This window comes from Deltaproteobacteria bacterium IMCC39524, assembly GCA_029667085.1.
Classification (GTDB): Bacteria; Desulfobacterota; Desulfuromonadia; order Desulfuromonadales; family BM103; genus M0040.
The window spans coordinates 1-230,686 of record JARUHJ010000001.1; the positions used below are offsets into that span (position 1 = coordinate 1).

205 protein-coding genes, 2 other RNA genes and 7 riboswitches are annotated in these 230,686 nt (G+C 49.7%); of the genes, 153 read left to right on the plus strand and 54 right to left on the minus strand.

What is annotated here, in order from left to right:
* Positions 1-179 (minus strand): IS1595 family transposase (locus P9J64_00005; GenBank protein MDG5466696.1); only part of this gene is annotated, 179 nt, incomplete at its 3' end.
* A gap of 64 nt (positions 180-243) precedes the next feature.
* Between P9J64_00005 and P9J64_00010 the strand changes: the two genes are divergently transcribed.
* The 12 genes from P9J64_00010 (at position 244) to P9J64_00065 (ending at position 14,844) form a co-directional block, all read left to right on the plus strand.
* Positions 244-2,001, plus strand: coding sequence for a methyl-accepting chemotaxis protein (locus P9J64_00010; protein MDG5466697.1), 1,758 nt, complete (start codon positions 244-246; stop codon positions 1,999-2,001).
* 10 nt (positions 2,002-2,011) lie between these two features.
* A complete protein-coding gene (locus P9J64_00015) occupies positions 2,012-2,527 on the plus strand; it encodes a chemotaxis protein CheW (GenBank protein ID MDG5466698.1) in 516 nt (171 codons plus the stop codon).
* Between the two features lie 132 nt (positions 2,528-2,659).
* The gene (locus P9J64_00020; protein MDG5466699.1) at positions 2,660-3,070 is read left to right on the plus strand and encodes a response regulator; all 411 of its coding nucleotides are present in this window, start codon (positions 2,660-2,662) and stop codon (positions 3,068-3,070) included.
* A 586-nt stretch (positions 3,071-3,656) separates the two neighbouring features.
* Positions 3,657-4,613 (plus strand): ABC transporter substrate binding protein, encoded by a 957-nt coding sequence (locus P9J64_00025; protein MDG5466700.1) that lies wholly within the window; start codon positions 3,657-3,659, stop codon positions 4,611-4,613.
* 105 nt (positions 4,614-4,718) lie between these two features.
* Entirely contained in the window at positions 4,719-6,803 is a 2,085-nt protein-coding gene (locus P9J64_00030; protein MDG5466701.1) for a methyl-accepting chemotaxis protein, read from the plus strand.
* A complete protein-coding gene (locus P9J64_00035; GenBank protein MDG5466702.1) occupies positions 6,803-7,330 on the plus strand; it encodes a chemotaxis protein CheW in 528 nt (175 codons plus the stop codon). The genes P9J64_00030 and P9J64_00035 overlap by 1 nt, the downstream gene beginning before the upstream one ends.
* A 633-nt stretch (positions 7,331-7,963) precedes the next feature.
* Complete coding sequence (locus P9J64_00040) at positions 7,964-8,332, plus strand: response regulator (GenBank protein MDG5466703.1); 369 nt, start codon at positions 7,964-7,966, stop codon at positions 8,330-8,332.
* A 231-nt stretch (positions 8,333-8,563) separates the two neighbouring features.
* Positions 8,564-8,956 carry a response regulator gene (locus P9J64_00045; GenBank protein ID MDG5466704.1) on the plus strand — a complete coding sequence of 131 codons (393 nt, stop codon included), beginning with the start codon at positions 8,564-8,566 and terminating at the stop codon, positions 8,954-8,956.
* An 80-nt stretch (positions 8,957-9,036) separates the two neighbouring features.
* A complete protein-coding gene (locus P9J64_00050; GenBank protein ID MDG5466705.1) occupies positions 9,037-12,012 on the plus strand; it encodes a PAS domain S-box protein in 2,976 nt (991 codons plus the stop codon).
* Positions 12,013-12,343: 331 nt separating this feature from the next.
* On the plus strand, positions 12,344-13,420 hold the full coding sequence (locus tag P9J64_00055; GenBank protein ID MDG5466706.1) for a chemotaxis response regulator protein-glutamate methylesterase: 1,077 nt from the start codon (positions 12,344-12,346) through the stop codon (positions 13,418-13,420).
* A 28-nt stretch (positions 13,421-13,448) separates the two neighbouring features.
* Positions 13,449-14,336, plus strand: coding sequence for a HAMP domain-containing sensor histidine kinase (locus tag P9J64_00060; protein ID MDG5466707.1), 888 nt, complete (start codon positions 13,449-13,451; stop codon positions 14,334-14,336).
* Between the two features lie 4 nt (positions 14,337-14,340).
* Positions 14,341-14,844 (plus strand): chemotaxis protein CheD, encoded by a 504-nt coding sequence (locus tag P9J64_00065; GenBank protein MDG5466708.1) that lies wholly within the window; start codon positions 14,341-14,343, stop codon positions 14,842-14,844.
* A gap of 136 nt (positions 14,845-14,980) precedes the next feature.
* Here P9J64_00065 and P9J64_00070 read toward each other — a convergent pair whose 3' ends face one another.
* Positions 14,981-15,190, minus strand: a complete 210-nt coding sequence (locus P9J64_00070) for a hypothetical protein (GenBank protein MDG5466709.1) — start codon at positions 15,188-15,190, stop codon at positions 14,981-14,983.
* Between the two features lie 293 nt (positions 15,191-15,483).
* Here P9J64_00070 and P9J64_00075 point away from each other — a divergent pair, with 293 nt between their 5' ends.
* The 9 genes from P9J64_00075 to P9J64_00115 all read left to right on the plus strand — a co-directional run bounded on the left by P9J64_00075 (position 15,484) and on the right by P9J64_00115 (position 24,964).
* The gene (locus P9J64_00075; GenBank protein ID MDG5466710.1) at positions 15,484-18,015 is read left to right on the plus strand and encodes a bifunctional aconitate hydratase 2/2-methylisocitrate dehydratase; all 2,532 of its coding nucleotides are present in this window, start codon (positions 15,484-15,486) and stop codon (positions 18,013-18,015) included.
* Between the two features lie 314 nt (positions 18,016-18,329).
* The gene (locus tag P9J64_00080) at positions 18,330-19,769 is read left to right on the plus strand and encodes a putative nucleotidyltransferase substrate binding domain-containing protein (GenBank protein ID MDG5466711.1); all 1,440 of its coding nucleotides are present in this window, start codon (positions 18,330-18,332) and stop codon (positions 19,767-19,769) included.
* Between the two features lie 55 nt (positions 19,770-19,824).
* Complete coding sequence (locus P9J64_00085; GenBank protein MDG5466712.1) at positions 19,825-20,481, plus strand: hypothetical protein; 657 nt, start codon at positions 19,825-19,827, stop codon at positions 20,479-20,481.
* Between the two features lie 467 nt (positions 20,482-20,948).
* A riboswitch (cyclic di-GMP riboswitch) is annotated at positions 20,949-21,027 on the plus strand.
* Between the two features lie 140 nt (positions 21,028-21,167).
* A riboswitch (cyclic di-GMP riboswitch) is annotated at positions 21,168-21,246 on the plus strand.
* A 288-nt stretch (positions 21,247-21,534) separates the two neighbouring features.
* The gene (pal, locus tag P9J64_00090) at positions 21,535-22,131 is read left to right on the plus strand and encodes a peptidoglycan-associated lipoprotein Pal (protein MDG5466713.1); all 597 of its coding nucleotides are present in this window, start codon (positions 21,535-21,537) and stop codon (positions 22,129-22,131) included.
* A gap of 130 nt (positions 22,132-22,261) precedes the next feature.
* Complete coding sequence (locus P9J64_00095; protein ID MDG5466714.1) at positions 22,262-22,705, plus strand: hypothetical protein; 444 nt, start codon at positions 22,262-22,264, stop codon at positions 22,703-22,705.
* Between the two features lie 183 nt (positions 22,706-22,888).
* A complete protein-coding gene (locus tag P9J64_00100; GenBank protein MDG5466715.1) occupies positions 22,889-23,149 on the plus strand; it encodes a hypothetical protein in 261 nt (86 codons plus the stop codon).
* Positions 23,150-23,175: 26 nt separating this feature from the next.
* Positions 23,176-23,571: a PilZ domain-containing protein gene (locus P9J64_00105; GenBank protein MDG5466716.1), complete on the plus strand. Its 396-nt coding sequence runs from the start codon at positions 23,176-23,178 to the stop codon at positions 23,569-23,571.
* 279 nt (positions 23,572-23,850) lie between these two features.
* Positions 23,851-23,925: riboswitch (cyclic di-GMP riboswitch) on the plus strand.
* 126 nt (positions 23,926-24,051) lie between these two features.
* A complete protein-coding gene (locus tag P9J64_00110) occupies positions 24,052-24,450 on the plus strand; it encodes a hypothetical protein (protein MDG5466717.1) in 399 nt (132 codons plus the stop codon).
* 145 nt (positions 24,451-24,595) lie between these two features.
* A complete protein-coding gene (locus P9J64_00115) occupies positions 24,596-24,964 on the plus strand; it encodes a PilZ domain-containing protein (GenBank protein ID MDG5466718.1) in 369 nt (122 codons plus the stop codon).
* A 214-nt stretch (positions 24,965-25,178) separates the two neighbouring features.
* Here the strand turns inward: P9J64_00115 and speB are convergent, their stop codons facing one another.
* From speB to P9J64_00160, 9 genes are all read right to left on the minus strand, one after another.
* Positions 25,179-26,102 carry an agmatinase gene (gene speB / locus P9J64_00120; protein ID MDG5466719.1) on the minus strand — a complete coding sequence of 308 codons (924 nt, stop codon included), beginning with the start codon at positions 26,100-26,102 and terminating at the stop codon, positions 25,179-25,181.
* Positions 26,103-26,259: 157 nt separating this feature from the next.
* Positions 26,260-27,561, minus strand: coding sequence for an adenosylmethionine--8-amino-7-oxononanoate transaminase (gene bioA / locus P9J64_00125; GenBank protein MDG5466720.1), 1,302 nt, complete (start codon positions 27,559-27,561; stop codon positions 26,260-26,262).
* 93 nt (positions 27,562-27,654) lie between these two features.
* Positions 27,655-28,305 carry a DedA family protein gene (locus P9J64_00130; GenBank protein MDG5466721.1) on the minus strand — a complete coding sequence of 217 codons (651 nt, stop codon included), beginning with the start codon at positions 28,303-28,305 and terminating at the stop codon, positions 27,655-27,657.
* 22 nt (positions 28,306-28,327) lie between these two features.
* Entirely contained in the window at positions 28,328-28,867 is a 540-nt protein-coding gene (locus P9J64_00135; protein MDG5466722.1) for an HDIG domain-containing protein, read from the minus strand.
* A gap of 209 nt (positions 28,868-29,076) precedes the next feature.
* Complete coding sequence (locus P9J64_00140; GenBank protein MDG5466723.1) at positions 29,077-29,607, minus strand: hypothetical protein; 531 nt, start codon at positions 29,605-29,607, stop codon at positions 29,077-29,079.
* Positions 29,608-29,701: 94 nt separating this feature from the next.
* A complete protein-coding gene (locus P9J64_00145) occupies positions 29,702-30,925 on the minus strand; it encodes an MFS transporter (GenBank protein MDG5466724.1) in 1,224 nt (407 codons plus the stop codon).
* 115 nt (positions 30,926-31,040) lie between these two features.
* Positions 31,041-31,247 carry a ferredoxin gene (locus P9J64_00150; protein MDG5466725.1) on the minus strand — a complete coding sequence of 69 codons (207 nt, stop codon included), beginning with the start codon at positions 31,245-31,247 and terminating at the stop codon, positions 31,041-31,043.
* A gap of 174 nt (positions 31,248-31,421) precedes the next feature.
* Positions 31,422-32,231 carry a mechanosensitive ion channel gene (locus P9J64_00155; protein ID MDG5466726.1) on the minus strand — a complete coding sequence of 270 codons (810 nt, stop codon included), beginning with the start codon at positions 32,229-32,231 and terminating at the stop codon, positions 31,422-31,424.
* Positions 32,232-32,313: 82 nt separating this feature from the next.
* Positions 32,314-33,690 carry a sigma-54 dependent transcriptional regulator gene (locus tag P9J64_00160; GenBank protein MDG5466727.1) on the minus strand — a complete coding sequence of 459 codons (1,377 nt, stop codon included), beginning with the start codon at positions 33,688-33,690 and terminating at the stop codon, positions 32,314-32,316.
* A 450-nt stretch (positions 33,691-34,140) separates the two neighbouring features.
* Between P9J64_00160 and P9J64_00165 the strand changes: the two genes are divergently transcribed.
* From P9J64_00165 to P9J64_00195, 7 genes are all read left to right on the plus strand, one after another.
* A complete protein-coding gene (locus P9J64_00165; GenBank protein ID MDG5466728.1) occupies positions 34,141-37,596 on the plus strand; it encodes a pyruvate carboxylase in 3,456 nt (1,151 codons plus the stop codon).
* 131 nt (positions 37,597-37,727) lie between these two features.
* Complete coding sequence (locus P9J64_00170; protein MDG5466729.1) at positions 37,728-38,201, plus strand: hypothetical protein; 474 nt, start codon at positions 37,728-37,730, stop codon at positions 38,199-38,201.
* 268 nt (positions 38,202-38,469) lie between these two features.
* Complete coding sequence (locus tag P9J64_00175; GenBank protein ID MDG5466730.1) at positions 38,470-39,591, plus strand: branched-chain amino acid ABC transporter substrate-binding protein; 1,122 nt, start codon at positions 38,470-38,472, stop codon at positions 39,589-39,591.
* A gap of 148 nt (positions 39,592-39,739) precedes the next feature.
* Entirely contained in the window at positions 39,740-40,642 is a 903-nt protein-coding gene (locus tag P9J64_00180; protein MDG5466731.1) for a branched-chain amino acid ABC transporter permease LivH, read from the plus strand.
* 24 nt (positions 40,643-40,666) lie between these two features.
* On the plus strand, positions 40,667-41,893 hold the full coding sequence (gene livM / locus P9J64_00185; GenBank protein ID MDG5466732.1) for a high-affinity branched-chain amino acid ABC transporter permease LivM: 1,227 nt from the start codon (positions 40,667-40,669) through the stop codon (positions 41,891-41,893).
* A 1-nt stretch (position 41,894) separates the two neighbouring features.
* A complete protein-coding gene (locus P9J64_00190) occupies positions 41,895-42,686 on the plus strand; it encodes an ABC transporter ATP-binding protein (protein MDG5466733.1) in 792 nt (263 codons plus the stop codon).
* Entirely contained in the window at positions 42,679-43,386 is a 708-nt protein-coding gene (locus tag P9J64_00195; protein MDG5466734.1) for an ABC transporter ATP-binding protein, read from the plus strand. Before P9J64_00190 ends, P9J64_00195 begins: the two co-directional genes overlap by 8 nt.
* A 124-nt stretch (positions 43,387-43,510) precedes the next feature.
* Here P9J64_00195 and P9J64_00200 read toward each other — a convergent pair whose 3' ends face one another.
* Positions 43,511-43,648, minus strand: a complete 138-nt coding sequence (locus P9J64_00200) for a hypothetical protein (GenBank protein ID MDG5466735.1) — start codon at positions 43,646-43,648, stop codon at positions 43,511-43,513.
* A gap of 405 nt (positions 43,649-44,053) precedes the next feature.
* On the opposite strand from P9J64_00200, the gene leuB reads away from it, so the two are divergent.
* From leuB to P9J64_00245, 9 genes are all read left to right on the plus strand, one after another.
* Positions 44,054-45,142 (plus strand): 3-isopropylmalate dehydrogenase, encoded by a 1,089-nt coding sequence (leuB, locus tag P9J64_00205; protein MDG5466736.1) that lies wholly within the window; start codon positions 44,054-44,056, stop codon positions 45,140-45,142.
* Between the two features lie 75 nt (positions 45,143-45,217).
* Positions 45,218-46,318, plus strand: coding sequence for an aspartate-semialdehyde dehydrogenase (gene asd, locus P9J64_00210; protein ID MDG5466737.1), 1,101 nt, complete (start codon positions 45,218-45,220; stop codon positions 46,316-46,318).
* A 119-nt stretch (positions 46,319-46,437) separates the two neighbouring features.
* Positions 46,438-47,223 (plus strand): CbiQ family ECF transporter T component, encoded by a 786-nt coding sequence (locus P9J64_00215; GenBank protein MDG5466738.1) that lies wholly within the window; start codon positions 46,438-46,440, stop codon positions 47,221-47,223.
* 1 nt (position 47,224) lies between these two features.
* Positions 47,225-47,959 carry a tRNA pseudouridine(38-40) synthase TruA gene (gene truA, locus P9J64_00220; protein ID MDG5466739.1) on the plus strand — a complete coding sequence of 245 codons (735 nt, stop codon included), beginning with the start codon at positions 47,225-47,227 and terminating at the stop codon, positions 47,957-47,959.
* A 171-nt stretch (positions 47,960-48,130) separates the two neighbouring features.
* Entirely contained in the window at positions 48,131-49,597 is a 1,467-nt protein-coding gene (guaB, locus tag P9J64_00225; GenBank protein MDG5466740.1) for an IMP dehydrogenase, read from the plus strand.
* Between the two features lie 114 nt (positions 49,598-49,711).
* On the plus strand, positions 49,712-51,271 hold the full coding sequence (gene guaA, locus P9J64_00230; protein MDG5466741.1) for a glutamine-hydrolyzing GMP synthase: 1,560 nt from the start codon (positions 49,712-49,714) through the stop codon (positions 51,269-51,271).
* Positions 51,272-51,500: 229 nt separating this feature from the next.
* Positions 51,501-51,983, plus strand: a complete 483-nt coding sequence (locus P9J64_00235; GenBank protein MDG5466742.1) for an NfeD family protein — start codon at positions 51,501-51,503, stop codon at positions 51,981-51,983.
* Positions 51,984-51,985: 2 nt separating this feature from the next.
* Positions 51,986-52,834: an SPFH/Band 7/PHB domain protein gene (locus P9J64_00240; GenBank protein MDG5466743.1), complete on the plus strand. Its 849-nt coding sequence runs from the start codon at positions 51,986-51,988 to the stop codon at positions 52,832-52,834.
* Positions 52,835-53,006: 172 nt separating this feature from the next.
* Positions 53,007-54,014, plus strand: coding sequence for a WYL domain-containing protein (locus tag P9J64_00245; GenBank protein ID MDG5466744.1), 1,008 nt, complete (start codon positions 53,007-53,009; stop codon positions 54,012-54,014).
* Positions 54,015-54,023: 9 nt separating this feature from the next.
* On the opposite strand, the gene P9J64_00250 is transcribed toward P9J64_00245, so the two are convergent.
* A complete protein-coding gene (locus tag P9J64_00250) occupies positions 54,024-54,830 on the minus strand; it encodes a formate/nitrite transporter family protein (GenBank protein ID MDG5466745.1) in 807 nt (268 codons plus the stop codon).
* 74 nt (positions 54,831-54,904) lie between these two features.
* On the minus strand, positions 54,905-56,110 hold the full coding sequence (locus P9J64_00255) for a pyridoxal phosphate-dependent aminotransferase (GenBank protein MDG5466746.1): 1,206 nt from the start codon (positions 56,108-56,110) through the stop codon (positions 54,905-54,907).
* Positions 56,111-56,277: 167 nt separating this feature from the next.
* On the opposite strand from P9J64_00255, the gene pheA reads away from it, so the two are divergent.
* The 8 genes from pheA (at position 56,278) to P9J64_00295 (ending at position 64,444) form a co-directional block, all read left to right on the plus strand.
* The gene (gene pheA, locus P9J64_00260) at positions 56,278-57,351 is read left to right on the plus strand and encodes a prephenate dehydratase (GenBank protein ID MDG5466747.1); all 1,074 of its coding nucleotides are present in this window, start codon (positions 56,278-56,280) and stop codon (positions 57,349-57,351) included.
* A gap of 33 nt (positions 57,352-57,384) precedes the next feature.
* Complete coding sequence (locus P9J64_00265) at positions 57,385-58,251, plus strand: prephenate dehydrogenase/arogenate dehydrogenase family protein (GenBank protein MDG5466748.1); 867 nt, start codon at positions 57,385-57,387, stop codon at positions 58,249-58,251.
* A 59-nt stretch (positions 58,252-58,310) separates the two neighbouring features.
* Positions 58,311-59,612, plus strand: coding sequence for a 3-phosphoshikimate 1-carboxyvinyltransferase (aroA, locus tag P9J64_00270; GenBank protein ID MDG5466749.1), 1,302 nt, complete (start codon positions 58,311-58,313; stop codon positions 59,610-59,612).
* A gap of 22 nt (positions 59,613-59,634) precedes the next feature.
* Positions 59,635-60,309: a (d)CMP kinase gene (cmk, locus tag P9J64_00275; GenBank protein ID MDG5466750.1), complete on the plus strand. Its 675-nt coding sequence runs from the start codon at positions 59,635-59,637 to the stop codon at positions 60,307-60,309.
* 24 nt (positions 60,310-60,333) lie between these two features.
* Complete coding sequence (ispH, locus tag P9J64_00280) at positions 60,334-61,188, plus strand: 4-hydroxy-3-methylbut-2-enyl diphosphate reductase (protein MDG5466751.1); 855 nt, start codon at positions 60,334-60,336, stop codon at positions 61,186-61,188.
* A 279-nt stretch (positions 61,189-61,467) separates the two neighbouring features.
* A complete protein-coding gene (locus tag P9J64_00285) occupies positions 61,468-63,198 on the plus strand; it encodes a 30S ribosomal protein S1 (protein ID MDG5466752.1) in 1,731 nt (576 codons plus the stop codon).
* Between the two features lie 63 nt (positions 63,199-63,261).
* Complete coding sequence (sppA, locus tag P9J64_00290; GenBank protein MDG5466753.1) at positions 63,262-64,152, plus strand: signal peptide peptidase SppA; 891 nt, start codon at positions 63,262-63,264, stop codon at positions 64,150-64,152.
* A 10-nt stretch (positions 64,153-64,162) separates the two neighbouring features.
* A complete protein-coding gene (locus tag P9J64_00295) occupies positions 64,163-64,444 on the plus strand; it encodes an integration host factor subunit beta (protein MDG5466754.1) in 282 nt (93 codons plus the stop codon).
* Between the two features lie 105 nt (positions 64,445-64,549).
* Here P9J64_00295 and ssrS read toward each other — a convergent pair.
* A non-coding RNA gene (gene ssrS, locus P9J64_00300) (6S RNA) lies at positions 64,550-64,730 on the minus strand.
* Positions 64,731-64,928: 198 nt separating this feature from the next.
* Here ssrS and P9J64_00305 point away from each other — a divergent pair.
* Genes P9J64_00305 through P9J64_00315 form a run of 3 tightly spaced genes read left to right on the plus strand, consistent with a single transcriptional unit; the run spans position 64,929 to position 67,368 of the window.
* The gene (locus P9J64_00305; GenBank protein ID MDG5466755.1) at positions 64,929-65,888 is read left to right on the plus strand and encodes an RluA family pseudouridine synthase; all 960 of its coding nucleotides are present in this window, start codon (positions 64,929-64,931) and stop codon (positions 65,886-65,888) included.
* A gap of 20 nt (positions 65,889-65,908) precedes the next feature.
* Complete coding sequence (lgt, locus tag P9J64_00310; protein ID MDG5466756.1) at positions 65,909-66,691, plus strand: prolipoprotein diacylglyceryl transferase; 783 nt, start codon at positions 65,909-65,911, stop codon at positions 66,689-66,691.
* The gene (locus tag P9J64_00315; GenBank protein ID MDG5466757.1) at positions 66,688-67,368 is read left to right on the plus strand and encodes an HAD-IA family hydrolase; all 681 of its coding nucleotides are present in this window, start codon (positions 66,688-66,690) and stop codon (positions 67,366-67,368) included. The genes lgt and P9J64_00315 overlap by 4 nt, the downstream gene beginning before the upstream one ends.
* A 159-nt stretch (positions 67,369-67,527) precedes the next feature.
* On the opposite strand, the gene P9J64_00320 is transcribed toward P9J64_00315, so the two are convergent.
* From P9J64_00320 to P9J64_00335, 4 genes are all read right to left on the minus strand, one after another.
* Entirely contained in the window at positions 67,528-67,950 is a 423-nt protein-coding gene (locus tag P9J64_00320) for an ATP-binding protein (GenBank protein MDG5466758.1), read from the minus strand.
* A 45-nt stretch (positions 67,951-67,995) separates the two neighbouring features.
* Positions 67,996-68,337 (minus strand): STAS domain-containing protein, encoded by a 342-nt coding sequence (locus P9J64_00325; GenBank protein MDG5466759.1) that lies wholly within the window; start codon positions 68,335-68,337, stop codon positions 67,996-67,998.
* 123 nt (positions 68,338-68,460) lie between these two features.
* Entirely contained in the window at positions 68,461-71,673 is a 3,213-nt protein-coding gene (locus P9J64_00330) for a SpoIIE family protein phosphatase (protein ID MDG5466760.1), read from the minus strand.
* Complete coding sequence (locus P9J64_00335; protein MDG5466761.1) at positions 71,670-71,936, minus strand: hypothetical protein; 267 nt, start codon at positions 71,934-71,936, stop codon at positions 71,670-71,672. The genes P9J64_00330 and P9J64_00335 overlap by 4 nt, the downstream gene beginning before the upstream one ends.
* A gap of 331 nt (positions 71,937-72,267) precedes the next feature.
* Between P9J64_00335 and P9J64_00340 the strand changes: the two genes are divergently transcribed.
* The 4 genes from P9J64_00340 (at position 72,268) to P9J64_00355 (ending at position 77,556) form a co-directional block, all read left to right on the plus strand.
* Positions 72,268-73,992: a tetratricopeptide repeat protein gene (locus tag P9J64_00340; GenBank protein MDG5466762.1), complete on the plus strand. Its 1,725-nt coding sequence runs from the start codon at positions 72,268-72,270 to the stop codon at positions 73,990-73,992.
* The gene (locus tag P9J64_00345; GenBank protein ID MDG5466763.1) at positions 73,958-74,782 is read left to right on the plus strand and encodes a DUF4292 domain-containing protein; all 825 of its coding nucleotides are present in this window, start codon (positions 73,958-73,960) and stop codon (positions 74,780-74,782) included. Before P9J64_00340 ends, P9J64_00345 begins: the two co-directional genes overlap by 35 nt.
* Positions 74,783-74,862: 80 nt before the next feature.
* A complete protein-coding gene (locus P9J64_00350; GenBank protein MDG5466764.1) occupies positions 74,863-76,443 on the plus strand; it encodes a peptide-binding protein in 1,581 nt (526 codons plus the stop codon).
* Positions 76,444-76,581: 138 nt separating this feature from the next.
* Entirely contained in the window at positions 76,582-77,556 is a 975-nt protein-coding gene (locus tag P9J64_00355) for an ABC transporter permease (protein ID MDG5466765.1), read from the plus strand.
* A 188-nt stretch (positions 77,557-77,744) separates the two neighbouring features.
* Here P9J64_00355 and P9J64_00360 read toward each other — a convergent pair whose 3' ends face one another.
* The 3 genes from P9J64_00360 to P9J64_00370 all read right to left on the minus strand — a co-directional run bounded on the left by P9J64_00360 (position 77,745) and on the right by P9J64_00370 (position 80,325).
* On the minus strand, positions 77,745-79,040 hold the full coding sequence (locus P9J64_00360; GenBank protein MDG5466766.1) for an MFS transporter: 1,296 nt from the start codon (positions 79,038-79,040) through the stop codon (positions 77,745-77,747).
* Positions 79,041-79,213: 173 nt separating this feature from the next.
* A complete protein-coding gene (locus tag P9J64_00365) occupies positions 79,214-79,486 on the minus strand; it encodes a hypothetical protein (GenBank protein MDG5466767.1) in 273 nt (90 codons plus the stop codon).
* A complete protein-coding gene (locus tag P9J64_00370; GenBank protein MDG5466768.1) occupies positions 79,483-80,325 on the minus strand; it encodes a hypothetical protein in 843 nt (280 codons plus the stop codon). Before P9J64_00370 ends, P9J64_00365 begins: the two co-directional genes overlap by 4 nt.
* A gap of 317 nt (positions 80,326-80,642) precedes the next feature.
* Between P9J64_00370 and P9J64_00375 the strand changes: the two genes are divergently transcribed.
* The 31 genes from P9J64_00375 to ssrA all read left to right on the plus strand — a co-directional run bounded on the left by P9J64_00375 (position 80,643) and on the right by ssrA (position 113,997).
* Positions 80,643-81,686 carry a sensor domain-containing diguanylate cyclase gene (locus P9J64_00375; GenBank protein ID MDG5466769.1) on the plus strand — a complete coding sequence of 348 codons (1,044 nt, stop codon included), beginning with the start codon at positions 80,643-80,645 and terminating at the stop codon, positions 81,684-81,686.
* A 45-nt stretch (positions 81,687-81,731) separates the two neighbouring features.
* A complete protein-coding gene (locus P9J64_00380; protein MDG5466770.1) occupies positions 81,732-83,096 on the plus strand; it encodes a sigma-54 dependent transcriptional regulator in 1,365 nt (454 codons plus the stop codon).
* A 167-nt stretch (positions 83,097-83,263) separates the two neighbouring features.
* On the plus strand, positions 83,264-84,292 hold the full coding sequence (locus P9J64_00385) for an ethylbenzene dehydrogenase-related protein (protein ID MDG5466771.1): 1,029 nt from the start codon (positions 83,264-83,266) through the stop codon (positions 84,290-84,292).
* A gap of 23 nt (positions 84,293-84,315) precedes the next feature.
* Positions 84,316-85,071 (plus strand): hypothetical protein, encoded by a 756-nt coding sequence (locus tag P9J64_00390; protein MDG5466772.1) that lies wholly within the window; start codon positions 84,316-84,318, stop codon positions 85,069-85,071.
* 2 nt (positions 85,072-85,073) lie between these two features.
* Positions 85,074-85,973: a HEAT repeat domain-containing protein gene (locus P9J64_00395; protein ID MDG5466773.1), complete on the plus strand. Its 900-nt coding sequence runs from the start codon at positions 85,074-85,076 to the stop codon at positions 85,971-85,973.
* 208 nt (positions 85,974-86,181) lie between these two features.
* Positions 86,182-87,696: a 4Fe-4S binding protein gene (locus tag P9J64_00400; GenBank protein MDG5466774.1), complete on the plus strand. Its 1,515-nt coding sequence runs from the start codon at positions 86,182-86,184 to the stop codon at positions 87,694-87,696.
* The gene (locus P9J64_00405) at positions 87,678-88,166 is read left to right on the plus strand and encodes a hypothetical protein (protein MDG5466775.1); all 489 of its coding nucleotides are present in this window, start codon (positions 87,678-87,680) and stop codon (positions 88,164-88,166) included. Before P9J64_00400 ends, P9J64_00405 begins: the two co-directional genes overlap by 19 nt.
* Positions 88,167-88,234: 68 nt before the next feature.
* Entirely contained in the window at positions 88,235-88,972 is a 738-nt protein-coding gene (locus P9J64_00410; GenBank protein MDG5466776.1) for a right-handed parallel beta-helix repeat-containing protein, read from the plus strand.
* A complete protein-coding gene (locus tag P9J64_00415) occupies positions 88,969-90,072 on the plus strand; it encodes a right-handed parallel beta-helix repeat-containing protein (GenBank protein MDG5466777.1) in 1,104 nt (367 codons plus the stop codon). The genes P9J64_00410 and P9J64_00415 overlap by 4 nt, the downstream gene beginning before the upstream one ends.
* A 168-nt stretch (positions 90,073-90,240) precedes the next feature.
* The gene (locus P9J64_00420) at positions 90,241-91,134 is read left to right on the plus strand and encodes a phosphate/phosphite/phosphonate ABC transporter substrate-binding protein (protein MDG5466778.1); all 894 of its coding nucleotides are present in this window, start codon (positions 90,241-90,243) and stop codon (positions 91,132-91,134) included.
* A gap of 1 nt (position 91,135) precedes the next feature.
* Positions 91,136-91,681, plus strand: coding sequence for a hypothetical protein (locus tag P9J64_00425; protein ID MDG5466779.1), 546 nt, complete (start codon positions 91,136-91,138; stop codon positions 91,679-91,681).
* Entirely contained in the window at positions 91,678-92,748 is a 1,071-nt protein-coding gene (gene yedE / locus P9J64_00430) for a YedE family putative selenium transporter (GenBank protein ID MDG5466780.1), read from the plus strand. The genes P9J64_00425 and yedE overlap by 4 nt, the downstream gene beginning before the upstream one ends.
* 110 nt (positions 92,749-92,858) lie before the next feature.
* Positions 92,859-93,173 (plus strand): pyrroloquinoline quinone biosynthesis peptide chaperone PqqD, encoded by a 315-nt coding sequence (gene pqqD, locus P9J64_00435; GenBank protein ID MDG5466781.1) that lies wholly within the window; start codon positions 92,859-92,861, stop codon positions 93,171-93,173.
* Positions 93,166-94,167 carry a GeoRSP system radical SAM/SPASM protein gene (locus P9J64_00440; GenBank protein ID MDG5466782.1) on the plus strand — a complete coding sequence of 334 codons (1,002 nt, stop codon included), beginning with the start codon at positions 93,166-93,168 and terminating at the stop codon, positions 94,165-94,167. The genes pqqD and P9J64_00440 overlap by 8 nt, the downstream gene beginning before the upstream one ends.
* A 264-nt stretch (positions 94,168-94,431) precedes the next feature.
* On the plus strand, positions 94,432-95,379 hold the full coding sequence (locus P9J64_00445) for an SPASM domain-containing protein (protein MDG5466783.1): 948 nt from the start codon (positions 94,432-94,434) through the stop codon (positions 95,377-95,379).
* 17 nt (positions 95,380-95,396) lie between these two features.
* Entirely contained in the window at positions 95,397-96,545 is a 1,149-nt protein-coding gene (locus tag P9J64_00450; protein ID MDG5466784.1) for an aminotransferase class V-fold PLP-dependent enzyme, read from the plus strand.
* Between the two features lie 38 nt (positions 96,546-96,583).
* Entirely contained in the window at positions 96,584-96,871 is a 288-nt protein-coding gene (locus P9J64_00455) for a hypothetical protein (GenBank protein MDG5466785.1), read from the plus strand.
* Positions 96,872-96,965: 94 nt separating this feature from the next.
* Positions 96,966-98,282: a PhoH family protein gene (locus tag P9J64_00460; protein MDG5466786.1), complete on the plus strand. Its 1,317-nt coding sequence runs from the start codon at positions 96,966-96,968 to the stop codon at positions 98,280-98,282.
* Between the two features lie 75 nt (positions 98,283-98,357).
* Positions 98,358-99,383, plus strand: coding sequence for a tRNA (adenosine(37)-N6)-threonylcarbamoyltransferase complex transferase subunit TsaD (tsaD, locus tag P9J64_00465; protein ID MDG5466787.1), 1,026 nt, complete (start codon positions 98,358-98,360; stop codon positions 99,381-99,383).
* 25 nt (positions 99,384-99,408) lie between these two features.
* Positions 99,409-99,942 (plus strand): DUF2062 domain-containing protein, encoded by a 534-nt coding sequence (locus P9J64_00470; GenBank protein MDG5466788.1) that lies wholly within the window; start codon positions 99,409-99,411, stop codon positions 99,940-99,942.
* Positions 99,939-100,751 (plus strand): 16S rRNA (adenine(1518)-N(6)/adenine(1519)-N(6))-dimethyltransferase RsmA, encoded by an 813-nt coding sequence (gene rsmA, locus P9J64_00475; GenBank protein ID MDG5466789.1) that lies wholly within the window; start codon positions 99,939-99,941, stop codon positions 100,749-100,751. Before P9J64_00470 ends, rsmA begins: the two co-directional genes overlap by 4 nt.
* A gap of 169 nt (positions 100,752-100,920) precedes the next feature.
* Positions 100,921-101,799 (plus strand): peptidylprolyl isomerase, encoded by an 879-nt coding sequence (locus tag P9J64_00480; GenBank protein MDG5466790.1) that lies wholly within the window; start codon positions 100,921-100,923, stop codon positions 101,797-101,799.
* A 142-nt stretch (positions 101,800-101,941) separates the two neighbouring features.
* The gene (locus tag P9J64_00485) at positions 101,942-106,696 is read left to right on the plus strand and encodes an NAD-glutamate dehydrogenase (GenBank protein ID MDG5466791.1); all 4,755 of its coding nucleotides are present in this window, start codon (positions 101,942-101,944) and stop codon (positions 106,694-106,696) included.
* A 114-nt stretch (positions 106,697-106,810) separates the two neighbouring features.
* Positions 106,811-107,413: a flavin reductase family protein gene (locus P9J64_00490; GenBank protein ID MDG5466792.1), complete on the plus strand. Its 603-nt coding sequence runs from the start codon at positions 106,811-106,813 to the stop codon at positions 107,411-107,413.
* Positions 107,414-107,667: 254 nt separating this feature from the next.
* Complete coding sequence (panB, locus tag P9J64_00495; GenBank protein ID MDG5466793.1) at positions 107,668-108,480, plus strand: 3-methyl-2-oxobutanoate hydroxymethyltransferase; 813 nt, start codon at positions 107,668-107,670, stop codon at positions 108,478-108,480.
* 108 nt (positions 108,481-108,588) lie between these two features.
* Positions 108,589-109,437 carry a pantoate--beta-alanine ligase gene (gene panC / locus P9J64_00500; protein ID MDG5466794.1) on the plus strand — a complete coding sequence of 283 codons (849 nt, stop codon included), beginning with the start codon at positions 108,589-108,591 and terminating at the stop codon, positions 109,435-109,437.
* Positions 109,438-109,449: 12 nt separating this feature from the next.
* Positions 109,450-111,111 (plus strand): putative pyridoxal-dependent aspartate 1-decarboxylase, encoded by a 1,662-nt coding sequence (gene panP / locus P9J64_00505; GenBank protein ID MDG5466795.1) that lies wholly within the window; start codon positions 109,450-109,452, stop codon positions 111,109-111,111.
* A 7-nt stretch (positions 111,112-111,118) separates the two neighbouring features.
* A complete protein-coding gene (locus P9J64_00510; protein ID MDG5466796.1) occupies positions 111,119-112,387 on the plus strand; it encodes an amidohydrolase family protein in 1,269 nt (422 codons plus the stop codon).
* Positions 112,388-112,528: 141 nt separating this feature from the next.
* Positions 112,529-112,975, plus strand: a complete 447-nt coding sequence (locus tag P9J64_00515) for a SoxR reducing system RseC family protein (protein MDG5466797.1) — start codon at positions 112,529-112,531, stop codon at positions 112,973-112,975.
* Positions 112,976-113,088: 113 nt separating this feature from the next.
* Positions 113,089-113,541, plus strand: coding sequence for an SsrA-binding protein SmpB (gene smpB, locus P9J64_00520; GenBank protein MDG5466798.1), 453 nt, complete (start codon positions 113,089-113,091; stop codon positions 113,539-113,541).
* 104 nt (positions 113,542-113,645) lie between these two features.
* Positions 113,646-113,997, plus strand: a transfer-messenger RNA (tmRNA) gene (gene ssrA / locus P9J64_00525).
* 21 nt (positions 113,998-114,018) lie between these two features.
* On the opposite strand, the gene P9J64_00530 is transcribed toward ssrA, so the two are convergent.
* From P9J64_00530 to P9J64_00555, 6 genes are all read right to left on the minus strand, one after another.
* The gene (locus tag P9J64_00530) at positions 114,019-115,326 is read right to left on the minus strand and encodes a DUF3596 domain-containing protein (GenBank protein MDG5466799.1); all 1,308 of its coding nucleotides are present in this window, start codon (positions 115,324-115,326) and stop codon (positions 114,019-114,021) included.
* A gap of 116 nt (positions 115,327-115,442) precedes the next feature.
* Positions 115,443-115,724, minus strand: a complete 282-nt coding sequence (locus P9J64_00535; GenBank protein MDG5466800.1) for a helix-turn-helix domain-containing protein — start codon at positions 115,722-115,724, stop codon at positions 115,443-115,445.
* A 6-nt stretch (positions 115,725-115,730) separates the two neighbouring features.
* Entirely contained in the window at positions 115,731-116,129 is a 399-nt protein-coding gene (locus P9J64_00540; protein ID MDG5466801.1) for a hypothetical protein, read from the minus strand.
* Entirely contained in the window at positions 116,102-116,791 is a 690-nt protein-coding gene (locus tag P9J64_00545; protein ID MDG5466802.1) for a replication protein, read from the minus strand. Before P9J64_00545 ends, P9J64_00540 begins: the two co-directional genes overlap by 28 nt.
* Positions 116,770-116,973, minus strand: coding sequence for a helix-turn-helix transcriptional regulator (locus P9J64_00550; protein MDG5466803.1), 204 nt, complete (start codon positions 116,971-116,973; stop codon positions 116,770-116,772). The genes P9J64_00545 and P9J64_00550 overlap by 22 nt, the downstream gene beginning before the upstream one ends.
* Positions 116,974-117,089: 116 nt before the next feature.
* The gene (locus tag P9J64_00555; protein MDG5466804.1) at positions 117,090-118,175 is read right to left on the minus strand and encodes a hypothetical protein; all 1,086 of its coding nucleotides are present in this window, start codon (positions 118,173-118,175) and stop codon (positions 117,090-117,092) included.
* A gap of 18 nt (positions 118,176-118,193) precedes the next feature.
* Between P9J64_00555 and P9J64_00560 the strand changes: the two genes are divergently transcribed.
* Positions 118,194-118,718, plus strand: coding sequence for a hypothetical protein (locus P9J64_00560; GenBank protein ID MDG5466805.1), 525 nt, complete (start codon positions 118,194-118,196; stop codon positions 118,716-118,718).
* 71 nt (positions 118,719-118,789) lie between these two features.
* Here P9J64_00560 and P9J64_00565 read toward each other — a convergent pair whose 3' ends face one another.
* Positions 118,790-119,488, minus strand: a complete 699-nt coding sequence (locus tag P9J64_00565) for a recombinase family protein (GenBank protein ID MDG5466806.1) — start codon at positions 119,486-119,488, stop codon at positions 118,790-118,792.
* A gap of 567 nt (positions 119,489-120,055) precedes the next feature.
* Positions 120,056-120,133, plus strand: a riboswitch (cyclic di-GMP riboswitch).
* A gap of 100 nt (positions 120,134-120,233) precedes the next feature.
* On the opposite strand from P9J64_00565, the gene P9J64_00570 reads away from it, so the two are divergent.
* From P9J64_00570 to P9J64_00615, 10 genes are all read left to right on the plus strand, one after another.
* A complete protein-coding gene (locus P9J64_00570) occupies positions 120,234-120,875 on the plus strand; it encodes a hypothetical protein (protein ID MDG5466807.1) in 642 nt (213 codons plus the stop codon).
* A gap of 11 nt (positions 120,876-120,886) precedes the next feature.
* Entirely contained in the window at positions 120,887-131,602 is a 10,716-nt protein-coding gene (locus P9J64_00575; protein MDG5466808.1) for an SBBP repeat-containing protein, read from the plus strand.
* A gap of 11 nt (positions 131,603-131,613) precedes the next feature.
* Complete coding sequence (locus P9J64_00580; protein MDG5466809.1) at positions 131,614-132,510, plus strand: choice-of-anchor D domain-containing protein; 897 nt, start codon at positions 131,614-131,616, stop codon at positions 132,508-132,510.
* 11 nt (positions 132,511-132,521) lie between these two features.
* Positions 132,522-132,920 carry a hypothetical protein gene (locus tag P9J64_00585; GenBank protein MDG5466810.1) on the plus strand — a complete coding sequence of 133 codons (399 nt, stop codon included), beginning with the start codon at positions 132,522-132,524 and terminating at the stop codon, positions 132,918-132,920.
* Between the two features lie 24 nt (positions 132,921-132,944).
* A complete protein-coding gene (locus tag P9J64_00590) occupies positions 132,945-133,217 on the plus strand; it encodes a hypothetical protein (protein ID MDG5466811.1) in 273 nt (90 codons plus the stop codon).
* On the plus strand, positions 133,192-134,370 hold the full coding sequence (locus tag P9J64_00595; protein ID MDG5466812.1) for a hypothetical protein: 1,179 nt from the start codon (positions 133,192-133,194) through the stop codon (positions 134,368-134,370). Before P9J64_00590 ends, P9J64_00595 begins: the two co-directional genes overlap by 26 nt.
* Before the next feature lie 814 nt (positions 134,371-135,184).
* Positions 135,185-135,544, plus strand: a complete 360-nt coding sequence (locus tag P9J64_00600) for a nucleotide pyrophosphohydrolase (protein MDG5466813.1) — start codon at positions 135,185-135,187, stop codon at positions 135,542-135,544.
* A gap of 22 nt (positions 135,545-135,566) precedes the next feature.
* A complete protein-coding gene (locus P9J64_00605) occupies positions 135,567-136,460 on the plus strand; it encodes a DMT family transporter (GenBank protein MDG5466814.1) in 894 nt (297 codons plus the stop codon).
* 118 nt (positions 136,461-136,578) lie between these two features.
* Entirely contained in the window at positions 136,579-137,487 is a 909-nt protein-coding gene (locus tag P9J64_00610) for an ATP-binding cassette domain-containing protein (protein ID MDG5466815.1), read from the plus strand.
* Complete coding sequence (locus P9J64_00615) at positions 137,484-138,275, plus strand: ABC transporter permease (protein MDG5466816.1); 792 nt, start codon at positions 137,484-137,486, stop codon at positions 138,273-138,275. Before P9J64_00610 ends, P9J64_00615 begins: the two co-directional genes overlap by 4 nt.
* Before the next feature lie 161 nt (positions 138,276-138,436).
* Here the strand turns inward: P9J64_00615 and P9J64_00620 are convergent, their stop codons facing one another.
* Positions 138,437-139,108, minus strand: coding sequence for a hemolysin III family protein (locus tag P9J64_00620; GenBank protein ID MDG5466817.1), 672 nt, complete (start codon positions 139,106-139,108; stop codon positions 138,437-138,439).
* Between the two features lie 229 nt (positions 139,109-139,337).
* Between P9J64_00620 and P9J64_00625 the strand changes: the two genes are divergently transcribed.
* The 4 genes from P9J64_00625 (at position 139,338) to P9J64_00640 (ending at position 142,594) form a co-directional block, all read left to right on the plus strand.
* Positions 139,338-140,174 (plus strand): hypothetical protein, encoded by an 837-nt coding sequence (locus P9J64_00625; GenBank protein MDG5466818.1) that lies wholly within the window; start codon positions 139,338-139,340, stop codon positions 140,172-140,174.
* On the plus strand, positions 140,171-141,232 hold the full coding sequence (locus tag P9J64_00630; GenBank protein MDG5466819.1) for a lipid A deacylase LpxR family protein: 1,062 nt from the start codon (positions 140,171-140,173) through the stop codon (positions 141,230-141,232). The genes P9J64_00625 and P9J64_00630 overlap by 4 nt, the downstream gene beginning before the upstream one ends.
* 220 nt (positions 141,233-141,452) lie before the next feature.
* Positions 141,453-142,106 carry an OmpA family protein gene (locus P9J64_00635; protein ID MDG5466820.1) on the plus strand — a complete coding sequence of 218 codons (654 nt, stop codon included), beginning with the start codon at positions 141,453-141,455 and terminating at the stop codon, positions 142,104-142,106.
* A 32-nt stretch (positions 142,107-142,138) separates the two neighbouring features.
* Positions 142,139-142,594 carry a hypothetical protein gene (locus P9J64_00640; GenBank protein MDG5466821.1) on the plus strand — a complete coding sequence of 152 codons (456 nt, stop codon included), beginning with the start codon at positions 142,139-142,141 and terminating at the stop codon, positions 142,592-142,594.
* A gap of 187 nt (positions 142,595-142,781) precedes the next feature.
* On the opposite strand, the gene P9J64_00645 is transcribed toward P9J64_00640, so the two are convergent.
* Complete coding sequence (locus tag P9J64_00645) at positions 142,782-143,108, minus strand: hypothetical protein (protein ID MDG5466822.1); 327 nt, start codon at positions 143,106-143,108, stop codon at positions 142,782-142,784.
* A 376-nt stretch (positions 143,109-143,484) separates the two neighbouring features.
* Here P9J64_00645 and P9J64_00650 point away from each other — a divergent pair, with 376 nt between their 5' ends.
* From P9J64_00650 to P9J64_00850, 41 genes are all read left to right on the plus strand, one after another.
* On the plus strand, positions 143,485-143,928 hold the full coding sequence (locus P9J64_00650; protein ID MDG5466823.1) for a hypothetical protein: 444 nt from the start codon (positions 143,485-143,487) through the stop codon (positions 143,926-143,928).
* 237 nt (positions 143,929-144,165) lie between these two features.
* Positions 144,166-144,345: a hypothetical protein gene (locus tag P9J64_00655; protein ID MDG5466824.1), complete on the plus strand. Its 180-nt coding sequence runs from the start codon at positions 144,166-144,168 to the stop codon at positions 144,343-144,345.
* 424 nt (positions 144,346-144,769) lie between these two features.
* Entirely contained in the window at positions 144,770-145,852 is a 1,083-nt protein-coding gene (rfbB, locus tag P9J64_00660) for a dTDP-glucose 4,6-dehydratase (GenBank protein ID MDG5466825.1), read from the plus strand.
* Positions 145,842-146,735: a glucose-1-phosphate thymidylyltransferase RfbA gene (gene rfbA / locus P9J64_00665; GenBank protein ID MDG5466826.1), complete on the plus strand. Its 894-nt coding sequence runs from the start codon at positions 145,842-145,844 to the stop codon at positions 146,733-146,735. The genes rfbB and rfbA overlap by 11 nt, the downstream gene beginning before the upstream one ends.
* Positions 146,736-146,809: 74 nt before the next feature.
* Positions 146,810-147,178: a four helix bundle protein gene (locus P9J64_00670; GenBank protein MDG5466827.1), complete on the plus strand. Its 369-nt coding sequence runs from the start codon at positions 146,810-146,812 to the stop codon at positions 147,176-147,178.
* A gap of 17 nt (positions 147,179-147,195) precedes the next feature.
* Positions 147,196-147,762 (plus strand): dTDP-4-dehydrorhamnose 3,5-epimerase, encoded by a 567-nt coding sequence (gene rfbC / locus P9J64_00675; GenBank protein MDG5466828.1) that lies wholly within the window; start codon positions 147,196-147,198, stop codon positions 147,760-147,762.
* A 363-nt stretch (positions 147,763-148,125) separates the two neighbouring features.
* Positions 148,126-148,860 carry an adenylyl-sulfate kinase gene (gene cysC, locus P9J64_00680; GenBank protein MDG5466829.1) on the plus strand — a complete coding sequence of 245 codons (735 nt, stop codon included), beginning with the start codon at positions 148,126-148,128 and terminating at the stop codon, positions 148,858-148,860.
* Positions 148,861-148,953: 93 nt separating this feature from the next.
* Positions 148,954-149,859 carry a sulfate adenylyltransferase subunit CysD gene (cysD, locus tag P9J64_00685; GenBank protein MDG5466830.1) on the plus strand — a complete coding sequence of 302 codons (906 nt, stop codon included), beginning with the start codon at positions 148,954-148,956 and terminating at the stop codon, positions 149,857-149,859.
* 128 nt (positions 149,860-149,987) lie between these two features.
* Positions 149,988-151,874 carry a sulfate adenylyltransferase subunit CysN gene (gene cysN / locus P9J64_00690; GenBank protein ID MDG5466831.1) on the plus strand — a complete coding sequence of 629 codons (1,887 nt, stop codon included), beginning with the start codon at positions 149,988-149,990 and terminating at the stop codon, positions 151,872-151,874.
* Between the two features lie 263 nt (positions 151,875-152,137).
* The gene (gene cysQ, locus P9J64_00695; protein ID MDG5466832.1) at positions 152,138-152,893 is read left to right on the plus strand and encodes a 3'(2'),5'-bisphosphate nucleotidase CysQ; all 756 of its coding nucleotides are present in this window, start codon (positions 152,138-152,140) and stop codon (positions 152,891-152,893) included.
* 276 nt (positions 152,894-153,169) lie between these two features.
* A riboswitch (cyclic di-GMP riboswitch) is annotated at positions 153,170-153,244 on the plus strand.
* 323 nt (positions 153,245-153,567) lie between these two features.
* Positions 153,568-154,713, plus strand: a complete 1,146-nt coding sequence (locus P9J64_00700; protein MDG5466833.1) for an acyltransferase — start codon at positions 153,568-153,570, stop codon at positions 154,711-154,713.
* Between the two features lie 68 nt (positions 154,714-154,781).
* Positions 154,782-156,041: a polysaccharide pyruvyl transferase family protein gene (locus P9J64_00705; GenBank protein MDG5466834.1), complete on the plus strand. Its 1,260-nt coding sequence runs from the start codon at positions 154,782-154,784 to the stop codon at positions 156,039-156,041.
* Positions 156,042-156,043: 2 nt separating this feature from the next.
* Positions 156,044-157,507, plus strand: coding sequence for an oligosaccharide flippase family protein (locus P9J64_00710; GenBank protein MDG5466835.1), 1,464 nt, complete (start codon positions 156,044-156,046; stop codon positions 157,505-157,507).
* 8 nt (positions 157,508-157,515) lie between these two features.
* A complete protein-coding gene (locus P9J64_00715; protein MDG5466836.1) occupies positions 157,516-158,172 on the plus strand; it encodes a CatB-related O-acetyltransferase in 657 nt (218 codons plus the stop codon).
* Positions 158,173-158,177: 5 nt separating this feature from the next.
* Positions 158,178-159,458, plus strand: coding sequence for a Coenzyme F420 hydrogenase/dehydrogenase, beta subunit C-terminal domain (locus P9J64_00720; protein MDG5466837.1), 1,281 nt, complete (start codon positions 158,178-158,180; stop codon positions 159,456-159,458).
* A complete protein-coding gene (locus P9J64_00725; GenBank protein MDG5466838.1) occupies positions 159,455-160,753 on the plus strand; it encodes a hypothetical protein in 1,299 nt (432 codons plus the stop codon). Before P9J64_00720 ends, P9J64_00725 begins: the two co-directional genes overlap by 4 nt.
* A 60-nt stretch (positions 160,754-160,813) precedes the next feature.
* Positions 160,814-161,638, plus strand: a complete 825-nt coding sequence (locus P9J64_00730; protein MDG5466839.1) for a sulfotransferase domain-containing protein — start codon at positions 160,814-160,816, stop codon at positions 161,636-161,638.
* Positions 161,639-161,662: 24 nt separating this feature from the next.
* A complete protein-coding gene (locus tag P9J64_00735) occupies positions 161,663-162,595 on the plus strand; it encodes a glycosyltransferase family 2 protein (GenBank protein ID MDG5466840.1) in 933 nt (310 codons plus the stop codon).
* A complete protein-coding gene (locus P9J64_00740) occupies positions 162,574-163,431 on the plus strand; it encodes a glycosyltransferase (protein ID MDG5466841.1) in 858 nt (285 codons plus the stop codon). The genes P9J64_00735 and P9J64_00740 overlap by 22 nt, the downstream gene beginning before the upstream one ends.
* 18 nt (positions 163,432-163,449) lie before the next feature.
* Positions 163,450-163,902 (plus strand): UDP-N-acetylglucosamine--LPS N-acetylglucosamine transferase, encoded by a 453-nt coding sequence (locus P9J64_00745; protein ID MDG5466842.1) that lies wholly within the window; start codon positions 163,450-163,452, stop codon positions 163,900-163,902.
* Positions 163,899-164,381, plus strand: coding sequence for a glycosyltransferase (locus P9J64_00750; GenBank protein ID MDG5466843.1), 483 nt, complete (start codon positions 163,899-163,901; stop codon positions 164,379-164,381). The genes P9J64_00745 and P9J64_00750 overlap by 4 nt, the downstream gene beginning before the upstream one ends.
* A 122-nt stretch (positions 164,382-164,503) precedes the next feature.
* The gene (locus P9J64_00755) at positions 164,504-164,842 is read left to right on the plus strand and encodes a hypothetical protein (protein ID MDG5466844.1); all 339 of its coding nucleotides are present in this window, start codon (positions 164,504-164,506) and stop codon (positions 164,840-164,842) included.
* 258 nt (positions 164,843-165,100) lie between these two features.
* The gene (locus P9J64_00760; protein MDG5466845.1) at positions 165,101-166,690 is read left to right on the plus strand and encodes an MBOAT family O-acyltransferase; all 1,590 of its coding nucleotides are present in this window, start codon (positions 165,101-165,103) and stop codon (positions 166,688-166,690) included.
* A gap of 9 nt (positions 166,691-166,699) precedes the next feature.
* On the plus strand, positions 166,700-167,788 hold the full coding sequence (locus P9J64_00765; GenBank protein MDG5466846.1) for a hypothetical protein: 1,089 nt from the start codon (positions 166,700-166,702) through the stop codon (positions 167,786-167,788).
* Between the two features lies 1 nt (position 167,789).
* Complete coding sequence (locus tag P9J64_00770) at positions 167,790-168,740, plus strand: endonuclease/exonuclease/phosphatase family protein (protein ID MDG5466847.1); 951 nt, start codon at positions 167,790-167,792, stop codon at positions 168,738-168,740.
* 60 nt (positions 168,741-168,800) lie between these two features.
* Positions 168,801-169,913, plus strand: a complete 1,113-nt coding sequence (locus tag P9J64_00775) for a nucleotidyltransferase family protein (GenBank protein MDG5466848.1) — start codon at positions 168,801-168,803, stop codon at positions 169,911-169,913.
* Between the two features lie 89 nt (positions 169,914-170,002).
* Positions 170,003-170,224 (plus strand): hypothetical protein, encoded by a 222-nt coding sequence (locus P9J64_00780; GenBank protein MDG5466849.1) that lies wholly within the window; start codon positions 170,003-170,005, stop codon positions 170,222-170,224.
* 27 nt (positions 170,225-170,251) lie between these two features.
* Positions 170,252-171,433 (plus strand): hypothetical protein, encoded by a 1,182-nt coding sequence (locus P9J64_00785; GenBank protein MDG5466850.1) that lies wholly within the window; start codon positions 170,252-170,254, stop codon positions 171,431-171,433.
* Between the two features lie 184 nt (positions 171,434-171,617).
* Positions 171,618-171,695: riboswitch (cyclic di-GMP riboswitch) on the plus strand.
* Positions 171,696-171,928: 233 nt separating this feature from the next.
* Complete coding sequence (locus tag P9J64_00790) at positions 171,929-173,365, plus strand: sugar transferase (protein ID MDG5466851.1); 1,437 nt, start codon at positions 171,929-171,931, stop codon at positions 173,363-173,365.
* A 58-nt stretch (positions 173,366-173,423) separates the two neighbouring features.
* The gene (locus P9J64_00795) at positions 173,424-173,891 is read left to right on the plus strand and encodes a hypothetical protein (GenBank protein ID MDG5466852.1); all 468 of its coding nucleotides are present in this window, start codon (positions 173,424-173,426) and stop codon (positions 173,889-173,891) included.
* A 117-nt stretch (positions 173,892-174,008) separates the two neighbouring features.
* On the plus strand, positions 174,009-175,346 hold the full coding sequence (locus P9J64_00800) for an outer membrane beta-barrel protein (GenBank protein ID MDG5466853.1): 1,338 nt from the start codon (positions 174,009-174,011) through the stop codon (positions 175,344-175,346).
* 28 nt (positions 175,347-175,374) lie between these two features.
* Positions 175,375-176,169, plus strand: a complete 795-nt coding sequence (locus P9J64_00805; GenBank protein ID MDG5466854.1) for a polysaccharide export protein — start codon at positions 175,375-175,377, stop codon at positions 176,167-176,169.
* A 285-nt stretch (positions 176,170-176,454) separates the two neighbouring features.
* Positions 176,455-178,620, plus strand: a complete 2,166-nt coding sequence (locus P9J64_00810; GenBank protein ID MDG5466855.1) for a polysaccharide biosynthesis tyrosine autokinase — start codon at positions 176,455-176,457, stop codon at positions 178,618-178,620.
* A gap of 160 nt (positions 178,621-178,780) precedes the next feature.
* Positions 178,781-179,479, plus strand: a complete 699-nt coding sequence (locus P9J64_00815; GenBank protein ID MDG5466856.1) for a capsular biosynthesis protein — start codon at positions 178,781-178,783, stop codon at positions 179,477-179,479.
* 41 nt (positions 179,480-179,520) lie between these two features.
* A complete protein-coding gene (locus P9J64_00820; protein ID MDG5466857.1) occupies positions 179,521-181,869 on the plus strand; it encodes an O-antigen ligase family protein in 2,349 nt (782 codons plus the stop codon).
* 164 nt (positions 181,870-182,033) lie between these two features.
* Complete coding sequence (locus P9J64_00825) at positions 182,034-182,129, plus strand: sugar phosphate nucleotidyltransferase (GenBank protein ID MDG5466858.1); 96 nt, start codon at positions 182,034-182,036, stop codon at positions 182,127-182,129.
* Between the two features lie 198 nt (positions 182,130-182,327).
* Positions 182,328-183,455 (plus strand): GDP-mannose 4,6-dehydratase, encoded by a 1,128-nt coding sequence (gene gmd / locus P9J64_00830; GenBank protein MDG5466859.1) that lies wholly within the window; start codon positions 182,328-182,330, stop codon positions 183,453-183,455.
* Between the two features lie 256 nt (positions 183,456-183,711).
* Positions 183,712-184,110, plus strand: coding sequence for a GxxExxY protein (locus P9J64_00835; protein ID MDG5466860.1), 399 nt, complete (start codon positions 183,712-183,714; stop codon positions 184,108-184,110).
* 41 nt (positions 184,111-184,151) lie between these two features.
* Positions 184,152-185,129 (plus strand): GDP-L-fucose synthase, encoded by a 978-nt coding sequence (locus tag P9J64_00840; GenBank protein ID MDG5466861.1) that lies wholly within the window; start codon positions 184,152-184,154, stop codon positions 185,127-185,129.
* Between the two features lie 124 nt (positions 185,130-185,253).
* Positions 185,254-186,681: a mannose-1-phosphate guanylyltransferase/mannose-6-phosphate isomerase gene (locus P9J64_00845; GenBank protein MDG5466862.1), complete on the plus strand. Its 1,428-nt coding sequence runs from the start codon at positions 185,254-185,256 to the stop codon at positions 186,679-186,681.
* Entirely contained in the window at positions 186,638-186,826 is a 189-nt protein-coding gene (locus tag P9J64_00850) for a hypothetical protein (protein MDG5466863.1), read from the plus strand. Before P9J64_00845 ends, P9J64_00850 begins: the two co-directional genes overlap by 44 nt.
* Positions 186,827-186,915: 89 nt before the next feature.
* On the opposite strand, the gene rdgC is transcribed toward P9J64_00850, so the two are convergent.
* Positions 186,916-188,082 (minus strand): recombination-associated protein RdgC, encoded by a 1,167-nt coding sequence (rdgC, locus tag P9J64_00855; GenBank protein MDG5466864.1) that lies wholly within the window; start codon positions 188,080-188,082, stop codon positions 186,916-186,918.
* Between the two features lie 438 nt (positions 188,083-188,520).
* Between rdgC and P9J64_00860 the strand changes: the two genes are divergently transcribed.
* The 3 genes from P9J64_00860 (at position 188,521) to P9J64_00870 (ending at position 191,964) form a co-directional block, all read left to right on the plus strand.
* The gene (locus tag P9J64_00860; GenBank protein MDG5466865.1) at positions 188,521-190,560 is read left to right on the plus strand and encodes a methyl-accepting chemotaxis protein; all 2,040 of its coding nucleotides are present in this window, start codon (positions 188,521-188,523) and stop codon (positions 190,558-190,560) included.
* Positions 190,561-190,570: 10 nt separating this feature from the next.
* A complete protein-coding gene (locus P9J64_00865; protein ID MDG5466866.1) occupies positions 190,571-191,065 on the plus strand; it encodes a chemotaxis protein CheW in 495 nt (164 codons plus the stop codon).
* Between the two features lie 272 nt (positions 191,066-191,337).
* Positions 191,338-191,964, plus strand: coding sequence for a LysE family translocator (locus tag P9J64_00870; protein ID MDG5466867.1), 627 nt, complete (start codon positions 191,338-191,340; stop codon positions 191,962-191,964).
* Between the two features lie 289 nt (positions 191,965-192,253).
* Here the strand turns inward: P9J64_00870 and P9J64_00875 are convergent, their stop codons facing one another.
* Both P9J64_00875 and P9J64_00880 read right to left on the minus strand, forming a co-directional pair.
* Positions 192,254-193,258: a cation diffusion facilitator family transporter gene (locus P9J64_00875; protein ID MDG5466868.1), complete on the minus strand. Its 1,005-nt coding sequence runs from the start codon at positions 193,256-193,258 to the stop codon at positions 192,254-192,256.
* A gap of 42 nt (positions 193,259-193,300) precedes the next feature.
* Positions 193,301-193,810 carry a hypothetical protein gene (locus P9J64_00880; protein ID MDG5466869.1) on the minus strand — a complete coding sequence of 170 codons (510 nt, stop codon included), beginning with the start codon at positions 193,808-193,810 and terminating at the stop codon, positions 193,301-193,303.
* 204 nt (positions 193,811-194,014) lie between these two features.
* On the opposite strand from P9J64_00880, the gene mutS reads away from it, so the two are divergent.
* The 5 genes from mutS to P9J64_00905 all read left to right on the plus strand — a co-directional run bounded on the left by mutS (position 194,015) and on the right by P9J64_00905 (position 203,305).
* Positions 194,015-196,624: a DNA mismatch repair protein MutS gene (gene mutS, locus P9J64_00885; GenBank protein ID MDG5466870.1), complete on the plus strand. Its 2,610-nt coding sequence runs from the start codon at positions 194,015-194,017 to the stop codon at positions 196,622-196,624.
* Positions 196,624-198,399 carry an N-acetylmuramoyl-L-alanine amidase gene (locus P9J64_00890; GenBank protein MDG5466871.1) on the plus strand — a complete coding sequence of 592 codons (1,776 nt, stop codon included), beginning with the start codon at positions 196,624-196,626 and terminating at the stop codon, positions 198,397-198,399. Before mutS ends, P9J64_00890 begins: the two co-directional genes overlap by 1 nt.
* A 1-nt stretch (position 198,400) precedes the next feature.
* Complete coding sequence (gene glnD / locus P9J64_00895) at positions 198,401-201,094, plus strand: [protein-PII] uridylyltransferase (protein ID MDG5466872.1); 2,694 nt, start codon at positions 198,401-198,403, stop codon at positions 201,092-201,094.
* A gap of 20 nt (positions 201,095-201,114) precedes the next feature.
* A complete protein-coding gene (xerD, locus tag P9J64_00900) occupies positions 201,115-202,002 on the plus strand; it encodes a site-specific tyrosine recombinase XerD (GenBank protein ID MDG5466873.1) in 888 nt (295 codons plus the stop codon).
* Positions 202,003-202,087: 85 nt separating this feature from the next.
* Positions 202,088-203,305 (plus strand): cofactor-independent phosphoglycerate mutase, encoded by a 1,218-nt coding sequence (locus P9J64_00905; GenBank protein ID MDG5466874.1) that lies wholly within the window; start codon positions 202,088-202,090, stop codon positions 203,303-203,305.
* Between the two features lie 295 nt (positions 203,306-203,600).
* On the opposite strand, the gene P9J64_00910 is transcribed toward P9J64_00905, so the two are convergent.
* The 6 genes from P9J64_00910 to P9J64_00935 all read right to left on the minus strand — a co-directional run bounded on the left by P9J64_00910 (position 203,601) and on the right by P9J64_00935 (position 207,821).
* Positions 203,601-203,747, minus strand: coding sequence for a hypothetical protein (locus P9J64_00910; protein MDG5466875.1), 147 nt, complete (start codon positions 203,745-203,747; stop codon positions 203,601-203,603).
* Between the two features lie 130 nt (positions 203,748-203,877).
* Positions 203,878-204,078 carry a cold-shock protein gene (locus tag P9J64_00915; protein ID MDG5466876.1) on the minus strand — a complete coding sequence of 67 codons (201 nt, stop codon included), beginning with the start codon at positions 204,076-204,078 and terminating at the stop codon, positions 203,878-203,880.
* A 284-nt stretch (positions 204,079-204,362) separates the two neighbouring features.
* Positions 204,363-204,767: a hypothetical protein gene (locus tag P9J64_00920; GenBank protein ID MDG5466877.1), complete on the minus strand. Its 405-nt coding sequence runs from the start codon at positions 204,765-204,767 to the stop codon at positions 204,363-204,365.
* A gap of 254 nt (positions 204,768-205,021) precedes the next feature.
* Positions 205,022-206,281, minus strand: coding sequence for a DEAD/DEAH box helicase (locus tag P9J64_00925; GenBank protein ID MDG5466878.1), 1,260 nt, complete (start codon positions 206,279-206,281; stop codon positions 205,022-205,024).
* 333 nt (positions 206,282-206,614) lie between these two features.
* Positions 206,615-207,307 (minus strand): aspartate/glutamate racemase family protein, encoded by a 693-nt coding sequence (locus P9J64_00930; protein MDG5466879.1) that lies wholly within the window; start codon positions 207,305-207,307, stop codon positions 206,615-206,617.
* Positions 207,308-207,533: 226 nt separating this feature from the next.
* Positions 207,534-207,821 carry a DUF2917 domain-containing protein gene (locus P9J64_00935; GenBank protein ID MDG5466880.1) on the minus strand — a complete coding sequence of 96 codons (288 nt, stop codon included), beginning with the start codon at positions 207,819-207,821 and terminating at the stop codon, positions 207,534-207,536.
* 200 nt (positions 207,822-208,021) lie between these two features.
* On the opposite strand from P9J64_00935, the gene P9J64_00940 reads away from it, so the two are divergent.
* Positions 208,022-209,485: a PLP-dependent aminotransferase family protein gene (locus tag P9J64_00940; protein MDG5466881.1), complete on the plus strand. Its 1,464-nt coding sequence runs from the start codon at positions 208,022-208,024 to the stop codon at positions 209,483-209,485.
* 3 nt (positions 209,486-209,488) lie between these two features.
* Positions 209,489-210,412 carry an EamA family transporter gene (locus tag P9J64_00945; protein ID MDG5466882.1) on the plus strand — a complete coding sequence of 308 codons (924 nt, stop codon included), beginning with the start codon at positions 209,489-209,491 and terminating at the stop codon, positions 210,410-210,412.
* 85 nt (positions 210,413-210,497) lie between these two features.
* Here the strand turns inward: P9J64_00945 and P9J64_00950 are convergent, their stop codons facing one another.
* The 13 genes from P9J64_00950 to gspC form a co-directional block, all read right to left on the minus strand.
* Positions 210,498-211,487: a DUF3187 family protein gene (locus tag P9J64_00950; GenBank protein ID MDG5466883.1), complete on the minus strand. Its 990-nt coding sequence runs from the start codon at positions 211,485-211,487 to the stop codon at positions 210,498-210,500.
* 1 nt (position 211,488) lies between these two features.
* Entirely contained in the window at positions 211,489-212,382 is an 894-nt protein-coding gene (gene gspN / locus P9J64_00955; protein ID MDG5466884.1) for a type II secretion system protein GspN, read from the minus strand.
* The gene (gene gspM, locus P9J64_00960; GenBank protein MDG5466885.1) at positions 212,379-212,906 is read right to left on the minus strand and encodes a type II secretion system protein GspM; all 528 of its coding nucleotides are present in this window, start codon (positions 212,904-212,906) and stop codon (positions 212,379-212,381) included. The genes gspN and gspM overlap by 4 nt, the downstream gene beginning before the upstream one ends.
* Entirely contained in the window at positions 212,903-214,297 is a 1,395-nt protein-coding gene (gene gspL / locus P9J64_00965) for a type II secretion system protein GspL (protein ID MDG5466886.1), read from the minus strand. Before gspL ends, gspM begins: the two co-directional genes overlap by 4 nt.
* A 4-nt stretch (positions 214,298-214,301) precedes the next feature.
* Positions 214,302-215,267, minus strand: coding sequence for a type II secretion system minor pseudopilin GspK (gspK, locus tag P9J64_00970; GenBank protein MDG5466887.1), 966 nt, complete (start codon positions 215,265-215,267; stop codon positions 214,302-214,304).
* Positions 215,264-215,923 (minus strand): GspJ family type II secretion system protein, encoded by a 660-nt coding sequence (locus P9J64_00975; protein ID MDG5466888.1) that lies wholly within the window; start codon positions 215,921-215,923, stop codon positions 215,264-215,266. Before P9J64_00975 ends, gspK begins: the two co-directional genes overlap by 4 nt.
* Positions 215,889-216,278, minus strand: a complete 390-nt coding sequence (gene gspI / locus P9J64_00980) for a type II secretion system minor pseudopilin GspI (protein ID MDG5466889.1) — start codon at positions 216,276-216,278, stop codon at positions 215,889-215,891. Before gspI ends, P9J64_00975 begins: the two co-directional genes overlap by 35 nt.
* A 27-nt stretch (positions 216,279-216,305) precedes the next feature.
* The gene (locus P9J64_00985; GenBank protein ID MDG5466890.1) at positions 216,306-216,836 is read right to left on the minus strand and encodes a prepilin-type N-terminal cleavage/methylation domain-containing protein; all 531 of its coding nucleotides are present in this window, start codon (positions 216,834-216,836) and stop codon (positions 216,306-216,308) included.
* Positions 216,837-216,881: 45 nt separating this feature from the next.
* Positions 216,882-217,325, minus strand: a complete 444-nt coding sequence (gene gspG / locus P9J64_00990; protein ID MDG5466891.1) for a type II secretion system major pseudopilin GspG — start codon at positions 217,323-217,325, stop codon at positions 216,882-216,884.
* Between the two features lie 137 nt (positions 217,326-217,462).
* On the minus strand, positions 217,463-218,680 hold the full coding sequence (gene gspF, locus P9J64_00995; GenBank protein MDG5466892.1) for a type II secretion system inner membrane protein GspF: 1,218 nt from the start codon (positions 218,678-218,680) through the stop codon (positions 217,463-217,465).
* Between the two features lie 2 nt (positions 218,681-218,682).
* Entirely contained in the window at positions 218,683-220,383 is a 1,701-nt protein-coding gene (gspE, locus tag P9J64_01000) for a type II secretion system ATPase GspE (GenBank protein MDG5466893.1), read from the minus strand.
* A gap of 68 nt (positions 220,384-220,451) precedes the next feature.
* Positions 220,452-222,608 (minus strand): type II secretion system secretin GspD, encoded by a 2,157-nt coding sequence (gene gspD / locus P9J64_01005; protein MDG5466894.1) that lies wholly within the window; start codon positions 222,606-222,608, stop codon positions 220,452-220,454.
* 36 nt (positions 222,609-222,644) lie between these two features.
* On the minus strand, positions 222,645-223,538 hold the full coding sequence (gene gspC / locus P9J64_01010) for a type II secretion system protein GspC (GenBank protein ID MDG5466895.1): 894 nt from the start codon (positions 223,536-223,538) through the stop codon (positions 222,645-222,647).
* 129 nt (positions 223,539-223,667) lie between these two features.
* Here gspC and P9J64_01015 point away from each other — a divergent pair, with 129 nt between their 5' ends.
* A complete protein-coding gene (locus P9J64_01015; protein MDG5466896.1) occupies positions 223,668-223,943 on the plus strand; it encodes a hypothetical protein in 276 nt (91 codons plus the stop codon).
* A 487-nt stretch (positions 223,944-224,430) separates the two neighbouring features.
* Here the strand turns inward: P9J64_01015 and P9J64_01020 are convergent, their stop codons facing one another.
* Complete coding sequence (locus P9J64_01020) at positions 224,431-224,751, minus strand: hypothetical protein (GenBank protein ID MDG5466897.1); 321 nt, start codon at positions 224,749-224,751, stop codon at positions 224,431-224,433.
* Between the two features lie 61 nt (positions 224,752-224,812).
* Positions 224,813-224,901: riboswitch (cyclic di-GMP riboswitch) on the minus strand.
* A gap of 580 nt (positions 224,902-225,481) precedes the next feature.
* Between P9J64_01020 and P9J64_01025 the strand changes: the two genes are divergently transcribed.
* From P9J64_01025 to P9J64_01035, 3 genes are read left to right on the plus strand one after another with little or no spacing between them, the layout of a single operon-like run.
* Positions 225,482-226,720 carry a hypothetical protein gene (locus tag P9J64_01025; protein ID MDG5466898.1) on the plus strand — a complete coding sequence of 413 codons (1,239 nt, stop codon included), beginning with the start codon at positions 225,482-225,484 and terminating at the stop codon, positions 226,718-226,720.
* A gap of 17 nt (positions 226,721-226,737) precedes the next feature.
* Positions 226,738-227,583 carry a cytochrome C gene (locus P9J64_01030; GenBank protein MDG5466899.1) on the plus strand — a complete coding sequence of 282 codons (846 nt, stop codon included), beginning with the start codon at positions 226,738-226,740 and terminating at the stop codon, positions 227,581-227,583.
* Positions 227,584-227,633: 50 nt separating this feature from the next.
* Positions 227,634-229,946, plus strand: coding sequence for a cytochrome c3 family protein (locus P9J64_01035; GenBank protein ID MDG5466900.1), 2,313 nt, complete (start codon positions 227,634-227,636; stop codon positions 229,944-229,946).
* The last annotated feature ends 740 nt before the right edge of the window (positions 229,947-230,686 follow it).

Genomic DNA, 230,686 nt, shown 5'->3' on the forward strand with positions numbered 1-230,686 from the left:
GCGAAGAGAGTTTCGTCTTCTACGGCCTGATGAATCAACTGGCGCAACCGGTGAAAATAGTAGGCTGCAGTGTTCTTGTTAACATCAACCAGGGCAGCGGCTGTTCGGGCCGTTGACCCTGAAATAAAGAGCTCAATTAAGCGTTGTTGTTTGGACTCACTTAAACGACTTTTACGCATACTGCTATCCTAGACGAAATTCAGTTATCTAGGACAGCCCCAAGATTTAAAAGTCGGAACAAGAATGAGCCTGGGATTTGGTTTGATCCTGGTTTTGATGATCACGACCATGGTTGTTACCTTCTGGTCGCTCAGTAAAGTTGAATACAATACAGAATATTTAAGTACAGAGAGCTTGCCTTTTACCTTGCTGGCAGATCGCATGGTTGTTAACGCTCTGCAGGTTCAGCAGTTTGCGACGGATGCATCGGCAACCAAGGACATTGCTGTTCTTGAAGAGGCGAAAAGCCATTACCAGGAATTTCTTGCTGGTGCCGACAAGTTCAAGGATATGTATCGTGAGGAAAATGATGCTACGGCATTACGTGCAGCTGATCAGCTCGTCGCTTCTATGGATGAGATGTTTGAGACTGCACAACGCATGACCAGGGCTTATATTGATGAGGGCCAGGAGGCAGGCAATGCCGTGATGCAAGAGTTTGATGCTGACGCTCAGAAACTCACAGGCATGGTCGCTACTTTGCGTGGTCACCAGGTTGAAGAGATCAATGCTCAGGTCAGCAACATTATGCAGGCGTCCAGTCAGGTCAAAACTCTGCAACTCATTATTGGTTTTGCTGCGCTGGTGATCGGTGTACTGGTGACTGTCTTGATCACCCGGAGTATTGTTAAACCACTGACTGTTGCTGTTGACACTGCGCGTGCCCTTGCTGTCGGTGACCTGACGGTCAAAATTGATCAGGTGAGCAAAGATGAAACCGGACAGTTGCTTGCGGCAATGCGGGACATGGTTGTCTCTAGCCAGGAAGTTGCTGCAATGGCCGGCAAAGTTGCCGATGGTAATCTGCAGGTGCAGATCAAGGCGCGTTCTGACAAGGATGTTCTGATTCACTCGCTGGGCAATATGGTTGAAAAGCTTAAAGACGTCATTAATAACGTCAAGCTTTCTATCGAGAACGTTGCTTCAGGCTCGCAGGCCATGAGTGCTTCGAGTGAAGAAATGTCTCAGGGTGCAAGTGAGCAGGCCGCCGCGGCTGAAGAGGCTTCTTCCAGCGTTGAGCAGATGACTGCCAATATCCGCCAGAATGCTGATAACGCCATGCAGACTGAAAAGATAGCCACCCAGTCTTCCGGTGATGCCCGTGAAGGTGGCGACGCGGTCATTGAAACCGTTGGCGCCATGAAGGAAATTGCCGGCAAGATCATGATTATCGAAGAGATCGCTCGTCAGACCAACCTGCTGGCACTAAATGCTGCCATTGAAGCGGCCCGTGCAGGTGAGCATGGTAAAGGTTTTGCTGTTGTTGCCGCCGAGGTTCGTAAACTTGCGGAGCGCAGCCAGAAAGCTGCCGGTGAGATCAACGAACTGTCAACCAATAGTGTAGAGGTCGCAGAGAAAGCAGGAACCGTCCTTTCCGCCCTGGTGCCGAATATCCAGAAAACAGCTGAGCTGGTCCAGGAGATCAGCGCCTCCAGTCGCGAGCAGGATGCCGGTGCCGACCAGATCGCCAAGAGTATTCAACAGCTTGATACCGTCATTCAACAAAACGCGTCCGCTTCTGAAGAGATGGCGAGCACTGCGGAGGAGCTTTCCAGCCAATCAGAGCAGTTGGCTGAAATGATCGCTTTCTTCTCTGTTGATGATGGTACTCATGGTCAAAGGTTTCAGCGCAGTGAGAACTCTGCTAGCAAGCGTCCTTCACAAGTGAAGATCGCCCATGTCGCCGAACCTCAGTTCAAACAAACCCGTCAACCTGATGGGGACGTTTTTGAGGCGACCGGTAAACGTGACTCTCTCGACAACGAATTTGAAACTTTCTAAGGAGGCTGCAATGGAAGAGAACAACACAGTCAGCAGCCAGCAGTATGTAACCTTCAGCCTCGGTGAAGAGCTCTTTGGTGTCGAAGTTTCTCGCACACGGGAGATCCTGAGCCTGACCCCGGTTACCAGTGTGCCGCAAACACCTGAGTATCTGCTGGGTGTGATCAACCTGCGTGGCCAGGTGGTGCCTGTCGTTGATATGCGCCTGAAACTCGGTTTGCCTGCCGGCGCAGAGACAGAGGACACCTGTATCATAGTGGTTGACGTTCAGGTTGATGGTGAAGTGATCACCGTTGGTGCCCTGGCCGACGCGGTTCGTGAGGTCCTGGATATTCGCTCCGACCAGATTGAGCCACCACCACGGCTTGGTACCCGCCTAAACACAGAGTTTATTAATGGTATGGGCAAGGTCGATGAGCAGTTTATGATTCTGTTGAACATCGACAAGGTTTTCAATAGCGATGAGTTTGCCTGGGTTCAGGATGCAGCAGAGACTGCTGCTGAGGAAGAGCCCGTAGAGGCATGATTTCAGGTTCTGGAAGACAATCAGGGGGGGGCGGGGCAATCAACACTCCTGTGTTCTTTTTGATAGAGCGTTATATTGAGCCTGTCCTCTAACGGGGTTTCTCGTTTTATATCTGACCCAAAAGGTTCATTGATGAAACTGAAAATTGTCATTATAGACGACGAAGAAAGTATTCGGAATACGTTTCGATGGCATCTGCAAGACATGGGGCATGAAGTATTTACCTTCGCCGCACCGGTCGAGTGCGATGTCCAGGCGTACTGCTTATGTCAGCAGAGTACACCTTGTACTGACGCTCTTCTGATCGATTACAATCTGCCTAGTATGAACGGCCTCGATTTTATTGAAAGTCTGATTAAGCACGGCTGCAAAGGTGAGCCCAGGAACATCCTTTTGATGAGTGGTGATACCACCCGGATAGATATGAAGAAAGCGGCCGCTCTCGGTTGCTCCGTTGAGCAGAAGCCACTTTCCTTGGAAACTCTGGAGAGGTGGATCAGTGAAGTGCAGTTGCGTAAACAGGGATGCAAGAGTGCACCCTGAGTATTGACATTCTGGTTTGTGTGATAAACCAGACTTCTCGCAAACAAAATCATCAGGAATGCCCGACGGATAATAATCCAGTCGGGCATTTTTTTATTCTTTATAACGATGATTTGAGAATTTCTTCTCGGTGTGTCAACGCTGAGGCAATGTGTGCCACGACATGTGCCAAAGTTGTTTCTTGAGGGTACCTTTGTCAGGTTTCAGTCCGACGATTGGTCCTGAAATTGTTGGTTGTAATTAATGCTTGCTAGAACGGTGTTGTAACTTTTTGAAATGATAGATTTTTTATGTTTTTCCTCTTTTCAGAGTAGGTCGTCCGTAATTGTTGGCTCATTAATTGAAGTAGATGGTCTGCCAATCAGGGTATGCGTCTTTGGGTTCGAGGCATTGCCCACATAAAGTGCTTTCGGCTGAGATGATTGAAATACCCATCTATCCATTGGATTAAGCCGACCTGAAAGTTATGAGATTTAAAACAAAATCCAGCCTTACGGGATGCAGACCCTCTGAATGTGCGATCAGGGTTGTGATATCCATAATTAACTAAACCCTTATGTACAGGGTTCCAACAAAGGAGTAAGAAATGAAAAGATTTGTCATGTCTGTTGCAGTAATGATTCTTGTGTCGATGGTCGCAGTGTCAGCTTTTGCGGCAACCAAGAAGGTTCTGTTTATCGATTCCTACCATGAAGGTTACGCCTGGAGTGATGGTGTCCTCAATGGCGTTAATACCGGTCTTGAAGGTAAGGATATTGAACTGCAGGTGGTGCGCATGGACACCAAGCGCAACAAAAGTGATGATTTCAAAAAATCTGCAGCGCTGAAAGTCAAATCAGTTATCGAGGGATTCAATCCCGATGTCGTGATTTCTGCTGATGACAATGCTGCCAAATTCCTGATCATGCCTTATTATCAAAATGTCGATCTACCATTCGTTTTCTGTGGTGTCAACTGGGACGCTTCTGTTTACGGAATGCCCTACAGTAACGTGACTGGCATGGTTGAGGTTGCTCCGGTCAAGGAACTGTTAGAACAGTTGAAGCAGTATGCCCCTGGCGAGAAGATCGGCTACATCGCTGCTGATGTCCTGACCACGCACAAAGAAGCAGATAACTACAAGGCGGTTCTCGGCATCGACACGGTCAACTACTACGCCAAAGACATGGCAGACTGGAAGCAGGGTTTCGCGCAGCTGCAGGGGCAGGTGGATACCCTGATTGTCGGCAATACTGCTGGCCTCGATGGCTGGAATGAGGACGAAGCAGCGGCCTTTGTTACGGCTAACACCAAAGTTCCCTCAGGGGCAACCGACGAGCATATGGCCCCTTACGCTATGCTTGGTTTTACCAAAATCCCGGAAGAGCAGGGTTTTTACGCCGCCACTACAGCATTGCAGATTCTTGATGGGGTCTCTCCAAAGAGCATTCCGGTTGTTAAGAACAAGGACGGCAAACTCTATGTTAACATGCAGATCGCAAGGGCTATTGGTGCAGAAATTCCTTTCGAAATCCTGAGTTCTGCCAGCAATGTGATTGAGTAGTTTTTAGACATTGTCTGAATCATAACATGCACCTGCACGTCTGAAAGCGTGCGGGTGTAATACAAAAAAGATGATGACGTGCCGACTCGATAAAGGAGTTTCTGGATGGCGGTTACAGTTAAACGAAAATTGATGCACAAGTTCCTTTTTTCCATCCTTACGGTGATTATCGTGGGCATGGCCGGTCTGACTTTTTTCTCCTATACCATGGCGAAAGATGCCTTGCGGGAAACTGTAGAAAAGCAAGTCACCCAGATTGTTGAGTCAACGGTCAAGTCAATGTCCTTCTGGGTCAAGGACCGCCGCCTGGATGTGAGCAACTGGAGCAAGCAGAAGGTCTACCAGTCTTCGGTGCAAGACTCTTTCCTGGGCAAGGCTGCTCGAAAGGGCGCAACGGCTGAGCTGGTACGATTAAAGGAAGAATATGGGTACTACTCGGATATCCTCCTGCTCGACAAGACTGGTAATGTTATTGCCGCCTCTAGCCCGGCTCTGATTGATGTCGAGACGCTGGATGGCAAGAACTATTTCAAAGAGGCGCTATCCGGAAATCTTTTTGTCTCCCAGGTTTTCCAGAGCAATCAGACAGCTCGTCCAATCTTTGCCATTGCCAGCCCGGTGCTTAAGGGAGAAGCTGTTGAAGGTGTTCTGTGCGGTTTCGTAGACATGGACTATTTCAATAGCTTGTTTGCAGGGAGTGTCAAACTCGGCAAGACGGGCTATGCCTTTATGTTTAACAAAGATGGCGTTGTTGTTGCCCATCCGGATCCGCAACAGATTCTGAAAACCAATATGGCTAGCCTGGAGTTTGGTCCACAGATGCTTGCCAAAAGAAACGGCGCACACCTGTATAGCTATAAGGGCCTGGAAAAGTTTGCTTACCTGGCGCAGGATGATGACCTGGGTTGGACCTTGGCAGTGGGTGTAGGTACCGAAGAGCTCAATGCACCGGCCATTAGGATCAGAAACATTAATTCGTTTCTGGCTCTTGTTATCATGGGTATTGCTGCGCTAGTGGTTTATATCGTTGCGCGCAAAGTTGTCGTTCCGATTACGAATGCTGCACAACTTGCTGAAACAATCCGCCTTGGGGATCTTTCTGAGCGTTTGGATACTGACCTTAATGACGAAGTTGGCCAACTTTCTGATGCCTTGAATGCCATGGCCGACGGTCTGGAACAAAAAGCCCAACTGGCAGGGGCTATCGCCGATGGAGATCTCACGGTTGATGTGCGACTTGCTTCTGAGAATGACCAGCTGGGTAAGGCTTTGCAAACCATGACCGAAGTTTTAAATGATGTTATCCAGCAGGTCATGGTCGCTACGGGTAATGTTGCCTCCGGAAGTCAGGCTCTGGCTTCGGCAAGTCAGGAGATGTCTCAAGGCGCCACAGAACAGTCGGCTTCTGCAGAAGAGGCTTCCAGTTCGATCGAGGAGATGTCAGCCAATATTCGCCAGAACACAGACAACGCGATGCAGACAGAGAAAATTGCCGTCAAGGCGGCACAAGAGGCCGAGCAGGGTGGTGCGGCCGTTGCTGATACGGTTGCTGCAATGAAGGAGATCGCCAACAAAATTGTGATCATCGAGGAGATAGCCCGCCAAACGAACCTGTTGGCTCTGAACGCAGCGATTGAGGCTGCTCGTGCGGGTGAGCACGGTAAAGGTTTTGCCGTTGTTGCTGCTGAGGTTCGTAAGTTGGCAGAACGCAGCCAGACGGCTGCGGGTGAGATCAACAGTTTGTCAGTCTCCAGTGTGGAGGTTGCCGAGAGTGCCGGGTCAATGCTCGACAGTATTGTGCCGAGTATTCAAAAAACTTCGGAGCTTGTTCAGGAAATCGCAGCGGCCAGCCGTGAGCAGGATGCTGGTGCTGACCAGATCAACAGTAGTATTCAGCAGTTGGACAAGGTTATTCAGCAAAATGCTGCTGCGACCGAAGAGATGGCATCTACCTCTGAAGAATTGACCAGTCAGAGTGATCAATTAAAAGACATGATGGCCTTTTTTAAAGTCAAGGATTTTGATGTTCCGAGCCAGCAGCTTGCACGCCGAAGTGGGCCCATAGCTTCATCGGGGAGTGCTCCGTTGTTTGACCGCCCCGCTAAGGAAATACCCCGGCTTGAAAACGCCAATGGTGAGGTCGGTCGTGGCAGTCATGACGATATAGACAACGAATTCGAGACCTATTAATGGAGGCTTCTGTGGAGGACTCAAATACTGTAAGTAGCCAACAATACGTGACTTTCATCCTCGGTGAAGAGTTGTTTGGTGTTGTGGTCTCTCGAACGCGGGAGATTTTGAGCCAGACGCCGGTCACCAAGGTGCCGCAAACACCTGAGTATCTGCTTGGTGTGATCAACCTGCGTGGCCAAGTGGTACCCGTGGTCGATATGCGCTTGAAGTTGGGGTTGACTGCCGGCGCAGACACAGAGGATACCTGCATTATCGTGGTTGACGTTCAGATTGATGGTGAAGTGATCACCGTTGGTGCCTTGGCCGACGCCGTTCGTGAGGTTCTGGATATTCGCTCCGACCAGATTGAGCCAGCACCGCGGCTCGGCACACGCCTTAAAACCGAGTTCATCAATGGTATGGGCAAGGTTGATGAGCAGTTTATGATTCTGTTGAATATTGACAAGATTTTTAATAGCGATGAGTTTGCCTGGGTTCAGGATGCGGCCGAGCATGCTGTTGACGAAGAGCTTGCAGAGGCCTGAACTCAAAACTTGACAAAGTCACCAGGAGGGGCCCGGGGAGAATAAACGCTCCGGGCCCTTATTCTATGGTAGCTGCATCACTGTTGAGAATGCCCATTTCTCTGGAGACCCTTGAATCTTAAGAGGGTTAAATTCCCCCGCTGCTTGCCGCGAAGAGATAAAAATGATCGTACTGATGCCCCGCTGCTTGCGGCGAGGTTGTTCATTCCGTCGGTTTTTAATGGTAGGACAAAACAGCAAGGCCACCTTCACTTGTGGGTGGCCTTGCTGTTTTTATAATCACAGACACTCAAAGCAATGTTTAAAGCTAAGAGGCAGAAAAAGAATCATGCCTTTCGCTCGTCTCTTTGATCTCCTTGACTCTGTGGTGAAATGAATCGGTCGGTCTATTATCTGTTCATGAGCACATGTCAAGCCGGTATACAGCAGTGTGACATGACAACCGGTGTAACTGGCACAGTTCCGCTTGATGTTGATCGCCTGTTAATTGGTTATTTTCTTTAACTGCTTGTTTTTGTTTTGTTAAAAAGAAAAAAATGACTCTGTAATGTTCTGGCATGCTTATTGATACATGTACTTGTCAGAGACTTGATTCTTAGGTGCTTTTGGATGGATTTTTTGAGGAGTAAAGTTATGGGAAAACGTGTCATGGCAGTAGACGATTCGGCCACCGTGCGCAAAGTGTTGCAGGCGACTCTGGTTTCGGCTGGGTACGAGGTCGTTGAGGCCGTTGATGGTGCTGATGCACTGAAAAAGCTTAGCGGTGACTCCGTTGATATGCTTGTAACTGATTTGAATATGCCGAATATGGATGGCATAGGCCTGATTAAGGAAGTCAGACAAAAGCCTGGTAATCGTTTTATGCCGATTATCATGTTGACCAGCGAATCCCAGCCCGAGAAAAAGAGTGCCGGCAAAGCCGCGGGGGCTTCGGGGTGGATCACCAAGCCATTCAATCCGGACCAGTTGCTGGCCGTCGTGCGTATGGTCTGCCCGGCCTGAGCAGCTATAGGAAAAGACTGTCACTGAGCCCCCCCCCACACACACTTGCTGATCGTTTGTACAAGGTCGCGGTTACAGTTTAAAAGCCGGACAGCACTGCTGTCCGGCTTTTCTTTGCTAAACAAACAAAATCTGGGCTTTTCTTCCATGTTAATCACTTGTCTTGCTAGCGGATAAGCTTCTTCTATGATATATATAATGAGAATAATTTTCGGTTTAGTGAGGTGCTTGATGTCCCATGAAAACGTAAAAGTGCTGATTGTTGAAGACGACCCGGATTTTGCGGAGAGCCTGATGATTGCTTTGGGTGTTCGTGACTGTCACGTGGATATCGCACGTACAGGTGAGGAGGCCATCCGTAAATATCGTAGCCTCTGCTACGATATCGCTTTTATGGATATCAAACTTCCCGGTAAAAATGGTGTAGAGAGCCTGGCAGAAATCCGGAGTTTTTGTCCTTCGGCCAAGGTTGTGATGATGACGGGGTTCAGTGAAGCGACTCTTCTGGATACCGCTCTTAAGGCAGGTGCCATCGACATCCTGCGCAAACCCTTTCGCTTGAAAGAGATGTTCGGCTTTATCGACAAACTTCAAAACGATTCTCCAGCGGTGGTTAAACATTAATTGATTATTGACAAGCGTCTGTACTCCCTCAAATCCTGCAGGCGCTTCCCTTGTTCTGGCCGATGGGCTCATCAACAAACATGTCTTTTCTATTCTCACTGAAACGCGCTTTAACTGTTAACTTCCTGGTGGTTGCCGCTGTTCCTGTTCTCCTCTTTGGTCTGTTCACTATTCAACTGATTTCCAGTCATCAGCTTGATGGTGTGCGTGAGCGCAATGCTACGCAAGCCAGAAGCATCGCTGACGAGGTGGATTCCTTCCTTCTGGAAGTCCGATCGGACTTGCGGCACGTTGAGCAGGTCCTTTCTACAAAAGAGATTTTACAGCCAGGCCGCGCTGATGATTTTCTTGCCAACATGGTTCGTAACTCCCGCTTCTTTGAGTCCATTTACCTGCTTGATGATCAGTATAGAGTGGTTAGCCTCGGCGTGTTGCCTAAATTGCTGGCACGAAGTGAAGACTTCATTGGCCTGGATTTTTCCGGCCATCAGCTTTTTCGGTCTGGCGAAGATTTAAAAATGCCAGTCTGGAGTAATACTTTTGTCTCCCTGGTGACAGGTGAACCCTCTGTGACCCTTGGGGTGCCAATGCCTGGAGGCTTTCTGCTCGGGAATATCCGTTTGAGCAGCCTTGGAAAATTACTGCAAAGATACTCTAGTGCCGGTATTGAAGTTTCGATCATTGACCAGGGCGGTACCCTGGTCGCTCATAATGTTACAAAAAAGGCTATGCAGCGGCTTAACTTCGGTGGCCACCCTGCTGTTGTCTCGGCCATGGAGGGTGTTGAGTCGACCCGCGAATTCAAACAAGGGCCATTGCATAACCTTGAGAGCGTCAGCCCGGTTTTGACCTCGGGCTGGGTTGTTTGGGTTGGCCTTGATATGCATTTCATCCTGGCTCCGATCAATGATATTCGCGACTTGCTTATCTTTTTTATGGTCATTGCTGTCTCTCTGGCCAGCATTATTGCTCTCTTCAATGTTCAGCGTCTGATGACACCTTTGATTGCCTTGGGTGACCGTACCAAGCTGATTGCAGATGGACTTTATGATTTCCGCTTTCGTCCCTCGGGGTTTGTTGAGATCGATGAACTCGCCAATCAGATTGCGAGCATGACTCACGCCATCAAAATGCGTGAGGAGTCAATCGTCACCAATGAACAGCGCTTTCGTGATCTGGTCAACTCGATCGATGGCATTGTCTGGGAGATGGAATATCCTTCGTTTCGTTTCTTGTTTGTCAGTAAACAGGCAGAGACTATTCTCGGTTATCCCTTGCAGGACTGGTATGAAGTAGAGTCCTTCTGGGAACAGAAGACACATGCCGAGGATCTGGCCCAGGCGAAATCCTACTGCCAGTTGATGTCAGAAAAGCATGAAGATCATGACTTTGAATATCGCATGATCGCTGCTGACGGCCGGATTGTCTGGATCCGCGATCTGGTCACAGTGGTTGTTGAGGACTGTCGTCCCGTCCGCCTGCTCGGGGTTATGATTGATGTCACAGAGCAGAAGGAACTGCTGGATGATTTGAGCCGCAGTGAACAAAATTACAGGGAGATTTTTAACGCAACCAGCGATGCCATCTTTATCCACGATTCAGAAACAGGCCAGGTCCTGGACGTGAATCAATCGATGCTGAAAATGCATAACACGACCTACGAGGCCGCTCTTGTCGGCGGTATGGAAGCGATCAGCCAGGGCGAGGGTCCCTACAGCATGGAAGCGGCCAAACTCAAATTGCAGTTTGCAAGAGAACATGGCAGCTGTGCTTTTGAATGGCACTCGCGTAAAGCGACAGGCGAGTATTTCTGGACCGATGTCAACCTGCGCAGAGCGATGATCGGTAACCAGAGTCGCATCATTGCGACTGTTCGTGATATTTCTGATCGCAAAGAAGCGGCCGAAAAACTCCGGGAGGCGAATGAAAGCCTGCTCCTGCTCATTAATCGCATGCCGATTGGCTGCATTTTCTGGTCACCTGAATTTACGGTCAACATGTGGAACCCTGCGGCCGAAGCGATCTTTGGTTTTACAGAGGAGGAAATGGTCGGGTGCTCGCCATTGGATACCATTGTTGCAGAAGAGCTGCGCGGCGAAATGCTAGCCCTGTGGCCCAGACTGATGTCGGGCGACACGTCCGCTCACAGTGTCAACGATAACCTGACCAAGGCAGGGAAAACCATTATCTGTGAATGGTACAATACCCCCGTAAATGATCTCTCTGGCGAGATCATCGGTGTTATCTCCATGGTTCAAGATGTTTCAGACCGTAAAGCGGCGGAGAAAGAGCTGGAACGATACCGCCATCAGCTGGAAGACCTTGTCAGGCAACGGACTGAACAGTTGGAGAAAACCCAACAAGAGTTGGTCCAGAAAGAAAGACTCGCGGTTCTGGGGCAGCTGACGGCCACTGTCAGCCACGAAATACGTAATCCCCTTGGTACTGTTGCAAATTCCCTTTATCTCCTCAAGGATGCCTTGCCAGGGGATGATTTTCCTCATCTGGCCAGACCTCTGCAACTGGCAGAGAGGAATGTTGAACGTTGTGACAGTATTATCAGTGATCTTCTTGATTTCTCCCGCCAGCGTACAATTGAAAAAGAAGCCGTTGCGATTGATGAATGGCTTGCAGAACTCCTTGATGAGCTCAGTTTCCCTTCTGACGTTAACTGTCATTGGTTGCTTAATTCTAAGGCTGTTGCTTTGGTTGACAGCGAGCGATTACGCAGGGTTATGGTGAATGTGATTACCAACGCCCTGCAGGCTATGGATGAGGCCTCTGTGGTTGATAAATCCCTGGAGATTATCACCATGGCTGCCGATGGACGCTGTGAAATTAACGTGTGTGACACCGGGGTAGGGATGAGTGAAGAGGTTATGTCACGCATCTTTGAGCCGATGTTCAGCACCAAAAACTTTGGCGTTGGCCTGGGTGTTCCGATTATTATGAATATTATGGAAGGGCATGGCGGTGGCGCGATCTATCAAAGCTCTCTTGATAGGGGTACGACTGTGAAGCTGTGGCTACCGTCCGTTCTGCCTCATTGGAAATGACCCTCTCGTCTGATCCAGGTGGCTCATGTCGTTGCCTTGTTTTGAAACTTTGATTGAAATATCTCACTTCTGCCATCTATTGGCACGTTCGTTGTAAACCAATGCTGGTAATGCCCCTGTTTTTGCTGTTTCTCATGCTCTTGTAAAGTGCCGACGGTTGATAATGAAGATGAACCTTTCGCTGACGACACAATAGTGTGCCAGTAAAAGGGCTTGCTCGTCAGGGATATGTTTGTTTCTGAACGACAGGGAGTTGTGACTCTCGATTCTCTTGTTTCATAGCGTCCTGAAAGAAATTTGCTGCGGGTAAGACCACTTTTTAGGAGTAAGTATGGCTGGACCGATTCGTGTCCTGATTGTGGATGATTCTGCTGTCGTACGACAGGCTCTGACCGAGATTCTGTCCGCTGATCCAGAAATCGAGGTCATGGGTACTGCTGCAGACCCCTTGATCGCCACTGATAAAATCCGCCGTCAGCGTCCCGATGTCATCACCCTTGATGTCGAGATGCCACGTATGGATGGGCTCTCTTTTCTCAAGCAAATCATGGCCCAGGACCCGATTCCGGTCGTCATGTGCTCAAGCTTGACGGAAAAGGGCGCAGAAGTGACGATGAAAGCCCTGCAATACGGTGCTGTTGAGATCATCAATAAACCGAAAATGGGTGCCAAGCAGTTCCTCGAAGATAGCAACGTTATCATCTGTGATGCCGTCAAGGCCGCCGCACGAGCCCGGGTCAGACGTCTCTCCAGCCTGGTGAATGACCCTGAACCGAAGCTGACGGCGGATGTTATGCTCAGCCAACCTAGGCATACAGAAAACTTTCGTACGACAGAAAAGATCATTGCTGTTGGTGCTTCAACCGGTGGCACCGAGGCCCTGCGGGTTTTCTTGCAGGGTATGCCCTATGATGCACCCGGTATTGTGATTGTCCAGCACATGCCGCAGCATTTTACGGCTGCTTTTGCAAAACGCCTGAACGGCATTTGCCGTATTTCTGTCAAAGAAGCCGCCGATGGTGACACCGTGATCCCAGGTCGCGCGCTGATCGCTCCCGGCAACATGCACATGATGCTGAAACGCAGTGGAACCCGTTATCATGTCGTGATCAAGGACGGCCCCCTGGTCTGTCGGCATCGACCTTCGGTTGACGTTTTATTTCGTTCCGTCGGTCGCTATGCGGGACAGAATGCCATTGGTGTCATTATGACCGGGATGGGCGATGATGGTGCCCGTGGTATGAAGGAAATGAAGAATTCCGGGGCCATTAACCTGGCACAAGATGAAGCAAGTTGTGTCGTATTTGGTATGCCGCAGGAAGCGATTAAGCACGGCGGGACAGACAAGGTCCTGCCCTTGGATGATCTGGCCGATGAAGCTTTGCGGCTCTACCGCCTGCAGAAATGATTTAACAACCCAAAACTAGGACCAGAAGATGAAAAAGCCAAGCGACGAAGAGCTGATCGAGGAAATTCGGCAGCGTTTTGAATCGAACCACAATGCTCTCAACGACATGCGCGCGATGACGCGCAAGCTGGAGTCGATGAACGAGAAATTGAAGGACTCCGAGGCCTTGAAGAGTCAGTTTCTTTCAAATATCCGCAACGAAATTAATAACCCCCTCTCCGCGATCATGGGCTTGTCCGGTCAGTTTTTTGACCAAGATTGTGATCCTGCCGTCTGTCGGAAAACGATCTGCATGATTTATGCGGAAGCTTTTAATCTCGATTTCCAGCTGCAGAATGTTTTTATGGCTGCCGAGCTTGAAGCCGGTGAGGCTGAAATTTCTTATGCGATGGTTGAGATAGTCAGCATCCTGACGGGCTGTATTGACAAGCTGGCCTATCGCATCTCGGAAAAAGAAATCGAAATTACACAGTCGGTTCCCGAGGACCTGATCTTCCCGAGCGACGCACAGAAGTTTGAAGCTGTCCTCATCAACCTGCTCGCCAATGCTGTTGAGTTCAATCACAATGGCGGAACGATTAATGTTGATATCAAGGAGACCCGCTCCGGATTGACCGTTACTGTGATCGATAATGGCCCGGGGATTAATCCTGTTGATCAGGAAGTCATCTTTGACCGCTTCAAACAACTTGATGTCGGTACCACCAAGGGGCACAGAGGTCACGGCCTTGGTTTGAGCATTTGCTGGTCGCTTGCCGAGCTGCTCGGTGGGACTCTGGATCTGGACAGCCAACCCGGTAACGGCTGTCGTTTTGTGCTCTCCCTGCCGAGACCCGATGTGGAAGTCGCTGTGCACGCTAAAGACGGTAATTTTTTTCTCTTTGATGAGTCTGATGACGAGGTAGAGACGTTCTAGACTTATGATGAGCCAGACCACAGGTACAGTAGAGACTCTCTCTCCAGCACGCCACTACCTTTATCCGGGCACGCTTTTCGTGCACCGCAAGCCTCATTTGATCACAACGGTGCTCGGCTCCTGTGTTGCCGTCTGCCTGTGGAATCAAACCTCGCAGCTCGGTGGCATTAACCACTACCTTTTGCCACTCTGGAACGGTGAGGGGCTGCCGACTCCCAAGTACGGCAATATCGCGATTGCCAAGTTGTATGAAAAGGTCCGTGCACATTCCAACCCGGGCGATAAACTGATTGCCAAGGTCTTTGGCGGCGCCTCCATGTGGGAAAAAACGGACGGTCTCCTGGCCGTTGGGCAACGGAATATCGATTTTGCCCTGGAAACCCTGGAAGCCCTCGGTATTTCGGTGGTTGCTAAAGATCTCGGTGGTCATCAGGGTCGTAAAGTCATTTTTAACAGTGGTGACGGTTCGGTTCTGATGAGAAGACAGCGGCCAATGGGCAAGTCCTGACCCTGTTGGAGTCATCTGTCATTTCATACAAGTCTCCATCTTCAGCCTCCCCCCTTTGAGTTGACTCTCTTCTGCTCACGATGAAGAGCAGTGTGATACGTAAACCCTTTTCTCAAAATTCCAACGCCGGAACCGGTTATGCGGCAAATACATAATCACGGGTCCGGCGTTTTGCATTTCCCCGGTTTAGTTCTGACCTTTTGGCAGATCGGTGCAATGGTTCACGTCGCTTCTTTTTACCTTGGGCTGTTTTCCTGGCGGTGACCCTGTTGTTGGCATGCTTACGGGGAAACAATTGACTGGTCGCTGCCAATAGAAAAGCAAACAACATAATGATCTCAAACATTTTGACCTCCTTCGTCTGTGATTTTGAGTAAAACACTATGTGTTGTCAGAATATGTCACGCTGCCGGTGTCTCAGTTTTGCGTTTTTTATTGTGACTAAACGAAAGAAAATTGTGGTGAAATTATCTGTTGAATAAGAGGTAAATGAGGGTGGTTTGTGCGTTGACGGAGGGGTGGAAATCGTATACAGTATGCAGGTTTCAGCTCAGCTATACCCTAAAATTTCATAAGAACGAGCACTTTATATTCGGTGGCGATCTTTCGCTGCTAACAACTTGATGAAGGAGAGAGAAGATGATTGAAGCTTACTTGATGCATGAAAAAGAACGTAATGCCCAGGGGATTCCTGCGTTGCCGCTGACCCCTGAGCAAACTACCGGCCTCTGTGACCTGCTGCAGAATCCGCCTGCAGGCAAAGAAGAGTTCCTGATGAATCTTTTCACCGAGCGTGTTTCGCCCGGCGTTGATCCTGCTGCTGAAGTCAAGGCCGGTTTCCTGGCCGAGATCCTGACCGGCGCGAAGAGTTCTCCCCTGATTGACAAAAAGCGTGCTGTTCAGATCCTCGGCACCATGATCGGTGGTTACAATGTTCAACCGCTGATCGGTGCTTTGAGTGATTCTGCTTTGGCTGATGAGGCTGCTGCTGCACTCTCCGGCATGACCTACGTATATGATGCTGCGGATCAGGTCATTGAACTGTCCAAGAGCAACGCTGCGGCGAAAAAGGTTGTTGAAAGCTGGGCTGCTGCTGAATGGTTTACCAATAAGCCGGTCCTGGCCGAAATCATTAAGGTCAAAGTCTTCAAGGTTGAAGGTGAAATCAACACGGATGATTTCTCTCCTGCCGGTGACGCCTGGAGCCGTCCTGACATTCCATTGCACGCCCTTGCCATGGGTAAAACCCGTTTCCCAGGTGGTATCGAAGAGATCGCCAAGTGGCGTGCTGAAGGCCACCAGGTGGCTTTCGTCGGTGATGTTGTTGGTACAGGTTCATCCCGCAAGTCGGCTTGTAACAGCGTGCTCTGGTGCATCGGTGATGATATCCCGGCCGTTCCCAACAAGCGTCGTGGTGGCGTAATCATCGGTGGTGTTATCGCCCCGATCTTCTTCAATACTGCACAAGATTCCGGCACTCTGCCACTACGGATGGACGTTTCCAATCTGAACATGGGTGATGTGATCACCATCAATACCGCAAAAGGTGAAGTCACCAACGAAGCTGGTGATGTTGTCTCCACCTTCGAGATTAAGCCGGATACGGTTGCTGACGAGTTCCGTGCCGGTGGCCGGATTCCACTGATTATCGGCTGTGCCGTAACCAAGCAAGCTCGCGAAGCTCTGGGCATGGGCGAGACGGATATCTTTGCCCAGGCTGCTAACCCAACTCCTAAAGCGGGCCAGGGTTACACCCAGGCTCAGAAGATGGTTGGTCGCGCCTGTGGCGTTGATGGCGTTCTGCCCGGTTCTTCCTGCGCTCCGATCATGACTACTGTTGGCTCCCAGGACACCACGGGCCCAATGACCGCTGATGAGATCAAGGAGCTGGCTTGCCTGCGCTTCAAATCTCCTATGGTCATGCAGTCCTTCTGTCACACGGCTGCTTATCCGAAGCCGGCTGACGTGAAAATGCACGCCAACCTGCCGAAATTCATCTCCGATCGCGCCGGTGTTCCCTTGCGCCCGGGCGATGGTGTTATTCACAGCTGGCTGAACCGTCTGCTGGTTCCCGACACTGTCGGTACCGGAGGTGACTCCCACACCCGTTTTCCGATCGGCATCAGCTTCCCCGCCGGTTCCGGCCTGATCGCCTTTGCCGGTGCTCTCGGCTTTATGCCTCTTGATATGCCTGAGTCGGTTCTGGTGCGCTTCAAGGGGGAGTTTAACGAAGGCATCACCCTGCGTGATGCTGTCAACGCCATCCCTTACTGGGCCATCAAGCAGGGGCACTTGACTGTTCCGAAGAAGAACAAGGTCAACATCTTCAACGGTCGTATCCTGGAGATGGAAGGTCTGCCAAACCTGTCGGTTGAGCAGGCATTCGAGCTCACGGATGCTGCCGCTGAGCGTTCCGCTGCCGCTGGTTGTATCAAGCTCTCCGAGGAGAGTGTCTGTACTTACCTGCGCTCCAACGTTGCTCTGATGAAGAAGATGATCGAAGAAGGTTATCAGGATCCAGAGACACTACAGGGCCGCATTGACGCCGTCAACGAATGGCTCAAGGATCCCAAGCTGCTCGAAGCCGATGCCAACGCTGAGTATGCTGCAGTAATCGAAATCGACCTGTCCGAGATCACCGAGCCGATTCTCGCTTGCCCGAACGATCCTGATGATGTCAAGCTTCTCTCCGACATCCAGGGGACCCCGATTCAGGACATTTTCCTCGGTTCCTGTATGACCAACATCGGTCATTTCCGCGCAGCTGCTGAGATCTGGCGCGGCGAGAAGTTCAACCCGAATGTTCGCACCTGGGTCTGCCCTCCGACCCGTATGGATCAGGATAAGCTGAAAGAAGAGGCTGTCTTCTCGGTATTCAGTGCCATGGGTGCCCGTCTGGAAATCGCTGGCTGCTCCCTCTGCATGGGCAACCAGGCGCGTGTTCCTGATGGCGTCAACATGTTCTCCACCAGTACCCGTAACTTCGATGACCGCATCGGTAACGGTGCCCAGGTTTATCTCGGCTCCGCTGAGCTCGGTGCTGTCACCTCAACGATGGGTAAGTTGCCAACTCCGGCTGAGTACCTCGCTGTTTACAAGGAGAGGGTTGCTCCTAAGAAAGACGAGATTTACCAGTACCTGCAGTTTGATGAGATGGATGGGTACAAGTAATCGGTTTAAAACCGGTTGGTCAAAATACATGAACACAGAAAAGGGTCGTCCCGATACGGGACGACCCTTTTCTGTTGGCAATGAGATATTTTCCCAAATTTAAAGTTTTTTCTCTGCGGCTTTGCCCCTCTGCGTTAATACTTTTTTGTTTTAAAGCCTTTGAAATCAAAGCCCTGCTCAGAGCGACGTCGAACGATACTTTCCTGTTTCTGCTTGCACTCCTGTGATTCCCCAGTTAGATTAATACATGGTGTTCCCCAGTGAATGCCGCAGACTGAGATCCTCTTCCTTAACCTTGATGCAAGGCTTCTCGGATGTCTGAAGACAATATCCTCTTTCAACAAATCAAAAAATATTGTCGTCGTGATGTAGCGACTTGCGAGCCCGGAGATAGCGTCCTGAAGGTCGCCCAGATCATGCGTGATCTGCGCATCTCCAGTGTGATTATCTGTGAGGGCAATGAGCCGACCGGAATTTTAACGGATCGTGATTTGCGTAACAAGGTCGTTGCCCAGGCTATTGACCCCCGCACGATTACAGCACGTGAGATTATGAATGCTCCTCTGCTTACGGTCAGTGAGAATGATTTTATCTTCGAAGCTCTTTATCGTATTTCCAAGAATAATATCCATCGCATTTGTGTTGTTGACCAGGATAACCGCCTCTCCGGAATCATCACTGTCACTGATATCATGCGTCTGCAAACCCACTCTCCACAGAAGTTGGTGCGTGATATCGACCAGGCAGCGACCCTTGAAGAGCTAAAGCTCTACCACAACCAGATTCAGGACCTGGTTATTCATCTGGTTGGAACGGGAGTGCCGCCCCGAGAACTGGTGAGGATGATTGCCCTCCTCAACGATCAACTGCTTCTGCGCCTCATAGAGTTGCTGCGAGCCAGACAATTTAGAGATCTTACCGATAAATTTGCGTTCATTGTTCTGGGCAGCGAAGGGCGGCGGGAGCAGACTCTTACGACTGACCAGGATAATGCCATTGTTTATGCTGACGATCTTTCTGAGCAAGATATTGCTGGGATAGAGGCTTTCTCCGAAGTTTTGATAGATTCACTCATAGAGATCGGCGTCCCTCCTTGTCCCGGCGGCATTATGGCCAAGAATGCATTCTGGAGGCGTAGCTTCAGCGGCTGGTGTGATGCTCTTGATGATTGGCTTTCGGTGCCATTGCCGGACAATATTCTCAACAGCGGCATGTTTTTCGACCTTCGAACTGTTTATGGTGACATAAGTCTTGAAAAAGCCCTGAAGCAGAGGCTTGCCGAGCACTTCAGCAAAGGCTCGATGTTCCTGACCCATTCGGCTGCCAACGTGAATCGCTTCAAACCTCCACTTGGTCTTTTTGGCGGCATCAAGGCTGAACAAGGGGAAGAACATAAAGGGCAGGTAGAGATCAAAAAGGCTGGAATCTTCGCGATTACCGAAGGAGTGAAAGCCCTCGCCATGGAAGCAGGGATCATGAATGGCGGTACCCGTGAGCGCATCCAGTCCCTGGTCGACAAGGGTGTGTTGAAGCGTAAATTCGCCGATGATCTCGACGCGAGCTACAACTTCCTGGTTTATTTGCGCCTGCGCTGCCAGGTGAATGAGATTCGGGCAGGTCGCGAGCCAAGCAACTACATCACCTTGAGTAAGCTCAACCACATGGAGAAAGGGCGTTTAAAGCTCTCGTTTGAAGAAGTCAATGAGTTCCATGAGTTCCTGAGAGTCCACTTTCGTGTTCACCTTCTTCGTTGAACGAATATCTGCACGCTTTCCCCTGCAATTATTGAGGCTACTTGTTCCCTTCTTATTGTTCTCTTCCCTGTTGCTGACCGGGTGTCGCAATCCCGTTGACTCCTCTATCTTTGATTCTCTTGCTAAAACCAATGTTGACATGATCGCCGATAGCAGCTTGCGTGAGTTAAATAGGCTCATGGGGGAGTTGCTGGTTAAGCTCTATAAACGGAATCCCTCGCAGCTGGATCGTGCGCCTGGTATGTCGGTCGGTCAACGGCAGGCCCAGATTTTCGACACCTCCGGACGTTTATCCTTTGCTGAATTGAATTATCAACAAGGGACTGATGCTTTGAACCTGGCTTTCGATCCGTTGTTCCGGGGTGATCGTGTGTTCGCCTTGATGTCGGGGATGGTGGGGATGGTGCGAAGCTCTTACGATTGGCAGGAAGAGCAATTCATGCTCGACTCCCTGGATGAACAGCTGTTGTTTAATTCGGCACGAAATATCGAAGTGATTGCCTGGCGTTTGAGCAATAGCAGAGACGCTGGTGGAAAATTACTGCTTCTCTCCAATAGCCAGCCCGGTGAAGAAGAGAACCTGAGTTATGAGCGCATTTTCGGTAAGATGATCGCCATTCAGGATATGATGGCGTTTACTGTTGTGGGAAAGTGGGAGAGGGGCTTCAACAGCGTGTTGCAGAAGGCGGTTTTCTTCCCGATGGGTTTATAATCGCTTTGCTTTGTTCGCGTTCTGTGTTGATTTACTTGGCTTAAGAAAGTTCGATGCCTCGGAGGTGCAATCCTAATCTCTCGCATTTCACCTCTATACAATAGGCAAGCCTACCACCACCGGAATGGGCTTTTCTTGTATTGCAGGTTTAGTAATGATTTGCATTTCAGACAAACTGAGTATCCCAGAACAATGTAGGAATATAAAAAAGAACCTTTCTCCCTTGACCTCAACCTATGCCTGAGTATCTTGGGCAACCTATTGGTCGGCAGATTCTTTACCTGTTCTGCTTTACATGCCCATGCTAGAGGTGTGGTCAGGTGTGTTTGAGTTACAGAAATCTAAAACACAATAAATTAGGTGCCTTGCACTTTTTTCGGTTGAAGTTTAAAAAAAAACTTTACAAATGATATTTGGTGCATACATACTGCAATTGCTTCAAACATAGTACTTTAGTTTTAAAATAGACTCCGAACGGGCAAAGCCAGAGAGATCTGGTGACGCAAAGCCACGGATCCTGACATTCAGGATAGCCGGGTTGCCGAAGAGATGAATCACGTTTCTTCCGTCTCCGCTGTTCTAAGGAATACAAGAAGCGCTCATCTTCGGTAGAAGATCGGGCGCTTTTTTTATGAAGGTAACTATGAAGCACCTGTCCGTCGCTTATGTCGATGGTCAGTTGAGTTTCTCCGAACGGGCAAAGCCAGAGAGATCTGGTGACGCAAAGCCACGGGTCCTGGCATTCAGGATAGCCGGGTTGCCGAAGAGATGAATCACGTTTCTTCAGTATCCGCTATTCTAAGGAATACAAGAAGCGCTCATCTTCGGCAGAAGATTGGGCGCTTCTTTTTTTTAATGCAAAGACTCACTTACAAAGACTTTAACTTCTTAAAGTTCGCCAAGCTTCACCCCAGGGGCAGCTCTAAAGTTTTTTTCGCCTCCTGTAAAAAACTTGTCCTTCAGGTTTTGCTGTTCCCTGGGGTGTTTTTTAAACAAAAGAGGGTATTTATCAATAGCTGAGGGCCTTAATTTTAACAGTGAGGAGTCGAAACAATGAAAAATTTCATCATGCTACTTTTAACCGTTGTCACCATGCTTTGTGTCGTTTTAATTGCAGGATGCGCTAAAGACCTTGTAGTGGAACCCATAGACGCCGAAGCACAAAATGGGGCAGTACAAAAGAAGCAAGCCTCGCAGAACGTAGATGACGCAGATGTTCTGGAAAATACAACAGTCATAAACGTTGGACTGGAGCGCGTATATTTTCCGTTTGACCAGTTTACCTTGACCACCAAGGCTCGAAGGGTCTTGGATGCCAATGCAATAATATTGAAATCTTCTCCTGCCTTGAAGGTAAGTATCGAGGGCCATTGTGATTCTCGCGGTTCAGATGAATACAATCTAGCCCTTGGCGAACGACGTGCTCATGTTGTCAAAAACTATCTTGTTTCGCTGGGCGTTGCATCGGATCGCTTTGAAACGATCTCCTACGGGGAGGAATTGCCAGCAGACTCAGCGATGACTGAATCTGCCTGGGCAAAGAATCGCCGTACTGAGTTCAAGACCATCAACCAAACTTTCTTCAATAACGATATAGCTCCGATCGAGAAAAGCCAGATAGACCTGGTGACGAAAAGCCATGGGTCCTGATTTACAGGATAGCCGGGTTGCAGAGGAGATGAACCCGTTTCCTTGTTCTCTGTTATTCAGGGAACACAAGAACTGGTCATCTTCTGTAGAAGATTGGGTGATAATTTTAAGTTGGTAATAAGGGGGTTTTATGGTTTTTCGTACATTGTTGGTTGCTGTCAGTTTCATATTGCTGTTTACCGCTATGGCCCATGCAGACATGAATGCCTACATCCATGATCTCAACGTTTCTGTGCAGGGCGATATTGGTGGCTACAAGACAAAACTGGGCGTACGGTTCGGTACGTCGAAGTCCCAGGTCGAAGCGGTTTTTCGGTCTGTTGAAAGCCCGGCCGAGGTGGCCGTTGTTTTGTGGCTCGGAGAGCAGTCACGACAGTCGCTCGATACGGTTCTGAAGGTCTATCGTTCTCAAAAGCCGCAAGGCTGGGGAGCGATGGCCAAAAGTCTCGGGATCAAACCTGGGTCAGCAGCTTTTCACGCCTTAAAGCAAGGTGATATTCAACTTTCTATGCATACCGGCACATCACAAAGGAAAGGGGGAAATAAAAAAACCAAAAAGAGCAAACACGGCTAGTTGCTTATTTAATAAAGCAAGAATTAGAAATTGTAGCCCTTGTTCTCATGCACAATTTACTTGCTATTGCTTTCTTCAAGCTTTTGTTCTTAGTAAACACCAAAAAGTCATAATGTTCCAATGGAGCAATGCTTGTTCCTTATTTATGTCTGATGAAATCAATAAAAATTGAGGAGTAGGACCATGGAGATCAAATTAGCTGAAGCCATCGTTGAGGCTTGTGACCAGAATGGTTTCAAAGTTGAGTTACAGAAAGAATATTCGGTTCCCTGGATGCGTGGACGAAAGACCGTCGGTGTAGAGATAGCCGGGGGAGATTTGACCAAAGTTATAGCTTCAATAGTGAATAACCCCCACTTTTTTATCGAAGGTGAATCACCGAAGTTCGATATCAAAAATGATCTTAGTGTGAGTCCTTTTCGACTTAGTTTGATCCTGCACTAGTCAGTAATTTGGAGGAGCTTTTATTGATGCTGATAACTAAAGATTGTGGGATGCCAATTATAAAACCATTCGGCAGCCGTGTAAAAGTTGCGACAACGGTTCACTATGAACCATGCCATGAAATGGCTCTTTCTGGCCTGAGTGAGGATTTAAGTGTTGGTGGACTTTACCTCCAGACAAATCTTGTGTTAGACCTTAATGAAGTATTTAAAGTGACCTTTCCTCTGCCAGGGCAAGAAAAAGTAGTTTCATGCGAAGCAAGTGTAGCGTGGACCAACTTCGCTGTAAATCAACGGAAACCGGAAATACCATATGGTGTAGGTTTACAGTTTGAAGACCTTTCGCTTGATAATTTATTAGCATTGTCAACCTTTGTGGATCATCACAATAAATTGTCAAAAATGACTATGCCCTCTGTTTAATTTGCCCCCCGTTTAAGTGCATGCCGGGTGCCGTTAGGAACAATGAGTTATGGAACGAGTGGTGGGTGTTTAATGTTGCCGGGCTCAAAATTGAATTGCAACACTTGGATTATCTGCAGGTGTCCCTTCCTGCTTGTCAGGATCAGTAGGAATTGTGCTTTTTCGCCAATCTGGTGCATTCAGTACAATGCGAGCGGATAAAAACCCCCTACTTTATTGCTTAATTCTGTGCTCCTTGACGTAACCCTCAGAATGACCTAGTATAAAATTCTGTTTACTCTCCGATAATAGCAAAGCTAGGGCGACCTAGTGACGCAAAGCCAGGGGTCACACTGTGACAGCCCAGCCACCGAAGAGGGTTTAGGGATAAGCATACCTAAACGTCTATCTTCACTATCGAAGATAGGCTTTTTTTATGGGTGCAGATAAAAACCGCTAGATGGTCATATCAAAAACAATTTAGCTATGGGTTGAAAATATATGCCAGCCAAACATTTTATTGATAAAGAAGCTAAGCTTATTGTGACAACATGGGAAGGTGATGCCGCTGATATAGAGTTCATTGAAGCGATAACAAAATATCAGAAAGACATTCAATTAAATCCAGAATACATAGAGTACAATGAAGTTGCTAATTTTTGTAAAATCACAAGCATAAAGCTTACGCCAAAGGGCTTGAAAACGATTGGGCGAATCGCGTCAAAAACAGATCAGTATAAATTCAACAGCAAGCTTGCTCTTGTTGTCAGTTCAGGCGCTGCCTTTAACCTCGCAAGGATTTATGCGTCGTTTAGAAATATACAGAACGGTACAAACAAAGAAATACGTATTTTTAAAAGTGAGGTAGAAGCAATGGGGTGGGCTCAAAATAAAACATAACCATAAAAAATGTGCCAGCAGGAAAACGGCCTTCTTTCCTGTTCAATTCATAACAAACGCTTATCTTTGCTTCTCTCGCAATTCACTGTTTGTGCAAGCTTAGATTTAATAGAAGACAATCTTCACAAATATGAGGAATGCTACAATGCCTTTGCATAATGGCGAACCACCTGAAAGACGTTCTAGCGTTCGGCTCAAAGCGGAGCTAAGGGTTTACTACGGTGACCACCAAAGTAAATTGCTTACAGGCTACAGCATAGATTTAAGTACAGGAGGGATCTTCCTTAGCACAACATGCCCATTCGATGTTGATGACATTGTAAAGTTGAAATTATCAATACCGGGTGAAGAGGAAAGTACAGTCTCATGCGATGCACGTGTTGCATGGATTAATTACGAGGACAAGCGCCTTAAGCCTGAATTTCCAACAGGTGTCGGTCTGCAATTTGTCGATCTTACACCGGAAAACTTCGGTTCAATAGTAGGTTTTTTAGAGGTCGAAGCAGCTTGGTAACTTTTTTCAGTACTTCAGAAATTTCATAAGTCACGATGTATAAGGCAAAAAAAGCCCCGACCTGCTTTCACGGATTGGGGCTTTCTTGTAAGTATTGCTGCAAGTCCTTCTTAGGGGGACTAGGGATATTTGATACACCAAATGTCAACACAGAAAGCTCTTACAGCACATATGTTTAATACCGAACCTCTCAGAAGTGATTTAACCGGAACGATTATTCGTAATCCATTTGTGACTGGTTACCGACCTCTGGCTTAAGATTGAACTCCTTGGCACAACCCCAGAATGAAATGATTTTCAACAGGAGCTTCGCCGCTGTCATCTCGGAAACCCGGCTGGGTTCCGGCACAATCTCCACCATGTCAACGCCGCGCAGGTCGATCTCTTTTTTGGAAAAAAGGGTCTCAAGGACTTCAATCATCTGGTACCAGAAAAAGCCGCCCGGTTGTGGTGTGCCGACACCGGGGACGGCGGCAGGATTGAAGACATCCATATCGATCGACAGGTAGACCGGCCCTTCAAGTGAGTTAACCCTTTGCAGGAAAGACTCCCATTGTCCTTTTCCGCGCAAATCCCAGTCCAGAAAGAGAGAGATGTTGGGATTCTTCTCGATGACCTTGACCTCACTCTCATAGATCGATCGTATCCCGGCCATGACAATTTTGTGCCCTTGGCCCAGAAGTCGGGTGACCGGGCAGGCGTGACTGTACTTGCTACCTTCGTAGCTGGTGCGCATGTCGGCGTGTGCGTCAAGAAAGAGGACTGTGCCCGGTTCCGGCATGCGGGCCTCAACCAGGGAGGGGGTCAGAGAGTGCTCGCCACCGAGGCCGATAAAGAGGTTGCCTTTAGGCAATAATGCTACGTATTCAGTCAGTTTGACATGAAACTCTGCGTCGGAAAGAGATCGATCATCGGTAAAATCGGGCAGAACATTGAGCTTCATATGCTTGAAAGGCGACCAGCCGGCGTCTTCTTCATAAAACTCAAGTTGTTCTGTAGTGTCCAGTATGGCTTTCGGGGCTTCTGCCGTGCCGGGTTTGAAAGAGACTGTCCTCTCGAGAGGGATTGGCAGAAGGAGGATATCTGCTTCGTCGATTGCTGCATCAGGCATGGCCAGAAATTGCGAGGTGTCAGACATGGTGGATCCTTAGTGTGTGATGTAATACGGAGATTAACGTTTTGGGACAGGCACAGAATACAGAAATTCAGAGGATAAAACGATATAAATTATACGATCAGTAATCAGGGAGCAGGGAGCAGGGAGCCCTGCCTTTCTCCTCTAGCTCTGGTCTTAATCAGAGGTGCAACTCTTCTGCAACAGCTTCAGTCGTAGCTGTCATTAAGCTGTTTAGCTCTTCATCATTGATGATGTAGGGGGGCATGACATAAACGAGTTTGCCGAAGGGCCGAACCCAGACGCCCTTGTCGACAAAGCGCCTGGTGATGGAAGGCATATCCACAGGTTGTTCCAGTTCCAGAACTCCGATCCCGCCTTTGATGCGGACGTCTGCTACACCATCCCAATCCTGACAGGGCTGCAGGTGCTCAAAGAAAGTCTCACTCATTCTGGCAATGCGCTCTTGCCACGGGCTATCAAGCAACAGGTCGATGCTGGCGTTGGCTGTGGCGCAGGCCAGCGGGTTGGCCATGAAGGTCGGGCCATGCATGAACGCTTTTGGAGCCTTGCGTGAAATGGCCTGGCTGATCTCTGAGGTCGTCAAGGTTGCTGCCAGAGACATGTAACCACCGGTTATCGCTTTGCCCAGGCACATGATGTCAGGAACGATTTCTGCCTGCTCACAGGCAAAGAGGGTGCCTGTACGGCCAAAACCGGTGGCGATTTCATCGGCGATCAGCAGGACCTCGTAACTGTCGCAGAGCGATCTTACCTGGCGCAGATACTCTGGAGCGTAAAAACGCATGCCGCCTGCCCCTTGAACAAGCGGTTCAAGGATTACGGCAGCTATTTCGCTATGGTTCTTTTTGATCAGATTACGAAAGTCAGCGATATCTTCATCGCGCCAGTCGGCATCCTTTGTCACCGTTGGAGCCTCGGCAAAGAGATGCTTCGGGAGAGCCTCGGCAAAGAGATGGTGCATGCCTGTTTGCGGATCACAGACCGCCATGGCTCCGCAGGTGTCACCATGGTAGCCGCGCCGGATTGTCAACATCCGCTGTTTGCCTGGCTGTCCCTTTGAGTGCCAGTACTGGATAGCCATCTTGATAGCAACTTCGACGCTGACGGACCCTGAGTCGCAAAAGAACACGCGTGTAAGAGGCTCCGGCGTCAAAGTGATCAGACGTGCGGCAAGTTCTGCGGCCGGGCGATGGGTCAGGCCACCGAACATTACGTGTGACATCTCATCAAGCTGCGCCTTAGCGGCTGCATTGATGACAGGATGATTGTAACCATGAATGACCGACCACCAGGACGACATGCCATCGATCAATTGACGACCATCCTCAAGGGTTAAATGGACACCTTGTGCGTTTTTGACGGAGTAGGGTGGGAGAGCCCCCTCAAGGGGTGCATAGGGATGCCAGACGTGATTTTTTTCGAATTCGAGCCAGTTGCTGTCATCCAGGAGATTGGGCATGATCGTTGGTCCTTAAAGCTTGATCAGGTGAGTTTCCTGCAGCTTAGCGGAAAAATAAGGCCTGAACAAGGAATGTATGAGGTTAGGGAGCTTTCAGGACGAACTGTCCTCTTCATGCTTGGCACTGTGCTGGTACTGCTGGGGTAATAGCTTGCGTCGCAGCCACGTCAGCAACAGGCAGGTGACGAGTGCCAATGCTACCAACAATCCCAGTCGTCCGGTTAATGTCTCGGCGCGCTGCCAGCTGGTTCCACCGAGAAAGCCGAGCCCCGGATAGCTGATCCCCCAGAGGATGCCGCTGATAATTGAGTAGAGTGTGAATGTCGCAGGGCGCATCTGGCTGGCTCCGGCAACAAAAGGGACCAACCCGCGAATCGGGCCGAGGAAGCGGCCGAAGAACACGCTCTTGCCGCCATGCTCATTAAAGAATATCTCGGTCAAACGCAGTAGGTTTTGGCGTTTTTTCAGTAGCCGCCATTTCCAGAGATGAATGCCGAAGCGTGCTCCTAGCCAGTAGCTTAAGAGATCTCCAGCCAGGGCACCGCATGCTGCAGCGGTCATGATCGCCTCAATCGGGGCCTTGCCCTGGAAGGCCAGCCAACCGCTGAAAACCGTCAAGACGCTGCCTGGCATGATCAGCCCGACTCCGACGAGAGCTTCAAAAAAGGCGATTAAAAAGACCGCGGCGATGAATAACCCTCCGCCCGGTATAAGATTGAATATCTCTTGAAGCCAATGTTCCATCGCGCCCGCTCTATTTCAGGGTTCAGGGTTGGAACTTCTGGTGCCACCGGTTAAAAATATCCACCTTCTTCTTGTCAAAATGACTTAAAGAAGAGCGGACTTTTTCAGCCGTACGTTTGCCCGGCGTTGTCTTGGAGTAGAAGAGGTCGGCGTAAGCGATAATCTTCTCTTCCAGGGTCTGTGGGCTCATGTCTCGATGTGGCAACGGAAGCTCTTGTCCCCTAATGTCTTCAACGCTTAAGCCGACTCCGATGTGGCGTTCGCACACTAGCGCATGACGTGGGAGCCCTTCTTCGCGTAGCAAATCAGCGCCAATAATCCCGTGACAGATATAGGGCTTGTCACCGAAGCAAGCCAACTTTGGAGTGTCGGTATAGAGCATGCCAATATCGTGTAGCAACGCTGCCTGCTCGACAAATTCGATATCAACAGTTTCGGTTCGTTCGACATGTGTTGCTACGCTCACAGCCAGTTTGGCAACCTGGATGCTGTGCGCCAGAAGGATATTTCTGGCCTCTTGGTTGACACCGTAATATTTATCAATTAAAGCAAGTGGTTGCAAATTATTACCTGAGGTGAAATATAACTCTTGTTGTGCTGGTTCATGGTTGCAAAATCTAAAGATAATGTTTAATACAAAGCCGCAAAGAACGCTGAGGAAAATCTCTTAAAGCTGTGAAGAATGGTTTGAGCCTGACAACTCCTCTCTGCGGCTTCGCGCCTGTGCGTTTAAGTCTGTCTTGGCTTTGTTTTGATTGTCGCTCCGTTGATTCATTGAAGAACCTGGAACGTATGAATTACTTGATCCATAACACCTGAGTAAAGCTTTGTGTTTTCTTTCCGTATCGTAAGGGAGATCAGGTAGCTGCGGTTGGCATTTGAGAATTGATAACTTTCGAAATGCTTTTCTGCCGAAACTCCGACAATGTGTGTGGCATCGCCAGCCGGCAGCGCGACCTGCTCTTCCAGTGAAATTTCCAGATCTGTAAACTCCTGGTAAAGTCGAGCTATTTGCTGCTCTGGTTCGATCATCTTCCGTTCCTGAGATATGAGTCTCAGAAGTGTGTCGTCAGCCTGTGGAGGCTTCCAGCGGAGCTCGCCGCTATTACTGCCGTAGGTGAGACGACGGTCCTTGGCCCACAAAAGCGGGTATTCGATAGCACACTCGAGTACTGCGTCGACATACATGCCGGTTTTGATCTTTGATCCGCTCTCCTGCATGGCGGCACAGCCCTGGAGCAGAAGACTGCAGGCGAGCAACAGGGCAGGAAACGAGCTAAATGTCAGGTATGGTGGGATCATGGCTCTGCCAGAGTTTGAAGTTTGACTCTTCCTCCAATTATACACAGCGTCAAGAAAGAGTGTAACTACTTGTATTTTTCTCCAACCGCCTGGTTCAACTGCTCCAGACGGTTTTTGTGTGTTTTATAAACGGCCAGATGAGAACGGCAACAAGCAGAACCTGTGTGATAAGAAGAATCGTGAAACAAAAGCTGAGACCAGAACGATCGGCCATCATTCCGACCAAGGGGGCGCTGATCACAAAGCCGAGCCTGAAGGTTAGTGATTTAAGAGAAAGAATGCTGGCGCGTTCATGCCGATCACTCTGCTTTTGTAGAGCGAGGCGCAGAAAAGGCCCTTGAATACCGCGCATGATTGTGAGCAGGAAGTAGAAGGCGAAGCCCCAGATAAGTTGGTTGAAAGCCAGGCCTGTATAGCCAATCGCGATCAGTGATAAAAGGAGAATTGGTGTCCCTCTTGCCCCCAGGTGGTATTGGATGCGATGGCTTAAGAGAGAGCCGAATGAAACACAGAGGTTGGCAACGGCCCAGATCGGGCCGAACCATACCAGGGGAACATTGATCGATTGCATGTAAGGTTGAATCAGCCAGACTGGATAAAAAGATGCCAGCCCCAGCATGGCGGCGAGCAGGATACTGTAACGCAGGCCAGGTTTAAGTAAGAAGGCTTTGCGCGCAATTCCCAGGGCTTCGCGCAGATGGGAGGCTGTATGTCGTTTTGCTGCAGGGATCTCCTTCAGATTGCGGCAAACAAACAAGGCGGAAATCCAGACACCTATCTGCAGGAGGAAGGGCAGGAGGGGAAACCAGGCGTAGAGCGCTCCTGCGCCGATTGCGCCAGCGGCCTCCCCGGCCTGTGCCCAGGCGGTCATGCGGCCATCATGTTTCGCGTATTCCTCTTCCTTGCCTTCATGTCGAAGTGTTTCGTAGAGCAGGGCACTGTCTGCTCCGCTGATAAACGCATATGAGATGCCAAGCTGTATCTCGGCAACGAGAACGCCGGAAAATGAACCGGCGAAGGTATAGGTTGCCCAGCCAGTGATGCCGAACAGGCATGCGAGGTTGAGGGCAAACCGATAACCCAGACGGTCACTCAAGTAGCCTGACGGAAACTCCATGATCAGGGTTGCCAGGGAAAAGAGTGCTTGCAGCATGAGGATCTCAGAAAGGCTTAAACCGATCTGATCCTTCCAGAAAAGAGTGATGATGGCCATGGGCAGCAGGGCCATCTTCAGGCTGGCAAAGATGTTGAGAAGGAGGATGTTTCTTTTGAAGGTCTGTGGCGCGTGGTGCGTGGCGAGCGGAGAGGGGGTAGACATATTCAGATCTTAGAGGCCTGCGGCACAGAAGATTATATTACATGTAGACGTTTAACACCGAGTGTCAGCAGTGTGCATGAATAGTCTCCACGCCACACGCTATGTGCCGCAAGGTTTAAACCCAATAAATACAGGCCGAGGGACAATTGTCCATGGCGGACTCTATCTTAGCTTCCGGGGCGCCGGTGGGGTTGTGAACGACAGCTTTCTCGTGAGCGTGTCCGTTGTGACTGTCTTTCATGCTGAAGACCTCAGGACAGACCTGGGTGCAGACTTCACAGCCAATACAGCAGTCGGGGTCAATTGCGGGTGTGCGTGACATGTGTGCGCTCCTGGTAAACGAATTGTGATTAGACGTATTAGATTACTGCAAAAGAAAAATCTTGGCTAGGAGATTGTCGACTATCTAGTGCCTTATCTGTGTCTGGGGCAACAGGAAACGGCCTGGCAGGTATGCCAGGCCGTTATAAAAAATGTCGCAAATCTTGGACGCGTCTTACTTGGCGGAAGCCTCTTGCTGGTAGAGATGGACATCGCGCTGAGGGTAGGGGATGCCAATACCTTCTTCATCAAAGCGTGTTTTCACCGCGGCGTGCAAGTCGAAATGGACCCCCCAGTAGTCCGCTGCGTTCACCCAGGGGCGAAAGGCGAAGTTGACACTGTTATCGGCCAGGGCAAGGACACCGATCGTTGGGGCCGGCTCTTCAAGTATCCGGCTTTCTTTGGCGAGGATATCTTCAAGGACCTTCTTTACATGGCTTAAGTCCGCATCGTAGCTGACGCCGACAACCATGTCTATGCGCCGGGTCGATTTGGTCGAATAGTTGATAATGTTATCGCCGATCAACTTGCCGTTTGGAACGTAGACAGTCTTGTTGTCACCCGTTTTTAGTTGGGTAGAGAAGACGTTGAGGGTTTCGACGACACCGAGAACACCTGCCGCTTCAATAAAGTCGCCAGCTTTGAACTGTTTAAAAATCAGAATCATAACGCCTGCGGCGAAGTTGCCGAGTGAATCTTTCAGGGCCAGGCCAATAGCAAGACCGGCGGCACCAACAACGGCGACCAGCGATGTGGTTTGTATGCCCAGCTTGTTTAATGCCGCGATCACGGCAAAGGTTACGACGAGCGCGTTAATCAGGTTTCCGACAAAGCCGGTCAGAGCCTGGTCGGTATCACGGCGCTCCATCAGGCCTTTGACCAGTCGGGCAATCATCTTGGCGCCCCAGAAACCGATAGCGAGAATAATGATAGCGTAAGCAATGTTTGTGAACATTTGTGTCGCCACTGAAACCTCCTGTGTCATCTTGAACTCCTTAACTGAAAGTCGCTGGAATTGTTGATTAAATTAATTGTCTGCACTTTTGGCGGAATAAAACCTCGTCTTATTACATATCGTAACGTTTGATTTTTTCAACCAGGGTCGTGCGATTAAGGTTCAAGAGGGCGGCGGCACGGGCCTTGATGTTTCTCGATTTCTCCATCGCCTGTTTGATTAAGGTTCGTTCGACCTTTTCTATGGTTTCTGCGAGGTCGAGACCTTCCTCGGGGATATGCAAGATCGGGAGGTTGCCCTTTCCCTCCGCAGTGCCGCTGATTCTTGAAGGGAGGTCGTTTTGGCCGATCACGTCGCTGTCAGTCAGGGCGATAGCGCGCTCAATGACATTCTCCATCTCGCGAACATTTCCCGGCCAGGCGTAGTTTTCCAGGGCTCGAACGGCCTCAGTGGTCAACTCCAGTTGTGGCCGGTTCATGTCAATACATATTTTTTTCAGGAAATGCTTGGCCAGCAGTGGAATGTCCTCACGGCGATCCCGGAGTGGTGGCAGGAGGATGGGGATAACGTTCAGGCGGTAGTAAAGGTCTTCCCGGAACTCACCAGATTTAACACGATCCTCAAGGTCTGAGTTGGTTGCTGAAATGACACGGACGTCCAGGTTGACTTTACGTGAAGATCCGACCCTCTCCACCTCCTGTTCCTGGAGGACTCGCAGCAGCTTCATCTGCAGATGGAGAGGCATGGTGCCAATCTCGTCGAGAAAAATCGTGCCCTTGTTGGCGACCTCGAACTTTCCCGGCTTGTCGGCGATGGCCCCGGTGAAGGAGCCACGGACATGGCCGAAGAGTTCGCTTTCCAGGAGGTCTGCCGGGATGGCTCCACAGTTGATGTCGATAAAAGGTTTCTCTCTGCGCGTGCCGTTAAAATGGATAGCACGCGCTACCAGCTCTTTACCGGTCCCTGACTCACCGAGGATCAGGACTGTTGAGTCCGTATGGAGCATCTTCTCCATTCGGGAAAAGACCGGCTGGATGGCCGGGCTGTTGCCAATGATGTTGTCGAACTTGTACTTGCCGCGTAATTGCTGGCGAAGATAAAGGTTCTCAGCGACCAGTCTGCTCTGCTTGACGGCCTTGGCGATCAGAACTTTTAATTTCTCAAAGTTGAGAGGCTTGGTGATGTAGTCAAAGGCGCCTTCTTTCATCGCCTCGACAGCTGTTTCAGCTGACGCATTGCCCGTGATGAGAATGACGTTGCTGGGAATGGCGTGCTCTTTGACGTGCTTGAGGATGTCTATGCCGCTGACACCTGGCAGGAAAAGATCGGTAATGATGACATCATAGCCCTTTACCGAGAGTAAACTCAGCGCATCTTCGCCAGCGGCGACAGCGTCTACTCGATAGCTCTCGCGTTCCAGCAGCAGGGTGAGGCTTTCGCGACTGCCTGCTTCGTCGTCTATGAAGAGAATCTTTGCCGAATCGCTCATAATCTTTAAAGCGTTCCCTTTGCTGATCTCTTGTGAGAGTGCGTCATGAATTTGACGTTAATGGCAAACTATCATGGAGATTAAGGGTTTGCAAGAATATTTGAGCACGCCTGATGATTAACCGTTATTCAAAAGAGAAGGGCAACGTCTGGTTTGGTACGATAAGATCCCTAACCTGACAGGTTTGTCAGCTCCCCTGTTGTTCAGTGTCACTGAAATGCTGGCTTTCGAATCAAGGTATTTTTTATCAGTTATTTCAGAGGCTTGAAAATAGAACGGTTTTTTGCTTGACATACGCCCTTGCGTTTTGCTTAGATTGCGCCTATGGAGAATGACGTAAGTATTTAAATTCATTGAAAATTTTTATTCATACTAAATATTTAGCACGGCTATATTTTTTTAGTTTACATAAATGGCCCGTGCTTGAATCCCTTCAGGAGTGTAATCGATATGCCTATTAAGAAATTCCGTAAGGTTATGGCTGCAAACCGTGGTGAAATTGCAATCCGGATCTTCCGTGCGTGTACGGAACTTGGTATCAATACGGTGGCTATCTATTCAGAAGAAGACAAACTGTCTCTGCATCGTTACAAGGCTGACGAGGCCTACCAGATCGGCAAGGGCAAGGGACCGATCGATGCTTATCTGAGCATTGACGAAATTATCGATCTGGCGCGAAAAAAAGATGTTGATGCGATCCATCCGGGTTATGGCTTCCTTTCAGAAAATGCTGAATTTGCTGAAGCCTGTGAGCGCGCCGGTATCGTTTTCATCGGTCCTACTCCGGAAATCCAGCGTCGTGTCGGAGATAAAATCTCCGGTCGCAAGGTTGCCGTGGATGCCGGTGTTCCCGTTGTCCCAGGAACAGATGATCCGATCAAGAGCGAAGAAGAGGCGTTGATCTTCGCCAAGTCTGTTGGCTACCCGATTATCGTCAAGGCGAGTTCAGGTGGTGGCGGTCGCGGTATGCGCGTGGCGCAGAATCAGAAAGAGCTTCTCGAGGGGCTCAAGTCGGCTGCCTCAGAGGCCAAAGCGGCATTTGGCGATGCCACTATCTTCCTGGAGAAGTTTGTCGAGGATCCAAAGCATGTTGAAGTGCAGATTCTCGGCGATAACCACGGTAATATCGTTCATTTCTACGAGCGGGATTGCTCCATTCAGAGGCGCCATCAGAAGGTTATTGAGATTGCGCCTTCACTCTACCTCAACAACAAGAAACGCAAAGAGGTTTGTGATTATGCTCTGGCTCTGGCAAACCACGTTGGCTATCGCAACGCCGGTACCGTTGAGTTCCTCATGGATAAGCAGGGCAACTTCTACTTCATCGAAGTGAACCCGCGCATCCAGGTTGAGCATACTGTTACAGAGTTGGTCACCATGCGCAACCTCGTGCAGGCCCAGATTCGTATTGCTCAGGGCCATAAACTCTCGGATCCGGAGCTTGGCATCAAGAGCCAGAAAGATATTGAGCTCCGCGGCTATGCAATCCAAAGCCGGATCACAACGGAAGATCCAACCAACAATTTTGCTCCTGATTTCGGCACGATCAAGGCTTATCGTACGGCGGCTGGTTTTGGCGTGCGCCTCGATGCTGCGGCCGGTTACGCCGGGGCGATCATCTCTCCCCATTATGATTCCCTGCTGGTCAAGATCTCTACCTGGGGACTGACCTTTCCCGATGCCTCCAGAACAATGCATCGCGCACTGCAGGAATTCCGTATCCGCGGCGTTAAGACCAATATCGGCTTCCTTGAGAAGGTCATCACTCACCCGGTCTTCCTCGAAGGCAACTGTGATACCTCTTTTCTGGATCAGCATCCCGAAGTCTTTCAGCTCCCGGTTAAAAAGGACCGCGCCAACAAGATCCTCAGCTATATCGGCCACACCACGGTCAATGGTTACCCGGGTATCGCACCGGAGAAGCGCCTTAAGTTCTCCGATCTGCGCGAGCCAGAAATCCCGGAAATCGAATATGGTCAGCAACACCCACGCGGAACCCGCGACATCCTGCTCGACAAGGGGCCGGAAGGTTTGGCCCGTTGGGTGCTCAAGAATCGGCAGTTGATGATTACCGACACCATCTGGCGTGATGCACACCAGTCACTGATGGCGACGCGTTTTCGGACTCATGATCTTGATCTGATCGCCGAAGCAACCGCACATCTGGGTGGTGGTCTTTTCTCCCTCGAAATGTGGGGTGGGGCGACCTACGACGTGGCTATGCGCTTTTTGACCGAGGACCCATGGGAGCGTCTCGAGCGTCTGCGTAAAAAAGTACCGAATATCCTGTTCCAAATGTTGCTGCGCGGCTCCAATGCAGTGGGCTATACCAACTATCCTGACAACGTGGTTCAGGAGTTCACGGTCAAGGCAGCTGAGAGCGGTATCGATGTTTTCAGGATCTTCGACTCCCTGAACTGGACCAAGGGCATGCAGGTCGCCATGGATGCAGTGCGCGAGCGTACCAATTCGGTTTGCGAAGCCTCCATGTGTTACACCGGAGACATCCTCGACCCCAAACGCGACAAGTACCCTCTGGAGTACTACGTTAATCTGGCAAAAGAGCTGGAGAACATGGGTGCCCATATTCTGGCGATCAAAGATATGGCCGGACTGCTCAAGCCGTTTGCTGCAGAAAAGCTGGTCAAGGCCTTGAAGAACGAGATTGGCATTCCGATTCACCTCCACACTCATGATACTTCGAGCAATGGTGGCTCCATGTTGATGATGGCCGCCCAGGCCGGCGTTGATATTGTCGATGTTGCGCTTTCGTCAGTGTCGGGTCTGACTGCACAGCCGAACATGAATGCTTTGCTCGCGACTCTCGAAGGCTCTATCTGGGATCCGCAGTTGGATCAGGGGGGTATGCAGAAACTGGCGAACTACTGGGAGACAGTACGCACCTATTACGAGCCTTTTGAGTCTGAGTTGCGCAGCGGAACTGCTCAGGTTTACCATCACGAAATTCCCGGTGGTCAATATTCCAACTACAAGCCGCAGGTCGAAGGCCTCGGTCTTGGTCATCGTTGGGAAGAGTGCAAAGAAATGTATCGCAAGGTCAACGACCTCTTTGGTGATGTCATCAAGGTCACCCCGTCTTCCAAAATCGTGGGCGATATGGCGATGTTCCTGGTGCAGAACAACCTTGAGCCGGAAGATGTCTTTACCAAGGGCGCAGATCTGGCCTTTCCACAGGGTGTGGTCGATTTTTTCAAAGGCATGATCGGGCAACCGGTTGGTGGCTTCCCTCCGGAATTGCAGAAGATAATCCTCAAGGGAGAGCAGCCTCTCACCTGTCGGCCAGGTGAATTGCTTGAACCTGTTGATTTTGCCGCCAAGCAGGAGGAGCTGCAGACCAAGCTCGGCCATAATGTCAGCGAGCGCGATGTCCTCTCGGCCGTACTCTATCCGGGTGTTTTTGAAGAGTATGATCGGTTTCGCCAGGAATACAGCGACACCTCTTTCCTGCCGACTCCAGTCTTCTTCTACGGGCTGGATGTCGGTGATGAGGTTAGCATAGACATCGAGGCCGGCAAGACCCTGATTATCAAGTTGAACGCTGTTGGCAGAGTCCATGAAGACGGTACGCGTAATATCTATTTTGAGCTGAATGGAGAGCCACGCGTGGTGAAGGTCAAGGATTTGTCCGCTGAGACTGATGTCGTCAGCCATGAAAAAGCTGATCCTGCCAATGTCAAACATGTTGGCGCGCCCATGCCGGGAAAAGTCTTCAAAATCATGGCTGTTGTTGGAGAAAAAATTTCAGCAGGGGAGACTTTGCTCACCACTGAAGCGATGAAGATGGAAACCAACGTCAAGGCCAAGGTTGATGGAGTGGTCGCGGAAATTCGATTTGGTGAGGCTGATCAGGTTGACCAGGGCGACCTATTGGTTATTCTTGAATAGCGCAAGCCATCGAACCGGGGGAGGGGAGTGTGGTGAAAATCTTCACTTCCCTCATTTGAGAAAAAATGATATTTCTTGTGACTGATAAATTTTTACTAACTTGAAATTATCATGATGCGGGGATGGATCTTATGTCAATAAACTGGCTGCTTCTGGGTGGACACCAATTACAAAAACGCGAGGTGATTCCTGACCAGGATGTGCAGAAAACTGAAGTGGTCACCGAGTGCTATTGTCCCAATGGGCATTCGGTCCTTTCCGATGGGCACAAGTTCCAGGGCCATCCGGGACTCTCACTCATGCTTAAGAGCAAAACGAGTGAAGGTTTGCTCATCATCAGTCCGGTCCTTGGTGACCGGGATAGAAACTTTGTAGGCTTTGAAAGAAAGGCCGGCGAGGTTGTCGATATCTGTTGCCCGACTTGTTCGGAAGCTTTTCCAATCTACAACCAGTGTCCCTGCGGTGCCCACCTTGTCGCTCTCTTTACGTCACCCAAGGCTCATTTTGCTCAGTGCATCGGTATTTGCCAGCGCCTTGGTTGTCTGCACTCGGAGCTGCTCAGCGAGCGTGATCTTCGTCTTTACAGCCGGCAGGATTATCTCTGAGCTGTCGGCCCCCATGTAAGTCTTGCTTAGCGTGTTGTTATCTCTTCTTGAACTCGCTTTCCCTTAGTCCTCAATTTTTTTGTCATATAATCCAGTGACAGGATCGTTTCCTCCTGCAATCTTTGGCCTTTCGTCTTTCGATTAAATCTTGACGCGTGAAGGGCTATCCCTTATAACAAAATACTATTGAATTGGTCTGGAATCTGGGTTCGTTGAACGTCTGACGTTTTCAGGTTAAACAACATGTTGATTTTCTAAAGGAGGCAGTATGCGTAAGACAGTACTAAAAAAGCTTATCCTGGTTGCTCTGTTGAGCATGGTTGTTCCCGCAACAGCTTTTGCTGCGGATACAATCAAGATTGGTGTAGCTGGTCCTCATACGGGCGATCTCGCCCCTTACGGTATCCCGACCAAGGAAGCTGCCGAGATGGTTGCTGACCAGGTCAACGCCGCTGGCGGCGTTCTTGGTATGCAAGTAGAAGTTATGCCGATGGACGATCAATGCAAGCCTGAGATTGCGACCAATGCTGCGACCAAATTGGTTTCCCAGGGTGTTGACGTGGTTATCGGTCACGTTTGTTCCGGCGCGACCAAGGCTGCTCTCGGTATCTACAAAGAAGCTAACATCATTGCCGTTTCCCCTTCGGCAACCAACCCACCTCTGACTCAGAGCGGTGACTATCCAAACTTCTACCGCACAATTGCTCCTGATGATGATCAGGGAAAGCTTGCTGCTGAATTTGCGACCGACAAGCTTGGTGCCAAGAAGATTGCTATCCTTCACGACAAAGGTGACTACGGCAAAGGTTTTGCCGATTTCTCCAAGCAGTTTGTAGAAGCCGGTGGCAAAGCTGAGGTTGTCCTGTTTGAAGGTGTTACTCCCGGTGCCATGGATTACTCAGCTGTCGTACAAAAAGTTCGTCGTGAGGGTGCTGATGCGGTTATTTTCGGCGGCTACCATCCTGAGGCCTCCAAGCTGGTTTCTCAGATGAACAAGAAGCGCATGAAAATTCCCTTCATTGGTCCCGACGGTGTTAAGGGCAACGGTTTCCTCGAAATCGCTGGCAAAGACGCTGAAGGCGTTTACGCGACGGGTCCGATGGACGTTTCTGCCTATGCTGAAAACCAGCAGGCAAAAGCTGATTACACCAGCAAATATGGCAAAGAGGCTGGGACCTTCTTCGATCAGGGTTATGCTGCTATGCAGGCGATTCTGAATGCAATTGAAGTCTCCGGTGGCACCGACTATGCCGGTCTGGAAAAAGCTCTCAGAAGTTCTTATGTTGAAACTGCCGTTGGTAAGATTAAGTTTGATGCTAAAGGTGATGCCGAAGGTGTTGGCTTCTCTGTCTTCCAGGTACAAGGTGGTCAGTTCGTTGAGCTGAAGTAGTCGGCTGGATGTGAATTGTTTAAAGCGGGGGATAGGCTTAGCCTATCCCCCAGTTTTTTGTGTTATAACTAAGCAACAAGAAGTAACTAAGTAAAAGCAACCGGGTCGTCGGTTGTAATCTCACTTTTAAGGACAGTGGAAAACATCGATGGAATATTTTCTTGAACTCTCAAGTAGCGGTTTGGTCCGAGGCAGTATTTACGCCCTGATCGCGCTGGGTTACACGATGGTATACGGCATCATTCAGCTGATAAATTTCGCCCATGGTGAAATTTATATGATTGGTGCTTTCGTTGCCCTGATCGTCTCCGGGGTGCTGACGATCTATGGCTTTTCCGGGGTCTCTATTCTTATCCTGGCTGCCCTGATCGCTGCGATTTATGCGGCGGCTTATGGCTATACCCTGGAAAAGATCGCATATCGGCCTCTGCGGAATGCTCCACGACTCTCGCCATTGATCAGTGCTATCGGTATGTCGCTGTTTCTGCAGAATTATGTTCTTCTCGCACAAACCCCTGATTTCCTGCCGTTTCCTGCGCTTATCCCGGATTTCGATTTTATGGAACCGATTGCGCATATCATGGGTTCGCCTGAGTTGGTGATTCTGGTGACAAGTGCTGTCAGCATGGTTGCTTTGACTGTGCTCATCAAATATACCCGAATCGGTAAAGCAATGCGGGCGACACAGCAGGATATGACCATGGCTCGCCTGGTTGGTGTCAATGTCGACAATGTCATCTCAATGACCTTTATTATCGGCTCTGTCCTGGCGGCAATCGGTGGTGTCCTGGTTGGTTCCTACATCGGCCAGATCAACTTCTATATCGGTTTTATGGCAGGCGTGAAAGCTTTTACAGCCGCGGTTCTTGGCGGTATTGGCAACATTCCCGGGGCCGTTCTTGGTGCCCTCGTTCTGGGCCTTACCGAGGCGTATGCCGCTGGCTATATCTCGAGCGCCTACGAAGATGTTTTTGCCTTTGGCGTCCTGGTACTTATCCTGATATTGCGTCCTTCCGGGCTGCTTGGGAAAGCCGTTAAATTGAAGGTCTGATCCTAAAAAGATGGTGTGAATACAATGGCGAATAATGTTAAACAATCTGTCCTGATTGCACTCTGGTTTGTGTTCTTGACCTTCCCATTGCTGGTGGTTAAGGTTAATACACTCAAAAATATCGTTGAGTGGCGCTGGATAAATATGCTGTGGGTTGCTATTGGCGCTTTTGCGCTGTCCATCGTATGGCGCTGGGCAATGGCTCAGCGACAACTCAAAAGCAAGAAGGCTGAACTGGGCGAAGAAGAGTTGGCCAAGCCCGGTTTTGGACTGAGATTGCTGGAAGATCCGAAAATCTTCAAGCCGTTTCTGGCGGTGCTTGCCCTGGTGACCCTTGTCTTCCCCCTGGTTGTCGACATCTACCAAACCAATATCATGGTTCTGGCCCTGATTTTCGTGGTCCTCGGCCTTGGCCTCAACGTCACGGTTGGCCTCGCTGGTTTGCTGGACCTCGGTTATGTCGCTTTCTTTGCTGTTGGTGCTTACACCTATGGCGTCTTAAACAGCTTCTTTGGCTTTGGCTTCTGGATAAGCCTGCCGATCGGTGGCTTGATGGGTGCCTTGTTCGGGATCGCTCTGGGTTTCCCGATATTGCGCTTGCGTGGTGATTACCTGGCAATCGTAACTCTTGGCTTCGGCTCCATCGCCAAAATTGTCATTGAAAACTGGGAAGAGGTCTTCAACGGCGCCAAGGGCATCGCCGGTATTCCTCGTCCAGGGTTCTTCGGTGCGGAAATGACTATCACCGCCGCAACGACCTATACCTATTATTTGATGATTCTGATGGTTGTCTTCGCCATCTTTATTACCAATCGACTCAAAGACTCGCGTATCGGGCGTGCCTGGATGGCCTTGCGTGAGGATGAAATTGCCTGCGTGGCAATGGGCGTTGATATGGCAAAAACCAAGTTGGGTGCCTATGCTTTCGGAGCTTTTTGGGCTGGCCTCGCTGGCGTTATCTTTGCTTCGCGAAATACTTACATCAACCCCAATAGTTTCACCTTTATGGAGTCAGCTCTGGTTCTTTCCATTGTTGTCATGGGCGGTATGGGGTCGATCGTCGGTGTTATTATCGCGGCCTTGGTGCTGATCCTTATGCCTGAATATTTAAGAGCCTTCGCTGAATACCGAATGCTGATGTTTGGTGCGGTGATGGTGCTGATGATGATCTTCCGTCCCGAAGGGTTGATTGCCAACGTGCGCCGGAAATACACTGGTCGCAAGGTGACGACGGAGGGTGCCAATGTCTGAAATGAATAACACATTGCTTGAGGTCAATGACCTGACCATGGACTTTGGCGGCTTGCGTGCTGTCGATTCTGTTTCGCTGAACGTCTGTGCAGGTGAGATTGTCGCCCTGATCGGCCCCAACGGTGCAGGAAAGACAACCTTCTTCAATTGCGTAACCGGGATTTATAAGCCGACCAACGGTGATGTTCTGGTTCATCCACCCGAAAAGAAATCGCAGAAAATCAACGGTTTCAAGTCTAACCGGGTTACGACAATCGGTATGGCAAGAACGTTTCAAAATATTCGCCTGTTTCAGAATATGACGGTTCTCGAAAACGTTATGATTGGTCGTCACTGTAGGACCACAACGAATATTATTGGTGCTATTTTACGCGGCAAGAAGACCAAGCGTCAGGAACGGGAAACGGTCGAACGAAGTTATGACCTTCTCGAAAAGGTTGGTCTGCTTGATGATGCCGATGAGTTTGCCAAGAACCTGCCTTACGGTGCCCAGCGTCGACTCGAGATAGCCCGTGCCATGGCGACGGATCCTTTCCTTCTGTTGCTTGATGAGCCTGCTGCAGGCATGAACCCACAGGAGACCAAGGACCTCGACGAGCTGATTGTTCGCATCCGCGATATGGAGAAAATTGCAATCCTGCTCATTGAGCACGATATGAAACTGGTTATGAATATTTCTGATCGAATTTACGTTATGGAATACGGCAAGGAAATTGCGCAAGGGGCGCCAATGGATATACGCAACAACCCGAAAGTCATCGAAGCTTATCTCGGGGAGGAAACCGATGCTTGAGCTACGTAATGTCGACACCTATTACGGAAACATCCAGGCACTTAAAGGTATTTCCATTGATGTAAACGAGGGTGAGATTGTTACTTTGATCGGCGCCAACGGTGCCGGCAAGAGCACTACCTTGATGACGATCTGTGGTGTGACGCCGCCGCGAAGTGGAGAAATTTACTTCAAGGATACGCCGATCCATAAGATGTCGACAGAAAAGATCGTTGCCATGGGCCTCGTTCAGGTTCCTGAGGGTCGGCGTATTTTTCCGACCATGTCAGTTCTGGAGAATCTGGAGATGGGAACGTTTCTGCGTCGAGATAAAAGTGATATCCAGAAAGATATTGATTATGTTTTTGATCTCTTCCCGATCCTGGCCCAACGCCGTTCCCAGATGGGTGGTACCCTAAGCGGCGGCGAGCAGCAGATGCTGGCGATATCCAGAGCCTTGATGGCACGTCCCCGTGTGCTTTTACTCGATGAACCGTCTCTGGGGTTGGCGCCTTTGATAATTAAACAGATCTTTGAAATTATAAAAAAAATCAATCAGGAGCAGAAGACCACGATCTTTCTGGTCGAGCAGAATGCCAACCAGGCATTGAAGTTAGCGGATCGAGGTTACGTTATGGAAAATGGTCATATTACCCTGACTGATACTGCTGCCAACCTGTTGGATAACGAACAGGTTAAATCGGCTTATCTGGGACTATAGCTTCAAGGCATTGATTGTTAGCTATTAAGGTCGCGGGAGTGGTTGATAATCAACCACTCCCGCTTTCGTTTTAGAGGTGCTGGAGTATGTAGGGGGAGTTGATGGTAAGGGCCGTCGAACAGCATTAACCAGGGCCGTCGAGGATGTCAGCCAAAAAATCAATAAAGCCTTCCGTCAGCCCCTCTATATCGACGCCAAAGAAGTAGTAGGCTATGAACAGGGCAAAGGCACAGACAATAATTGGCACGATGATCTTTTTCATGAAGTTCTCCTTGGACTAGATTATAACGGCAAGTTTCTACTTTTCCAGTCACATGTAAATAAATAAATAGATTAAAGATTGTATAATTGAATTTTTATAAGCTAATAACTTTTAAAATAAATATAAAAAAATATAAGTAAGTATAGTGGATATTTTTTATATAAAAATTTATTTAATTATGTATAACAATGCATAATTAAGCCCTTTTCTAGGGCGTCGATTCGGTTGCATGACTTGCACAAAAAAATGGTTCGAAGAAGGTTTCGAATCGCCGTAAAAGTGATGTGTTGTGCGTATTTGAAAGAGTTTGACAAAGAAGGTTTCCCTTCTTATAGTGACATCCTTAAATTTTAACAGATTACAGACTGACCATAAATATATTCATACTTTAAGGAGAGAAACATAATGAGCAAATCATTCAAGGTTGCGGTGCTGTCTGGTGACGGTATTGGTCCGGAAGTCATGGCAGAAGCGTTAAAAGTTCTGGATGCTGTTCAGGCAAAGTTCGATGTGTCTTTCGAACGCACCTTCGCCAACGTCGGCGGTATTGCTATCGATGAGGATGGTCAAGCATTGCCTGAAAAGACCGTTGATGTCTGCAAGGCTTCAGATGCTATTCTCTTCGGTTCGGTCGGCGGTCCCAAATGGGAAACCCTGCCCCCCGATGAGCAACCGGAACGTGGTGCGCTACTGCCACTGCGTAAAATCTTTGGTCTTTTCTGTAACCTGCGTCCGGCGATCATTTTCCCGGCGCTAACCGGTGCTTCCAGCCTGAAAGAAGAGGTTATCGCCGGGGGCTTCAACATCCTGGTTGTCCGCGAGCTGACCGGTGGGATCTATTTTGCTGAGCCGAAGGGGATTGAAGGCGAGGGCGGTGCGCGTACCGGCTTTGACACTATGAAATATTCTGACGCAGAGGTTGAACGCATCAGTCATGTTGCCTTCCAGGCGGCCCGTAAGCGCGGCAGCAAAGTGTGCTCCATCGATAAAGCCAATGTCCTTTCAACTTCTGTTCTCTGGCGCGAAGTTGTTGAGAGGGTTGCCAAGGAATATCCTGATGTAGAGCTCTCTCATATGTATGTTGATAATGCGGCCATGCAGCTGGTGCGTTGGCCGAAGCAGTTCGATGTTATGCTCTGTGGCAACATGTTCGGTGATATCATCTCTGATGAAGCCGCCATGTTGACTGGCTCTCTTGGTATGCTACCTTCTGCATCACTGGCTGAGGGGACTTTCGGTATGTATGAGCCTTCCGGTGGCAGCGCTCCGGATATCGCAGGTCAGGGCATTGCTAATCCGATTGCCCAGATCCTCTCTGCCTCGATGATGCTACGCTACTCTTTCGGCATGATCGACGCTGCAGATGCTGTCGATGCAGCCGTTGAGAAGACTCTTAATCAAGGCTGCCGTACGGGTGATATTTTTCAGGACCTCGAGGGTGAGAAAAAGGTCAATACTAAGGAAATGGGCGATGCCATTATCGCCAATCTGTAGATGAACCGCGTGGCGCGTGGTGCGTAGCGTAAATTCAAAGGCTAAAGCCAAATCCATATACAAGGAAACAAGAAGATGAAAGTCGGTATCGTTGGTTGGCGTGGAATGGTTGGTTCTGTCCTTATGCAGCGCATGCAGGAAGAGAACGATCTGGCCGGTATTGAGCCGGTATTTTTCTCCACTTCGCAGGCGGGACAGGACGCGCCCCTGGGTGCTGGTACCCTCAAGAATGCTGATGACATCGAAGAACTCAGCAAGCTTGATGTTGTGATCACCTGTCAGGGTGGTGATTATACCAAAGCCATTCATCCCCAGCTGCGTAAAGCAGGTTGGGACGGTTATTGGATTGATGCCGCAAGCTCTTTGCGCATGGAGACCGATGCGGTCATTATTCTCGATCCGGTTAACCGCAACGTGATCGATGAAGCCCTGGCCAATGGCGTCAAAGATTTTATCGGTGGCAACTGTACCGTCAGCCTGATGCTGATGGCGATCGGCGGTCTGTTCCGAGCAGGTCTGGTGGAGTGGGTCTCCTCAATGACTTACCAGGCGGCATCAGGCGCGGGAGCTCCGAACATGCGTGAACTGTTGAGCCAGATGGGAGCTCTGGAAGACTCGGTGTCGGACCTTTTGAACGACCCGTCATCAGCCATTCTTGAAATCGATCGAAAAGTCACGGATTCATTGCGCGGGGATGTCCTGCCGACCAAAGAATTTGGCTATCCCCTGGCCGGAAGCTTGCTGCCATGGATTGATCGCGAAGTTGAAGATGGTCAGAGTCGGGAAGAGTGGAAGGGTTATGCCGAAACCAACAAGATCCTCGCTTATGCCGAACCGGTTCCGATCGATGGTATCTGTGTCCGGGTTGGTTCCATGCGCTGCCACAGTCAGGCTCTGACGATCCGTCTTAATAAGGATTTGCCTATCGCCGAGATTGAGGCCTTGATCGACAAGGATAACGACTGGGTCAAATTAGTTCCTAATACCAAGGCCGACTCCCTGGGTGAACTGACGCCTACTGCCGTGTCCGGCACCCTTGCTATTCCGGTTGGCCGGGTGCGCAAGATGAAGATGGGCCCGCAATACATATCGGCGTTCACCTGCGGAGATCAGCTTCTTTGGGGGGCGGCAGAACCTTTGCGGCGCATGTTGCGAATTCTTAAAGAACAGGTGTGAATTGTTAAGGCCTGAAGGGTTGTTTTTTTTCTGCAACCCTTAAACGATAGACATAATACAATCTCGGGGGGCTGTTTCAGCCCCCCGAAAGTTTTCGTCTTTTCTTCTGGACTCACACTTTGATTGCATCCGCAGAAACAGGCCTATACCAGCAAGCAGAGACAATTCTGCACAGACTTGACCCCCGGGTGAAGGTTCTCTCCTGCCTGGTTCTGGTTATGCTCTCGTTTGGCGCTGCCGGCTGGATGCAGCTACTCTCGATGATTATAATTGTTGCTCTCGCGGCATGGTCTATTCACCCCTTTTCTCAGCGGATTTTCAGCCTCTTCTGGCTGTTACGTTGGTTCTTGCTTTTTACCTTTCTGCTGCATCTTTTTCTATCTCCTGGGCGAACGCTGTGGGGCTTAAGCTGGCTTTCTTTTGATGGCTTGCTTTCAGGGACTTTTGTTTGCCTGCAAATGCTTCTGGCCGTTGCCGCCTCTGCTCTCCTCGCCATCACCACGACGACACAAAGCTTATCTCTTGCTTTTGTCTGGTTTGTTAAGCCGTTACACTGGTTGGGGTGCCGAACCGATGAGTGGCAGAAAATCCTGTTGCTGGCCATGGATTTTGTCCCGGTTGTACACGAGGAAATCCGTGCATCAGGTCAAGAAGAGATACGAACTGCCGACGCGGTTCCCTTTGCTGCCAGTCAGGGGCGTTTCGCTGCTTGGGGAAAGAGGCTGCATGTCTTGATTTTTCGCCTGGTAGATCGAGGCGACGAGATTGCGCATCGTCTGGCTCTGGATGACGCCGCAACTATACGGCCAATGGTTTTGCCGGCATTTTTGCCTATGGCCCTTTTGGATCAACTTTTTTCCCTGTTTGTCTGCCTGATGATTCTCTCTTACTGGTTGGTGGGTTAAGATGCGCACAATCCTTTTGAATGTAGAGTATGACGGCACTGCCTATGCTGGTTGGCAATTGCAATCCAACATCCTCACTGTACAGGAAGTCGTTGAATCCGCCCTGACACAAATTCTTGGTTACGCCGTCCGGATCCATTCTTCCAGCCGGACTGATGCAGGTGTCCATGCCCGCAACATGGCTGTACATTTTCGGACGGAAAGCACTATCCCTCTCACAGCTTTCTGTGCAGGAGCGAATGCTTTCCTGCCTGATGATGTTGTTATCCGGCAAGCAAGAGAAATGCCGGAGGACTTTCACGCCCGCTTTTCATCCAAGGGTAAATGGTATCGCTATACGATTTACAACGCCGATGTGCGCTCGCCCCTTGCTTGTCGAACCGCCTGGCATCTACGCGGCACCCTGGATCTGGAACTGATGCGAGAGGCTGCTCGTCTTCTCGTCGGTGAACATGATTTCCAGGCTTTTCGAACAACTGGTTGCATCGCCAAAACAACTGTCCGGGAAATTTTTCAGATTGAGGTGAATACGAATCAGGAATTTATTTACCTCGACTTTAAAGGTTCCGGTTTTTTACGGAATATGGTTCGGATATTAGTTGGCACCTTGGCTGAGGTAGGGCAGGGGAAACGGCCGCTGAGTGACCTGGAAAAACTTCTCCAGGGCGAGGCCGATTTAAGTTCCGGCGCTACCGCCCCGGCACACGGACTGTGTCTTCAGGAGGTGTGGTATTAACCCCGGCTTTTTACCCGTTCTTCTCTTAGTTCTCTATCCTTCTCTGTGAGTTTTTTCTTATAGTCCCAGACCTGTTAAAAATAGCTTCGATTCTTCTTGACTAGCCAAGTCCCCTGAACTAAATATAGCGGTTAATTATTCACCCCCCAGCCCCCCATGGAGGTATCGGCGATGCTCGATCCCGAGATCCGCGAAGGCTTGACCTTCGATGATGTTTTGCTTCTCCCCGCTCATTCCCAAGTACTGCCACGCGATGTTGATTTGACGACTTACCTGACTCCCCAGATAAAATTGAATATCCCCCTGCTCTCAGCAGCTATGGATACTGTTACCGAGGCGCGTACGGCAATTACCATGGCTCGTGAGGGCGGTATTGGTATTGTTCATAAGAATATGTCGCCTGCCGCACAGGCCCTCGAGGTCGACCAGGTTAAAAAATCTGAAAGCGGCATGATCGTTGACCCGATCACCATGGATCCTGACCAGAAGATTTACGAAGCTCTGGAATTGATGGAAAAGTACCGGATCTCCGGTGTTCCGATTACCAAGGACGGTCATCTGGTTGGTATCTTGACCAACCGTGACCTGCGTTTTGAAACACAGCTCGATCAGCCAATCTCGAATGTCATGACCAAAGACAAACTGGTCACCGTTCCTCCTGGCACCACACTCGAAGAGGCCAAAAAACATCTTCACGAACATCGCATTGAGAAATTGCTGGTTGTAGATGATAGCTATGCACTTCAGGGCTTGATTACCATCAAGGATATTGAAAAGGTCCGTAAATACCCCAATGCCTGTAAAGATGATATGGGTCGTTTGCGGGTCGGCGCGGCTGTTGGCGTTGGCGATGATTTTGAAGAGCGTCTGAGCCTGTTGGTGAATACGGGTGTCGATGCAATCATTATTGATACAGCGCACGGCCATTCTCAGTCGGTCATTGAGGCCGTTGCTGAAGCTCGTCGCAACTATCCTGACCTTTCCCTGATCGCTGGTAATATTGCGACGGCTAATGCGGCAGAGGCTTTGATCAAGGCTGGTGCCAATGCTGTCAAGGTCGGTATCGGCCCCGGTTCAATTTGTACTACGCGCGTCGTTGCAGGTGTTGGTGTCCCACAAATTACAGCCATTTCCGATGTCTCGAGCATTACCCGTAAATTTGGCGTCCCCTTGATCGCTGACGGTGGCATCAAGTATTCGGGAGAGTTGCCGAAAGCGATCGCTGCCGGCGCTGATACAATCATGATCGGCTCTCTCTTTGCCGGGACCGATGAATCCCCGGGTGAGACAATTCTTTTTCAGGGCCGTACATACAAAACCTACCGCGGCATGGGCAGCATTGGTGCAATGAAGCAGGGTAGCAAAGATCGTTATTTTCAGGCAGGGGCAGAAGATGTCAAGCTCGTCCCCGAAGGGATCGAAGGCCGTGTGCCCTTCCGTGGTCCGCTCTCTGAAAATGTCCATCAGCTGATGGGCGGTCTGCGTTCCGGGATGGGGTATACCGGCTGCAAAACGATCAAGGATTTGCAGGAGAACGGCCAGTTTATGCGTATCACAAACGCCGGCCTGCGTGAGTCACATGTTCATGACGTTAATATTACTCATGAAGCACCCAACTATCGGATTGAAAAGAACTGATAAACATTGAGACTTGGGGCTAGGGACTGAAGGCTGGTAATAACCACTTTCTGTCTCTAGTCTCGAATCTTGAATCCAAACCCCAGCCTCCAGCCCCTAGCCTCCAGAGGTCATATGCAAGACATTCATTCTGAAAAGATACTGATACTAGACTTCGGATCGCAATATACTCAACTGATCGCACGCAGAGTGCGTGAAGCTCATGTTTACTGTGAGTTGCACCCCTTCGATATGACTCTCGACGAGATCAAGTCTTTCAATGCTACGGGCATTATCCTTTCCGGCGGACCGAAATCAGTCTACGAAGAGGGTGCTCCGGCTATTGAAGAAGAACTTTTCGAGTTGGGAATACCGGTCCTGGGCATCTGTTACGGTATGCAGTTGATGTGTCACCACTTCGGCGGCAGGGTCGTGCCGGCAGGGAAACGTGAGTACGGCCACGCCGACCTGCTCGCCAAGAACACTCCCGGCCCTCTTTTTGACGGCTTCTTCGTTGATGGTCATAGCCCGGTCTGGATGAGCCATGGTGATCATGTTGAGATTCAGCCCCTGGGCTTTGAAGAAATTGCTGTCACCGAAAATGCGCCGGTCTGTGGTATCCAGAATCTTGAGCGTAATCTCTATGGTGTGCAGTTTCATCCCGAAGTCAACCATACTCCGCGTGGCGAGATGCTCATTGATACCTTCGTGCGCAAAATTTGTGGCTGCACCGGCAAATGGACGCCCGGACAGATTATCGAGGATGCTGTTAGCAGGATCCGGGAACAGGTTGGTGATGAAGAGGTTATCCTGGGCCTCTCCGGTGGAGTCGATTCCTCTGTGGCCGCTGCTTTGATTCATCGCGCTATTGGTGATCAGCTTACCTGTGTGTTTGTCGACAATGGTCTCTTGCGTCTCGGTGAAGGCGACCAGGTTATGTCGACCTTTGCAGAAAGTCTGGGTGTTAAAGTTCTCCGCGTTGATGCTGAGGACCGTTTCCTCGGCAAGCTCGCTGGTGAAACTGACCCTGAAAAGAAGCGCAAAATTATTGGCAACCTGTTTGTTGATATTTTCGAAGAAGAGTCTAAAAAACTGGCCAATGCCCAATGGCTGGCTCAAGGGACAATCTATCCCGATGTTATCGAGTCGGCCGGTGGTAAAACGGGCAAGGCTCATAATATCAAGAGTCATCACAACGTTGGCGGCTTGCCTGATTACATGACTCTCAAACTGCTTGAACCTTTACGCGAACTCTTTAAAGATGAGGTTCGTACGGTCGGTGAAGAGCTTGGCTTGCCGCATCGCATGGTCTGGCGCCACCCCTTCCCGGGCCCCGGCCTCGGTGTGCGCATATTGGGTGAGATTAAAAAAGAATACTGCGACATCCTGCGACACGCCGATGCCATCTACATCGAAGAGCTCTACCAGACCGGGCATTACGACAAGATCAGCCAGGCTTTCGCTGTGTTTCTGCCTGTCAAGAGTGTCGGTGTGATGGGTGATGGGCGCACATATGAGTATGTTGTCGCCTTACGCGCTGTCGAGACGAAAGACTTTATGACTGCTGGCTGGTACCCGATGCCTTACGAAGACCTGGCGCGGATCAGTAATCGGATTATCAATGAGGTTCGCGGCATCAATCGTGTTACTTACGATATTTCGAGCAAGCCTCCGGCAACCATAGAGTGGGAATAAATACGCGGCGCGTGGCAGGAAAGATCGAATAATCAGCGGAGAAAGGCTTTTGCCCTTTCTCCGCTGTTTTGTTCTGTAATCCGTCATGACCAAATATAGCAACTCTTGATTATCAAAGAAATCGTTGCTTTTCTGCTTCTCGATTGAATGTCTCTGCATGAATAAGCTATGATGAAGATTGTCTTAGTTTCTTTGTTCTTTGGTGTTGTTAAAACGGAAGGGAAGGTTCATGGAAAATTTTCAAATGCTTTACTGGTACTGGCTGGTCTTCGGCATGATACTGATGTTACTGGAACTGGCCGTTCCTTCCTTCACGATCTTCTGGTTTGGCTTGGGAGCACTGGCCGTCGGCGTATTCTTGCTGGTGGTCCCTGGTCTCAGCCTGACCTTGCAGGTTCTGGCCTGGATTATTGCCTCGGCGGCATTTGTGCTTTTCTGGTTCAAAGTCCTCAAGCCACGTATGACCGATAAAACGACCTCCGGCATCTCCCGCGAGGCGGTGCTTGGTGAAACGGCCATGGTAACACGTGTTCCAGAAGGCGATCGACGTGGTGAAATACGTTTCTCTGTGCCGATGCTTGGTTCCGATACCTGGCCATTCATCTGCGACGACGAGGTCGCCGTTGGTGACCGGGTTGCCGTGCGGGAAATTTCCGGCAACACCATGTTGGTTAAAATTGTCAGTAACACTCAAAGTAAAGGGGAGGGTTGAATATGGGAGGCCTGATCGTTGTTGTTATTTTTGCCATTCTGGTTATCACCACCATCAGCATGGGGGTGCGGCTTGTGCCACAGGGCAGCAAATGGGTTGTCCAGAGGCTCGGCAAATATCACAAGACCCTGAACCCCGGTCTGAACATTCTGATCCCTTACGTAGACAATGTTGCTTACAAGGTCACCACCAAGGATCAGGTGCTCGATATTCACTCCCAGGAAGTAATCACTATGGATAATGCGGTGATCCTGGCCAACGCTGTCGCCTTCATCAACGTTGTTAGCCCTGAGAAGGCGGTCTATGGTGTCGAGAATTATCACCTGGCTATACAAAACCTGGTTCAGACTTCGTTGCGTTCGATTATTGGTGAGATGGCTCTGGACTCTGCCCTGAGTTCTCGCGATGCAATAAAGTCCAAACTCAAAGAAGCTATCTCAGACGATATCAGCGACTGGGGAATCACTTTGAAGACGGTTGAGATTCAGGATATCAAACCATCGCAAACGATGCAGAAGGCGATGGAAGAGCAGGCTGCTGCTGAGCGTGAGAGAAGGGCAACCGTCACTCGCTCCGGTGGTGAGAAAGAGGCAGCTATCCTTGAAGCCGAGGGTCGACTTGAGGCGTCCAAGCGTGATGCTCAGGCTCAGGTGGTGCTGGCCGAGGCAACGCAGCGTGCGATCACCAAGGTGACCGAGGCGATCACGGACAAGGAGCTTCCTGCCATGTATCTGCTCGGCGAGAAGTACATCAATTCAATTGAAAAAATGGCAAGCAGTCCTAACGCCAAAACGGTCTTGCTACCCGCCGATCTGCCAAGTGCGTTACGCGGTATCCTTGGGGCGAAATAGCTCTCTCAACGCACAGGCGCAAAGAAGTGAATCAAGACGCAAAGACAATCGTTTGCAAGGATAACCTTTGCGTCTTTCTTTCCCCATGGTGTCTTTATGTTAAACAACTTGGTCTTTTCTGGCTTCTTGTTAAAACCTTCTTTTGTCAACAAACACTGAGCTTGGAGGTCTAATGTCTCCGAAAAAACCAGGCAAGCCAGCCAAGAAATACAGCCAGGCTGCTCGTTTACACGACGTAATCCGCATTCTTGAGGCACGCTACGGGGCGACTGTCGACGAGCTCGCTGAAGAGTGTGGTGTGACCCGAAGAACCATTTATCGTGACCTTGACGCCATTCGCGATGCCGGGTATCCATTAATCTCTGAACCTGAAGCCGATGGACGGGTTCTTTATAGCTTCATGACCGGCTTCAGAAGACTGCCACCGATCACTTTCTCCCTTGAAGAATTGATGACACTCTACCTCTGCCGTGGGCAGCTGGGTTTCTTGCAGGGCACCCCTTTTCAGGATGATCTTGACGCCATCTTCGGCCGCATCCATTCCAGTTTGCCTCCACGCAGCGTAGCGCATCTGGAACGGATCGCAGAAACAGCAGCCCCCAAGTTCCAGGGGCAGAGGGATTATGCCGTAAAGAAAGAGCTACTCAAGGAGTTGCGCAGGGCGCTTCTTTATCAGTATCAGATCGACTTGTCCTACACGCCAGCACGCCGCGACACAGAAACCTATCGCTTTGATCCTTACACCTTGCTTTTTTACGGGGGCGCTCTCTATTTGGGAGGCTACGCCCACAATCGCAAGGCCCTGAGGCTTTTCCTGGTTGATCGTATTGAGCAGCTTACTGTACTGGATGATCGTTTTGAAATTCCTGAAGACTTTTCGGCAGGCGATCTGACCGGCTCTGCTTTTGGGCTGATCGACGAAGAACAGTTCATGGTCAAGGTCCGGTTCGGCCCTGAGATCGGCCACCTGATCCGTGAAAGAACCTGGCACTCAAGCCAGCAAATGGTTGAGGAGGGAGATGGTTCGCTGGTTCTGAGCTTTGAGGCCAGCGGTGAGAAAGAGATTCTCGCCTGGCTTTATTCCTACCTGCCTTACGTTCAGGTCCTTGAACCAAAGGATCTGAAAGAAAAATTCCTGGAAAACTTGCAAAAGGCCATTCAGGGGGAGTCGTCCCTCTGACCGAGGTTACTATTCGCTCGTCCCCTTCAGATAAGCAAACCAATACGCAAATCCGACGAAAACAACACCACCGATGATGTTGCCCAAAGTAACCGGGATCAGGTTGCTGATGAAGAAGTTTGACCAGGTCAGCTCTGCAACCTCCAGCCCAAGTTTTGCTTTTAAGAGCAGGCCGGTCGGGATGAAATACATGTTGGCAACCGAATGTTCGAAGCCACTGGCGACAAAAGCCATGATTGGAACGTAGCAGGCGAGCATTTTGCCGGGGATGTCGCGGGCTGCTGTGGCCATGAATACGGCGAGGCAGACCAGCCAGTTGCACAGAATGCCGCGGACCAGCGCAACGCTGAAGGAGAGTTCACACTTGGCCGCTGCGATGTTGACGGCGTGTTCTGCAACACGACCGATCTGCCAGAGCTCAGACTCAACCATCAGCCAGGCCAGAAAAAGTGATCCGACCAGGTTGCCGATGATGACAATGGTCCAGTTCTCGGCAATCTTCTTCCAGGAGATCTGCCCTTGAAGCGCGGTCTTGGTCAACAGGCTGTTGCCGGTAAAAAGTTCGGCGCCACAGATGACGACCAGCATCAGGCCCAATGAAAAGACGCTACCGCCAAGCAGCCGTGAAATTCCCTCTCCCAAGTGTGCGGTGGCGTCTGATGTAATCAGGGTCGCCAACTCAGCCCCGAAGGCAATATAAAAACCAGCCAGAAGGCTGAGAACCCAGGTGCGTGCCAGTGGCTGGGTCAGGACCCGGCGGCCATTAGTTGCTATCAACTGGGTGGTTTCTGTCGGTGTTAGAAAACGTTTTTCCATAAAAGTCCAGTGGCGCGTGGCGGGAAGCGCGGCGCATTATGAAATAAAAGGTTCTTCTCGCGACACGCTACGGGCTACGCGCCAAGTTCGGGCGAGAGTCCGACATCCTTAGCCAGTTTCTCCCATGCAGGAAGACTCCGCTCTATAATCGCCATGTCTATGCAATAGGCGATGCGGAAATAGCCGGGGGCACCAAAGCCGGAACCGGGAACAAGAAGGATATTGTGTTTTTGTGCCTGGCGGACAAACTCAACGTCATCTTCAATCGGCGATTTTGGGAAAAGATAGAAGCCTCCGCCTGGTTTGACCATATTGAAGCCGAGTCCGGTCAGGTGATTGTAGATAAGGTCACGTTTCTCCTGGTACTCACCAACGTCGACGCTTTCCCCTTGCAATACTGCGACCAGACGTTGCATCAGCGCCGGAGCGTTGACGAAGCCGAGAACGCGATTGCAGAAGACAGCTCCCTCCATGAAGAGTTTGACTTCAGACATAGCCGGATTTGCAGCCAGGTAGCCAATGCGTTCTCCAGGCAGAGCCAGGTCTTTCGAGTGTGACGTAACCAGAATTGAGTTGCGGATATATTTGAAGACTGGAGGCACGCTGTTGCCATCGAAAGCCAGGCGTGCATAGGGCTCGTCAGAAATGACATAGATGTTGCGATCGAGCTCGGCCTGTTTACGTTCGAGCATTTTTCCCAAGGCTTGCAGAGTCTCTGCGCTGTAGACGGCGCCGGTCGGATTGTTGGGCGAGTTGATGATGATTGCGCGGGTGTTATCTGTAATGGCCGACTCAATAGCTTCGATGTTCGGTTGGAATGTTTCCGGATCGGTCCAGACCTCGGTTGTGGTGCCGCCGTGGTTGTCCACGTAGAATTTATACTCAACGAAAAACGGTGTGAGAATAATAACTTCTTCGCCAGGGTTGAGAATTGTTTTTAAGGTTACATTGAGAGCTCCACCGGCGCCACAGGTCATTATGATGTGACTGGAGTTGATCGGTACACCGGAATATTTTGCGATATTTTTGGCCACCGCAGCGCGGGTCTCTTCATACCCGGCATTGTTCATGTAACGATGCATGCCGAGGTCCGGTTGGTCAACGATGCGACGCAGCTCGCGACGAAACGCTTCTGGTGGTTCAACGGAGGGATTGCCCAGGGTGAAATCGTAAACATTCTCGGCTCCGAATTCGGCAATCAGGGCGGCGCCTTCCTCGAACATACGCCTGATCCAGGATGAGCGTTCAATAGCGTTGTGTACTTTTATAGCGACAGTCATAAGGTAGACTCCTTAAGCAAATTATATGATAGGTCTAAAAACTGAGATGCGAGTTTAGCCTTCTGCACGTCGTTGGTCAAGCGGTGTTAAGCGCCTTGGTTACTTGCTTTTTAATGATTCATAGGATAAATTCACAAATCCCCTGAACAGTGGAAAGGACAGACCTTGTGGACCCGAAAAACCTGAAAAATTTGCGGCAACAGATTGACACTCTTGACGACCAGATTCTAGGTCTGCTCAATCGACGAGCTGAAGTGGTGGTTGCGGTTGGTAAGGCGAAGGATGAGAAGCGCGGTGAGTACTATGTGCCGAGCCGTGAGAAGGCGATCTTTGAACGCCTGATTTCCGCAAATAAAGGACCTTTTCCCGATGAAGGCGTACGTAGGGTCTTTCGTGAAATCATCTCGGCCTCTCTCTCTTTGGAACAACCTCTCAAGGTTGCTTTCCTTGGCCCTCAGGCAACCTACACCCATGTCGCTGCCATGCAGCAATTCGGATATTCGGCACAACTTGTTCCGTTAAAAAGTATTTCCTCGATCTTCGAAGAGGTCAGCAGGGGCAGGGCCAGCTATGGTGTCGTCCCGGTAGAAAACTCTAACGAGGGTGTGGTTTCTCACACGCTCGATATGTTCATGTCCTCTGACCTCAAGATTATCGCTGAGATCCTTTTGCCGGTTTCTCACGATCTTCTTAATCTCTCCGGGCAGGCCGCCGATGTGCGTAAAGTGATTTCACACCCCCAGGCGATTGGCCAATGCCGTACCTGGCTGGAAGAGAACCTGCCTGATATCCCTCTGGTGGATGCCTCAAGTACCGCTTCTGCCGCTCAGCAGGCTGCTGAAGATGCCAGTGTCGCAGCAATTGCCAGCGAAACTGCGGCCTCGCTCTACGGCTTGCGTGTGGTCGAACACAAGATTGAGGATAATCGCAACAACTTCACCCGTTTCCTTGTGATCGGTAACGAAATGCAGAGCCCTAGCGGCAATGATAAGACCTCGATCATGTTCAGCGTCAAGGACCAGGCGGGTATTCTTTATCATATGCTGGAACCTTTCAGTAAACGTGATATCAACCTGGCCAAGATTGAAAGTCGTCCGATGAAGGGCAAGGCATGGGAGTATATCTTCTTCCTTGATATGGTCGGTCATGTAGAGGATAAAGATATTGCTGATGCGGTAGAAGAGCTGCGGACCTGTTGCCAATTTCTGAAGATTCTAGGCTCTTACCCAAAGGCACGTTGAAGAAGCAAATTTAAGGAAACGACGAATAAAACAATGAAGACCTTTTACATAGATAAACTTGCCGTTGTGGGTGTTGGGCTGATCGGAGGGTCACTGGCCCTGGCTTTGAAAGAAGCGGGCGTCGTCGGCCATGTGGTCGGTGTCGGACGCGGTTTGCCGAACCTGCAAACGGCTTTGCGTCTTGGCGTGGTCGACAGCATTACTCAAGACTTGGCTGAAGGCGTCACAGCCGCTGATGTGGTGTTTCTGGCGACGCCGGTGCAGTCTCTTGGGTTGGTGGCAAAAGAGGCCATGCCGCATCTCAAACCTGGTGCCATCATTACTGATGGCGGCAGTGTTAAACAGGCGGTGATCGATGCGATTGAACCGCACCTGCGCGACGACGTGCATTTTGTTCCGGGTCATCCGATCGCAGGAACCGAGAATAGTGGTGCCGAAGCCGCGTTTGCAACCCTCTATCGTGAGCGCCGCTGCATCCTGACTCCGACAGAGAGGACCGCCGATGCTGCCGTTGAGGCCATGCGCCAGATGTGGCAGCTCGTTGGTAGCCAGGTTGTGATTATGCCCGTTGAAAAGCACGACCGGGTCCTTGCCGCGATCAGTCACCTCCCTCATATGGTCGCCTACGCATTGGTCAATGCTGTTGGTGCTTATGACCGTTACGACGAGAATATCCTTGAGTACTCGGCCGGCGGCTTTCGCGATTTTACCCGCATCGCCTCTTCTGATCCGACCATGTGGCGGGATATCGCACTGACCAATCGTGACGCACTGGTCGAAATGATGGAACAATTCGAGACCTTTTTTGCAGAGCTAAAAGAAGATGTTGCTCTTGGCTCAGACGAGAGGCTTTTCGAATTCTTCCGCCGTTCCAAGCAAAGCCGTGACGAAATTCTCTAGGGACTGTCCCTGAACTTGGACTGTCCCTCTTACTCCTTAAAGACAAGACAGTATTTTAAATGAACAGTAATCAATCCCAGACCAGAACTGTCGCTCCCATTAAGACCCTCCGCGGTGAAGTCTCCGTCCCTGGCGATAAATCCATCTCGCACCGTTCGATCATGTTCGGTTCTCTGGCCGAGGGGACGACCCGTGTCAGTGGTTTCCTGATGGGGGAGGATAACTTGTCCACCTGGAAGGCCTTTGAGTCCATGGGCGTTACCATCTCTCAGACAGGAATAGATGCGCTTGAGATCAAGGGCGTGGGGCTCAATGGCCTGAAAGAACCGGGCGATGTCCTTGATTGTGGTAACTCCGGCACGACCATGCGTTTGATGACCGGTTTGCTGGCCGGGCAGAATTTCTTTTCTGTGTTGACCGGCGACAAGTACCTGCGCAAAAGACCGATGAAACGAGTCGTGACGCCCCTGGCAGCCATGGGCGCGCAAATCTGGGGCCGGGATGGTGGTGAAAGAGCTCCTCTGGCGATTCAGGGTGGTGCTCTTACTCCAACCACTTATGCTTCTCCCGTGTCGAGCGCCCAGGTTAAGTCAGCCGTTCTTCTGGCCGGTCTTTCTGTTGATGGTGAAACGACGGTGACTGAACCACACCTGTCGCGGGATCATAGCGAACGCATGCTCTCCTGTTTTGGTGCCGAGGTGAGGCCCTTTGAGGGTGGTGTAAGTCTGACCGGCCGGCCACGACTTTTGGGACAAGAGGTGGTTGTCCCTGGAGATGTCTCTTCCGCGGCCTTTTTTATGGTCGCCGGTTTGATTACTCCGGGTGCAGAGCTGCTGATCCGCAATGTCGGTATCAACCCCACCCGTAGTGGAATCATCGATATCCTGGTCGCCATGGGTGGGCAAATGGAAATGCTCGATATCAGGGAACAGTCCGGCGAGCCGGTTGCCGATGTCCTGGTTCGGCACAGCCAGCTGAAAGGCATTGAAATCTGTGGCGATATGGTACCCCGTGCCATTGACGAATTTCCTGTGATCAGTGTCGCTGCGGCGTTGGCCGAAGGGACCACAACAATCCGTGATGCGGAAGAGTTGCGAGTCAAGGAAACCGATCGCATCGATGCCATGGTCAGTGAGCTTGGCAAGCTGGGAGGTCAGGTTGAGGGCCGTCCCGATGGTATGGTGATTACGGGTGTTGAACAACTTAACGGTGGCACAGTGACGTCGCATGGCGATCATCGGATAGCCATGAGTCTGGCTGTCGCTGCTCTTTCGGCAAGAGACAGTGTGACGATAGAGGATGCCGCCTGTACGGAAACATCTTTCCCTGGATTCTGGGATCTTCTCGGCAAATTCAACTGAGAATAGAAAGCAGCTTTAAGATATGAAAGAACTGATTGTCGCCATAGATGGCCCCTCGGGTGTGGGTAAGAGCACTTTGAGTAAATTGCTCTCTCTTGACCTCGGTTATATCAACCTCGATACCGGTGCGATGTACAGGGCCGTTGCTCTTGCTTCGTTACGGCAGGGGATTGACGCCAAAGACCATGCAGCACTAAAGCAGCTTTGTGAAAAAATCGTTATAGAGTTTGTTCGCGGAGAGAAGGAAGAGCGTGTGTTGTTGAATGGTGAGGATGTCTCTGCACAGATCCGCACACCGGAGATCAGTCTTCTGACCGCCTCCGTAGCGGCTTGTCCTGAAGTTCGCCAGGCCATGGTTGAGCGCCAAAGAGTTCTCGGTGCTGATGGCGGTGTTGTCCTCGAGGGCAGGGATATCGGCACGGTTGTGTTCCCCAATGCCGATGTGAAATTCTTCCTCAAGGCTTCGTCGGAAGTTCGCGGCCAAAGACGTTTCCTCGAATTGCAGACAAAAGGTGTTGACGTTGATCTGGCTCGCACCATCTCCGAGGTTCAGGCTCGGGATATTGCCGACACCAGCCGTACGAACTCTCCGCTAAGACAGGCCGATGATGCCATTGTCATAGATACCACGGATTTGAACATCACTCAGGTCCTCGAACGCATGTTCACAGTGATCGCCGAATATCGTCAAAGCTGAGAGCCTCCTTTTCGGATTGAAACCATGGAAATTGTTCTCGCAAAAAGTGCCGGGTTCTGTTTCGGCGTCAGGCGTGCCACACAGATGGCTTTTGAGGCGGCCTCCAAGCATGAGAACATCTGTTCTCTCGGGCCGGTCATTCATTCGCCGCAGGTCGTGAAAGGGCTTGCAGAGCAGGGCGTGAAGGTTGTCTCCAAGGTAGAGGATATTCCGCCTGGTTCGGTGATTGTCCGCTCTCACGGGATTACCTCGGAAGAGATGGAAAAAATCCATGAGAGCAACCTGACCATTGTTGATGCGACCTGTCCATTTGTCAAAAAAGCTCAGGAGTACGCCGCTCGACTCAGCGATGAAGGTTATACGGTTGTCATTGTCGGTGAGATGGAACATCCGGAAGTGCAGGGGATCGTCTCCTACGCAGGCGAAGCCCTGGTTCATGTCGTTGCTGATGCTCATCAGGCATCGGCACTGCCGCGCATGAAGAAAGTCGGGATCGTCGCGCAGACCACCCAGTTGTATGAAAACCTGAAGGACATTATGGATGTTTGTCTGGCCAAAAGCCAGGAGCTGAGAATCTACAATACCATCTGTGATGCGACTTCGGTTCGGCAGAACGAGGCTCGTGAAATTGCCATGGACGTTGACCTGATGTTTGTTATCGGTGGTCATGCCAGCGCCAATACCTCCCGTCTTGCCGCTATCTGTCGAGAAATTCAGCCTCGGACCTGGCATATTGAAACAGCGGAAGAGATCGAACCCGAATATTTTGCTTCCGTGAACAGGGTGGGAGTCACTGCTGGCGCCTCAACGCCGCGCTGGCTTATTGATGAGGTCCTTGCAAGGATTACGGCGTTGGCATCCGTGGCCGAAGGCTCTTGACGAATTGTCCATAAGTTCCTTGGCTGACATTATGTAAAGGCTGTCAGGTGGCTCTGGCAGGCGATATTCAACAGGTTCTTCACCTTTAACTTTACCGTCATTTTTCAAGACCCTCTCAACCCGCTTAATTGCCCGCTTAACCCCTACTTCAAATCCCGCTTCTGTACGGAAAATAAAGGTTTGAATTTTACCTGAGGCTGTGCTATGTTCGCCGACCATGGCCTAAGAGCCATACCACCGTTTTTACGGCGGAATTTGCTAGGGGGTAACTGGTTAATAATGGAAAGTAACGAAAACACAAACGAAGAAGTAGAAGGTATGGAGATGGACGAGGATCTTGACATGGAGCAGTCTTTCGAAGAGATGTTCGAAAGCAGCATGCAAGAGCTCAACGTAGGCGACGTAGTGCTCGGTACAATTGTACAGGTCACAGACGACCACGTGGTCGTCGATGTTGGTTACAAGTCGGAAGGGGTTATCCCTCTCTATGAGTTCAAGGACGAAGAAGGCAAAATCGACATTAAAGTCGGTGATGAAGTCGATGTCCTCTTTGAGCGTCGTGAGAATGATAGCGGCCTCATCGGTCTCTCCAAAGAAAAAGCGGACCGTCAGAAAATCTGGGGTTCACTTGAAGAAGGTGCGGTTGTTGAAGGTAAGATCGTTGGGCGCATTAAAGGTGGCCTGACAGTCGATATCGGCATCAATGCCTTTCTGCCCGGTTCCCAGGTTGACCTGCGTCCGGTTCGTAATCTTGAGAAGTTGCTCGGTGCGAGCTTCGACTTCAAGATTATCAAGCTGAACAAAAGACGCGGTAATATCGTCCTCTCGCGTCGTGTTCTCCTTGAAGAGCAACGGGAAAGTATGCGTTCTGACACTCTCGAAACACTTTCTGAAGGTCAGGAAGTTGAGGGTATCGTCAAGAACCTGACCGATTACGGTTCCTTTATTGATCTCGGCGGCATTGACGGCTTGCTGCACATCACGGATATGTCCTGGGGTCGCGTTAACCACCCTTCGGATGTTCTCTCTGTTGGTGAGAAGATTAAAGTCAAAATTCTTAAATACGACCGCGAACGTGAGCGTGTTTCTCTCGGCCTGAAGCAGATTACTCCTGATCCATGGCTGGAAGTTGAAAGCGTTTACCCGGTTGGTGGTAAGGTTAAGGGCAAAGTCGTGAGCCTCACGGACTACGGCGCATTCGTTGAGTTGGAAGATGGCGTTGAAGGCCTGATTCACGTCTCTGAAATGAGCTGGACCAAGCGTATAAAGCACCCAAACAAGCTTCTTACGGTAGGTGACGAGGTTGAGACTGTTGTCTTGGCCCTGGATATTCCTAATCGCCGTATCTCCCTCGGACTCAAGCAGATCGAGCCGAATCCCTGGGAAGTGATTGGCGAGAAGTTCCCGATCGGTACTATTATCGAAGGCCAGGTCAAGAACATCACTGATTTTGGTGTCTTTATCGGTGTTGATGAGGGAATCGACGGTCTGGTTCATATCTCTGATCTTTCCTGGACCAAGCGTGTTAAGCATCCTTCCGAGATTTTCAAGAAGGGCGATACCGTTAAGGCAGTCGTTCTGAATATCGATCGCGACAACGAGCGCTTCTCACTTGGTCTCAAGCAGTTGACTCCTGATCCCTGGGAATCAATTCCTGTCAAGTACTCTCCGGGGACCATTGTTCGCGGCAAGGCGACTTCGGTTACTGACTTCGGTGTCTTCCTCGAGATCGAAGAAGGTATTGAAGGCTTGATCCATGTCTCTGAACTGAGCCAGGAAAAAGTGGAAAGCCCCAAGGATATTGCGAATGTTGGCGATGAGTTTGAAGCCGCCGTTCTCAATGTTGACACGGTGGATCGGAAGATCGCGCTCTCTGTCAAGCAACTGAACAGCCATAAAGAAAAGGCAGAAGTTCAGGAGTTCCTCGGCGCACAGAAGCAGGCGACCTCAAACCTCGGTGCTCTGTTGCAAGGTGCCATGGATCGTAACGGCGAGGACTCACCCGAGTAATTCAGTTAAAACCTTTAGCGCGTTTTCACTGTCTGTGGAAACGCGCTTTTTTTAGGACAATCCATGAAGAAACGTCCCTTTCTGCTGGCATCAGCCCTTTTAGCAGGCATATTTGTTTTCTTCCTGGCCCTGGCGGTTACTGTTGCCAGTTTCATGGGGCGTCCCGCCAACTTCGTGATTGGCGACAAGATTGGTGTTGTCGAAGTTTTTGGTGCTATTGCTGATTCTCGACAAGTCATCGAACAGCTTCATGGTTTTCGTGATAATGACAACATCAAGGCCATTGTACTCCGTATCGATTCTCCAGGAGGCGGCGTTGGTCCGTCCCAGGAAATCCATGACGAAGTGAAAGCCATCGATGCAACAAAACCTGTCATTGTTTCAATGGGTTCCGTTGCTGCTTCCGGTGGCTATTATATAGCGGCTTCTGCTCGTGAAATCGTTGCCAACCCTGGAACGATAACCGGCAGTATAGGCGTCATTATGGAGTTCACGAATTTTCAGGAGCTGCTCGATAAAATCGGTCTCAGCAGTGTCGTTGTAAAAAGTGGTGAATATAAAGATATTGGTTCGCCTTCTCGTGTGATGACGTCTCTGGAACGTGAGATCCTTCAGGATTTGATCGACGATGTCCACAGCCAGTTCGTGGCTTCTGTCGCCGTGGGTCGCAAGCTCGATGAAGAGGCCGTTCGCAAGATCGCTGACGGCAGAATCTTCTCCGGTCGCAGGGCCATGGATATGGGGCTCGTGGACCGGATGGGTAATCTTGATGTTGCCATTCGGCGTGCCGCCGAACTTGCCGGTATTGACGGTGAACCCAATGTCGTTTATCCTCCGGGTAAAAGTCCCAAGTTCATTGATCTTTTTATAGAAGAAGCAATACAAAAACTACAATTTGCCTTACAGAAACAACGTGCGGTAGGGCTGCAATATCTTTGGCCAGGATTTAATTAGGAGGTTTGCCATGACTAAGAGTGAGCTGATTGAACAACTGACAACGGAAAATGAGGTGCTCAATAAGCGTGAGGCTGAACTGATTGTAAATTCAATTTTTGACAGTATCGGTGGCGCCTTGGTCGGAGGTGATCGCGTTGAGATTCGTGGCTTTGGTTCGTTTACCGTGCGTGAACGTGAAGCCCGTGAAGCTCGTAATCCTAAAAGCGGCGATATCGTGCAAATCTCTGCGAAGAAAACCCCTTTCTTTAAAACAGGTAAAGAGTTGCGTGAGCGGGTTAATATCTCCTGATTTGCACATTCCAGGCTTTAAATAGTTTATACGTCAACGCGGCCCCGTTTTTCAGATACGGGGCCGCGTTTGTTTGTAAATTTTGATAATGTTGGGGGGTTAATCACAACCTCCAGAATGCCGTTTTTATTCCTTTGAGAGAGCCTTTTAGAGTCGAATGATACCCAGGTTGGGTGCTTTAGGCTTCCCGCTCTTGGGCGGGCTTGCTCACAGCGACCCGACTTCGGGCAAAAAATCGTTCAGTTGGCCAGCACAGTCAGGGACATTTCGTACATTCCAGAGGTTGTCAAAGAACACCAAAACTTACTTTCATGCTAGCACAGGGTTGTCTTCTGTCAACGAAAAGAACTTCTATTTTTCAGGCACTTTCAATTGCTATTTGATTATGTTAATCATAACGAGTTGTTAGCGTTTCAATTATTTTTCAAGTTTTTCTCTTCAATGATTCTAATCATATTATTGAGAGCCTGGTTACTTTTCTCTTATGACCAATCAATACAAAACACCTAAGCCGGGTGCCTACCGATTTACTGTTGATGAACAATATAATGGTCTGCGCCTCGATCATTATCTCGCTGAAGCGCACGAGGCCTTTTCACGAAGCCTGGCAAAACGCTTTATCGATATCGGAGGGGTGCACCTTGCCGGTCGCAGGATGCGCAGATGTAGTCAGACCGTCTCTACCGGTCAGGGTGTTGAGGTCTTTATAGACAGACAGCCTTTAGTGCCAATGAAGCTGGACAAGAGGCAGATCCTGTATCAGGATCAGGATCTGATTGTGATCGACAAGCCTGCCGGTATGGCAACCCAGCCGGCTCCATCAAGATACCAGGGCACTGTGTACGCCGAGCTGCAAAACCTTCTGCAGGAGCAGAAGAGCAGAGGACAGAAGCCGAGTATAGGAATGGTTCAACGCCTTGATCTTGACACCTCCGGGGTCATGGTGTTCTCGATTCACAAGCGTGCACACAAGAAGATGACCGAGGCTTTTCGTGGTCGTGATGTTGATAAAGTCTACTGGGCGCTGGTCACAGGAAAACCTGAGACAAATGAGGGACACTTCTCCTCCCAGTTGGCGAAAAGGCGATCGACAAACCTTATGGTTTCTGTCGAACGAGGAGGCAAGCAGGCAGATACTCTTTATCGCACGCTGCAAAGTATGGAACAGGCCAGTCTGGTTGAAGTCCTGCTGATAACAGGCCGGTCACATCAGATCCGGGCACATTTCTCTGAAGCCGGACTGCCTCTGTTGGGCGATACCGCTTATGGTGGACCGCAGAGGATAACGGGTGTTGATGTTCCTCGTCAGATGCTGCATTCCCGGGCGCTCTCTTTTATTCATCCTGTCACCGGCGAAAAAATGACCTTCACTGCACCATTGCCGAATGATTTCTCCTATATCCTCAAGCAACTGGATGTCTCCTTGAACGGTCTCAAAGGATAAGGTATTGTAACGCCGCTATGATGTCATTCCCACAAATTGATCCGATTATCTTTCAGATCGGCCCCCTTGCCATTCGCTGGTACGGCATGATGTACCTGCTTGGTTTTGGTGCTGCCTACCTGCTGATTACGCATCTGTCACGTATGCGCAATCTCGCCCTGAGCAAAGAGGGCGTCTCGGATTTACTTTTTTATGGTGTTATTGGCGTAGTCCTTGGTGGCCGTCTGGGTTATGTGCTTTTCTATAACCCTGGCCAATATCTTTCGAAGCCGTTGGAAGTTTTTGCCGTCTGGCAAGGTGGGATGAGCTTTCACGGTGGTTTGCTTGGTGTTGTGCTTGCCGCGGTCTTCTTCTGCTGGCGACGCCAACTTCCGATGCTTCTGGCAGGTGACATTCTTGTCACTTCGTCTACGATCGGTCTTGGCTTGGGGCGGGTTGGCAACTTTATCAACGGTGAACTCTGGGGAAGGGTCACTGATCTCCCATGGGGGATGGTGTTCCCCGGCGGCGGTCAATTGCCCAGGCACCCGAGTCAGCTCTATGAGGCCTTTTTGGAAGGCCTCGTGTTGTTTCTGATTCTTTATCTGCTCCATCGTCGCAAGGTTAAAGAAGGCGTGCCCTTTTTCTGCTTTTTTATCGGTTATGGACTTTTCCGTTTCCTGGTTGAGTTTGTTCGTCAACCGGACGCTCATCTTGGTTTCCTCTGGGGTGGGGCAACCATGGGGCAGCTGCTTTCTCTGCCGATGATTCTTTTCGGTCTGTGCGGCCTCATCTATATTTATCGTTTCAAGGCCACGCGATGAATCGCATTCGCGCTATTATCTATGATTGCGACGGTGTCCTGTTTGAGAGTCGCAGAGCCAATCTGGCCTATTATAATGCGATTCTAACCCATTTTGATGAGCCCCACGTTGAGGAATCTGACCAAGCCCGGGCGCATCTCTGTCACACTGCGGCCAGCCCTCATGTTTTTAGCCAGCTTTTGGGTGTCGAGCGGACGCCGCTGGCTCTTTCTTTAGCTTCAGAGCTGGATTATCGGCAGTTCATTCCTTTGATGTCTCCCGAGCCCGGTATGCAGGAGGCCTTGGCCAAACTCTCTGTCTCCTACCCTCTCGCGGTTGCGACGAACCGTGGTTATAGTATGCCGAGCATTCTTGAGCATTTTGGATTGAGCGGCTATTTTAATACGGTCGTCACCAGTCGTGACGTAGAGCGTCCCAAACCCGCGCCTGACATGCTACATGAGGCGGCAAAACGTTTGCAGTGCGCTATGCACGAACTGCTGTTTGTCGGTGACTCCGAGCTTGACCAGGCTGCGGCCCAGGAGGCGGGCATGCCTTTTGCCAACTATCGTGGTGGTTTGAAGGCTGATGTAAAGCTGGGTCATCACAATGATCTGGTTAAGCTGTTGCTCTACGGGGAAGAGGCGAAAGACCAATGCAAAGACGCTAAGAAAAGCCAAGAAAGACAGAAAGGGTGACTATCTTCGCTTTTGAAGAGGTCTTCTTTGCGGGCTTTTTCTACCCCTTTGCGCCTTTGTGTTAACCCCTTACAACCTTTGTTTGAGTTATAAGTCCGAAAGAAAAAGGGCGCTACCTGGATATCAGGAGCGCCCTCTTTGTTTGCTGTAAGGATACCTTCAGTTTAAATTTTTAACCATCTCCAGAACGTGCCCTTTCTCTGTCGGATTATATGATATTTCGTCCATAATAGTATGGATAAGATAGATACCGCGACCGTGTTCATCGAGGGGGAGGCTCGGTTTGATATACTGATGGACATCAAAGCCGGTGCCGAAATCGAAGACCCGAATAATCAAGCGTTGGGAGACAATACTGATTTCAATGTGGACCTCTTTGGCCGGGTTGTCCTCGTTCGCGTGTTGGATGGCGTTCGCCATGGCCTCGGTCAACACCAGGTTGAGGTCGAAGGCCAGTTTTTCACGATCTCCGCTATAATCACGCAGGGTCCGCGCAATATTCTCGCCGATATGTCCGATCAGGCAAAGATAACGCGTCTGATTAGGAACTTTTATGTCGACAGCAATCCGGTCAGTCATCATGGCTTTGGGCCTGGTTGAAGACAGAGTATGCTTCCTGGAGAAAGACTATTGCTGGAAGCTTGACAGCGCCTCAGCAGAGTCGGCGTAGATTTCAAAGACCCGGTGCAGGCGGGTCAATTCAAACATCGATTTTACCTGAAGCTGCAACCCGGATAGTTTTAGATTGCCGTTACGTGAGCTGGCGTTTTTAAAACCTGAAACCAGGGCACCGAGGCCGGAAGAGTCGACAAATCGTACCGCCTGCAGGTCGACAACCAGGTTATTTTTGCCTTCTTCGAACAGCTTTAACATCTGGTTCTTCAGCTCTCCACTGTTATGAGCGTCGAGACGCTCCTCATCGATCGCCAGTAGAACAGCTGCGCCCTTGTCTTCGATCTGCAAATTCATTTCATACTCCTTGGCCGAAAAATTGGAAAGCTTACAAGTATAAGCAGTCCATGCAGATATATTATCACATCACTCGATCTTTGAAGAAAATTCTCTTTAACACCGGTTCCTTATTCTCGTGGATTATTGCTGGGTAGCTTGCATGACGACCAGCGATACATCGTCCTGGAAGTTGTGATGCCCAGAGAAAATACGCACCTGTTCGACTATGTAATCGATCAACTCCTGTGGCGCCAGTTGATGCTTTTCACTGAGCAGCTCTACCAGGCGCTTTTCACCAAAGAGTTCATGGCTCTCGTTCTCCGCCTCAATCACGCCATCGGTATAGAGCAACAGGATATCCCCGTCTTCCAGCGTCAATGATTCCTGTTCATAAGTGAACTCTTCTTTGACGCCGATAATCAAACCCTCCGGATCTAGTCTCAGACATTGCTGTTTCCTGGCTTGCCACAGCAGGGTTGGAGAATGACCGGCGCTGGCAAATGAAATTTCACGGGTTCCTGCCTGGTATTGCAGGTAAAAGAGTGTGATGAAAAGCTCGGCCCTGGTCAGGTCATCATAGAAAAACTGGTTAAGTTCTCTCAACAGTTCATGTGGTTTTGTGAATTTATCGCTACGCGACCTGATCAGTGTTCGTGTTTCTGCCATGATAAGCGCAGCACCAACATTGTGACCTGAGACGTCTGCGATCACTAGGTCCAAACGCCCATCTTCATGGATCAGGTAATCATAATAGTCGCCGCCGACCTCTTTGGCCGGGATACAGAGTCCACCCAGGCGAACACCGGGAAAATCCGGAACCTTGATCGGCAAGAGGCCCAGTTGAATATCCTTGGCAATGGCGAGCTCTCTTTGTTGTTCGCGTGCAGTGATCAAGCGGTCGGTTTGCTGGGCGTTGCGCCAGGCGACTCCGACCTGACTGGCGAGACTGGTGAAGAGTTCCACAAACTCGCTGGTAAAGATTCCTTTTGCTGTGCGTGAGAATGCAGATAGCACACCTATCGGTTGACCTTCTACGGCAATCGGAGCATGAGCAAATGAGAGAATCTTTTCGCGATGTATTATCTCTGCAGTTTGGGGCTTGCTGATGAAGTCAGAGTCATTGACGACACTGACATTGTTGGTCAGATAGGTCTCGCCGATAAATGTGTCTGTCGTCAGGTCACGTTCTGACTCACCGAAATGTTCTGAGGTCATACCGCGTTGACTGCGGACAGTCAGAGTCTGACGCTCTTCATCGAGGATGCGGATGACGCAGAGATCGAATTTAAACTGATCTGTAAAGATTTTAAGAATTTCGTCGAGGATGGACTGCAGATCATTGCCGCTGGCAACGGTGTGGGCCGCCTCGTAAAGCACTCCCAGTTGCTCGCGACTGGCCGTTCTGCTGATGTTGACCGAGCCGAACAGGTCGAACACATCTTCCATATGACTGCCCCGCGCCGAGAGGTATTTGTCGATGATAATGCGAGCTGGTGCTGCCCCGACAGAGCCGGCCAGGGTCAACTCTGTGAAGCGTTTGAGCCTGGGGAGTTCATCCTCTGACAGACTTCCTTTCTCGTCTATTTCACTATCACCAAGGTAGGCGCTGATTGAAGTATGGGCTTGTTTTTCGCCGATAAATTTAGCCATCAAATCGACGAACTCGATGACAGTCGGAGCCCTGGTAATTCGCGTCCTCTCCATCATGATGGGCAGTGGGTTATAAACGTCGACGAACTTACGAATTTGATCCAACTCGGCTTCACATGGTTTGGTGAGCAGTGAGATCGTAAGGTAGCTGCCGAGGTTGACGAACATCGTCCAGAACAGGGAATGTGTCCATAAATCAAAACCGCTCAAGCCGAACAGTTCGGTCGGTTTGAGGATGGTTAATCCCCATAAACCCTGCTCAACGATTGAAGCACTCATCCAACCGGATTGCACAAAGGTGGGAACCAGTAAGGTGTAGAACCAGACGATGAAGCCAAGGGTGAGGCCGATGGTCGCGCCGCGACGTGTTGCCTGCCGCCAGTAGAGGCCGCCGATGACGGCGGGGGCAAACTGGGTCGCCGCAACAAAAGAGATCAGGCCAATATTAACCAGCGCTGCTGATTCACCGAGTAGCCGGTAATACAGGTAGCCAAGAAAGATGACGGCGATGATGCCGAGGCGCTTCAGGTTGATGAGGAGCCTCGAAAGGTTCTGTGCTTTGGTGTGAACTTTGAGGATGATCGGCATGAGGAGATGGTTAAGAATCATCGTCGACAGAGCCACAGACGAGACCATCACCATACCGGCCGAAGCAGAGAACCCACCGATGAAAACCAGCAGTGCCAGCCAGGGGTGGCCGTGCTGCAAGGGCAGGGTGATAACGAAAAAGTCCGCATTGAGGGTGCTGCCATGGTTCAGTAAAAGACCACCCAGGGCAATCGGGATGACAAACAGGTTGATGAGCAGCATGTATGCAGGAAAGCGCCACATTGCGCTGCGGATATGCTCCTCGCGACAATTCTCAATAACCATGATATGAAACTGACGAGGCAGGAACATAACGGCCATCATCGAAATGATCGTCATGGACATCCAGTGGGCATATGAATTCTCGGTGGTTCCAAGGCGTAACAGATGTTCTCGTTCAGGAAAGCGGGTCAGAAATTCCGTAAAAATATTCCCAAAGCCATCAAACAAGCCGTAGGTGACAAAGAGACCCGCAGCCATAAACGCGACTATTTTAACCACCGATTCCAATGCTATGGCGGCAACCAGCCCCTCATGTCGCTCAGAAGCATCGAGATGTCGAGCACCGAACAGCACCCCGAATAGTCCAAGGATCATGGCGACGACTAGCGCGGAGTCAAAGTGCAGGTCGAACTTGGGCAGAATATGGGTCGTGCCGGTGGTCGCGAAAGGGTAGACAAGCAGGTCAAAGGTACGGGCAACGGCTTTCAGCTGAAGAGCGATGTAAGGCATGATGCCAAGCACAGCAAAGATCGTGACGATTGCACCAAGGGCAGAAGACTTGCCGTAACGGCTGGAGATAAAGTCCGCGATACTTACGATGTTCTGCTCTTTGCTGATCCGGACTATTTTGCGAAGCAGGAACCACCAGGAGAAGGCAATCAGGGTCGGGCCGAGATAGATGGTAAGGAAGTCGATCCCGGTCGTTGCTGCACGCCCAACGCTGCCGTAAAATGTCCAGGATGTGCAATAAACCGCCAGAGAGAGAGAGTATACTGCTGCGTTGTCAATCACGCTTCGGCCACGTTTGCGCTGGCGGTCGGCGTAAAAGGCGACACCAAAAAGCACTCCAAAATAGAGAAGGGATGTCAAGACGACCAGAGAGACAGGGATCATGGAGTCTCCTCGTCAGAGCCTCTTTGCTGGTCGTTGATAGAACTGTCCTGAGCTGAATCCTGGCCAAGGTAAATAGAGAAAAGGTAGATGACAAAAATTGAAATCGGCCAGCCAATGAAAAAATACAGGAGGGTCAAAGGAATCCCGAACACCAGCACATTCTTGTTGAATATGTGCAGGAAAGGGTAGTTGAGCATTACTATGCCAAGGAGGAACCAGATCACCCAGGCATCTGTTAATGGCAGTTTTCTCTCCATTTTCATGATGTCTGCTCACGGTTTGTCGCTGGCCCGTAAAAAGTTGCCTTTGGGTTACAGTCGTTAACGATGATGTCGATAGCGATCATATTTAAAAACTGTTTCTTAAAGATGAAGCCCGCCCCTCTCATGCCTGCTGATTCAGAATAGTTTCGCTTGTACCAATTGTCTTATCTTAACCCTTTTTACAAGTAAATTCCAAGCTGCTATTGTACTAATTTTCTTAAAGATTATCAGAAGATATGAGCATGTAAAGGGTTCTTCGCCAGGCCGCCTATAGATTGACCATGTCCTGTCACTGTGCTACTTTCATTTAAGCTGATTACCTCTAACGGAAATGCATATGTACCCGGCCTGCCTCCATAAATATACTTTCCTGCTCCTGTTTTTGATTTGTGGATGCGTGGCTGCAGATGTTCACGGTGAAAATCAAACATCTAAGGATCAGGCTCCTTACGTCTCCCTCCTCAATGAACCTCAGTCAAATGCCTATTTTTACTATTCTCGGGGCCGGATGCTGTTGGCCGAGGATGACTTTGAAGGTGCCGCCGCTGATTTTCTGAAAGCTGTCGATTTCGACCCTGACGATGAAGATCTGCGTTTTGAGCTCGCTGAGCTTTATCTCGCGATGAATCAACCCGAGGAAACGGTGCGCACGGTGGAGGATATCCTCCTGCGAAACCCTGATTCCGTCAGGGGCAACCTGACACTGGCAAATGCTTACTTCAGTAATCGGCAGCCTGCTGAAGCGATTCCTTACTTCCGTCGTGTCCTTGAGCTTGCTCCTGAAAAAGAACAGGTCCGTCTGCATCTGGCGATAGCACTGGTCCGTACCGGCTCTGTTGATCTCGCCTCTGCCGAGCTCAAAGAGATCCTCAAGCAAGACCCTGATTCCCTGCCTGCTCGCTTGGCTATGGCTCGTCTCTACCGTGAGATAGATTTAAACCAGTTGGCTGTAGAAGAGTATCTTGAGTTAATTCGTCGCAGCCCCGACGTCGACCAGGCCTACCTCGAGTTGGGACTTCTTTACGAAGAGCTTAAAGAGTGGCAGAAGGCGCTGGATGTATTCTCCGAGGTCCAGCAACAAAGACCTCTCGATTTTACCTTGCGTCATCATCTCTCAAGAGTCTACGTGGGAATGAATCGCTATGACGACGCCCTTGAAGAGCTCGCCATCATTGTCGAACTCAAGCCGGATGATTTTGATGCCCGTCGCAAGATTGGTCTTATCTACCTGGAGCAGCAGCGTTGGTCTGATGCGGTCGCCGTATTCAGGGAGATGCTTGAGCTGAAGCCGGACCTTGAAACCGCTCGTTACTACCTGGGGACAGCTTATGAACGAGACTCCAAATGGGAGCTTGCCTTAGAGGCTTTTCTAGGCATTGAGAGTGGTTCTTCCTTTTACGATGATGCAATTTCTCACATCGGCTACATCTATCTTGAAACCAATCGTGTCGAAGAAGCTATCTCAACACTAGAGATGAGAATGGCTTCGGGAAGACCTCGCCCGCAACTCTTTAATTACCTTGCTTCTCTTTACATGGCTCAGGGACAGGGCGACCTCGCGTTGTCGACAGTAGGCAATGGCCTCGAATTGTATCCGGAAAATACCGACCTTCTTTATCAGAAAGCCTTGATTCTGGAACGGGCTGGCCGTCACCAGGAGGCGGCCCAGGAGATGAAGACTCTTCTCAGCTTTGATGACAAGCATGCAGAAGCCCTGAACTTTCTCGCTTATGATCTTGCTGTTAAGAATAAAAATCTTGATGAGGCTCTGCACTATGCTGAGCGGGCTATTGCTCTGAACCCCGCACCGCATATCATGGATACCCTTGGCTGGGTCTATTACCGCATGGGCCGCTTGATAGAGGCGCTCAAGATCATTGAGGAGGCCAGCCGCGAACTTTCAGAGGATGCTGTCATTTTCGAACATCTCGGAGAGATTCATCTGTCTTTAGGTAACCTCGAACAGGCGCGCACTGCATTTGAGAGATCTCTGCAGTTGGCGCCGGATAACGATAAGCTTCGTGAAAAACTTGAAACTCTTGCTGACTCGCTGTGACAGGTTGATCTTGCCACGGCGTGTTTTGCTGCCTGCATTAACTCTTCTTGTCATCTTTCTGGCTTCCTGTGTCCCCTTGCGCCCTGAGCTCGGCCCGCCTGTCAGTCCTGACTTTGCTGATGCGCTCATGCAGAAATGGCGCGATAAGGCTCTCAGTATAAACTCCATTCAGGGCCTGGCAAAATTAAAGCTGGAAGCCCCTCTGAATAACATCAGTGCAAACCAGGTTCTCCTGGTTGAGAGGCCGGATCGACTGCGGGCAGAGACTCTCAGCCCTTTTGGAGTGCCCCTGCTTCTTCTGGTCGCCGATGGCGAAAAAATGGGTGCCTTGCTGCCGGCCCAAAACATTTACTATCAAGGGTCATCGAGCCCTGAGAATCTGGGCATGTTCGTAAACCTGCCTTTGGCGTTGTCTGATCTTGTCGGTGTTCTCTTGTATCAGCCCCAGATGATTGAATCCTGGAAAAAAGAAGCTTTCACACTCAAGACCGGCGGCTGGTTATTGATTCATAGCGGTACCTTAAAGCGGCAGGAATTTATTTTTAATGAAATGCAGGAGTTGATAGAGGTGTCATATTTCCAAGACAATAATCTGTTCCTGAAGGTTCAGTATGCAGAATTTTCTGAGTCGAAAAGCTCTTATCCGAAGCTGTTGACTCTGGAGATCCCTGAGAAATATGCAACGGTAAGCCTGGACTTTTCAGATGTAGAAACAAATGGTCAAATTCGCCCGGAGCTCTTTAAGGTCGCTCCCCCTGCAGGTGCACGTGTTGTGTATTTGCCCGATTGAAGAAAGTTTTCTGAGCAGGATTCACGTCTAACTCCTAAGGGGTGTTTGTGAGATATCTACTTATTTTTATTCTGTTATTCATGACCGTTGCCTGTGAGCAGCAAGAAGCTGTCATTCCTGCAGAAGGTGAGGCGGCAAAGCCGACCCATGGCGACACCTTTATCGAGGCGTCTATTGGCGAACCAAATAATCTTCTGCCGGTGCTTGCCTCCGACTCCGCCTCAAGTGATATCAACGGCAAGGTCTACAACGGCCTGATTCGTTACGATAAAAACCTGCAGCTGGAAGGTGAATTGGCAGAATCCTGGGAGATTTCTGAAGACAAACTCTCCTTTACCTTCCATCTGCGTAAAGATGTTACCTGGCATGACGGCGCCCCTTTTACCAGTGCCGATGTCCTCTTTACTTACCAACTTTATATCAACCCGGATGTGCCGACCTCCTATGCTGAAGACTTCCTGCAGGTTGCCAAGGCTGAAGCCCCCGATCCCTACACTTTTCGAGTGACTTACGAAAAACCCTATGCTCCGGCTCTGGAAAGCTGGGGAACATCGATTCATCCCAAGCATCTGCTTGAAGGCGAAGAGATTACCAAGAGCCCTCTCTCACGTAGCCCGATAGGCACCGGACCGTACAAGTTCGTCAAGTGGGATGCCGGAGAGAAGGTGGTGTTACTTGCCAACCCCGACTACTTTGAAGGCCAGCCCTATCTCCATCGTATCGTCTATCGTGTTATTCCTGATTCTTCGACCCAGTTCCTTGAATTACAATCCGGTGGCCTGGATTACATGGGGCTGACACCGATTCAGTACAGTACTCAGACCGACACTCCGGCGTTTAAACGCAAATTTAACAAATACCGTTACCTGTCTTTCAGTTACACTTATCTCGGCTATAATCTGACCAAACCGCTCTTTCAGGATAAGAGCGTTCGCCAGGCCATTTCCTACGCCATTAATAAACAGGAGTTGATAGACGGAGTCCTGCTGGGGCTCGGTCAGGCGGCAACAGGACCATACAAGCCGGACACCTGGGTTTATAACGCCAAGGTCAAACGTTACGATTATAACCCGGAGTTGTCACGTTCCCTGTTTGCTGAGGCGGGTTGGGCTGACAGTGATGACGACGGTGTGCTGGACAAGGACGGTGAAAGGCTGGCCTTTACCATTGTCACCAACCAGGGCAATGATTTGCGTTCAAAAACCGCTGAAATCATTCAACGTCGCCTCAAAGAGGTTGGCGTCAGTGTCGAAATTCGCGTCGTCGAGTGGGCGACGTTCCTGAAGGAATTCATCTTCCCGGGGAACTTCGATGCCACAATTCTCGGTTGGAGTGGCGGACCGGAGCCTGATCAGTATAATATCTGGCACTCAAGTAAAACAGCGCCGCGTGAGCTCAACTTCGTCAAGTTCAGTAACCAGGAAGTTGATGAGTTGCTGGAGACGGGGAGAAGGACCTTCGATCAGGAAGAGCGTAAGCTAATCTACGATCGTTTCCAGGAGATTCTTGCTGAGGAGCAGCCTTATACTTTCCTCTATGTGGGCGAGGCTTTGCCGGCCGTTGCCAATCGGATCCGTGGTATAGAACCTTCTCCCGCGGGGATCAGCCATAACTTTAATTATTGGTGGGTGCCCAAAAGCGAACAGAAGTATACTCGTTAGGGATAAACATCGGCACGAGGAACGAGGTGCGAGGTATGCGAAAGTCAAAGGCTTCAGATTCCCCTCGGACCTCGTCACGCGTACCTCTTACCAATTGTAGAATGTTTAATTTCAGTAGAAGAGAACAACTCTAAAGCCATGCTCATTTATCTCACTAAAAGGTTGTTTATGATGATCCCCCTGCTGATCGGCATCACGCTGATCAGCTTCGTGGTCATCCATTTGGCGCCTGGCGAGCCGACTGACATGCAGACTGATCTCAACCCTAAATCCAGTGTTGAGATGCGTGATCGGTTGCGAGAGCGTTATAACCTTGATAAGCCTCTTTATGTGCAATACGGCCTCTGGTTGAAGCAGGTCGCAACGCTCGACTTCGGTGAGTCTTTCGCCCAGGACCATCGTCCTGTGTTGGAGAAGGTCGGAGAGCGCATGCCGATCACCATCCTCATCAATGTTCTCTCAATAGCGGTCATCCTGGTGGTTGCGGTGCCGATAGGGATTCTCTCCGCCGTGCGTCGTAACAGCATGTTTGATCGCAGTACGACTGTGTTTGTTTTTCTCGGCTTCGCCATGCCTTCTTTCTGGCTGGCGCTGCTCCTCATGGATTACCTGGGAGTTCGGTTAGGGCTCTTTCCGGTCGCAGGGCTCAAATCGATCGGCTACGATTACATGAGCTCCGGCAGGCAGGTCTGGGACATGGCTCACCACCTGATCCTGCCTGTGTTTGTCTCGGCGTTCGGTGGCCTGGCCGGCTTCTCCCGTTATATGCGCTCCAACATGCTTGAAGTAATAAGACAGGATTACATTCTTACCGCCCGTGCCAAGGGTTTGTCGGAAAGAGTTGTCATCTACAAGCATGCCTTGAGAAACGCCCTGTTGCCGGTCATTACAATCCTCGGTCTTTCCGTGCCAGGCCTGATCGGCGGTAGCGTTATCTTCGAAACCATCTTTGCCATCCCCGGCATGGGAAAGCTTTTCTACGATGGTGTCCTGATGCGTGATTACCCATTGATTATGGGCATCCTGGTGATTGGTGCCGTTCTTACCCTGATCGGTAATTTGCTGGCGGATATCAGTTATGCTCTGGCTGACCCACGAATTCGCAAGGGCTGAGCGACTTAATTTTTCTTGCTGGAAGCCCGCAAGTATTTTTTGTTGGCAAAGGTAGCCAAAAAGGTAATGTATTGCGCAGGAACATAGTTCTTCATGTGCTACCTCCTATAGCAAAACTCACAAACTCTTTGCCCCGCAGCTCACTCCTGACTGTGGGGCTTTTTTTGCCCAATCTCTGTGGTTTTGAATTATCTACCGCTAGATTCAGCTTGCAGCCTGCCTTGTTCTGTATCCACTCCGACAAGGAGCAGGATCCCAACAACAAAAAAGCCGGCCAAAGCGAGAATGGCGATTCGATTCGAGCCGGTCAACTCGATAAGAAGGGCAAAGGTGAGAGGGCCAAAAATAGAAGCAAACTTTGAACTGATTGCATAGAAGCCAAAGAATTCAGCGCTTCGAGCTTTAGGCACCATGCTTGAGAAAAGTGAACGGCTGAGAGCCTGGCTACCCCCAAGCACAATTGCAACAGCGAAGCCGAGAAGCCAGAATTCTGTAGCACTCTTCATAACTGAAGCGTAAACAGTGATCGCAGTAAAGAGCATGAGGCTGATCAGTATTGCCCGCTTGGTGTTCAAATGACTGGACAGACGTGAGAAGAGCAGAGCCCCGGGCATAGCGACAAACTGGATCATCAGAAAACAACCGAAAATCGTTCCTGTCCCTAAACCGAGTTCTTCACGGGCGAAGATGGCCGAGACAGCGATGATGGTCTGGATGCCGTCATTGTAAAGCAGGAAAGCGATCAGAAAACGGCCAAGATGTTTATACTGACGCAGATCGGCGAAGGTTCTCAGGTAATCACGTGGAGTGCGCAGCGCATGACGTGCGTGTGAAGTGACAGCTACACTTTTCAACCAGCTGAAGGCGGGGAGGGCAAAAGCCAGCCACCAGACACCAGTGAGAAGAAAGCCCAACCGGGTCGCGCTGCCCTGGTCGGGTATGCCGAACCATGCATGCTTCTGGATCATCAGAAAGACGATCAGCAGCATCAAGCCGCCGCCGATGTAGCCGAGAGCAAAGCCGCGCGCGGAAAGTTGATCAGCTTCATGCCCGGTGGCCAGGTCAGGCAGGTAGGCGTTGTAAAAGATGTTGCCGGCTGCGAAGCCGATGTTGGCGAGGATGAAGAGACCCGCTGCGAGTAAATACTGCCCCGGGCCGGCAAAGAAGAGGCCACAGGTGGCAAGCGAGCCGAGCAGGCAGAAGATGATCAGCAGGCGTCTACGCCAGCCTCTCCGGTCGGCCAGATTGCCCAGGCCGGGGGCAGAGATGGCAACAATCGCCATAGACAATGAGACGACATAACCCCAGAGGGCTGTTGCAGGAATCGGTTGAGAACTCCAGAAGAGATTTACCCCCCGGGCAGGGACGAGACTTGCAAAATAGACCGGCAGGACCGCGGCCAGAACGACTGTGGCAAATGCCGAGTTCGCCCAGTCGTAGAGACACCAGCCCAGTTTTGCTTTCTGTTCGCTATGTTGGCTCAAGCTGTTCCCTCTTGATATTTAAGGAAGGGACCTTTTATGGGAAAACTTGGTAAAAGCGTAACGCAAGGACGCAAAATTTATAGTGACACTAGTAAAATAGATCCTGGTTGCGGACTCATAGCTTATTCTTTGCGTCTTGCCTCGTTTTTCCCGGCGCCATTGCGTTAAAGGTTTTAATTGTTCTCCTCGTCCCCCGTCTTTCGTCCCGAGATCGTAAGATAAGCACAACCCTCGGGCAGCCAGTCGGCTTTTTCAACAATTTCAGGGGTTAGCTTGACGCAACCTTCTCCGACTTCGAGGCGTTTGTCGTAAACGCGACATTCTCGGCTGACGATGTCGAGGTGCCGGCAGGGTGTCTTCGTTGTAAAGAACCGGCCTTTAGGGTCGACTGATTTTTCAAAACAGCAGAGTCCGCAACGGTGGCAAGACTCTTCCCACGTGGTCATTGCTGTGGCAGAACGAGCAGGACATGCTCCTGATAGCGGACAACCTGGGTTGGCCCCGCGCCATCAATGAGCTCCCAGAAAAGGTCAGAGATTGGGTGGCTTTTGTTGCTGATGGCGTCTTTCTCCTGGTTTTGCCAGATCTTGGCCAGTTCCAGGGCCCGCTGTGGATTCTGACGGCCGAAGCTGACAGCAAGGAAGGCGGGGCTCTGGTCTGTCCCATAAGGGTCGAGGGGCTGACGCAGGGAGACCAGGATCGGGCCATTGCTCAGCTGGTCCTGTAAAGCGAGACGACTGAGGTAGGCCTCATTCAGTTTGAAGTCGTAAGGTTGGCGGCCGAGGTTTATCGTCGATTGCGGTTTTTCAACAGGGACCAGGAAGCGGTTGGCCAGTCCGGTGGGGATGTCGTTCTCCGGCAGGGTTTCAATCGTCAGGATGAAATCCTCCAGGGCTCCGACAGCGCTGCTGTCTGAGAGATCACCTTTGAACAACAGATAGGTATAAAGGCCAAACTCACCGGGGTTGGTTACCGAATCGTCAATGGGTTGCCAGTTGATCTGTACGGGCGTCGCTGAGAGAGCTCCTGCTGCCTGTTCTGATTTTTGCGCGGCAGCCTTGGCAGCTTTGCGGCGCTCAAGAGCACGCAATTTATCCTGCAGCAGTTTCAGCTTTTCCTGAATGCTGTCGATGCGCTCAATGGTTTCCTGACGCTCTGTTTCGTCTAGCTCTTTTTTGCCGAACAGGTCATTTACCCCAGCGAATGCCGGCAGAACACTTAATAGCAGGATGAGAACCGTTAGCATCACCCAGCCTCGGCGGTTATAATTTGTTTTTGTGGACATGGGGACTCCTCACAAGTTGGGGGACAGCAATAGAATCATTGCGACATCGTTTTATCAGAATTTTACATTTTGTGGAAGAGGTCGTTTTGTAACAGCTCAAGGTATAGATCTAAGGTCATGTCTATTCTGTGTGTGTTGATGAATCGGCTGCTGCTGGGCGCTTTATCCTGCCTTAAATCCATGCATGTAATAAATTCAGATTCTTATGCTACTGAGCTACTTGTTTATATTCTTCTGGAGAAGTATTATAAGATTTTATTTATCTGTTGAACGTTCGTAATGATTAAGAGTCTCATGAGGGGGAGAGCTGGACTATTATGAAAGAGGCTGATGGTAGTAAACTGGTTGCCCAGGTTCAGGGGCTTAAGGGGATTCTGAACGTAGCCCAGATCGTTGTCTCCTCGTTGGACCTTGATGAAGTGCTACAGAATATTCTCCATAGCGCCATGTCGGTGATGGATATGCCTGCTGGTTCTGTCGCCTTGTATGATGCAAATAATTACCAGCTTGAGTTGCATGCACATGCCGGGCTCAGCGACAAGTTTGTCGCTCTTGATCGTTGGCGAGTCAAGCCGGGGGGGTTGACCTACAAGATCCTGGAACGTGGCGAGGTGTTCATTGTTGATGATACGGCGAGCACGGATTTCTTCACAAATCCTCTGGCCATAGAGGAAGGAATTCGCTCTCTGATCGCTGTCCCGCTTAAAATCCACAAGAGGACCATAGGAGTCCTTTACCTGGATGATTTCAAACCGCGGGAATTTGATAACGAGAAATTGGAGCTTTTATCTGTACTCTCTTCTTTTGCCACCATGAGCATCGATCACGCCCGTTTGCACGCGCGAACCCTTCAGCTTGCCTGTACCGATGGATTGACGGGTCTTTACAACCATAGGCAATTCAAAAAAACATTTATCGAAGAGGTGGCTCGCGCCAACCGTTATTCCAAGCCCTTGGCCGTTATCCTCCTTGATGTCGATGACTTTAAGAAGTTTAATGACACCTATGGTCACCCGAACGGCGATATTGTTCTTCAGGAGATGGCTATCATGCTCAAAGAGCTGTTGCGAGACTGCGATTCTCTCTTCAGGTATGGTGGAGAGGAATTCGTGACCCTGTTGCCTGAAACACCTCTGGCTGAAGCCGTCAAGGTAGCTGAGCGTATCCGAATCTTTGTTGAGACAGAATCCCCACGTTTTCTGACCGGGATAACCAAAACCCATGGGATTACTGTGAGCGTCGGTGTTGCTGCACTTCCTGACCATGGTGCGGATACAAAGGCTTTGTTGCAAAAAGTGGATGATCTGATGTACCAGGCCAAGAAGGACGGCAAGAACAAGGTTTATTGTGATCTTAAATAGTGATCCCTTTTGTGCTCGATTAATGTTGAGTGTTAGATAATCAATATGGCCTCTGAACGAATTCTTGTAGTTGATGATGAAGACGGCATGCGCCGCCTGTTGAGCCGTGTTCTGACCCGTGAAGGTTACGAAACTTCTGCTGTGGGCAGCGGTGCTGAAGCGCTACGCCTGGTTGCCAGCGAACGTTTTGATCTTGTGGTCACCGATATCAAAATGCCAGAAATGGATGGCTTGCAATTGCTTGCAGAACTCAAGGAGTACGAGCCCTCGCTGCCGATTATAGTGATTACGGCTTATGGCACAATCGAGAATGCGGTGCAGGCGCTGCGCTCTGGAGCCTACGACTATATTGCCAAACCTTTTGAGAATGATGAGATCAAACTGACCGTTGCCAAGGCTTTTGAACGCGAACGCCTGTTGGCTGAGAACCGTTACCTGCATGCGGAACTGGAGGGGCTCTACGATTTTTCCGGCATAGTCGGTGGCTCTCTCGCCATGCAGCAGGTTTATGACATGGCCTCCTCCGTTGCGGTCAGTAACGCTAATGTCCTGATCACTGGTGAATCGGGAACAGGTAAAGAACTGCTGGCCCGCTCCATTCACTATAGCTCACTGCGCAAGGAGAAACCGTTTGTTGTCTTGAACTGCGCGGCTATCTCCGAAGGTGTTTTGGAAAGCGAACTTTTCGGCCACGAGAAGGGTGCTTTCAGTGGCGCTCTCGATACCCGCAAGGGCCGCTTCGAGAGGGCCGATCAGGGCACCCTTTTCATCGACGAAGTGGCCGAGATGAGCATGGCCGCACAGGTCAAGCTGCTGCGGGTGATCCAGGAACACGAGTTCGAACGCGTTGGTGGCAACAAGACGATCAGCGTTGATGTCCGTATCGTGGCCGCGACCAACAAAAAACTGGAGGAACAGGTCAAGAATGGTCACTTCCGGGAAGATCTTTATTACCGTTTAAACGTTGTTAACATCAACGTTCCACCGCTGCGCTCGAGGCGTGAAGACGTTGAACCTCTATCGCGATTTTTTCTGGAGAAATACACCGCGGAAACGGGCAAGAAGATTACCGATTTGTCTCCACGGGCGCTTAGCTGCTTGCTCGCCCATGATTGGCCGGGTAACGTGCGTGAATTGCAGAACGCCATAGAGCGAGCCGTGGTCCTCTCCAAGGGGAGTGTTCTGACACCGCGGGATTTCCCGCAAGGCATGCAGGGAGATGACCAGATTTGCCTGCAAATCCCTGAAAAGGGCGGTAGCCTGACCGACATCCTCGAAGACCTTGAGAGGCAACTGATCATCCAGACGTTGCAAAGGGAAGATGGGTCACAGACCCGGGCGGCCGAAACTCTCGGTATTAAACGAACGACCTTGCGTTACAAGATGGAAAAGTATCGCATGATTGATTGACCCCTCGACGGAAACTTGTCTTTCCTTCCTCTTGAGAGACAACTCCTTGTACGTCATCCTGTTGAAATCGCACACTTTTCGCCTTTTTTTCTGGTACGTTCCTTGCTGAGAATAATTGTGGCCTTCTGTTGAGCTCGGGGCCCTGTTTTCAAATCAAGGAATCTGCCGTGTCTCGTTTGTCGCTTATCTCTTTATCTCTTCTTGCGGTTTTGCTGCTGAGCCTTTCTGGTTGCGGTGATGTGCCTGTCGATCAAACCTATGCTCTTTGGCTCGAACAGGCGCCGACAGATTCGGACTGGAATCGGGCTTTGCCCCGCCCGGTTCTCGTCAGAGGAGGGCGCCCTCACAAGCTGCAAACCTTTACCGATATTGATGAGGATACGGTTCATACCTCAACAGCGTCGTGTCATCATGGCTCGCGAATCCCTGAACCTGTTCCCGTCGATGTCAGGGCATTTTACACCGACCGCGAACTTTTCCTGCGCTTGAGCTGGCAAGATGCAACCCGTGACCAGTCAATGTTTGATTGGCAGTTCGATGGAGAGTCCTGGCGGAATACCGGTCAGTTGGAAGACGGTTTCGGTCTGCTCTGGGACGTTAAGGGACAGTTCAACAACTTTTCCTGTTCTTATGCTTGCCACATCAGTGATTTTGGCGTAAATAAAGCCAACTTCCATGCCTCCAATAAGATGCGCATGGCTCAGGAAAAGAGCTGGCTTGACCTCTGGAACTGGAAAGCCGCTCGCACCGCCTTGCTCGGCTTCGCCGACGATCGCTTCCTTGATATGGAGGGCATGCACGGCGACACTCCCGGAGAGCTTTTTACCGAGAATTCCCGTGCCCGATTGAATGGTGGCCTCGAAATCAAGCCGTTTGCGGAAGGTGATGCGCCTGTTTATGATGCGGAGAGGCTGCCGGCCGATGAAGGCTTTCGGCCACCGGGAACTCGGGCTCCAGGTTACCTGATCAAACGACCGGTCGGTGGACGTGCTGACGTCTCTGCCGTAACTCGTTATGAGAATGGCCGCTGGATTGTCACTTTGCGAAGAGCTCTGCAAACAGGTGACCCGCGCGATGTTGTCTTTGTCCCCGGTGATGAAATGGGCGTGGCCTTCGGTCTGGCCCTTATGGATCATTCACTTTATGAACACTATGCTTCGAGTACTGTTGAAAGACTGGTGCTGCTTAAACCGTAAGAACGATTCTTTGGAGAGTTAAATTGAAGAAAATGCGTCTGCTCAGTGTGTTGGTTTCAAGTCTGTTTCTTATCTGTCTTGTCGCGTGTGGCAATCAGGAGGCTGCTGAAGAGAAGGCTTCCTCTGGAAAGGGGATACTGAAAGGCCAGGTAACCATGCCCCTGGAGGGGGTCCGTCTGTACGTTTATCAGTCTGGCATGGACCTCTACGGACCAGCTTTTGCGATTTCGTCAGCAACGACAGAAGACGGTGCCTTCGATATCGAGTTGCCTGATGGCGACTACGTGGTGGTCGCCAGAAAACGCGCCGGAGGTGCAGAGTCCGGGCCTGTTGTTGCCGGAGACAACCGTTCCGAGTTCATGCGGGTGACCGTTAAAGGTGGCGTTGTTGACCTTCAGGTCTCTGCTCCGCTCAAGATTGGTGACAAGCGTAACTTTACCGGTGATATTGATGAATCCAGAACCGGTCTTGCCGGCAAAGTTCTGGATAGCGACGGTCAGCCTGTGATCGATGCAAGGGTTCATGTTTATGACCACGTTCAGATGTCAGAGCGTCCCAAGTTCGTCTCCGAGAAGACTGGCCCTGACGGCAGTTACCTGATCTATCTGCCTGCCGGTGGCACTTATTACCTGGCCGCGCGCGACAAGTTTGGTGGCCCACCAAAGCTCGGTGATCTTTACGGCCGTTACGATAAAGGCACCATCGAACCTTCTGCGGTTGTTGTTATGGAGGGTCAAGTGTTGAAGCAGGTTGATATCACTGTGACCAAGGTCTGGTAACGATGTTGCGTTATTTTCTGCTTGGTCTTTGCCTTTTTGCCTTCACAGCCTGTTCTGCTGAGCCGGTTCTGAACCTGGAAGAGCTTGAAGCCAACGCTCGTGGTGGTGATCCGCAAGCTATTGAACAGTTGGTTGGTTTGTTGGCCTCAGAAGATTCGGGTCTTTCGGACCGTATCTACACAATGGTTGTGGAGATCGGTGACCGGGCCGTTCCGGCTCTATTGCCCCGCGTTCAAGATAAGAATAAGCAGGTTCGTGAATATGTCATCGCCGCTCTGGGCACGCTCAAGGTTGTTGATGCCATTCCGGCCATCAGTGAGGTTCTGGCTAACAAGTCGCTGGAACGACGTTACGTGGCGGCTTGGGCTCTCGGTGACATCGGTGATGCAACGGCGGTTCCTGCCTTACTGTCGGCGTTGGATGATGAGAACAGCGAAGTTCGTCGCTATGCGACACGGGGCCTGATCAAGCTGAACAGGCTCGCCGTGATGCCTTTGCTTGATTACCTCGCTGATGCAGAAGGTGAGGGTGCTGCTGCGGCTATTCGTGCCGTTGGAGATATTGCTGATAAGCGTGCTCTGGATGCCTTGTTGATACAGACTGAAGGCGAACAACGTGCTGAAGCTTTTCTGGCCCTTGGCAAGTTGCGTGATGTGCGGGCAGAATCTGCTCTGATCGCAGGACTGGAAGATGCTGATTCACAGGTGCGAATGAATGCTGCCATGGCCTTGGGGCCTTTGGGAGGCCCCGCTGCTGCTGCCGCCCTCTCAAAGACTGTAGAAGATGAAGTCCACGTCGTCCGTGAGTGGTCGGCCCGGTCGCTGGAAATGGTTACCGGGAAACCGGTCTTGTATCGTAATAGCCACGACGAGTATGTTCGTCCTTACCAGGTTTATCATTAGAAACAGGGGCGCGGCATGAGGTGCGTGGTACGTGGTGCGTGGCGTGAGGATAAATATGAACAAGGTGACACTTTGCGTATCGCTTAAAAACGCCTCCTTTTGGTTTTGTTGATAAAGAACTTGTCTTTACGAGGTTTTGGATGAACAACCGTTTACTGATAGTTCTTTCCGTGGTGCTCGAACCTCGAACCCTGTACCAGGATTCTATATGCTAAAAAACATCCTCAATCTTCCTGCTCTGGGCCCGATTATTCGGTCGACATGGACCTGGCGCCTGGTGCGTCTGATCATGCTGGCGCTATTGCTGGTGATGATTGCTTTTGGTTGGCACCAGCATGCCATTCCCGGTGTTAAGGTTCGCGATCCCTTGATGTACTCCAATTTCACGACCTTCAACCTTTGGGTTCTCTGGATGATGGGGATGGTAGTGGTTGCCATGGTTTTTGGCCGTTCCTGGTGTACCGTCTGCCCGGTGGGCTGGATTAATGGTGTCTTGAGTCGTTTCGGGCTGCGTCGTGAACTGCCTGCTTGGCTTAATAATTTTGTCCCGGTCACCCTGGTGCTGGTGTTCCTGCAGCTGTTAGTCTATTTTTTCTCCATACACCGCTATCCGGATTATACGGCCATTTTCCTGACCTGGATGTTGATACTGGCACTTGTCGCCGGGCTGATCTTTCGTCAGCGTTCCTTCTGTCTGCTACTCTGCCCTGCGGGGGCGGTATTCAGCCTTTATGCACGACTGGCCCCCTGGCAGTTGCGTGTTTCTGACAAGTCTGTTTGTGTCGGTTGCTCAGCCAAACCGTGCATCTCCACGGAGCCGGCATGGAGACAAGCTGCTCTCGGTGGAATGAGGTTCAGCTGGCGAACTCAACCGGAAGGTTGCCCGGTCGGGTTGGTGCCTGCAGAGATCAATGACAGCTCAGCGTGTACTCTCTGTCTTAACTGTGTCCAGACCTGCTGTAATGATAACGTCTCCCTTGGTGCTCGTAGATGGCCGGGAGATCTGAATAAACAGGGTTTACGTTTTGGTGAGACGCTTTTCTTCCTGGTTCTGCTCGGTCTGCTGACCGCCAACTTTGCCAAGGTTTATGTTGATCTGCGCGAATCTATTTTCTGGGTTCCTGAGACGCTGGCGCTATCCCTCGGTTGGGAGTCTGCAGGCTTTTATCCCTTGGCCGTGATCTGGGTTGGCTTGATTTTCCCTCTGTTACTTTTGCTTCCTGGCGTGATGGTTTATCTCGTCGGCCAAATTAAGGTCTCGACCCTGGAAGGGGAGCCTGCAAGTGCGCCCAGGGATGTATCGGTCGCTTCCATCCTTCCCGGTTTCATGTCTTTTCTCGGTCGCTTGGCGTTACCTCTGATACCACTGGTCCTCTCGGCACACTTTGCTTTGGCAATTGTTAAGTTGAATGCTAAATTCGGCTATCTGCCACTGGCTCTTCAGGATCCTTCCGGAGTGAAAAGTTTTCTGGCCATCAATGTCATGCAAACGCTTGCTCCCCCGGGAGTTCTCGTCCCTTTGGATGTCCTGAAATGGGTGATCGTTGTGATCCTGCTGTCAGGTTTTTTCCTTTCTGCTCTGGCAGCCAGAGCAGCAGCAAAGGCAGATTCTCAGAGACATGATGGAACGGATCGACCTTTCATGCTTGCAGCTCTGGTCTCTCTGGTCATACTCTCCTGGTTTTACGGTTCTACGGTGGTGGAATGGCTCTTCGTCAGATAACTTTTCTGGTCGGCATTGTTTTGCTGGCTGTGCTGGTATCGACCCCGGCTCAGGCCTGCTTCGGCCCTAAACTTTTTGTCGGCGCCGGGTCAACGACTCAGCAGGAGCTCCTCTATGCCCTCGTCACCTTGTATGTTCAGGAAAAGACCGGTGTCGAAAGCACCCGTGTTGAAGTTGGTGTGAGCCAGAATCCGCTCGATCTACTGTCTGCAGATAAAGTTGATCTGGTTTTTGTCCCTGTGAACGAGTCTGTAAATGAGACAGTCTTTCAACTCTCTGACCTGCCGCCATTGGTGGCCGGTTCTCGGCCCGTTAATGACCTGCAATTCACCACAGTGTTGCCAGCCGTGGCCAAGTTGAACAGGCTTCTCACCAAAGCCGATGTTGAGCTTCTGGTCCGTCAGGTCGAGGCCGGGAACAGTGCTATGTCTGTTGCCCGTAAATTCCTCATGAAAAATCGATGGATATGACACTAAGTATCTATAAAATAAATAGAACTATAGTTGCTTTGTGCCTCACAGGATTCGTTTTAACCTCAATGGTGCAGGCCGATGATCTGGTGCCTGAATATTCTGGTGCTTATGCGCAAGATCTCGTTTGGGAGAACGCTGTCACCATGTCAGGTGATGTCCTGATCCTGAAGGGGGGATCCTTGACGATTCGCCCCGGCACGCAGGTTAACGTGCTCCCGGCAGAAGGGACGAAAATTGATCCGGAATATCTTTCTTCGCAAACGGAGCTGCTTGTGCGCGGCAAGCTGGAAATCCTGGGAACGGATGATGCTCCGGTGCGCTTTGTCTTGATTGAACGAAACGATTTGGAGGAGATTGCCTGGTCAGGAATTACACTGGACAGCGCAGCACAAAGTCGTATTCTGCACACCGAACTGGAGCGCGCCGATATTGCTATCCGTGTCGTCGCTTCTTCCCCGGAGATCAAAAGCAACAAAATCACTCGATGCCGCTATGGCATCGTGATGCAACAGCAGAGTCATCCTAAAATTCTTGATAACCTGCTATCTGACGGGGAAGGTGGCATCTTCTGCTGGAAAGGCTCCAACCCTTTCCTGTCGGGCAATACGATTCAAGATCACGATGAAGAAGCGATTTTTGTTGATATCGACAGCCGACCCCGGTTTGACCGTAATTTTGTCAGCGGCAACGCGATCGGGCTTGCACTTTACCCACGCGACCTGCCTTTAGACTCGGTTTCCGTCACTGACAATGTCGAGAATATCCGGTTTTTGGGCCGCCAGGGGGAGGGCGTCGTCGAATGATCCAGCGGCAATGTCTCGTTTTGATCATAATCTCACTGCTTCTGCCTTTTTCGGTCTTAGCCGGTGATGCAAAGGTCTACCGAGGAGATCAGACACTTTTTGAAGATACCGTTTGGGACGGTGAGATCCTGATAGACGGAATATTGACTGTCCCTGCCGATACGACGCTGGAAATTCGCCCGGGAAGCCGGATCCGTTTCACCCGTTTTGACAGTAACGGTGATGGCATCGGCGAGCATGAAATTTTTTCTCAGGGCACGATAAGGGTTCAGGGTACAGAGTCCGCGCCTGTTCTTTTCACTTCAGCTGAAGCCAACCCCCGTCCGGGAGACTGGGGTGCGATAAACATGATGGTGAGTGAGGCAGAGAACCTTTTGGAATTCTGCAATGTCGAATACGGTTACCGGGGATTTCACGCGCATTTTGCAAAAGCGCGCTTGCTCAACAGTCATTTTATAAAGAATGTTCGTGGTGCACAATTCCAGGAATCTCAGGTATTTATCGAACATTGTCGCTTCCAGGACAACCTTAACGGGGTGCAGTTCAGAGACAGTGTCGTCACTTTGCGAAACTCGGTTATCTCAGGGAGTCACTGGGGCTTGCGTTGCGTCTACAGTGAACTGGAGATGACCTCCTGCGTGATTGAAAATAACCTGGTTAATGGTGCGAATATCAGAGACAGCAAGCTAAATATCAGCAGTAATCGGATCACCGGAAATCGTCGAGGGCTTTACTTGCAGAGAAGTAAAGGGCAGGTGGTTGGCAATGATCTTTCTGCCAACAGCGAGCATGGCATTTTTCTTGAAGACTCAGATGTTGAAGTCGCTGAAAACCGTCTTGTTGAGAATGGTCGAGCTGGTGTTCGCTGGTTGAACAGCGAAGGACGCCTGGCACGCAACCAGATCTCTGAAAACGGTGTCTATGCGCTTATAAATGATGGCTCTACCAACGTTGTTGCCCGTAATAACTGGTGGGGCTCTGCTGCTAAAAAAGTTATTGCGGCAGCGGTGCGTGATGGCTCGGATCGGCCGGGAATGGGGATGGTTGATAGCCGTTATCCATTGCTGAAACCGTTAATGCAGAGCCGCAAAGTGCAATAATAAAACGCTAAGGGTAAACCATAAAAAACATTTTGTTGAACGCAGATAAATCAAATTTTGTCTTTGCCTGGAGGAAAGTTTTTCTTTGCGCGCTTATCCTTTAACTTTGCGCCTTTGCGTTAAACCTTTATGAACTCTGATTTTGAAAAATTGTTAATTGGAGAATCAATGAAACGTTTCATTCTTATATTACTCTTCCTCGCCGTTGCTCTTACCGGCTGCGAGCAACCTCTGGAAGGGCCACCGATCCGCATCGGCTATATGAACTGCAATAGCGAAGCGGAGACCATGAAACGTTTCCGCCCTTTAACAGCCTACTTGTCGCAACGGTTGGGACGGCCCTTCGAGGCGGTTCCGGTTGATACACAGGATTTTGAGTCGCGTTTTGCTGCCGGTGACTTTGCCTTCACTCACGGCAACAGCCTTCTCTATATCATCATGCGTGAGAATCATGGCCTGAAGTTGCTCGCGACAGAGAAGCGTGGTCAGTTCGGTTCCCGCACCGCCGGATCCATCATCGTCAAGAAAGACAGCCCGATAAAAACCTTGGCCGATCTGCAAGGTAAGCGGATGCTGTTTGGCCCGCAATTGGCTCCGACCGGTTATTTGGCCCAGTACGACCTGATGTTGCAAGCCGGTTTCGATCCTGAGGTGGGGCTTGATTACTATGCTATCCCACACGGTGCCTATAAGCATGAAAAGGTCATCTACGGTGTTTATTTCGGTGAATATGATGTTGCCGCTGCGCCAACTCTTGACCTTGAGCTTATGACTCGCGAGGGGCGTATCTCTGCCGATGATTTCCGTATTCTGGCCCAGAGCGAGATTATCCCTTACTGCACTTTTGGTGCGTCGAAAGATGTCGACGCCGAGTTGGCGGAGAAGTTTCGCAAAGTATTGGTCGAACTGACCCCGGAAACAACGGTCGAAATCGATGGCGAGACGATCAAGGTCCTTGATTCAGCGTGGGTGGACGGTTTCGAGACGTTACTAGACCAGGATTACGATCCGATCCGGGATATGGCGAGACGCGTTAATATGCCTCCTTACCAGGAATTCTGAAATGATGCTGCGTGATCGATTCGACCAACTGCTGATCGTTGCCCTGGTGGGCGTGCTGATCTTTACTGCTGTGCTGATGGCAGGCGCTGGACCACGTGATGACAATCAGGATGCCCAGGCAGCCAATCGCAGGTTCGAACGCGAGATGCTGCATCAGGCACGAGTGGCCTTTATTGAACGGCACTATTCTCCTGTGATCACGTTACGGGATAATGGTTCCTTGCCGGATGCTTTGCTTAAACTGGAAGAGTTAAGTCGAACCTTGCCGGGTGAAGCCCACAATGATCTGCTCAGTGGGGATATCCTGCTGCGTATGGGACAGTTTGATCGTGCCGTAAGCAAACTGGCCAAAGCCGTTAGAAGCAAAGCTGATTATGTCGATTCCGCCAGCCCTTTGAGCGAGAGGCCGTTGATTGAATCGGCTGTCTCGGAAGGCTTGCCGCTGATTCGCGACCGCCTGCGTGTTCAGCCAGACAATCTCACTCTTGCAAAGGTCTTGAAAGACGGCTACTACCTGCAGAGCCGTCTCGCCGGAGGCTGTGAATGAGTCTCTCGCTGCGTGATCGACATTTATGGGTTGTTCTGGCTGCAGGTGCTGGCCTTGGTGTCCTCGGTGCCCTGCTTTCTGTTTGGGGCAATCCCCAGAACAGCGGCATCTGTGTCTCCTGCTTCATTGAAAACACCTCCGGTGCACTAGGTTTACATGATAATGAACGCATGCAGTATCTGCGTCCGGAGTTGATCGGTTTCGTCCTCGGCTCGATTCTTTGTGCGTCCTTGTTTCGCGAGTTTCGCTCGCGTGGTGGCAGCGCACCCTTGGCCAGACTGGTCTCGGGTGTTTTCCTGATCGTCGGCAGCGCGGTCTTTATCGGCTGTCCGATCAAGTTGTTCCTCAGGCTGATGGCGGGGGATATCTCTTCTCTGGCAGGGCTGTTTGGTTTGATCGCAGGAGTCTGGATCGGCTTGCAGGGTTTGGCTCGTGGCGTCGACCTGGGACGTGCTGAAGATGAGCGTGGTGCGACCGGACTGCTGGTTCCTGCAGGATTCATCCTGTTACTGGTCTTCCTGCTGGCGCGGCCATCATTTCTGCTCTTCTCGGATCGTGGTAGTGCTGCACAGCACGCTCCTCTGTTTATATCGCTGGCGGTCGGTTTGCTGCTTGGAGTTCTTGCTCAACGCAGCCGCTTCTGTGTCACCGGCAGCGTTCGCGATGGCCTTTTAATGGGCACTCGCAGTCCACTTCTCTGGGGCTTCTTCGCCTTCCTGATCGGTGCCTTTGTCACCAATATCTTTATGGGCCGCTTTACTTTCGGCCTGTACGGTCAGCCGGGGGCGCACCTTGAGTACCTCTGGAGCTTTCTGGGGATGTTGTTGGTCGGTTGGCTCTCGGTTCTGATCGGTGGCTGCCCATTCCGGCAGTTAATCAAAGCCGGTGAGGGTGACGCCGATGCCGGTCTTGCCGTCGTTGGTATGCTGCTCGGCGGTGGACTTGTTCAGTCCTGGGGGGTTGCGGCAACGGCCGCCGGAGTGGCGACCTCAGGGAAGATTTCGGTGCTGGTTGGATTGGCTTTTGTATTGTTGATCAGTTTGCTGTTTCGTGACCGAACTGTTTGATGGCATAGGATTTTTATTCAGAAAAGATTCTTTTTGCTTCTTTTCTCATAATCTTTGCGCCTTTGCGTTAAAAAGATACCTGTCCTGTTGATTAAAAAAGGATAACCCTTGTGAATAAACCTCTAAGAAACCCCGATATTGTCTGGCGTGTTGAAAAGCGTCGTCAGGCAGAAGTTATGAAGGCTCTCGAGAATGGTGAGGATGCTGACGACAGCGGTACGGTGATCCTGTTGCTTTCCGGCATGATGCATCAACTGAACCTGGTTGGTGGCCTGATCTGGCAACAGTGTGACGGTGCACAGACGTTGTCTGGGATCGCTGAACAACTTGCCATGGAGTTTTCCGTGGAAACAGCTGAAGTAGAAGCTGATGTTGCCGAGTTTGTCGCCGATCTGGCGGAGAGAGGTTGGTTGATCAATGGCTGAAGTCACAGAAATGTTCTCTGCACCCTTGACGTTTAACTGGACGCTTTCCTATCGCTGCAACTTTACCTGTGAGCATTGTTATAGTCGTGATGAACAATGTCCGGAATTGGCAACAGCAGATGTAAAGCGAATTATTGATATTCTGGTGGAGCAGCAGGTGCCATTTATCAACTTTGGCGGCGGTGAGCCACTGATGCGTAAAGACCTGTTTGACGTGGCTGAATACGCTTCGAAGCAGGGTTTGAATGTTTCCATGAACACCAACGGCTGGATGCTCGATGAATCAGCCGCTCAACGGCTTAAGGACGTCGGTTTTAAGAGTGTCGGCATCAGTATCGACAGCGCATTCGCCGACATTCACGACAACTTCCGCAATAGGCCCGGCTCTTTCGAGAGGGCCGTGTCAGGTCTGGATGCCCTTGCCAATGTTGGCCTGAAGAGCACTATGAGTTCGGTCATCTCCCGGATTAATTATCAGTCCTTTATGGATTTACTCGATCTGGCACGCAGTCACAAGGTCGGACAGGTTTATCTGCATAACTTCAAATGTAGTGGCCGGGGATTTAAAAATCGTGAGGATCTGGACCTCACTCCCGACGAGTGGCAGGCGTTCTACTTGCAGGCCCTTTCGGTGAAGAACCAGACAAAGGATTTGAAAATCTCCTTTGATGACCCGGTGATCGCATCGCTGCCTGAATACCAGGAAAAAACTATGGTTAAGGGGAGTAGCTGCGGCAAGCTTTCCCTGCATCTGCAACCCAATGGCGATATTACCCCCTGTGGATTTATCCCTGTCGTTGTCGGTAATATTCTCAAGGACGATTTTGAGACGATCTGGTTCGATTCACCGGTTCTCAAGGCGATGCGCTCCAAGGAAGCCACCGGCAAGTGCTCAGGATGCGGCGCCTTTGAAGACTGTCAGGGCGGTTGCACAGCGCGTGCTTTTGCGACCACCGGTGATTTTAACCAGCCTGATCCGCATTGTTGGAAGTAACGCCTGCGGCGCGTAGCACGTGGCGAGACGCGAGAAAAATAAAAAGAAGGGACAAGACTAATGAGTCGTCATGAGCCCTGACTGGTTTTAATTGAATAAGAAGTTTTTCCGCGCTACGCACCACGTGCCACGCGCCACTTTTTAAAGAAAGGAGAGTCGTCATGAAAAAGTACTTTAAGCCTCGTGTTGTCGCTTCAAGTAACGTTCACCCTTGCTGAATCCTCGTCGCTGTCAGGCGACGAACTCTAGAGAGGATAGTTTGTTATGGGCGTTGACCTGTTAGATACCCCGGTTCGTCTGACCTGGGATTTTCCTGATGATGCGACCGGGCAGCAAGGCACGAGTTTGACTGCTGTTGCTGAGGCAGTCATGGACGCCGGCGTTTTCTTTGTCCTTTTGCAGGGACGCCCGCTCCTGCATCCGTCTCTGGAGGAAGTTCTCGAGATCCTCGGTGGTGGCTGTCAGCTCATCTTGACCTGCTGCGGCAGCCAAGATGAGCTCACTCGTCTTGCTCGGCTTTCACCTGCAGGTGTGCAGGTCCTCCTGAATATCACCTCCTTTGCCCGAGACGAAAGCAAAGTCGACTTAAAGCGTCTGCTCCAAGTTGTCCTGGAGTTGCGCGAGATCGGTCACGAGCCTCACATTGCGTTCACTCCGTTACGTGGAAATCTGAATAATATTCCCGCTCTTCTGAGCTTTTGTGTCGAGCATGAAATTCCTAGGTTTAAGTTGTCAAACGCGCATATCGGTGATAGCTTCCATGATTATTCGGCAGAACAACTGCCCCGCTGGCAGGACCTTGAAGCCTTTCGAGAGACTTGGAAAAACTTCATCGAAAGTGGGGGCTCTCTTCCGGAGATGGAGATACATGATCTTTTCCTTTGGGAGATCATGACCCCCGGACAGAAGCAGAATCGCGCAGAGTATGGTGGTTGCCAGGCTGGCAACAGCCTCAGTCATGTTGACTGCCATGGCGTTGTTCATCCCTGTGCAGCCTGGCCGCAACCACTTGGCTGTCTGCCAGGGCAATCGCTCGAGGAAATCTGGAATAGCTCTGAGCGTTTTGCCGTGTGCGAAGCGATCGCGCAAAGTCCCGAAGGATGTCATGGCTGCTCAGATCTTGATATCTGCTTCGGTGGCTGTCGCGGTCTTGCCAGAAACCTGAACCGTTCCGCAGGAGAGCGCGACCTTATGTGCTCAGGCCCGCGTTAACTGGAAGTCTGTTTATCATGTCAATCTACCTCGACAACGCTGCAACCTCTTTTCCCAAGCCATCCCAGGTGATTGAAGCTGTCGAGCGGACTTTACGCGAGAATTCTGCCAATCCGGGACGGGGGGGGCACCATATGTCCCTTGATGCCGGTCGTATGGTCATGGAATGCCGGGAAAGCCTGGCTCGTTTTTTTGGTATCACGGATGCGTCACGCATCGCTTTCACTGCCAACGCCACCGAGGCCATCAACCTCGGCCTTTTCGGCGCTCTTAGTTCCGGTGACAGGGTTGTCACCACGTCGATGGAACACAACGCAGTCGTTCGGCCGCTTCAGGCATTGAACGACCAGGGCGTAGATGTGGTTCGCGTTGCTGCCGACGCGCTTGGCCAGGTTAACCCCTTGGCTATTCGCGAGGCATGTGTTCCTGGTACCCGTCTCGTCATCATGACGCATTGCTCCAATGTGAGCGGCACACTTCAGGCAATCGAAGACGTTGGCCCCTGGTGTCGCGAGCAAGGTATCCTTTTTATGGTTGATGCGGCGCAGAGCGCAGGTGTGTTTCCGATCAATGTCGAAAAGATGGCGATCGACCTGCTTGCCGTTCCCGGGCATAAGTCCCTGCTTGGACCAACGGGAACCGGTTTCCTCTATGTCCGCAAAGGTCTGGACTTGAAGCCGCTGCTCTACGGTGGAACGGGCAACTTCTCACAATCAGCAATCCAGCCAACCGAGATGCCGGAAAGACTCGAAAGTGGCACTTTGAATACGATCGGTCTGGCAGGGCTCAAGGCCGGGGTCGAGTTTCTGGAAAAGCTTGGCCTGGATCTTGTTCGTGCTCACGAGCAGGAAATGCTGCGTCAGTTGATCGAGGGCTTGCAGGAGATTGACCAAGTCATCCTCTACGGCCCCCTCGGTTCAGCGCGTCATGGCGGGGCGCTTTCCTTTAACGTTAAAAATGTCGATCCGTCAATGCTGGGCTTCCGCTTGGACCGCGAATATGGTATCTGTTGTCGTGTCGGGTTACACTGTGCTCCGGAAGCTCATGGCAGTATCGGAACTCTCCCTGAAGGCACCGTGCGTCTCAGTCCGGGATATTTTAATACGGCTGATGATATCAATCAGACCCTTACAGCGATTCGGACAATCGTCGCGACAGAGAACTGAACCATTGATGTAGGTGCAACGGTTTTGTAGGAGTAGTTATGCACAAAAAGATCTTTTCCCCAGTTCTGTTGATTCTGGCTACATTTCTTTTGATCTCTTGCTCTTTGCCACCAATCCAACCGGTCACACGGATGGAGTTGATGAAGACTCGTATTTACAACAAGTATATTATTGAGGAATCACCAGAGGAACTCCTCTATGCCCTCAATACCCGCGGAGAGGTCATTGTCGAGGGTAGACGCAATGTCCCTGGTATGGAGCTTCCGATCTACGTCAAGTTGATGGCGACGACTGATGGCATCTATATCAACGAATATGATCGTTAGCTAAAAACTGCTGCAATCCATGGCTGAACCTATTCGTCTGTACTGCACCAGATACTGATTGAGTCACCCCTCTTTAGAAAGATTGGTCTCTTTTATGAGTAAAACCTTCATCCTTGACACAAATGTTATCCTGCACGATCCTCAGGCTCTTTTCCGCTTTGAAGATAACGATCTGGTTATCCCCATGACAGTGATCGAGGAGATCGACCGCTTCAAGAAGGAACTCAGTGAAACCGGTCGGAATGCACGTCAGTTTTCGCGCATCATGGATGGCCTGCGGAGTAAGGCGAAGCTGATTGAAGGTGTGGAGTTGGAGACTGGCGGTCATCTTCGGGTCGACCTTTACACCGAAGAACTGATGAATTCTCTGCCGCCTGAATTGCGTTCTGATCAAGGTGATAACCGGATTCTGGCTGTTACCCTCGCAGCTAAAAACCGCGCCGACACCAATGTCATCTTCGTCACCAAAGATACCAACTTGCGTATCAAGGCTGACGCCATAGGGATAACCGCTCAGGATTACGAATCTGACAAGGTCTCGATCGATGATCTCTACACCGGAACCTGCGAAGTTATTCTGCCGCAGGAAGACGTTGACCTTTTCTACAGCGAGGGCTTTCTCGCCCTCGAAGAAGAATTTCTTCCCAATCAATGCCTGACCTTGATAGATGCCGCCAATCCTTCCCACACGGCATTGGCTCGCTACAACCGGCCCCTTCGCCAGGCCGTCTCGTTGGTGCGTGCTCCGAGCGATGGCCTGTGGGGTATCCATCCTCGTAATCGCGAGCAGCAGTTTGCTTTTGATATGCTGCTTAATGATGATATCCAGCTGGTCACCCTGGTCGGCAAGGCCGGAACCGGTAAAACATTATTGGCGATCGCTGCCGGCCTGCATAAATCTGCTGACGAGGGACAATACAGCAGACTCCTGGTCTCACGGCCGATCTTCCCGCTTGGTCGGGATATCGGTTTTTTGCCTGGTGATATTGATGAGAAACTTTCGCCGTGGATGCAGCCGATTTTTGACAATGTTGAACTTCTGCTTGGCGCCGTGGAAGAGGGTAGCAAGCGCAAACGCGGCTACAAGGAATTGGTTGACCTGGGGTTACTTGAAATTGAACCTTTGACCTACATCCGTGGACGATCGATACCCAAGCAGTACATGATCGTCGATGAGGCCCAGAACCTGACTCCGCACGAGATCAAGACGATTATCACGCGTGCCGGTGAAGGTACAAAGATCATCCTTACCGGTGATCCCTACCAGATCGACAACCCTTATGTTGATTCCTCCAGCAACGGTCTCACCTACGTGGTTGAGAAGTTCAAGGGTGAGGACATTTCCGGGCACGTCACCCTGGATAAAGGCGAGCGCTCCTGTCTGGCTGAATTGGCAGCAAATCTTCTTTAAAGGCAGAGGCTTGGGTCTTGGGTTTGGAGTTTTGCGATTTTCGCCCCCAGCCCCAGCCCCCAGCCCCCAATACCCATGTTAGTCCTCTGTATCGAATCCTCATGCGATGAAACCTCGGCGGCCGTTATCCGTGATGGCTCGGAGTTGCTGTCGAATGTTGTCGCCTCGCAGGTTGATGTGCATTCCCGTTTCGGCGGCGTGGTGCCGGAATTGGCCTCCCGCAAGCATGTCGAAGCTATTTCTGTGGTCATTAATTCCGCACTGGAAGAAGCCGGAGTTACGGTTGACCAGCTTGAAGGCATTGGCGTCACACGCGGCCCTGGCCTGATAGGCGCTCTTCTGGTTGGCTTGTCGACGGCCAAGGCCATGGCCTGGTCTCTGGATATCCCTCTGGCAGCCGTACATCACATGGAGGGGCACATTCTTGCTCCGATGCTGGAAGAAGACCCCCCTGATTTCCCTTTTCTCGCACTGGCCGTGTCCGGAGGGCACACCCACCTTTACCGTGTTGATGGTATCGGTCGTTATAAAACCCTGGGACAAACCCTTGATGATGCTGCTGGCGAGGCTTATGACAAGGTGGCAAAACTGCTTGGCCTAGGATATCCTGGCGGAGCTGTCATCGACCAACTGTCAGGACAAGGTCGTCCTGACGCCATCGATTTTCCGCGTCCGATGCTGCACAAAAAGAACTTCGATTTCAGCTTCAGCGGTCTTAAAACCGCAGTCCTGCAACATGTCGAAAAGTATGAAGGTGCCATTGATGAACAACAGTTGGCAGATATTGCTGCCAGCTTTCAGGCTGCGGTGGTCGAGGTCTTGACCCGCAAGACTCTAAGCGCTGCCAAGGCAGAAGGTCTGCAGCGCATTGTCGTTGCCGGTGGAGTCGCCTGTAACACCGGCCTGCGTGGCCGGTTTAAAGAGCTTTCCAGCAAGCATGATGTTAAAGTGTTTTTCCCGAGCCCGGCGTTGTGCGGTGACAATGCAGCCATGCTCGGTGTTCCTGCAAATTACTATCTTGAGAAGGGCCGCCACGCCGATGACAGCGCCAATGCTCTTGCGAACTGGACGCTGGATACGGTTGCTGCAGACGGAATCTGAACTCGAAGTGGAGTAACTAAGGCTGATGTGGCGCGGAGTCGGGGTTATCCGGCAAGTTAAATTGACGGTAGTACGCTTTGTCCGTCTGCGTGGTCTACCGGATGAGATTGCCAAGGGGGTTGCCCTTGGTATCTTTATTGGTATGACTCCAACCTTCGGTTTCCAGATGGCGATCGCCATCTTCTTCGCTTATCTTCTTCGTGAAAATCGTCTTGCTGCAGTCCTTGGTGTATGGGTCACCAATCCTGTCACGGCACCTTTTATCTATGCTGCTGAATATGAATTTGGTCGTCGCCTGCTTGGTATGGAGCGCTTTGCATTGCCTTCGGAATTAACCTGGAAGGCTTATTCGACCCTTGGCTGGGAAGTTCTTTTTCCCATGTGGTTTTGCAGTATTATTTTTGGAGTGATTTTCGGTTTTCTTGCTTACCAATCAACCTTGCGACTGATTCCCGTGGTTAAAAACTGGCGCGTGCCACGTTGGCCCCGTCGACACTGGCATAAGAAATTCAAAAATCGCGGCACGGAACGTGAGACGAGTGATGATGAAAAGCTATGAGTAATCCCCGGCCCAGAAAACGTTTCGGCCAGAACTTCTTGCATGATCAGCATGTGTTGGATCGTATTGTCGCGGCCGCAGAGCTGCAAGAGACAGATCGGGTCCTCGAGATAGGTCCTGGACCGGGGGCTCTGACCACGCGTCTTTTGGCATCGGGCTTGCCGGTTCTCGCTGTGGAGATTGATCGTGACCTGGCAAAGGCTTTAGAGGAACGCGACGAGGCAAACCTTGAAGTCAAGACCGGGGATGTGTTGCGTTTCAATTGGTCGGAGCTGTTAACACAACCTCCTTACAAGTTGATCGCCAACCTGCCTTACAATATCTCCAGTCAGATTCTTTTCAAAGTTCTCGAGCATCGGCATGCTTTCAGCTGTCTGGTGCTGATGTTCCAGAAGGAAGTTGGTCAGCGCCTGGTCGCTTCAGAAGGCTCGCGCAACTACGGCATTCTTTCGGTTCTCATGCAGACCTGGTTTCATGTTGAAAGGATCATCAAGGTCCCGCCGGGTGCTTTTTTCCCCCCTCCCAAGGTCGATTCCGTCGTCTTGCGCATGATGCCTTTGTCGAAGCCGCGTGTGGATGTGCATAACGAAGCCCTTTATCGCAAATTGGTCAAGAGCGCTTTTGCTCAGCGTCGTAAAACCGTGCGCAACAGCTTGCTCGGGTCAGGGTGGCAGGCAGAACAGATTGATCAGGCCTTTGAAATTACCAAAATTGACCCGGGTCGTCGTGGAGAAACCTTTACCATCGAGGAGTTTGGTGCCTTGGCAAATCTGCTGTACTCCATTAATGGAGAAAACGTTTTGAGTTGAAGGCGTTATTAATCTTATCAATCAAATTTTTTGCCACGGAGGCACAGAGGACACAGAGTAAATCCAGAACTAAAGGCTCAATCTTCTAGATTTCTCAGTGTTCTCTGTGTCTCTATGGTGAGGTCCTCAAGTTTTTTTACCAGATAATCTAAATAACAGGAGCTCCAGAATGGACCAGCTGGTCGCGACCGTAAACGGGTCGCCCATAGATGATAAAGCCCTCAATGCGGCGATGCAGAGTCTTGCCCAGGAGCAGTTTCATGCCACCTTGGATGAAGTTCCGCTTGAGTCCCACGAAGAACTCAGCGCAATGGCCCTGGAACGTCTGATTGCAAGGGAATTGATTTTCCAGGCAGCTTTGGCTGAAGGCGTTGTTGCAGATGATGACGCTGTTGAAGATGAATCTGCGAGAATTTTGCGCATGATGGGCAACCCGGCGGATTTCTGGAAACGCCTGGCCGAGCGAGGTATGGATGAAGCGACTTTCCTGAGGATGGTACGCAAGGATGTTACGGTTGACCAGATGTCGGTGTGTAAATGCCGTGAGATCGAAGATCCGACCGAGGCAGAGATCAAAGACTTCTTCTTTTCGCATCCTGATCAACTGCGCGGGCAGGAGCGGGTACGTGCAAGCCATATCCTGCTTCCTGTGGATCCAGATGATCCTGAGAAATCCCTTGAACATGCCAAGACGATCAAGCTTAAAGCGATTCAGGAGGATTTTGCCGAGATTGCCAAGGCCCATTCCCTCTGTGCCAGCGCACCGGGAGGCGGCGAGTTGGGTTTTATCCGTCGTGAGGATGTCGACCCGACCTTCGCTGACGCGGCCTTCAGCCAGATCGTTGATGAAGTCGGTGAGCCGGTCAGAACTCCCTACGGTTATCACCTGATTAAGGTCGTAGAACGTGAAATCCCTGCGCCACCGACTCTGGATGAAGCCCGCGACAAGATCATTGCTTTTCTGAAACAGGCCAAGAGTTCCAAACTCCTGGAAGAGTGGGTCGGCACACTGCGTCAGGGAGCGGAGATCGTTATTCACGATAATTAACTGCAATAATTGGTTTTTTCGACGTTGAGGAGTTGAAAAGTCACTTTCATCTCCTAGACTTAAAGCACATGTCTGGTATCTGGAGCGATCTCTGCTCCCGGTCCTTTTCTCCCCACCGCCTGTATCGCTTGAGAGGTTGTCGATGGAACTGATTATTGAAGAGCATGGTAAAAGTTTCGGCAAGGCACATCAGGCCAGAATTGCCGATCTGAAGAGGTTGTTAAAGACCCATCCCTCCCGAGAAGATGCCCAAAACTTGTTAGCCCTGGCTGATTCTCTGCTGGTTTACAGCCACTCTCAGGCTTTACTCAAACGCTCCGGTTCTGAATTGCTGGAGTGGCTTCAGTCGTTTCTTAATTTCCTGCGTCAGCGCGATCAAGACGTCAATGTCGCCTATTTTAGACCGCCCAACTCCGGGTCTTCTTTTCTCCTTGTCAATGCTCCCGATGTCCCTTACCTGGTCGACTCGTTAAAAACCATCCTGCAGCATCTGCCGCAGCGAGCCATGGTAATTTCCCATCCGATATTAAACATTAATCGCAAGGACGGAGTTCTTGCCGGTATTGGCGAGCAGTTCGTTGATGGCCAACTGGAATCTTTTATAATTGTCCAGTTTGAAGGTGTCCGAGATCTTGATACGACTTCTGTCGAGGAAGAGATCCGCCGGGTATTTCAGATTGCCGAGACGGTAGGGCGACAACGCAAAGATTTGAATCAGAGCCTGCAGAAACTCGCTCTGCTGGACGAGAGCCAAGAACAGAAAGATTTCACTGAATGGCTGTTGAACGGAAACTTTATCTGCTTCGGCCATGCCTCGGTTGAAGTCCTGAATCTTAACGGGAAAACCGCTAAATTTCGATTGATTGAAGCACCTTTGGGATGGTTGCCGGACACTCTTCTTGCCCAGGTTGACGGCGCCAAGAAAACCCCGGAATTTACCAAGCGCGCTAAAAAAATTCTGGCACGCAAGAACCCGCTAGTCGTTGAAATCCTTCAGGAGATCAGCCCGATTTATCAGCAGGATAACCTGATCTATCTTGGCTTCAGGGAATGTTGCAAATCGGACAGAAGGATTGAGCATATTTATGTCGGGCTCTTTTCGCAAAATAGCGTTAGCGAACTGGCCAGCAACGTTCTGCCATTGAAAACCAAGCTACTGGCGGCTTTAAACCGTCAACATGTGCCGAGCGAAAGTTACGACTATCGTAAGGTTGTTGAAATCTTCAATACCTTTCCCAAGGTGGAGATGTTTTTCCTGTCCAACAAGGCGCTCGACCGCCTGGTGCAGTCATTTGTCAGTTTGCAAAGGCAACAATCGGTCAAGTTGGTCGTGACCCGTAGCCTCAGTCTGCGAGGTGTCACTCTGCTGGTCATCATGCCGCGTGATTATTACAGTCGTGATGCGGTGCGGCGCATGGAGTCTTACCTGGGTCGTTTTCTTTCGGCGCAGCATGTCTCATCGCGTGAAGTTCATTTCTATTCCGAGTATGTCAGCTTGCACTTCCGTGTTGTGCCCGAGGATGACCAGATCAGAATCGATGTTGATGCTCTGCAGAAGGTGCTGACGGATCTTGCACGACCCTGGGAGGAGAAACTGCGTCTACTGATCTTGCGTGGGGCAGAGGGTCGTGTCGGGTTGAACTTGTGGAACCGTTACGCAGACTCTTTCCCGAAAGATTATAAAGAATTGATCCACCCTCGTTTTGCCATAAGGGATGTTCGCGCCATTGAGCAACTGCTAGCAACCGGCGATGACGGCTTTGATCTATGGGGCCCTTTCCAGGAGCGGCAGGAGTTCTACCGATTGCAATTCTACAGTCTTAAGGAAAGTTACCTTAACGAGTTGATGCCTTTTCTTGAGAACCTCGCTCTGGCCGTTGTGGATGAAGTTGATTTCTTCCTTGAGGTCGATGGGCGTACTATCTATGTGAAAAGTTTCGCGGTTCGAAACAGCTACCCTGATGGCCAGCCGCTTGCGGCCCAACGAGATAACCTGCTGAAAACGCTGACCGGGCTGCGCAAGGGACGTATTGAGGATGATTACCTGAATCGACTCATGGTTCTGACCGGCCTTGACTGGCAGGAAGTCGATGTTTTCAGAGCTTATCGAAACTATTACTTCCAGCTGGGCAATCCTTTCACAAAACGCCGCGTTGCCTTTACCCTCATCAACAACCCGCAAGCCGCCTTGCTCCTCTATCGCTACTTTGAAGCTCGTTTTCAACCGAGCACGGATTGGCAGGACTCCATACAGCGTGAAGAAGAAGCGCTCATGCCGATCCGCATGGAGCTGGCGCAGACGCTGGATCAGATTCGGGATATCAACGAAGATCGTATCCTGCGTAGCTTGTTCAATCTAATTGATTCCACGGTGCGGACCAATTTCTTTATAAGACGAGACGACCCGGATTATTTCCTCTCTTTCAAGATCAGCTCGATTGGTGTTATCGACATGCCGTTACCGCGATCGATGTACGATACCTACGTGCATTCCGCAACCATGGAAGGTGTCCACCTAAGAGGAGGCAAAGTCGCCCGCGGGGGCATTCGCTGGTCTGATCGTCCGGATGATTTCCGCACCGAGGTCTTGGGTCTGATGAAGACCCAGATGACCAAGAACGCCCTGATCGTGCCGGTAGGCTCTAAAGGTGGGTTTATCGTCAAGACACCATTTACCACGCGCGAAGAAGGGGGAGAGCTCTCACGCCAGGCCTATATCACACTGATGCGCGGTCTCCTGGATCTGGTCGATAACCGGGTGGCTGGCGAGATCGTCGGGCCGACCGGTCTGGTGGTCTATGACGATGAAGATCCTTACCTCGTGGTTGCCGCAGATAAAGGCACAGCCCACCTGCCGGATACCGCCAACGCTGTCAGCCTCGATTACAACTTCTGGTTGGGTGATGCCTTTGCCAGTGGCGGTTCAGTTGGTTATGACCATAAGAAACTCGGCATCACAGCGCGTGGAGCCTGGGAGTGCGTGAAGCGACACTTCCGTGAACTTGGTAAAGATATCCAGAATGAAGCCTTCACCGTGGTTGGTATTGGTGACATGAGCGGCGACGTGTTCGGTAATGGCATGCTGCTTTCAAAAAAGACGTGCCTGCTCGCGGCGTTCAACCATATGCACATCTTCCTCGATCCTGACCCGGATACAGCAAAGTCATGGAAAGAGCGCAAGAGGCTGTTTGATAGGCCCCGTTCGACCTGGGCTGATTATAATAGCGCCCTGATTTCAGAGGGTGGTGGAGTCTGGGAGCGGGCGTCCAAGGAGATCCCGCTCTCTCCGGCAATCAGGAAGTGGCTGGGTGTTCGTCACACAACCATGGAAGGTGATGAGCTGATCAGGAGGTTACTGCTTGCCGATGTTGAGCTGTTGTGGAATGGCGGTATCGGCACCTATGTCAAATCGTCTCAGGAGAAGAATCTCGACGTCGGTGATCGCGCTAACGATAACGTACGTGTCAGTGCCTCACAGGTTAAAGCCAAGGTCATCGGTGAGGGGGGGAATCTCGGCCTGACTCAGCACGGACGTATCGAATATGCCATGTGTGGTGGCATGATTAATACCGATGCCATTGATAACTCGGCGGGAGTCGATACCTCCGACCATGAAGTCAATCTGAAGATATTCTTCCAGACCTTGCGTGAAGCCGGGGTGATCAAAACCGAACGGACCAGGAACCATCGTCTTCAGGAGGTCGAAGAGGATGTTTGCCATATGGTTTTGGCCAACAACTACACGCAGAGTCAATGTCTATCTCTCGACTTAAGAAGGTGCCAGTATGATATCGACCCCTTCGTTGCACTCTCCGAGAGATTAGTGAACACTGGCTTGCTCGATCGTAAAGGCGAGTCCCTGCCCTCGCTTAAGGAGCTTACTGCTCGCGGCTGTGGCTATCTGCGTCCGGAACTGTCGATCCTGCTTGCTTACAGCAAGATGCACCTCTATCAAACTCTTCTTGAAAGTGAGTTGCCCGACCAGGAGTCGACCCAAATCTTTCTACAACAGTATTTCCCGGATAAAACCCGCAAGCGCTACAGTAGCCAGATCAAAAATCATCCTTTGCGACGAGAGATCATCGCCACCATGATTACCAACCGGATTGTGGATCAGGCCGGTTGTGCCTTTCTGAATACCCTGGTACAGCAATCAGGTGCGACCATCATCCAAGGGGTCGCTGCCTACCTGGTCTTTGACGAAGTCCTGAATGGCGACGCCATTCGTAAACAGGTTGCGGCTGTGGACAACAAAATGTCTTCAGCGCGTCAATATGAGCTTCTCGAGGGGCTTGAAAGATCTCTGGCAGGACTCTGCCGTCAGATCTTCGAACAGGTCTTGCCGATGCGCCTTGATAAGGCTAGCGTCAAAGATTATCGCCAGCGCCTGAACGTCTTCCGTACCCATCTTGTCGAACTGCTCCCAGAGGCAGAATGGCAGGTGTGTAAAGATGCCGCGAAAGTTATTGTAAAAGAAGGCTTCCCCGAAGAAATGGCCCTGGAAATGGCAAGTTTCCGTTACCTGGCCGGGTTCTTGCCGGCAGTCCACATTGTTGAAAAAACCGGAGCCGATCTGCTGCAAGTGACTGCTGCGGTTGGTGAAATGCGTCTGCGCCTGAAAATTTCCCAGGTTATGGAAAGTCTCAACGAATATACACCGCACGATCATTGGGACAGGGCTGCATTGGTCAGCTTGCGCAGCGCATTCATCAAGCAGGCCATTAAACTGACCCGAAGCGTCGTGGCTGCAGGGCAGGGCACGGATGCTTTCCTGGCGGGTAAACGACAACGCCTTGATGCTTATCTTTCCCTCGTAGAAACCTTGCACTCTGCTCCGCCGTCAACGACCAGCCTGTATGTTGTCCTTTTACGTGCACTTGAGGCTATTGAAGATTAGAGCGTAAAAATGTATATGTGTGGACTTTATTGTCAGGGACTGTCCCTCCGGGGGGTTGTCCCTTTCTCATGAGTTGCTAATTTTTAACCATTCAATAAACTTAAGGAGATTAAGTTGCTGAAAAGACAACTCGGTGCTTGCGTCACCTTTTTCCCACAACCAACCACCCTGATCGCAACCCAGAACGGCGAGGGTGAGGTTAACTTGATGATGGCGTCCTGGGTGGGGATCGTCAGTAAAACCCCGCCAACCATTGCTGTCTCGCTGAATCGTGATCGTCATACCTATGCCAACATCAAGGCCAATGGAACCTTTTCGGTTAACGTGGTCCCTGCAAAGATGGCGCAGGCCGCAGATGCTTGTGGGCTGGCCTCGGGCAAGAAGGTTGATAAGCAGAAGTTGACCGCTCTGGAAGTTTCTCCCGGAACGCTCGAGGGTGTTTCTCTGGTTGATGAGTCACCACTCAATGTGGAATGTCGCTACGTAAGCGAAGTTGAGCTGGGTGACTATCGCCTAGTCTTAGGTGAAATCGTTGAAATTCATGCCTGTGAGGAAGCCTTTAATGAGCAGGGTGAAGCCGACGTGAAAGTCTTTGACCCACTCGTTTATTTGGGTGGAATGCGCGAATACTGGTCTTTGGGTAAAAAAGAGGCCGATGCTTATCGTGCAGGCCTTGTTTTACTTGATAAGGACGAGCCACTTAGACGTTTTAAGTAAATCACACTAGACACCCTTAGGGGCCTATGCTATAGAATAATCGCTTTTTCAGAACGCTGTTTTTAAAGCCCGGAACTTGTGCCGGAGCTGCACTAAAAAAATGGTTAAACGACATACCGCCTGGATCGATGAGACCGGGACGGCAGTAGTAGTAAGGAACACGATCGGTGCCTGCACCGTGACATGCGACTGCCTTCCGTACGGACTCGGGGGGCTTTTTTCGTTTTAGATATGATTTCAGGAGGTTAACACCCTTGAGTGAAACAACTAAAAAGACAACGACAGTCCTTTCTCTGCAGGCCATGAAAGCCCGTGGTGAGAAGATTACGGTCCTGACTGCCTACGATTATCCTTTCGCCCGCATCATGGATCAGGCCGGGGTGGATGTGATCCTGGTTGGTGATTCTGCGGGCTCCGTGTTCGCTGGTTACGATAACACTCTGCCGGTCACCATGGACGAGATGATCTACCATACCCGCGCTGTGGTTCGTGGAACCGGTCAGGCTCTGGTTGTTGCCGATATGCCTTTCATGTCCTATCAGGTCGATCTTGCTGATGCACGTCGTAATGCCGGCCGTCTGATCAAAGAGGGCGGGGCTCATGCTGTCAAGCTCGAAGGTGGCGTCAACGTCGCCGAGACGATCAGGTCAATTGTTGCTATGGATGTACCGGTAGTCGCGCATATCGGTTTGACGCCACAGTCGATTCACCGCATGGGAGGTTTTCGTGTCCAGGGCCGTGAAGAGGCCCAGGCAAATCAGTTGCTGGCAGATGCCCGTGCGGTTGCCGATGCCGGCGCCTGCGCCGTAGTTCTCGAAGGGATTCCCGCAGAGCTCGCTAAAGAAATCTCAGTAGAGTTGACGATTCCGACGATTGGCATCGGTGCCGGGGTCGATTGTGACGGTCAGGTTCTGGTGATTCACGATATCCTCGGACTCTGCGAGAAATACTCGCCGAAGTTTGTCAAACGCTTCGCCGATGTCTCAGGAACGATTCGCGAAGGGATTGATGATTATATCCGTGAAGTGAAGGATGGGAGTTTCCCGGGCCCGGAGCATTCGTTTTAGGGGCTCAGTACGCGGCATGAGGAAGTCAAAAGCAAAAACATATTAAATTAAGGTGTTGGGGTTGGTTTGAGGTTTTCGCGTTCCTCGTCCCGCGTCCCCTTGAAAAACATGGAAATAATCTCAGATATCAAATCAATGCAGAACCGCTGTCTGGCCGCCAGGGCCGCTGGGCAAACAATCACCTTCGTGCCGACCATGGGTTTTTTGCATGAAGGCCATCTCTCCCTGTTGCGCGAAGGGCGCAAGCGTGGCGATTTGCTGGTTCTGTCGATCTTTGTGAATCCGACCCAGTTCGGTCATGGAGAAGATCTTGACCGTTATCCGCGTGACTTTGAGCGTGATGAGAGTCTGGCACGAGAGTGTGGAGTCGATCTGCTTTTTTATCCCGATGCCGAAGCGATATACCCACCAGGGTATGCTACCTACGTTGCTGTCGAAGGCCCTTTGACGACAACCCTCGAAGGGGCATGTCGGCCGACCCACTTCCGCGGTGTCACCACCGTGGTGACCAAACTCTTCAACATTGTCATGCCGCACGTCGCTCTTTTCGGACGCAAGGATTTTCAACAGTTGGCAGTGATAAGCCGCATGACCGCTGATCTTAACCTGCTGATAGATATTGTTGGTCTGCCGATCATTCGCGAAGAAGACGGTCTGGCTATGAGCTCGCGCAACGTGTATCTATCCAAAGATGAGAGGCAGCAGGCGTTGGTTGTTAATAGCACCTTGCGTCAAGCGGCCGAGATGGCTCAGAATGGAGAGTCAGATGCCGAAAAGATTCTGACCATGGCCCAGGGTCGTTTGCATGCCGAGGCCGATCTGAACATTGATTACGTAAAGATCTGCAATGCGCAGAGTCTTGAAGAGGTCTCTACAATTGATCACGAATCGGTCATGTTGTTGGCGGTTTCTGTTGGTAAAACCCGCTTGATCGATAACGGCAACCTCATCTCTTAGGCTTAAGATATGATGACCCAAGATACGGCACGCGCGACCCTGGAAAACCTCTACCGGATTTTTACGATTCCGGAAGCGCCCGAATCGACTCTTGGCGAGATCGATCAGGCGATTTCCAAAGATGTCGCCGGTTTCCTGCAAACGCACATCGTTGCTCTTGAACGCAGCCTCGAAGAGATTGAGGCTGACTTCTCTCTGTCGTCTATTCCCGAAGAACCAACCTTTGTCTCCGAATACACCGAGTTTGTTAAAGAGAAGCTGGTCGCCCAGTCTGTGCATACCGCTGCTCCCGGTTTTATTGGTCACATGACCTCGGCGCTGCCATATTTCATGCTGCCGCTCTCGAGGATCATGACGGCACTGAACCAGAACCTGGTCAAGGTTGAGACGTCCAAAGCCTTCACACCACTGGAACGTCAAGCCCTGACCATGCTTCACCATCTTGTCTACCAGGGCGAAGATGCCTTCTATCAGCAATGGATTCACAACAGTCAACATGCCCTTGGCGCCTTCTGCTCGGGAGGCACGATTGCTAATGCCACAGCACTCTGGGTCGCCCGCAACACGCTCTGCGCTCCATCCGAGGACTTTGGCGGTATAGCCAAGGAAGGTCTGGTTCGCGCATTACGACATCTCGATTGCGACGGCCTCGCTGTCCTCGTTTCCAGTCGCGGCCACTACTCGCTTGGCAAGGCCGTCGATCTGCTTGGCCTGGGGCGGGACAACCTGGTCAAGGTTGAGACCGACAGCAACAACCGCATCGATATGACTCAGCTTAAAGAGACCTGTCGTCGCTTACAGGACGAGAAGATTCGTCCCATGGCGCTGGTCGGGATTGCCGGAACCACAGAGACCGGCACCGTTGATCCTCTCGACGAAATGGCCGACCTGGCTCTTGAATTGGGTTGCCATTTCCATGTCGACGCCGCCTGGGGAGGGCCAACGCTTTTTTCCGAACGTTATCGTCCCCTGCTGAACGGGATTTCCCGTGCCGATTCTGTGACCATCGATGCTCACAAGCAGCTCTATGTGCCGATGGGGGCGGGGATGGTGCTTTTCAAAGATCCTACGGCGCTCTCTGCAATCGAGCATCACGCCAACTATATCCTGCGTCACGGCTCCAAGGACCTCGGCAGTCATACCCTCGAAGGCTCTCGACCCGGCATGGCGATGCTGGTCCACGCCGGTCTCTCAATCATCGGCCGGAAGGGTTATGAGCTCCTCATTGATCTGGGGATCGAGCGCGCTAACTCTTTTGCGCAAATGATTCTTCAGCATCCGGATTTCGAGCTGACCAATACACCGCAACTGAATATCCTCACCTATCGTTACTGTCCGAAACACGTCCAGCAGGCTTTAGCTCAAGCTAAGGACGAACAGTCTGCTGAGATTAATGCCCTGATCGATCAGGTTAACCAGCTGTTGCAGAAAGATCAGCGTGAGGCCGGCAAAACCTTCGTCTCAAGAACGCGTCTGAAGGTGCCCGGATACACTCAGGAGCTGACCGTTTTGCGCGTGGTGCTCGCCAACCCGCTGACCACTGATGAAATCCTCACTTCTGTCCTTGAGGAGCAATGTACGATCGTACTGCAACAGGATATCCAGTCACTCCTGGAGCAAGTCAATACTCTTTGTGGGATGATTATAGTTTCCCCCAAGATTGCCTGTGCCTGAGCCTGTTATGAGTAGACCGACCCTCTACAGGGCCCGCTACGTCCTTCCAATTACCTCTTCCTTGGTTGAAGATGGGGCTGTTCTCGTTGATTCCGGCCTGATTCGAGCCGTCGGGCATTATTGTGACCTCGCTGAAGCTCATCATGAAGCGGCTCTCGTTGATTTTGGCGAATCGGTCCTCTTGCCGCCGATGGTCAACGCCCACGCCCACCTTGAACTAACCGCCTTTTCTGATTGGGCGGCTGCGGCTGGTGAACCTCTCGCCCCACAGAATTTTGTCGACTGGATCCTCTGGCTGGTGCGTATTAGGATGGACGTTGGCGAAGATCAGCTGAAAGCATCGCTCGAAGCAGGGTTGAAAGCTTCCTTGCTTGCCGGGACGGGTGCCGTTGGTGATATCTTCACGACTCTGAATGCCGTCGAGGCCTATCTGGAGTCGCCCTTGTACGGACAAGTCTTTGCTGAAGTCCTTGGCCATGATTTGGATTTAATCGAATCGCGCCTCTTATCTATCAAGTCTCTTACTGTTAAGCCTCCGGCAAAAAACCTTGGCTGGGGACTTTCTCCCCATGCCACTTATACGTTGTCAGCCTCTGCTACAGATCTGGTCTTTGCCTTTGCAAAAGAGTTCGCCTTGCGGTGCACGATTCATCTCGCGGAATCAGAACCTGAAAGTCAATTCCTGCGCGACGGCACAGGCGCTATCGCCGACAAACTGTTTTCTACCGCAAAATGGGACCCTCTGCTCAGTCTACCGCCTGGTTGCAGCCCGGTTCGCTCTCTTTGTAGCGAAGGGAGGCTGAAAGAAGGTGACTTGATCGTTCATGGTGTCCATGTAAACCCTGCTGATGTAGCGATGTTAAAGCAGAGGGGTTGCTCTGTTGCTCTTTGCCCCCGCTCCAACGCTGCTCTGAATGTTGGCAAGGCTCCCGTCACTGATTACCTGAACGCCGGTATCCCTTTGGCCCTGGGCACTGACAGCCTGGCGAGTTCGGACAGCCTTTCCCTCTGGGATGAACTAGCCTTTGCTGTTGAATGGTTTGCAGACGCTGCAGAGCCACGTGACTGGCTTGAAATAGCCACTCTTGGTGGAGCGAAAGCTCTCGGCATTGAGAATAGGATGGGGCAACTGGCTCCCGGTCAGGAGGCCTCCTTCCAGGTTGTTACACTGCCTTCCCTGCCACAAGTCGATGCGTTGGAAGAGACTCTTTGTGCTTCTGGTAATGATGTTAATGTCACCCACCTGTATCTGGCCGGTGAGAACGTCTTGATGTAAATTCAACCTCTTCTCTAATGCCTTTTGTCCGATCTGCCATGAGTTTGTTAGTCCAAGAGCTTACGTGGTAAGATTCTGCTGTACCACAACATGTATAGCTGTTTAGAGGTTAAAGCTGCTAAAAACGGATAAGAAACTGTTATGATTGAAGAAGTTGGTACTGTTGTCGAATTGAAAGGTAAGATGATTGCAGTGGTCATGTGTACCAAGAGCAGTCTCTGCGAAAATTGTGCGACCAATGGCAATTGCGCCCTCGGCGATGACGATAACACCCGCCTGATCGAGGTGCATAACCCCCTCGCCGCCGAAGTCGGCGAACAGGTTCGCATCGCAACCACAACGAAGTCTTTCCTACAGTCTTCTTTTCTGTTATATATCGTCCCCTTGATTGCCTTGGTCATCGGTGCTATTGCAGGCAAACTGGTCGCCGAGTCAACTTCTACCGGTCTCGACCCCAACCTTCTTTCGGCTATTTTAGGGGTCTCCTTCATGAGCGGCAGCTTTGTGATTTTGCGCGTTGGTAGCAACGTGCTGAATAAGGAAAGTTATATGCCGAAGATCGTTGAGATCCTCAAAGAGGATCTCTAAATCGTAGCTATAAGCCGTAAGCTGCAAGCGGTAAGATTTTGACCTTAAAATCTTAGAGATTTAAAACTTATAACTTATAACTTAAAGCTTATAGCTTATCGCTGGGTTTTCTCATGGGCATAAAAATCATCGCCAATAACAAAAAGGCTTATCACGAATATTTCGTTGATGAAGTCGTTGAAGCGGGTCTGGTTCTCCAGGGCACCGAGGTTAAGTCGATGCGCCTGGGGCAGGTGAGCATCAAGGAAGCCTATTGCCGGATTCGTAATGGTGAGGTGTTTGTCGACAATATGAACATCAGCCCGTACGAGCAGGGCAATCGTGAAAATCACGATCCGCTGCGTGCGCGCAAGTTGCTCTTGCACGGCTATGAAATCGAGAAGTTGAGCAAGAAAGTGGCCGAAAAGGGGTTGACCCTGGTGCCGACCAAGGTTTACTTCAAAGACAGCAAGGCCAAACTGGAAATCGGTGTTTGTCGTGGTAAAAAACTCTACGATAAACGCGAAACACTCAAACGCCAGCAGGCTGATCGCGAAGCATCAAGAGCAATAAGAGAAAGAGACTGAGAGCAAGCTGTAAGCTATAAGTTGTAAGTTGTAGAGTTAAAGTATATAATCAACTTTTACAGCTTAAAGCTTTAAACTTATAGCTAAAAATCTTCGATTTTTAAGGGGGTGCCAAGGTTTCGACGGGGATTGGAAGCGCTGGTTGCATGCCGGAGTGGGCTGGCTCCGTAACAAAGCCCAACACATACAAACGCCGATACTGACGTTCGTTACGCATTAGCAGCTTAATTGCTGTTACGTCTCTTGTTTCATCGCCCATGTGGTGCAGAAGACGTTAATTATAGTGGGATAGCCTTTGTGAGTGTCCGTGGCACTTAGGCGAAACTTAAGCGGACTCGCCTGTAATATATCCTGTTCGTGGGAGATCTTGCCGGTTAATTAAAACACGAACTACGCATGTAGACGCTTGACGTGAAAGATTTTCGGACGCGGGTTCGATTCCCGCCACCTCCACCATTAGAAAGTCTCTGATTTCAGCTATTTAACGAGCTGTAGTCGGTGACTTTCGCCAAAACTTTCGCCATCCTCGGTCATCCAGGCCAGGGTGGCGATGGTTTTTGGGCCTAAGAAGTCCCGCCCGAAATAGGCGAACAGGGCTGGAGCATCCAGCTCCAAGCCTTCAACGTAGTCCCCATACGTATCGTAAATCATCTTTTTTGAGCTGTGACCCATCAGTTTGACCAGTCGGTTGGGATCCATGCGCAGGGTCAAGGCCCAGGCCACATAGGAGTGACGCATGGTGTACGGCACTTTGTAATCCATCCCTGCGGCTTTAAACGCCCGTGTCCATGCATTGGATCGAAATGAGCCCTCATGGAAGGGGCGGTCGTTGGCCATAGTGAACACATAGTCGCCTTCCGTTTGTGCCAATGCATGGTCGAGGCGTTGTCGGATCGCTTGCGTGATTGGAATCCGTCGATGCCTATAAACGGTCTTGAGGCTTTCTTGGTCTTGGCCTTTGACCCGAGCATGGCGGATGATGATCTCATCGTTGGTCAGGTCCGTCCGTTTCAACCCCGCTACTTCTGAGGCAATCATCCCCGTCATGATCATGATCTCGGCAACCGGGTGGTAGTGTGGTTCCAGGTGTTCAAGCAGTTGCTGCCATTGTTCAAAACGAAAAACGGTCCGTTTGACTTTCCGGCTCTGAGGCAAATGCTTGTGCAGGTTGCGAAACGGATCGGGCAGATCCCAATGGTACTCGTCGCAAGCGTCCTCGAACAGGGTACGCAGCGGGATCAAAACGTTACGTGCCCAAGCCCGTGAGACCATCTCGCCTTTCTTTGGTTCTTTAAGGTAGCGCAATTGACCAATAAACTTGCGTACTTCCACTCGGTTTAACTGGTGAAAAGTCAGCTCGGCAAAGTACGGCCGGATGCGACCTTCAACGATCTTGCCATAGTCCCGTCGCTTGTTGGCCGATGGAAACGTGGCAACAACCTCATCAAGCCATGTGCCCAAATAATCCCCGATCAACACCTGGTGTGGCTTGGGTCGGTATTCTCTGCCTTCTTGTTTTGCGAACCAGTTCTTGTCCTTCTCGCTGGCATCTGGAAAGGCATCTTCAAACCGGAACGTACCTTCGTCGATCTTGTCCATGACCCGATCGAGCCACTCCCTCAGTACTGTTTTGTTCTCCGGGGTGTCTACTAGGCCGGTGGACCTTTCGATCCGTTTGCCCCGATAGCGAAAGTCTACATAGAGCTTGCGCGATCCCTTTTTGCGGGTGATCACCCCGCGTCTGGATTGTGTGGTAGCTATTTTCATATCAATGCGATTTTTCATTGCACGTATCCTTTCTAGCTACCTCAGCCCTCTATTCGGTTTTGTGTACGTGGTTGATTACCACCTCCTTTAGTAGAATCGTTTACTACCAAGGATAACCGAGTGAGTGCTTGACTTCAACGATAGTCGAGGTCGATTGTAGCCCCCTCCGAAGAGGGGGGCTTTGGGTTTAATGTCTGCGGGCCTATTTCGATCGAAGGGGTAATGTCTAGGCTGTCTGTCACTAACGACTGGATCAAGTCATTGCCCCAAGGAAAGCGAATGATCCGGTTGATTTTGAGATAATGTTGTCCTTGAATCAAATCGCCACTTTTCATCCACTCGAACACTGTTGTTCGGCTAATGCCTAGACGGTGAGCGAATTGCTCGATGGTCAGGAGTTCGTCAGTAGATTTCATAAAACCTCACGTTTGTTTTTTCTCGTTACAAGTTGTCTTGCCGTCCAATTCTTCAAGAAGTTGGTTAATCAACCGTTTGACTTGAAGCCTTTCCTCTGGCGTAGACTCTGGAATCGATGGTTCTATTCGACGCAGTGGTGGACGTGGGGGCAGTGCGTCAAAGAAATCCTGCGGTGCTGGCCAGCGCTTGCCTCTTCGGCATATACGAGTGAATGCGTGACGGATTCGCGGAACGTCAATCTCTTCGTCCGGATTGCCGAGTTCTCTGGCAATAACACTGACCCATGTTCGGACGGTATACTCTAAGACATCCCGTGCAGGTTGTCCGTCCATTGAAAGGGTGACGAGTAATTGAAAACCTTCTACAATTTCATCTTTTATCCAAGGGTGACTTTGTCTTGACATTTTAGGGCCTCCAGATCGGTTAGGGTTAATGCTCTTGTACTGGCTCTATCCGTTTGTTTCGATATCGATATAATTTCAACCTCCTTTCCTACGTCGTGAACTTCAAAAAAAGGGCTTTCTTTAGATTGTTTTATTTCTGCTTTATTTATAGTTCTGCCTGAGTGCAGAGGGCTATTTCTGCTCAACTGCCGAAGGGGCTTCTGCACCTTGTTAACGTTCTGCTCATTGGCAGAAACCATCCATGAAGCAGGAGAAGTCACGCTGTAATAGTTGCCATTGCTTGAGCGAGCTTTAAGGACGACTCCTTTGGTGATCAAACTTTTAATTGCCCGTTCAACCGATCGTTTTGAAATGCCTGTGGAGCTGCTCAGATATGAAAAGGGGAGAACACTTCGTTTTCTGTGGTATCCATGTGTCATCCGGATGATCAACAGCAATACGCAGATTTCCTCGTTACGAAACCGAGTACGGAATAGTGCCTCGAGTAAATTATTCTCTACTTGGGTGTAACCACTCGTTGGTTGATGTCTTTGGTCTTGAGCTTCCATGATTGCTGGTCCTTTCAATATGTTTTTGTCTCTAGGCGTCCACTCGTCACCATTAATCTTGCATTGCTGGAGATGTCCTTCTGCAAATCCCATCACTTTCTCGATGAGAAACATTCATCAGGTGATAGTTCCAGGATTTCCCCGATTGCTATGACTCGAGGGTCGTTTTCGCTCGGGTTTTCGATGCCGTTGAGAAGTTTAGATAGAGTCGAGGGGTGGATGCCGGCTTGCTGCGCAACAACGTAGTGCCGATTGTGGTGAAGCCGTAAGGTGTCTCTGAATTTTTTGCTGATCATCTCAATCTCCTATGCAGAATAATTATTCTTCTACATAAGGAAAAAGGGACAATAAGGGGGGGGAGCTTATTTTCTCATGCCGGTTTAGGCGAGATTAAGTAAGGTGGAGCGGATGTTCAATCGAGGTCTGTAGGCTGGTGTGCTCTGCTGGCCAGAAGGTCTAGAATTTCATGGTCATGAGTTTTTTCTCGCATACTACTAACAACATCCTGCTCGATGAAATGGAGAATTTCTGGGCAGGGGTCAATGCAAGTTGCATACGTCGGGCAGGTCTCACAGGTTTTATTCAGCTCGACCTTTCGGATTTCACGAATCTGAACGATTTTCTTGGGACTATAAGGAACCCCTTGGATTTTCTGAAATACACGGTAGAAACTCGTCTTAACCCAGTCAATATCTTTATTCATCTGCTTGGCTATCAGTGGAAAACTCATACGTGTTTTGCGGAGTTTCCAAACCTCAAGTTGTTCCCATGTCTCCTGCCTTATGCGACTGTTGTAAATGTCCCAGGGTTTCGCGAACATGTATGGGCATTCTTCAATACTTGTTGTTGCCCATTCAGCCTGAAGCCGTAGATCTAAATTCTGCACATCCTTTTGAGTCTCTATTGCATGATCTATGATCTCTGTGAATTGATCGATCATGTCAGCTCTTGGACGGCTGAGATCAATTTTCAATAAGCGTTCATGGTGATGTAGGTCCAAGTTGACCTGAGATCTGTATCGGAGATTATTTACTTTTATATTATTGCGGTCTTCAGGAGCTCTATCATGGCTGATGAGGTTTGGCGCCAACCCGTATTCAACAACTGCATCTTTATGGAACAGTCTGGGTAGCATTCGCTGTAGCTGTATTGAGGATAAGTCTTCAAGGTTTTTGGCGGGAGAGAGCAGGGTTAAAATTTCCTCCACGGGGATGCTGTTAAGTTGGGTCTCCCGTATAAACGATGGATTGATGTCGAATGGAAGTTTTTTATCAATTCCGCCGAAAAAGGGTTCTTCTCTTATAGCCATCAAGTCTGTACGCATAATGTAAGCTTGGTAATCTTCAGCAGCCAAGCGAAACTCTGGACATATTTCATAAGGGGCTTTTGTCAGTACCTCAACGAAATCCAAAAACTGAAAATTCTCTTTCAAAAGTGCTAGACGTAGTTCAGCTATAGATATCCGTTTGGCTGTAGGTATTTGTTTAGAAGATTTCATGAGATAAACGTCAATAAATTGACACTCAAACAGTGCGATGTTAATTTGTCAGATAAATACTTCCAATGGAGGGCAATCAAAATGTACTTCGAGAACGCGAGAAATGGTAGTGAAAAAACAGCAGATAAAGATTCTTTGCAGTTTGGTAGCGATTTGAACACTAGTCCAAAAGGTCGAAAAGAAAAAACAGACAAGCTTCTGAATTATCTAAGTAATCCAGAAAACCCATGGCTTGATCGCCAAACTCTCGCAACAGAGGTTCTCGGTTATAGTAAGCCACAATCGCTCTGGAACTTGTTTCAAGGATCTGAACTTGATGAAATCGAGAAGGAAGCTCTTGAGCTCAGGCGGCAACGTTGTTCAACGATCTCAGCCAAGGTCGATCAAGCTTTGTTGAAAAAGGCTCTTGAGGGTGACGTTAAGGCAATTAAACTCTACTACCAGCGCTACGAAAATTGGAGTGAGAGACAGATCCTGGATCATCAACTTGACGGGCCACCATTGATTACTATCACAAATTACAGCAACTCTGATCGTGATTGACAAATACTGGTATCGTCTGAAATCTCTCGCTCAAAATCTTCAATAATGAAAAAGCAATTTAGAATTTATTGCTAATTGTTTAATAAGGCCGCTTGCTTTGCTCGTTTGATAACATTTTTCACTGCCGACGCAGTCCATGACCCATGCTTGCCACTCGCTGTCAAAATCCCATTACGGTTCAATTCCTGAGCAATGCCTCTCAGTGTGTATTCCTTTTTTAAATATCGAAGAATTATTGGGTAGCGCTTCAAGGCGAAGTCAGTAGCTTTTTGAGATCTAATTGCTTGGCTATTCTCTAGCCCTTGTTTGCGTCCGAGATCTGATAAATTGTTGCGACCAAGTTTTGTTCCTCTTGCCTTTGCTGCTGCTAACGCCTCTTTGGTCCGTTTCGAGATCATTTCACGTTCGTGCTCAGCAACGGCTGCCAGAATATGGATTGTTAAACGGTTGGCTTGTGGAAAATCGCAAGCTACAAACTCAACCCCTGACTCCATAAGCGTGCTGATGAAATAAACATTTCGGGACAGACGGTCAAGTTTAGCAATTATCAGAGTTGCACCCGTTTCAAGGCATGACTCTATTGCTGATTGCAGTTGAGGCCTTTCATTCTTCTTGCCACTCTCGACCTCCAGGTATTCATGTATAAGCTCTCTCTTGTCTCTTGCCAGGAAACAATCGATGGCTTGGCGTTGTGCATCGATCCCTAAGCCACTTTTGCCTTGGCGATCTGTAGATACCCGCAAATAGCTAACGTATCTTTCTGGCATGATAGGTCTCCTGAATCTGAAGGGTGTACTATGTGGTTAAATGTTGGTTTAACTAAACTATACAAGATGGAAAATAAATATCAGTCGCTGTTGGTTTGAAAGGTAGTTAGGGTAGGGCATTTTGGGTTGTGTTTAATATGTTGATACATAGCAACCTGGCGCTAAAAGGGAGTGTCACTAATTGGTTTGATGTTCGTAGTAGTGGCAGTAGTAAGTGGTAGGGGTAGGGGTAGGGGTAGGGGTAGGGGTAGGGGGTCTTCAAGGTGGGCAGGAGTCCCGTTCCTCTTATCATTTAAAGATCAAGCCACAGAACTTTTTCTCTACAGAACTGGGGCTCCTATCGTGGTGTCACTATTAATATGCCCAGGTCGACCAATCCGGGCACCTCGTGCGGGGGATTTTTCTTAATTGCCAGTAAGGGTCCAGACTTTCAGATACTTTCATAACGGCCAAACGAAGTAATAGGATATTTAAGAACAATTATCTCTAAAAATAATGTTTTTAAAGCTGTGAGAGAATTGTGAGGCAAGCGTGCTATAGTGCAACATTGAGTTAGTTTAACAAATAGCTCTCCGATAAGAGCAAACCTGTCGTGAGGCAGGGGCGCAAAGCTAATGGGTCCCATGAGGGGACAGCCAGGCTGCCGAAGAGATTGCAACAGTCAATCTGGGTTAATTTGTACCCCATCTTCGGTCTTGGAGATGGGCTTTTTTGTTAGTGGAATGAAATTTGTTCCCAGGAGTTATCTATGCTTCGTGCCCTTAGTTTTATGCTTATATCTCATTTTTTGCTTCTATCTATTACGATCACGAATGGGTACTGTCAAAAAGGAGGCGTGGCTGCCGTTAAATCACTCGAAAGAAAGAATAGTAAAAATCAAAGCCGTGTCATTTTAAACAAAGACCGCGTTGTGATTAATCGCGGTACTCCCAAAGACATGTCGGCTGATGGGATTTATCTCTGGCTTGATAAGCAAGGTCTGTGGCAACTGCGGTGGCACGGTGAGCCAGGAAAGATGGTCTGGGTCCGATTTGAAGGTGAGAATGATGCAGGTGATGTGAATGTTATTGGTGAGAAAACGAAGTATTTTATCTCGAATGATATCTCACTCACTGTCATGGGCCTTTCTGATAGAAAATTACAGGGCATCTCATTTTCTAGCGATACGGAGTTCGCCATTTTGGATGCAAAGTGGGGCGATGATATTTCAAGCGAAATTCTCTTTCTAGGAGAAAGAAGCGCAATGTCGGAAGTGATTCCCTTAGGTTTATTCGCACCTTATTTCAAAGGGAAAAAAAAATCTTATAGTTCATTTGATGAATCAAAAATAAAACGAGACAAAATGGATGGTAGTAACAATGTAATGGCTAGTCCGAGGGGTGAAAAATGAACAGAAGCATAATGAGTATACTTCTCGAAAACAAGAACCTCATAGTAATTATAACTTTTTTATTTGTACATGTTTGTACCCCATTAGCACATTCAAAAGGCAAGCCTTTAGTTGACCCCAAAATTTCAAAAATTAATATAAATGAAGAATTACATTTGATTATCGAAATAAAGGGAGAGAATCAAAAATATAATGAACGTAGATATATTAATGATGATGAAAATAAAATAACAAAAAAGGAAATTAAAAGAAATATTGGTTTATTTAAAAAATGGTTACTAGATAATGATATTAATAAAGTTAAAATACTTTTTGAATATGATTTTATCCCATTCATAGAAATATCTGCCCCAAAGAGCGACTTAGATCTAATTTTACAATGTCCATATGTTTCATTAGTAGAGATCCCAGGAAAGCTAAAGCCTTTATTGCAAGAGAGTAAAAATCTTATTGGTGTAGATAAGGTTCATCAGCGGGGCTATACAGGTTCTGGTGTGGGGATTGCGATTATTGACTCTGGAATAGATCGGTGGCATTCAGATTTTCAGGGTAGGATTGTTGCTGAAGCATGTTTCGTTAGCTCTTATCCAGCATTAGGTGGATGCTCTGGAAATAAAGAAGTTGATTATGGTCCAGGTAGTGCAACTGACATTGATGGCCATGGTACAGGAGTAGCTGGAATTGCAGCTGGTGAAAATGGTATTGCACCTAGCTCAAATATCGTCGTAGCAAAAATAAATTCCGGTGATTGGAAAACATTTTATGAAATGAATGATATGACAAGGGCTTTGCAATGGATTTACTCAATCAAAAATGATCATAATATTAAAGTTGTTAACATTAGTTATGGTGGCCGTCTATCAAACACGTATTGTGATAATGATTTTGGTTTTGTGTCTCTCAATGCAGCTATTCAAACACTTGTCAATGACGATATTACGGTAGTCGTTGCCTCTGGTAACGACAGCAGTACTTCTGGGATTGATTATCCAGCTTGTTTCTCAAATGTCATTTCAGTCGGAAGTGTATACGATGAAGATGATCCATTGTCATCTTGTCCAGATCTAGGGTTTGAAGATAGCGTTTATTGTACAAGCAATTCGTCACCTATATTAGATTTGCTTGCCCCGGGGCATAAGATTTTTTCAGCATGGATTAGCCCAGGTGCAACATCCGTCCATTCGACTCAAACTCCATATTTGCATTCTTCAGGAACTTCTCTAGCAGCACCTCATGTCGCCGGTTTGGCGGCATTGCTTTATGAGCAAGGAGTCTATACTACTCCCTCTTCAATTGAGACGAGACTTAAACAAACTGGTGTTCCAGTAAATGATTCAAGGGCTGGAATTAATCAAGACTTCCCTAGAGTTAGCGCCACAAACGCATTAGATGATGGTAATGCCCCTTCTGTAAATGAAGTGATAAATTACAATCACTTCTATACCGATTTTGTTATTAAGTTTTCAGAACCAATGGATGAAGATTCATTTCCGGGCGGAATCTCTTTAAATGTTAATGGCCAACCACAAACTTTTACACTTCCATCTTCATCTTACAATTCAGCTACATATGCATTAACTATAGATCCTGATCAAGTTTTTAGCTATTCAGACCTTATTGAACTGAGTATTTCAGGTGTAAACGACTGGGCTGGCCACACGATGGCTGCACCGTATGTTCATACTGTCAATATGCCCTCTAATACTGTTCCTAGCTCTATAGATTTGTCAGTCTCTCTATCCCCGGACCCTGCTGATCCATACGAAGTTGTCACAGTGTCAGGAACAGCCTACTACGATATTGGCACTCCAGTCTTGTCAGGATCAATTTCTACTACAGTAGGTGGCGTTACAAAAAGCAGCATTATCACTAATGGTCTGTTTGAGCTCACTATTTATGCCCCGGCTTCTACTCAATCAGTAACTTTAGATGCCGTGGCAATAGATACAAACTTAACTGCTTCATTAGATAAAACTCTTAATGTTGACCCTAATGGCTCTTCTCAGGATGCTTATTACTCGTTAAGAAGCGGGACATCAAATACCGACATAATTTGGGATTATGATGCTGGGCAGTGGACTTGGAATCCGAGAAGTGTTTTTTCTACAAGTGAAAATGATATGAGTACTATCGTTTCTATTGATTCAATGGATATATCAAGAACATTAGGCACGAGAGTATACTTCACACATCCCGACGGTACTCCTTTTAGTTGGTCAAGTGGTGATTTTGAAGGCCTATCTTACGTAGAGGGTGGTTGTTCAAAGTCTTGGTCTGGGTGTGGATGGTCTCCTGGTCACTTAATAAAGGGTTCCTATCCTGAGTCTCATCCCGGTAAATACACAACAAGAATCAAGTTTAATGAAAACTTTGGGGGTGGGTGGTATCGGGTTGCGACACACCAATACGTTATTGGTTTCGATTTTCAACAACACAGGATGGCTGAAAATGTTGTCGATGGCAATCCACAGAATGTTAAAAACTCATTTACCATTGGGGAATCCATTTACTCGTGGGCGAGAATTAATGATGTAGCCCAGCCAATTGATTATAAATGGGAGTATTACAAGCCTGACGGAAGCAAGTTCGATAGCAGAGATGGACACATTACTTCTGATGAATATTCTTTGCCGTCTTCATTTAGAATGTGGGATTCATTTATGTCCGGCAGCTATTGGCCTGCTGATTTTGAAGGTGCATGTGGTAATTGGAAGGTAAAGTTCAAGATAAAAAATCCTTCATCAGGTGTTTTTGAAGAATACTATGAGGATGTCTTCAATGTCACTGAAAGTGAGCCGCCAAGCCTTTATTTTCATAATGTATATCCCTCAATAGACGGTAATTTAATAATTTACGATGGCAACAAGGTTCGTGGTGAACTTGAAGAAAATTATTCAATAAGGATGGGTGGAAACTTTAGTGATAATCTTAGAGTTGAAAAGATAATTTATTTCTGGAATGACGGATCAATACATAGTCTTGAATTTGATCGTCAGGACTTCACGCCACAGAATAATTTTATCTACCATGATAATCGTTGGTCTCATCATCATGAAATTCCCCCCATTAACGGTGTCTCCCAGGTTGAGTTTTGGGCAGAAGTATGGGATTCCTGCGGCAACAAATATGAGAGTGAACATAGAACCGAAACCATCAAACCTGAAACCGTATCTATTCCGTCTCTTGATGTCTCGTTATTCTCTGTTAAACCAGGCGAACAAGTCCATTTGGTGGGTTCTGGGAGCACAACCTCACAAGAACATAATGTTGAATATCGTTTTGACTACGGAGATGGGACTCAATCCGCTTGGGGGGCCGCAGAAATTGATCATTCTTGGCCAACAAATGGCCATTTCCCTGTAAAAGTTCAAGCCCGGTGTCAGGTTCATACTCATAGAGAATCTTCTTGGTCTAATGCCATTTACATCCTTGTTGATAATAGTGGCCCAGAGATAACAAACGTTATCATCAACGACGATGAAGCTGCTACGGCATCCTCAAATGTTCAATTAACTCTAACTTGCAGTGATGACGGTTTTGCAAGTTGCTCAGAAATGCAATTGAGCAATGACAATACTAATTGGTCTGCAGCAGAACCCTATTCAGCAATTAAAGAGTGGACACTTTCTTCAGGAGACGGGACAAAAACTGTTTTTGTAAAGTTTGCAGATGGCAATGGCAACTGGAGTGTGGCCGCCACAGACACAATTGATCTTGACACAACAATTCCAACCGGGTCGATTGTCATTGATGGTGATGCAGCATATGCTACGAGTTCCTCTGTTACATTGTCGTTGAGCTGTACAGACAGTGGCAGTGGTTGCGCTGAAATGCAGTTTAGTAATGACAATACGACTTGGACGACCCCAGAGCCGTATGTAGCATCTAAACCATGGACTTTGACCAGCGAAGGGGAACAAGTTGTTTACGTTCAATTTAAGGACAGTTTAGAAAATTGGACTATTGCCTACAGTGACTCCATATTTGTGGATACGATTCCTCCTGATGTTACCGCCAGTCCTGGTAGTGGTATCCACCTTGTCAAGCAATGGGTAAGTCTGTCTGCAAGTGAAGGCAGCACGATTTATTACACCTTGGATGGGGTTGATCCAACAACGTCCTCATCAATTTACACCCAGCCCTTACTCCTCGAGGGCAGCACTGTTCTAAAGTATTATGTTGTTGATTTAGCAGGGCTCCAAAGCCCTATTAAAACAGACATGTATGAATTTAATCATGTCCCTGTTTGGTCAGATCTCTCTGGTAGCTATTCTGATGATTTTGTGTATGGGGTAGTGCAGGATAGTGAAGGCAACCTTTTTGTTGCAGGTTACACAAGCGGTAGTGTTGAAGGCCAACAAAACCTTGGCGGGAAAGACATTCTCTTAGTCAAGTACGATCCGTTTGGAGAAAGACTTTGGACTAAGCAGTATGGCTCCAATAAAAACGATGTAGCCAATGATATTGCCTTGGATGCAAACGGAGACATTATTCTCGTCGGTACGACTTCAGGTGATATTAATTCGCAGGTTAATTCAGGAGGAGGATATTATGGATCTGATGGCTTTGTAATGAAGTTAGATCCAGAAGGAAGCCTTCGTTGGTCTGATTTAATAGGAACTGTTGAAGATGAAGATGTCGTTGGCGTTTCCTTAGATTCTGTAGGGAAAATTTTTGTAGTTGGTCATACTTCGGGAGTTTTCCCGGGGGAAGTGAGCGCGGGCGGCGGAGATTATTTTATTGCTAACTATTCTGTAGATGGAACTCGACTTTGGTTGCATCAATACGGCACCGATAGAAGAGAAAATGCTTTCGATATAACTCTTGATAACAATAACGAGCCCATAGTGACAGGGTTTACTGATGGTGCTTTTAGTGGCTTTGTCAACGCAGGACGTGGAGATATTTATGTTGCTAAGCACACCAATTCTGGTGAGGTTGTGTGGAGAGACCAGTTGGGCGCATGGGGTTCAGAACTCCCTTTTGCGGTAAATGTAGACCATCAAAATCAAATATATGTCGCTGGAGTTGTTGGGCCAGGTCCTGAAGGTTTGGATGGCAATCCTTCTGGAGTTGGCTCAGATGCGTTTTTGATTAAATACGATCAAGAGGGTTTGCGTCTTTGGACTAAGCAGTATGACACCGGCGCTAGTGATACAGGGCGAGATCTTTATATAGATGGAAACGATGATATTTACCTACTTGGTTACACTACCGGTAAATTTGACGGTCAAGTCAGTACTGGATTAGACATATTTTTACATAAAATCAAAGCAAACGGAGAGATCGATTGGACCGGGCAACTAGGCTCTGGAGGTGAGTATCCATACAGCCTTTTGATGAATACTTACGGTGAAATAATCATTGCTGGCAGCTCCAAAGCTTATTCTTTTGATGGTTCGATTAATCAGGGGAATTATGACTATTTCATTGTATCGTTGGCACAAGACAAAATGAAAAACTTTTGGTCAAAACATATCAATGGCACTCCAGAAAATGACGACGGTCAAGCGGTTGCAAAATCTAACGATGGAAGTATTTTGATTGCTGGCAATACTAACGGAGATTTTACAGGTGTTGGGAGTTCGCTTGGTGGAACTGATGCATTTTTAGTTAAAGTAGACATTGGCACAAGGAGTAACCATTGGTCTGTCCAGATTGGGTCTGATCAAGATGATAGTGCTGAAGGTGTTGCAGTTGATGAAGCTGGAAATAGCTATGTTGTTGGATCAACCACCGGGAGTGTGAGTGGGGATGCAAATCTTGGATTAAATGATGTCTATTTAATGAAGCTTGATTCCACTGGCGGGGTTGTATGGACACGTCAAATTGGATGCTCACAAGCTGATATAGGCCGATCCGTTGCTGTAGACAGTTTTGGAAATGTCATTATAACAGGTTATTCTTATGGTGATTTCGATGGGATTGTCTCAAATGGTAATTCAGATTTTTTCATTGCAAAATATGATTCGTCTGGAAATAAGTTGTGGTCTAAGTTGTTAGGGACAACATCCAACGATTTAGGCTTTGATGTTGTTTTAGATGATTTAGACAATATATACCTGACGGGAATCACAGATGGGCCATTAGATGGCAATACGCCTTTGGGAATGACGGATGTTTTTGTCACTAAATACGACCCTATAGGGAATTGGGTTTGGACTCAACAGGTAGGCAGCAATAGAAGAGAGCAAGCAAATTCTATTGCTTACGATGGTGTTGGACAAAGTGTGTATGTGGTTGGACTAGCAATGCGTTCAAGTTTTGATGGCAACATTTCACACGGAGGTAATGACGGATTTATTGTTAAGTTTGATTTGAACGGTAACAAGTTATGGTCTCAACAAATTGGAACACCTGCTTCAGAAGATACTCACGATATTGCTATAGACAGTGAAGGTAACCCAATTATTACAGGATATGCTTCTGGGGTCGGAGGAAGAGATATTTATTTGCAAAAGTTTGATGCAAGCGGGGCTAATCTTTGGTACCAGAAAATAGGTTCTCCGGGGTTTGATGAGTCGCCTGCAATGATTCACGAAGGAGGAAGTCTTTTTCTTGTGGGAACAGTGGCTGATAATTTGTATGGAGATTTTAATCAGGGTTTAAATGATGTTTTTCTTGCTCGTGTGACGCCACCAAGCTCTGGAACAATTTTAATAAATGATGGCGCTACGTATGTCAATGATCTGAACATTCAATTAGCTTTAACATGTAATGATTGTACTGAAATGGCCTTTTCTGAAGATGGTGTTGCTTACAGCCCATCGGAGTTGTTTAGCTTAACACGGGACTGGACTTTAGAGTCAGGTGACGGACTAAAGACTCTATATGTTAAGTTTAGTAACAGTAATGGAGGATGGAGTGAACCTATAGGCACTCAAGTCTATTTAGATACTGTGGCGCCGACATCAATAAGTTCTCCAATTGGTGCAGTATACAGTGAGCCATTAAATATTAGGTTAAAAACACAAAGGTATGCTGCACAAATTTATTACACCCTTGATGGAAGTACCCCCACATCATCATCTGAATTATTTGACCTTTATTCTGATATTTATATTACATCCTCAACAACTGTGAAATTTTTTGCGGTTGATTCCGTAGGAAATCAAGAACCCGTCAATATAGAAGAATATATTATTGATTCAGCAATGCCTACCGGGACAGTTGTAGTCAATTCATCAAATAGCCTGACTAATTCCTACGATGTTCAATTGAGTTTGAATGCATCTGACGACAATTCAGTCGTATCAATGCAGTTCAGTAATGATGGCCTCGAATGGTCGACTGAAGAGGGCTACGCATCTACAAAAGATTGGTCGTTAGGCTTTGGCGATGGCACGAAAACGGTCTATGCACGTTTCAAGGATGTTGCAGGCAATTGGTCATCCTCTGTGTCCGATACTATTGAACTCGATACATTGCAACCCAATGGGGACGTCGTTATTAACAATGACGACGATGCAACGAGTCAAACGACAGTTGCTCTTGCTTTGTCAGCGGCAGATAACAATAGCGTCATCCAAATGAAGTTTAGCAATAATGGGGTTGATTGGTCTGTGCCTGAGCCCTATGCTTTAACAAAAGATTGGACAATTGAAGGCGCTGATGGTGTTAAAACGGTATATGTTCAGTTTGAAGATGGTGCGGGGAATTGGTCCTCCTCAGTTGTTGATTCAATTGAACTCAAAACGGGTGCACCTGTAACCATCGTGAGTCCGGAGGCTGGAAGCTACTTGCTCAGGCAGTGGGTGGCCCTCGAAACTGAACCAGGTGCTACAATCTACTACACCCTGGATGGCTCGACACCTGATCAGGCTTCTCCTCAATATTCAGCCCCCATTCTTATTGATGAGACAAAAACACTGAAATATTTTGCTATCTCTTCTGTTGGAGTCGCTGAGTCCATTCAGATTTCCAGTTATGTCATTGACCCCTTTGCTGGATGGACAAAACAGTTTGGATCCGATTCAGAAGACACCATTGAAGCCACCGCATATGGGTTGAACGGTGATGTCTATGCTGTAGGTGTGTCCACTGGCTCAGTTCATGGGCAATCCAACACCGGTGGCAGAGACGTCCTGCTGGTGAAGTACAACTCTGCTGGATTGGCCCAGTGGACTAGACAGGTTGGTGGGACAACAGATGAGTATGCTTGGGAGATTGCAGTTGATGAAGATGGGAATCCTGTTGTTGCCGCTGAAACTTTGGGGGCTATAGGTGGTGCGTCAAGTGCTGGCGGGAATGATTGTTTCTTGGTTAAATACGATACAGGCGGCAACTTGATTTGGACACAACAGGTTGGTTCCTCAAACCATGATTTCATTGCTGGGTTAGCTATTGATCCAACAGGTCAGGTCTACTTAGCCGGAGTCACAGACGGAAGCTTTGACAGCAATCCAGTCATTGGTGGCCAGGATTATTTCCTGGTGAAGTTTGATTCTGATGGTAATCAACTTTGGGCAAAGCAATATGGTTCTGTTCAAGATGATGTTGCAACAGATTTAAAGATTACATCGGCAGGGGAGTTATTGCTGTCAGGTTTCACTGACGGGACATTATCAGGTGAATCCTCTTCTGGTGGTGTAGATAGTTTCCTCATCAAATATAACGGCGATGGGCAATTAATCTGGAATCAACAGTTTGGGACCTCCGGCAACGATACGGCCAATGCTTTAGCTGCGATACAAGGTTCTATAGCTGTTGCAGGAACGACCAGAGGAGCTTTCAGTGGCTTTAGCAACTCCGGTGGAATGGATGCCTATGTTCTGCTTTTTGATCCTCTCGGCAACGCTCAGTGGGTATATCAGAGTGGCTCTGGCACCAATGATGTTATCTCAGATGTCTCGATGGATAGCGGTGGAAATGTTTATTTTGTTGGCAGTACCAGTGGAGAAGTGAGTGGGTATGTCAATGCCGGTGGAGAAGATGTTCTCATTGGAAAACTGGATTCCTCCGGTTCAGAAAAATGGTTGAAGCTGGCCGGTTCGTCAGAAAACGATTACGGCGCCAGCATTGTGAGCGATGAGCTTGGAAAACTTGTGCTAGGTGGGGCCTCCGGTGGTGGCATCGATGGACATTCGTCTTTAGGTGGTTTAGACGCTTATCTCGTAAGTGTCCCCCGAGACACATATGTTATTTCAGTTTCATCGTCGTCTGGAGGAAGTGTTTCATTACCAGGAGCCCAAGTTTACAATCAAGGAGATACTCCGAACTTTGTTTTCATCCCAGACGTTTCATACGGTGTGGTAGATGTCAAAGTTGATGGAATGTCTCAGGGTGTGTCGAATAGCCATACCTTTAGCGCACTTGGTTCCGACCACACGTTGTATGTTGAGTTCGCAGATGTCAACGATGCTCCAGAAATCACTTCGACGGCTAAAACTCTTGCAGCTGTCAATGCAACTTATAGTTATTCTGTAGTTGCTTCAGACCTCGATACGGGGGATACATTGACCTTGAGTGCCACAACTCTGCCGGCGTGGTTAACTTTTGATGTGGGGACCGGTCTTCTCTCCGGGGTGCCGTCAGTTGAGGATGTTGGCAATCACAGTGTCACTCTTCAGGTGAGTGATGATAATTTAAACGGCACCCAGGATTTTGTCATCAATGTTCTCTCAAACAATAGTGCTCCTCTAGCGTCTAGTGACGTTTACGACGTCGACCTTGGGCAATCTATTGCTGTAGGTGCTCCAGGAGTTTTAAATAATGACATTGATGCCGATGAACATACTATGAGCGCTGTTCTAGCCAGCGGCCCCGCTTATGCTAGTAGCTTTACCTTGAATGCCGATGGCAGTTTCAGCTATCAACATGATGGTTCGCTTTCGGGGAATGATAGTTTCAGTTACAAGTCATATGATGAAATGGCATTGTCAAACGCAGCCAATGTTGTTTTGAGGTTGCATACAATGTCGGAAGCGGATCGGGAAATCTCTGTTTCACCTGATCGATACTTGTTCGGTGAGGAGACATTGAACGATTGCAACAACAGTCGCCCGGTTAGCTTTATCGTGAAAAATTCCGGCCCACCTGAGCGGACGCTGGGCAGCCTAGCATTGGCTGGCTACGATTCCACTGAATACGCCATTGTTAATGATAACTGCTCTGGTCAGACGTTGGTTGAGGATGGCACCTGTACGGTAGATGTAAAGTTCTGCCCAAGTTCGGTCGGATCCAAGTCAGCAATCCTTGAGATCCCGTCCGATGATCCTGAGACCCCTGTGCTTGTGGCCTCCCTGTATAACCATGAAGATATTGGTGAAGAAGCAGCGAGGCGGATGCCTCCTGTGCTCGAAACCCTGAGTATCCCGGCCCAGATGACCGGTGGTACACCTTACACCCTGACCTGGTCGATGCTCGGTTACGATCCGAACTATTATGTCTACATTGCTTTCTTTGATTGCAGCGGCCTAGCGGCCGGGACCTGTGGTGACAGCTATGGCAGCATGTTTGAAGCTTCCAGCCGTCTGTCGCCTGTCAGTGTCGAGCCGGGCGACTGGATTTACGATGGCGAGGCGTCGCAGCGTTTCAACTTCAACTATGAGTTTACGCCACCAGCGGTGAGTAGTAATAAGGATATCGTGATTCGCTTTTATCGTATGAGCCAGAGTGATCTCGATGCAGGGCGAAGGAGTCTTTCCCTACTGATCCCAGGAAACCTGCCAGATGCCAACTATTACGATGATGAGGGCCGCCGCTTGCAGGCCCAGATCGTGCCATAAGGAGGGATGTCATGGTTTGCTTACTTGTCAAGATCCTCATTTGTTCTGTTATCCTGGCCCCTTCTCTGGTTTTTGCAGTTGATTCGGCTCAGGATGCCGATTTAACCATCAATCCTATAGTGATCCAGTACAAGCAACTCCAGTTGAGTACCACCTCGGCAGCATCGACGTTTACGATTACTAACATGGGCGTCTCAGACCGGACTGTGAGTACTGTGAGCCTGGCTGGAGTTGATGCCAACGAGTTCGTAATCGGCACGCATAGTTGTTCGGCGGCAACTCTGTCTTCAGGACAAAGTTGTGATGTACCGGTAAGCTTTGCCCCTAAAACCCGAGGAACCAAGAATGCCGAGTTGAGGATTAGCACGGATGACAGTGAAACGCCCGTATTGACCGCTTATGTAACCAATTACACTAGTGCTATCGTTGAGGCTCAGCGACGTTTGCCGCCAGTACTGGCGACCAACAGCCTGCCGGAGTCGATGCAGGCCAGCAATGAATACACTTTGTCTTGGACCTTGGAAGGTTACCACGACAGCTACTATTCATACGCAGTGTTGTTTGACTGCACGGGAGAGACGGATTGCGGTGCATTTTATTCCGATGCGTCGAAGTTTGCCGAATCTGGACCTCTTTCACCAGCTTCAGTCACGCAAGGGAACTGGACCTATCATGGTGCAGCAACCAAGCTGCACACTTATGAATGGAACTTTACCGTGCCAGTGAATCGTGCTGACAGCAGCGCCTGGGATGTTGTCGGGACTGATATCGTACTGCGCATCTATCGTAAAAGCGACATTGACAATGAGCGGGCTAGTAGCAGCGTGTCCTTATTAATCCCGGGGAATCAGTCGGACCGTTACTACGATACTGCAGGCCGGCGCCTGCTGAAGACGATTGTCCCTTAAGGAGAACGATTATGTATATCCGTGCGAGTGTTGTTATCACCTTGGTGCTGGCTCTGCTTTGCGTAGCCTTGCCCGGTTTAGCCTCCAAGGGAGGTCAGAAGAGCCTGGGGAAGGTAAAACAATTACGTGCAGCTACTGTTGAGGATGGAATCCAGCTGTCTTGGCAGTCGGTCGATAAAAGTGATGGTTATCGTATCTTCCATGTTCAGGGTAAAGAAGTTAGCGTCAATGTCGACTCTGTTGAAGTTGGAGAAGGCCAGACGAGTTACCTTTTTGTAACCGATAGCACACAGACGTTTAGTTTTGCTGTGGCGGCTTTGAATGGGAGCGAAGTTGGTCCACTATCGCCACGAGTGACGGTGAAGGGTAATAATTCTACGGGGAATACCCGTAGTGATACTGGGATTTGATTTGAAGGAGTGGGAGTTGAAGTTATGAAAAATAAGAAACTAGGATGTCACGAAAATGAGGTCCCTCAGGTTGTAAAACCTGATGAGCAGTTGGTTGACGAAGAGCGCCGCGCGGCGATGAAAAAATATGCAAAATATACCGTTGGTACCGCGGTTGGCGTCCTTCTTCTGATGTCACCTCAAACCTCGGCCGTTGCCGCCAGCGATGGTGGACCATTTGGCCCGAGCCAGTTCTTTTATCCCGATGGCACCCCTAAACAATTTAATCCCGATGGCACCCCAAAATTACCTTATTGATGGCGATTTAGAAAAGGGGAAGGCTAGGCAATGCCTGCAGATCAATCCGGAGCTGTCACTTTTCCTGTTTGACGACGAGTCCATCCTCTATTCTAAACGCAGCCAGCGTCTGTTAGGCCTTGATTTCACTGCGACAGGCATGCTTTTAAAGCTTGCTGAAGGTGTGACAGTCGACTCTCTGGCTTCTGAGCTTACTCTCAATTCCGCTGACTATGAGCAGGTAATGACCCTGGCTGCCATTCTAGGCGGTTGTGAATCGGAGGCGGGGTACTATCGACAAGAACCTGTCTGCCCCAAAACGGTCTCTACCGATCTACATGACGGACCTTTCTACCAGCTCCTCACGACAATCTTCACGATTGAATGCTCTGACAAAGATCTCCGTGCACGTCTTCATGATGAAATTGCACATCTTCAAGTTGTTCCTAATCAACATCCATCGCTTGTGATCTCCTTGTCCCCTGTAGGAGGTCGCTGGATATTAAGTTTCAATGGTGCTGCGCAGAGTGACGAGGTCTTGCCAGAAAAGAACCTTCTTACTTTATTGCTAGGGCGCCTGCGTATGTTTGTCTTTCACCAGTTGCCATACCTGCTGACATTACACGCTGCTGCCGTAACCAACGGTCAGCAGACCTTGGTCTTCCCAGGAGTGTCGGGCTCGGGAAAAAGTACGCTTGCAGCCAGTTTGCTTGCCAAAGGTTTTACGCTGGTTGCAGATGAAATTGTTATTTTCAGTGATAGCAGTAGTGTTTGTCCAGTCCCACTCGGGATAGGTGTTAAAGAGGGAAGTTGGTCTGTTCTCCAAAAAGACTACCCTGAGATCTTGTCACAACCTGAGCATTATCGTTGGGATCAGTTGAGAGTTCGCTATCTTGGCGATGGTCAGGTTAAGTTCGCAAATAATGAAATAGATAATACGGACTTCTTTTTTTTCTTCCCATCATACGCCCCAGATTCAATCGGAGAGTACAAACGTATTAGCACAGTAAATGCTTTGTGGCGATTGAATCATGCCGGGTACCAAGTCCGCTACCTAGATGATGAAAACGTTCCCCAGATTATTGATTTGTTGAGCTGCAATCGCGCTTATGAGCTATCATACTCATCTTCAGAAGAAGCTTTTATGCTCATCAATTCGATTTTAGCTGAATGATCGGCAGAGGATTGTCAGGACAGGATACATTGTTGAGCGCCTTGTCGATATTATTTGAAAAAATTTGGTCTTTCTATGATGGGCAGTGAAGTAGAAATAATTGTAGCTGACTATTCGGGGCCTCCGGTAGCTCACTTAACGTTTTATTGGAATTACACACCCGATTGTTTATGAGTGGACGAAGCTAGATTGTAAAATGATGGAAACAAAGAACTAAATGTGAGTAACCCTTTTTTCAGACATTCGCCATGCTGGTTGAATTATCCCACAAGCCACGAGTTTTAGGAAAATCCGACGCTTGGCAGATAGCCTTACTTTAAATCCTCTCGCAACTAATTCTTATATCACCTAGGGATATATAGGATCATATTATTAGCTCCATAAAAGCTTAAGCACTGTTAGGTTTACGGATATGGGTTCGGTTCCCATTCTGGGAATCGAATAGAGCTTGGTTCCTGGGGTGCCCCGTTTGATAGCGAGCTTTCGCCAAACTTTCGCCATATTGGCTGAATTTCGTTGAACTTGGTTGAACTCTAACGAACAGATACCGAATAGAGAGCTTGAGGCAACTTGTTGTAATTAGTTGTTTTTAGGCGCTTATCGGTGCTTTATTTCTTTTCGAGGGGGAGGGCTGTCCATCAATTCGATTCCCGCCACCTCCACCAAATAGCAAGGCCCGGCTGTTGATCAGTCGGGCCTTGCTGTTTCATCTTGACGCCTCCGGGACGCAGGGGTACTTTCAGAATTTACCTGTTGGAGCGTAACCAAAGCAGATATATAGGTGCGGCTCTGGCTGAAGCCACAAGGAATCTTTATGTCCGAGTTTGACGCGTTAAAAGAAAAAATCCGCAAGTTTGTCGCAGACCGCGATTGGGACCAGTATCACACGCCTAAAAACCTGTCCATGGCCTTGATCGCCGAGTGTGGTGAGCTGGTGGAGCATTTCCAGTGGCTGACAGAAGCAGAAAGCGCTGATATCCCTCCTGAGGGTCTTGAAGAGATCAGCCACGAAATCGCCGATGTTTTTGTTTACCTGTTACGTTTATCCGATAAGCTTGGCATCGATATGGTGGAGGCTGTAAACCGTAAAATGCTTCTGAACGAAGAGAAATATCCTGCCGATGAAGTTCGCGGTTCCGCGAAAAAATACACGGAATATAAAGGTCGTCAATAACCTCTAAGGGTCGAGACGCTGATTGAAAACCTATCTAAAACTCCTTGCCGTTGCTTTTTTCTGGGGGGGAACCTTCGTCGCCGGGCGTTTTCTGGCTGGCGCTGCACATCCCGTCTCCGCGGCATTTTTCCGTTTTGCCATCGCTTCGACATGTTTATTGCTGGCCGTTTGGAAGGTTGAGGGCCGACTGCCGAAGCTCGATTTACGTCAGGCTTTGACTGTTGCCGCACTGGGGTTAACGGGAGTGTTTGCCTACAACCTGTTTTTCTTTAACGGACTGACCTTGATCGGTGCCGGTCGGGCTGCTTTGATCATTGCCCTCAACCCGGTGGCGATCACACTCTGTTCCGCGTTGATCTATCGTGAGAAACTACCGCTTAGTCGGATGCTCGGCGTTCCTCTCTCGGTGTTCGGTGCCCTTGTGGTCATCACCAGGGGGCATCCGTTGATGATTCTCAGTGGAGGCATCGGCCGAGGTGAGTTGCTGATTTTTGGCTGCGTCCTTTCCTGGACGCTCTACTCGGTTATCGGTAAAACAGCGATGCGCGGTCTTTCTCCTTTGGCTGCCGTCTGCTGGTCCTCCATAGCGGGCACCTTCTTTTTGCTGCTCCCAGCTTTGTCCTATGGAAGTTTTGCAGAAGCGCTGTACTTTTCCTGGCCGGTTTGGCTTAGCATCGGCTATCTCGGCGCATTTGGCACAGTGGTCGGTTTTCTCTGGTACTTTGAAGGGATTCAGAGCATCGGGCCATCCAGGGCTGCGGTCTTCATCAACTTTGTGCCTGTAAACGGTGTCCTCCTTGCAACCCTTTTGCTTGGTGAGTCTCTCGATATCTCCCTGCTTGGGGGAGGGCTTCTGGTTGTGTGTGGTGCTTATCTGGCCAATGCACCTAAGCCACTATTCTGGCGCAGGTCGTGATAGTTCAAATGCCTGCTAAGGGGGTGGCTGGGTCGACTGTCCATACCCCCTTGCCAACAATTGTGCAGAAGCGTAAAATCCCAAAACACACAATTGCTTTGTCAAAGAAAGATGCATAATGGCCATCCTCGAGGTCGAATCCCTACGTAAATCCTACGGTTCTCTAATTGCTGTCGATGGCCTCTCTTTTGCCGTGCAACCCGGTGAATGTTTTGGCTTGCTCGGTCCAAACGGTGCCGGCAAGACGACCTCCATCCGCATGCTCTATGGCTATACACCGCGCGATGCAGGTCACCTGTCTTTATTCGGACTGGATATCGATAAGGACTTACGCGAGATCAAACGCCGGATTGGCATCTGCCAGCAGGAAGATTCCCTCGACCCCGATCTGTCGGTTCGCAACAACCTGGTTGGTTATGCCCGCTACTTTGCCATCCCACGTCAGGTGGCAGAGCATCGCGCCGATGAACTGCTTGGTTTCTTTGCACTACAGAACCGTGCCGAAGATAAGATCTCGGTCCTCTCCGGTGGTCTCAAAAGACGCCTGATGTTGGCCCGAGCTCTTGTCAACCAACCCGAACTACTCATCCTCGACGAACCGACCACGGGCCTTGACCCACAAAGCCGTCAGCTTCTATGGGACAAGCTTGCAGAGCTGAAGCGGCAGGGCTTGACGATCCTGCTAACGACCCATTATATGGAGGAGGCGGAACGTCTGTGTGATCGATTGGTGATTGTTGACCATGGTCAGATCCTGGTGGAAGGGAAACCGACAGCTCTGGTGCGTGAACGGGTCGGGCATACAGTCCTGGAGATTGCCGATCCCGATCAGCAGGTGCGCGACTTTCTGACGCGTGAATCATGCCGGGTTGAAGATCTTGGCCGACGTCTTCTGGTCTATCTGGACGACGGCGATGAACTCTTTCTCAAGCTGACTCGCGATGTGCGCACCGAAGGGTGCATACTTCGTCCGGCGGGGCTGGAAGATCTCTTTCTCAAGTTGACCGGCAGGGACTTACGCGAATGAAGTGGCCCAATCCAAAACAGATCAGTGCCCGCTCAATCAGGGTTTGGCAGCGAAACTTTTCCATCTACAAGCAGAACTGGAAGATTTCTTTTTTGCCCCCACTTCTTGAACCACTGCTCTATATCCTTGCCTTTGGCGTCGGTCTGTCGGTGATGGTCGGCGAACTGGAATACGGCGGCCAGACGCTCTCATATACCACATTCATTGCTCCGGCGTTGGTGTCGGTGTGTATCATGTACAACGCTTTTTTCGAAACCACCTACAACAGCTTTGTGCGCATGTATTATCAGAAAACCTTCGACGCCTTGTTGGCGACGCCGCTCAACCTGGAAGAAATCATTCTCGGTGAAATGCTCTGGGCTGCCAGCAAGTCGTTGATCGCTGCGACCCTGATGACGACAGTGATCTCGCTCTGCGGGTTCTTCAACTTCCCCGGTGCGTTCTTGCTGATTCCGTTGGCAATCCTTGGAGGCTTAGTGTTCGCCGCCCTGGGCATGATCTGTACCTCCCTGGTGCCGGGAATTGAAACGTTTAACTTGCCGATTTTTCTTGGTATTACACCCATGTTCCTCTTCAGCGGTACCTTCTTCCCCTTACAGAACCTGCCGGGTTGGGCCCAGTCCCTTGCACAGTTGCTGCCGCTGACACACCTGGTGGCGCTGGTGCGTGGCTGCAGTCTGCAAGTCTGGGCCGGCGACCTATGGTTCAGTCTGCTTTACCTGCTAGTTGCCACACTGTTTCTCCTGCCCTTGGCCATCGCCCTGATGGTCAAGCGCATCGTCGTGTGAGCCCCACTCAGGATAACGAGTGAGAGTTAGCAGTCGTTGATGCCTGCTTTTTCTGCGCGTTCCTATAGGGTTGTTTTTCGTCTCATCAAAACTGCAATCGACATTGTACATTTTTAAGTACATTTTTAAGGAATTGGCTTAAGTGTCTTTATTGCGATAGATTAGGTTGGGTTTATCATCCCGACAGGTATGACGTACCACAGTACCGCAAGGTAATGGCAGCAGCTGCCGGCAACAACAAATACATGCCAGATAGCGTGGTTATATGGGATTCGGTCGATCGCATAGAAAATGATTCCAATCGTGTAGAAGAGACCGCCGGCAAGCAACCAGAAGACCCCTTTGAGCGGAACCATGGTCAGCAACCCTTCCAGGTCTATGACGATTAACCAACCGAGCGCGATGTAAAAGACCGGAGCGAGGAAGGCCAGGCGGTGAGTCATGAACGTTTTGAATATGGCTCCGGCCAAGGCAAGACCCCAGATGAGGCCAAAAAGGGCCCACCCGTGTCCTGGGCGCATCGAGACAAGTGTGAAAGGTGTATAAGAACCGGCGATGACCAGGTAAATGCCGACGTGGTCTAGAATCCTGAAAGTATAGCGGATTTTGGGTGTCCTGACCGTGTGGTAGAGTGTCGAAATAATATAGAAGAGAAATAAAATGCCGCAAAAAACCGCAGCGCTGACAATGCGATAGGGGTCGCCGGTGCGAGAGGCTGAGATTAGCAGAATCACCAGGCCGACCAGGCTCAGAATTGCTGCAATGCTGTGTGTCAGGCGATTCGCAAGTTCCTCTTCTTCGCTGTACGTAATCAGGTGATAATGTTCAACCATGGCAAGGCTCCATCTCTTTGTTCCTTGCTAACAATAATAACAAAAAATATGTCATGTTGATCGGCGAGAAGTTTTATCCGTTCGAGTTATGATGTAATATCTCCAGCTTTTAATTTATTTTATCTTTCAATTTCCAAGAGGTAAAAAACCGTTAATCTTTTCAGGCTGTTGAACTAAAAACCTCTTAACCAGAGCTCCGCATGGAGCTTGGTTAACAAGGATGATTATTATGGATATGAATGAGAAACAGATCAATGAAGTCCTTGATAGCCCTGAGAAGGCTCTCAAACTGAACGAAGACCGACTTGATGCCGTGACTCAAGCCGCCATTGATCTTTACGGAGCGACTGCGAATCCAGAGCTCGTGGAAAAACTTCTTTTGCTGTACCGGCATTACGTGACGCGTATCCATCCCGCGCAGCGCTTTCGAAATTACCAGACAGCCGTAGACCTCGTGCTCGCCGGCAAGAGTGGTGTTCACGCCTTGATGCCTTTTATCTGCTGCGATCCGGCCCGAACGGTGGCATCTCCTGCGGCCCTTGACTATGTCGTCCTCGCGCCAACCAATATTGAGAATGCCACGACGGGAGCTCTCGAGCTTCTTGACTTGTACGATCGAGGCTCATTAGCCAATGGCCTGGCCGTACTGGGCGGGATGTTAATGACAGGAGACCGGCGCATCCTTACTCTCCTTGAGTCGCATTGCAGGGCCTTGAGCTGTGATGAGGTCGAGATTCTGATCAAGTGTCGCGGCAGCCTCCTGACCCTTGCCGTGATCGAGTTTTACCTTGAATGGCTTGAGGCGCTCGATTGCCGTGAAGACTGCGACATTTTTGCTGCCGTTGCAGCCGGGTTTGCCAACCTGGCGATCGGGTCAACCGATGGGATTGTGTATGACATCGAGCGCGTGATCCCCAGTACCCCCGATAATGCGGTGCGCATCCTTAACCAATGGTCGCTGTCAGACTATGCTGCAAGCATTGCTTCTCGCCTGCATAATATCGCCGAGCGCGAGGAGGGTGAACCGATCATCCCTGAAGTCATGTCGATATGGGGTTTGTCTTGAAATTTAGTTCACTTGGTCACCTTGCTTGCTTATGGCTGACCTTTGTTGTACTGACCGTTCTTATAACTCCCGGCGGGCTTCTGGCTGCAGAGGACCAGAGCAACCGTTGGGCCCAGTCGATCTTTTTTGAAAATGACCTGTTCGATGGCACCGACAGCAACTATACCAATGGCATCAAATATTCACTGATTTCCCCTGATTTGTCGCCGCACGCCAAGCAGGGGCATTTCCCTCGCAAAGTCCTGGAGCTGGTCCACAAGATTCCATTTATCCGCGACTCAAGCCCTGAATACAGCCACAAGGCAGAGTTTTCACTGGGTCAGAACATGTATACCCCGTCGGATACCAGTCGTTCTGATCTCATTGTTGATGACCGCCCTTATGCAGGGTGGTCCTACGTCGGCCTGGCTTATCATCGCAAAATGAAATTCGAGGAGCATCTCGACTTTGTCGATAGCCTGGAAATACAGATGGGGATGGTCGGTCCTTTGTCTTTTGCCGAAGAGGCTCAGACCCTGGTTCACGAACTGCGCGATATTCCTACGGCAAATGGTTGGGACAACCAGTTAAAAAACGAGCCTGGCCTACTAGTGGCTTTCGAGCGCAAGTGGTTGTTTTCCGGAGCTTCAGATCGTTTGCTGACTGCCGACGCGATCGTTCATGCTGGCGGGGTCGTCGGTAATGTCGCGACATATTTGAATACAGGGCTGGAGGTTCGGTACGGGATGAATCTGGCGCGCAACTTCGGCATTTCGATGATCCGGCCCGCTGGCAGCACACTCTTCACACCGCACGATAAACCGACCATCTACCTGTTCGGTGCGGTCAACGGTAAGTATGTGCTGCGCGACATATTCCTGGATGGCAACACCTTTACCGACAGTCACAGCATCGATAAGAAAGATATGGTCGCAGATCTTGTCGCAGGAATCACCCTGGGTCATCACAACCTGATGCTGACTTACGCCCACGTCACGAGGACCAAAGAATTTGTCGGTCAGGATGACATGCACCACTTTGGGTCGCTGACGTTGAATTTCTTTTACCCCTTCTGGTAGTGCCTGTATTCAGTGGCGGCCGCCCTGAATAGAGGTCTTCGTCTTTCTTTTCATTGGCAGGGCTTATTTCCCTTAAGCTTAGTTGAATTAAGTTATTTTTATTGTATCTTTCATGCTACGGAGTAACTCCTGACAGCATGAGATTAAAGGCCTCCTTCGGGCCTTCCTTGCTTCTGGGCTATCGAACAAAACTAGCTATTTTTAGCGAAGGAGATGTCAATTGAAAAAGTTTTTACCCTTATTGATCATTTTCATTGTCTTGGTTGCTGGTTGCGCTCCAGCGCAAAACAAACAAGAGCAGGGCACTCGCGTTGGTCTTGTTGGCGGTGCCGCTGCCGGGGCTCTGCTCGGCCAGGCCATTGGTGGTAACACCACAGGGACGCTCGTTGGCGCCACGATAGGTGCTATTGCTGGCGGTGCGATCGGCAACAAAGTGGGCAAGAGTATGGATGAGCAGGAAGCCGCCATGCGTCGAGAGCTGGCCGCAGTCGAGGCCGCCAATATCCAACGTAACGCCGATGTCCTCGCTGTGACTTTCAAATCCGACTACCTCTTTGCCGTGGGCTCTGCCAACTTGAACGCTGGAGCTTTTGATGAGATTAGCCGGGTCAGTCGGGTTCTGAACCAATATCCAGACACCAGCATCCAGATAGCGGGTCACACCGATAGTAGCGGGTCTGAACAGACCAACCAGACCCTTTCGGAGACCCGTGCCGACAATGTTAAGAATGCACTGGTCGGTCAAGGCGTCCACCCCAATCGGATCAGTACCCTTGGCTTTGGCGAGTCGGCGCCGGTTGCTGATAACAGTACTGAGGCCGGTCGGCAGTTGAACCGTCGGGTCGTCATCACCATCAAGCAGCGTAATTCTTAATTTCTAGCACTCTAAATTTAAGGAGAGATCACATGCGTATCAAAACAATTCTGCTTACCCTCATGTTGCTTGTTGCCCCGGTTTTAGCTTTGGCTGACGAGGCTCTGGACCTGAAGAAAAAGATCATGTTCGATCAGAAGCGCTTGGTCGTTATGGAGAATATGGAGTTTACTGAGGAAGAAGCTGCGGCCTTCTGGCCGGTTTACGATAAGCACCAGGAGGAACTGTTTCAAGTTAATCAGCGTGGTGCGAAGCTGATCCTTGCTTATGCTTCGGTCTACCAGACCTTGACGGATGAGCAGGCCGTGAAACTTGTCGATGAGTATTACGATATTCAGGATGACCGCCTCGCTGTTATGAAGAAAATGGCTGTGGATGTGGGCAAAGTTTTGCCTGGCAAGAAGGCTTTTCGCTACCTGCAGGTAGAATCGAAGCTTAGTGCGATTGGTCGTTATGAGTTGGCGAAAGAGATTCCGCTGGCGAGATAGTTAAGGTTTGTATAGGCTTTTGAATGAAAGAACATGATAAGGGGCACTCTGTTTTGAGTGTCCCTTGTCGTTTGTAAAGCACACATTAATGACCTGTGGGGTTGTTTTTTTTGAGTGCAGGATAATTGAGCTCTTTAATTTTTTTTGCAGTTCACAGCCCTCTTTACCATTGCCTTGTGCCGTGCTCTTAACACGCCCCCGAAGTGCAAACGTTATTGTGACCCACCCATCTTACATCAAGGCCTACAGCGTTGCGCCAGGCATGAGCCAGCTCGTGTTGTAAAGTACGTTCCGGATCATCTGATTTGAGGCTCACGCAGATTTGTGAAAAGGCCTTCACATTGGAGAAGTATTTGGTTGTTCCATTCACTTTTGTTTTGTTATCAGACATATAGCACCAGTCCTCAGTTACGATAACAGTTGCGTATATTTCAAACTCTCCCGTTGTGATTTTTTGTTGAGGCGGAGAGCAACCGATAAAGACGAGAAACATGACCAATAGAAGCAGTTTCATCTTGGTTACTCCTTATTGAACTTTAAGTTTCCCCTTTCTGTTTAATCAACTCTAAACATAACAATTGCAACACATTTAAGTATATAACAGAAATGGTCACAATTGCTATGCTGGGTGAATATAACTTTGAGAAGGTACTTAGTTTGTCGCTGCGGGCAAATCAAGGTTTCGATTTTAGGGTTTAAAGGCTTAATCAGCCGTGATGAAAATCTGTCAAGGACTATGGTTGCAATATAAACCTGAAAACTACTGTTTTTGTTTTACCTGGAATTTCACAGTTCCTGATCGCGCTAAGCTGTTTTGGGTTTGATTTATAACCTCATCCTCTGTAATTTCATAAAATGTTTTTTACTGTAATGATATTAGGAGGGAACGTATGGAAAAGGATAATCTTGAGATGATTCTCGAAGACATCAATGGCAAATTTGACCTGGTTCTGGAAGGTTATGCCGCTCTTGATAAGAAATTGGATGACCGCTTCGATGAGTTGAACGAAAAGATAGAAAACAACAGCTTTAAAATTGAGGTCTTGAATCAAAAGATAGATGGTGTTGAGGAAAAACTGACCGCGAAGATTGAAGGTGTCGAGGAGAGGTTGACGGCGAAGATCGAAGGTGTCGAGGAGAAGTTGACGGCGAAGATTGAAGGTGTCGAGGAGAAGTTGACGGCGAAGATTGAAGGAGTTGAAGCCAAGCAGACGAGGAGGGTTGATGGTTTAGAGCAAAATCTATCAAACAAGCTTGATGCTTTAGCCGAAGACCTTTCCGCCCATCGTCGTGATACCGAAGTCCACAGAGGCTATCAGGTCAGGGAAGATTGACCCTGAAATTTATAGGCAATATTGGCTGCAGATAACATCTGATAAGATCGGACGTTATCTGCGCCTAAATCATTGTTTGAGGTTTTAGCCTTCCACGGCCCCCGTACCGCGTTCCTTATTCCCCCCCCCAAAAAAAAAAGAAAAATGGCCTGTGAGAGATTTGTGAGAAGTGGTGTGTATACTCCCGCTTTTCTTTCGACGCTTCAACTTTGAAATATAGAGCTTAAAGGGTCTGTTATGTTTTTAACTGTTTGCCACGAGTGTTCACACGGTGATGAGAAGGATGGTCAGAGTTACTGTTCCCGGGAGGCCGTCTATAGCCGGCTCACCAGGTGCCTGCAGCAAAAAGCCTTGGCCAGTTTTTTGGAACATCAGAGTGTGGATGTGTTGCCGGTTATGGTGGCCAGCAACCAGTAGATGTGTTGCGCAACCGCTTTTCGCTTTCCGGAATGGCGTATGTGGCCAGTCCGCTGTCTGTAATATCCCCAGAAAAAATGTTGTTAATCCGAGAAAAACCTTTTGTTTTTCAATGTTTTTCACTAATATCGCGTGGTTTCTGTCTCAGCGTTGAGATGGGATGAAGTTTGTATTATCTCTTGAAGGCCTTGGGGTTGTATTCACAGCGGCTTGCGGCGGGGTCATTCATTTGTCAGCAATTTCGTTTGAAGATTTAAAAAAAACAAGTTCTTCCCTTCTCTAGATGGTATTCGTGCTATCGCAGTAAGGTAGGTGGTTTTCAATATGAACCTGCTGCCGTGAAAATGGCTAGGTTTGAGTATAGGGGTATTGGCCGAGAGGCCTAAACCCGATAAGTGGCAGCACGATTTAAGGAGTTGTATTAGTGAAAAGTATTTTGGTAACTGGTGGTTGCGGATTTATCGGCAGCAATTTTGTACGCTTACTCCTGCAGATCTTGCCTGAAACACATGTCATCAATCTGGATAAACTGACTTATGCGGGTAATCCAGAAAGTTTGAAGGATGTTGAGAGCAATCCCAACTACACGTTTGTTAAAGGTGATATTTGTGATGCTGCTTTGGTCGAAGATCTTTTTGCTGTAGAAAAGATCGATACGGTCGTTCACTTTGCCGCAGAATCTCACGTTGATCGAAGTATTGCCGGCCCGTCTGAGTTCATCCAGACCAATATTATCGGCACTTTCACCTTGCTGGAAGCCGCTCGAAAGCATTGGTTGTCCAGCCCCCAACCCCCAGTCCCTAGCACCCGCTTCCTACATGTTAGTACCGATGAGGTCTATGGGTCTCTTGGCGAAACGGGGCTGTTCACTGAAACAACACCATACGATCCTCGTTCGCCCTATTCGGCATCCAAGGCCTCTTCAGACCACCTTGTGAGCGCTTATCACCATACTTACGGACTTCCGATCCTGATGACGAACTGCTCCAACAACTACGGGCCTTACCATTTTCCGGAAAAGCTGATCCCACTGATTATTAACAATGCTCTTAACGGCAAAGACCTCCCCGTTTACGGTGATGGCAAGAACGTACGCGACTGGCTTTATGTTGTGGATCACTGTGCAGCTATTCTGGCCGTGCTACAAAAAGGGCAGCTAGGACAAACCTACAATGTTGGCGGCAACAACGAGAAACAGAATATCGAGATCGTTGAAACCGTTTGCGACATCCTCGATCAGAAAGTCGGCCATCTGCCTTCGGCACAACCGCGCCGCAGCCTGATCAAGTTTGTTAAGGATCGCCCCGGTCATGATCGCCGCTATGCAATTGATGCATCCAAAATTATGGATGAGTTGGGTTGGCAGCCTTCTGTAACCTTTGAAGAGGGTATTCTCAAAACGATCGACTGGTATCTGGATAACCCGGAGTGGGTGGCTTCGGTGGTGGACTGTTCCTACCAGGAGTATTACCAGAAGATGTATGGAGGGGCTGTCAATGAGTATTAAAAAAGGGATCGTTCTGGCCGGTGGAGCCGGGAGCCGTCTTTATCCGCTGACCCTGGTCGCCAGTAAACAATTGCAACCGGTTTATGATAAGCCGCTGATCTATTATCCGCTCTCGACCCTGATGCGGGCCGGTATTCAGGATGTCCTGATTATCTCCACACCTCAGGATACCCCGCGTTTTGAGGCCCTGCTCGGCGATGGCAGCCGCTTTGGCATCAAGATCAGTTATGTCGTACAACCGGAACCCAACGGGATTGCACAGGCTTTTCTGCTTGGAGAAGAGTTCATTGATAACCATCCGGTCAGTCTGATCCTTGGCGATAATATCTTTTATGGCCGTATGGAGCTCACACGGATCTTTGGCGAGTTTAACGGTGGGGCCAAAGTGTTCGGTTACCCGGTGACCGACCCCGAGCGTTACGGTGTGGTTGAGTTTGATAAGAACGGCAAGGCTATCGGTATTGAAGAGAAGCCGTCCAAACCCAAGTCGCATTATGCTGTGCCTGGCCTCTATCTTTATGATGAAAATGTAGTCGCATTGACCAAGGCTCTCAAACTCTCCGCTCGTGGTGAACTTGAAATCACCGATCTTAACATGGCATACCTGAACCGGGGTGAGTTGATGGTTGAACAGCTTGAGCGCGGCATTGCTTGGCTTGATACCGGCACGCACATGAGTCTGCTCGAAGCCAGCCATTTCATCGGCACTCTGGAAGCACGCCAGGGGTTGAAGATCGCTTGTCTTGAGGAAGTGGCTTATCGCAAGGGATTTATTGATAAAGAGCAGATGAAGAGGGTGATTGAAGATACTCCGAAGTCGAGTTATAGGGCATATTTGGAGATGGTGGTGAAGGGCAGGGGCGTGTTAACGGATGAGTTTTAAGTGGTTAAGTTTTAAGTGGTTAAGTTTTAAGTGGTTAAGCCTAAAACCTAAGAACTTAAAACCTAAAACTTTTAATGGAAATTCTTATGTCCTATTCTTCATTTGAAGAACTCGAAGTTTGGAAACGGTCTGCTCGTCTTGCAGTGCAGGTCTATGAGGTTCTAAAGGACTGTCGCGATTACGGTTTGAAAGATCAGATGTGCAGAGCTGCTGTCTCTATTGCATCCAATATCGCTGAGGGTGCCGAGCGAGATTCCAAGAAGGAATTTGTTCGTTTTCTACACATAGCCAAAGGGTCCGCAGCAGAGTTGAGAACCCAAGCATACATTGCGTCAAAAATCGGCGTTATAAAAGATGAAAATCAGAAAGAGCTGGCGGCAGAACTGGTAGCAATATCAAAGATGCTCCAAAAGCTAGCTACGGCCATAAAACCTAAAACCTAAAACTTAAAACGGTTTCTATGAAAGTAATAAAAACAACCATCCCCGAAGTACTGATCCTCGAACCCAAAGTCTTCAGCGACGACCGCGGCTTCTTCTTCGAAAGTTTTAACCAAAAGGCTTTTGAGCAAGCGACTGGATTTCAGGTGACCTTTGTTCAGGATAACCATTCAAAATCCAGCAAAGGGGTCTTGCGGGGGATGCATTACCAGGTGAAGCAACCGCAGGGGAAGCTGGTGAGGGTGGTCTCTGGTGAAGTTTTTGATGTGGCTGTTGATATTCGCAAGGGATCAGCCACTTATGGCAAGTGGGTTGGTGAAATCCTCTCTGCTGAGAATAAAAGGCAGATGTGGGTTCCTGAGGGGTTTGCCCATGGTTTTCTTGTGTTGAGTGAGACTGCCGAGTTTTTATATAAAACGACGGATTACTATGCGCCAGAATATGAGCGTTGCATTACTTGGAATGATTCAGAAATAGGAATAGCGTGGCCGTTAGAGGGTGAGCCTATTATGTCGGTAAAAGATAAGGCCGGGGCGGCTTTGGCTGGTGCTGAGGTGTTTGGTTTTGTAAACAGCCACCCTCATTAAAAGGTGCCTGTCCCCAGAACTTAAGTAAGGCTGGGGAGTTGCTGGGGTATGTGCCTACCCATACGATAGAGCAGGGGTTGGCAGAGGCTCTGGAGTGGTATGTAGGATCTTTGTCGAATTAAGGGGGCTGGCTCTGCAGGTGCCTGTGCCCCGAACCCAACACCCAACCCCCAACCCCCAACACCCAACCCCCAACACCCAACACCCAACACCCAACACCCAACACCCAACCCCTGATAACTGATAACTGATAACTGATAACTGATAACTGATAACTGATAACTGATAACTGATAACTGATAACTGATAACTGATAACTGATAACTGATAACTGATAACTGATAACTGACAACTAGTGTAAGTATGCAATACGAAACAAAAAAACGTTCCATTCTCAAGGCGATCTCATGGAGAACCTGGGCGACAATCACCACGGCGATTATCGTTTTTATCTTCACCGGTGAATTTGCCTTGGCGATTACTGTCGGCTTTCTGGAAGTCTTCGCCAAGATGGGTCTCTATTTTTTCCACGAGCGCCTCTGGCATAAGATCCGCTACGGCAAGAAGGAGATCCCTTCCTTTGTCCTCTGGTTTACCGGTTTGCCTGCTTCCGGTAAAAAAGCTGTTGCAGATAAGGTATACCAGGAACTGCTAAAGAACGATCTTAAGGTCGAGCGACTCGATAGCCATGATGTGCGCCCTCTGTTTCCCGAGACGGGCTTTGCCCCGGCAGATGTCAATCGCCATGTCAAAAGAGCCGGTCATCTCTGTGCGATGCTCGAAAAAAATGGTGTGATCGTTGTCGCATCCTTTGTCTCTCCCTATGCAGAAAGCCGTCGATTCGCCCGCAGTGTCGCGACAAATTTCGTTGAAGTTTATATGAAGTCAACCGTTGAGGCGTGCGAGCAGCGCGATGATAAGGGCCATTACGCCAAGGCACGTAGGGGAGAATATAAACATTTTCCTGGTGTTGATGCGGTCTATGATGCACCGGAGCTAGCTGAAATTACGGTTGAAGTTAACGAGAAGACAACCGATGAGGCTGCCATGCAAATAGTTGAGTATTTGAAAAAGAGTTTCCTGAACACTGAACACTGAACACTGAACACTGAACACTGAACACTGAACACTGAACACTGAACACTGAACACTGAACACTGATAACTAATAACTATAATCCCAAGGATTATCATGAAAATCGAAATGACACACCTGCGCCAGCTCGAGGCTGAAAGTATCCACATCATCCGCGAAGTTGCGGCCGAATTCGAGAACCCGGTCATGCTCTACTCGATCGGTAAAGATTCAGCGGTCATGCTTCATCTGGCCAAGAAAGCTTTTTACCCGTCGAAGATTCCCTTTCCATTGATGCACGTCGATACCACCTGGAAGTTTCGCGAGATGATCGAGTTTCGCGAAAAAATGCGCAAAGAGTACGATTTCGACCTGCTGGTCTATACCAATGAAGAGGGTGCCAGCCAGGGCATCAACCCCTTCGACCACGGCAGCGCCCTTTACACCGATATCATGAAGACCGAAGGTCTCAAGCAGGGTCTCGACAAGTACAAGTTCGATGCGGCTTTCGGTGGTGCCAGACGCGACGAAGAAAAGTCCCGCGCCAAGGAGCGAATCTTTTCTTTCCGCAGCGAAAATCACCGCTGGGATCCGAAAAGCCAGCGCCCCGAGCTCTGGAACCTCTACAACGCCAAGGTCAAGCCGGGCGAAAGTATCCGTTCTTTCCCGCTCTCGAACTGGACCGAACTCGATATCTGGCAGTACATCTACCTCGAAGAAATCCCCATTGTCCCTCTCTATTACGCCAAGGTGCGTCCGGTTGTAGAGCGCGATGGCATGTTGATTCTGATGGATGATGATCGCATCAAGCTAGCCCCCGGCGAAGAGGTGCAGATGAAGTCGGTGCGTTTCCGTACCCTCGGCTGTTACCCGCTAACTGCTGCCGTTGAATCGGAGGCCGCAACGCTTCCTGAGATTATTCAGGAAATGCTTTTAACGCGGACATCGGAACGGCAGGGACGATTGATTGATCATGACTCTGCTGGGTCGATGGAGAAGAAAAAACAAGAAGGCTATTTCTAAAGGACTTTTGCACCACTGAGGACACAGAGAGCGCGAAGAAAACTTTGTGTGACCAAACAATAAAAAAACCTCAGTGGCCTCTGTGTACTTTGTGGTAAATGAGTTTTTGACGATAAAGGGAAAAAGACATGGCTCATCAGTCTGATTTGATAGCGGAAGACATCGCCGCATACCTGAAAACCCAGGAACAAAAGCAGATGCTGCGCTTCATCACCTGCGGCAGCGTTGACGATGGTAAAAGCACCCTTATCGGGCGCCTGCTGTGGGATTCCAAAATGGTGTTCGAAGATCAGCTCGCTGCTCTTGAGGTTGACAGTAAGAAGGTCGGTACTCAAGGTGACGAGATTGACTACGCTCTGCTACTCGATGGTCTGCAGGCCGAACGCGAGCAGGGCATCACCATTGATGTTGCCTATCGCTACTTTTCTACCGACAAGCGCAAGTTCATCGTTGCCGATACCCCTGGCCATGAACAATATACCCGCAATATGGTGACTGGTGCATCCACCGCCGAGGTCGCCATTATCCTGATCGATGCGCGTAAAGGTGTGCTTACCCAGTCCCGTCGCCATAGCTACTTAACCTCTCTGGTTGGCATCCGCAAAATCGTGCTGGCGATCAACAAGATGGACCTGGTTGATTATGCAGAGGATCGCTATCTCGAAATTATCGAAGAATACAAAGAATTCGCAGCAGAGCTCGGTTTCGAAGAGATCTGCTGTATCCCGATTTCTGCGTTGAAGGGCGACAATATCATCAAGGCCAGTGAGCACACTCCCTGGTACCAAGGACCGACCTTGATGCATCACCTGGAGCATGTCGAGATCAGCGATAACGCTTTGAACAAGGCGTTTCGCATGCGCGTGCAATGGGTTAACCGACCCAATCTTGATTTCCGGGGTTTCTCCGGTACGATTGCTTCCGGTATCGTCAAACCGGGCGATGCCGTCGTGGTCCCATCGTCCGGCCAAATCAGCAAGGTGGCCAGAATTGTTACCATGGATGGCGACCTCGAAGAAGCGGTGGCCGGCCAGGCTGTGACCATCACCCTTGAAGACGAGATCGATATCAGTCGCGGTGATATGCTCTGCTGCCCCGAACAGCGGCCCTCGTACGCAGATCAGTTCGAGGCGCACCTGGCCTGGATGCATGAAGAGCAGTTGTTGCCAGGACGAAGTTATCTGATCAAGGCTGGCTCCGCTACGGCTCCGGCTACGGTCAGCGCCCTCAAACACAAGATCAACGTCAACACCCTGCAGCGAGAACCAGGTAAAACTCTCGAACTCAACGAAGTCGGTATCTGCAATATCAGTCTGACCAAGCCGATCTCTTTCGATCCCTACCAGGAGAATCGCTCCACCGGCAACTTTATCCTCATCGACCGTTTTACCAACGCCACTGTCGGCGCCGGCATGATCGATTTCCCTCTGCGCCGCGCCACAAATATTCACTGGCAGTCGATCGATATCAACAAGCAAAGTCGCGCCGAGATGAACGACCAGAAGCCGAAGGTTCTTTGGTTCACCGGACTCTCCGGCGCCGGTAAGTCGACCATTGCCAACCTGGTGGAAAAGAAGCTGCACAGCCTCGGCAAGCGCACCTATCTCCTCGATGGCGACAACGTCCGTCACGGCCTCAACCGCGACCTCGGCTTTACCGACGTCGATCGAGTCGAGAACATCCGCCGTATCGCCGAAACTGCCAGGCTGTTTGTCGATGCCGGCCTGATCGTTCTCACCTCCTTTATCTCGCCCTTCAAGAGCGAGCGCAGGTTGGCCCGTGAGCTTCTGGAAGAAGACGAATTTGTCGAAATTTTTGTCAACACCCCGCTGGAAATTTGCGAAGTCCGCGATCCTAAAGGACTTTACAAAAAAGCCCGGGCAGGGGAGTTGCCCAACTTCACCGGCATAGATTCCGATTACGAGCCGCCAGAGAACCCGGAGATTGAGGTTGAAGCCGGAACACGCTCTGCTGACGACATTGCGGAAGAAATCGTTAACGCTATTCTGAACTAAGAATAACGTTAACGATTAGCTTTAAGCTGATGGCCGCTAAATACTTTAAGGCTAATTTACAGGGATGAAGGGGATTAAGGGGATGGCTAAACCTTAGAACCTGTTTGGAAGCTGATTTTCATGATGAACGCTGATCGGGCATATAACCTTAAGCCTGAAGGGTTTGTTTGAAATCATTTTTTTCAGCGTTAATCAGCGTCCAATTAGGCTTTTGACTTATCCCCTCCATCCCCTTCATCCCTGTTAAACAAAAGGTTGTGTTTATGAATATAGATATTGTTTGTGAAATCGCCAAAGCCGCCGGCCAGGCCATCCTCTCTGTCTACGATGGCGATCACGCTGTCGAGTACAAAGACGACAAGTCGCCTCTCACTGCAGCCGATAAAGCTTCCCACGAGGTGATTATTGCCGGGTTGCAAAAACATTTCCCCGAGATCCCCATCCTCTCCGAAGAGGGTGCTGCTATCCCTTTCGAAGAACGTAAAGAGTGGACGCGCTTCTGGTGTGTTGATCCGTTGGATGGCACCAAGGAGTTCATCAAGCGCAACGGAGAGTTTACCGTTAATATCGCTTTGATTGAAAACGGTCGTCCAGTTGCCGGGGTTGTTTATGTGCCGGTGCAGAACAAGATGTATTATGGGGTGTCGGGGGCTGGGTGTTGGGTGTCGGTGGCTGGAGGTGAACCCGTTAAGGTCAGTGTCCGTGAGGCTGATCAAGAGGCCGGTTTGACTGTGGTTATGAGTCGTTCTCATCCTTCACCTGACCTTGAGGCCTATCTGAAAAACATCAAGGTTGTCGAGGCCATGCCGATTGGCAGCTCTTTGAAGCTGTGTGTAGTTGCCGAGGGTCTGGCTGATCTTTACCCGCGCCTGGGGCCGACCATGGAGTGGGATACTGCCGCTGGTCATGCCGTGGTGGAAGCTGCGGGGGGAACTGTTCTACAACCCAATGACGAGGCGCTGGTTTATAATAAAGATAACCTGCTTAACCCTTATTTTATCGTCAAGGGCAAAGTCTAGGACTAAAGCATAATTGGCCGCGATGAAGGTCTATCAAGGTCTATGGTTAAACCAAATCAAAAAGCTAGAAGTTCTTGCCCTTACAAATTTTCATAGATTTTAATCAAGGCTAATTATTGCACTAGACTTATAACCATCAGGTGTTATCAGATCCTCTCCACGGCTAAAATTAAGAACATTGTTTTAGCTTCATTTACCATATTTCATCGAAAAATCAGCAATATAGATTGATTAAAATCAGCGACTGTATTAAATTGCCACGCGGTTAAGTTACATCTCCGATAAGGGCAACACTGGAGCGATCCGGTGGCGTAAAGTTACGGGCCCTAAAGGGCTGGTCGGGCTGCCGAAGAGATGCGAGGTCAAGGTCATAAAATATGATCACACCCGCTTTCGGTATATCGGATGCGGGTTTTTTACTGCCCGTATAAAAACAGAATAGTGAATCCGGCGGGGGGCTGGATGATTGGTTGATCTGAATGCCGCTCACGAACCTATGTCGTGATGTGGTTTTTTTGTGTTTAAGATCGATTCGCCGCAATAAAGTCCTATCAAGGTCTATGGTTAAAACAAAACCCAAGATTTTGCCCTTACAGCTTTTCATAGATTCTAATCGCGGCCAAATGGCTTTTTCTTGTGTTTGATCAGCGTCCAATTTGTTAAAGGTTTAGATTTTGTCAGCAATTTCGTTTGAAGATTTTCAAAAGACCAAGTTCTTCCCTTGTCTGGATGGTATTCGTGCTGTCGCAGTTATGTGGGTGGTTTTTTACCATTGTCCTAAACTCGATATTCCAATTATCAAAGAATTGCAGGGTATGGGTGATCTGGGTGTGGATCTCTTCTTTGTGTTGAGTGGTTTCCTGATTACCACCTTGATCTTGCGCGAACAGCCTGCATCCCTAGCCGATCGACTGAAGGGTTTTTACTGGCGTCGTGCTCTGCGAATCTTTCCTGTATATTACCTGGCGATATTTGTCTATTGGCTGGCTGTGACTGTTGCATCCCCTGAGAAGGTGGATCTTTATAATCTCCATGTGCCGTCTTTGATGGCTTATTATATTGATTTCAAACTGGCTTTTACTCCTCAACCGTTTCCTCCTTTCGGGCATGCCTGGTCGCTGTCTATAGAAGAAAAGTATTACCTGCTCTGGCCTCTCGTTGCGATGGTGTTGTCTCGTCGGAAAGGCCTTGCCGTTGCGGTTGGTTTAATCGTCGTTGCTATTGGTTGGCGATTCTATCTTGTCTCAACCTATACCGGGGATCTGACTGGTCGCCTCTATTATTCTTTTGATACCCGTTACGATGCGATTCTCTGGGGTGCTGTTCTGGCGTACCTTTTGAAGAGCAAACCTGTTTGGGATGTTTTTGGAAAAATCTTCTCACGTGCTGCTGTCTTCTATCTTGTCGCAGTGTTATTTCTGGTCGCTGGAATTTTCTCTTTTTTGGACAATAGCCAATTACTAAGATACGTTCTGGCTCCTTTGTTTTCGTTTGTCCTTATTACATGTATCCTGCAGCGCCCACAAATTCCTGGGTGCCGTATTTTAGAGACTTTTGGCTTCAAATATGTTGGGAAAGTTTCTTACGGAATTTATATCTTTCACCCTATTGCGATTTCGGTGGCGATTAAGTTGGGCCCGGTGGTCGGTTCTCCTTATTGGGTCTTTACTTTTGTTTGCGGCTCTATTCTCTCTGTTCTTTTAGCTGGTGCCTCATTCAGGTTTTTTGAAAGTCCATTTTTGAAGTTGAGAAATGTATTTGGTCAAAATACCGCTAAGAAGATGGTAGTAGCAGAAGTGAGTGTTTTGAATAATAAGTAGAACTCAGACTTTTGGCTTGTTTACCCAAGAATCAATTACGCAACATTTTATGAAATGAGATCCGTGTTTTGAAGTATTGTTTGTTTGGATCAGCATTAGATACTGGCAACCTAGGTGTTTCAGCCTTAGGTTTTTCGATCCTATCGAATTTACATGATTCAGATCCAGAAGCAGACATAACACTTTTTGATCATGGCCGAGGTGATAGAAAGGGCAGTATTGTTACTGACGAGAAGCAGATTAAATTCAATCAACTGGGCGCTGTTAATTCAAAACGTTATTACCGGCCTGAAAATCTTTGGATGATGTGGTTGGCTGGTCGTATTGGAGGGCTTGGAAATAAAGGGGTCCATGCAATTAAAACCTCTGATGTTGTGCTGGATATTAGTGGTGGTGATAGTTTTACCGACCTCTATGGCCAGAAGCGCTTTAATGCAGTCTCTTTGTCCAAAATAATCGCTTTGCAGCAAAAGAAACCTCTGATTTTGATGCCTCAGACCTATGGCCCCTTTCGTACAGAACAGGCCCGAGAAAAAGCTTCTGAAATTGTAAAAGGTGCAACTCAAGCTTGGGCAAGAGATTTGCGTAGTTTTACTGTCTTGAAAGACCTGTTGGCAGATTCTTTCGACCCTGATCGACATCGTTGCTCAGTGGATGTTGCTTTTAGCCTTCCGGTAAGTAAACCAGAAAATTTTCCAGAAGTGATTGCTCGATGGCTTGATTCTTCCGCTACGGTTGTTGGTCTTAATATTAGCGGGTTGATGTATCACGATCCTAATAAAGCGAAAGATCATTACGGATTTCGTGCTGATTACAACCTCGCTATGAAACTACTTCTGGAGAGATTTCTTGACCAAACTGATTGTAAGGTAGTTCTCGTGCCTCATGTGATAACACCACATGGCCATTATGAGTCCGACCTGGATGCTTGCGAACATCTCTCACAAAGTTTTGGTGATAAGGTGAAAGACCGTGTTGCTGTCTCTCCAGATTATGAAAGCCCTTGTGAAATAAAGTATCTTATCAGTCAATTTGACTGGTTCTGTGGTATGCGCATGCATTCGACAATTGCGGGTCTTTCATCAGGAGTACCAACTTCGGCAGTTTCGTATAGCCCTAAGACCTTAGGTGTTTTCGAGACTTGCGGGCTTGGTGATGCAGTCGTGGACCCATGTGTGACAGATACGAGTGCCATTGTTGAGCAACTTTGGTCTATATGGGTTGAACGCGATCATTTTAAAAATAGACTTTTAACCAATCTCCCAGAGGTGCGGCAGATGGCCGTAAAACCATTTGATCAAATAATGCAAATAAGCAGTGGGATATAGCGTTGTCACGTTTTAAAGGTAAATTATTTAGAGGGGCTATGGTGCTCTCCGGCACACAAGCTGTCGGTCAGGTTTGTTCTCTTGGTCGTAACATCATTGTGGCTCGTTTGATTAGCCCCGCTGATTTCGGCGTCGCTGCTATTTTTCTGATGACGGTCAATCTAATGGATATGATCAGTAATATGTCCCTCGATCGATTATTGGTTCAGGCTGAGGATGGTGATGAAGAGGCCTTTCAGCAGACAGCACAAGGTTTGAATTTGGTTCGTGGTGCAATAAGTGCCTTAATCATTGTACTCCTCGCTATCCCTTTGTCATCCTTATTTAATATTCCAGAAGCAGTCTCCGCATTTGTTGTTTTAGGAATCGTTCCATTACTGATCGGACTCTCTCATCTTGATCCGAAACGTTTGGAACGTCACATGAAATATTGGCCAAATGCTTCTGTGGAAGTTTCATCTCAAGCTATTTTGCTCGTGGCTGCTTGGCCTTTGGCGAGCTATTTCTGCGATTACCGGGCAATGCTGTGGCTTCTTGTTTTGCGTAGCTTTGTTTTGTTGGCAGGTTCACATTTTGTAGCAAAACGAGTTTTCAGGATTGGATGGCGAAAAGATTATCTGCAAAGGTTTTTTCACTTCGGTTGGCCTTTGTTGTTGAATGGAATGTTGCTTTTCTTGGTTCTGCAAGGTGATCGTTTTCTTCTGGGTTCTGCGCAAAAGCTGTTCGGTTCAAATTATGATATGGCCGATGTTGGAGTTTACTCTGCTGCATTTCTACTGGCAATGGTGCCTGGCCAAATGTTAGCACGTGTAGGAATATCACTATTCCTTCCAAGTTTATCGAGGGAACAAGACAACCCAGATACTTTTAACCATCAATACCGAAGATATCTTGCTAGCTATGTTTTGTTAGGGGTTGTATTTGGAGCTGGGTTTATCTTGTGTGGCGAGCAGTCGGTTGATCTTATTTATGGAAATGAGTATGCTGCGGCGGGCTCTCTGGTGGGGTGGCTTGGTATAATGTGGGTTGTCAGGATATTGCGCGTTGTCCCAACATTAGTCTCCATGGCAAAAGGACAAACAAAAAACCTTCTGCCGAGTAATGTTTTCCGTACGCTAGCTCTTATTCCCATTCTAGTTCTTGTTGCACAAGAAGCCGATCTGGCATGGATTGCTATTTCTGGTATAGCGGGTGAATTGGTGGCTTTGGTAATTATGGTACGTATGAATCGTATTGCCTTCCCATTGTGTCGACTAATAAGTATAGATTTGCTCAGTCTCTCTGCAGCAGCATTAGTCTTGACCCTCTTTTTTTCAATGTCAGCACTTTTGCCTTTAACAGGAGTTCATAGTTTACTCTCTGGGCTATTAGTCTCATTTATACTTGCTTTAGTGAGTGGATATATAATCCAGAAGTTTATGGGTGTCACTTTTGTTATGTTTAGTAGAGTTTCTTCCGGTAATTAGAGGGTGATATGAAACGCTCAAATTTATCAAATGTGTTTTTCCAGTTATATAAATTCAGACGATTTAGAAAGTTTGTCCTCAAGTTTGTGAAGCGGGCTGAAGGCAGAGATTTTTATTCTGCAACCTTGCGCGACATTTTCAGACATTATCATGGCGTAGAGGTTGATCTTTACAGTTACGGGGAATGTTTTAACCCGGGGGCATGGCCATCCGGTGTAGTCGTCGGACGTTATGTATCTATCGCGAAAGATGTTTCTGTTTATGTTCGCAATCACCCCATGGAAAGATTATCTTTACATCCCTTTTTCTACAATCGTCATCTTGGATTTGTCAAAGATGACACGATAGCATCAGGTGCCCTTACGATTGGTGCTGACGCCTGGATTGGGGATCGGGCCATTATCTTGCCTGGTTGTAGTACTATCGGCGTAGGAGCCGTTGTTGGAGCAGGCGCCGTGGTAACGAAGGATGTTCCCGATTTTGCAATAGTTGTCGGAAATCCTGCCAAGATTCTGAAATATCGTTTCGATGAAGATGTGCAAAAAGCTATTTTGGAAAGTAAATGGTGGGAGAAATCGATTAACGAGATTGCTCCACATATTGAACAAATGCTTCTAGATGTGACCTCTAGCCTATCTAACCATCCTCTACTTATTAAGAACTGATCTCTATGAGTTTGCGAAAGATAAAAAGTTTTCAGGCCGTCGCTGAATACCAACTTTGTTGTGGCTGCGGTGTTTGCGGGTATTTAAACCCATCTAAGTATAAGATCCAGGATGTGCCTAGATTTGGTAAACGACCTGTTGTTAATCCAGGATTAGAGGGCAATGATGATACCTTGGAGGCTATTTGTCCAGGGACTTCTGTTTGCCACGAACAATCTTCATTGAATCAAGCTGATTTGATAGAGGAGCTAAAGGCAGGGTGGGGGCCTATCTTAGAAATTTGGGAAGTCTCTTCGACTGACCCGGAAATTCGTTTCAAAGGGTCAAGTGGTGGAGCTATTAGTGCTCTGGCACTCTACTGCCTTGAACGGGAGGGAATGTCTGGGGCTTTGCAAGTAACATCTGATTCTGAAAAGCCATATTTGAATAGAAATGTTCTAAGCCGTTCACGCGAAGAAATTCTTGCCGCAGTTGGGTCCAGATACTCTCCAGCAAGCCCATGTGAAGACTTGGGTTTGATCGAAAATGCCAAAAGTCCTTGCGTTTTCATAGGAAAGCCATGTGACGTTCTTGGGGCCAATAATGCTGCAAAGCTAAAGCCAGAATTGGAAGAAAAATTAGGGCTAACGATCGCCTGCTTTTGTGCAGGAACTCCTTCTACAGAAGGTACCTTACAGATGCTCAGTAAAATGGGCGTGAAAAACCCCGCAACAATAAGATCTTTAAAATATCGTGGCCACGGTTGGCCTGGTCGGGCTTCTGTTGAGTATGACGATGGACAAACGGTAAAACTCTCTGAGTTGACTTATGAAGAGGCATGGGGCGACCTGTTGCAGAAACACAGGCAATGGCGTTGTTATATTTGTCCAGATCATACTGGAGAGTTTGCAGATATTGCTGTGGGTGACCCTTGGTATCGGGAGATAAGACAAGGTGAAGAGGGCATCTCTTTAGTGTTGGCACGGAGTCAGAAGGGGGCTGACATTATTCAAAAGGCGATAGCTGAAGGGTATCTAAATGCAGAAAAAGTGGCCTATTCCATCCTGCCTGCTTCTCAGCCAAACCTTTTAAATGCAAGAGGATCTTTGTGGGGCAGACTTATTTCGTTGAAGCTTATGGGCGCCCCTTGTCCAATTTATATAAATGTTCCTTTGTTTCCATTCTGGTTGTCTGAATTGGATTTAGTAGAAAAAGCAAAGTCTATCTTGAGTACCATCAAAAGGGTTTTTACCAAAGACCTGTTAAAGCGTCACCAACCACTCGACGGGCCGAAAGGTAATTCATGAGAGACGAGAGCCTTTTTGTTAAAGACTTTCATGGGCAAACGACCATTCATGAATTAGGATTGTCGCTACTCATAGTGCTCGGTGTAGCAATGCTTTTTTTGAAGCGCAGATCAGCCATTATACCTATTTTGATTATGGCTTGCTTTGTTGCGCCGGGACAAAGGATTGTTGTTTTTAGCTTAGATTTCAACCTGATCCGTGTGCTGATACTTATTGGTTTGGTTAGGGTGGTTTTTTTTGGTGAGGCTAAGTTCTTTTCATGGTGTCTTCTCGACAAAACGGTCCTTGCTTGGGGCCTCAGCGGTTTAGTTGCATATGTTGCCCTAAGAGGTTCAACTGGAGCATTTATTTATAAAATGGGCTCTTTGTTTGACAGCATGGGAGCATATTTTTTGTTCCGATGTTTGGTCCGAGACATTGACGACCTGAAGCATTTATTGACGGCCCTCGTTTACCTGAGTATCCCTGTAAGTATTTTTCTTTTCTTTGAAAAGTTAACTGGTAGAAATGTCTTTTCAGTTTTTGGTGGTGTTCCTGAGTATACTGCAATACGTTATGAAAAACTTCGTGCACAGGGTGCATTTGCTCACCCAATTATCGCGGGCTGCTTCTGGGTGACTCAACTTCCATTGTTTATTGCCCTTTGGTGGCAAGGGGTAAAACCATGGCTCGTTCTCTCCGGATGTACTGCTTCACTTGTTATCGTCATTGCTTGTGCGTCAAGTACTCCGATTGCAGGGGTTGGTGCAGTTATTGTAGGATTTAGTTTTTTTACTTTTAGGAGGCATTTGCCTGCCTTTCGATGGTGTGTTTTGTCTGTATTGGTGTTGCTACATTTTGTTATGGAGGCTCCTGTTTGGCACCTTATTTCACGAATTGACCTTGTCGGTGGTTCTACCGGTTGGCATCGGTCGTACTTGATTGAGCAAACTATTTACCGCTTCAAGGAGTGGTGGCTGTTCGGAACTCTTTCGACTGGGCATTGGGGTTGGGATATGTTTGATACGGCAAATATGTATGTAAATGAAGCTGTTCGAGGTGGTTTTGCCACCCTCGTTCTATTTATTGCAATTCTTGTTCTGGCATTTCAGGGTGTCGGTCGTTTGCTTGTGAAATATGAGGGTGACAATAAAAATACTATTTTTATGTGGGCGATGGGGGTTGCTCTCTTTGCTCATTGTACAGTTTTTATAGCTGTTTCATATTTTGGCCAAATATTTGTTGTTTGGTATTTGCTGTTGGCTTCTATTGGCAGCCTCACTTCAACAAACGATAAACATTTAAAATGCCAGTAAACAACTCTTGTAATATAAAAGCTTGTTCTTGTTTCTTTTAACCGTTTATCGTTGGGAATTATGTCAGCATTTATTGAAGAAAATCTACAGCGTGTTTCGAATAAAACTACTAAATTGATAGGATCACTTTGGGGAGAGAAATTCCCTTTTTGGTATGTCTGCGAATACCCTAAGAGTGGTGGAACATGGCTCGGACAAATTCTAAGTGATTATTTGCGTTTGCCTTTTATAGGCCATGCGACAATCTTTCCGATAGGTATGTCTAGTGTGATTCATAACCATTGGGGGTTTAATCGAAAACTTAAACGTTGCTTTTACCTCTATAGGGATGGGCGGGATGTTATGGTATCACTTTATTTTCATAGAATGCGGGCAATTAAAACTGAATATGATAAGCCCTTTAACCGTGCGATGGAAAAACGGTACAAACAGTTGTATGGTGTCGGTTTTGATCCTGATGACATTGTTTCAAACTTGCCAATCTTTATTCAAAGTGAGTTTCAATACCCTCGGATGGCAAGGCTTAATTGGAGAGATCATGTGAATGCATGGAGAGCAGGAGATGGGGATAAAGTAGTTCTTCTCTCTTATGAGGAAATGCACAATGATCCAGCCTCTACTCTTTTAAGGTGTCTTGCTAGTTTTTCTGAGAACCAAGTTGACCAAAGTGCACTTGACGAGGCTATTACTCGCAACAGTTTTCAAGCCAAGACCAAAAGGGCAAGAGGTGAAGAGGATCGGAATTCTTTTGTACGCAAGGGAATTGTTGGTGATTGGAAAAACCACTTTAATCGAGAATCTGCTGAAGTTTTTGATGAACTGGCAGGGCCTTTATTGCTAGACCTTGGCTATGAGAAGAACCGCTCTTGGGTAGGTACGGTTTAAACAACTGTTTTTTGGGGTTATGTTTTGCTTGAAGTAAGTATTGTAATAGTAAACTACAATACCAGAGAAATGACTCTGGAATGTTTGAACTCCGTGTTTGATCAGACTCGATCAGTGAAATTTGAAATTATTGTTGTAGACAATAACTCAAACGATGGATCATTCGCGGCCATTAAGAAAAATTATTCTACTGTGCATCTTGTGGAGTCTAAAGAAAATCTTGGGTTTGCACGCGCAAATAATTTAGCTTCAAAATATGCAACGGGAAAATATTTATTATTATTAAACCCTGACACAGTAATTCTTGATGGTGCTATAGAAAAGCTTGTTACATTCGCCGAGTCTAATGGAGGTGAAAGTATCTATGGAGGACGCACCCTTAACGGAAAACGCGAAATAGAAAAATCCTCTTGTTGGGGTAGACCAACACCTTGGAGTTTTTTTTGCTATGGGGTGGGGCTCACTTCGGTCTTTCGTGATTCAGCTCTTTTCAATCCCGAGGCTTATGGAAATTGGCAAAGAGATACTGTTAGAAATGTAGATATTGTTTCGGGTTGTTTTCTGCTTATTAGGAAGTCAATGTGGGATGGCTTGGGAGGGTTTGACCCGAAATTTTTTATGTATGGTGAAGAAGCAGACCTTTGCATGAGAGCCAAAAATATTGGGGTGCAGCCTATCATATGTCCAAGGGCTACAATTGTTCACTATGGCGGGGCTTCTGAAAAAGTGAGAGCTGACATGATGGTGCGGCTTTTTAAGGGAAAAATTTCGCTTATTCAAAGGCATTGGCTTGGCGGGTGGGTTCCTTTTGGAGTGTTTATGTATATGTATGGAACTCTATTGAGATATTGTCTTTGTTCTATTATGTCGTGGCTCAGCAAAAACAATGCTGCGTCAGTGGCTTGTTGGAAGGAAATATGGCAACGCCGCGATGAATGGAAGAATGGCTACCAATGATATCAGTAATAATACCTGCTTATAATGAAGGTCGCGTAATTGGACCAAGCCTTGATTTACTCGTTTCAAGGGAAACATCTGCTGAAATTGAGATCATAGTGGTGTGTAACGGATGCACAGACTTGACGGTTGAAATTGTTAAGTCTTACATGCCTATGATCAAGTGTATTGTGACAGAAAAGGCTTCAAAGTCTCACGCTTTAAACCTTGGAGATGCTGCCGCGAAAGGTTTCCCAAGGTTTTATCTTGACGCTGATGTCTTAATGTCCAAAGACGATGTTCTTGCCGTTGCTTATGAATTGCAAAAATCAAATGCACTAGTAGGTTCACCGATTGCAGAGACGAATATGGAAAGCTCTAGTTGGTTAGTGCGTTCTTATTACAAGGTGTGGCTGCAGTTACCTTATGTTGTTGAAGGTATGGTTGGCACTGGAGTGTATGTCCTTACGCAAGAGGGAAGAGGTAAGTTTAGTGATTTTCCTGACTTGATTGCTGATGATGGCTATATTCGGGCGCTTTTTAAAGCTGACGAGAGACTTAATGTTGACAGGTCATCTGTTGAAGTTAAGGCGCCACATGATTTTCGTAGCCTTGTAATGGTTAATGCTAGGGTTCGACTAGGCCGTTACGAGTTGGCGATGAAGTTTCCTGAACTCATAGGGAACGAGACAAAGGATTACTCTGCTGCGATTAGGTCGCTTTTGATTAGTCCTTCAAATTGGTTGAATGCCTTAGTCTATTTGTTTGGAAATCTTGTGGCGAGATTCCTAGCAAACAAACAACTAAAGAAAAATGATTTTTCAGTATGGTTACGTGATGAGTCAAGCCGAATCTAATGATTGGATTTTCTGGGGATGAATAATGCAAAAAGAATTATGTTGGTTTCCTCTTCTGGAGGTCATTGGCTAGAGATGATGTGTCTCTTATCTGCCTTTGACGGGTTTGAGAAGATTTTCGTAACTACTGACTCGGGCTACAAAGGCCAAGTTGAAGGAGCTTTCTTCACCGTGCCTGATGCTTCTATGTGGAACAAGTTCCGTCTAGTTCATATGGCTATGAAGGTGTTGTATGTGATTCTCAGAACTCGCCCGGATGTTATTATCTCGACAGGTGCCGCTCCAGGGTTTTTTGCCTTGTTCTTTGGAAAGAAGCTCGGTCTTAAAACAATTTGGGTAGACAGTATTGCGAATGCGGAGAAACTATCGTTGTCAGGCTCTAAAGTTGGGGTTTATGCTGATTTGTGGTTGACGCAATGGGAACATTTGTCTCGTGCTGAGGGCCCTTTTTTTGAGGGGGCAGTCCTTTGATCTTTGTTACTGTGGGTACTCAATTGCCATTCGATAGACTTATCCGCGCCGTTGACGAATGGTCAGGTAAAAATCCTGAGCAAAAAGTCTATGCACAAATAAGTGACGGTAAATATCAACCAAATAATTTTCCTGCGACAAAGTTTCTTACCCCTGACAAATATCGGAAGATAATGCTTGAGACAAAGATACTTGTTGCACATGCTGGTACCGGCAGCATCTTAACAGCAATTGAATATGGTCTTCCAGTTATTTTGATGCCAAGAAAGGCATCATTAGGTGAACATAGAAATGAACATCAATTAGCAACTGCTGAGAATTTTAAAGGTTTGAAAAATGTGTATGTTGCGATAAATGAAAGCGAGCTAGATAAAATACTCAGTGATGTGATGTTGAAGGTGGGTGTGGGGCTAGAATCTAAAAAAACAATAGCTTCTGACCGGCTCATATCTGTTTTGAGTGATTTTGTGAATCAGTAGATTATGTCGAAAAACATTTTTTACTTTCTAGGCTTTTTTTGCCTAGTTTCAATAGCTGTAGTCTTTGCGATTGTTGAGAACTATAAAACGTACAGAATTCAGAGATTAAATCCTCCGTATAAGTGCATGCTGAAAAAAGCGTAGTACCGAATGACTTGTTGCTTTTCGGAGACTCTCGTATAGCCAAATGGCAAGTTGGTTTCTTTAACTCAATTGGTAAGGTCGTCAATGTTGGAATCAATGGAGATGTGACACCCAGTATGCTGTGGCGCTTGGAAAATGATGTGCTAAAAATGAAGCCCAAAAGGGTTGTTATTTCCGCAGGCATCAATGACATTATCGCTGGTTCAATGATGGATAATGAAGAAAGCCGACAACGGAATGTTCGGCACGTTATTGCCAGTTTATCTGAGATAGTTAAGCAGTTAAAAACATCCCGTGTTCAAGTTTCATTCCGATGATTAGTCCCCTCTATAACTCCTGATCAGAGAAGACAATTTGTTTGGGGCCTTGGTATAGACGAGGATGTTGATACAGTAAACGAGACTATTTTGCGGTCGCTGGTGAAAGGGTTAATGTCATCGATACGATGAAGGTGTTTCAGTCTTATGGGGAAGGCTGGCTTGACACTGTTCGACTTGACACGCTGCAATATTCACCTGTAGCTTACGAACTTCTTTCGAAGGAAATATTGGCTGTCATGGGGGAGAAATAAGTCAATGTTGTTCCAAACACCTATCTTTTTTGTCTTTTTTACACTGTTTCTCGGCGCTTACTTCTTAACCCGAAAGCAGCTGAGGTTACAAAATGTTATCATTCTGCTCGGTAGCTACATCTTCTACGGTGCCTGGGATGAGCGTTTCCTGACTTTGATCATCGCGTCCACAGCAACCGATTTTTTGGCTGGAATCGGTGCATCGGGGCAACTCCTTACTCGGAAAAACCTTTTTAAGGCATCAGGGTATCTACTCGTCGGTAGTGCTATCTCTCTGGCTTATACCTACAAGCAATCTGTCGATTACTACCTGTGTATTATCGCTCTCTGCCTACTCTTCTGGGTTGTCGCTTTCGTGGCAAAACAATTGGACGTAACTGCTCGTAAAAAGTTCTTTGTTGCGTTCAGTGTTATCGTCAACCTTGGCGTACTGGCTGTCTTCAAATACCTCAACTTCTTTGCCAATTCCCTTCAGTCTGCTGCAGGCAATTTCGGTTATGAGCTGAATTACGTAACGCTCAATATCATTCTGCCCGTTGGCATCTCATTCTACACTTTCCAGACACTAAGCTATTCGATTGATATCTATCGCGGCAAGATCAAACCGACCAATAGCTTTCTTGACCTTGCGGCATTTGTCGCGTTCTTCCCCCAACTGGTGGCCGGCCCGGTTGAGCGTGCTTCGAACCTCTTGCCCCAGTTTGAAAAGTTACGTGTTTTTACCGCAGAAAGAATCAACTCCGGAGCGACTCTTTTCGTCTGGGGTTTGTTCAAGAAAGTCTTTATTGCGGACAACCTCTCTCTGATAGCAGACAAGGCTTTTTCTAACCCTGGTGATTTGGGCTCAATGGATCTCCTAGTTGGCCTGCTTGCCTTTACCTTCCAAATCTTCTGCGATTTCTCCGGCTACAGTGATATGGCGCGAGGTCTAGCAAGAATCATTGGCTTTGACCTGATGCTGAACTTCAATATCCCATACATTGCACGAACTCCCTCCGAATTCTGGCAGCGTTGGCATATCAGCCTTTCCTCTTGGCTTCGGGATTACCTGTATATCCCTCTTGGTGGCAATAAGGGTGGATCATTTTACATCTACCGAAATCTATCTCTGACCATGTTGCTGGGAGGCTTGTGGCATGGTGCCAGCTGGACCTTTGTGATCTGGGGTGCTTATCAGGGTGCAATCCTGGTTGTTTATCGCCTATTGAAAATTGATGAGATGCTTGCAACTCTCAAGGGGATACCAAATGTTTTAACACGGAATCTCATTAATGTGGCAGCGATCAGCATCATGTTCCTCTTTACGATCTATGGTTGGCTGATCTTCCGCGCGAATACGATGGATGTTCTGACCTCATACACAACAAACCTGTTGCTGTTTAAAGGTGGGATCCCTTTCGATGGCTTGTTGAAAATTCTCTACTACGTCTGGCCGCTTTTGGCGATGCAGGCGATCCAGGTCTATCGCAAAAATCTGGAAATCTTCTTTGACTTGCCCAGCTTTGTTCGTCTGAATGTGGCCTTGTTTGTGCTTTACAGTATTATTCTTCTGCAACCCCACGCCACGGTTGCCTTCATATATTTTGATTTTTAAGGTGCTGATATGATGAAGAAACTTTTGAAATTATCTGGACTGATGATTTACACAATCATCTTCGGTGAAACCTTCCTGCGCATTATGGCGCCGCAGCCCCTGATGCCACGCTATGTAACCGGCTCTGCAGATGGTGTCCGGGCGAATATCCCGAATGTTACTTATCATCATAAGACTCCAGAAGTTGATGTGGAAATCCGCATTAACGCACAAGGGATAAGAGCCGACCGGGAATTCAGCCTGGAAAAACCTGAAGATACTTATCGAATTGTTCTGCTCGGCGATTCCTTCTTTATGGGTTATGAGGTTGAGCTTGAGAATAGTCTGGCCTGGCTGTTGGACGAAAAACTGCGGGGCAGGGGCGTCAACGCCGAGGTCATCAATCTGGCCGTGTCCGGCTTCGGTACTTCAGAGAACCTGATTGCATTGAAAGAACGTGGGCTGCGATACGATCCTGACCTGGTCATTATGGAATGGCATGCAACCGACCCTTCCGACAACATTCGGTCAAACCTGTTCCGGTTGAATGATGATCAACTCGAAACAGTTAGCCCTGCCTACCTGCCTGGAATCTCGAAACGTGATGCATTAATGCGCATTCCTGGTTATCCATGGCTTGTCGGCAACAGTCACCTGTACAGCTCGGTGCGCGAAAAAGCTGCTACTGCTGTTAAGGGTCTTTTGCTGGCTTTAAACCGGTCGCCAGCTAAAGAAACCGAAGCAGCAGATAGCTCACCCGCCGTTGCAGATGTCCTGGATGAAACTTTGATCAAGGCAGTGCAGCGTGAAGCGGAGAGTGTTGGTGCCGAGTTTGTTTTACTGGATGTGCCGATACGCCAAAGCCGTGTCGCATACAAATCGGCATTGAGTGCCCTGGAACTTGAAGAATTGCATAATGTAAATCTCGTTTCCCCCCTGGATAAGTTAATGCAGGAATCCTCCCCGGAAAAGAAACTGTATTTTGAACAAGGGCATGGCCACTGGACTGTTGAAGGAAACAGGATCGTTACTGACGTTCTTGCTGATGCTCTTTTCTCAAAAGTCGAAAGTGTTGCAAATTTAGCCGCAAGAAAAAACCATTCCAAGTTGCCGCTATAAGATGAAGAATCGAATTGCCGGTTTCTACTCTCTTCTCCTGTGGTGTGTTGCTGGAATCCTGTTCTCTTGGTACATCCTACATCTCACTCGTGGTGATCATTTCCTTCCCGTTCGCCTGCTCACTTATATCACTCCCTGGGTGACAATTGCCGCAATTTTGGCCGCTCTCAGTGCCTGGTTCTTACAAAAATTCAAACTAGCAGCAACGCTTTCCTGTTTGTTCCTGCTGCTCGCTTACCCTTACATATCACAGTTCATACCTAGGAGTGTTGATCCGGGACCAGGACCAACCCTCAAGGTGATGACCTACAGCGTGATGGGCCGTAATCATGACTATGATGCGATGGCCAGAGTTTTTGCCGAGTATCAGCCTGACCTGGCGTATTTTCAGGAGGTCGGGCAGGGAGCACTCGAAGACAAGCTAACAGCACTTTCTGTGCACAAGAAACTCTACTTCGTGACGACCAATAATATCGGTTTTATCGTCAGCCGATATCCCATTGAGTTGGAAGAAGAAGCCAGGCCCTTTTCCCGTTTTACTCTCACGCTGCCACAGGGCGCTGTGTCTCTCTGGAATGTGCACACCTGGAAGGCGATCAGAAGTTACGATGCACAATACGGGCAGATCAAAGCCTTGACTGAGGCTGTTGGCAAGACCTCCGATCCGATGATTGTGGCGGGTGATTTTAACGCGACTGAGATGAGTGAGACCTACCGGATGATGGCTGCTCATCTCAAAAATACCCATGCGGAGGCCGGGTTTGGTTTTGGCTTTACCTTCCCGACTCCGGCCCGGAGGATGGGGAGTCTGTTTCCTTTTTTGCGGATAGATCATATTTTTTACAGTCAGCATTTTGAGGCAATCAGTAGCAAGGTTGGTGAGAATGCTGGTGGGTCCGATCATTTACCGGTTATTGCTGAGTTGAGGCTGGTGGATGATAGGGTGGAGTAGAGGTCGCCAACAAGCTTAAGGCCGAAAGCATTTATTTGGATATTAGGCTAAAATAAATTCATGCATCCCTACACACAACTTGCAAGACATCTTTCGCCGATGGTCGGTCCCGAGGAGGCTGGTGATGTCGATTGGACGCTGCTACTACAGCTTGCCAACCTGCACAAATGCACACCGCTCTGGTATGTCCGCCTGTGGGAGAAAGGCCTGCTCGGCGAGTTGCCAACAGGGCTGGTTGAGTATCTTGCCCAGTTGCATGCCGCCAATGTTGAGCGTAACAGTACACTGAAAAGTGAACTGGCGGAGATTGTCGGCTGGTTTGCAAAAGTGGGAATTGAGGTTGTGTTGTTGAAGGGAGCGGCGGTATTAGCCGACGATCTCTATGGCGATCCGGGGGCTCGGCTGATGGGGGATCTCGACCTGTTGGTTCCCCCTGATCGGGCAGACGAGGCGCAGCAACTGTTGTTGGGCCAAGGCTATGCGCTCTGCCCGCCGGAAGAAGAGAAGGTTGTCTACCGTCTACCGACCGACGTCGATTACCATCTGGAACCGTTGTATCGACCAGGCAGTGGTATTGTGGTGGAGGTTCACCACCGGATGATGTCTCGGCAGGGGGGGAGGGCCTTGCCGGTAGATCGGGCCTGGGCCGAAAAGGTTCCGGCCCCGGGTTTCGGTGATGAGGTGTTTCTGCCGAGCCCTGGTTGGCGATTGCTGCACAATGCTTTGCATGCGTTGCTCCCCTATGGAGAATTTATAAAGGGGCAAGTACTGCTTTGCAATCTTGCTGAAGCGGCTGCCCTTCTTGAGGTCGGGCATGAGCTGGACTGGAGCGGTTGGGAAGATGCTGGTGGAAAGCATCGGCTGCGAGCCGAACTAAACGGTTACGCTCTGCTGCTGCACGAACTTATGGACGTCCCGTTTCCTGCAAATTGGCCACCTCTTTCCAAAAATGCCAACCTGCTCACGCTGCTGGTTGCCGGCGGAGCGAGAGAGGTTGTCTCTCCCTATGAAGACGACGCCAAGCGCTTGCGGCGGCATTACCTCGCCCGGCTGCCAGGCTATGCCTGGCACAACGTCTGTTATGCTCCGGGCTGGTGGCGGTTGCCGGAAAGGTTTGGTTGTTTGTTGACGCGCGGGCTGCGAAGCAGCGCCCGGAAAAAACTTCGTCTATAAATGATTTGCATTCACTTGAATATGAGTGCTATCTTACAAAACGTCTATGTTGTCGTTTCATAATAGTTTTATCTCGAATAGAGGGTAAGATGAAGGCGATTCAGAAAAATACAGATAGTGAAGACAATCAGCTCGTCGATGCCTCCCGCCGCGATTTTCTACGTAAGAGCGTTTATGCCGCTTATGCCACACCGTTGATCACGACATTGCTGGTCCAAAAGGCCAGCGCTGCCGCTTCCTCCGCTGGTACTAATAATCCCAATTGTCAAGATCCCGTCTGGAGTGCACTGCGTCCCGGTGTGTGTGAATAAAGTTCTTCTCTCAATGTCGCTGTAGTTATGTCTTTTGATTCCGGTGGAATAGCTTTTCATCCCTTTGCTGGCGGTGCCGCTTTACACAGGACAGGCGGCCATCGGCTCTGGGTTCTGAACTCCAGTTCGGCAGTTCTCTGGTGCTTGCTGGAGGAGCTCGGCGACACTTACGAGCTCGTTGGGGCCTACGCAGCTCATTTCCGAATTACTTCTGAACAGGCCCATGCTGATGTAAAGCTGGGCCTGGATCATTTTGTACGGGCCGGGTTGCTGCGAGAAGTGGTTGAGGAAACTCAAGAAAATCTCCCTCTAGATGTGGTTGACCCTTTAAATCGCTCTACCTATCCTTTGCCTATTGTTAAGTCCAGCTCCACTGCAGTTCGGAGCTTTCAGTTGGGGGGGCTCTCCTGGCAGGTGACCTGTTCCGACTCTGAACTGGGTGAAACATGGCTCTCTCCTTTTACCCATTTGTCTGCAGCGTTTGATGAACTCCATTGGCGCTTTGACCTGATGGAGGTCGATAACGAGTGGACGATCTGCGGTGATGGGGAGTTATGGTCGGAGCAGCTTTCGGCCGACCAGGTGCTTCCCAGCTTGCAGGCCGTGCTTTTTGGGTTGCTTTGTGCTGCGCAAGAACATCGCCTGTTGCTGCATGCCGCTGTATTGGTACGCGACGGCCAGGCGCTATTGTTGCCAGCGGAGGCGGGCAGTGGCAAATCGACCCTGACTTTGGCCTTGGCGGCGCATGGCTGGCAGGTTTACTCAGATGAATTGGCTCCTCTCGACCCTGTCTTGCTAAAGGTCGATCCATTTCCCTTGCCGATTGGCATTAAGAGTCGCTCTTTGAGCTCGCTGGCAGCCTGGTACCCTGAACTGGGGGAGGTTCCTGCCCACCGTCGTGCTGATGGCCAGCAGGTCCGCTTTCTGGGAGACCGCACCGCACCGCTGGCCGCATCGAATGCTGCTCCGGCAAAGGTGTCCCGTTTGATCTTTCCTTGCTACAAAGAGAATACAGAAACACGTTTGCGTCGTTTAGAGCCTCTTCACGCGCTTGAACTGCTTGCTTGCACAGGCTCATCGCAACGCGCCCTGACTGAAACAGATGTTGCCGCCTTGCTGACCCTTGCTGAAAAACGTGAATGCTGGCTGCTCGAGTATACCGAGGTCGCCGAGGCAGTAAAAGCCTTACGTGAAGAGAGTCTGGTTTGAAAGCTTTCATGTGTGGTGGATTGTCAAGGCCCACCTTCATCAAATGTGTTCCCTTCCAAAGTCTGACACGTTTAGGACAGGTATACAGCATAGCTGCGCTGCCTGCTAATTAATTGGTTTATAATAAAAAAAGTCTTGTTAATCCTTCCTGACTACTGTAATTTGTCAAAACTTTTCTTGCCTTCTCCGACAAGAGCAACTCCGGAGCAATCCGGATACGCAAAGTCAGGGGTCACAATGACGTGACCGCCCAACTACCGAAGAGAAGATCGCATTCCGGTTTCAGGGGGATTTGCTTTTGCAATTCCCTTGTGCAGTTATGACGGCCCTTCTTCGGAAATATCTGAGGGGGGTCTTTTTGCATTCAAGGGGAGTTGTCGATATCTGCTGGCAATTAAGAAAAGTTTGTTTGCCGTTGGCGGGTATTGGTTGGTGGAAAGCAATCGTTAACAACTTGACGGCAGTCGTCAAGTCAAGCATAAACCGGGGGGTACAATGCTACGTGAAGAGGGGTCCTTATTAAAACAAAAAGGTCTGAAGGTTCTCGACCTGCTGCTTACTTGCGTTGCATTTGGCCTCGCCTATGAGTTAAAGCAGTCTTGGCTGGGCGTTTTTTCCGGGCTTGTTGGCAACGTTAACTACCTGCTGGTTCTGTTGACGACTCTTATCTGCTGTGCTGTCAGCTACGATTTCTTTAATCTGCACAAAATCGAGCGCCGCGTCGATATCGATACACAATTCCGTAGTATTTTTAAAGCTGTTATTGCCGGTTCGGCATTGGCAGTTTTTTTGTTTTATGTGTTTAAATACGACCAGGTCAGCCGCTTGTTTTTTGCTTTTTTCATGATTTTTGATTTGCTGCTTCTCCTGGTGAGCCGGATGGTTATTGCTAAATTGGGCCTCTGGAGAAGTCGCGGCAGTATGGGCCATCGGCATGTCCTGGTGATTGGCAGCCTTGAGCGGGCCCGTGACCTGCTCAATCTTATGGCCTCTGACAGTGAACGTCGATTGGAACTGGTCGGATGCCTGGATCCTGATCCTGAGCGGGTTGGCAAGACGGTCGTTCCCGGGGTGACCGTACTCGGTACCATGGATGACTACGAATCAATGATTCTTGACCGGGCGATCGATGAGGTGGTGTTCGCCATGCCGTTGAAGTTGATCTCTGATGCCCGTGAACGGATCGGATTTGCCGAGAAAGTTGGGGTCAATGTGCGCGTTATGCCGGACTGGCAATTGCAGAAACTGATGTTTCAGCCTGAGATTGCTTCGATAACCGTGGAAAAATTCGCCGGTATGCCAACTCTGGCTCTTTCTTCCGTGCCGAGAAACGAATTCGAGTTGTTTCTCAAGTACCTGTTTGATCGAGTGGCGGCGGCCTGTGGCCTGATGTTTCTGGCCCCTCTCTTTGTTGCTCTGGCCCTGGTCATCAAGTTTAGCAGCAAGGGGCCTGTCTTCTTTCGCCAGGAGCGCAGCGGTCTGAATGGTCGCCTCTTCACTCTACTCAAATTCCGCACTATGGTTGAAAATGCAGAAGAGTTGAAAGCTGCTCTGGCCGATCAGAACGAAGTAGACGGACCGGTCTTCAAGATAAAGGCTGATCCTCGCATCACAATGGTAGGCCGGTTTTTGCGTAGAACCAGTCTCGATGAATTGCCACAGCTCATCAATATCCTGCGTGGAGAAATGAGTCTGGTGGGACCACGCCCGCCGATCCCTGCGGAGGTCAAGGATTACCAACCGTGGCAGCGTCGACGTCTTTCGATGCGGCCGGGTTTAACTTGTATTTGGCAGGTGAGTGGCCGCAATAATATCACCTTTGACAGGTGGATGGAGCTAGACCTCGAATACATCGACCATTGGTCCATCGGTCTTGATGCAAGGCTGCTCTTTAGGACTGTGCCTGCTGTCCTCTTTGGCAGTGGGCAATAAGATTCTGATAAACTAATATCCGTTATTTGTTGTGCTAATGAAAACGAAGGAGAAGCTCATGTTGCGTACTTTTTTGATAATGATCTGCTTGATTTTGCCGAGTTTACCGGTTTTTGCGGTCGAAGACGATGCTGAAAATCTGCTTGACGAGCAGATTGTAACGAACTGCGCTCTGGATGTTAGTGATGAGGTGGTGGCTATTTTTGAAGAACCTGGGCTGACTCTAGAAGAAATGCTCGGACGAGCCCTTGATGCCGACTCCAGCCTCTGTGGTGTCCTCTCTGTTGCGAAGAACAAGGGCTATTCTCAGGAACGGGTTCTTGAAATTTTGCTTTCTGGGATGTCTGGTTCTGTTGACGTACTTGTTAGGGCAGCAATTGATGCAGGCTATGATATGTTGGTTGTCGGTGAGATCTCAATTTCTTCAAGCCAACAGGTTTCGGTTGGAGAAGCGAGGGTTGACGGATCCTTAGGTGCCCTGGGCGGTTACGGTAGTGGTGAACCTGCTAGCCCTGCTTCTCTTTAATCCGTGGTTTTCTCTACATTTGATCTTTGCAGCCTCTCGCTTTCCGGGAGGCTGCATCTTTAATGAGCGGTTCTTTTTCGATGGGCCGTGATGATGAGTACTAATGGGGGTAAGATAATGAAGTCAATGAAATATGTCGTTGTAATACTGTTCCTTTCCTGTTCGATTTGGTTGTCGGCAAGCGATGCTGAAGCTGTGAGAACCTACGGGGAATCGGTTCTGATTGATGTTGATAATAAAGGCCGGGAAACGGAGAATCCAAAAGCTCTATATGCTGACGATATCTTCGGTTCGCAACGTGGTAACTGGCACCCGAGCTTAAGTCTCACCGGTTACTGGACGGACAACCTTTTCGAAACCTCGACCGATGAAGAAGAAGATTTTGTTACGGTTGTGTCGCCTGGACTATGGCTCGCCTTCCCGGCCCGTTTCGATCGTCCGGCGAGCGTGCCAGTGGTGACCAGGGCTCCCGGAGGTCTGGCTTACAGTTTGCTTGACGATACAGCAGAGTACGGTCTTTTTCAGGTCTACGCAGCCTATTCGGCCAACATAGAAAGATATAAGGACTTTTCCGACGAAGATGAAACCACTCACAATGCAGAAGGCAAGCTTGGTTTTTACCCCGGCCCCAAAACCAGGATCGAACTGCAGCACGTGTTTGATGAGAACCGTGAAGACTTTTCGACCGGAGGTGGTGCGCGTGACCAAGAGGATAAGTATACCGGCAACCTGACCAACCTCAGTGTTGGTTACCAGTTGACCCATCGCTTAAGCCTGGGCGTGTCTGGTAGTTACTACGACCTCGACTACAATGATAAGGTTAATGCGGCCCGTGAACGTGAAGACACGACTTTTGGCGGCAAGGTTGCTTTCGCGCTAACCGAAAAGCTCGATATCTTTGTCGAATACGTGCATGTTGATATCGACTATAAGTCGTTCAACAGTAACGATAGTGAAGAAAACCAGGCCTACGCAGGTCTCGCCTGGTCTGTGACTGAGAAAACCCGCGGCATGGCGAAGATAGGTTACAATAAAAAAGATTACGATAGTCAAACTCCTGATGAAGATGAACTTCAGGTGGAGTTGCAGCTCGGCTACCGATTCTCCCCCAAAACGGATCTGACTCTGCGTGGTCTGCGCAAGTTGAATGAAACAGACATTGTTGGCACTTCGGGCCGTTTGACTCATGCTGTGTCTGGTTCCGTGGCTTATGCCTTGACTCCGAAGGTTTCGACCTCTCTAAACCTTGGCTGGCAGCGCGATGAGTACCTTGAAAACAACGCTGGCCCGGATCGCGATGATGACTACTACAATGTTGGCGCTGCGGTGAGTTGGCAAGCACAACGTTGGTTGACCGCCACTTGCGGGTATGACCTGGTTGACCGTGATTCCAATGTCAATACTTATGATTACACCACGAATACCGCCTACCTCAGTTTGTCGGCGGCGCTTTAAAAAATTGGTCCCGGGAGTTTCTAAAGATATGACAAGGTTCGTTCTGATTGCCCTGTTGCTGCTGACGTCTTGCTGGAGTTCAGTATTTGCTGCAACGGATGATTACCACCTCGGTGAAGGAGACGTCCTGAGAGTGGGGGTTTATGATCATCAGGATCTCTCTCTGACAGCTCGAATCGGCGGTGACGGAACAATTTTATTCCCCCTGATCGGTCAGGTTGAAATCGCCGGCCTGACCGCTGCGGAGGCCGGGCAGAAGATCTCCCGGTTATTGGCTGATGGCTACATCATCAACCCGCAGGTTTCGATTTTTATTGAACAATTCCGTAACCGTAAAGTGGTGATGATGGGCGCTGTGACCAACCCCGGCCTTTACGAACTCTCCGGGCCGACCACTTTGCTGGAGTTGATCTCGAAGACTGGCGGTCTGAATAGTGAGTCGGGTGAAATAGCGACGATCCATCGTCAACAGCAAGCGGAGGGCTCCGATGAATTGATTCAGGTCGACCTGAAGCAACTGCTCGAAGAGGGGGCGCGCGATCTGGATGTTCTCCTGCGTGATGGCGACAATATCTTTATTGCCAAAGCAGATCTGGTTTATGTGACCGGGCATGTTAATAACACCGATGCTTATGCGGTTGATGACGAAAGTACCGTGCTGATGATGATTACCAGGGCCGGAGGTTTCAGTAAACTTGCCGCCAAGAGCCGTATCAGAGTGGTTCGCAAGGTCGGTGATGAGGAGAAAATCTTCGAGAAGGTTCCGATGAACATGCCAGTTCTTCCGGGCGATGTGATCGTGGTGCCGGAGAGCATCTTTTAGGATGGCTGGTGCATGGGCAAAGACATGATCTGAATGGGACGATGATTAACGCTGAAACGATGTGTTTATAGTAAAAAGAGGCGCTTTGGTTTTAAGCTTGATCAGCGGTTATCGCGTTAATCAGAGTCCTGTAAAAAGCTAGACTTTGATCTGTCCACTTCATTCCTGTAAATATTGTTTTTATTCCTTTAGATCTAAATTCATCGAGCATCATCTTTCAACTGCGTTCGATTAATTTTTTTCTGAAATAGCTTCTAACAGCTCACTGCTAATAAAGGTTTTTTTATGCAGATCGGTACACAAGACGTTCATCTTCGTGATTACTTGCGGATTATCAATAAGCGCCGTGTTTTGGTTGCCTCTGTTTTTCTGGGAGGCTTCCTGCTCGTGATACTGGCAGCTTTTTCCATGACCCCGCAATACAAGGGGTCAACCCGACTATTGATTGAAAAAGCCGCCAACGCTGATTTTCAGGACGAGTCGAGTCGGTTTGATCCCTATTTTTATTCCACGCAGTATGAACTGATCCAGAGTGACGCGGTCGGTCGCCGGGTGGTGCGCATGCTTGGTCTTGACAGTGAACCAGCTTCACTGCACGATGCCGCTATTTCAGGCGGCCTCGGTGGCTGGGTGACCAGTGTAATGAAGCTGGTCAAGAACGGCTTCGGCATGGGTGACGATGAGTCATCTTCCGCAAAAATTGAACCACAGTCGGAGATTCTGGCCCGGCAAATCAGTGCGGGTATCGAGGTCAGTCCATCACGTAAAAGTCGAATTGCAGAGATTAACTACTTTTCGACCGATCCTGAGTTCGCAGCCCAGGTCGCTAATTCGGTCGCTCAGGCTTATATCGAGGAAACCCTCGAAATGAAGCTCAATTTTACCCGCATCACGATCGACTGGATGACGCGCAAGGCTGAAGAAGAAGGAGCGAAACTGGAGGTTGCTGAAAATCGCCTGCAGCAGTACATGGTGGAGAACAACATCCTGACTCTGGGGGATCGTATGACCGTGACCCCGGAACAGCTTTCGCAATTGAGCAGTGACCTGCTGCAGACAGAGAGCAGGCGCAGGGAGTTGGAAGCTCTTTATGCAAAAGCCAGTTCGGTCATAAATCAGCCTGAGTTGGCAGAAGCCCTGCCTGCCGTTGCCAATGATCCGTCGTTGCAGATGTTGCGCAGCCAGATTCTGCAGGCAGAACAGCTTATTCTTGACCTGTCCAACAAGTTCGGGCCAAAGCACCCGACCATGAAAAAGGCGGTCAGTGATCTAGCCAGCTTGAAAAACAAGAAAAAACTTGAAATCAAAAGAATTATCGCTTCGATCGGCAATGAGTACGAGTTGGCGCGTAACAAGGAAGAGAGCCTTCAGGCACAGTTCAACCAGACCCAGGGCGAGGCGATGAATCTTAACCAGAAGGTCGTTCAGTATGCTGCACTGAAGCGCGATGTCGATGCCAATCGTCAACTTTATGACGCCCTGATGCTGAAGATCAAAGAGCAGAGCCTTACTCAGGACACCCAGCCGGTGAATGTCTGGATTGTAGAAAAGGCCACGGTCCCCACGTTTGCCGTGAAACCAAATAAAAAGAAGTTTTTGCTTGGCGGTTTTGTCGGTTGCCTCTTTCTGGGGATTGCTCTGGCGTTTTTTATTGAATATCTGGACAATACGGTGAAATCCCCCGAAGAGACCGAACGACGCCTGGGGATCAGTGTCCTCGGTGTTATTTCTCTCTGGGCGCAGGAGCAGGGAGAGGTGGAGAACGCGGTCAGCGAATCACCCCGGTCTGCTTTTGCCGAAAACTACAAGGCCTTGCGCGCCGCAGTTCAGCTCTCCAAGCCGGAGGGCGCTCCGAAGAGCATTCTGATTACCAGCCCGGGACCGTCGGCAGGCAAAACGACAACTGCGGTGAACCTGGCAACGGCGCTGGCACAATCTGAGAAGAAAGTTTTGTTGATTGATGCTGATCTGCGCAAACCGCGCGTACACAAAGTGTTCAGCAAATCGAACAAACATGGCCTTTCAAGCTACCTGAGTGGCGGTGATGGCAAGCAACTGCTGCAGAAGGGCCCCATAGAGAACCTGACTCTGATTACAGCCGGGCCGATCCCACCGAATCCGTCTGAATTGCTTTCGTCCAAGCGTATGGCCCAGATGATCGAAGATCTTTCAGCCAATTACGATGTTATTATTTGTGATTCTCCCCCCTTGATGTCGGTTTCTGATGCACGGGTTCTGAGCAATCTTTTTGAAGGGACGATTTTGGTGGTACGCGCGCATCTGACCCCCTTCGACCTGGCGCGCAAAGCGATCAAGTCGTTGGCCGATGTCAATGCGCCTTTGCTCGGTATGGTCATCAACGCGATCGAACTGAAGAAGAGTGATTATTACTACAACGATTATTACACGTCGTATGGTGACGAACCCGAAGAAGAGTCTGTGGAAAGCTGAGGGACTGGGGACTGGGGTCTGGAGACTGGCCAGGACGAAACAAGATCATAGTTGTTTGCTGTTGGCTCAGTTTGTCTCAATCCTTTTTTGTTTTTGATTGATTCCCTGTTCTAAAGGCACAATTCGCTTGTTACTCGTTACAGCTCAATGGCCTCACTCTATGATGGACATTCACTGCCATATCCTACCGGGGGTTGATGACGGCCCGGCGAACATGGAAGAATCTCTGGCTATGGCCCGTTTGGCCGTGTCTGATGGTATCGACACGGTCTTTGCCACGCCGCACGTCTATCTCGACGGGTTAACCAGTGATGAAATCAAAGAACATGCTGCTGCTCTGCAAAAGACAGTGACGGCCGCTGGTCTTGGTTTGAAAATCCTGTCTGGCGGGGAGGGCAGCAGCAGCCTCGAGTTTGAAAGTTTATGCGGTTATCTTTTGCATAATGGTCCCTACCTGCTCCTCGAGTTCCCCCTTAGTCATCTGCCTGCCGATGCCCCTGAACTGATTTTTGAGCTGGCCGCGCAGGGGAAAATCCCGATTGTTACTCACCCGGAACGTAATCCTGACATCCTGCGCAACCCTGACCTGCTCGTACCTCTCCTCGATGCCGGCGGTCTGCTCCAGTTGACGGCTGAAAGCCTGACCGGAGGCTTCGGTGCCGAAATCCGGGCCTGTGCCCGTCACCTGTTGCGGCGTGGCTGGTCCCATTTTCTGGCTTCGGACGGTCATTCTGCGACCTGGCGAAAACCTGTGCTCAGCAAAGGCTTGCAAGTCGCTCGGAAGCTGATTGGTGCAGACCGGGCACGGGCTTTAGTACTCGATAACCCGGCCCGCGTCATCTCCGGTGATTCCCTTTGAAATGGCGCAGACAAGTAAAAGATAATTCCCGGACGGGACTTATGCCTGGCTTGTTGATCCTTTCCCTTGCCATTCTTATGACTGCTCCTCTGTCCAGCGGATCCACTGGTTACTGGTCGTTGGCTGCGATGGAAACAGGCTGTTTTGTCCTGCTGACTCTGGTTCTGGTGGGGAGAAGGTCGAACTTCCTGAAACCGGTTGGCTGGCTGCCTCTATTGTTGTTGACCGGGTTTTGTCTGCTTCAACTCCTGCCCTTGCCTCCATCTCTGCTTTCCTGGCTGTCTCCGGAAACCGCTGCGCGCTATCAGGAGAGTATCTGGCTAATTCAGCCGGAAAGCTGGATGCCTTTGAGCCTGCACCCGAAGGTGACTTTGATGACCTTCTGGCGTCTGTTTGCCTGCGCCGTTTTTTTTCTAGCATTGATCCAGATTCTGAACAGCCTTCGTCGCTTAAAATTGTTTGTTACAGCGCTGGTTGCTTTCGGCGGCCTGTACGCAGCTCTCGGGCTAGTGCAATACCTGTTTCCTTCCGATCGGGTTTTCTGGTTTTTCATTGAGTGGCCGGAACGTACAGCTCATCATTTTGCCACCTACGTAAATGGAAATCATTTTGCCGGCTTGATGGGGATGATTATGCCTTTGGGCCTGGCCTTGGCAGTTTACGGTCTGCCCCGAAAAATCTACAGTGGCTGGAGAGAAGGCCTCGTTGAGTTTTTCTCCAATCCCGATATGGCCTCGTTTGCCTGGGTTGTGCTCGCGACACTGCTGATGGGGACATCCATCTTTTTCAGCCTCTCTCGTGGCGGTATCCTGGCTTCTCTGGCAGCCATCACCTGTTTTTTGCTACTCTTTGCCTTGCTTGGCCCAGATAGAAAACGTCTTGTCATCCCTTGTCTTGTCATGGTTCTGATCCTGGGCGGCGTTGGCTTGCTTGGCTGGGAGCCGGTGTTTGAGAGATTCTCAGCAGTACGGACCGATACCGGAGAATTAAACACTAAACGAACTGATTACTGGATGGACAGTATGGAGAGTGTTGCGGCTTATCCATTCTTTGGTACTGGCTTTGGTACTTTCGCAGACGCTTATCCACGGGTGCAGAGCGTGACAACAAGCAAACTGGTTGCCCATGCCCATAACGATTATGTAGAACTGGTTGTTGAAGGTGGTCTGGTAGGTGCTTTCCTTGCAGTCTGGTTCGTCCTCGAGGTTGTCGTTCGTTCTTTTCTGGCCAGCCGCAAACGCCGAAACCCGCTCTCTTTTTATCTGTGGCTTGGAGCGACAACCGGGCTTGTTTCTGTGCTCCTTCACGGCCTTACTGATTTTAACCTGCAGATTCCGGCGAACAGTTTGTTTTTCTTTGCCCTGCTGGCTCTATTAATCTCTGCCGCTCATACCCGCTCTCGCAAGGCCGGTCCACGATCTGAGTTGCGGGACTGGAAACCATCCAGGATGCATCTGTTTGTTGGTCCTGCAACTCTGCTGATACTGGCCGTAGGTTTGTGGTATGGTTTTGCTTCAGCTGTCGCCGCTTATCATCTTGAAAGCACCGGGCCGTTCACTCAAAATCATCTTGCTGATGAAGCGTTTAATGCGAAGCTGACGAACAAAATAACTGCAGGCGTTGCACTCGACCCGTTTTCAGATCGTCACCGCTTTGCTCTAGGCCAGCTTGCCCAATCTGGAGCAAGGGAAGGGGAGGCTCGTGAATACTTTACCCAAGCCCTTTCCCTGGCGCCCACATCAAGTTTATATTTGCATCGCCTGGCCCAGGCCTTGATCGCTGATGGGGAGACAGAAGCGGTTGCTGAGCTTCTTACCTCGGCGGCCCTTAATGACCGTACTGAACCCGCACATTGGAAAGATCTTGGGAACTGGTACATTGCCCGGGGTGAAAAGAAAAAAGCTCTTGAAGCGTTTAAGCAAGTGTTGGGGTTGCGACCCTTGCAGACCAGGCCTCTTCTTGCACATCTGATTGTGCAGGGATTTACCGATCGCGAGCTGGAGCAGTCTATCCCCGACCATCCGGAGTCTCACCTACAGATTGCAGAGTATCTGCATGGGGTCGGCTCCGGCGACCGAGCTGTCGTGCACCTGGAAGAGGCCATGATGCTTGCCAGTGGATCCGAATGGGAGAGGCCTTTAGTTTTTAGTCGTGTCGCTGATTATTACCTCCGAAGCCAGCAGGTGCCTCTAGCTTTTCTTGTGTTGAAGCGCGGACTTCAACAGTACCCCGAGAACCCTGCTATACTCTGGAAACTGGCAAACCTCTCGGAGCGTGAAAATCTGACCTATCAGGCTATGAGCTATTATCGTAAACTGCTTTTGTATGCTCCTGAGAACAAAAACGCCCGTATCCGGCTGCAGGCTCTCGGCGATAATGGTAATCAATAAAGACGTGCGCGAATAGTTTGGGGCGATGCAAACAGCCAAATAGAAGTCAGAACCTTTCATCTTATCATGCGAAATATTTTTTAAAACGGTATCACGTTCACCTGTCAGCGATACGCCGCCCAATTTATAAAGATCAAACTCTTAATAAAATCGTACCATTTGTTTTGTCTGGTGGCTCAGGAACTGGTTTCTGGCCACTCTCGAGAGAACTCTATCCGAGACAACTGAACTGGTTGCGTAAAAGGTTGGAGACGTTATAACTGTAAAGGTTGAGTTGGAAGCTATAGTGTTAAGATCGTTGGGAGGGATGGGAGTATAGTTGACCTTTAACCATTGAGCCTAAAAACTTATGTCTAACATCGTATAATAAGCTACAAGCTTTGTTTATTGACAAGGGGCTGTTCTCGACTACTTCCTACAACTTAAAACTTAAGCCGTGCCACCTATGGAGGGTTTCAATGTCAAAAGTAGCACTCATTACCGGCGTCACCGGTCAGGACGGGGCGTATCTCGCCGAGTTCCTGTTGAAAAAAGGTTACATCGTCCACGGTGTTAAGCGCCGTGCTTCGTTGTTTAATACTGATCGCATCGATCATCTTTACCAGGACCCTCATGTTGAAAATCGTAACTTCGTGCTTCACTATGGCGACCTGACCGATTCGACCAATTTGATTCGTATTATTCAGGAGGTCCAGCCGGACGAGATCTACAACCTAGCGGCGATGTCACACGTGGCGGTCTCTTTTGATACGCCTGAATATACAGCCAATGCCGATGGTCTAGGCACGCTGCGTATTCTCGAGGCGCTGCGTATCCTCGGTCTCGAGAAAAAGACCCGTTTCTATCAGGCCTCAACCTCGGAACTCTACGGTAAAGTGCAGGAGACTCCGCAGACCGAGACCACACCTTTCTATCCACGTTCTCCCTACGGTATTGCAAAGCTCTATGGCTACTGGATCGTAGTCAATTACCGTGAGTCTTACGGCATGTTCGCTTGTAATGGTATCTTGTTTAATCATGAGTCGCCGATCCGCGGTGAGACCTTTGTCACGAGAAAAATTACACGAGCCGTGGCTCGAATGTCGTTAGGACTGCAAGAGTGCCTGTATCTAGGCAACCTCTCGGCGCTCCGCGATTGGGGGCATGCTCGTGACTATGTCGAAGCCCAGTGGTTGATGCTGCAACAGGATGAACCCGAAGATTTCGTGATTGCTACCGGTAAACAGTATTCGGTGCGGCAAATGGTCGAGACGGCTGCCGGTGAACTCGGCGTAACACTGCGCTGGGAAGGCGACGGTCAGGAAGAGGTGGGTGTTGTGGATAGCGTTGCTACTGATCGGGGCGTACTGGCTGGGGCTTTGCAGCCAGGCCAGGTGATTGTTCGTGTAGATTCACGCTACTTCCGTCCAGCAGAGGTGGAGACGCTGCTCGGCAACCCAGCCAAGGCCAAAGCCAAGCTAGGCTGGGAACCGAAAACCACTTTCGAGCAACTGGTGATCGAGATGGTCCGTTCCGACCTGGAGAGCGCTCGCCGTGATGAACTGGTTAAAGGCCACGGCTATCAGGTTTTCGACTATCACGAATAGCATTTGACTCTAACCATGACGCACTTGATGGAAGCGATATTTTATAGGTTCACCCATCGTGTTCATCATGTACATCAAGGTCAATATGTCTTTGTTTTTGTTTGTTTATTTCTAGGCTTTTGTTTTAACCATGATGCACTTGATGAACATGATGTTTTAAACCTTAGCTATCGAGTTCATCATGTACATCAAGGTGGTTTTTTTTGACTTTTTATTGTTATTCTTTTGTTTCAATTTGGATTGTTAGGGGGGGGATATGCTTCATAAAGAATTGACCGAGAAGATCCTCGGTGCGTGTTTTGAAGTCAGTAATGAGTTGGGTTGCGGTTTTCTAGAATCTGTTTATGAAAAAGCTCTTTCTGTTGTTTTAAAATCTTATCGTCTGAAAGTTGAGAGTCAGGCTGTCTGCAAGGTAAATTTTAGACACCATTGTGTTGGTGAGTTTCGTGCAGATTTGCTGGTCGAAGATAAGGTTATCGTTGAATTGAAAGCAGTTAAAGCCATTGCTCCAGAACACTTTGCTCAAACCATGAATTATCTTAAAGTCTCTGGCCTCGATGTTGGCCTTCTTGTTAACTTTGGCAGGCCACGGCTTGAGTATCAAAGAATTCACACTCCTGTTCTCAGCCAGAAGAATCGTCTTGCTACAACTTAAATACATCACGTTAATCAAGTCCATCAAGGTTGATAAAAATTATGAATACTAGCTCAAAAATATTTGTTGCAGGTTCCAATGGTCTGGTTGGGTCAGCAATTGTGCGTCGTTTGCTGTCCGGTGGTTACACGAATCTGCTGACACCGGAGATCGATGAGCTTGATCTGACAGACCCTAAGGTTGTGGCGGAGTTTTTTGCCGCTGAAAAGCCGGAATACGTGATCCTGGCCGCGGCTAAGGTGGGTGGCATTCACGCCAACAACACCTATCCGGCCGATTTCATCTACCTGAACCTGGCGATTCAGAACGCAGTGATCCACCAGGCTTATCTGCATGGTGTGAAGCGCCTGCTATTCCTGGGCTCTTCCTGCATCTATCCCAAAGCGGCGTCTCAGCCGATGGGCGAGGATGCTCTGCTGACCGGTTTGCTGGAACCGACCAATGAGCCTTACGCGTTGGCCAAAATTGCCGGTCTGAAGATGTGTGAATCTTACAACCGTCAGTATGGCACCAAGTTTGTGGCGGTGATGCCGACCAACCTTTATGGGCCTGGGGATAACTTCCACCCGGAGAACTCACATGTTTTGCCCGCGCTCATTCGCCGCTTCCATGAGGCGAAGGCAGAGGGACGCGAAGATGCTGTAACCATCTGGGGCACCGGCACACCGATGCGGGAGTTCCTGTATGTGGACGACATGGCAGATGGTTGTGTTTTTGTGATGGAGTCTGACGATGAGACTTTAGCTGAAACGCTGCTGAATTATCCTGACCCCTGTTTCCTGAATCTTGGCACCGGCGTTGACGTGACGATCCGGGAACTGGCTGAGACAGTCAAGGATGTGGTTGGCTATGAGGGTGGCCTGGAATTCGATTCGACCAAGCCGGACGGCACCATGCGCAAGCTGCTTAATGTTTCTCGGGCGAAGAACATGGGTTGGGAAGCAAAGGTTTCCTTACGTGAGGGGATTGAAAAGACGTATCGGTGGTTCCTGAAAAATAAGGATAATTTTAGAAAATAAAATCTTTATTAACCATGATGAACGGGATGGATGTAAACATGTTTGGTTTTTGGTCTATCGTGTGTATCTAGTCCATCATGGTTAAATAGCTTTTCTGGTTTAGTGCTTTATCTAAGGGGTTTTTATGATTGTACCAGTAATTCTAAGCGGTGGAGCAGGCACCCGCCTGTGGCCCTTATCCCGCGAACTTTATCCAAAACAACTCTTGCCGCTGGTCGGTGAACGAACCATGCTACAGGAAACCGTGCTACGCCTGGAAGGTCTCGCTGACCTGGGTGCTCCACTGGTGGTCTGCAACGACGCTCATCGTTTTATGGTTGCCGAGCAGTTGCGCGAGGTGGAGCAGGCGGCGGAGACTGTGATCCTGGAGCCGGTTGGCCGTAACACGGCTCCGGCCGTTGCTGTGGCGGCTCTGCAGGCTATGGCCGACGGTTCGGATCCGCTCCTGCTGGTGTTGGCTGCCGATCATGTGATCCGCGACGCCGCGGCTCTCTGTGCTGCCGTCACGGACGGTGTTGATGCGGTGCAGGGCGGTGCGCTGCTGACCTTTGGTATTGTGCCGACAGCACCAGAAACCGGCTACGGTTATATCCGTAAGGGACAGTCTTTAGCTTCCAGTCCGCAGCTTTCAGTTGAGAATATCTTTGACGTTCGGGAGTTTGTTGAAAAACCTGATCTGGCGACGGCCGAGAAGTACCTGGCGAGCGGCGATTATTACTGGAACAGCGGTATGTTCTTCTTTAAGGCTTCGGTCTATCTTGCGGAGCTCGAGAAAGCTGCACCGGAGATGTTGGCGGCCTGTCGAAAGGCCTGGCAGGGGCGGGCGGCTGATCTTGATTTTACTCGCCTGGATGCCGAGGCTTTTGCGGCTTGTCCCTCTGATTCCATCGATTATGCGGTGATGGAGAAGACCGATCGCGCCGTGGTGATTCCACTCGATGCCGGCTGGAGCGATGTTGGCTCCTGGGCGGCGCTCTGGGAGGCTGGTGAAGCCGATGGCCAAGGCAATGTCAGCAGTGGTGATGTAAGCGAAGTTGCCTGTAAAGACAGTTACTTCTACTCTGGCTCACGTCTGGTTGCGAGTATCGGTCTTGAGAACACAATCGTGGTTGAGACGGCTGATGCTGTGCTGGTTGCCGCCAAGGATCGTGTTCAGGAGGTCAAAGAGATCGTCTCCCGGCTCAAAACACAAAACCGGGAAGAATACCTGCTGCACAAACGCGTCAACCGTCCCTGGGGTGCCTATGAGGGTCTTGATGCCGGAGACGGCTTCCTCGTCAAACGAATTACAGTCACGCCTGGGGCAAGGCTTTCACTGCAAAGCCACCAGCATCGCGCCGAGCATTGGGTTGTTGTGCGTGGGGTTGCTGAAGTGACCTTGGAGAATGTTGTGCAGACGGTTGAGGCCAACCAGTCGATCTATATCCCGATTGGCCATAAGCACCGCTTGGCCAACCCAGGTGATCAGATTCTTGAGATCATTGAGGTGCAGACGGGGGCTCTGTTGAGTGAAGATGATATTGAGCGGTTTGATGATCAGTATGGTCGGTAAGCTTTTGTTCACCACAGAGGGCACAGAGGTCACGGAGACAACCGAAGTATCCCGGTCCAAGGCTTATGCGATCTGGTTGTTGAATCAGCGACGTCGTGATGAGGCCTTTACCGTACGGTCTGACCATGGTGCCAGCTCAGACTAGCGATTTTTTGACCCAGATGGCGTTATGTGTAGACAACAAAGCCCGGCTGAATTTTCAGCCGGGCTTTGTTACGAACTGTCGTAATGGTTTTAAGCTTGAGCCAAAGCAGTCCTGATCTCCTGCTCCTTCTGTGCCCAACCCTGGTCGAGGCGCTGCGCAAGGAAAGTCGCAAAAAGGCTGTTAAAGAGCTGTAAGCCTTCTTCTAACAGATACATCCTTTCAAAGAAAACCGCTTCGCGTTCCATCTCCGGATCTGTGATGTCATCCTTTTCCAGGGTGACAGCCGGAGCCTTGAACGATGCAAAATGAAAAGTGTCGCCTTTCAGAGTCATTTTCCACTGCTTATCCTGCTTCTCTATGTAAAGGACTGCCTCGTGAATCTCTTTGCCCCCCTGTAAGGCTGTGCGGACCTCACTGAAGTGATCCTGCGGTCCGGTGACCGTGACTTTCTGTACGCCGCTTTCACTACTGAAGGCCAAGAGCAGACGATCGTTGAGGTAGGCGACAAAACTGTCGCCAGCGTCTGCAGGCCCCGGTTGATTTACGGCGTATTCAGAGGCGGCGTTCATCGTCTCGTGCATCAGCCAGAGCAGGAAATCGGTGCCGAGCCACTGGTTCGCTTCGATCTGCTCCAAAACCGCATCACTGCCGCTGCGATTGGCCTGGCTGAGGGCAGGTTGCAGAGCTTCGTCGATCACCTGGCCCGCACGCGCGATAGGGTGTATCGGCACCAGGCGCAAACCTTCAAAGCTCTTCTTGAACTGGTCTACAAAGAGATCAACTGCATTTGTGCCGAGGGCGCTGAAGGTGATCATGTTGCTGCGGGTATCCCAGACGGCATCGTAGATCGCCGGCGCTGGCAGGGTTTTTGAGAAAAGGTTGCCGCGCACGGCGTCACGCAGATCTTCGCGTTGCTGCTTGGGGACGCGTTTGAATTGCGGATTGGCTGCCAGCCACTCTTCTTCAGCTTTTAGAATATAGGGTTTGAGTAACGCGGTTGGCAGCTTGCGTTGGTCGCGACGCAGGGAGAAGGCCAGGTAGTGATCGTGCTGGAACGTATGCAGGCCGTTAAAGTCGCTTTCCTGATAATCATCCAACTGCACCCAGCCACTCGATAGCTCTTCACTGGTTTGTTCTATGGAACGAAAACCGTCATTGGCAAGACCTTCGCCGACCCAGGTCGCCAGATCAGTCGCTGGCATAGTGCCGAGCACCTGGAACTGACAGATGCTGACGGTGTTGTTGAGTATACCCATGATTTCTCCTCTAAAAGTAAGTTGACAAGGGCTTAAGGTGTTACACCTTTTGCGAAGAGAGGGCAAGGGGAAACTCTGCCAATCCAGTCGCATTCTTCTGAGATAAAGTTCTCACTGATCAAGGTTTCAGTTTGTATCTTTACGGGTGACACAGTTTTGTGACTTTCTGAGTTGTGTCAGAAGCATTTGTCTTTTGGTGATTGGCTCATAACAACCAGATTAAATGAAAATAATATTTATTTTAATCCTTTTTAAATTAGGCTTTTTGCTCCGTGCAGGTGTTTCCGAGAGGGGTGAAATCAAAATTGGCCTGCTGTTTGCGAGAGCTGCGGTAAAGAACACGAGACATTTCTTTATAAAGTCGATAGGGGAAAGCAACTATTGACTCAAAAGAAAAATAACCGCCCTTAAGGGGCCGATGTTTTAGGAGTAAAGCAGATGAAGATTGGATCAAAGTTAGGGCTCGGATTTGGCGTTATCCTGATTCTTTTAACCGTTGTCGGATTGACCGGTATTTATCAACTCGATGAAGTCATCAGCGGATACCAGGATGATGTCAAGGTTCAATGGAATCTGATGGAAGACGCTGATATGATGGTTACAGATATTCTTCAAGTGCGTCGGAGTGAAAAAGACTTCCTGATGCGTAAAGATCTGAAATATCAGGACAGGGTTAACAAGTTCCTTGATTCTGCAGTGGAAAGGGCCGAGCGACTAAAAACCAACGCAACGAATCCTGCCGTGATGCAAAAAGGCAAAGATATGCAGGGCCATCTTGCAGATTATCGTAGCGGTTTTAAAAAGTTTGTTGATGCTCAGGTCGACATGGGGCTCGACGAAAAGTCCGGGGTCTACGGTTCCTTCCGTACTGCGGCTCACAATGTTGAGCAGGTCTTGAAAGATAACAACTTCAATGCTGGCGAAGTACTGTACCTGACAATTCGTCGTCACGAAAAAGATTACATGCTGCGTAGTGACGCCAAGTACATGAAGCGCGCTGATGCAGCCATTGAACAGTTACAAGATCTGGTCAATGGTTCCGACTTGGATCTTTCGAAAAAGGAGCAAATCTTTGCTCAGCTGGGTAGGTATGAAAAGGACTTCGACACCCTGGTTGCAAAGGATCATGAGATAAAGGCTCTGCTTGCCAATATCAAGAAGTCTGCAGATGTGACTATCGTTACGGCTGAAGCCATCGAAGAGCTGGTTAGCCAGGACCTGGCAGAGCAAACAAGCCTCATCAATAAATCCGCGTCACTGGCCAAAACCGTACTCTGGGGTGTGATTGGCTTCGGGATAGTTGTGGGCTTGTTATTTGCCTATTTCTTCGCAAGGAGTATCTCTGTGCCAATGAGCAAGGCTGTAGCAATGATTCAGGACATGAATGCCGGCAACCTGGATCAGCGCCTCGATATGCAGCGTAGTGACGAGATCGGTCAGATGGCTGTGGCCCTTGATCATTTTGCAGACAATATGAAGAACGAAGTGTTGGCTGCATTTGACGCTTTGTCAGAAGGAAACTTTACCTTCAAGGCTGAGGGTGTTATCCGTGAGCCCCTGGCAAAAGCGAATGCTGCTTTGTCGAAAGTTGTTGGGCAGATGCAGGCTTCTTCGTTGAATGTTTCTGCGGGTAGCCAGGCGATCAGCGCGAGTGCCGAGGAAATGTCGCAGGGTGCTTCTGAGCAAGCGGCAGCGGCCGAGGAAGCTTCTTCCAGTATTGAAGAGATGACTGCTAATATCCGTCAGAATGCAGACAACGCCATGCAGACAGAAAAGGTTGCCATCAAGGCCGCCAATGATGCCCTGGAAGGCGGTGTGGCAGTTAATAAGACTGTCGGGTCGATGCGCGAGATTGCTAACAAAATAGTGATTATCGAAGAGATCGCCAGACAGACCAACTTGTTAGCATTGAATGCCGCGATTGAGGCTGCGCGTGCCGGAGAACAAGGTAAAGGTTTTGCTGTTGTTGCCGCTGAAGTCAGGAAGCTTGCAGAACGCAGTCAAGTCGCTGCCGGCGAGATTAATGAGCTTTCGAGCGGCAGCGTCGAAACGGCAGAAGCTGCCGGCAAGATGCTTGAAGTCATGGTGCCTAACATTCAGAAGACTGCGGAGCTGGTTCAGGAGATTGCTGCTGCCAGCCGCGAGCAGGATGCGGGGGCAGAGCAGATCGCCAAAAGCATACAGCAGCTTGATAGCGTGATTCAGCAGAATGCTTCTGCTTCGGAAGAGATGGCTTCTACCGCTGAAGAACTTTCCGGTCAAGCGGAAGTGTTGTCAGAGATGGTCGCTTCGTTTGTTGTTGCAAATGGTGGAGAGTCTCTTGATTCTCTGGCAACCTCCAGCCCGATGACAGCTGCTAAAGCTCAGCCGCAGATCAAACATTTTAGCAGCGACTCAGCATCTGTGAGAAAAAGCGATGAGCAGGTTGAAATCGTCGGAAGTGTTGACGCTCAAGACAACGATTTTGAACAATATTGAGGAGCTTTTCATGGAAGAGAGCAGTTCAGTTAACAGTAAACAGTATGTCACCTTTTGCCTTGCAGGTGAGCTCTTCGGCGTCGAGGTCAGTCGCACTCGAGAGATCTTGAGTGTGGTCTCGGTGACCAGTGTTCCACAGACACCGGATTACATGCTTGGTGTTATCAACCTGCGCGGTCAAGTGGTTCCTGTTATCGATATGCGCCTTAAGCTGGGTTTGCCGGCCGCTGAGGAAAGTCAGGATACCTGCATAATTGTTGTAGAAGTTCTGGTCGATGGTGAACCGATCGTTGTCGGAGCCTTGGCGGATGCGGTTCGCGAGGTCCTCGAGATTCGTTCGGATGCGATTGAGCCTCCACCGCGCCTGGGCACCAAACTGAATACCGAGTTCATCAAAGGGATGGGCAAGGTCGAGGAAGAGTTTTTGATCCTGCTTGATATCGACAAGGTCTTTAACAGTGATGAACTTTCTCTGGTCCAGGATATGACAGAGGAAACTGTTTAACCTGAAGCCGTTAGTAAAAAAACGGGGGCTCTTCTGGAGCCCCCGTTCTCCTTTCTCGCTCCCGTTTCCCCCTCTCGTCATAGAATGTCTCTGTAAAACCCTTATAGGCTCTTCTGGGCGATGCGCAAAGATGCAGAGGGTGACAGTTTTGATTGAGACATTTCACAGAGAATATGAGTTTTTTCTTCACGTCTTTGCGCCTTTGCGTTAATAAATGTCTTCAGCTTTTTTTGACTCTTGTCTGTCTCGGTTATGAAGACTAAAGTGACCCTATGGAAACAACCTGGCCGGCTATCTTTACTTTTCTCAGCGTCTTCACCTTCGCTATTGTCTCACCTGGACCCAATTTTATCCTGGTGACCAACACGGCATTGGGGCAATCCCGGCGAGCAGGTCTTTTGACGGCCTTGGGTGTTGCCACCGGCAGTGGCCTCTTTGCCTTGGCAGGTCTGGTCGGTTTGCTGGTACTGGTTCATTCCATTCCCTATTTTGCTCTGATTACGCGTTTTGTCGGTGGCGGTTACCTGGCCTGGATCGGTGTTGATATGTTGCGTCATTGCCGAAGCAGAAAGGCCCCGGATAAGGCCACGAACGTGCAAAGGGAACCTTCTCCGCTGGCCTCTTACCGGATCGGCCTGCTGACCAACTTAACCAACCCGAAAGCATGGGCCTTCTACCTGAGTCTCTTTGCTCTGCTCATGAACCCTGACTTCCCACTCTGGGGGAAAGTTGTTCTGAACATAGCCATGTTCGTCATCTCTTTTGCCTGGTACGCTATTGTGGCCGTAATGATTTCCAGTCGCAGGTTTCAGCCGGTTTTTCTTGGCTTGCAGCCGGTGATTCAGGGCACGTTGGGTGTTTTGTTGGTGGTCCTGGGTGGGAAGGTCTTGTTGGGGTAGGGTGCTAGTACCGTGTAACCCATAAACTAACGCATCTTGCTTGTTCTTTGGCACACCAACTGCGTTTTGGCTTCGGTAACATAGCGGTGCTATGCGCTCTCAGCCACGCCTTGTTGGTGCGCCAAATCCCGTCGCAATTTTGCGACATTTTATGGGTTACACGGTACTAGTTTGTGCTGTTCCTCAGATGGCTGACAAACCCTATTTTATGTCATGTTGATTTGTCTCATTATATGTGAACAAATTGAGTCGCTTTGTACTCTTTTTGCAGCATGAAAGCAAAAGAGCGTTAATCTGTTGCTCTTTGAATGTCATCTGAAGGCATGTCATTAACATCCTTACCTTCTTTCCACCATTCCTTGTCATCATCTGCGCGACGAATACTCTGGGTCGGACATGCTTCACGACCCGGGCATCCATGCCTGCGGCAGGGCTCGACATGGATGGTGACGTCCGTACCTATGATCTCATCCCCGATCTTCTTTTCGATGTAATCGGTAATGTCATGCGCCTCTTCGACGGACAGGTGTTTACAAACGGTTAAGTGAAAATCGATCAGCTTATGCGATCCGGCACGACGGGTGCGCAAGTTGTGGTAACCAAAGAGTTCATGTTTGTGATCGTTGATCAGGCTTTCGATTTCATGCCGAACGACCTCCGGTAATTGTTCGTCGAGGATGTCACGCATGGCCTGTCGCAGCAAGCGGAGCGATTCGATGAGAATATAGACGGCGACCATGAGTGACATGACCGGATCCAGCCAGGGCAGGTTGAAACGGCTGATCAGGATCAATCCAACAAGCAAGGCCAGGTTGGTGTAGACATCCATCGAAAAATGGAGGGAGTCTGCTTTGAGCGCTGAAGAGTCTGTCTCTTTGGCGACCCGACGCAGGTGGCGGCTGATCATGAACGACGCGACCGTGCTGATTGACATGACGATAATGCCGATACCGGTCTGCTTGATTGGACTTGCTTCGATCATGCGCTGAACGGCTTCGTAAATAATCCAGCAGCCAGAGACTGCAATAACCAGGGCCTGAAAGATTGTTGCCAGTGATTCGAATTTGCCGTGACCGTAGGGATGTCGTTCGTCGGCCGGTTGCTCAGCGTGATGGATCGCCATCAGGTTGATGCCTGACATCAGGATGTCGAGCAAAGAGTCGATCGCCGAGGTCAATACCGCCAGGCTGCCGGTGAGGATACCGGTGATAAGCTTGAGTATGGCCAGCCCCAGTGCTGTAAAAACAGAGAGCCTGGCTGCTGCCATTTTGGGTGATTTTGTTGTTGGCGTCATATTGTTGTCGGCTTGTTGCTCTGTAATGAGACCTGATGCTGTCTATAGCGGGCAGGCGTCTCTCCAGCTGTCGTAGCCCTCGCCTTCGATTGCCCAGAAGTCATCAATCCTTTTCTGGAAGTAGTCGAGCGCCTCACTTTGGGTGGTCACCGCGTCAGCTGTTTCCTGGCTTACCATCTTTTGGGACGCCAGGTAATTATAGAGTTCCGCTGTCCCCGTAAGGATCTTTTTTAATTCGGTCAGGTTTGGCTCCGGCGTGCGAATGATGTACCAGTGGCCGGCAAACTGCAGCAGGTCATTTGCTTCTACGTCGAAGAGATTCTTGTGCCGCTCGGGAATGACGAACTCGCGCAGAAAGTAGTCGGCGCCATGACAACACGCGCCAGCTTGTTCCGGCGGCATCCCTTTCTTTTGTACCAGCTCCTGGTAAAAGTGCCGCAACAGGTCGACACACAGGCTGTCGACGCGAATTTCATCATCAAGGCTCTCTACGTTGTAATCACATTTGTTCAAGCCCTGAAGCAGGGGGTGAATCTCGGCTGTGGGGGTCATTGACGTTGCTGTACTCCTCAGAATTAATAGCTTACAACCATAATGTACTTTGTGCTCTTTTGGCAACCATATGAATTACTTTTAAACCCTCTTTGCTGTTTACAGCCAACTGAGTGATTTGTTAACATAATAACCAGGGAATGTTTTGTCTTTAAATCTTTGTGCGACCCTGTAAGGGGTTGTTTTTTTTGGATTATAGCAACAATGGCAAAAAAAACACCGATGATGCAACAGTATCTGGAGATTAAGGCTGATTATCCGGATGCGATACTATTTTTTCGCCTTGGCGATTTTTATGAAATGTTCATGGAGGATGCAGTTGTCGCATCGCGAATTCTCGATATTACCCTGACCGCTCGTAACAAGGGCGCTGCGGAAGAGATCCCTCTCTGTGGTATCCCGTTTCATAGCTGCCAACCTTATATCGCCAAGCTTGTTCAACACGGACACAACGTCGCAATCTGTGAACAGGTCGAAGACCCAAAAACGACCAAGGGGCTTGTCAAGCGCGCAGTCGTCAGAGTGGTCACACCGGGGCTGGTTGTCGATACCGACACGCTAGATCCGCGCCGCAATAATTACCTCTTGGCGTTGGCTCCGCTTGGCAATGACTGTTTCGGTGTTGCTTACGTCGACATAACGACCGGTGAGTTCAAGGTTACGGAGCTTTCTGACCTGGAGAGTACCGCGGGTGAAATTCTTTCCCGGGATCCGGCTGAGGTGCTCGTCGCTGAGGGTGATGCCGAGGATAAGGCCGTTGATGCTTTGCAAGGGATTCTGCAGGGCCGGATTGTTAATCGACTCCCCGATTGGGCGTCTGCCGAAGACCGCGCACGACAGGTGCTTCTGGAGTTTTTCCCTGACGGATCACTGGAGAGTTTCGGTTGTCATGCAATGCCTGCTGCAATTCAGGCTGCCGGAATGGTCCTTTATTACCTGGAAGAGACGCAGAAAGGGGCTGTTTCTCATCTGCAGCCATTGCTGACCTACCATGTCCGCGATCATATGGTCCTCGATGACTTTACCCGCCGCAACCTGGAGCTTACGGAAACCTTGCATGATGGTCAACGAAAGGGCTCCCTGCTTGGGGTCATGGATCGTACGGTCACAGCCATGGGCGCGCGTAAACTGCGGCACTGGATGACTCATCCCCTGGTTGACCAGAGACGTATTGTTGAGCGGCATGCCGCTGTCGAAGAGCTGGTTCGCGAGAGCCTCTGCCGGGATGACCTGCGCCAATGTCTTGATGACGTCTATGACCTGGAGCGGCTTAATGGCAGAATCGCCATGGCCACCGGCAACGCCAAAGACCTGGCCGCGCTTCGCATCTCACTGGAAAAACTTCCCCAACTTATTGATCGCCTCGCGCAACTGGAGAGCCCTCTGCTGGCGGAGCTGCGAGACAGCCTTGATACTCTGCCTGAAATGGTTGAGCTGATTGCGAAATCTATCGTCGATGATCCTCCCTTTGTAATGCGTGAAGGTGGCTTGATTCGCGAAGGGTATCATGCCGAGCTCGATGAACTGCGCAGCATCAGTCGAGAGGGCAAAGGTTGGATTGCACGTCTGGAGCAGGAGGAAAAAGAGCGCACCGGGATCTCAACCCTCAAGGTTCGTTATAACAGGGTCTTTGGCTACTATATCGAAGTCACCCGTTCGCACCTGGATCGCGTACCTGAGGATTACCAGCGTAAGCAGACATTGGCTAACGCCGAACGATATATCACGCCAACACTTAAGGAATACGAGGAAAAAGTACTTGGTGCGGAAGACCGGGTTGTTGAGATCGAATACGATCTTTTTCAGGAGGTCCGCAGGCAGGTCGCGCTTCAGGGACAGCGTATTCAGGCGACGGCCGACAAGGTCGCCGTGCTGGATGTTTTGCTTGGCCTCGCCGATCTTGCCCATGAACACAACTACTGCACTCCGTTGATGGATGATTCGACCGAATTGCTCATTGAGGATGGTCGCCATCCGGTCATCGAGACGATGAATCTCGGTGAGCGTTTTGTCGCCAATGATGTGCATATGGACACCACGGAAAAACAGATTCTGATTATTACCGGTCCGAATATGGCTGGTAAATCAACCTTTATGCGTCAGGTTGCGCTGCTCGTTTTGATGGCGCAGGTCGGTAGCCTGGTGCCTGCAAAAAAGGCACATATCGGCATCGTTGATCGAATCTTCACCCGGGTTGGCGCCAGTGACAACCTGGCCCGCGGGCAGTCGACGTTCATGGTCGAGATGACAGAAGCCGCCAACATCCTCAACCATGCCACGCCACACAGTCTGATTGTCCTCGATGAGATCGGCCGCGGAACCTCTACTTTTGACGGCGTCAGTATCGCCTGGGCTGTGGCTGAATACTTGCATGACAATAGCAAGGTGGCAGCCAAGACCCTGTTTGCAACTCACTACCATGAGTTGACTGATCTGGCGCAGACTCGTGAACGTGTGCAGAACTTCAACGTCGCGGTTAAGGAATGGAACGATCAGATTATTTTCCTGCGCCGGATTGTCAAGGGTGGGGCCAGTCATTCCTACGGGATTCAGGTGGCGCGCCTGGCCGGTTTACCTGCCGCTGTGATCGAGCGTGCCAAGGAAGTTCTGCGCAACCTGGAATCCGGTGAATACGAAGCCGGGGCTCCGCGCCTGGCGCGCAGCAAGAATGCTGTCAAAAAGAGCGAGGCTCCTCAGTTGGGGCTCTTTGAACAGGCTGATCCGGTCAGGCAGCGTATTGAAGAGATGGACGTTTCTGTCCTGACGCCGCTGGAAGCACTTAATTTGCTCGACGAACTCAAAAAGATGCTTTGATGAATATGAAACGCATAGTCATACTTACACTCTCTTTGTTCTGGCTGCTGTCACCGGTCGCTGTCTTTGCAGAAAACTCCGAACAGGCTTACCAGAAGGCGCGTGATGCCTACTATTCTCTACAGGATTCGTCGCGCAAGCAGATGTATCGTGAGAACTGGGAGAATGTTTATGACAAGTTCGAATCGGTGTACCAACGTTTCCCCAAAACCCGCCGCGGTGCAGATTCCCTTTACATGTGCGGCAAGACCATGGCCGGTCTTTATGCTGTCAGCCGTATCAAGCCGGATGCGCAGCGCTCTGTTGAGCTCTTTGTGCAGATGGCTGAAACTTACCCTGACAGCTCCCTCGCCGATGATGCCCTGTTGCAGGCCGGCAAGCTTATGGAAGAGGTCCTGGCTGACAAGTCAGCGGCTTACGCACTTTACAAGCTGCTGGTCGAAGCTCAGCCGAAAGGTGATATGGCCGGCAAAGCCAAGGCACGCCTGGCGGCACTGGCTCCCTATGCGCCTGCCGATAATGCGGTCGATGCAAAACCTCTCTCAGATGCAAAAGCTGCAGCTGACACACCGCAATCCACAGTAGCTGCCGCTCCGGCAAAAACGTCTGCTGGCTCCAGAACGCTCTCCTCTATTCGTTACTGGTCGAACCCCGGCTATACTCGAATTGTCCTGGATGTCTCCAGCCAGACCAAGTTTTCAGCACACTACCTTGTCCCGGAGCCGAGCAAGGGTGCTCCACCCAGACTTTATGTTGATATCGAAAAGACCGCTTTAGCTGAAGGGCTCAACGAGAAAACGGCGGTCGATGATGGCCTGTTGCGCCAGATTCGCACCGGCTCGCCGCAATCCGATACGGTTCGTGTGGTCCTTGATCTTGAAAGCATTGGTGATTACAAGGTCTTCCCGTTGAGTGACCCCTGGCGGATCGTTATTGATGTTGCGGGCGACAAGTCGCCGGAGCTAAAACGCCGCGATCCTGAGATCAGCAGCTTGCCTGACAGCGGCGGGGATGCGATCGCCAAAGTCCTCAACGAAACCCCCAAAGATCAAAAACCGCTGCATATCCCCAAGGCTCCGGCGACCTCAACCCTGCGGCGTATTGTTGTTGATGCTGGCCACGGTGGAAAAGATCCTGGTGCTGTAGGCAAGTCTGGAACCCTTGAGAAAGATGTCACCCTGCAGATGGCCAAGGCTCTGTCAAAAGAATTAACCAGGCAGATTGGCTGCGAGGTTATTCTGACCCGTAGCGGCGATGTTTATCTGCCATTAGAAGAGAGAACCGCCATTGCCAACAAGGTTGGCGCAGATCTTTTCATATCGCTCCATGCCAACGCGAACAACAATCGTAAGGCCTTCGGTATCGAAACTTACTACTTGAACTTCTCCAAAAACGACAAAGCCGCTGCCGTCGCTGCCCGTGAAAACGGCACCTCGATTAAGCAGGTTTCTGATCTTGAACTGATCCTTTTTGACCTGATGGCCAATGCCAAGATTAACGAGTCCAGTCGTCTTGCGACCGTGATTCAGGAGGGTTTGGTCAAAGGGATCAGCAAAAAGTATAGTGACGTGCGCGACCTGGGCGTCAGGCAGGGCCCGTTTTACGTGCTGCTCGGTGCGACAATGCCCTCTGTCCTCGTGGAGACGGCTTTTATTAGCCATCCCCGTGAAGAGAAACGCCTCAGGAGCAGTGCCTTCCAGAATTCTGCTGCGAAGGCGATTGCTGCAGCCATCAAAGACTATGCAGTCAACAACAAGCTGATAGCGACCCGATAGCATGATGAAACATGAAACCCTAAAAGATTTTTTTGCCACAGAATTGATGATGGCCGGCGATGTCTCTTTTGAAGAGAGACGTTCTCATCTGCTCGACGCGGCCCGGTTGTACCTCGAGTACCATCGTGACCATTGTCATGAAATGCACAAATCCGGAGGCAGTGGTCGCGATGTTGTCGCCTGCATGACCTCTATGGCAGACGAATTGATTCGCTGCCTCTATCAGTGCTCGGCCGCAGAATTCCCTACGTCAGGCAAGGTCTGCTCGGCGGTTCTTGCCCTGGGTGGCTACGGACGGGGTGAACTGAATCCTCTTTCTGATATTGACGTCATGTTTTACTGCAGTGAGCAGAATAAGGACCTCGCAGAAAAGATCGCTGAACGGGTGCTCTACCTGATGTGGGATCTTAACCTTGATGTCGGTTACAGCGTCCGTACTGCCTCCGATTGCTTAAGCCTTGCTCAAACTGATATTACCATCCGTACCGCCATGCTCGACACGCGCTTCCTTGTCGGAGACGAAGTCCTTTACCATGAGTTCGAACGTCAGGTGCTCGGGCCACTTCTGAATCGCAACAGCCAGGGTTTTCTAAAGTCTAAATTTGAAGAGCACAAAACCCGACTGAGCAAGTATGGTTCGACTGTCTATATGCTGGAACCGAATATCAAGGAAGGGGAAGGTGGCCTGAGAGATCTCCATACGGCGGTGTGGATGATGCGCGTCAAGTTCAAGGCAAAGAGCGTGCGTGACCTTTTAAAAAAGGGCGTCATCTCGAATCAGGAGATGGAGGAAATCGATTCCGCTTACGATTATCTCTGGCGAATTCGCAATGAGCTGCATTTTCAGTTGAAGCGTAAAACCGACCAGCTCCAGTTTGACAAGCAGGAACAGATCGCTGCCTTCCTTGGATACGAAGACAACAAAAAGGCTCTCTCGGTTGAACAGTTCATGCAGGATTATTACTCTCACGCAACCAGAACAGAGCACCTGGCGACTTCCTTGATTTTCAAGGCGTATAAAGAAAAAGATGCGTCCACGGGCCTGTTCGGTTATCTCGGCAGACGCAGCCTCGGCGAGGACTTTTTCAGCTATCGTGGTGAGCTGAAGACTGCCCGTGAAAGCGTCTTTGAAAATCGTCCGGAAGCAATCATGCAAGCCTTTTTGTTGGCCAAACAGAACAGCCTTGCTCTGAGTATGGATGTCAAGGGTCAGATCCGCGAGAACCTCTCCCTGGTCAATGACAGTTTCAGGCGTAATCGCGAAGTTTCTGAGATGTTTCTGGAAATCATGCGTGGCCCGACCGGTGTCGCCCAGAGTTTGCGTGACATGCACCACCTGGCGTTTTTGAATAAGTACATCCCCGAATTTAAAAGAATCTACTGTAAAGTTCAGCACGACGCCTATCATGTTTACACGGTCGATATCCATTCGATCTTTGCTGTCGAAGAGATAGAGAAGCTCTGGTCCGGTTTTTATGCTGCCGAGAAGCCATTGCTGACCAAGGTTGCCGCTGATATCGGCAAGCCGGAGCTGATCGTGCTGGCGGTCCTCTTCCACGATATAGGTAAAGGGGAGGGGAAGGACCATTCCAACAAGGGCGCGGACATGATCCCAAAGATCGCCCGCCGCCTGAACCTTTCCAAAGAAGCCAGCCAGCGTCTTGAATTCCTGGTTCGCCACCATCTTGACATGGCTCACATCTCCCAAAGGCGTGACTTGAATGATATCCGATTGATTCAGGACTTTGCCAATACCATGGAGATGGCAGAGACGCTGAAAATGCTTTTCCTGTTGACCTTTGCCGATCTGAAGGCTGTTGGCCCTGATGTCTGGTCTGAATGGAAAGGCCATCTGCTACAGGATCTATACGAGAAGGCCTACGAAACCTTTGAGCGGGGCAACTTTATGAGCGATATTCGCTCTGAGCGAGTTCGCAATCGTAAACGTAAAGTCCTGGCGGCACTCAAAGATGATTTCGGTGAAAAGAAGATCAAGGACAGGCTCCGTTCAATGGGGACACGCTATCTGCTGACCCACCGTTCCTTTGAAATCAAGGATCACTTGGCTCTTGAGCTGTCGCGGGGCAACGATACGGTTGCCATGCAAGTGTCGCATGATGAGGAAGCAGAATATACCAGTGTGACGATCTCCACCCTCGATGTTCCCGGTTTGTTCAGCATGATTGCAGGGGTTATGGCGGCCAACGGCATTAACATTCTCGGTGCGCAGATTTATACGCGCCGTAACGGTTTCGCGCTCGATATCCTGCATGTGAACAAGCCGATTGGCGGCATTATTGATGACCCTGCCAAATGGGAGAAGGTTCAGGCCGATTTGACCTCTGTTCTGGAAGGTCGCGTGAAAGTCTCCGGCATGGTCAAGAAACGTCAGAAAGCCGGATTCCTTCCAGGTCAAAACCTGCCGCGTTATCCGAACAAGGTTGAGTTTGACACAGATGTTTCCAGAGAACACACGGTCATTGATATCTTCGCTCACGATGAAGTTGGTCTTCTCTACAGGATTACCCGAACTCTTGCCGAGTTGGGTCTCTATATTCATGTTGCCAAAATTTCCACCAAGGTTGATCAGGTTGCCGATACTTTCTATGTAAAAGATATCTTCGGACAAACAATCAGTGACGAAGCAAAACGTGAAGATATTCGCAAATCCTTACTCGAAAGCTTGGACGGGTAAAGACCTTACTTCAGGATTTTATGAACCATTATCTCGACCATTACTTGAACTATCTGGCAGTGGAGCGCGGCCTGGCGAATAACACGCTCGATGCCTATGGTCGGGATTTGGCGCGCTATCTGGATTACCTCGAAAGCCAGAAGGTCGTGGCTCTTGAAAATATCTCTGCGGCGGTTGTCCTGCGTTTTCTCAGTCACCTGAAAAATGCGGGCTTGTCTCCCCGCAGCAGGGCGCGAGCTCTGGCAGCCTTGCGAACCTTTCACAAGTTCCTGGTACGCGAGAAAATTACCAAGGACAACCCTACGGACCAGGTGGTTTCGCCAAAGAGCCTCACTGCCTTGCCCCACACCTTAGCTCCGTTGGATGTAGAAAGCCTGCTGTCCAGCCCCAAGGGGGAGTCTGCTCTTGCCTGGCGCGACAGAGCCATGCTCGAGATCATCTATGCCACCGGTTTGCGTGTTTCCGAGTTGGTCTCCCTTAAATTGAGTGACCTGCAGATGGATGTCGGCTATCTTACGGCCTTCGGTAAGCGTAGCAAACAGAGAATCGTTCCTCTGGGAGAGACTGCGATTGCGGCTTTGCAGGAATATCTACAGAATGGGCGTCCGGGATTGGAGAAGCAAAAAGGCTCTCATTTTCTCTTTCTCAATCGTTCTGGTGAGGGCTTGACACGTCAAGGCTTCTGGAAGATTATTAAGCGCCGCGCTCTTGAGGCAGGTATTAGCCAAAGCATTACGCCGCATACCATGCGCCATTCCTTTGCAACCCATCTTTTGGAGAATGGTGCTGACCTGCGTTCCGTTCAGGCCATGCTTGGGCATGCGGATATCTCTACAACCCAGATATATACCCACGTCACGCGTGAACGACTACGCAAAATGCACGCAGAACATCATCCTAGGGGCTGATGCTCGTGATCGGTGACCAGTGATGAGTGACCAGAAATCCTTATTACTGATAACAGATAACTTGAATAAGATAGGTTCTGATTCTATGAAATATATTGTTCTTCTCGGTGATGGTATGTCTGACGAGCCGATAGCAGCGCTTGATGGGCTAACACCCCTGCAGGCGGCCAAAACCCCCAATATGGACAAGCTCGCACAACGGGGCAGGATTGGCCTCCTTGCAACGGTCCCTGATGCTTTCCACCCCGGCTCTGATGTGGCTAATCTTTCCGTGTTCGGTTACGATCCTGCGAGCTGCTATACGGGCCGCTCGCCTTTAGAAGCTGCCAGTATGGGAGTGGACCTCGGCCCTGATGATGTTGCGTTCCGTCTTAATTTGGTGACGCTGGGTTTGGCTGGTGGCGACATGTACATGCAGGATTTCTCTGCAGGTCACATCTCGACTGAAGAGGCCCGTGAGTTGATCGAATGCCTTCAGGAAGAGCTGGGCGACGAGGAATTTCAGTTCTATCCAGGTGTCTCTTATCGACACCTGATGGTCTGGAGGGGGGGGAGAGATGATCTGCGAATCCTGCCACCTCACGATTTAACTGGTCAGAGTGTCAGCAATCATGTGTTGCGTTCAGACGAAGCCATGCCTTTGGTGCAGATTACCAGCTCGGCACAGCTTCTTTTTAAACGTCACCCGGTCAATGTTAAACGTGAGACAGAGGGCAAGAATCCTGCTAACTCCATCTGGCTATGGGGACAGGGCAAGCGCCCGCAGATGCCTACTCTACAGGATAAGTTCAATCTGACGGGGGCGGTGATTTCGGCTGTTGATCTGATCAAGGGGATCGGTATCTTCGCGGGCCTTGACGTCATCGACGTGCCTGGTGCGACGGGCTATCTCGACACCAATTATCTCGGTAAAGCTGAGGCGGCTCTGCAAGCACTCAAGACCAGAGATTATGTTTACCTGCACGTTGAGGCACCCGATGAGGCCGCCCATAGTGGTAGCTTGACAGATAAGATTGAAGCGATCGAACGTTTTGACAAGGATGTCGTAGGAACGGTGATGGCCGGTATCGATAGCCTTGGTGACTATCGTGTGCTGCTGTTACCAGATCATCCTACGCCGGTTGAGAAAATGACGCACACCAAGGATCCTGTTCCTTTTGTTCTTTGCGGTTCCGGCAAAGAGTTCGCTCCGGAAAACAATGCAGTGGCGGGTTATTCTGAGGCTGCGGCGAAGGAGTCGGGACTGTTGATTGATCCAGGTCACAAGATTATGAATCTTCTGGTGAGTGGCACACTCTCATAGAGGTTTACTGAAATATTTGCTTTTTATAAGGGCGGCCTTTGTGCCGTCCTTTTTGTTTTGAATCTGTAGCGTCAGCTGTCTAACGAAGGGTGGCAAAGCTTGTTGCAGGCGTTGGGGTCTGTTCAGCCAGAAGGCCTTCATTAGACCTCTGATCTCGTAGAGTGTGAAGCTGGAAGGTTGAGGGGAAAACTGCTGAGTTCACGATGAAAAGGAGGGCTAAATCTTAGCCCTTTCAACTTCTCCGATAAGCTCTGTGGCTCTCGTGCTGATGTCGGTGTGCTTTTATGCCTCGAGCCTACTCTTCTTCTTGAGGGGTCTCAGCATCTACGCCTTCCTCGAGAGCTTTCTCTTCTTGTCTGCGCTTAAGCTTTTCATCTTTTTTCGCTTTCTTGGCGATTTCTTTCTGACGTTTTTCGTAACCATAGTTGGGTTTTCTAGCCATTGTGTGTCCCTTTCGGGTCGAGAATCAGCCCGGTCAAGTTTAGAAATGAGAGGATCGTAGAAAAAAGTGTTACAGAAAAAAAAGCCTCACGAAAACCCGTGAGGCTTTTTTAACTTATGCAAAATTAAGATTAAATTTTGCAGACGTTAGCAGACTGAGGACCTTTTTGGCCTTCAGTAACGTCAAAGCTTACACGATCTCCTTCAGCGAGGGACTTGAATCCGTCGCCCTGGATCTCGGAAAAGTGAACGAATACGTCAGGACCATTGTCCTGCTCGATGAAACCAAAACCCTTTGCGTCGTTGAACCATTTAACTGTACCTTCTGCCATTTTTTCCTCCACGTTCCCCTCGGGGAATCTGTACTGGTGTGTAAGCTTTGAACGCCCTAAAATGAAAAGCACGCAGCCGAAGTGGTCTGAGTGCTTTAATCCGTTTTGACACCTTGTCAATCTGGTGAGCGACAAAAAACACTTACACGAACTTACTAAATGCCGACAGCCTAGCACGTTAGAATTTTGAAATGCAAGCCTTAAGTGTCTATTGATACAAAGATTCTTGATGAAAAGATCTGTATCGCTGTCGACAACGTTGAAAACGGCAAATGAGGGACGTCTTACTTACAGCGCATGATCTTTTTGCCGGTTTCAAAAAGAACTTCTATTTTACGCAGCCCGACAATACGCTGATTAAGGCCCAGGCCGAACTGGGGGTGATTGATCAGTGCCCCGACTTTGTAGGCAGAATCCATAGAGTAGGTGCTTGCCTGCTCACTGTTCATGTTTGGACTCAACTCGGCCCATTCTTTCTGCTCTGCGACTTTTGGGTCAACGGTTCGCCGCACTGCAGGCTTCTTGGGTGCTGTTGGTGGCCGATACTTATGTTGTCCGCTACAAGTGTTGCACTGAACCTTGGCAGGAACGTCATCTTTCATGGCGACAACGATGTGGTTGGTGTTTTTACGGCATTTTGTACAGCGAGCTTCAATCGGATCGCCAGGGGTAAGTTCTGAAATTTCCATATTTATTCTCCTAGCCAGGGTGCAGCCGATAAATTCCGGGGAGATCACCGGAATCTATGGGGCAGATTTGACATTTTGCGTGCCTGAGATTGGTGGCACGGTAATCGATTCTCTTCTTGCCGTAACGTCATCTCCGTACGGGGAGAAGGGTGGTATCTGAGGGCGTTTTTCAAGAGTTAAACAATAATTATACATAGTTTTCTTAACAAAAGATACTGATCAATCCTGATGCGTCCCAGGAAAGAGCCGCGGCTTTAGCGTTGACTTTGTCGTTGCTTGCCTCCGCCGCTTCTGTTGCCAGCTGCAGACCTGGTTTTGTTTCCCTGAGGTCTGTTCTGTTGTCCGGTTCGTTTCGGGCGTTGCGAAGGTTGAACCGTACGTTTAGGCGCGGGTACGTTGTAATCGAAGCCATCCACACGGCGCTGCTCCAGTTGACTGCCGAGAGCTCGTTCAATTGTTCTGACCATCAAACCGTCTTCATGGCAGACCATGGTGAAAGCGTCGCCGCTTCTAGCTGCCCTGCCGGTACGGCCGATGCGATGAATATAGGCTTCTGCCGTATCTGGAATGTCGAAATTAATAACGTGGGAGACCTGTGAAACGTCTATACCACGTGCGGCAATATCTGTAGCGACCAGGATCTGGAAACTTCCGTCGCGAAAACCGTCAAGGGCTGCCTGACGTCTGGATTGAGAAAGGTTGCCCTGCAAGGAGGCTGCACGATAGCCGCTCTTTGCCAACTTCTCGCCAAGCCTTTTTGCCCTGTGTTTGGTTCTGGTAAAGACCAGCACTGAATCTGTGCTCGTGTGTTCCAGAAGTTGTAATAACAGGTCAGTTTTAAGATGCTGAGGTACGGGATAAAGAGCGTGACTCACGGTCACCGGGGGGGCAATCGTGTCGACCTGGATTGTCTCGGGATTATTGAGTACCTCTTGTGCCAGGTGTCGAATCTCTTTAGGCATGGTTGCCGAGAAGAGCAGGGTCTGGCGTTGTGCAGGCAGACATTTGATGATACGACGGATGTCCGGCAGAAAACCCATATCGAACATGCGGTCCGCTTCATCAAGAACCAGTACGTCCACTTTGCTCAAGTCAATGGTCCCTTGCTTGATATGGTCGAGCAGGCGTCCCGGGCAGGCGACGACGATTTCAACGCCTCGCTTGAGTTTGGTTACCTGTGGATTCATGCCGACACCGCCATATACGGTGACGCTGCGTAGACCGCTCTCTTTGCCGAGCTGAATGATCGCTTCATTGATTTGTTCTGCCAGTTCCCTGGTCGGGGCGACGATCAATGCTCGCACGTGACCGCGCTTGCCTTTCATTAATTGATGAAGGATCGGCAGCCCGAAGGCCGCTGTTTTTCCTGTGCCGGTCTGGGCGAGACCCATCACGTCACGGTGTTGCATGATCTTCGGGATTGATTGTGCCTGAATAGGGGTCGGTTCGGTAAAGCCTGCGGCTTCTACGCCAGCGGCAATCCTCGGGTTGAGATTAAAACTTTTGAAATCCATGTTTTCTTCTTTATTATAAGCCGGTCCGAATTAGTTGTTATGACTGTAACGAGTGAATTGACATCACGGACAGGCTTCAGAATAAAAAAAGCTCCGGAATATTCCGGAGCCTTGAAGAACGTCTTTTCAATCTGGGAACAGTGTTGATCAGTCTCGGCACAAAGCCCTCATTGCTGATCAACAGAGCACATAGTATCAGGCGGCAGGTGTAAAAGTCAAGGGAAGGGTTGAATGGGCTCTTCGCGGTCACTTTATTCATGGCCTGGAATTGACGCCTATGCCATCGATTAGATGCTCGCGATTAATACGCAAAACGATGTCTCCGAATTATTCTCATGCGATCGCTTGTTCAACTGCTTTCTTCGCATGGATGGCGGTCGTATCATAGAGTTTGACATGGGTATCGCTCTGCTTGACCAGCATGCCTATCTCAGTGCATCCGAGAATAATCGCTTCTGCGCCGTCTTTGGCCAGCGCCTCAATAATCCTGAGATACTCATTTTTGGAGGCTTCAGACGTTTTGCCAGCACAGAGTTCCTGATAGATGACATTGTGGACTATTCCTCTGTCTCTCTTCGAGGGCGTAACAATGTCCAACTCGAAATTTCGTTTCAGCCGGCCCCGATAGAAATCTTCTTCCATGGTGAAAGCTGTCCCGAGAAGACCAACTGTCCTGATGCCTTCAGCAATAAGCGTCTCTGCTGTTGCATCAGCAATATGCAGTAAAGGTATCTGTACGGCTGCTTCGATCTGGTCTGCCAGTTTGTGCATTGTGTTGGTGCAGATCAAAAGAAAGTCGGCCCCTGCAGCCTCAACCTTCAAGGCTGCGTCAACGAGGATCTCAGCAGCACCTTGCCAGTCACCCTTGCGCTGAAGCTTCTCAAGAGAGTCGAAGTCGACACTGTAAAGAACAATCTGAGCGGAATGTAATCCTCCCAGTTCTTTTGCTATTCGTCTGTTTATGCTTCGATAGTACTCAGTGGTGCTTTCCCAGCTCATGCCGCCTAAAAGGCCGATCGTTTTCATATCTTCCTCACTTGCAGCCATTTCAATGATTGTCCGACCGGCTTTTAGAGATTTGTGGCAAAAGAATTCAAACCTATAACCCAAACAAAGGCAAGGCAAACTCAAACTATTTTTAACGTAAAGGCGCGAAGACGCAGAGCTTAGTTGTCAGAATTGAATCATTTTTCAAAAATGTAAGAGGTTCCCCTCTGCGATCTTTGTGACTCTGCGTTAACTAATTTTTGGGTCATAGAAGCGAAAGAGTTTGTTTTAATAATCCATGGATAGCCCTGTAAGGTTGGGCAAGTCTGCCTGCTGACTTAATGTCAGTCAACAGCAGCCGGCTTGCTTCCATAGCTGTAATGAGCACGCGGCCTTTGGACCTGACAATGAAACTGTTGCCGTGTTTTATGATGTGGTCGTGGCTATCACCAACAAGGGTTATCCAGCAACAGCCTTCACGACAGACAATCTTGGCCCCTTGTAACTCCTCCCCAAGGTCGAGCAGTTCCCGTTTATTCAGAAGCATTTCCATGTCCGTCTCCTTTCATTATCCTATGAATAAATGTGATGGTTCATTAAAGCCTGTTTGTTTTTTTGATGCCAGATACAGTTCTTTACAATTGTGTCCAACACAGATAGTTATATTCTTAACTGTGCCCTGTAATGAGTATGGCAACTGTGTCTGTTGGAATTGGCAATACCTTGGTAGAAAGAAGATAGATGGATGGTAATATGATTGAAACGGGTATTCAACTTGACGAAAAACTTCCTCTTTACGAGAAAGTTGCAGGTAAAATCAGTTTTCTGATAGAGCAGGGGACTTTACGGCCGGGCGACAAGGTTCCATCTATCAGGAATCTGAGCAAGCAGATGCATGTGAGTATCAACACGGTCAAGGAAGCCTACAGCCTGTTGGAAGACCGTCGTCTGCTTGAGGCCCGTCCGCAGTCAGGATATTACGTTCGGGCGCGTCTGCCGGAGCTTCCGGCCGAACCGGTGGTTGATCGACCGACCATCAACCCAGCCGAAGTAAGCCTCTCTAAAATCTACCAGGAGGTGATGACGGATTATAATGATCAGACTCTCCTGCAGCTTGGTATCGCAACCCCTAACCTTGACCTGCTTCCCGTTGAAAAACTCAACCGAATGCTGGCACGTGAGACACGTCGATTTGCGAATCAGGCCGTTTCTTACGAGTTCCCCCCGGGTAATTTGCGATTGCGCAAACAGATCGCTCAACGACTGTTGCTTTCTGGTTGCACACTTGGACCCGATCAGATCGTGATCACCTCTGGCTGTGTCGAAGCGGTTGTCCTGTCGCTGCGCACACTCTGCAAACCGGGAGACACCGTAGCGATTGAGACCCCTGTTTATTTTAATTTTCTGCAGATGATTGAAGATCTTGGGCTGAAAGCTCTGGAAATACCTGCTTCACCACGAGGCGGGATCAGCCTGGAAGCTCTTGGGTATGCCCTTGATCGAAATTCCGGAGAGGTTAAGGCTTGTATTGTTCTCTCCAATTTCAATAACCCTCTGGGCAGCAGTATGTCTGACGAAGACAAGCTGCGCCTGGTTCAAATGCTTGAAAGCTACCAGATCCCATTGATTGAGGACGATATTTACGGTGACCTGTCATACAGTGACGAACGACCCTCTGTTGCCAAGTCTTTTGATAAAACCGGCAATGTGCTTCTTTGTTCGTCTTTCAGCAAAACGGTTGCGCCTGGTTACCGGGTTGGCTGGATTGCAGCGGGCCGCTACCAGAAGCAGATCGAACGTGGGAAAATGCTCGGCAGTGTCGCTTGTGCAAGCCCGCCGCAGTTGGCTATTGCAGAATTTCTTGCCAACGGCGGCTATGATCACCATCTGCGATCGATTCGCAGGGCTTATGCCAAACAATCTGCCCAGATGGGAGACGCCATAGGCCGCTCTTTCCCGGCAGGCACGCGTGTTTCACGTCCTCAAGGTGGTTTTGTGCTCTGGGTGGAGATGCCGGAAAAGGTTGATTCAATCCTGCTTTATAAAAAAGCCAAGGGATATGGCATTGCCATCGCTCCTGGCTCGATCTTCTCCGTCGACGGCAAGTATCGCAACTGTATTCGTTTGAACGCGGCAACCTGGTCTCCGGCCGTCAAAGTAGCCATAGACAGGCTCGGGCAGCTTGCCGATGAGCAGCTCAAACCAACCGCTAGGTGAGCAATGGCAAATTTTCTTTTTTATACCATCACGGTGCTGATATGGGGTTCCACCTGGTTGGGAATCAAGTTTCAACTTGGCAACGTTGAGCCGGCGCTCTCGGTTGCCTATCGTTTTGCTCTGGCCGCTTTGATTCTTTTTGTCTGGTGCCTGGCTCGCCGTTTGCCAATGCAGTTCTCGCGCGCCGATCATCTTTATATTGCCATGCAGGGAGCTTTTCTCTTTGCGTTCAACTACCTGCTTTTTTACCTGGCTGAATTGCATATTACCAGTGGCTTGGCAGCGGTTGTGTTCTCAACGATCGTGGTCATGAATCTGCTGAATGGCAGAATTTTCCTGGGAACGCCGATCGAGCTGAAAGTCCTCTTCGGCGGAGCGATGGGAATGCTTGGATTGATTCTGCTTTTCTGGTCAGAGCTGGCGGAAGTCAACGTCTCAGGACCTGTTATGCTCGGCCTGTTACTCAGCTTTGCAGCAACCTACCTGGCTTCTTTGGGGAACATCCTCTCTGCAAGAAACCAGCACCGTAAACTGCCAGTCGTACAGACCAACGCCTTCGGTATGGCCTACGGATCGTTCTGTATGGTTCTGGTTGTGGTCTTCACCGGGGCACCGATAACGATTGATCTCTCTGCACCGTATCTGCTTTCTCTGGTTTACCTGGCTCTGTTTGGCTCGGTGATTGCCTTTGGTTGCTATCTGACCCTGGTCGGCAGGATTGGGCCGGGACGTGCTGCATACGTCACGCTGCTCTTTCCGGTTGTTGCACTGATGCTTTCAACAATTTGGGAAGATTACCATTGGACCTTATCAGGTTTGAGCGGAATACTCCTTATCCTCTGCGGCAATTACCTGGTCCTGGCAAAGCAACGAATTCGGCCTCTAGAAAGTTATCAACGACCCGGCAATGTCTCTTTAAGGTCTTGACTCGAGTGAGAGAAGCGAACGGCTGCAAAAATATGTTGACGATCGGAACGAAGCAAGTTGCGGAGAATAAGATCCCCTTTTTTGATTAAAACTTGTGCGCAAGGTTCAGATGAACTGTGACGTCCGGTGAGGCGTTGACGTTCAGGTCTTCGCCGACCCCTATATCGAGGAGGGTCTTTTCACCCAAGGCAAGAGTGCCGCCCATGGTCAGCATAACGGCCGGATCACCCAGCTCCGTGAGGTTATTGTCATAGAGAGCTGTATGACTGTCAAGCTGGAGTTTGAGGGCCAACCACTTGAGTGGGGCCCAGCCGGCCCCGATCCAGCCATTGGCTGCATAGTCTTCGACATCATCCTCCAGGACCTCGCCATCGCCCAGCCAGCTGACACCAAAACCTCCCCAGAGGGCGCCTTGCCCTTTGCCCAGAGGAAAGTCGCGTTGCGCAGACAGGGCCAGGGAGATATCCCAGGCTTCGCTGCCGGTCAACTTGTCTGCATCACCGGTTGGTGCCTTGAGCTGGGTTCGCAGGGTGTATGCCGACTGCTCGGTGGTCTTGATTTGCCAGGCAAGCTGCAGGCGTAAATCACCGAAACCATTGGTTTCGTCCTCCAGTTCCAGATATTCCTTACCTTCCCGTGAATAAAGGTAATTCAGTTGGTCGTCTTGCAGATCATCCCGATCACCGTTGGGAAGACCGAAGAAGTTATGCCAATCACTGATAAAGCTATCCATAAAGCCTTTCGAGTGCCAGGCCCAGGGCAGGTCGATCCCCAGCTGAAGAGTGTCACTGAGACCATAGCGCAGGCCGAGGGTTGCAATATAGGATTCACCGTCGAGTATGATGTCCTGGTTGTTGCGCGTGCTCACGGTCGCATTGCTAGCCATGTCGAAGCTGGTGTTCACAGAGGTTGCGCCGGCGGGCAGCACGTAAGGCGTTTCAGCGATTGGCAGGCCGTGGACCAGGGCTGTCGGTGAGAAATTACGGACCTGGAACGGAGTGATCTCAAGGCTCCATGCCGGAAGTGTCGCGCTTGCTGTGACAAGGATCGAGCAGACCAGAATACGTAGAGACAAATCAACCTCCGGTTTTCAGGATAGGTTTGGCCAGGGTGCCACTCACTTTTAAAGAATAAAAACCCTCTGGCCCTTGTTTGCCAGCGAGTTCGAGCAACGAGGCGATGGCAGGATCTGCGTTGGGCCCAGGCCGAACCTGCAGCTCAAGCTTGATGCGACTGGTCGCTGAGGTGCGACCGATGAGCAGGGTGCCGTCACCCTTGACGTCGAGATCGCCGCCCCTGGAAGAAAGAGTATTGATTTTCATGGCTCGTCCCTGGCCATCAACCTCCAGGGTTGTTTCGCCAAAGGCGATACCCGGACTGTCCGCTTTGAAAAAATCCAGGCCACTGATTCGAACATCGCTCAACTGCAGGGAGATGGCTGTTTTCGTCTCCGGATCAAGACGTGTCGCTGCCTCAAGGTTTGCCTGATTAAGGGTTCCTGTAATGTTCATGGCCATCGGCTTCTGCAAGGGCAGTTCGAAGCGCAGGCCCGTCGCCGTGGCGCTGATTAGCCCACTTTTCAGGATCTCCCCGGTCAGGGTGCCATTCATGAGCTCGCCCTGTAAATGCACTCCTGGGTTGCTGGATAACAATTTCGACCAGAGTGGCGAAAGACTCAACTGCTCAATCTCCAGCGGACGGGGCAGGTGCGGCAGGTCAATCTTGACCTGGTCGGCATCAAGGCTCAACAACGGATAGAGAGAGACCTGGCGGATCTGCACCTCTGTGCCGGTCCTCGTCAATAGCTCCTGGGTGATCCGTTGCTTCAGGACATCTGCCGGGAAGAACAGATAAAAGCCTGTCAGCATGCCCAGCAAGAGCAGGCCGGCTCCTGTGATCAGGAAAAGGCTCGACCGTTGCCAGCTGCTAACGGGAGCTTTTGATTTGTGTGCTCCACCCGGAGAACTCATGTTGTCCTTCGCAGCGCCGTTACCGTCAAGCTGGCATCAAGCAGGGTCCTGTTATCGAAACGCTGCTTGAGATAGAGGTTCCTGACCTGCATGGGGGTGGCCGCCTCTTCAATGCCAAGAAGAAATTCGAGGAGTTGTCTGAGGGTCAATTTTTCGAGCTTGATCTCGACGGCATCGACGGTCATGCCGTTTCGGACCTCGGGGGATTGAGGCCGCATGGACAAAAGGTTCTCACGGCCTGCTGTCCGTTGGGCCAGCTCCTCAACGAACGTGAGCGCGGAAAAATTCTGTCGTTTGTCCAGCAGCTTCTCTATCTGGGCTATCTGCTGTTGCAGCCCCAGATACTCAGATTGCAGAGCCTTGACGTCCTGCAGTTGCCCGCTGCGCACGGTGATCTGTCGGTCGAGCCGATGCAGTGCATTACGGTAAGGGGCCACAACTGCAAAATAGAGCAGGGCGAGGATAAGGGCAAAACCTCCGGCGAATACGAAAACCCGTTCTCTCTGGTTCAATTGACTGATCATTGTTCGGCCCCCGGATTGGCGAGTGAGAGCAGCAATCGAAAATCAATTCGACTCCCATCAAGACTCATTTTGGCATCGGTAACCTGGATCTTGCTAAACAGTGGAGACTCAGCAAGCACCCCGGACATCTGGTTGACCGCTTCGAATGATGAGGTCTGCCCGGACAGTTTGAGCTCTTCTCTACTTAGGGCAAACTCCTGGAATTCGACGGTAACCCGGTCAGGAAGACGGGAAACCTCCTTGAGAACAGCAAGCGCAGAAGATTGTCCTCCCGTGATCAGGCTTCCTTTCTCCTGTAGGTCGCGGATCGCACTTTTGAGTTGCAAGGGGACATCAACGATGGTTGTGGCTTCCGGGAACAAAGACTTGTAGACGCTCACCATTTCCGCCTGCAACTGATCCGCCCGATTCGCCTGGTCGACATACCTGAGGATCATAGAGCTGATTAGAACAACAACCGTCAGGCTGAGCAAGGAGGCCAACAGAATCAACTTGCGCTTCAGATTGGCCCATTCTCCTTTCAGGGCGTAACGGCCGCTACGAAAATTAAAAGATTGGTCGGCTCTGGCGGTTTTGGCTCGCAGGGCCAAAGCCACGGCCGGCAGGAACTCGCTATCAATCTGTTGCCAGCCAAAGTCAAGGGAGAGGACTTCCACATTAAGTTCATTGGTTTGCAGAGTTCTCACCAACTCTGGCGTGCCCCTGTCGCCCATCAGGATGATGCTGAGGTCACCTTCGCCGGCGGTTTGCTTCAGAACCCTGATTTCTCTGAGAAGCTGCTGAATTTGTCCTGTCTGGATGGGCTCTGCAATGGCCGGCATGACACGGTAATCCTTCAAACGGCCCTTTTGCAGCATTGAAACTGTGGTCTCCTGCTTTGTTGCACAGATGATGAGGCCTTCACTGATTTCTTCACCGATTCCTGCTGCATAGCAAAACGGTGATAGGTCTACAAGGTGCAGCGGCACATTCGCGGCTTCGAAATTAGCCAGTAAAGACTGCAGCGTTTCGGTGGGGACCGCCGCCGCAACTACGGTTGCGCCTTTTTCGGTCGTCTGAACCGGTTGTACTGATGTGGCACATTGATCAATTGCAACCGGTAGCTGTGTGGACATTGAGAAAGGAATCGCCGCTGCGATTTTCTTTTTATCCTGGAAGGGGAACTCCAACCGGCGCACGTAAGCATTCCGGGCCGGAAGACAGGTTACCAATTGATCGCCAATGCTAAACTCGCCGGCCAAAACTTCCTTGAGGTGGTTGGTTAGTTGATCCGAATCCGCGTAGCCTCTTTCCTGCAGGGAGACAACAGAAACCTGTCCCTTCACCTGATTAAGGATGGCGATGCGCAGAGTGCCGTTGCCGATTTCGACGCCGATTAATCGTTTGCTCATGATATTAATTTACCTTGAAAAAAAGCAGTTTGTTGCTTTTTTTATTAACCTTCGCCATCAATCGACGGCTGCCATCGTTGACCTGGGCGGATGTTTCAATCCGATAAGTTTGGCTAGTCGTGCCCAACTGCTTTTGGTTGGCAAGAGTCTTTAAAACGACGTAGTTCTCAGGAGCGAGGATTTCCTCGAGCTGGGCAATACTCTCGATCGGTTCCGTCTGGCGATAGTCGATAATGGCCTGGGCCGTATCACGACTGATCTGGAGGTCGAGGGCCATCAGCACCTCGGCGCTTGCAGTATTAATATTGACGGCCGCCGTGCCATTGACGGTCAGGTGCGGGCTGATCTGCTTAATGATCTCAGCTGTGAAGCCTTTGATCAGGGAGAGCTCTTGCAGCGTCTCGAGCGGACCATTCTTGCTTCCGTAGGGTTGAGCCTGGTTACGATAGTAGGTATCTTCTGCACCCGAGACAGGCAAACTCAGTCCGTCAGTGTGAACCTCTGTGTAGGGATCATCTCCCGTGTCCAGCCAGTCAATTAAAGCAGCTGTCAGTTCTGCAGGGTCTGCCACTTTGTTCAGTTCCATGACAACCAGCAGACGGTAAAAACGGTCGGTCATGACGGCTTGCGGACTGTTCTTGTCAACCAGGCCATTGATGGCCAGCTTGCCATCCTGATCTTCGATGCGGATGGTGACGCTGCCTTCACCGACCGGGTAGTTGATCACACCCTTGCTCCAGTTTTCATCAAGCGAATCGTAATTGTTACGGTCCTCCTGAAGGATCATTCGTCCGGCGTTGATTCCTCCCTTGGCCAGGTAATAAGCTTTGGTGCTGTCACGAAAAGTTTCAGTAAGGCGCATGTCGACCATGGTTGAGAAGGCCAAATCCGTCAACAGTGAAGTCAACAGTGCGACAATCACCAGCACCAGCAGGAGCGCCATGCCCCGATTTCCATGTCGACCGTTCATCGGATCATCACCTCGGGGATTTCAAAGGCCGAGATGAAATCAATCGGTTCCTCTCCACCTGTGCGTAACTGTAATGCAATTTCAACGAGCTCCGGAAGTCCAGACGTTCGCGCTTGCCATGTCGTCTGCCATTGGCCGTTGGCGTAGAAGCGCAGGCTCATAGCCTCTATCCCCGGTACCAAGCGCATCATGCCGGCAGCCTCTTCGTCAACCGAATCATGGACCGGGTGCTCGCTACGTAACAGAACCCGACCGTTTGCTGCCTCTTCCTTGTCCTCAGAGAGGAGGTAGTGGACCTTGGCGATCCCGGACCCCGATTCGCTCAAGGGGGATACCGCCGATGTGGTCAGCTCCAATTCGAAAGAGCGGTCATCAGCTTTAAGGCCGGTAAAGACCAGATTCGGGTCACTCGGCTGGAAGTATGCCCCGCGCAGCTCTCGGCCTAGGCGATCGAAGAGAACCCTCGCCCGATGATACTCTGCGCTGTCCGCATCCAGTCGTTCTCGTGTCATGCTGACCGAGGAGAAAATACCATAAACGGAGGTCAGTAAAATGGCCAGGATACTGATCGCAACCAGCACTTCGATCAGGGTAAAGCCCCTTTCGGAGCGCGGGCCCCGTTTAAAAAATAAAGGATGTGAGATCGACCAGCTCATTGCGCTCCTCATCTCCCCAGAGAACTTTGACAGTCACCATCTGCACCGATGGCAACGGCGTATCTGCATAGGCGATCTGCCAGCGGTAAGCTGCGTAGGGATCGTCGAACTCACCCTGTACTTCAGCTCCTTGTAGCGTCCCGTGCCTTGCGCTCAGTTCGGTTTCGGCCATCTTCCTCTGAGCCAGCAAGGTGGCGGCGGTAATCCGTTGCAGGCGATCATGAACGCCGATCGTGCGGTTGGCCAGGGACAGCAAGGAAACCAAAGCGATACTGACGATGGCCAGTGCGATCATGATCTCCAGCAGCGTAAAGCCACCGCGCTGCGATGATTTTAGGTGAACGGTCTCTGGCATTACGTCTGCGGCCCTATTGGTGTCGGCTTAAAATTCCCGGTAGCCATCGAAAACCTCAGTGGTTCCCGTTAGCGGCGAGACACGCAGGGTCAGCATTTCGCCGGCCCCGTCATCAAGGTGAATGATGGTCTCTTCCACCCAGCCACTCGGATGAATGCGGGTGGTTATCTGCCCCATGGTGAACTTGCCACGTCCAGGGAGTTGCAGATCCATGAATCGAACGTCACCTCTTAACTCCGCTTCCCGCCCCTGGTCAGGTGCATCGACCTGTTCACCGTTTGCTTCCAGAATCTGGGCACGGTAGAGGCCCTGATCCAAATCGTAGACCAAACGGTATTCGAGTCCCGATATGGCGGATTCGTTGAACAGGTATTTAATCGTGCCGCTGAGCCGTCTTGCTGAAGTACCGAGGCTGCTGGTGCCGATATTGCTGAACAGGGGGATGCTGAACACCATGAACAGGCTGATCAAAACCATCACCACCACGAGTTCAACAAGAGTGAAGCCGGCCAGTCCTCTGCCTCGAAAGGCATAATGTTTTTGCTGTTCACAGCTCATAGCGGTTAATTCGGGCAAAGGCACTCTGCACCGAGCGGTCCGGCGCTAATCAAGCTCCCAGCTATTGATGTCAGCATCGAAACCTTCTCCTCCGGGTTCTCCATCTGCGCCGTAACTGATCAGGTCGAAATTATGATCATGCAGTCCGGGTGACAGGTAAATGTAATCACTGCCCCAGGGGTCGACCGGGGTTTTCTTCAGGTAGCCATCAACCGAATATTTGGCGGGTATCCGCCCGGTTGTCGGCTTAACGACCAGGGCTTTGAGCCCCTGATCAGTGTCGGGGTAAAACCCGTTGTCGAGCTTGAACAAGCCGAGGGCCTCTTCGATGCTTTTCATGTCAACTTTGGCCTTGGTCACCTTGGCCTCGTCCGGACGACTGAGAAGACGGGGCACAACAATAGCGGCCAGTATGCCGAGGATAACCACCACGACCATGATCTCAATCAGGGTGAAGCCGCGATTGTCGCGTATTCTTTTTGTTTGCATAAAGATTCAATCTCCTTAATTACGGCTTATTGATCGCACCTACGGTGCTGTTGAATCGTTGAACAGTTTAAGCAATTCATCAGTTCAACGCGTGCAGCGCTTATCAGCGGGCGAAGCCCATTCAACGTTTCAGCCCCTTACCCAAACCCCTGACTGGCCTCGAAGATCGGCAGCAAAATCGCCAGGACCACGAAGCCGACAATCCCACCCATCACCAGGATCATCAACGGTTCGAGTAGCGAGAGCATGCCGGTCATGGACAGATCGGTCTGATGCTCGTAGGTGTCAGCAACCCGGAACAGCATCTCTTCGAGTTTGCCGCTTTTCTCGCCGGCCGCCGTAAGTTGGGCCAGCATTGGTGGGAAGACAGTGGTCTCCTTAAGCGACGAGGCCAGGTCCGCGCCCTCCTGAACTCGAAGCGTGACGGTTGCGATCGCCTGGTTCAGGATCCGATTGGACAGAAGTTTGCGCGCGATATCAAGGGCCTTGAGCAATGGCACACCGCTCTCCATTAAAGTGCCCAGGGTGCGGGCAAAACGGGCTGTGACAATCAGCAGTTGCAAGCGACCGAACAGCGGGGCTTTCAGGAGCAGTGAATCGATACGTTCTCGGCCCCGCGTTGTGTCACGATAGCGTTTCAAGGTAAGCACCGCCATCACCAGCAACAGCCCGAGCAGCCACCACCACCTGGCCAGAAAATCCGTCAGGGTAATCAGCAGGAGCGTCGGCCATGGCAGCGCCCTGTCAAGCTCGTTCAGCATCGTGGTGATCTTGGGAATAACAAACACGAACAGGAAAACCAACACGCCGCTACCGACAAGAGTCATCAGCAACGGGTAGGCCAGGGCGGCCTGGATCCGGGCACGCATGCGGGCCTGGCTTTCGAGAAAATCAGCCAGTCGATACATGGTCCGGTCAAGCGTGCCGCTGTCCTCACCGACCTGAATCATATTGATGAACAGATCTGGAAAAATATGCCGATGAGCAGCCAGGGCTTCATGGAGTGTTCCCCCTTGCACAACATGCTCGCGAACCTTGGCAAAGGTTTTGGACAGCAGTGGTTGGTCTGTCTGCTCATTCACGGTGTTGAGAGCATCATCCAGTGACAGGCCAGCGCCCAAAAGAGTGGCCATCTGGCGCGTCGCCGCGGCAAGTTCGCCGGTCGGAAGTTTGCGTGCCATCCCGAACCGGAACGATAGCTTGCGAACCCGTTGCGCCCCTGTTTCCCGCAAATCGGTCAGATAGATGCCCTGGTCGCTCAGCTGCTGGGTCACCATCTTGCGCCCGGGGCCGTCTATGGTGCCGGTTTTTTTGCGTCCCTGATTATCGAGACCTGAGTACTCGAATAATGGCAACTCTAAACCTCCTCCTGGGTCACGCGCAGGATTTCCTCAAGAGAGGTCACTCCTTCAAGGACTTGGGCCACGCCGGCCGAGCGCAGGCTTTGCATGCCTTGTCGCAAAGCCGCCTGCTTGATCGTGGCTGCGTCCTTGTCCTGCAGGAGCAGCTCACGAACGGTTTCGTCGATTGGTAGCAGTTCATAGATGCCGCTGCGTCCCCAGTAGCCAATATTCATGCAGCGCGAACATCCTCGACCCTGGTAAAATTGTGGACTGGCAGGCAGGGTGCATTCATCGCCAAGCTGATCCAGAAGTTCGGTCGGCGGCGATACGGCTTCCTTGCAGTGCGGGCAAATTTTGCGTACCAGGCGCTGGGCAAGGATACCGACGATGCTTGATGCTGCCAGAAAAGGTTCGATCCCCATTTCCACCAACCGGGTCAGGGCTCCAGCTGCATTATTGGTGTGCAGGGTTGAAAACACCATATGGCCGGTCAGGGCCGACTGTACTGCAATCTCGGCGGTTTCTCGGTCGCGGATCTCACCGACCATGATGATGTCGGGATCCTGGCGCAGGATCGAACGCAGACCGTTAGCGAAGGTCAGGTCGATCTTCGGGTTGACCTGGATCTGGCCGACACCCGGCAGCTGGTACTCGATCGGATCTTCGACAGTGATGATGTTCTTTTCGCGACTGTTCAGGCGGGTCAGTGCCGCGTACAAAGTGGTGGTTTTACCGGAACCGGTCGGTCCTGTGACCAGGAAAATTCCGTGATTTTTGTTGATCATCCCCTCGAACTGGTTCAACAGAGTGCTACCCAGGCCAATTTCCTCAAGGGAGAGAATGTTCGAGGTTTTGTCGAGCAGGCGCAAGACTACCCGTTCACCAAAAGCTGTTGGCAGGGTTGAAACGCGTATATCTATATCGCGTCCAGCGACCCGCACCCGGAACCGGCCATCCTGAGGCAGACGTTTTTCGGCAATGTTCAGCTGGGACATGATCTTGATGCGGGAGACGATCCCAGGGTGGGCTTTCAGCGGCGGATGGAGCACTTCATAAAGAATACCGTCGATACGATAACGGACCACAAGGTCCCGTTCGAACGGCTCAATGTGGATATCGCTGGCGCGCTCCTTGTAACCCTGGGTGATCAGGCTGTTGACAAAACGGATGATCGGCGCTTCGTCCGAAGCATCGATCAGGTCCGTTGGTTCCAGGTCGCGGACCAGGTCTCCGGCCGTCTTCTCCTCGATTTCCTCGATCACCTCGCTGGAGTCTCCGGCCTGTTTTTCATAGCCGCGATTGATGGCGCTCAAAATTTCCTCAGGAGTCGCGACGCAGGGCTCGATATCCTCCCCGGTCAGAGTGCTCAGATCGTTGAGCGGACGGGTGTCCAAGGGGTCGGCAACGGCCACCTGCAGACGGCCGTTGAGCCTCTCCAGAGGGTAGATACGGTATTCCTTGGCAAAGCCAATCGGAATGACATCGAAAAGATCCTCGGCGGCCGATTCTTCGGCAATCGTCTCCAGGTAGGACAGCTCGAACTGAATTGCCAGTGCCTTGGCCAGCATCACGTTGTCCAGCACTTTCAGCTTGAGGAGAATCTGACCGAGGCGCTCGCCGCTCTGCAGTTGTTCCGTCAGGGCCGCGTCAATGCGCTGCTGATCAACTTCGAAATCCTGTTGCAGTATTTCACCGATACGCCGCCAGTTATGCATGCTGAGTTACTTCCCGGGAAGAGGGGGTAAAGTCATTGGTTGTCCGAATTGCGTGCCATTGGCAGAGTTCATTGGGAAGCCTCGCCTTGTGCATCCTCGGCCGCCGATCTGTCCGCCTGGCTCGCACCTTTTGTCTCGGGACTTTCAGTTGGTTGTCCCGTTGGCAAGGTTGTGTTCCCTTCTTTGTCAATTTCACCAAAGAAATTTTCCGGCACGGCGTTAATGACCTTTTCGGTGAGGAAACCCTTGGCCGCCGTGCGGTTACGACCGGTTACACGTTCGAGATCCTCTGCATCCTTGATAATGGTCGGATTGATGAAGATCAGCAGATTGGTCTTTTCTTCCTGGGTCGAAGTACGCTTGAACAACCAGCCGAGAAAGGGAATGTCGCCCAGGATGGGCACCTTGGTCACCGATTCGATGACATTGGTGTCGATGAGGCCGCCGAGCACCACGGTTCTGTTATTTTCAACCAGGACCGTATTGCGCAGGACTCTCTTGGTGAAAGTCGGACCAACATCACTGGGGCTGCCGACGCTGGCAACCAGGGCCTGGGTGGCAGGAGCGATATCGGTGATTTCCTGGTAGACGTTCAGGCGGACCAGATCACCTTCGGTAATCTGTGGAGTAAAACGCAGGATCAGGGCAACGTCCTGGCGTTCCACTGAGACGCTTTGGGCCAGACCGTCACTGGCGCCGGTATCGGTCAAACGACCGGTGATAATCGGCACGTTGGAGCCGACGATGATCTCGGCCTCTTCGTTGTCGGAGGTAAGGAGGCGCGGCGCCGAAAGCAGGTTGACATCACTGTCGGTTTTCGAAACATCAATCAGTACCGAAAGTGATGGCACGGTGATCTCGTTGCCATCTGGGCCGGTGACGGTGATCGGGTTAAAAAAACCGCCGGCCAGAAGCCCATCAACAGCCTGGGTCAGCAGGGAAGGTATGCCAGCCGCTCCGGTTGCGAGGGCGTCGCCAATGCCAACCGGGCCGGTGTTCTGGTTGCTGCTGCCGATAATCAGGCTGTCATCGCCGACATCCGCGGCACCCTGAAGGGATACGCCGAGACGCTGGGTCGCGTCCATGGAGAGTTCCAGAATCAGCGCCTCGACATAGACCTGCTTACGCTTGATGTCGAGCTTGGCGATGATTTCTTCGATCGTTCTGTAGTCGTCCGGGTTGGCATTGATGATCAGCGAGTTAGTCGGTTTGTCGGCTGTAATGGTAACAGGGCCGGCAGTCAGGGGGCTGCCTGGCGCACCCTGTTGGGCTGTCCTGGCTTCTGTCTTGATACCGGTCAGGATCTCGTTGAGGGTCGCCGCCAGGGTGACCGCATCGGCATTTTCCAGGTAGAAGAGATTGATATTGGAACGGGCCCCGCTCATTTCCTGGTCCATCTGGGCAATCAGGCCCTTGATGATCACCATGTCATCGCCACTGGCCAGGAGGATCAGCGAGCGTCCTGCAGGATAGGGGATGATCTTGGTGACCGGCTCATTTGCGGCCCCCGCCTGGGTCGACCTTCTGCGCTTGGCGGGCGCGGAAGCCGGCTGGCTCATGACCTCGTTGAGAATCTTGGCGAGCTCTTCGGCGCTGGAGTTCACCAGCGGCACGATCTCGATCAGGCCTTCCGAGTCCGGTTGGTCGAGCTCGCGGATGATCTTGGCCAGGCGTTCGATGTTGGAGCCGGTATCGGTAATGATCAGGCTGTTGCTCGGCGCATAGGCGGCAACATTGGCGTAGCTCGGCATCAAGGGAACCAGGACGGTTGGTCCAACGATGCTTGCATCAAGATACTTCAGGCGAAAAACCCGGGTGATGACCTGCTCGCTCATCTTGCCGCGGCCGTTGAGAACGGTCGGCAGGTTGGATTCCTTGGCGTTTTTCAACGGTACGATTTTGTTGACTTCACCCGAGGGGACCACCGTATAGCCCTTGACGTTGAGGACCGTGTGAAACAACATATAGGCTTCGTCAAGAGTCATGCTTTCCGGAGACACGATCGTGACTTTGCCCTTCACCGTCTCGTCGTAAAGAAAGTTCTCTCCGGTCAACTCGCTGATGGTCTGGATCAGGTCGGCCAGTTCCACCTCCTTGAAGTCGAGGGTGACCTGGCCTTCTTCACTCGGTTGCGGCTGAGTCTGAGCAAGAGCCAGGACGGGGGCCAGGCATAAAAAAAGAAACGTTGTCCATAAGATGATTCGGGAAACTGTCGGTTTGCTCATCAGAGCGACCTCCTATTCGATTTTACATGCACAACCCTATTCGATTTCATATTCAAAACTCATCGGTTTACCCTTACGTTCGACAGCGACGATGATCTGCCGTGCTTCGCGTAGTTGTTGAAATACCTGTAAGGCTTTTTCCGGACTGTCCAACTTGATATTGTTGACATCGATGATCACGTCACCTCGCCGTAAGCCCACTTTAACCAGTAACGACCGGGGATTAATGCGCTGAATCAGGAAGCCGTCGGTTTTGCCGTCCACCGTGCGCGGCTGCATATGGGCAAGACGCAGCTGGTCGGCAAAATTCTCCCGCACCGATTCGATGGTGCTACGGGAGATCATCCAGCGGTTTTCACCGATTTCTCTTACCGCTCCTTTCGAGTCGCCGGCGACCCTGGCAACTGGTTTCACGCCACGACTTGGGGCCGGCCCTTTCTCATGCAGTGTCAAGGTTGTCAGGCTCTGGTCCCGGTTTCTGATGTCAACTTGGTTGCGCCGGATATCCTCGATGGAGCCACCTCCCGGGATTTTATCGTCAAGATGATAGATCTTTAGCTCTTTGTTGACTTCGAGGAGGACCTGGGAACGTTCAGCGGCGACAACAGTGCCGAAGAGCTTTAAATCGGCGCGAGTGTCCGTTGCCGAGGCTTCCTGGCCTCTTGCTGCAGCGATCTCAAGATTCATCGTCGCGTCGGCAGAACGGTTGTTGGCATCGAAAATGTTATTCTGCAGGATCAGGTTCAGGTCGGTTTGTGTGGTCTTCAGAGATTTGGCTGTGGCTGGCTGAGTGATTGTGCTGTCGGCTGCAAAATCAGGCCGCAGATTCTTTTGTAACACGGTGTCAATCAGGTGTCCGCAGGCAAGCCCAAGAATCGCGAGCAGGGTCAGGCAGAACGGTTTGTAAAAACTGTGCATGGCATTCAGCATGACGCCCCCGGATGGTCAATTCAGATAATAATTCTAAACCCATTTGTCAATTTTGCAAGAATTTCCATGAAGTTACGTTCATCGACCGGGCTCCCTGTCGCTCGCTCCGTGAGATCGAAAAAAGGTGCAATGAAGCCCACCTCGCGGTTACGCCAATATTCGAAGAAAACATGCTCTCTTGATGATCGTGAAGAGATCATTATTGTCATCGTCGTTCTCAACTCGGTCACCGAACTCCTTAAATCTATGAAGGGTAAAGAAAGCGAATCCATCGTAATTATCTTCGTTGAGACGTTTACCCCTGTGACAGACAGAACAGGCACTCGCCGCAGGGCCGGTAATCGTTGGATAAAAACTGAGAGAATAAACATTTACTCGCAGAATTCAGTTAAGGTCGTGATCTGAAATTTACTGATTGGTGGTACTTAGAGACAGGATTGATAGTCGGTTTAAGGGGATAAGTTGTGCGCAAAAACGTCCCGAAGGTTTTTGCCTGAAACCGGCCTTGTAGCGGCCGATAACTTTAGCGATTTTGCCCTGTATTTTCAGGGCGTAAATCTGGCGTCTTTCTTCTCGGGTAAGCTACGTGTAGTGGTCCATCGTGCTCCTCTAGTCTCGGTCAGTGAAAGAAGCCATGAGACTACCGAAGCTTGTCCTTCAAACCAAGCAACTAGAGTTGCACTTACAACTTGAAGCCGGGCCTACTTTTAAAGCACAAAGAACCTGACCTGCTCCCTTCCCCTACTCTGAAGAGTGGGGGGGCGTTGACGTGAAGAGAAAAGGCCACCAAGGATCGACCCCTGGTGACCATAAGTTTACAGACTTAAAGAGCGCCCTGTTGATAGCATCAATAAGTCAATTCATCTATCAAGAAAAAAACGTAATTGGTTCTTTACTTGAGTACAGAGGCCAATTCAGTAAATGACTTTTCGCAAGATTGATTGCCAAAATACCTAAACAATTCACCACTAATCTCTTTAGTTATCCATTCATCAGCATGGTTATTGGTAATGAATCGAATTTCCTCCGATTTTGAATTAGGGTTGTAGCGTTGTTCGACCTCAATCGCATTCCCTGTATTTTCGCACTGGTAGACGAAAATACGACCCTGATCAACATTTTTGACTTTAACAAACTTCATGTAGGGTTCGCCGTAGGCCGAAATAACCGGGATAGCGATTGTCGCGATAAGAACCAAAACTATCTTCTTCATTGTTACCTCCTATATTGTTTAACGCCCAATGACCCAAAAAAGATACCACCTAAATATATGTTTTGGCAGTCCGGCTATCTCTTGTAGGAAAAGATGTGAAGACCCGTAACTTTCCGTCCCCACCTTTCGGTAGGTTTGGCTTTGTCAAACAAAAAAAGAACATTGTTTCTAAATATTAAATGTTGAAGTTTTTAATTCAACTTAAAAACTGCATGAAAAAATTAATTTTTGTTATATATCAAAACCTTATGGAATTTTTTATCAGATGTTAATGCAAATAAAAGGAGGTGGTATTTATTAACACGGCCTTTAACGAAAGCAGGCTCTATCAACGCAGGAATCAATCAGTTTGACATGCCTTTCTAATTACAAAGGTTTTGAGAGAAAAAGCGACAGGCAGAACCACGCTAGATTTTGTGCGTTGCCTGGACCTCTTGTCAGATTAAGCAACCTTTTTTCTCCTGAAAATTCGCTGGTTAACAGTCTCTCAGTTTTTTTATGTTGTTATCTTGCTCTAACGAATAATGGTGCTAAAGTTATAAAAAATTCATCGAAACAGGGGGCTAATTCCCCGCGCCTTGATGTGTGATCTTGCAGACAGACTGTTGATACTTAGTAGCTTTTTGAGTGGTGTTTCATTTTGTGAATCATTTTTTTGGGTCGATAATCAGTTTCACCTTCACGATTGTCGTCATGGGTTAGGCAAATCATAAGAATAGCAGGAGGTAATATGAGCGTCTGGCAAGGATTTGTTCCGTGCATGCTCCTGGTGCCGCTGGTCCTCGGGCTGGCTTGTCCGGTTCAGGCGACCGAGATTCATGGTCGAGCAAGTACAGTCATAGAATGGTATGACGATCCACAAGAAGACACCGCTGTTCCTCTTCACCAATACTTGCAGCTCAACCTGACCGATATCGCTGATAAGGGGTACAATTTCAGATTTTACGGGCGACTGGCCGATGACATCGAAAATGAAGTCGATGTCGACAGTCGCCTTTATTATGCCTACTTGGAGAAAAGGGACCTCTTTGATGGCCTTGATTTTCGCCTGGGTCGGCAGTTCATATCGACAACGGCCGGGGCTTCGGTAATGGATGGTCTGGATCTCGACTACACATTTCTGGAGAACTATCACGTCAAGCTTTTTGGTGGTGGTGACGTCACCGAGTACGATGCCTATGATGTCGACTCGAATGGTCTCTGGGGTCTTGAGGCCGGCGGGTTCTTCCTTGACAATGCTCTCGATGCCAATCTCTCATACATGCAGAAATGGTACGATGGTGTCTTGAGCATGGAGCTCATAGGGTTTGATGCCAGCTTTGACTGGGAAGGTAAGCTCTGGCTCTATAATGAAACCCAGTGGGATTACCTGTCCGACCGACTCAGCTACGAACTTGTTGGCGCCAAGTATCGTTTCAATGCTCCCTGGACCTTGCGTCTCGAATATCTCTATTCCCTGCCTGTTTTCTCTTCAACCTCTATCTATTCGGTTTTTGCTGTCGAAGATTACGAAGAAGTTCTCGCCGAGGCAGTCTGGACAATGCAGCCTGGCGTGCAATCGTTCTTCCGTTACTGGCACGAGATTTACGATGAGTTTGCTGACGCCAATGTTTATGAGGCTGGAATCGAAAAACTACGCACCGGAAGATTCTCTGGTTATATCTCCGGGGTCGTTCGTGATGATCCAGATGGCCAGGATTTGTATGGGGTCAAGCTCCGCACTGCTTATCTGTTTACCCCCAAATTTGAGGCCGGTATTGGTGCCGAAATCGACGTTATGGAGAGAGAGATCGCTTATTTCGACACTGATGATTCTGATCAGGATGAGTCGACCAATACGCGTCTCTGGGTATATGGCAGTTATGATTTTACCAAGAAACTTAGCCTGGAGGCTAAATTCGAACGCGTCGAGAGTGATCTTTGGGATTATTACAATCGCGGTCGTGTCCGCCTGAACCTGCTCTTCTGATAAAAAGGAGTGATTTTATGACCCGCAAAGTTCTTTTGAGTCTTACGTTGATGATGGTGGGGGTCACCGTGGTTTGGGCCGGAGACTTCGATCACCAGGCTCATCTCGGCGATTATATCCCCGAGATATCCTGTGATGCCTGTCATCTTGCCGACGCCCAGTCCATTGTCCCTGATACCAAAGTCTGCCTCGATTGCCACGATAAAAACGAAGTGGCCGATGTCAATCTGAAGCAGTCCAAAACACACGGCCCTGTCTGGGCCCTGAATCATCGTGCTGAAGCTAAGGGCCGCGCGATCGATTGTGCTTCCTGTCACTCTCAGGAATATTGTTTGGAGTGCCATAAGTCGGGATTTGCAGATGAAATGGGCGAGTTTGGTAACAACATGATTAATGTCCATCGTGATGACTTCCATATGAGCCATCCGATCGCTGCGCGAACCGACCAGAACCTCTGTTCAAGTTGCCATGAAGCCCGTTTCTGTAGTGACTGTCATGATGATTGGCGCTTCAGGACTGGTGATATTGGCAGCCCCTCGCATCGTCGCAGTTTCGGACTTGGTTTTGATCAGTCTGACATCGACGCCATTCATGCAGGAATTGAATCTTCACAATGTGATTCGTGTCACCTGCAAAGTTCAGTTGCCCCGGATTTCCATTCCTGGTCAATCGGTCATGCCCGGGAAGCCCGCAAGTCGTTGATCACTTGTCAGGCCTGTCATCCCGATGGCGATGTCTGCTTGAGTTGTCATAGCGCCAAAGGGGGGGCGGGCGGTTACAATCCGCATCCCAAGGACTGGAGTGATTTTAAAAACAGACTGGATCGTGCGAGCAACGGCAGAACCTGCCGCAAGTGCCATTGATTGCCAAGATCTTTTTTTAAGGGTTTCTACAGAGAATAGAGGAGGATGACATGCGTACGAAATGGTTGGTTTTCCTTGTTGCAACTTTGGCCGTTTCAACCCTCTGGGGATGCGGCAGTAATGGTGGGTCTGGCGGGAGTGATGTTGGTGGAGATGATCCTGCAACTGTTGATTCTGTTGGGATTCAGAACTGTTCAGTTTGCCACGAGGCATTCAAAATTGCTTGGGATGGTGAAACAAACAGGCACAACAATAACGTAACAGATAGAGATCCACGGCCTTCTAGTGTGGCTGGTCGTGAAGAGTGTGAAGTATGTCATGATCCAACTGGAGACAGTGCCAACGTTTTCCCGAGTAGGCCTGTTGTTGGTTGCGAAGGGTGCCACGGTGGTGGCAGTGCTCACCGAGGTGTTGGGCCCATCCCATACTCGTATCCTGATCCTGAGCAGTGTGCGGCATGTCATGATTCTCATTTTTCTGCGCAATCAAATATAGGAACTGCGGTTTTGGCATCGACGCACAACAATTCGGATGACTTGCACGCCAGCCGTGCCAAATGTCAGCGCTGTCACACCAAGGAAGGTTCATTGGCCTTTTCAGGTTACACGGGTGATAAAGACGTGATGGATCAGATGGATTCTGATAACGATAATGTAACACCTTTTAACGAGGAAGATCTGAATCCAGTGACCTGTACGGCCTGCCATGATGCACATAATGGTGCTCTTCGGGCGGATAGTTTTATTGTACGAAATGATATGAGCAACTGGGATCCCAACGGTAACATGACCGCGGACCAGTTCGATTTTTGCACTAGTTGCCATACTGTCATCAATCAGGATGGCGTTCTGATCGGTTCGGGTAATGAACTTTCAGGGTCATCTCCGGTCTTTCCGGGAACATCTGATGCACCTGCTCCCTGGACTGTTCAGACCGCACCTTTCTACCACAATACGGCGTGGTATCGGACTGCTACAACCACGCATTTCGATAACCCGGCAACCGGGCCACAGGAGTTGGATCGCAATGGCGATTTGAACCAGAATACTGCTATTGAAGGCTACGTTGTTCGCTTGACCGTTGAAGGCGAAAACAATCAGAACCCCTGCTTCGACTGCCACGGTCATGAACTACGCACCAACACCCGTCACTCCATGGATGAACCTGAGGCGGATGATAATCCGGCGGACTTTGGTTCTACCATTCACACGCAATGGGCTTCCTCGGGACATGCGGCCGGCCTCCTGAAAGAGAAGTACGCAGCAGATTCCGGCGACCGTAGCGAGGAAAATGTAGATAACGTCATGTTGGCTTTTGCCAGCGATGATTCATCTAATGGTGGCTTCACTCACTATAATTGGGACCGTACAGGGCGTGCCAGTTGCCAGATGTGTCACACCGCAACCGGTTTCATGAACTACGCCATGGACAATTACGATGATGATGGCCCGGTTTCGCCACCTGGCTACAACGCGGCTAACAACAACTTCTCTCATCTCGCAGGTTGGACAGCTTCTCCAGGCGCCGGTTCTCCGCAGAATGAACTGCTTTACTGTTGGGGCTGCCACGACAACGCAGGTGCCGGGACGCTGCGTGTCACGGGCGCTGTTACTGCGGTTTACACTTACAATGATGAGCCCGTGGTCTTCCCGGATGCTGGCTCTTCCAACACCTGTAACGTTTGCCACTCGGGTCGCGGTAACAATGAGGACGCGTCTACCAGTAGCCGTTTCGCTGGGCACCATGCCCCCGCGGCGGCAGACCTCTACAGCGAAGATAGTCACGTGGCATATGAGTATCCAGGATTGGACTATACTAACGCGTCCTACTTTGCTCACGACATTATTGGGATTAATGCTGATACTCCGGAAACAGGTTCCGGTCCGTGTGTAAGCTGTCACATGGGTGCGGACACAAGCCACACATTCTTTGAAGTTGCTGAAAAGGATGATAATGGCTTCATTATCAACATCCCGAATCAGGCGCTTTGTGATACTTGCCACACTCCTGACGGGCAATTTGAAATGACTCCGGCGATCCTAGAGGAGGAATCGGAAGGCTACCAGCAGGCTGGTGAGTTGTTAAATGACTACCTTAATCAAGAAAACGGTCTCACCAATTATACGGGCGCGGTCATCGACAATGATAACGCTCTAGAAAACGATCGGGGCGCTTTTCAAAACGCAAAGTTCCCAACGGACGAGCCTGGTGGTTTTACCCACAATCGTTTTTATGTAAAGCGGGCGCTGTTTGACGGTATCGATTGGGTTGACAACGGTGTGCTCGACGGGACGATTAGTGATAACTCAGCAGGTTACCCAGAAGCCATGAATTGGCTGGGCACAACCCGACCCACTCCTTAAATTCGGGATATTTTTTTGATCATGTTAAGCCCCCGCTTAGGCGGGGGCTTTATAGTTCTGGACAAAAGTTCTTTTTTTACACCCCACAAAGAAACCAGCCCGTCAATATTGAAAAAGTTGGTTTCTTTGATGTGACGGTTACGGAGAACGTTGTAGCCTATTAATTTTTCTGAATCGAAACACTGAGGCATTTTAACCGATGTACCAACATGCTTTCTCTAGGTATTTAACAAACTCTTCGGGAATCAGAGTTGTTCAAGTCTGGGGGCTATAGGTGAAATGTAAGTCATCAGTCAATCCTCTTCACTCAACAGAGAATTATTTATTCGCACCCTCTGACTAGTCAGATCGACAAGCTAGCTATGCATGCTCCTGGCTAGTAGGAGCTTCCGATTGCTCAAATCTCTGGAAAGGTAAAAGTAGAGTGTCGCCGTTTTAGAAGTCGATTTGTCAATGAGGCGTGATTTAGGACTTTCAATAGCAACTGCCTTAGTTTGTTCGCTCTTTGACAGCCCCCTTTCTCTTTGGTGCTTTTGTACTTCAGCCTAGCGTGGAACCTTGTGTTTTTCAACGACATTATCCTGCACAAAATCGTGATCACTTTGCCAGTTAGCTTGCCACTAAAGTTTCTGGTGGTAAAATTACAATTCATTCACAAATAAACCCAAAAGCATGAGCCCAGGCGATCCTCTCTCACTGTGGCAGGCTCATGGCTGTTAAGAAACCATGATTGATTTGTC

Bases quoted from the DNA above. Each gene is read 5' to 3' on its own strand.
- P9J64_00010 (MDG5466697.1), top strand. From the start codon at position 244: ATGAGCCTGGGATTTGGTTTGATCCTGGTTTTGATGATCACGACCATG.
- P9J64_00015 (MDG5466698.1), top strand. From the start codon at position 2,012: ATGGAAGAGAACAACACAGTCAGCAGCCAGCAGTATGTAACCTTCAGC.
- P9J64_00020 (MDG5466699.1), top strand. From the start codon at position 2,660: ATGAAACTGAAAATTGTCATTATAGACGACGAAGAAAGTATTCGGAAT.
- P9J64_00025 (MDG5466700.1), top strand. From the start codon at position 3,657: ATGAAAAGATTTGTCATGTCTGTTGCAGTAATGATTCTTGTGTCGATG.
- P9J64_00030 (MDG5466701.1), top strand. From the start codon at position 4,719: ATGGCGGTTACAGTTAAACGAAAATTGATGCACAAGTTCCTTTTTTCC.
- P9J64_00035 (MDG5466702.1), top strand. From the start codon at position 6,803: ATGGAGGCTTCTGTGGAGGACTCAAATACTGTAAGTAGCCAACAATAC.
- P9J64_00040 (MDG5466703.1), top strand. From the start codon at position 7,964: ATGGGAAAACGTGTCATGGCAGTAGACGATTCGGCCACCGTGCGCAAA.
- P9J64_00045 (MDG5466704.1), top strand. From the start codon at position 8,564: ATGTCCCATGAAAACGTAAAAGTGCTGATTGTTGAAGACGACCCGGAT.
- P9J64_00050 (MDG5466705.1), top strand. From the start codon at position 9,037: ATGTCTTTTCTATTCTCACTGAAACGCGCTTTAACTGTTAACTTCCTG.
- P9J64_00055 (MDG5466706.1), top strand. From the start codon at position 12,344: ATGGCTGGACCGATTCGTGTCCTGATTGTGGATGATTCTGCTGTCGTA.
- P9J64_00060 (MDG5466707.1), top strand. From the start codon at position 13,449: ATGAAAAAGCCAAGCGACGAAGAGCTGATCGAGGAAATTCGGCAGCGT.
- P9J64_00065 (MDG5466708.1), top strand. From the start codon at position 14,341: ATGATGAGCCAGACCACAGGTACAGTAGAGACTCTCTCTCCAGCACGC.
- P9J64_00070 (MDG5466709.1), bottom strand. From the start codon at position 15,190: ATGTTTGAGATCATTATGTTGTTTGCTTTTCTATTGGCAGCGACCAGT.
- P9J64_00075 (MDG5466710.1), top strand. From the start codon at position 15,484: ATGATTGAAGCTTACTTGATGCATGAAAAAGAACGTAATGCCCAGGGG.
- P9J64_00080 (MDG5466711.1), top strand. From the start codon at position 18,330: ATGTCTGAAGACAATATCCTCTTTCAACAAATCAAAAAATATTGTCGT.
- pal (MDG5466713.1), top strand. From the start codon at position 21,535: ATGAAAAATTTCATCATGCTACTTTTAACCGTTGTCACCATGCTTTGT.
- P9J64_00095 (MDG5466714.1), top strand. From the start codon at position 22,262: ATGGTTTTTCGTACATTGTTGGTTGCTGTCAGTTTCATATTGCTGTTT.
- P9J64_00100 (MDG5466715.1), top strand. From the start codon at position 22,889: ATGGAGATCAAATTAGCTGAAGCCATCGTTGAGGCTTGTGACCAGAAT.
- P9J64_00105 (MDG5466716.1), top strand. From the start codon at position 23,176: ATGCTGATAACTAAAGATTGTGGGATGCCAATTATAAAACCATTCGGC.
- P9J64_00110 (MDG5466717.1), top strand. From the start codon at position 24,052: ATGCCAGCCAAACATTTTATTGATAAAGAAGCTAAGCTTATTGTGACA.
- P9J64_00115 (MDG5466718.1), top strand. From the start codon at position 24,596: ATGCCTTTGCATAATGGCGAACCACCTGAAAGACGTTCTAGCGTTCGG.
- speB (MDG5466719.1), bottom strand. From the start codon at position 26,102: ATGTCTGACACCTCGCAATTTCTGGCCATGCCTGATGCAGCAATCGAC.
- bioA (MDG5466720.1), bottom strand. From the start codon at position 27,561: ATGCCCAATCTCCTGGATGACAGCAACTGGCTCGAATTCGAAAAAAAT.
- P9J64_00130 (MDG5466721.1), bottom strand. From the start codon at position 28,305: ATGGAACATTGGCTTCAAGAGATATTCAATCTTATACCGGGCGGAGGG.
- P9J64_00140 (MDG5466723.1), bottom strand. From the start codon at position 29,607: ATGATCCCACCATACCTGACATTTAGCTCGTTTCCTGCCCTGTTGCTC.
- P9J64_00145 (MDG5466724.1), bottom strand. From the start codon at position 30,925: ATGTCTACCCCCTCTCCGCTCGCCACGCACCACGCGCCACAGACCTTC.
- P9J64_00150 (MDG5466725.1), bottom strand. From the start codon at position 31,247: ATGTCACGCACACCCGCAATTGACCCCGACTGCTGTATTGGCTGTGAA.
- P9J64_00155 (MDG5466726.1), bottom strand. From the start codon at position 32,231: ATGACACAGGAGGTTTCAGTGGCGACACAAATGTTCACAAACATTGCT.
- P9J64_00160 (MDG5466727.1), bottom strand. From the start codon at position 33,690: ATGAGCGATTCGGCAAAGATTCTCTTCATAGACGACGAAGCAGGCAGT.
- P9J64_00165 (MDG5466728.1), top strand. From the start codon at position 34,141: ATGCCTATTAAGAAATTCCGTAAGGTTATGGCTGCAAACCGTGGTGAA.
- P9J64_00170 (MDG5466729.1), top strand. From the start codon at position 37,728: ATGTCAATAAACTGGCTGCTTCTGGGTGGACACCAATTACAAAAACGC.
- P9J64_00175 (MDG5466730.1), top strand. From the start codon at position 38,470: ATGCGTAAGACAGTACTAAAAAAGCTTATCCTGGTTGCTCTGTTGAGC.
- P9J64_00180 (MDG5466731.1), top strand. From the start codon at position 39,740: ATGGAATATTTTCTTGAACTCTCAAGTAGCGGTTTGGTCCGAGGCAGT.
- livM (MDG5466732.1), top strand. From the start codon at position 40,667: ATGGCGAATAATGTTAAACAATCTGTCCTGATTGCACTCTGGTTTGTG.
- P9J64_00190 (MDG5466733.1), top strand. From the start codon at position 41,895: ATGAATAACACATTGCTTGAGGTCAATGACCTGACCATGGACTTTGGC.
- P9J64_00195 (MDG5466734.1), top strand. From the start codon at position 42,679: ATGCTTGAGCTACGTAATGTCGACACCTATTACGGAAACATCCAGGCA.
- P9J64_00200 (MDG5466735.1), bottom strand. From the start codon at position 43,648: ATGAAAAAGATCATCGTGCCAATTATTGTCTGTGCCTTTGCCCTGTTC.
- leuB (MDG5466736.1), top strand. From the start codon at position 44,054: ATGAGCAAATCATTCAAGGTTGCGGTGCTGTCTGGTGACGGTATTGGT.
- asd (MDG5466737.1), top strand. From the start codon at position 45,218: ATGAAAGTCGGTATCGTTGGTTGGCGTGGAATGGTTGGTTCTGTCCTT.
- truA (MDG5466739.1), top strand. From the start codon at position 47,225: ATGCGCACAATCCTTTTGAATGTAGAGTATGACGGCACTGCCTATGCT.
- guaB (MDG5466740.1), top strand. From the start codon at position 48,131: ATGCTCGATCCCGAGATCCGCGAAGGCTTGACCTTCGATGATGTTTTG.
- guaA (MDG5466741.1), top strand. From the start codon at position 49,712: ATGCAAGACATTCATTCTGAAAAGATACTGATACTAGACTTCGGATCG.
- P9J64_00235 (MDG5466742.1), top strand. From the start codon at position 51,501: ATGGAAAATTTTCAAATGCTTTACTGGTACTGGCTGGTCTTCGGCATG.
- P9J64_00240 (MDG5466743.1), top strand. From the start codon at position 51,986: ATGGGAGGCCTGATCGTTGTTGTTATTTTTGCCATTCTGGTTATCACC.
- P9J64_00245 (MDG5466744.1), top strand. From the start codon at position 53,007: ATGTCTCCGAAAAAACCAGGCAAGCCAGCCAAGAAATACAGCCAGGCT.
- P9J64_00250 (MDG5466745.1), bottom strand. From the start codon at position 54,830: ATGGAAAAACGTTTTCTAACACCGACAGAAACCACCCAGTTGATAGCA.
- P9J64_00255 (MDG5466746.1), bottom strand. From the start codon at position 56,110: ATGACTGTCGCTATAAAAGTACACAACGCTATTGAACGCTCATCCTGG.
- P9J64_00265 (MDG5466748.1), top strand. From the start codon at position 57,385: ATGAAGACCTTTTACATAGATAAACTTGCCGTTGTGGGTGTTGGGCTG.
- aroA (MDG5466749.1), top strand. From the start codon at position 58,311: ATGAACAGTAATCAATCCCAGACCAGAACTGTCGCTCCCATTAAGACC.
- cmk (MDG5466750.1), top strand. From the start codon at position 59,635: ATGAAAGAACTGATTGTCGCCATAGATGGCCCCTCGGGTGTGGGTAAG.
- ispH (MDG5466751.1), top strand. From the start codon at position 60,334: ATGGAAATTGTTCTCGCAAAAAGTGCCGGGTTCTGTTTCGGCGTCAGG.
- P9J64_00285 (MDG5466752.1), top strand. From the start codon at position 61,468: ATGGAAAGTAACGAAAACACAAACGAAGAAGTAGAAGGTATGGAGATG.
- sppA (MDG5466753.1), top strand. From the start codon at position 63,262: ATGAAGAAACGTCCCTTTCTGCTGGCATCAGCCCTTTTAGCAGGCATA.
- P9J64_00295 (MDG5466754.1), top strand. From the start codon at position 64,163: ATGACTAAGAGTGAGCTGATTGAACAACTGACAACGGAAAATGAGGTG.
- P9J64_00305 (MDG5466755.1), top strand. From the start codon at position 64,929: ATGACCAATCAATACAAAACACCTAAGCCGGGTGCCTACCGATTTACT.
- lgt (MDG5466756.1), top strand. From the start codon at position 65,909: ATGTCATTCCCACAAATTGATCCGATTATCTTTCAGATCGGCCCCCTT.
- P9J64_00315 (MDG5466757.1), top strand. From the start codon at position 66,688: ATGAATCGCATTCGCGCTATTATCTATGATTGCGACGGTGTCCTGTTT.
- P9J64_00320 (MDG5466758.1), bottom strand. From the start codon at position 67,950: ATGATGACTGACCGGATTGCTGTCGACATAAAAGTTCCTAATCAGACG.
- P9J64_00325 (MDG5466759.1), bottom strand. From the start codon at position 68,337: ATGAATTTGCAGATCGAAGACAAGGGCGCAGCTGTTCTACTGGCGATC.
- P9J64_00330 (MDG5466760.1), bottom strand. From the start codon at position 71,673: ATGATCCCTGTCTCTCTGGTCGTCTTGACATCCCTTCTCTATTTTGGA.
- P9J64_00335 (MDG5466761.1), bottom strand. From the start codon at position 71,936: ATGAAAATGGAGAGAAAACTGCCATTAACAGATGCCTGGGTGATCTGG.
- P9J64_00340 (MDG5466762.1), top strand. From the start codon at position 72,268: ATGCATATGTACCCGGCCTGCCTCCATAAATATACTTTCCTGCTCCTG.
- P9J64_00350 (MDG5466764.1), top strand. From the start codon at position 74,863: ATGACCGTTGCCTGTGAGCAGCAAGAAGCTGTCATTCCTGCAGAAGGT.
- P9J64_00355 (MDG5466765.1), top strand. From the start codon at position 76,582: ATGCTCATTTATCTCACTAAAAGGTTGTTTATGATGATCCCCCTGCTG.
- P9J64_00365 (MDG5466767.1), bottom strand. From the start codon at position 79,486: ATGACCACGTGGGAAGAGTCTTGCCACCGTTGCGGACTCTGCTGTTTT.
- P9J64_00370 (MDG5466768.1), bottom strand. From the start codon at position 80,325: ATGTCCACAAAAACAAATTATAACCGCCGAGGCTGGGTGATGCTAACG.
- P9J64_00375 (MDG5466769.1), top strand. From the start codon at position 80,643: ATGAAAGAGGCTGATGGTAGTAAACTGGTTGCCCAGGTTCAGGGGCTT.
- P9J64_00380 (MDG5466770.1), top strand. From the start codon at position 81,732: ATGGCCTCTGAACGAATTCTTGTAGTTGATGATGAAGACGGCATGCGC.
- P9J64_00395 (MDG5466773.1), top strand. From the start codon at position 85,074: ATGTTGCGTTATTTTCTGCTTGGTCTTTGCCTTTTTGCCTTCACAGCC.
- P9J64_00400 (MDG5466774.1), top strand. From the start codon at position 86,182: ATGCTAAAAAACATCCTCAATCTTCCTGCTCTGGGCCCGATTATTCGG.
- P9J64_00405 (MDG5466775.1), top strand. From the start codon at position 87,678: ATGGCTCTTCGTCAGATAACTTTTCTGGTCGGCATTGTTTTGCTGGCT.
- P9J64_00410 (MDG5466776.1), top strand. From the start codon at position 88,235: ATGGTGCAGGCCGATGATCTGGTGCCTGAATATTCTGGTGCTTATGCG.
- P9J64_00415 (MDG5466777.1), top strand. From the start codon at position 88,969: ATGATCCAGCGGCAATGTCTCGTTTTGATCATAATCTCACTGCTTCTG.
- P9J64_00420 (MDG5466778.1), top strand. From the start codon at position 90,241: ATGAAACGTTTCATTCTTATATTACTCTTCCTCGCCGTTGCTCTTACC.
- P9J64_00425 (MDG5466779.1), top strand. From the start codon at position 91,136: ATGATGCTGCGTGATCGATTCGACCAACTGCTGATCGTTGCCCTGGTG.
- yedE (MDG5466780.1), top strand. From the start codon at position 91,678: ATGAGTCTCTCGCTGCGTGATCGACATTTATGGGTTGTTCTGGCTGCA.
- P9J64_00440 (MDG5466782.1), top strand. From the start codon at position 93,166: ATGGCTGAAGTCACAGAAATGTTCTCTGCACCCTTGACGTTTAACTGG.
- P9J64_00445 (MDG5466783.1), top strand. From the start codon at position 94,432: ATGGGCGTTGACCTGTTAGATACCCCGGTTCGTCTGACCTGGGATTTT.
- P9J64_00450 (MDG5466784.1), top strand. From the start codon at position 95,397: ATGTCAATCTACCTCGACAACGCTGCAACCTCTTTTCCCAAGCCATCC.
- P9J64_00455 (MDG5466785.1), top strand. From the start codon at position 96,584: ATGCACAAAAAGATCTTTTCCCCAGTTCTGTTGATTCTGGCTACATTT.
- P9J64_00460 (MDG5466786.1), top strand. From the start codon at position 96,966: ATGAGTAAAACCTTCATCCTTGACACAAATGTTATCCTGCACGATCCT.
- tsaD (MDG5466787.1), top strand. From the start codon at position 98,358: ATGTTAGTCCTCTGTATCGAATCCTCATGCGATGAAACCTCGGCGGCC.
- P9J64_00470 (MDG5466788.1), top strand. From the start codon at position 99,409: ATGTGGCGCGGAGTCGGGGTTATCCGGCAAGTTAAATTGACGGTAGTA.
- rsmA (MDG5466789.1), top strand. From the start codon at position 99,939: ATGAGTAATCCCCGGCCCAGAAAACGTTTCGGCCAGAACTTCTTGCAT.
- P9J64_00480 (MDG5466790.1), top strand. From the start codon at position 100,921: ATGGACCAGCTGGTCGCGACCGTAAACGGGTCGCCCATAGATGATAAA.
- P9J64_00485 (MDG5466791.1), top strand. From the start codon at position 101,942: ATGGAACTGATTATTGAAGAGCATGGTAAAAGTTTCGGCAAGGCACAT.
- panC (MDG5466794.1), top strand. From the start codon at position 108,589: ATGGAAATAATCTCAGATATCAAATCAATGCAGAACCGCTGTCTGGCC.
- panP (MDG5466795.1), top strand. From the start codon at position 109,450: ATGACCCAAGATACGGCACGCGCGACCCTGGAAAACCTCTACCGGATT.
- P9J64_00510 (MDG5466796.1), top strand. From the start codon at position 111,119: ATGAGTAGACCGACCCTCTACAGGGCCCGCTACGTCCTTCCAATTACC.
- P9J64_00515 (MDG5466797.1), top strand. From the start codon at position 112,529: ATGATTGAAGAAGTTGGTACTGTTGTCGAATTGAAAGGTAAGATGATT.
- smpB (MDG5466798.1), top strand. From the start codon at position 113,089: ATGGGCATAAAAATCATCGCCAATAACAAAAAGGCTTATCACGAATAT.
- P9J64_00530 (MDG5466799.1), bottom strand. From the start codon at position 115,326: ATGAAAAATCGCATTGATATGAAAATAGCTACCACACAATCCAGACGC.
- P9J64_00535 (MDG5466800.1), bottom strand. From the start codon at position 115,724: ATGAAATCTACTGACGAACTCCTGACCATCGAGCAATTCGCTCACCGT.
- P9J64_00540 (MDG5466801.1), bottom strand. From the start codon at position 116,129: ATGTCAAGACAAAGTCACCCTTGGATAAAAGATGAAATTGTAGAAGGT.
- P9J64_00545 (MDG5466802.1), bottom strand. From the start codon at position 116,791: ATGTTTCTCATCGAGAAAGTGATGGGATTTGCAGAAGGACATCTCCAG.
- P9J64_00550 (MDG5466803.1), bottom strand. From the start codon at position 116,973: ATGATCAGCAAAAAATTCAGAGACACCTTACGGCTTCACCACAATCGG.
- P9J64_00555 (MDG5466804.1), bottom strand. From the start codon at position 118,175: ATGAAATCTTCTAAACAAATACCTACAGCCAAACGGATATCTATAGCT.
- P9J64_00570 (MDG5466807.1), top strand. From the start codon at position 120,234: ATGCTTCGTGCCCTTAGTTTTATGCTTATATCTCATTTTTTGCTTCTA.
- P9J64_00575 (MDG5466808.1), top strand. From the start codon at position 120,887: ATGAGTATACTTCTCGAAAACAAGAACCTCATAGTAATTATAACTTTT.
- P9J64_00580 (MDG5466809.1), top strand. From the start codon at position 131,614: ATGGTTTGCTTACTTGTCAAGATCCTCATTTGTTCTGTTATCCTGGCC.
- P9J64_00585 (MDG5466810.1), top strand. From the start codon at position 132,522: ATGTATATCCGTGCGAGTGTTGTTATCACCTTGGTGCTGGCTCTGCTT.
- P9J64_00590 (MDG5466811.1), top strand. From the start codon at position 132,945: ATGAAAAATAAGAAACTAGGATGTCACGAAAATGAGGTCCCTCAGGTT.
- P9J64_00595 (MDG5466812.1), top strand. From the start codon at position 133,192: ATGGCACCCCAAAATTACCTTATTGATGGCGATTTAGAAAAGGGGAAG.
- P9J64_00600 (MDG5466813.1), top strand. From the start codon at position 135,185: ATGTCCGAGTTTGACGCGTTAAAAGAAAAAATCCGCAAGTTTGTCGCA.
- P9J64_00610 (MDG5466815.1), top strand. From the start codon at position 136,579: ATGGCCATCCTCGAGGTCGAATCCCTACGTAAATCCTACGGTTCTCTA.
- P9J64_00615 (MDG5466816.1), top strand. From the start codon at position 137,484: ATGAAGTGGCCCAATCCAAAACAGATCAGTGCCCGCTCAATCAGGGTT.
- P9J64_00620 (MDG5466817.1), bottom strand. From the start codon at position 139,108: ATGGTTGAACATTATCACCTGATTACGTACAGCGAAGAAGAGGAACTT.
- P9J64_00625 (MDG5466818.1), top strand. From the start codon at position 139,338: ATGGATATGAATGAGAAACAGATCAATGAAGTCCTTGATAGCCCTGAG.
- P9J64_00640 (MDG5466821.1), top strand. From the start codon at position 142,139: ATGCGTATCAAAACAATTCTGCTTACCCTCATGTTGCTTGTTGCCCCG.
- P9J64_00645 (MDG5466822.1), bottom strand. From the start codon at position 143,108: ATGAAACTGCTTCTATTGGTCATGTTTCTCGTCTTTATCGGTTGCTCT.
- P9J64_00650 (MDG5466823.1), top strand. From the start codon at position 143,485: ATGGAAAAGGATAATCTTGAGATGATTCTCGAAGACATCAATGGCAAA.
- P9J64_00655 (MDG5466824.1), top strand. From the start codon at position 144,166: ATGTTTTTAACTGTTTGCCACGAGTGTTCACACGGTGATGAGAAGGAT.
- rfbA (MDG5466826.1), top strand. From the start codon at position 145,842: ATGAGTATTAAAAAAGGGATCGTTCTGGCCGGTGGAGCCGGGAGCCGT.
- P9J64_00670 (MDG5466827.1), top strand. From the start codon at position 146,810: ATGGAAATTCTTATGTCCTATTCTTCATTTGAAGAACTCGAAGTTTGG.
- rfbC (MDG5466828.1), top strand. From the start codon at position 147,196: ATGAAAGTAATAAAAACAACCATCCCCGAAGTACTGATCCTCGAACCC.
- cysC (MDG5466829.1), top strand. From the start codon at position 148,126: ATGCAATACGAAACAAAAAAACGTTCCATTCTCAAGGCGATCTCATGG.
- cysD (MDG5466830.1), top strand. From the start codon at position 148,954: ATGAAAATCGAAATGACACACCTGCGCCAGCTCGAGGCTGAAAGTATC.
- cysN (MDG5466831.1), top strand. From the start codon at position 149,988: ATGGCTCATCAGTCTGATTTGATAGCGGAAGACATCGCCGCATACCTG.
- cysQ (MDG5466832.1), top strand. From the start codon at position 152,138: ATGAATATAGATATTGTTTGTGAAATCGCCAAAGCCGCCGGCCAGGCC.
- P9J64_00715 (MDG5466836.1), top strand. From the start codon at position 157,516: ATGAAACGCTCAAATTTATCAAATGTGTTTTTCCAGTTATATAAATTC.
- P9J64_00720 (MDG5466837.1), top strand. From the start codon at position 158,178: ATGAGTTTGCGAAAGATAAAAAGTTTTCAGGCCGTCGCTGAATACCAA.
- P9J64_00725 (MDG5466838.1), top strand. From the start codon at position 159,455: ATGAGAGACGAGAGCCTTTTTGTTAAAGACTTTCATGGGCAAACGACC.
- P9J64_00730 (MDG5466839.1), top strand. From the start codon at position 160,814: ATGTCAGCATTTATTGAAGAAAATCTACAGCGTGTTTCGAATAAAACT.
- P9J64_00740 (MDG5466841.1), top strand. From the start codon at position 162,574: ATGGAAGAATGGCTACCAATGATATCAGTAATAATACCTGCTTATAAT.
- P9J64_00745 (MDG5466842.1), top strand. From the start codon at position 163,450: ATGAATAATGCAAAAAGAATTATGTTGGTTTCCTCTTCTGGAGGTCAT.
- P9J64_00760 (MDG5466845.1), top strand. From the start codon at position 165,101: ATGTTGTTCCAAACACCTATCTTTTTTGTCTTTTTTACACTGTTTCTC.
- P9J64_00765 (MDG5466846.1), top strand. From the start codon at position 166,700: ATGATGAAGAAACTTTTGAAATTATCTGGACTGATGATTTACACAATC.
- P9J64_00770 (MDG5466847.1), top strand. From the start codon at position 167,790: ATGAAGAATCGAATTGCCGGTTTCTACTCTCTTCTCCTGTGGTGTGTT.
- P9J64_00775 (MDG5466848.1), top strand. From the start codon at position 168,801: ATGCATCCCTACACACAACTTGCAAGACATCTTTCGCCGATGGTCGGT.
- P9J64_00780 (MDG5466849.1), top strand. From the start codon at position 170,003: ATGAAGGCGATTCAGAAAAATACAGATAGTGAAGACAATCAGCTCGTC.
- P9J64_00785 (MDG5466850.1), top strand. From the start codon at position 170,252: ATGTCTTTTGATTCCGGTGGAATAGCTTTTCATCCCTTTGCTGGCGGT.
- P9J64_00790 (MDG5466851.1), top strand. From the start codon at position 171,929: ATGCTACGTGAAGAGGGGTCCTTATTAAAACAAAAAGGTCTGAAGGTT.
- P9J64_00795 (MDG5466852.1), top strand. From the start codon at position 173,424: ATGTTGCGTACTTTTTTGATAATGATCTGCTTGATTTTGCCGAGTTTA.
- P9J64_00800 (MDG5466853.1), top strand. From the start codon at position 174,009: ATGAAGTCAATGAAATATGTCGTTGTAATACTGTTCCTTTCCTGTTCG.
- P9J64_00805 (MDG5466854.1), top strand. From the start codon at position 175,375: ATGACAAGGTTCGTTCTGATTGCCCTGTTGCTGCTGACGTCTTGCTGG.
- P9J64_00810 (MDG5466855.1), top strand. From the start codon at position 176,455: ATGCAGATCGGTACACAAGACGTTCATCTTCGTGATTACTTGCGGATT.
- P9J64_00815 (MDG5466856.1), top strand. From the start codon at position 178,781: ATGATGGACATTCACTGCCATATCCTACCGGGGGTTGATGACGGCCCG.
- P9J64_00820 (MDG5466857.1), top strand. From the start codon at position 179,521: ATGCCTGGCTTGTTGATCCTTTCCCTTGCCATTCTTATGACTGCTCCT.
- gmd (MDG5466859.1), top strand. From the start codon at position 182,328: ATGTCAAAAGTAGCACTCATTACCGGCGTCACCGGTCAGGACGGGGCG.
- P9J64_00835 (MDG5466860.1), top strand. From the start codon at position 183,712: ATGCTTCATAAAGAATTGACCGAGAAGATCCTCGGTGCGTGTTTTGAA.
- P9J64_00840 (MDG5466861.1), top strand. From the start codon at position 184,152: ATGAATACTAGCTCAAAAATATTTGTTGCAGGTTCCAATGGTCTGGTT.
- P9J64_00845 (MDG5466862.1), top strand. From the start codon at position 185,254: ATGATTGTACCAGTAATTCTAAGCGGTGGAGCAGGCACCCGCCTGTGG.
- rdgC (MDG5466864.1), bottom strand. From the start codon at position 188,082: ATGGGTATACTCAACAACACCGTCAGCATCTGTCAGTTCCAGGTGCTC.
- P9J64_00860 (MDG5466865.1), top strand. From the start codon at position 188,521: ATGAAGATTGGATCAAAGTTAGGGCTCGGATTTGGCGTTATCCTGATT.
- P9J64_00865 (MDG5466866.1), top strand. From the start codon at position 190,571: ATGGAAGAGAGCAGTTCAGTTAACAGTAAACAGTATGTCACCTTTTGC.
- P9J64_00870 (MDG5466867.1), top strand. From the start codon at position 191,338: ATGGAAACAACCTGGCCGGCTATCTTTACTTTTCTCAGCGTCTTCACC.
- P9J64_00875 (MDG5466868.1), bottom strand. From the start codon at position 193,258: ATGACGCCAACAACAAAATCACCCAAAATGGCAGCAGCCAGGCTCTCT.
- P9J64_00880 (MDG5466869.1), bottom strand. From the start codon at position 193,810: ATGACCCCCACAGCCGAGATTCACCCCCTGCTTCAGGGCTTGAACAAA.
- mutS (MDG5466870.1), top strand. From the start codon at position 194,015: ATGGCAAAAAAAACACCGATGATGCAACAGTATCTGGAGATTAAGGCT.
- P9J64_00890 (MDG5466871.1), top strand. From the start codon at position 196,624: ATGAATATGAAACGCATAGTCATACTTACACTCTCTTTGTTCTGGCTG.
- glnD (MDG5466872.1), top strand. From the start codon at position 198,401: ATGATGAAACATGAAACCCTAAAAGATTTTTTTGCCACAGAATTGATG.
- xerD (MDG5466873.1), top strand. From the start codon at position 201,115: ATGAACCATTATCTCGACCATTACTTGAACTATCTGGCAGTGGAGCGC.
- P9J64_00905 (MDG5466874.1), top strand. From the start codon at position 202,088: ATGAAATATATTGTTCTTCTCGGTGATGGTATGTCTGACGAGCCGATA.
- P9J64_00910 (MDG5466875.1), bottom strand. From the start codon at position 203,747: ATGGCTAGAAAACCCAACTATGGTTACGAAAAACGTCAGAAAGAAATC.
- P9J64_00915 (MDG5466876.1), bottom strand. From the start codon at position 204,078: ATGGCAGAAGGTACAGTTAAATGGTTCAACGACGCAAAGGGTTTTGGT.
- P9J64_00920 (MDG5466877.1), bottom strand. From the start codon at position 204,767: ATGGAAATTTCAGAACTTACCCCTGGCGATCCGATTGAAGCTCGCTGT.
- P9J64_00925 (MDG5466878.1), bottom strand. From the start codon at position 206,281: ATGGATTTCAAAAGTTTTAATCTCAACCCGAGGATTGCCGCTGGCGTA.
- P9J64_00930 (MDG5466879.1), bottom strand. From the start codon at position 207,307: ATGAAAACGATCGGCCTTTTAGGCGGCATGAGCTGGGAAAGCACCACT.
- P9J64_00935 (MDG5466880.1), bottom strand. From the start codon at position 207,821: ATGGAAATGCTTCTGAATAAACGGGAACTGCTCGACCTTGGGGAGGAG.
- P9J64_00940 (MDG5466881.1), top strand. From the start codon at position 208,022: ATGATTGAAACGGGTATTCAACTTGACGAAAAACTTCCTCTTTACGAG.
- P9J64_00945 (MDG5466882.1), top strand. From the start codon at position 209,489: ATGGCAAATTTTCTTTTTTATACCATCACGGTGCTGATATGGGGTTCC.
- gspN (MDG5466884.1), bottom strand. From the start codon at position 212,382: ATGAGTTCTCCGGGTGGAGCACACAAATCAAAAGCTCCCGTTAGCAGC.
- gspM (MDG5466885.1), bottom strand. From the start codon at position 212,906: ATGATCAGTCAATTGAACCAGAGAGAACGGGTTTTCGTATTCGCCGGA.
- gspL (MDG5466886.1), bottom strand. From the start codon at position 214,297: ATGAGCAAACGATTAATCGGCGTCGAAATCGGCAACGGCACTCTGCGC.
- gspK (MDG5466887.1), bottom strand. From the start codon at position 215,267: ATGAACGGTCGACATGGAAATCGGGGCATGGCGCTCCTGCTGGTGCTG.
- P9J64_00975 (MDG5466888.1), bottom strand. From the start codon at position 215,923: ATGAGCTGGTCGATCTCACATCCTTTATTTTTTAAACGGGGCCCGCGC.
- gspI (MDG5466889.1), bottom strand. From the start codon at position 216,278: ATGCCAGAGACCGTTCACCTAAAATCATCGCAGCGCGGTGGCTTTACG.
- P9J64_00985 (MDG5466890.1), bottom strand. From the start codon at position 216,836: ATGAGCTGTGAACAGCAAAAACATTATGCCTTTCGAGGCAGAGGACTG.
- gspG (MDG5466891.1), bottom strand. From the start codon at position 217,325: ATGCAAACAAAAAGAATACGCGACAATCGCGGCTTCACCCTGATTGAG.
- gspE (MDG5466893.1), bottom strand. From the start codon at position 220,383: ATGCATAACTGGCGGCGTATCGGTGAAATACTGCAACAGGATTTCGAA.
- gspD (MDG5466894.1), bottom strand. From the start codon at position 222,608: ATGAGCAAACCGACAGTTTCCCGAATCATCTTATGGACAACGTTTCTT.
- gspC (MDG5466895.1), bottom strand. From the start codon at position 223,538: ATGCTGAATGCCATGCACAGTTTTTACAAACCGTTCTGCCTGACCCTG.
- P9J64_01015 (MDG5466896.1), top strand. From the start codon at position 223,668: ATGAAGCCCACCTCGCGGTTACGCCAATATTCGAAGAAAACATGCTCT.
- P9J64_01020 (MDG5466897.1), bottom strand. From the start codon at position 224,751: ATGAAGAAGATAGTTTTGGTTCTTATCGCGACAATCGCTATCCCGGTT.
- P9J64_01025 (MDG5466898.1), top strand. From the start codon at position 225,482: ATGAGCGTCTGGCAAGGATTTGTTCCGTGCATGCTCCTGGTGCCGCTG.
- P9J64_01030 (MDG5466899.1), top strand. From the start codon at position 226,738: ATGACCCGCAAAGTTCTTTTGAGTCTTACGTTGATGATGGTGGGGGTC.
- P9J64_01035 (MDG5466900.1), top strand. From the start codon at position 227,634: ATGCGTACGAAATGGTTGGTTTTCCTTGTTGCAACTTTGGCCGTTTCA.